At 59.5% G+C, this 225,395-nt stretch carries 163 protein-coding genes and 2 pseudogenes; 85 read left to right on the top strand and 80 right to left on the bottom strand.

Annotation, left to right across the window (positions count from 1 at the left end):
* Nucleotides 1–61: 61 nt before the first annotated feature.
* The gene (locus tag H6650_14075; protein ID MCB8953131.1) at nucleotides 62–970 is read left to right on the top strand and encodes a phosphotransferase; all 909 of its coding nucleotides are present in this window, start codon (nucleotides 62–64) and stop codon (nucleotides 968–970) included.
* A gap of 27 nt (nucleotides 971–997) precedes the next feature.
* On the opposite strand, the gene H6650_14070 is transcribed toward H6650_14075, so the two are convergent.
* Nucleotides 998–7,258, bottom strand: coding sequence for an Ig-like domain-containing protein (locus H6650_14070; protein MCB8953130.1), 6,261 nt, complete (start codon nucleotides 7,256–7,258; stop codon nucleotides 998–1,000).
* Between the two features lie 420 nt (nucleotides 7,259–7,678).
* Entirely contained in the window at nucleotides 7,679–17,704 is a 10,026-nt protein-coding gene (locus H6650_14065; protein ID MCB8953129.1) for an Ig-like domain-containing protein, read from the bottom strand.
* Nucleotides 17,705–18,125: 421 nt separating this feature from the next.
* Between H6650_14065 and H6650_14060 the strand changes: the two genes are divergently transcribed.
* Nucleotides 18,126–18,737, top strand: a complete 612-nt coding sequence (locus H6650_14060) for an ATP-binding protein (protein MCB8953128.1) — start codon at nucleotides 18,126–18,128, stop codon at nucleotides 18,735–18,737.
* A 38-nt stretch (nucleotides 18,738–18,775) separates the two neighbouring features.
* Here the strand turns inward: H6650_14060 and phnE are convergent, their stop codons facing one another.
* The 4 genes from phnE to H6650_14040 form a co-directional block, all read right to left on the bottom strand.
* Nucleotides 18,776–21,361, bottom strand: coding sequence for a phosphonate ABC transporter, permease protein PhnE (phnE, locus tag H6650_14055; protein MCB8953127.1), 2,586 nt, complete (start codon nucleotides 21,359–21,361; stop codon nucleotides 18,776–18,778).
* Between the two features lie 37 nt (nucleotides 21,362–21,398).
* On the bottom strand, nucleotides 21,399–22,172 hold the full coding sequence (gene phnC, locus H6650_14050) for a phosphonate ABC transporter ATP-binding protein (GenBank protein MCB8953126.1): 774 nt from the start codon (nucleotides 22,170–22,172) through the stop codon (nucleotides 21,399–21,401).
* 126 nt (nucleotides 22,173–22,298) lie between these two features.
* Nucleotides 22,299–23,198, bottom strand: coding sequence for a phosphate/phosphite/phosphonate ABC transporter substrate-binding protein (locus H6650_14045; GenBank protein MCB8953125.1), 900 nt, complete (start codon nucleotides 23,196–23,198; stop codon nucleotides 22,299–22,301).
* Nucleotides 23,199–23,629: 431 nt separating this feature from the next.
* A complete protein-coding gene (locus tag H6650_14040) occupies nucleotides 23,630–25,489 on the bottom strand; it encodes a peptidoglycan DD-metalloendopeptidase family protein (protein MCB8953124.1) in 1,860 nt (619 codons plus the stop codon).
* Nucleotides 25,490–25,732: 243 nt separating this feature from the next.
* Here H6650_14040 and H6650_14035 point away from each other — a divergent pair, with 243 nt between their 5' ends.
* The 5 genes from H6650_14035 (at nucleotide 25,733) to H6650_14015 (ending at nucleotide 31,299) form a co-directional block, all read left to right on the top strand.
* Complete coding sequence (locus H6650_14035; protein ID MCB8953123.1) at nucleotides 25,733–26,242, top strand: gluconokinase; 510 nt, start codon at nucleotides 25,733–25,735, stop codon at nucleotides 26,240–26,242.
* 281 nt (nucleotides 26,243–26,523) lie between these two features.
* On the top strand, nucleotides 26,524–26,922 hold the full coding sequence (locus H6650_14030; protein ID MCB8953122.1) for a phasin family protein: 399 nt from the start codon (nucleotides 26,524–26,526) through the stop codon (nucleotides 26,920–26,922).
* A gap of 701 nt (nucleotides 26,923–27,623) precedes the next feature.
* Nucleotides 27,624–28,394 carry a 3-hydroxyacyl-CoA dehydrogenase gene (locus H6650_14025; protein ID MCB8953121.1) on the top strand — a complete coding sequence of 257 codons (771 nt, stop codon included), beginning with the start codon at nucleotides 27,624–27,626 and terminating at the stop codon, nucleotides 28,392–28,394.
* 172 nt (nucleotides 28,395–28,566) lie between these two features.
* Entirely contained in the window at nucleotides 28,567–30,558 is a 1,992-nt protein-coding gene (tkt, locus tag H6650_14020) for a transketolase (protein ID MCB8953120.1), read from the top strand.
* 54 nt (nucleotides 30,559–30,612) lie between these two features.
* Nucleotides 30,613–31,299: a ribulose-phosphate 3-epimerase gene (locus H6650_14015; protein MCB8953119.1), complete on the top strand. Its 687-nt coding sequence runs from the start codon at nucleotides 30,613–30,615 to the stop codon at nucleotides 31,297–31,299.
* A 161-nt stretch (nucleotides 31,300–31,460) separates the two neighbouring features.
* On the opposite strand, the gene H6650_14010 is transcribed toward H6650_14015, so the two are convergent.
* Complete coding sequence (locus H6650_14010; GenBank protein MCB8953118.1) at nucleotides 31,461–32,639, bottom strand: 30S ribosomal protein S1; 1,179 nt, start codon at nucleotides 32,637–32,639, stop codon at nucleotides 31,461–31,463.
* A gap of 26 nt (nucleotides 32,640–32,665) precedes the next feature.
* Here H6650_14010 and H6650_14005 point away from each other — a divergent pair, with 26 nt between their 5' ends.
* The gene (locus tag H6650_14005; GenBank protein MCB8953117.1) at nucleotides 32,666–32,857 is read left to right on the top strand and encodes a hypothetical protein; all 192 of its coding nucleotides are present in this window, start codon (nucleotides 32,666–32,668) and stop codon (nucleotides 32,855–32,857) included.
* Nucleotides 32,858–33,034: 177 nt separating this feature from the next.
* Here H6650_14005 and H6650_14000 read toward each other — a convergent pair whose 3' ends face one another.
* Nucleotides 33,035–33,763: a DUF3307 domain-containing protein gene (locus tag H6650_14000; GenBank protein ID MCB8953116.1), complete on the bottom strand. Its 729-nt coding sequence runs from the start codon at nucleotides 33,761–33,763 to the stop codon at nucleotides 33,035–33,037.
* Nucleotides 33,764–34,134: 371 nt separating this feature from the next.
* Between H6650_14000 and H6650_13995 the strand changes: the two genes are divergently transcribed.
* On the top strand, nucleotides 34,135–34,422 hold the full coding sequence (locus H6650_13995) for a hypothetical protein (protein ID MCB8953115.1): 288 nt from the start codon (nucleotides 34,135–34,137) through the stop codon (nucleotides 34,420–34,422).
* 203 nt (nucleotides 34,423–34,625) lie between these two features.
* Here the strand turns inward: H6650_13995 and H6650_13990 are convergent, their stop codons facing one another.
* Together H6650_13990 and H6650_13985 are read right to left on the bottom strand one after the other, a co-directional pair.
* Nucleotides 34,626–36,575 (bottom strand): peptidoglycan DD-metalloendopeptidase family protein, encoded by a 1,950-nt coding sequence (locus H6650_13990; GenBank protein ID MCB8953114.1) that lies wholly within the window; start codon nucleotides 36,573–36,575, stop codon nucleotides 34,626–34,628.
* Nucleotides 36,576–36,605: 30 nt separating this feature from the next.
* Nucleotides 36,606–37,604 (bottom strand): cell division protein FtsZ, encoded by a 999-nt coding sequence (locus H6650_13985; GenBank protein MCB8953113.1) that lies wholly within the window; start codon nucleotides 37,602–37,604, stop codon nucleotides 36,606–36,608.
* Between the two features lie 1,011 nt (nucleotides 37,605–38,615).
* Between H6650_13985 and H6650_13980 the strand changes: the two genes are divergently transcribed.
* The gene (locus tag H6650_13980; protein ID MCB8953112.1) at nucleotides 38,616–46,895 is read left to right on the top strand and encodes a tetratricopeptide repeat protein; all 8,280 of its coding nucleotides are present in this window, start codon (nucleotides 38,616–38,618) and stop codon (nucleotides 46,893–46,895) included.
* A 148-nt stretch (nucleotides 46,896–47,043) separates the two neighbouring features.
* On the opposite strand, the gene H6650_13975 is transcribed toward H6650_13980, so the two are convergent.
* Together H6650_13975 and H6650_13970 are read right to left on the bottom strand one after the other, a co-directional pair.
* Nucleotides 47,044–47,250, bottom strand: coding sequence for an MbtH family NRPS accessory protein (locus H6650_13975; protein ID MCB8953111.1), 207 nt, complete (start codon nucleotides 47,248–47,250; stop codon nucleotides 47,044–47,046).
* A 496-nt stretch (nucleotides 47,251–47,746) separates the two neighbouring features.
* Entirely contained in the window at nucleotides 47,747–49,138 is a 1,392-nt protein-coding gene (locus H6650_13970; GenBank protein ID MCB8953110.1) for a cytochrome-c peroxidase, read from the bottom strand.
* A gap of 505 nt (nucleotides 49,139–49,643) precedes the next feature.
* On the opposite strand from H6650_13970, the gene H6650_13965 reads away from it, so the two are divergent.
* Complete coding sequence (locus H6650_13965) at nucleotides 49,644–51,059, top strand: MBL fold metallo-hydrolase (protein ID MCB8953109.1); 1,416 nt, start codon at nucleotides 49,644–49,646, stop codon at nucleotides 51,057–51,059.
* A 93-nt stretch (nucleotides 51,060–51,152) separates the two neighbouring features.
* Here the strand turns inward: H6650_13965 and H6650_13960 are convergent, their stop codons facing one another.
* Together H6650_13960 and H6650_13955 are read right to left on the bottom strand one after the other, a co-directional pair.
* Entirely contained in the window at nucleotides 51,153–51,572 is a 420-nt protein-coding gene (locus tag H6650_13960) for a hypothetical protein (GenBank protein MCB8953108.1), read from the bottom strand.
* A gap of 51 nt (nucleotides 51,573–51,623) precedes the next feature.
* Complete coding sequence (locus H6650_13955) at nucleotides 51,624–53,576, bottom strand: fructose-1,6-bisphosphatase (protein ID MCB8953107.1); 1,953 nt, start codon at nucleotides 53,574–53,576, stop codon at nucleotides 51,624–51,626.
* Nucleotides 53,577–53,710: 134 nt separating this feature from the next.
* Between H6650_13955 and H6650_13950 the strand changes: the two genes are divergently transcribed.
* On the top strand, nucleotides 53,711–55,561 hold the full coding sequence (locus H6650_13950; protein ID MCB8953106.1) for a DUF885 domain-containing protein: 1,851 nt from the start codon (nucleotides 53,711–53,713) through the stop codon (nucleotides 55,559–55,561).
* Nucleotides 55,562–55,678: 117 nt separating this feature from the next.
* Complete coding sequence (locus tag H6650_13945; GenBank protein MCB8953105.1) at nucleotides 55,679–58,129, top strand: hypothetical protein; 2,451 nt, start codon at nucleotides 55,679–55,681, stop codon at nucleotides 58,127–58,129.
* Between the two features lie 188 nt (nucleotides 58,130–58,317).
* Here H6650_13945 and H6650_13940 read toward each other — a convergent pair whose 3' ends face one another.
* Nucleotides 58,318–59,172 carry a CoA transferase gene (locus tag H6650_13940; protein MCB8953104.1) on the bottom strand — a complete coding sequence of 285 codons (855 nt, stop codon included), beginning with the start codon at nucleotides 59,170–59,172 and terminating at the stop codon, nucleotides 58,318–58,320.
* 124 nt (nucleotides 59,173–59,296) lie between these two features.
* Between H6650_13940 and H6650_13935 the strand changes: the two genes are divergently transcribed.
* The 4 genes from H6650_13935 (at nucleotide 59,297) to H6650_13920 (ending at nucleotide 62,552) form a co-directional block, all read left to right on the top strand.
* Nucleotides 59,297–59,539 carry a hypothetical protein gene (locus H6650_13935; GenBank protein ID MCB8953103.1) on the top strand — a complete coding sequence of 81 codons (243 nt, stop codon included), beginning with the start codon at nucleotides 59,297–59,299 and terminating at the stop codon, nucleotides 59,537–59,539.
* 154 nt (nucleotides 59,540–59,693) lie between these two features.
* Nucleotides 59,694–60,359 (top strand): SOS response-associated peptidase, encoded by a 666-nt coding sequence (locus H6650_13930; GenBank protein ID MCB8953102.1) that lies wholly within the window; start codon nucleotides 59,694–59,696, stop codon nucleotides 60,357–60,359.
* A 67-nt stretch (nucleotides 60,360–60,426) separates the two neighbouring features.
* Nucleotides 60,427–60,792 (top strand): hypothetical protein, encoded by a 366-nt coding sequence (locus H6650_13925; GenBank protein ID MCB8953101.1) that lies wholly within the window; start codon nucleotides 60,427–60,429, stop codon nucleotides 60,790–60,792.
* Nucleotides 60,793–61,067: 275 nt separating this feature from the next.
* Nucleotides 61,068–62,552, top strand: a complete 1,485-nt coding sequence (locus tag H6650_13920; protein MCB8953100.1) for a hypothetical protein — start codon at nucleotides 61,068–61,070, stop codon at nucleotides 62,550–62,552.
* A gap of 132 nt (nucleotides 62,553–62,684) precedes the next feature.
* Here the strand turns inward: H6650_13920 and H6650_13915 are convergent, their stop codons facing one another.
* A complete protein-coding gene (locus H6650_13915; GenBank protein MCB8953099.1) occupies nucleotides 62,685–64,733 on the bottom strand; it encodes an acetate--CoA ligase family protein in 2,049 nt (682 codons plus the stop codon).
* Nucleotides 64,734–64,971: 238 nt separating this feature from the next.
* On the opposite strand from H6650_13915, the pseudogene H6650_13910 reads away from it, so the two are divergent.
* Nucleotides 64,972–65,182, top strand: a pseudogene (locus H6650_13910) (exo-alpha-sialidase).
* 136 nt (nucleotides 65,183–65,318) lie between these two features.
* Here H6650_13910 and H6650_13905 read toward each other — a convergent pair.
* Nucleotides 65,319–65,633, bottom strand: coding sequence for an AzlD domain-containing protein (locus tag H6650_13905; GenBank protein MCB8953098.1), 315 nt, complete (start codon nucleotides 65,631–65,633; stop codon nucleotides 65,319–65,321).
* 607 nt (nucleotides 65,634–66,240) lie between these two features.
* Between H6650_13905 and H6650_13900 the strand changes: the two genes are divergently transcribed.
* Entirely contained in the window at nucleotides 66,241–67,293 is a 1,053-nt protein-coding gene (locus H6650_13900) for a hypothetical protein (protein MCB8953097.1), read from the top strand.
* On the opposite strand, the gene H6650_13895 is transcribed toward H6650_13900, so the two are convergent.
* Nucleotides 67,204–69,558 carry a hypothetical protein gene (locus tag H6650_13895; protein MCB8953096.1) on the bottom strand — a complete coding sequence of 785 codons (2,355 nt, stop codon included), beginning with the start codon at nucleotides 69,556–69,558 and terminating at the stop codon, nucleotides 67,204–67,206. The genes H6650_13900 and H6650_13895 overlap by 90 nt on opposite strands.
* Nucleotides 69,516–71,048, bottom strand: a complete 1,533-nt coding sequence (locus tag H6650_13890) for a hypothetical protein (protein ID MCB8953095.1) — start codon at nucleotides 71,046–71,048, stop codon at nucleotides 69,516–69,518. The genes H6650_13895 and H6650_13890 overlap by 43 nt, the downstream gene beginning before the upstream one ends.
* A gap of 201 nt (nucleotides 71,049–71,249) precedes the next feature.
* On the opposite strand from H6650_13890, the gene H6650_13885 reads away from it, so the two are divergent.
* The 4 genes from H6650_13885 (at nucleotide 71,250) to H6650_13870 (ending at nucleotide 72,744) form a co-directional block, all read left to right on the top strand.
* Complete coding sequence (locus H6650_13885; protein MCB8953094.1) at nucleotides 71,250–71,750, top strand: HIT family protein; 501 nt, start codon at nucleotides 71,250–71,252, stop codon at nucleotides 71,748–71,750.
* A 23-nt stretch (nucleotides 71,751–71,773) separates the two neighbouring features.
* A complete protein-coding gene (locus tag H6650_13880) occupies nucleotides 71,774–72,097 on the top strand; it encodes a DUF4258 domain-containing protein (protein MCB8953093.1) in 324 nt (107 codons plus the stop codon).
* On the top strand, nucleotides 72,094–72,309 hold the full coding sequence (locus tag H6650_13875; GenBank protein MCB8953092.1) for a hypothetical protein: 216 nt from the start codon (nucleotides 72,094–72,096) through the stop codon (nucleotides 72,307–72,309). Before H6650_13880 ends, H6650_13875 begins: the two co-directional genes overlap by 4 nt.
* Nucleotides 72,310–72,492: 183 nt before the next feature.
* Nucleotides 72,493–72,744, top strand: coding sequence for a hypothetical protein (locus H6650_13870; protein ID MCB8953091.1), 252 nt, complete (start codon nucleotides 72,493–72,495; stop codon nucleotides 72,742–72,744).
* Here the strand turns inward: H6650_13870 and H6650_13865 are convergent, their stop codons facing one another.
* The gene (locus tag H6650_13865) at nucleotides 72,745–73,458 is read right to left on the bottom strand and encodes a DUF4417 domain-containing protein (protein MCB8953090.1); all 714 of its coding nucleotides are present in this window, start codon (nucleotides 73,456–73,458) and stop codon (nucleotides 72,745–72,747) included.
* Nucleotides 73,459–73,465: 7 nt separating this feature from the next.
* Nucleotides 73,466–73,726, bottom strand: a complete 261-nt coding sequence (gene ssb, locus H6650_13860; protein ID MCB8953089.1) for a single-stranded DNA-binding protein — start codon at nucleotides 73,724–73,726, stop codon at nucleotides 73,466–73,468.
* 343 nt (nucleotides 73,727–74,069) lie between these two features.
* Between ssb and H6650_13855 the strand changes: the two genes are divergently transcribed.
* On the top strand, nucleotides 74,070–74,519 hold the full coding sequence (locus H6650_13855) for a hypothetical protein (GenBank protein ID MCB8953088.1): 450 nt from the start codon (nucleotides 74,070–74,072) through the stop codon (nucleotides 74,517–74,519).
* Complete coding sequence (locus H6650_13850) at nucleotides 74,516–74,992, top strand: hypothetical protein (GenBank protein ID MCB8953087.1); 477 nt, start codon at nucleotides 74,516–74,518, stop codon at nucleotides 74,990–74,992. Before H6650_13855 ends, H6650_13850 begins: the two co-directional genes overlap by 4 nt.
* A 145-nt stretch (nucleotides 74,993–75,137) precedes the next feature.
* Here H6650_13850 and H6650_13845 read toward each other — a convergent pair whose 3' ends face one another.
* The 8 genes from H6650_13845 to H6650_13810 all read right to left on the bottom strand — a co-directional run bounded on the left by H6650_13845 (nucleotide 75,138) and on the right by H6650_13810 (nucleotide 80,942).
* Nucleotides 75,138–75,959 (bottom strand): hypothetical protein, encoded by an 822-nt coding sequence (locus H6650_13845; protein ID MCB8953086.1) that lies wholly within the window; start codon nucleotides 75,957–75,959, stop codon nucleotides 75,138–75,140.
* Nucleotides 75,960–76,185: 226 nt separating this feature from the next.
* Nucleotides 76,186–76,770 carry an IS110 family transposase gene (locus H6650_13840; protein MCB8953085.1) on the bottom strand — a complete coding sequence of 195 codons (585 nt, stop codon included), beginning with the start codon at nucleotides 76,768–76,770 and terminating at the stop codon, nucleotides 76,186–76,188.
* A gap of 14 nt (nucleotides 76,771–76,784) precedes the next feature.
* A complete protein-coding gene (locus tag H6650_13835) occupies nucleotides 76,785–76,997 on the bottom strand; it encodes a hypothetical protein (protein MCB8953084.1) in 213 nt (70 codons plus the stop codon).
* A gap of 112 nt (nucleotides 76,998–77,109) precedes the next feature.
* Nucleotides 77,110–77,433 carry a hypothetical protein gene (locus H6650_13830; protein ID MCB8953083.1) on the bottom strand — a complete coding sequence of 108 codons (324 nt, stop codon included), beginning with the start codon at nucleotides 77,431–77,433 and terminating at the stop codon, nucleotides 77,110–77,112.
* An 81-nt stretch (nucleotides 77,434–77,514) separates the two neighbouring features.
* Nucleotides 77,515–78,255, bottom strand: coding sequence for a hypothetical protein (locus H6650_13825; protein MCB8953082.1), 741 nt, complete (start codon nucleotides 78,253–78,255; stop codon nucleotides 77,515–77,517).
* 20 nt (nucleotides 78,256–78,275) lie between these two features.
* Nucleotides 78,276–79,298, bottom strand: coding sequence for a hypothetical protein (locus H6650_13820; GenBank protein ID MCB8953081.1), 1,023 nt, complete (start codon nucleotides 79,296–79,298; stop codon nucleotides 78,276–78,278).
* Between the two features lie 310 nt (nucleotides 79,299–79,608).
* Nucleotides 79,609–79,914: a hypothetical protein gene (locus H6650_13815; protein MCB8953080.1), complete on the bottom strand. Its 306-nt coding sequence runs from the start codon at nucleotides 79,912–79,914 to the stop codon at nucleotides 79,609–79,611.
* 17 nt (nucleotides 79,915–79,931) lie between these two features.
* On the bottom strand, nucleotides 79,932–80,942 hold the full coding sequence (locus tag H6650_13810; GenBank protein MCB8953079.1) for an RHS repeat-associated core domain-containing protein: 1,011 nt from the start codon (nucleotides 80,940–80,942) through the stop codon (nucleotides 79,932–79,934).
* 33 nt (nucleotides 80,943–80,975) lie between these two features.
* Between H6650_13810 and H6650_13805 the strand changes: the two genes are divergently transcribed.
* Nucleotides 80,976–81,305, top strand: coding sequence for a hypothetical protein (locus tag H6650_13805; GenBank protein MCB8953078.1), 330 nt, complete (start codon nucleotides 80,976–80,978; stop codon nucleotides 81,303–81,305).
* Nucleotides 81,306–81,385: 80 nt separating this feature from the next.
* Here the strand turns inward: H6650_13805 and H6650_13800 are convergent, their stop codons facing one another.
* The 4 genes from H6650_13800 to H6650_13785 all read right to left on the bottom strand — a co-directional run bounded on the left by H6650_13800 (nucleotide 81,386) and on the right by H6650_13785 (nucleotide 85,797).
* Nucleotides 81,386–82,018 carry a hypothetical protein gene (locus H6650_13800; GenBank protein ID MCB8953077.1) on the bottom strand — a complete coding sequence of 211 codons (633 nt, stop codon included), beginning with the start codon at nucleotides 82,016–82,018 and terminating at the stop codon, nucleotides 81,386–81,388.
* A gap of 26 nt (nucleotides 82,019–82,044) precedes the next feature.
* Entirely contained in the window at nucleotides 82,045–83,886 is a 1,842-nt protein-coding gene (locus tag H6650_13795) for an RHS repeat-associated core domain-containing protein (protein MCB8953076.1), read from the bottom strand.
* Nucleotides 83,887–84,205: 319 nt separating this feature from the next.
* Complete coding sequence (locus tag H6650_13790) at nucleotides 84,206–84,862, bottom strand: hypothetical protein (GenBank protein MCB8953075.1); 657 nt, start codon at nucleotides 84,860–84,862, stop codon at nucleotides 84,206–84,208.
* Between the two features lie 20 nt (nucleotides 84,863–84,882).
* Nucleotides 84,883–85,797, bottom strand: coding sequence for an RHS repeat-associated core domain-containing protein (locus tag H6650_13785; GenBank protein ID MCB8953074.1), 915 nt, complete (start codon nucleotides 85,795–85,797; stop codon nucleotides 84,883–84,885).
* Between the two features lie 193 nt (nucleotides 85,798–85,990).
* Between H6650_13785 and H6650_13780 the strand changes: the two genes are divergently transcribed.
* On the top strand, nucleotides 85,991–86,992 hold the full coding sequence (locus H6650_13780; GenBank protein MCB8953073.1) for an IS4 family transposase: 1,002 nt from the start codon (nucleotides 85,991–85,993) through the stop codon (nucleotides 86,990–86,992).
* Nucleotides 86,993–87,215: 223 nt separating this feature from the next.
* Here the strand turns inward: H6650_13780 and H6650_13775 are convergent, their stop codons facing one another.
* Entirely contained in the window at nucleotides 87,216–87,887 is a 672-nt protein-coding gene (locus H6650_13775; GenBank protein MCB8953072.1) for a hypothetical protein, read from the bottom strand.
* A 330-nt stretch (nucleotides 87,888–88,217) separates the two neighbouring features.
* Here H6650_13775 and H6650_13770 point away from each other — a divergent pair, with 330 nt between their 5' ends.
* Entirely contained in the window at nucleotides 88,218–88,484 is a 267-nt protein-coding gene (locus H6650_13770) for a hypothetical protein (GenBank protein MCB8953071.1), read from the top strand.
* 141 nt (nucleotides 88,485–88,625) lie between these two features.
* On the opposite strand, the gene H6650_13765 is transcribed toward H6650_13770, so the two are convergent.
* The 3 genes from H6650_13765 to H6650_13755 all read right to left on the bottom strand — a co-directional run bounded on the left by H6650_13765 (nucleotide 88,626) and on the right by H6650_13755 (nucleotide 91,535).
* Entirely contained in the window at nucleotides 88,626–89,642 is a 1,017-nt protein-coding gene (locus H6650_13765) for an RHS repeat-associated core domain-containing protein (GenBank protein MCB8953070.1), read from the bottom strand.
* Between the two features lie 580 nt (nucleotides 89,643–90,222).
* A complete protein-coding gene (locus H6650_13760) occupies nucleotides 90,223–91,230 on the bottom strand; it encodes an IS3 family transposase (GenBank protein MCB8953069.1) in 1,008 nt (335 codons plus the stop codon).
* Nucleotides 91,227–91,535 (bottom strand): transposase, encoded by a 309-nt coding sequence (locus H6650_13755; protein MCB8953068.1) that lies wholly within the window; start codon nucleotides 91,533–91,535, stop codon nucleotides 91,227–91,229. Before H6650_13755 ends, H6650_13760 begins: the two co-directional genes overlap by 4 nt.
* 179 nt (nucleotides 91,536–91,714) lie before the next feature.
* Between H6650_13755 and H6650_13750 the strand changes: the two genes are divergently transcribed.
* Nucleotides 91,715–92,071, top strand: a complete 357-nt coding sequence (locus H6650_13750) for a hypothetical protein (GenBank protein ID MCB8953067.1) — start codon at nucleotides 91,715–91,717, stop codon at nucleotides 92,069–92,071.
* A 104-nt stretch (nucleotides 92,072–92,175) separates the two neighbouring features.
* Here H6650_13750 and H6650_13745 read toward each other — a convergent pair whose 3' ends face one another.
* Both H6650_13745 and H6650_13740 read right to left on the bottom strand, forming a co-directional pair.
* Complete coding sequence (locus tag H6650_13745; GenBank protein ID MCB8953066.1) at nucleotides 92,176–92,373, bottom strand: hypothetical protein; 198 nt, start codon at nucleotides 92,371–92,373, stop codon at nucleotides 92,176–92,178.
* A gap of 39 nt (nucleotides 92,374–92,412) precedes the next feature.
* Complete coding sequence (locus H6650_13740) at nucleotides 92,413–93,186, bottom strand: hypothetical protein (GenBank protein MCB8953065.1); 774 nt, start codon at nucleotides 93,184–93,186, stop codon at nucleotides 92,413–92,415.
* 110 nt (nucleotides 93,187–93,296) lie between these two features.
* On the opposite strand from H6650_13740, the gene H6650_13735 reads away from it, so the two are divergent.
* The gene (locus H6650_13735) at nucleotides 93,297–93,722 is read left to right on the top strand and encodes a hypothetical protein (GenBank protein MCB8953064.1); all 426 of its coding nucleotides are present in this window, start codon (nucleotides 93,297–93,299) and stop codon (nucleotides 93,720–93,722) included.
* Nucleotides 93,723–93,756: 34 nt separating this feature from the next.
* On the opposite strand, the gene H6650_13730 is transcribed toward H6650_13735, so the two are convergent.
* On the bottom strand, nucleotides 93,757–95,076 hold the full coding sequence (locus H6650_13730; GenBank protein MCB8953063.1) for a hypothetical protein: 1,320 nt from the start codon (nucleotides 95,074–95,076) through the stop codon (nucleotides 93,757–93,759).
* A 147-nt stretch (nucleotides 95,077–95,223) separates the two neighbouring features.
* On the opposite strand from H6650_13730, the gene H6650_13725 reads away from it, so the two are divergent.
* Nucleotides 95,224–97,911 (top strand): hypothetical protein, encoded by a 2,688-nt coding sequence (locus H6650_13725; protein MCB8953062.1) that lies wholly within the window; start codon nucleotides 95,224–95,226, stop codon nucleotides 97,909–97,911.
* A gap of 174 nt (nucleotides 97,912–98,085) precedes the next feature.
* Here the strand turns inward: H6650_13725 and H6650_13720 are convergent, their stop codons facing one another.
* Genes H6650_13720 through H6650_13695 form a run of 6 tightly spaced genes read right to left on the bottom strand, consistent with a single transcriptional unit; the run spans nucleotide 98,086 to nucleotide 105,619 of the window.
* A complete protein-coding gene (locus H6650_13720; GenBank protein ID MCB8953061.1) occupies nucleotides 98,086–98,781 on the bottom strand; it encodes an AzlC family ABC transporter permease in 696 nt (231 codons plus the stop codon).
* The gene (locus H6650_13715) at nucleotides 98,762–99,319 is read right to left on the bottom strand and encodes a hypothetical protein (protein MCB8953060.1); all 558 of its coding nucleotides are present in this window, start codon (nucleotides 99,317–99,319) and stop codon (nucleotides 98,762–98,764) included. Before H6650_13715 ends, H6650_13720 begins: the two co-directional genes overlap by 20 nt.
* A gap of 3 nt (nucleotides 99,320–99,322) precedes the next feature.
* A complete protein-coding gene (locus tag H6650_13710; protein MCB8953059.1) occupies nucleotides 99,323–102,031 on the bottom strand; it encodes a cellulose biosynthesis cyclic di-GMP-binding regulatory protein BcsB in 2,709 nt (902 codons plus the stop codon).
* 21 nt (nucleotides 102,032–102,052) lie between these two features.
* Complete coding sequence (locus tag H6650_13705; protein MCB8953058.1) at nucleotides 102,053–103,510, bottom strand: lipopolysaccharide biosynthesis protein; 1,458 nt, start codon at nucleotides 103,508–103,510, stop codon at nucleotides 102,053–102,055.
* A complete protein-coding gene (locus H6650_13700; GenBank protein ID MCB8953057.1) occupies nucleotides 103,507–104,994 on the bottom strand; it encodes an O-antigen ligase family protein in 1,488 nt (495 codons plus the stop codon). Before H6650_13700 ends, H6650_13705 begins: the two co-directional genes overlap by 4 nt.
* A complete protein-coding gene (locus H6650_13695; GenBank protein MCB8953056.1) occupies nucleotides 104,987–105,619 on the bottom strand; it encodes a hypothetical protein in 633 nt (210 codons plus the stop codon). The genes H6650_13700 and H6650_13695 overlap by 8 nt, the downstream gene beginning before the upstream one ends.
* A 237-nt stretch (nucleotides 105,620–105,856) precedes the next feature.
* Here H6650_13695 and H6650_13690 point away from each other — a divergent pair, with 237 nt between their 5' ends.
* A complete protein-coding gene (locus tag H6650_13690) occupies nucleotides 105,857–106,978 on the top strand; it encodes a glycosyltransferase (protein ID MCB8953055.1) in 1,122 nt (373 codons plus the stop codon).
* Nucleotides 106,979–107,135: 157 nt separating this feature from the next.
* Here H6650_13690 and H6650_13685 read toward each other — a convergent pair.
* The 4 genes and pseudogenes from H6650_13685 to H6650_13670 all read right to left on the bottom strand — a co-directional run bounded on the left by H6650_13685 (nucleotide 107,136) and on the right by H6650_13670 (nucleotide 111,491).
* A pseudogene (locus H6650_13685) lies at nucleotides 107,136–107,615 on the bottom strand (DUF411 domain-containing protein).
* Between the two features lie 146 nt (nucleotides 107,616–107,761).
* Nucleotides 107,762–108,772, bottom strand: coding sequence for a polysaccharide deacetylase family protein (locus H6650_13680; protein MCB8953054.1), 1,011 nt, complete (start codon nucleotides 108,770–108,772; stop codon nucleotides 107,762–107,764).
* 16 nt (nucleotides 108,773–108,788) lie between these two features.
* Nucleotides 108,789–109,364: a sugar transferase gene (locus H6650_13675; GenBank protein ID MCB8953053.1), complete on the bottom strand. Its 576-nt coding sequence runs from the start codon at nucleotides 109,362–109,364 to the stop codon at nucleotides 108,789–108,791.
* Nucleotides 109,365–110,054: 690 nt separating this feature from the next.
* On the bottom strand, nucleotides 110,055–111,491 hold the full coding sequence (locus H6650_13670) for a FecR domain-containing protein (GenBank protein MCB8953052.1): 1,437 nt from the start codon (nucleotides 111,489–111,491) through the stop codon (nucleotides 110,055–110,057).
* On the opposite strand from H6650_13670, the gene H6650_13665 reads away from it, so the two are divergent.
* Nucleotides 111,490–111,657 (top strand): hypothetical protein, encoded by a 168-nt coding sequence (locus H6650_13665; protein MCB8953051.1) that lies wholly within the window; start codon nucleotides 111,490–111,492, stop codon nucleotides 111,655–111,657. The genes H6650_13670 and H6650_13665 overlap by 2 nt on opposite strands.
* A gap of 115 nt (nucleotides 111,658–111,772) precedes the next feature.
* Here the strand turns inward: H6650_13665 and H6650_13660 are convergent, their stop codons facing one another.
* The 5 genes from H6650_13660 to H6650_13640 form a co-directional block, all read right to left on the bottom strand.
* Complete coding sequence (locus tag H6650_13660; GenBank protein ID MCB8953050.1) at nucleotides 111,773–112,336, bottom strand: sigma-70 family RNA polymerase sigma factor; 564 nt, start codon at nucleotides 112,334–112,336, stop codon at nucleotides 111,773–111,775.
* A 106-nt stretch (nucleotides 112,337–112,442) separates the two neighbouring features.
* Nucleotides 112,443–112,796 (bottom strand): redoxin domain-containing protein, encoded by a 354-nt coding sequence (locus tag H6650_13655; GenBank protein MCB8953049.1) that lies wholly within the window; start codon nucleotides 112,794–112,796, stop codon nucleotides 112,443–112,445.
* 18 nt (nucleotides 112,797–112,814) lie between these two features.
* Nucleotides 112,815–113,213 (bottom strand): redoxin domain-containing protein, encoded by a 399-nt coding sequence (locus H6650_13650; protein MCB8953048.1) that lies wholly within the window; start codon nucleotides 113,211–113,213, stop codon nucleotides 112,815–112,817.
* A gap of 93 nt (nucleotides 113,214–113,306) precedes the next feature.
* A complete protein-coding gene (locus H6650_13645; protein ID MCB8953047.1) occupies nucleotides 113,307–113,804 on the bottom strand; it encodes a biotin/lipoyl-binding protein in 498 nt (165 codons plus the stop codon).
* Nucleotides 113,805–113,857: 53 nt separating this feature from the next.
* Nucleotides 113,858–115,339, bottom strand: a complete 1,482-nt coding sequence (locus H6650_13640; protein ID MCB8953046.1) for an ATP-grasp domain-containing protein — start codon at nucleotides 115,337–115,339, stop codon at nucleotides 113,858–113,860.
* A 247-nt stretch (nucleotides 115,340–115,586) separates the two neighbouring features.
* Here H6650_13640 and H6650_13635 point away from each other — a divergent pair, with 247 nt between their 5' ends.
* The 12 genes from H6650_13635 (at nucleotide 115,587) to H6650_13580 (ending at nucleotide 133,030) form a co-directional block, all read left to right on the top strand.
* Nucleotides 115,587–115,763 (top strand): hypothetical protein, encoded by a 177-nt coding sequence (locus H6650_13635; GenBank protein ID MCB8953045.1) that lies wholly within the window; start codon nucleotides 115,587–115,589, stop codon nucleotides 115,761–115,763.
* A gap of 377 nt (nucleotides 115,764–116,140) precedes the next feature.
* Nucleotides 116,141–117,850, top strand: coding sequence for a cyclic nucleotide-binding domain-containing protein (locus tag H6650_13630; GenBank protein ID MCB8953044.1), 1,710 nt, complete (start codon nucleotides 116,141–116,143; stop codon nucleotides 117,848–117,850).
* Between the two features lie 82 nt (nucleotides 117,851–117,932).
* Nucleotides 117,933–119,438 (top strand): Cache 3/Cache 2 fusion domain-containing protein, encoded by a 1,506-nt coding sequence (locus H6650_13625; protein MCB8953043.1) that lies wholly within the window; start codon nucleotides 117,933–117,935, stop codon nucleotides 119,436–119,438.
* 218 nt (nucleotides 119,439–119,656) lie between these two features.
* Nucleotides 119,657–120,412, top strand: coding sequence for a MinD/ParA family protein (locus H6650_13620; protein MCB8953042.1), 756 nt, complete (start codon nucleotides 119,657–119,659; stop codon nucleotides 120,410–120,412).
* A 15-nt stretch (nucleotides 120,413–120,427) separates the two neighbouring features.
* On the top strand, nucleotides 120,428–121,339 hold the full coding sequence (locus H6650_13615; GenBank protein ID MCB8953041.1) for a Rieske 2Fe-2S domain-containing protein: 912 nt from the start codon (nucleotides 120,428–120,430) through the stop codon (nucleotides 121,337–121,339).
* Nucleotides 121,336–122,148 (top strand): alpha/beta hydrolase, encoded by an 813-nt coding sequence (locus tag H6650_13610; GenBank protein ID MCB8953040.1) that lies wholly within the window; start codon nucleotides 121,336–121,338, stop codon nucleotides 122,146–122,148. The genes H6650_13615 and H6650_13610 overlap by 4 nt, the downstream gene beginning before the upstream one ends.
* Before the next feature lie 22 nt (nucleotides 122,149–122,170).
* The gene (locus H6650_13605; GenBank protein MCB8953039.1) at nucleotides 122,171–122,929 is read left to right on the top strand and encodes an SDR family oxidoreductase; all 759 of its coding nucleotides are present in this window, start codon (nucleotides 122,171–122,173) and stop codon (nucleotides 122,927–122,929) included.
* A 66-nt stretch (nucleotides 122,930–122,995) separates the two neighbouring features.
* Nucleotides 122,996–124,117, top strand: coding sequence for a hypothetical protein (locus H6650_13600; protein MCB8953038.1), 1,122 nt, complete (start codon nucleotides 122,996–122,998; stop codon nucleotides 124,115–124,117).
* Nucleotides 124,118–124,394: 277 nt separating this feature from the next.
* On the top strand, nucleotides 124,395–125,018 hold the full coding sequence (locus H6650_13595) for a hypothetical protein (GenBank protein MCB8953037.1): 624 nt from the start codon (nucleotides 124,395–124,397) through the stop codon (nucleotides 125,016–125,018).
* 11 nt (nucleotides 125,019–125,029) lie between these two features.
* Nucleotides 125,030–127,291, top strand: a complete 2,262-nt coding sequence (locus H6650_13590; GenBank protein ID MCB8953036.1) for an NHLP family bacteriocin export ABC transporter peptidase/permease/ATPase subunit — start codon at nucleotides 125,030–125,032, stop codon at nucleotides 127,289–127,291.
* Nucleotides 127,292–127,301: 10 nt separating this feature from the next.
* On the top strand, nucleotides 127,302–130,271 hold the full coding sequence (locus tag H6650_13585; GenBank protein MCB8953035.1) for an NHLP bacteriocin export ABC transporter permease/ATPase subunit: 2,970 nt from the start codon (nucleotides 127,302–127,304) through the stop codon (nucleotides 130,269–130,271).
* Nucleotides 130,272–130,453: 182 nt separating this feature from the next.
* Nucleotides 130,454–133,030, top strand: a complete 2,577-nt coding sequence (locus tag H6650_13580; GenBank protein MCB8953034.1) for a lantibiotic dehydratase — start codon at nucleotides 130,454–130,456, stop codon at nucleotides 133,028–133,030.
* Nucleotides 133,031–133,243: 213 nt separating this feature from the next.
* Here the strand turns inward: H6650_13580 and H6650_13575 are convergent, their stop codons facing one another.
* The 3 genes from H6650_13575 to H6650_13565 form a co-directional block, all read right to left on the bottom strand.
* Nucleotides 133,244–134,011, bottom strand: coding sequence for an ABC transporter permease (locus H6650_13575; GenBank protein MCB8953033.1), 768 nt, complete (start codon nucleotides 134,009–134,011; stop codon nucleotides 133,244–133,246).
* A 150-nt stretch (nucleotides 134,012–134,161) separates the two neighbouring features.
* Complete coding sequence (locus tag H6650_13570) at nucleotides 134,162–135,073, bottom strand: ABC transporter ATP-binding protein (GenBank protein ID MCB8953032.1); 912 nt, start codon at nucleotides 135,071–135,073, stop codon at nucleotides 134,162–134,164.
* Nucleotides 135,074–135,135: 62 nt separating this feature from the next.
* On the bottom strand, nucleotides 135,136–137,301 hold the full coding sequence (locus H6650_13565) for an NACHT domain-containing protein (protein ID MCB8953031.1): 2,166 nt from the start codon (nucleotides 137,299–137,301) through the stop codon (nucleotides 135,136–135,138).
* 304 nt (nucleotides 137,302–137,605) lie between these two features.
* Between H6650_13565 and H6650_13560 the strand changes: the two genes are divergently transcribed.
* The 10 genes from H6650_13560 to H6650_13515 all read left to right on the top strand — a co-directional run bounded on the left by H6650_13560 (nucleotide 137,606) and on the right by H6650_13515 (nucleotide 151,974).
* Nucleotides 137,606–138,010: a hypothetical protein gene (locus tag H6650_13560; GenBank protein MCB8953030.1), complete on the top strand. Its 405-nt coding sequence runs from the start codon at nucleotides 137,606–137,608 to the stop codon at nucleotides 138,008–138,010.
* A gap of 195 nt (nucleotides 138,011–138,205) precedes the next feature.
* Complete coding sequence (locus H6650_13555) at nucleotides 138,206–138,472, top strand: hypothetical protein (GenBank protein MCB8953029.1); 267 nt, start codon at nucleotides 138,206–138,208, stop codon at nucleotides 138,470–138,472.
* 96 nt (nucleotides 138,473–138,568) lie between these two features.
* Nucleotides 138,569–140,650, top strand: a complete 2,082-nt coding sequence (locus tag H6650_13550) for a radical SAM protein (GenBank protein MCB8953028.1) — start codon at nucleotides 138,569–138,571, stop codon at nucleotides 140,648–140,650.
* Nucleotides 140,651–141,411: 761 nt separating this feature from the next.
* Complete coding sequence (locus H6650_13545; protein ID MCB8953027.1) at nucleotides 141,412–143,670, top strand: TOMM precursor leader peptide-binding protein; 2,259 nt, start codon at nucleotides 141,412–141,414, stop codon at nucleotides 143,668–143,670.
* A 203-nt stretch (nucleotides 143,671–143,873) separates the two neighbouring features.
* The gene (locus H6650_13540; protein ID MCB8953026.1) at nucleotides 143,874–145,244 is read left to right on the top strand and encodes a cytochrome P450; all 1,371 of its coding nucleotides are present in this window, start codon (nucleotides 143,874–143,876) and stop codon (nucleotides 145,242–145,244) included.
* Between the two features lie 245 nt (nucleotides 145,245–145,489).
* Entirely contained in the window at nucleotides 145,490–146,896 is a 1,407-nt protein-coding gene (locus H6650_13535; protein MCB8953025.1) for a SagB family peptide dehydrogenase, read from the top strand.
* Between the two features lie 12 nt (nucleotides 146,897–146,908).
* Complete coding sequence (locus H6650_13530; GenBank protein ID MCB8953024.1) at nucleotides 146,909–147,343, top strand: ester cyclase; 435 nt, start codon at nucleotides 146,909–146,911, stop codon at nucleotides 147,341–147,343.
* Between the two features lie 17 nt (nucleotides 147,344–147,360).
* A complete protein-coding gene (locus H6650_13525) occupies nucleotides 147,361–148,683 on the top strand; it encodes a cytochrome P450 (protein ID MCB8953023.1) in 1,323 nt (440 codons plus the stop codon).
* A complete protein-coding gene (locus H6650_13520; GenBank protein MCB8953022.1) occupies nucleotides 148,680–149,492 on the top strand; it encodes a class I SAM-dependent methyltransferase in 813 nt (270 codons plus the stop codon). Before H6650_13525 ends, H6650_13520 begins: the two co-directional genes overlap by 4 nt.
* A gap of 202 nt (nucleotides 149,493–149,694) precedes the next feature.
* On the top strand, nucleotides 149,695–151,974 hold the full coding sequence (locus H6650_13515; protein MCB8953021.1) for a TOMM precursor leader peptide-binding protein: 2,280 nt from the start codon (nucleotides 149,695–149,697) through the stop codon (nucleotides 151,972–151,974).
* A gap of 57 nt (nucleotides 151,975–152,031) precedes the next feature.
* On the opposite strand, the gene H6650_13510 is transcribed toward H6650_13515, so the two are convergent.
* Together H6650_13510 and H6650_13505 are read right to left on the bottom strand one after the other, a co-directional pair.
* Nucleotides 152,032–153,645: an aldehyde dehydrogenase family protein gene (locus tag H6650_13510; protein MCB8953020.1), complete on the bottom strand. Its 1,614-nt coding sequence runs from the start codon at nucleotides 153,643–153,645 to the stop codon at nucleotides 152,032–152,034.
* Nucleotides 153,646–153,685: 40 nt separating this feature from the next.
* Nucleotides 153,686–155,488, bottom strand: a complete 1,803-nt coding sequence (locus H6650_13505; GenBank protein MCB8953019.1) for a GMC family oxidoreductase — start codon at nucleotides 155,486–155,488, stop codon at nucleotides 153,686–153,688.
* A gap of 446 nt (nucleotides 155,489–155,934) precedes the next feature.
* On the opposite strand from H6650_13505, the gene H6650_13500 reads away from it, so the two are divergent.
* The 3 genes from H6650_13500 to H6650_13490 all read left to right on the top strand — a co-directional run bounded on the left by H6650_13500 (nucleotide 155,935) and on the right by H6650_13490 (nucleotide 159,555).
* Nucleotides 155,935–157,611, top strand: coding sequence for a UDP-N-acetylmuramoyl-L-alanyl-D-glutamate--2,6-diaminopimelate ligase (locus tag H6650_13500; GenBank protein ID MCB8953018.1), 1,677 nt, complete (start codon nucleotides 155,935–155,937; stop codon nucleotides 157,609–157,611).
* A 44-nt stretch (nucleotides 157,612–157,655) separates the two neighbouring features.
* On the top strand, nucleotides 157,656–158,705 hold the full coding sequence (locus tag H6650_13495; protein ID MCB8953017.1) for a HAMP domain-containing protein: 1,050 nt from the start codon (nucleotides 157,656–157,658) through the stop codon (nucleotides 158,703–158,705).
* Nucleotides 158,706–158,766: 61 nt separating this feature from the next.
* Nucleotides 158,767–159,555, top strand: coding sequence for an HAD-IIA family hydrolase (locus H6650_13490; protein MCB8953016.1), 789 nt, complete (start codon nucleotides 158,767–158,769; stop codon nucleotides 159,553–159,555).
* A 3-nt stretch (nucleotides 159,556–159,558) separates the two neighbouring features.
* Here the strand turns inward: H6650_13490 and H6650_13485 are convergent, their stop codons facing one another.
* On the bottom strand, nucleotides 159,559–160,017 hold the full coding sequence (locus H6650_13485; GenBank protein ID MCB8953015.1) for a methylated-DNA--[protein]-cysteine S-methyltransferase: 459 nt from the start codon (nucleotides 160,015–160,017) through the stop codon (nucleotides 159,559–159,561).
* Between the two features lie 138 nt (nucleotides 160,018–160,155).
* Between H6650_13485 and H6650_13480 the strand changes: the two genes are divergently transcribed.
* The 4 genes from H6650_13480 to H6650_13465 all read left to right on the top strand — a co-directional run bounded on the left by H6650_13480 (nucleotide 160,156) and on the right by H6650_13465 (nucleotide 163,716).
* On the top strand, nucleotides 160,156–160,803 hold the full coding sequence (locus H6650_13480) for an ABC transporter permease (GenBank protein ID MCB8953014.1): 648 nt from the start codon (nucleotides 160,156–160,158) through the stop codon (nucleotides 160,801–160,803).
* Between the two features lie 220 nt (nucleotides 160,804–161,023).
* A complete protein-coding gene (locus tag H6650_13475) occupies nucleotides 161,024–161,929 on the top strand; it encodes a quaternary ammonium transporter (GenBank protein ID MCB8953013.1) in 906 nt (301 codons plus the stop codon).
* 122 nt (nucleotides 161,930–162,051) lie between these two features.
* The gene (locus H6650_13470) at nucleotides 162,052–163,026 is read left to right on the top strand and encodes an ABC transporter ATP-binding protein (GenBank protein MCB8953012.1); all 975 of its coding nucleotides are present in this window, start codon (nucleotides 162,052–162,054) and stop codon (nucleotides 163,024–163,026) included.
* Nucleotides 163,027–163,038: 12 nt separating this feature from the next.
* Nucleotides 163,039–163,716: an ABC transporter permease gene (locus tag H6650_13465; GenBank protein ID MCB8953011.1), complete on the top strand. Its 678-nt coding sequence runs from the start codon at nucleotides 163,039–163,041 to the stop codon at nucleotides 163,714–163,716.
* 14 nt (nucleotides 163,717–163,730) lie between these two features.
* Here the strand turns inward: H6650_13465 and H6650_13460 are convergent, their stop codons facing one another.
* On the bottom strand, nucleotides 163,731–165,731 hold the full coding sequence (locus tag H6650_13460) for a DEAD/DEAH box helicase (GenBank protein ID MCB8953010.1): 2,001 nt from the start codon (nucleotides 165,729–165,731) through the stop codon (nucleotides 163,731–163,733).
* Nucleotides 165,732–165,760: 29 nt separating this feature from the next.
* Nucleotides 165,761–167,557, bottom strand: coding sequence for an AAA family ATPase (locus H6650_13455; protein MCB8953009.1), 1,797 nt, complete (start codon nucleotides 167,555–167,557; stop codon nucleotides 165,761–165,763).
* A 498-nt stretch (nucleotides 167,558–168,055) separates the two neighbouring features.
* Here H6650_13455 and H6650_13450 point away from each other — a divergent pair, with 498 nt between their 5' ends.
* The 4 genes from H6650_13450 (at nucleotide 168,056) to H6650_13435 (ending at nucleotide 180,294) form a co-directional block, all read left to right on the top strand.
* Nucleotides 168,056–170,488 (top strand): tetratricopeptide repeat protein, encoded by a 2,433-nt coding sequence (locus tag H6650_13450; protein ID MCB8953008.1) that lies wholly within the window; start codon nucleotides 168,056–168,058, stop codon nucleotides 170,486–170,488.
* Between the two features lie 377 nt (nucleotides 170,489–170,865).
* Nucleotides 170,866–173,298, top strand: a complete 2,433-nt coding sequence (locus H6650_13445; GenBank protein MCB8953007.1) for a hypothetical protein — start codon at nucleotides 170,866–170,868, stop codon at nucleotides 173,296–173,298.
* Nucleotides 173,299–173,500: 202 nt separating this feature from the next.
* Nucleotides 173,501–176,629: a proprotein convertase P-domain-containing protein gene (locus tag H6650_13440; GenBank protein MCB8953006.1), complete on the top strand. Its 3,129-nt coding sequence runs from the start codon at nucleotides 173,501–173,503 to the stop codon at nucleotides 176,627–176,629.
* A 554-nt stretch (nucleotides 176,630–177,183) separates the two neighbouring features.
* Nucleotides 177,184–180,294: a proprotein convertase P-domain-containing protein gene (locus H6650_13435; protein MCB8953005.1), complete on the top strand. Its 3,111-nt coding sequence runs from the start codon at nucleotides 177,184–177,186 to the stop codon at nucleotides 180,292–180,294.
* A gap of 235 nt (nucleotides 180,295–180,529) precedes the next feature.
* Here H6650_13435 and H6650_13430 read toward each other — a convergent pair whose 3' ends face one another.
* Nucleotides 180,530–182,506, bottom strand: coding sequence for a hypothetical protein (locus H6650_13430; protein ID MCB8953004.1), 1,977 nt, complete (start codon nucleotides 182,504–182,506; stop codon nucleotides 180,530–180,532).
* Nucleotides 182,507–183,190: 684 nt separating this feature from the next.
* Between H6650_13430 and H6650_13425 the strand changes: the two genes are divergently transcribed.
* The 15 genes from H6650_13425 to H6650_13355 all read left to right on the top strand — a co-directional run bounded on the left by H6650_13425 (nucleotide 183,191) and on the right by H6650_13355 (nucleotide 198,834).
* Nucleotides 183,191–183,862, top strand: coding sequence for a DUF4255 domain-containing protein (locus H6650_13425; protein ID MCB8953003.1), 672 nt, complete (start codon nucleotides 183,191–183,193; stop codon nucleotides 183,860–183,862).
* A gap of 132 nt (nucleotides 183,863–183,994) precedes the next feature.
* A complete protein-coding gene (locus tag H6650_13420; protein ID MCB8953002.1) occupies nucleotides 183,995–185,188 on the top strand; it encodes a phage tail sheath family protein in 1,194 nt (397 codons plus the stop codon).
* Nucleotides 185,188–185,643 carry a phage tail protein gene (locus H6650_13415; GenBank protein MCB8953001.1) on the top strand — a complete coding sequence of 152 codons (456 nt, stop codon included), beginning with the start codon at nucleotides 185,188–185,190 and terminating at the stop codon, nucleotides 185,641–185,643. The genes H6650_13420 and H6650_13415 overlap by 1 nt, the downstream gene beginning before the upstream one ends.
* 199 nt (nucleotides 185,644–185,842) lie before the next feature.
* On the top strand, nucleotides 185,843–187,048 hold the full coding sequence (locus H6650_13410) for a hypothetical protein (GenBank protein ID MCB8953000.1): 1,206 nt from the start codon (nucleotides 185,843–185,845) through the stop codon (nucleotides 187,046–187,048).
* Between the two features lie 23 nt (nucleotides 187,049–187,071).
* The gene (locus H6650_13405; protein ID MCB8952999.1) at nucleotides 187,072–187,863 is read left to right on the top strand and encodes a hypothetical protein; all 792 of its coding nucleotides are present in this window, start codon (nucleotides 187,072–187,074) and stop codon (nucleotides 187,861–187,863) included.
* Complete coding sequence (locus tag H6650_13400; protein MCB8952998.1) at nucleotides 187,860–189,386, top strand: type IV secretion protein Rhs; 1,527 nt, start codon at nucleotides 187,860–187,862, stop codon at nucleotides 189,384–189,386. The genes H6650_13405 and H6650_13400 overlap by 4 nt, the downstream gene beginning before the upstream one ends.
* Nucleotides 189,387–189,403: 17 nt before the next feature.
* Entirely contained in the window at nucleotides 189,404–189,742 is a 339-nt protein-coding gene (locus H6650_13395) for a hypothetical protein (protein ID MCB8952997.1), read from the top strand.
* Nucleotides 189,739–190,164 carry a GPW/gp25 family protein gene (locus tag H6650_13390; GenBank protein ID MCB8952996.1) on the top strand — a complete coding sequence of 142 codons (426 nt, stop codon included), beginning with the start codon at nucleotides 189,739–189,741 and terminating at the stop codon, nucleotides 190,162–190,164. The genes H6650_13395 and H6650_13390 overlap by 4 nt, the downstream gene beginning before the upstream one ends.
* Nucleotides 190,165–190,214: 50 nt before the next feature.
* Entirely contained in the window at nucleotides 190,215–192,851 is a 2,637-nt protein-coding gene (locus H6650_13385) for a baseplate J/gp47 family protein (protein MCB8952995.1), read from the top strand.
* Between the two features lie 12 nt (nucleotides 192,852–192,863).
* Nucleotides 192,864–193,394, top strand: coding sequence for a hypothetical protein (locus tag H6650_13380; protein MCB8952994.1), 531 nt, complete (start codon nucleotides 192,864–192,866; stop codon nucleotides 193,392–193,394).
* 84 nt (nucleotides 193,395–193,478) lie between these two features.
* Nucleotides 193,479–194,216: a hypothetical protein gene (locus H6650_13375; protein ID MCB8952993.1), complete on the top strand. Its 738-nt coding sequence runs from the start codon at nucleotides 193,479–193,481 to the stop codon at nucleotides 194,214–194,216.
* Nucleotides 194,217–194,438: 222 nt separating this feature from the next.
* Nucleotides 194,439–195,218, top strand: coding sequence for a hypothetical protein (locus H6650_13370; protein ID MCB8952992.1), 780 nt, complete (start codon nucleotides 194,439–194,441; stop codon nucleotides 195,216–195,218).
* Nucleotides 195,219–195,236: 18 nt separating this feature from the next.
* Entirely contained in the window at nucleotides 195,237–196,541 is a 1,305-nt protein-coding gene (locus H6650_13365; protein MCB8952991.1) for a PASTA domain-containing protein, read from the top strand.
* Between the two features lie 326 nt (nucleotides 196,542–196,867).
* Complete coding sequence (locus H6650_13360; GenBank protein MCB8952990.1) at nucleotides 196,868–198,292, top strand: PASTA domain-containing protein; 1,425 nt, start codon at nucleotides 196,868–196,870, stop codon at nucleotides 198,290–198,292.
* A gap of 47 nt (nucleotides 198,293–198,339) precedes the next feature.
* The gene (locus H6650_13355) at nucleotides 198,340–198,834 is read left to right on the top strand and encodes a hypothetical protein (GenBank protein ID MCB8952989.1); all 495 of its coding nucleotides are present in this window, start codon (nucleotides 198,340–198,342) and stop codon (nucleotides 198,832–198,834) included.
* Nucleotides 198,835–198,867: 33 nt separating this feature from the next.
* Here the strand turns inward: H6650_13355 and H6650_13350 are convergent, their stop codons facing one another.
* Nucleotides 198,868–199,614 (bottom strand): hypothetical protein, encoded by a 747-nt coding sequence (locus tag H6650_13350; GenBank protein MCB8952988.1) that lies wholly within the window; start codon nucleotides 199,612–199,614, stop codon nucleotides 198,868–198,870.
* Nucleotides 199,615–199,744: 130 nt separating this feature from the next.
* On the opposite strand from H6650_13350, the gene H6650_13345 reads away from it, so the two are divergent.
* A complete protein-coding gene (locus tag H6650_13345; GenBank protein MCB8952987.1) occupies nucleotides 199,745–200,542 on the top strand; it encodes a YdcF family protein in 798 nt (265 codons plus the stop codon).
* 8 nt (nucleotides 200,543–200,550) lie between these two features.
* On the opposite strand, the gene H6650_13340 is transcribed toward H6650_13345, so the two are convergent.
* The 10 genes from H6650_13340 to H6650_13295 all read right to left on the bottom strand — a co-directional run bounded on the left by H6650_13340 (nucleotide 200,551) and on the right by H6650_13295 (nucleotide 211,021).
* A complete protein-coding gene (locus H6650_13340; GenBank protein MCB8952986.1) occupies nucleotides 200,551–200,814 on the bottom strand; it encodes a YkgJ family cysteine cluster protein in 264 nt (87 codons plus the stop codon).
* A 48-nt stretch (nucleotides 200,815–200,862) separates the two neighbouring features.
* Nucleotides 200,863–201,870 (bottom strand): inositol 2-dehydrogenase, encoded by a 1,008-nt coding sequence (gene iolG / locus H6650_13335; protein ID MCB8952985.1) that lies wholly within the window; start codon nucleotides 201,868–201,870, stop codon nucleotides 200,863–200,865.
* A 322-nt stretch (nucleotides 201,871–202,192) separates the two neighbouring features.
* Entirely contained in the window at nucleotides 202,193–203,341 is a 1,149-nt protein-coding gene (locus H6650_13330; GenBank protein ID MCB8952984.1) for a DegT/DnrJ/EryC1/StrS family aminotransferase, read from the bottom strand.
* A 28-nt stretch (nucleotides 203,342–203,369) separates the two neighbouring features.
* Nucleotides 203,370–204,254 (bottom strand): hypothetical protein, encoded by an 885-nt coding sequence (locus H6650_13325; GenBank protein MCB8952983.1) that lies wholly within the window; start codon nucleotides 204,252–204,254, stop codon nucleotides 203,370–203,372.
* A gap of 14 nt (nucleotides 204,255–204,268) precedes the next feature.
* The gene (locus H6650_13320) at nucleotides 204,269–205,030 is read right to left on the bottom strand and encodes an ABC transporter permease (GenBank protein ID MCB8952982.1); all 762 of its coding nucleotides are present in this window, start codon (nucleotides 205,028–205,030) and stop codon (nucleotides 204,269–204,271) included.
* Nucleotides 205,017–205,922 carry an ABC transporter ATP-binding protein gene (locus H6650_13315; protein MCB8952981.1) on the bottom strand — a complete coding sequence of 302 codons (906 nt, stop codon included), beginning with the start codon at nucleotides 205,920–205,922 and terminating at the stop codon, nucleotides 205,017–205,019. Before H6650_13315 ends, H6650_13320 begins: the two co-directional genes overlap by 14 nt.
* Nucleotides 205,909–207,606 (bottom strand): class I tRNA ligase family protein, encoded by a 1,698-nt coding sequence (locus tag H6650_13310; GenBank protein MCB8952980.1) that lies wholly within the window; start codon nucleotides 207,604–207,606, stop codon nucleotides 205,909–205,911. The genes H6650_13315 and H6650_13310 overlap by 14 nt, the downstream gene beginning before the upstream one ends.
* Before the next feature lie 52 nt (nucleotides 207,607–207,658).
* Nucleotides 207,659–208,852: an NDP-sugar synthase gene (locus H6650_13305; protein MCB8952979.1), complete on the bottom strand. Its 1,194-nt coding sequence runs from the start codon at nucleotides 208,850–208,852 to the stop codon at nucleotides 207,659–207,661.
* Nucleotides 208,827–209,867, bottom strand: a complete 1,041-nt coding sequence (locus tag H6650_13300) for a hypothetical protein (protein ID MCB8952978.1) — start codon at nucleotides 209,865–209,867, stop codon at nucleotides 208,827–208,829. Before H6650_13300 ends, H6650_13305 begins: the two co-directional genes overlap by 26 nt.
* Nucleotides 209,864–211,021, bottom strand: coding sequence for an iron-containing alcohol dehydrogenase (locus H6650_13295; protein ID MCB8952977.1), 1,158 nt, complete (start codon nucleotides 211,019–211,021; stop codon nucleotides 209,864–209,866). Before H6650_13295 ends, H6650_13300 begins: the two co-directional genes overlap by 4 nt.
* Nucleotides 211,022–211,830: 809 nt before the next feature.
* On the opposite strand from H6650_13295, the gene H6650_13290 reads away from it, so the two are divergent.
* Both H6650_13290 and H6650_13285 read left to right on the top strand, forming a co-directional pair.
* The gene (locus H6650_13290) at nucleotides 211,831–212,811 is read left to right on the top strand and encodes a glycosyltransferase family 4 protein (GenBank protein MCB8952976.1); all 981 of its coding nucleotides are present in this window, start codon (nucleotides 211,831–211,833) and stop codon (nucleotides 212,809–212,811) included.
* A gap of 85 nt (nucleotides 212,812–212,896) precedes the next feature.
* Nucleotides 212,897–214,057: a glycosyltransferase family 2 protein gene (locus H6650_13285; protein MCB8952975.1), complete on the top strand. Its 1,161-nt coding sequence runs from the start codon at nucleotides 212,897–212,899 to the stop codon at nucleotides 214,055–214,057.
* 15 nt (nucleotides 214,058–214,072) lie between these two features.
* On the opposite strand, the gene H6650_13280 is transcribed toward H6650_13285, so the two are convergent.
* From H6650_13280 to H6650_13260, 5 genes are read right to left on the bottom strand one after another with little or no spacing between them, the layout of a single operon-like run.
* Entirely contained in the window at nucleotides 214,073–216,433 is a 2,361-nt protein-coding gene (locus tag H6650_13280) for a GNAT family N-acetyltransferase (GenBank protein ID MCB8952974.1), read from the bottom strand.
* A gap of 46 nt (nucleotides 216,434–216,479) precedes the next feature.
* Entirely contained in the window at nucleotides 216,480–217,610 is a 1,131-nt protein-coding gene (locus H6650_13275) for a glycosyltransferase family 4 protein (protein ID MCB8952973.1), read from the bottom strand.
* A 32-nt stretch (nucleotides 217,611–217,642) separates the two neighbouring features.
* The gene (locus H6650_13270; protein ID MCB8952972.1) at nucleotides 217,643–219,052 is read right to left on the bottom strand and encodes a DUF4832 domain-containing protein; all 1,410 of its coding nucleotides are present in this window, start codon (nucleotides 219,050–219,052) and stop codon (nucleotides 217,643–217,645) included.
* A gap of 5 nt (nucleotides 219,053–219,057) precedes the next feature.
* On the bottom strand, nucleotides 219,058–220,074 hold the full coding sequence (locus tag H6650_13265; GenBank protein MCB8952971.1) for a hypothetical protein: 1,017 nt from the start codon (nucleotides 220,072–220,074) through the stop codon (nucleotides 219,058–219,060).
* A 3-nt stretch (nucleotides 220,075–220,077) separates the two neighbouring features.
* The gene (locus tag H6650_13260; protein ID MCB8952970.1) at nucleotides 220,078–222,924 is read right to left on the bottom strand and encodes a UPF0182 family protein; all 2,847 of its coding nucleotides are present in this window, start codon (nucleotides 222,922–222,924) and stop codon (nucleotides 220,078–220,080) included.
* A gap of 1,396 nt (nucleotides 222,925–224,320) precedes the next feature.
* On the opposite strand from H6650_13260, the gene H6650_13255 reads away from it, so the two are divergent.
* Nucleotides 224,321–225,160 (top strand): alpha/beta hydrolase, encoded by an 840-nt coding sequence (locus H6650_13255; GenBank protein ID MCB8952969.1) that lies wholly within the window; start codon nucleotides 224,321–224,323, stop codon nucleotides 225,158–225,160.
* Nucleotides 225,161–225,395 lie beyond the last annotated feature (235 nt).

Raw genomic sequence — 225,395 nt, 5'->3', positions numbered from 1 at the left:
GGCGAGGGGGATCATCCCCTTGTCCAGAGGCGCAATACCCCCTGCCAAGGCACGAAACATCATGTCATTCTGCCGCACGATCCGCGAACTCTACGGCGCGCATGGTGAGGCCTGGCTGGCCGACCTGCCCGCGCTCCTGGCCCGCTGCGCCCGCCGCTGGTCGCTGGAGATCGCCCCGCCGTTCCCCAACCTCTCTTACAACTACGTTGCCCCCGCCCGCCGCGCCGATGGCGTGGAACTCGTCCTCAAAGCCGGCCCACCCAATCCGGAAATGTTCACGGAGATCGCCGCCCTGCGCTGCTACGGCGGGCGCGGCATCGTGCGCCTGCTAGATGCGGACACCGACTGGGGGGTGCTGTTGTTGGAGCGACTGCGCCCCGGCACGCCACTGACCGGGGTGACGGACGACGAGGCCGCCACGCGCATTGCCGCCGACGTGATGCGGCAGTTGTGGCAGCCGCCGCTCCCTGACCATACTTTTCCCACCACGATGAAGTGGGGCGCGGGGTTGGCGCGTTTACGAAACACCTTTGCCGGCGGCCCCGGTCCTTTCCCCGCCGACCTGGTGGCCTTCGCCGAATCCTGGTACGCGGAAATGGCCGTCGCTGCTGACCTGCCTGTTCTCCTGCATGGCGATTTGCATCATGACAACATCTTGCGGGCGCGGCGGCAGCCGTGGCTGGCGCTGGACCCCAAAGGCGTGGTCGGCGAGCCGGCTTACGAGGTGGGCGCGCTGCTGCGGAATCCGTTGCCGCGGCTGTTGGCCTATCCACAGCCCCGGCGCGTGCTGGCGCGGCGCGTGGACTTGCTGGCGGAGTTTTTCGGTTTTTCGCGGGAAAAAATCGTGGGGTGGGGCGTGGCGCAGGCGGTGCTGTCCGCCTGGTGGAGCTATGAAGACCACGGCCACGGCTGGGAATCCGCCGTGGCCGTGGCCCAGCTACTGCGTGATGTGTCGGTGCGGCACACTTGAAGAGTGCGCCGCACCTGCCTCGGGGGATTAGTAGGTGATGCTGTCCACAATCACCAGCGTGCCGGAGGAAGCCGGGTTCTTGCTGCTGAGGATGGTGATCGTTACTGTGTGGCTGCCGGGACCCAGACCGGTGAACGCTTCCTGCTGCTGCACCTGCCAGGCGGCGTTGTACAGGTCGCGTGTGGACACATCCACGCCATCGACGCTGATCTTGGCTTTGCCGCACATGGGGCAATGAACGGTGGTCCAGGTGAAGCTATCGCCGTTGACGACGAACGTGGCCGTGCTGCCGGGTGACGTGGACATGCGCAGGCCGCCGTTGCTGGCCCAGGGAGCGGACAGGCCGCTCCAGCCTTTGACGATGACGCTGAGCGAGCTGTCGTCAATCGTTTGTCCATTCACGACGAAGCCATCCACCCGCGCCTCGTAGCCGCTGGAACTGGGGTTTTTCTGCCCGGCGGCGATGATGACGATGGTGTGCTGCGCCATGCTCAAGTCGCTGAATGTTTCCGTTTCATAGGCGGGGGCGGCGGCGTAGAGGTCCAGGGCGCCGACGACAGCGCCATCGACCATCACGTACGCTTTGCCCTGGTTGGGTCCGCGATAGGTGAGCAGGCTGAACGCATTGGTGACGCCGGTTTTGTACACCAGCCACTCGTTTGCCGTTTGCGAAGCACGATAGCCGCCGCCGTAGGCGTTGGCGTCGTTGCCGCCGTACCAGTCGCCGTATTGGATGTTGTAGCTGCTGTCGTCGTAGATGTTCGGGGGCGGCGCAACGTAATCTATCTCGAAACCGATAATCTGGTTTGTGTTTACGTCGCTAACGAAGAGGCGGGCGTGCGTGCTGTCCCAGGCGGCGGCCATCATTTGCGAGTCAGCGAGTGTTGCTTCTTCGACGATTGCCAGTGTGAGGGTGTCTACGACTTGAATTGTGCCGGCACTTTTGTTGGTGACGAAGAGGTAGCGGTAGTCGGCGCTTTGCGCGATCTGGCGTGGCTCATCGTCGAGGGGGATTTCCAGTAGCACGGTATCCGTCGTCAGGTCCACGACCATGAGGGCATCGCGCCAGGTTTCCGCCAGGAAGGCGTAATGGCTGTCGGCGCTGAAGCCTACGTCGATGGTGTAGGAGCTGCCCGTGGGGATGGCTGTCCAGGTTCCGTCGCTGTTTTGCCGCCAGAGCGTGTCGTTGGTGGTTAAGTAGAGCGTGCCGTTGGGCGCGTAGGCGGGACGACCGGCGCGGGAGACGAGGCCCAGAGGTGTTGTTACCTGACCGGTTGTCAGGTCGATCTCGTTGAAGATGTGGCTGTTGTAGCCGCTGGTGTACGCGGTGAGACCATCAGGGCTGATGACGACTTCCTCGTTGCCCGCGACGTTGGCGATGGTGCGCAGCACTTGTCCGCCGGCGACGTCGATTTCCACCAGGGTGTTGCCGGAGTTGTGGACGACGTAGAGGCGGCTGCCGTCGCTGTTGAAGGCGAGGCCGCGCGGCCCGGAACTGCCGGTGGCGATGCTGTCCATCACCGGCTGCATGGTTTGCGGATCGAGCAGGCTGATGCTGTTTTGGAAGCGATTGGAAACGGCGAGCAGGGAGCCATCCGGGGAGATGGCCAGACCGCGACTGCCGTTGCTGGAGAAGGGTGTATCCAGTTGGCTCAGCGTGCCGGGATCGTGCGTGGCGGCTGTGACGAAGGTGGTGTCCTGGTCCACGCCCAGCGGGTTGCCCGCCAGGTCGGCTAGAGATTGATCCAGATGCAGTGTGTGCAGCGTCCCCGTCTGCATCAGTGTGCCCGGAGCAAAAGATGCGGTGCGGTTATCCAGGCTGAGTGCGAGGTTGCCGTCGATGGCGGTGTCATTGGCTTCGAGCCAGACGGTGCTGTTGTTGACGGAGATGCGGTCGAGTGCCTCGGAGAAACTGGCGCGGATGGGGGCATAGACGGGAATGTCTATGGCATTGGCCGGGGGCACGACGCCGGTGCGCGTAGGCGGCGTATGGTCGTTGGGGTCGCCGAGCGCGTAGACGGTGAGTTCCGTGGCGATGCCGCCGGCCACGGCGAAGATGGTGTTGTTGTTGGGGCTGACTTCCAGGTCCTGGACAAAGGTGCCGTTGATGATGGGGGTGGGCATGGTGGCCACCACCTGCAAGGTTGCCATATCCATGACGGATATAGCCTGGGTGCCGCGGTTTACCAGGTAGAGGAAGGTGCCGGCGGGGTTGAGGGCAAGATGATCGGGGTCGTCGGGGAGAAGGATGTCGCCGCGGTCTTGTCCTATGATCAGGTCAATGTAGCGTAGGGATTGGTTGCTGGTGGATGGGGCGAGGGCGGCGCGTCCGTCGGGGGTGAGGACGACTTCGCCAACTGTGCCGTAGGGAATGTAAATGCTTTTGACGTTGCTGCCGGAGGCGATGTCAAAGATGTTGAAGGCGAAGCTGGAGCCGTAGTAGAGGGTGGTGTCGTCGGGGCTGATGGCGGGGGGGGAGGGGGTGCGCCCGAGGTTGAATGAGTTGATGATGGTTCCGTAGGTGGGGCTGCCGACGACGATGTCCACTTCGTGGATGTAACCGGCTCCGCCAATATCGCTGACGTAGAGGCGCGTGCCGGCATGATTGACGAGCAGACGATCCGGGTTCAGGAAACCGGACACCGACTGTACCACGCCGTCATTGATGTCCAGGAATTTGAGGGTCTTGTTGCCTGGGTTGAGGACATAGGCGGTCTGGTCATCCGGGGCGTAGACGACGTCGCGGGGATCTGTTCCCGGGCCAATGTCGTAATTGTCCAGAACCTGCCAGGTGGCAATGTCGTAGCGGGTGATGATGTTGTCGTAGTCGGTGGCGAGGAGGAGTTCCGTGCCGGCATGATTCACTGCCATCCGCTTCGGATCATGATTCGTCGGCAGCGCCGCCAACTGGCTATGGTGCTGCGGCGTTGACGCCGTGGCAATCGTGAACGAATAATTCAGCGGCGTCAGGCTGTTGCCGGCCAGATCATGAATTTCGTTGCGCAAGCTTACTTCATACGTCTCCCCTGTCGTAAACGCCGTCCAGGGGAACCAGTTCAACTCCAGACCGTCGGCGCTGACGTAGACGCGACCATCCACAAAGAAGCCGTTGCCATCCGTCACCGTCAGGCTGTTGTCCGTGATGCTGCTTGGGGCAATGGCTTCCGTAAAGCGCACGGTTACCGGCGCGAACGCATTGATGCTGTCACCGCCAGGGAGCAGTTCCGCCGTTTCTGGGGGTGTCTCGTCTGTGCCATATGCCACGGTAAACGAACTCACAAAAGGCGCGGCCAATTCCAACCCAGTGGTGAACTCCTTGATGTCTTGTACAGCGGTGGAGATCGTCAACTGGTAATCCCCTGTGGACAGATTGCTATCCGGGCGGAAGAAGAGGTCGTCGTTGTTGTTCCATTCCCATGTGCCGGAAACGGTATCGCCGCCGATCTTTTGCAGAACGAAGGAGGAGCTATCTACGGTGGCCCGGTCGATGGGGGCGCTGAAATGGACGGCGACGCCTGTGTTACGCTTGATGTTGGTTGCGCCATTTGCCGGCAACACGCTCACGACACGTGGCGGCCCCATCGCTACCCCACGCGGCAAATAAGCAAAACCCGCCCCCACATCTATCCATGTAGCGACTTCATACAACTCACTGCCGTTGAGCAGTGTCGTGTGATCATAAGAGTTGTTCACTTCCTGTAGACGCGGCGCAAACAGCGGATTCGTGTCTGTATCCCCTGTCAGCAGTTGGAAGAGGAAACTGAAGCGCGCATCTCCATTGCTGACATACTGTGTTGGTGTGCGCTCCGGTACAAGGATGGTTAGCGCCTCAAAGGTCGCCCGATTTCCTTGTAAGTTCAGGTTTCCGTCCGGGTTCCCCCCCGTATGGCAGGCCGCGCATTTTTGCTGGAAGATGGGCAGCACCTGGTCCACGAAGCTGTATATTTCACCCCGCTGCCGCAAATCCTGCGCGGGCGGGATTACGTCAATTGGACGCTCGACATACGGGAAAGCACCCACATGGCAGCCATCACAGGAACGGGACTCTCCCGGTTGCACCCAGCTCCAGACACGCTCGTGTGCCATCGCTGCGCCATTCAGATCGATCAGGTCCCAGGCAACCGTCGTGCCGGCAAGCACCTGAAATGCCGTCGTGCCCGTTTCATTAGCCGTCGCCACGCCCACCACACGCACGGGATCAAAAAACGTTGACCCGACCAGCATGTCTTCCATTTCATTGTGGCGTGGCAAACTCTGCTTGATACGCAGCCCCTGAATCTGGTTCAGGTCCATGTGATAAGGATAGTCGGGATCGCCGCCCGCGTCTTCATAGTTGGCCTGGCGGTAATCGCCGCGCAGACTGATGTCGCGCACGACAATTGTCCCCCAGTTCAGACTGGGATTGGTGTGGCTGGTGTAAGCAGGGGGCAAATTGCGCACGCGCACGGGAATAGGGGAGACTTCGTTCGTGTTCGGGTCATCGTAGAGAACGGTGTGATTCGTAGCCGTGATAGCGCGCACAATGCGGACATGGGTGATCGTGGGCGTGGCGTCCGTGGCTATGTTGATGGTGTGCTGGCCTGCCGGCAGATCAATATCGACCCGATAGCTGTATGGTGCGCCAAAGGTGAGAGAGCCATCTAGCTTTCGCTCAATATCCTGTGAGCCGCCATCGTAAACGATGCCGTCAACCGATACCCAGGCGCGATCCGGCGGATTCGCCCCATTGTCCTCGGCTACCCCACTCACTTCCAGGTAGATGCGTCCGGCATTCGCCAGATTGATGTTGTAGGTGCGAAAAGCGGGATCGACGTCTGGACCAGGCGCCGTAGAAACAGTGGTGTCATCTACCAACACGTATTCGGGCGTCAACTGCATCGTGTACAGGCCGAATCCGTTGTGCAGCGGGTCGGTGCTGGGGGTGTAGCCGTAGATGAGTTTGCTATCTGTGAGGGGGTAGGGCGTGCGGTACAGCCCATCGGGACCGATCATCAGCGGGAAGGGAAGATTTTCCTGGCTGGGGCTGCGCGTATCAAAAATGCCCATCTTGCCCGCCAACGATTCCCGGTTGGTGAAGATGCCCACCATTTCACCGGTAGAAAGTTCGCGACTCTCAAGGGCATTGGCATTTTCGCCGCCCTGCTGGTCGAAGCGGGGAGAAACGCCGCCATAGTTAACGAAACCGTTCGTACCATCCTGATTCATGCGCCAGAGCGAAAACATATTGCGCATAAAATGGAGATGGTCCCAACGGTCGAAGAGAATGCGGCCATCACGGGCAACCTGCGGATTGATGTCGAAGTTGGCGTTGTAGTCTACCTGGTGCAGGTTGCTGCCATCAGCGTGGACGATGTACAACTGCGTGGTGATGGCCTGATCATACGGCTTTGTCTCCCGCTGTTTTAGACGGTCGCTGGCGAAGATGATGCGCCCGTCCGGCAGATATTCCGGGTCCTGGTCATTGACAACCAGATGCGGCGGGTCGAACGTGATCTGATGCAGATTGCTGCCATCCAGGTTCATTTCCCAAATGTGCCAGCTATCCAGGGTGGATTGGCGCATGGAAAACAAAACGCGCTCCCCGTCGTAGGAAACCTCCGGATCGACGACCCCGCCGCCGGAATCCGCCACGTCCGTGAGTTGATACAGCGTGCCATTGGCGGATACTGGAGTGAGCAGATAGAGATCGCCGACAGCGGGCGGGTTGTTGTTAAAGACACGCCCCATGCCCGGAGCCGCGTTGGGCGGGGGAACGGGCGGATTAAACTGTTCTTTGACGAAGACAAGGCCATTGGGGAGGGCAACATTGTCAGGGGACTGGTCTACAGTGAAAGTGACGGTGAAGATGGCATTGGGGTTTTGCAGCAGGTTGCCCTGGGCGTCGGTCAGATTGGCGGTGACGGTGTGCGCGCCATTTGAGAGATTGTTGAAGCGCAGGGTCGTGTAGTTGATCCAGGTAGCCGCCGCCGTGGGCGCAAAGCCGCTGAAAACGGTTCTGTTGCCAAACGCGGCGTTATCGCTGCCATTGTAAAAGGTGAACGGCTTGGGGTTGTCATCCAGGAAGAAGGCCACATGGGGGAAGTCCCAGGGACCGATGAGGAAGTTGCTGACGCTGAAGTTTACTTCAACGTGGGCGGTGTCGATGACTTGCCCCGACGTGGGAGAGACGATGGTGATAACGGGAGAGACTTCGGGCGCGGCATCCTGAGACGCGGCGGATTGCGCCAATCCCAGGCAGGTCGCGGCCAGGACGACAAAGAGGATGGTTCGCAATAAATACCTATGCATTGTTTCAATTCCCGAGAGGTGAAGGGTGACTATTTCAGGATGAAGACGGCTCTGCGTGAATGAAGGATAGTTAAGGCCGTCACGGAATCGATGCCATTCTGGTTGACCTGGGTAAATTGGAGATGGGTTGGTGCATGACCTGGCTGTGGAAGGATGCTGACGATGGTCACTTTCTCTCACCCAGGTGGCCGTTTTTGCAATCAGGTACTCCGGTTTACAGGAGGATTGCTTACGGCAATACAAGAAAGGTACCGTGATCCGCACAGGGATTTTGTAAACTGGGATTCACTATGTAGGGGGAAATGTGTACTACGCCCTGAGAGAGCAGTACCAGCCGGGGGGAGGATGTCAGGAGAGTGGGGCAAATGGGGCGACGCACCGGCGCTTTGCGCAAGTGCGTCGCCCTGTAGCGAGGGTGTATCAGGGATGGCTGTAGCCGTCCATGAGGACGAGCATGCCGGAGGAGGCGGGATTTTTGCTGCTGAGGATGGTCAACGTCACCTGATGAGAACCGCTGCCCAGTCCATTGATGAGTTGACCATACTGGATTTGCCAGGACGGATGGTAGAGGTCAATGGTGGCAAAGACGTTGCCATCCACCGTGACTTCGACCTGGCCGCAGGAGGGGCAGTGGGCGGTGCGCCAGATGAAGGCGTCGCCTTCGACGGCAAAGGTGATGCTGCTGCCGGGGGTGGAGGCGAGGTGCGTGGCGTTGTTGCTGGCCCAGGCGGCGCTGAGACCGCTCCATGATTGGTAGGTGATGCCCAGGTTGGTGTCGTTGATGGTTTGTCCGTTGACTATCAAGCCGTCTATCCGCACTTCCATGCCACTGGAGGCGGGATTGTTCGCGCCGACGGCTACGAGGGCAATGGTGTGTTGGGCGAGATTCAGTTGGGAGAATGTGAACACCTTATGATATTCTGGCGTGGGCGCGTACAGGTCCACGGTGCTGATCAGAACGTTATCTACCTTGACGTTGAGATAGCCTTGGTCCGGCCCGACATAGGTTATCAGGCTGAATTCCGTGACGGCGGGGGTTTTGTAGGTGATCCATTCGCCCGCGGTGGAGGTGGCTCGATAGCCGCCACCGGTGGCGTTCGCGTCGGATACGCCGGTCCAATGGCCGTATTGGACGCCATAAGAGGTGTTGTCCAATATGGTGGGAGGGGGAGTAGCCGTGTTTAGGGAGAAGCCGTAGACGGCGTTGCTGACGATGTCGCTAACGTAGAGGCGTTGTCCGAGGTCGTCCCAGGCAACAGCCGTCATCTGGCTGTTGGGGAGTTCCGTCTCGCGCACGATTTCCAGCGTGAGGGTATCTACGATCTGGATGGTGGCGCTCGTTTTGTTGGTCACGAAGAGATAGCGATGGTCGCCGGATTGGGCCATCTGGCGCGGCTCGTCGCCCAGCGGAACTTCCGTGAGGACGTGGTCTTGCGTCAGGTCGAGTACCTGGAGGGCATCGCGCCATGTTTCCGCGAGGAAGGCGTAGCGCCCGTCGGCGGAGAAGGCGACGTCAACGACATAGCTGCTGTTGGTGGGGATAGGCATCCAGGAGCCGTTGCTATTTTGCCGCCAGAGGGTGTTATTTGTGGGGAGATAGAGCGTGCCATCGGGGGCGTAGGCGGGGCGGCCCGGTCTGTCCACCGCGCCCAGCGGTGATGTGACCTGCTGCGTGGCGAGATTGATGACGTTGAAGGCGCTGTTGTTGAAGCCCGTGGTGTAGGCGTAGGCATTGTCGGAGCTGATGGTGACTTCCTCGTTGGCGAGGACGTTGGGGATGGCGCGCAGGACCTGGCCGGTGGCGACGTTGATTTCTACCAGGGTGTTGCCGGGGTTGGTGACGACGTAGAGGCGGCTGCCGTCGCTGTTAAACGACAGGCCGCGCGGCCCGTCAGAGACGTTAATGGCGACGCGAAGGCTCTGCATGGTGAGGGGGTCGAGCAGGCTGACGGAGTTCTGGAAGCGATTGGCGACGGCCAGCAGGGAGCCATCGGGGGAGACGGCCAGGCCGCGGCTGCCGTTGCTGCTGAAAGTGGCGCTCATTTGGTAGAGCGGACCGGGGTCGAGTGTGGCGGCGGTGGTGAAGCTGCTGCTCTGGCCCTGGCCGAGGGGGTTGCCGGCAAGATCGGTGAGCGTGTTCTCTGCGTAGAGGGTGTGGGTGACGCCGGGGTCCAGCAGCGCGGCGGGGGTGAAGTTGACGTGCTGGTTGTCAAGGCTGATGGTGAGCGTGCCGTTGAGGGGTGTGCCGGCATTTGCGAGCCAGACGCTGCTTTCGTTGATGCTGAGGCGGTCCATTGCTTCGGAGAAACTGGCGCCGATGGGGACGTAGACAGGCACCTCCGTGGCATTGTCGGGCGTCAGATCGGTGATGGTGGGCGGGGTGATGTCGTTCATGTCGCCGGGTTGGTAGACGAGGACCTGGGAGGCGAAACTGCCGGCAACGAAGAAGACGTACTGGCTGTCGGGGCTGACGACGAGGCTTTGGGCGAAGGTGGTGTTATTGCCTTGCGCCGGCATTTGCGTCACGATCTCCAGCGTCCCCAAATCCATCACCGTGATCGCGTTCGGGGTCGTGCGCATCACCATATACAGATAACGGCCATCCGGGCTGAGCGCCATGTGGTCCGGATTATCCGGCAAGGGGATTTCACCCCGATCCTGGCGCGTCGTCAGGTCAATCAGGCGCAGCGCCAGCGTATTGTTGGATGGAGCCAGGGCAAAAGAGCCGTCCGCCGACACCACCACGGGATTCACCGTGCCATAGGGCAGCGCGATGTTGGTGACCACTGCGCCCGTTGCCAGTGACAGGATATTGAACGTCAGCGGCGCGCCGAAGTAGAGATACTGGTCATTGGGGCTGACGACGGGCCGACTGGGCGCGTTGCTGAAAGAGAACGTGCGCAGAACCTGGCCGAAGGTGGGGCTGCCCACGGCCACGTCCATTTCGTGAATGGCATTCGCGCCCGTGTCCGTGACGTAGAGGCGCGTGCCACCGTGGTCCGTGGTCAACCGGATCGGGTTGACAAAGCCGGTGGTGGTGTGCAGGATAGCGCCATCGCCGAGGTTGAGGACTTGTACGCTTTTGTCGCCGGTGTTCAGGACGTAGACCTGGGCATCATTGACGGCGTAGGCCACGTCGTAGGGGTCGAGGGCGACCGGGTAGCGGGCCAGTTCTTGCCAGGTGTTCAGATCGTAGCGGATGAGCTGGTCGGTGAATTTGCTGGCGATGATGATTTCCGTGCCGGCATGATTCACGGCCATGCGCTTCGGATCAGCATCGGTGTTCAAGGCGGCTACCTGGCTGTGGTGTTGTGGCAGCGGTCCGTTGACCGTGTTGAAGCTGAAAGAGGCCGGCGTCAGGCTATTGCCCGCCAGATCGTGCAGCCCGCTGCTCAGCGAGACCGTGTATGTCTGCGCCGGATCGAGCAGCGTCGCGGGCAGGAAACTAACCGACGTGCTGTTTGGGTTGATGTAGAAGTTGCCGGCAACCGTCGCGCCGCTGCCATCAACGATGCTGATGGTGCTGTTGTTGATGCTGAGGCGATCCAGTGCTTCGGAGAAGCTGGCGCTGATGGGGGCGTGGATCGGCACATCCGTGGCGTTTCCGGGGGAGAGGTTGGTGACGGTAGGCGGGGTGATGTCGTCCATGTCGCCGGGTTGGTAGACGAGTACCTGGGAGGCCAGACCGCCGGCCACGAAGAAGATATATTGACTGTCTGGACTGATGACGAGGCTCTGCGGATAGGTGATGCCGTTGCCTTCTGCCGGCAATTCCGCCACAATCTGCATCGTTCCCATGTCCATTACGACAATATCCTGGCTGGTGCGCATCACCATGTACAGGAAGCGTCCATCGGGGCTGAGCGCCATGTGGTCTGGGTTATCCGGCAAGGCGATTTCCCCCTGATCCTGGTGAATGGTGAGGTCAATCAGGCGCAGCGCCAGTGTGTTGCCCGATGGAGCCAGCGCGAATGTTCCGTCCGGCGAAATCACCACGGGACTCACGGTGCCATACGGCAGGGGGATATTCTTCAAAACGTTGCCTGTACTGATGTCCAGGATATTGAAGCCGAGAGGCGTGCCGAAGTAGAGGTGTTGGTCATCCGGGCTGATGGCCGGGCGTGAGGGGGGCTTGCCGAGGGTAAAGGTGCGCACGATCTGGCCGAATGTGGGGCTGCCCGTTTCGACGTCGATTTCTCTGATGGAGCCTTCGCTCAGGTCGTTAACGTAGAGGCGCGTGCCGATGTGGTTCAGGGTCAGGCGCTCCGGGTTGAGGAAGCCGGTGGTGGTGGCGGCGATGGTTCCGTCGCTGAGGTTGACGAACTGCACGCTTTTGTCGCCGGAGTTAAGGACGTAGACCAGGGTGTCGTCGGCGGAGTAGGCCACGTCGTAGGGATCGGGGCCGACCGGGTAACGGCCTAATTCTTCCCAGGTGTCCATGGCGTAGCGGATGAGCAGGTCGTTAAATTTGTTGGCGACGATGATTTCCGTGCCGGCATGATTCACGGCCATGCGTTTCGGATCAGCATCCGTGTTGATGGCGGCCACCTGGCTGTGATGTTGCGACACCGGCCCGGCCGTGCTGAAGCTGTACGCCGTGGGCGACAGACTGTTGCCCGCCACGTCCCGTACGTCGCTGCTGAGTGAGACGGTATATGTCTGCGCCGGGTTGAGCAGTGATGCCGGCAGAAAACTGATAGACATGCCATTCGGACTGATGTGGAAGTTGCCATCAACCGCCACGCCGCCGTCGTTGGTCAGGCTGATCGTGTCGGTGGTGACGGTCAGGCGATCCAGCGTCTCGGAGAACGAGAAGCGAATGGGGGTGATCACGGGATTATCGCTGCTGCCATTTGCCGGCTCCGCGCTGTCAAGAACGGGCGGCGTCACGTCTTCCGGATCGGCCATTTCAAAAACGAGAATGTCCGCGGCCAGCCCACCGGCGACGGCGTATATTTGCTGGTTGTCCGGGCTGACCACCAGGCTCTGGACGAACGCGACGCCAGCTTCGAGTCCGGGCAGGTTGTCCACAATCTGCATGGAGGCTGTGTCCAGGACGGCCATGCCCTGTGTGTTGCGCAGGATGATGTAGATGTAGCGTCCATCCGGGGCGATGGTCAAGTGATCGATGTTGTCGGGCAGGGAGATCGGGCCACGATCCTGCTCAATACGCAGGTCGATCAGGCGCATCGCCAGCGAGTTGCTGGAGGGCGCCAGCGCAAAATCGCCGCTGGGGGCCAGGGCAACGGGAGCCACCGTGCCGTAGGGGAGGTAGATGCTGTTGGTGATGTTGGCGCCGCTCAGGTCGAAGATGTTGAAGGCGAAGGGGGAGCCGAAGTAGAGGGTGGTGTCGTCGTCGCCGATGGCCGGGCGGGAGGGAATGCGCCCGAGGTTGAAGGTGCGCACGACCTGGCCGAATGTGGGGCTGCCGATGACGACGTCAATTTCGTGGATGTAGCCTGTGCCGCCGGTGTCGCTGACGTAGAGGCGAGTGCCGGCATGATTGAGGCGCAGACGGTCAGGATTCAGCATCGGCGTGGTGATCGAGGCGATGATGTCCGTCGTGCTTAAGTTTACGATCTGGATGCTTTTGTTCGTGCTGCCCAACACGTAGGCTTTGGAGCCGTCGCTGGAGTACTGCACGTCGCTGGGGCCGCCGGGAACGGTGTACACGCCAATTTGCTCCCAGGAACCGACGGCGTAGCGGGTGAGCAGGTTGTTGTATTTGTTCGTGACCAGGATTTCCGTGCCGGCATCATTGATGTCCATGCGTTTCGGGTCAACGTCCGTAGACATCTGGGCCACCTGGCCGTGATACTGCGTCTGGGGCGTGGGAACCGTGGTGAAGGCGTAGGAGAGCGGCGCGAGGCTGTTGCCGGCTTGATCGTGTACGCCATCATTCAGGCTTACGGTGAATGTCTCGTTGGTGGTCAGCCAGTTTGCCGGCATAAAGTCCGCACTGCTGCTGTCCAGCGAGACATGAATGGACCCGGCCACGGGCGCGCCGCTGCTGTCCGTGACGGAGAATGTCGTTGTGTTCAGCGTCAGGCGGTCAATCGGTTCGGAGAAGTTAACGCGGATCGGCACATGCACGGCCTGGTCCACACTGTCCGCCGCGGGCGCGTGATCCAGCACGGTGGGCGGTGTCACGTCGTTTGGATCGGCGACGTGGTAGACGAGTACGTTTGAGGCCAGGCCGCCTTCGACGGCGAAGATGAGCTGACTGTCCGGACTGATTGCCAGACCCTGCATATAGGAGGATTCATCCCCTGATGCCGGCAAATCCGCCACCACCTGCCACGTCTTCATGTCCATCACCGCCAACGTCTGCGACTCGCGCATGAGCATGTACAGGAAGCGGCCATCGCCGCTGAGGACCATGTGGTCCGGATCGTCTGGCAGGCGAATCTCGCCCCGGTCTTTATTCTGGTACAGGTCAATGAAGCGCATCGCCTGGCCGCTGGTAGCGGGAGCCAGGGCAAAAGCCCCATCGGGTGACAAAACCACGGGGCTGACTGTGCCATACGGCACGTAGATGCTGGCCGTTTCACTGGCGGAGGCCACGTCGAAGATGTTGAAGGCGAGGGGAGAGCCGTAGTAGATAGTCTTATCGTCGGCGCTGATGGCCGGCCGCGAGGGAACTTTGCCTAAATCGAACGTGCGCAGCAACTGGCCGAATGTGGGGCTGCCGGCAACCACGTCTACTTCATGGATGTAGCCTGTGTTGCCAATGTCGCTGATGTAGAGGCGATTGCCGGCATGGTTCACCAGCAATCGAAACGGCGAAACCAGCCCCGCCTCAATAGTCGCCAGAATCGCGCCGCTGCCCAAATCAAGGATCTGCACGTTATTGGCCGTCGTGTTCAGCACATACGCTTTTGTCCCGTCTTTGGCGTAAGCCACCTCAGAGGGTCCCGCCGCCACGGGGTAATTGGCAATTTGCGCCCAAGTGCCCACGACATAGCGTGTCACTTTGTTGTCATATTTGCCGGTAACCAGGATTTCCGTGCCCGCCTGATTGATCGCCATGCCCTTTGGATCGATGTTCGTTGGAATCTGAGTAATCTGGCTGTGATATTGGGCCGTCGGCTGCGTAGCAATCGTGAAGCTATAGCTCACCGGATTCAGGTCGTTTTCCGCCAGGTCGTAGATGCCGTTGTTCAGATGGACCGTGTACGTTTCTCCTGCCGTGAAGGACGACCAGGGGAAGAATTTTGTCTCTAGCCCGTTGGCGCTGACGTAGATGCGTCCGTCCACGTAGAAGCCCTGGCTATCCGTGACCGTGAGCGTACGCTCATTGACGCTGCCCGGATTGATCGCTTTGTTGAAGCGCACCGTCACCGGCTCGAACGGGTTGGTGTCATTGCCGCTGGGGAGCAAAGCCACGGTCTGCGGCGTGTTGTTGTCGTATCCGCTGACGACGTTGAAGGAACTGGTAAAAGTGCCACCCAATGCCGTACCCGGTCCGCCATCCTGGATGTCCAGAATGGGGCCGCTGATCGTCAGTTGGTAGCTGCCGGAGGAGAGGTTGCCGTTGGGTTGGAAGTAAACGTCCTGGTTTGTGCCCCAGGTCCAGGTTCCATAGGCGATGTTGCCGTTGCTGCGCCGCAGGACGAAGGTGCTGTTGTTGATGGTGGCCCGATCAATCGGGGCGTTGAAATGGACGGAGACGCCTGTGTTTCGCTTGATGCCGTTTGTGCCGTCTGCCGGCAAAACACTGACCACCTCAGGCACACCTTGATGCACACCCTCCGGCAAATAGGCAAAGCCCGCGCCCGTGTCCAGCCAGGTCGCAACCTCATACAATTCGCTGCTGGAGAGCATCGTGGTATGGTTTGCCTGGTTGTTGATCTGGTTCAGGCGGAAGGTGTAAAGCGGCGTGATGTCCGTCTTGCCACTGAGAAGCTGGTAGAGGAAACTGTAGCGGGCATCGCCGGGGAGAATATACTGCTCCGGCATACGACCGGGGACGACAGTCGTGAGGGCGTCAAACGTGGCACGATCCCCCGTCAGGTCCAGGTCGCCATCAGGATTCTGCCCCGTGTGGCAGTTGTCACACCGTTGCTGGAAAATCGGCAATACCTGGTCCACGAAACTGTACACCTCGCCCCGCTCCCGCAAATCCTGCGCGGATGGTATCGGGCCAATAGGACGCGCGTCATAAGGGAATGCGCCCTCGTGGCAACCGCCGCAAGAGCGTGTTTCACCCGGCTGCACCCAACTCCAAACGCGCTCATGGGCAATCGCTCCGCCATCGTCATCAATCAGGTCCCAGGCTGTAGTTACGTTAGCAAGCACCTTGAAAGCCACCGTCCCGGAAGCGTTCGGCGTTGCTACACCGACCACACGCACCGGGTCAAAGAGTGGCGCGCCCACCAGCATATCCTGCGCCTCGCTGCGGCGCGACAGATTCTGCTTGACGCGCAACCCTTGAATCTGGTTCAGGTCCATGTGGTAAGGATAGGAGGGATCGCCATCCGGGTCATCGAAATTCGCCTGGCGGAAGTCGCCGCGCAGGCTGATGTCGCGCACAACCACCGTGCCCCAATTCAGGTCCGTGTTGATCTGGCTGGGATACGTGGGAGGCAGGTTGCGCACGCGCACCGGGATGGGGGAAACCTCATTCGTGGTGGGATCGTCATAGAAAACAGTGTGGTTCGTCGCCGCAATAGCGCGCATGATGCGCACGTGGGTGATGGTGGGCCAGGCGAACGTGGCAATGTTGACGGTGTGCGGACCGGCCGCCAGGTCAATGTCAATACGATAGCTGTAAGGTTTGCCAAAAGTGAGGTCGCCATCCAGCTTCCGCTCAATATCCTGCTCGCCGCCGTCGTAAACGACGCCATCTACCCGCACCCAGGCGCGGTCGGCCAACAGGAAGCCATTGTCGTCGGCGATGCCGCTTACTTCCAGATAAATCCGGCCCGCCTCTTCCAGGTTGATGTTGTAGGTGCGAAAAGAGTTGTTGGTAAAGGGGCCGGGGGCCGTGGAAACGGTCGTGTCGTCCACCAGCACGGACTCGGGCGTTAACTGCATGGTGTACAGGCCAAAACCGTTGTGCAGCGGATCGGTGCTGGGCGTGTAGCTGTAGATGAGCGCGTCGTTCGTGAGCTGGTAGGGCGTGCGGTAAAATCCTGTGGGACCGACCATCAGTGGGAAGGGGAGGTTTTCGTTGTTAAAACTGCGTGCGTCGAAAATGCCCATTTTGCCGGCCATGGATTCCCGGTTGGTGAAGATGCCTACCATCTCCCCTGTCGAGAGTTCGCGGCTTTCGATGGCGTTGGCGTTCTCGCCATTCTGCTGGTCGAAGCGCGGAGAGACGCCGCCGTAATTGACGAAGCCGTTCGTGCCGTCCTGGTTCATGCGCCAGAGTGTGAACAGGTTGCGGATGAAGTTAAGATGATCCCAACGGTCAAAGAGAATGCGGCCATCGGTGGCGACCTGGGGATTGATGCCAAAGTTGGCGTTGTAATCGAGCTGGCGCAGATCGCTGCCGTCGGGATTGACGACATACAACTGCGTGGTGATGGCCTGATCATACGGTTTCATCTCCCGCTGCTGCAGGCGGTCGCTGACGAAGAGGATGCGCCCGTCGGGGAGATATTCTGGGTCCTGATCATTGACCGCCATAAAGGGGGGATCAAACGTGATCTGGCGTAGGTTGGTCCCATCCAGGTTCATTTCCCAGATGTGCCAGGTTTCCATGGACGTTGCGCGCATGGCAAAGACAACGCGCTCGCCATCGTAGGAGACTTCTGGGTCAACGACGCCGCCGCCATTGGCGGCAACGTCTGTGAGTTGGTATAGCGTGCCATCAGGAGTTGCCGGGCTGAGCAGGTAAAGGTCGCCGACGGCGGGCGGCATGTTATTGAAGACGCGGCCCATGCCGGGTGCGGCGTTGGGCGGGGGCGTGGCCGGGTTGAATTGCTCTTTGACGAAGAGCAAAGCGTTGGGCATTTCTACGTTGTCTGGCGTCTGGTCTATGGTGAAAGTGACGGTGAAGCTGGCTTCCGGGTTGGTGAGGAGATTGCCTTGCGCGTCCGCCAGGTGGGCCGTAATGGTATGCGAGCCGTTGGGCAGGGCGTTGAAGCGCAGGGTGTCGTCGTCCAACCAGGTGGCCGCGGGCGTCGGGGCAAAGCCGCTTATGACGGTTTTGTTACCGAATTGGGCGCCATCGCTGCCGTTGAAGAAGTCAAACGGCGTCGGATTGTCGTCGAGGAAGAAGGCGACGTAGGGGGTGTCCCAGGGGCCAACGACGAAGTCGCTGAGGCTAAAGGTGACTTCGACGTGGGCGGTGTTGATGACTTCGCCAGAGGTGGGGGCGGTGATGGTGACGGTGGGGAGGCCATTGATGGCGTCGCTTGTCTGGCCTGGCCGGGCGAGGCCAAAACTGGCGAACAGGATGGTGAAGAAGACGAGGAAGCGAATGAGGTGGGGCTTGTTCATGTTCAGGACCTAGTAGTGAAATGAGTACTTGACAGACTGGAAAATAGGGGCTGTCTACCAAAAGGAGGTTGTTTTTGGTTCGCTACTAAGGTTATTATCTAAGAATATAGATAACGTTTCTTAGTATTCCCATTAAGTCATGAATGGGGAAATGTTTTCCAAATCACTTGTCGGGGCATCTGGTGGGATTCCCCGGGCTCCACTTCAGTCCGGTTTGACTGCATCCCAAACTACTCGAAGGATACTCACTGCACCACTAAGAATATGTAAAACAGATTGCATTTTAGAGGGGGAGATATGTACTAGAACCTGCTTTTGGGATAGGATAGAGGTCCTGGAGAGTTTGGTGGGTGAATGCCGGCATTTTTCCCCAAAACGCTCCCAATTCAGAGTGGCTTATCGCTAACGCAGAAGAAAACGGATGAATGAACGCGAGATGGAACAATGGTTGCAGGAAGCGGATGGGAGGATGCCTGCCGGCATTTTCGCCCGCGCGGGTGGCTCCTTGTTGATGATGATTGGGCTACCCGGTGCCGGCAAATCCCACCTCATCAACCACGTGCAATCCCTCCTCCCCTGCATCGTCGTGCGCAGCGACGACGTGCGCGCCCAACGACTTTCCCACCCCCAATACGCCCAATCGGAAAAAGACGCCATCTACGCGCTCTGCCACGCCCTCATCGCCCGTCGCCTGCGTCGTGGTCAGCGCGTCGTCTTTGACGCCACCAACCACCTGCGCGCCCGCCGCCACGCCCTGCTGGAGGTGGCCGCACAGTGCGGAGCCGCCGTCGCCATCTGCCACGTCAGCGCCAGCGAAGAGGCCACCCGCCAACGGCTGCTGGCGCGCCACAACGGCGCGCGCCGCGCGGAAGACCGCTCCGACGCCGGCTGGCGCGTCTATCAATTATTGCGTGAACAGTTTGAACCGCCGCGGCTCCCCCACCTGGCCCTGGATAGCAGCGCGACCCCATCCCCCGACCTGGCGCGCCGCCTATGCGACTACTGGCTGGCGTGTGAGGGACGAGGACAATAATCCGCGTTTTTCGCGCACGTCCGCGTCCCCCCCTTTTTCTACGTCAGCCGCTCGCGGGCGCGGGCGCTGAGGTAGTCCATGCTCCACACCATGATCACGATAGCCCAGGTAGCCGTGCCCGCTGCCGCGTACTGATTCAGCCCCACCCAGAGGCGGAACTGCTGGCCGATGCCGCCGCCGCCGACGAAGCCGATCACCGTGGACATGCGGATGTTGATGTCCCACTGGTATAGGATGAACGCCAGGAATTTGGGCACGAGTTGGGGCACAATGGCGAAAACAAGCGTTTGCAGCCTGTTTGCGCCCGTGGCCGTGATCGCGTCCACGGGGCCACTGTCGATTTCCTCGATGGTTTCCGAGAACAGCTTGCCCAGGTTGGGGATATTGTTCAGCATCAAGGCCAACACGCCGGCGAAGGGGCCTGCGCCCACCCAAGCGGCGCAGATCAGCACCAGGATCATCGGCTCCACGGAGCGGAAGAGGTTGAAGCCGGTGCGGAACAGGTTGTAGACAGAGCGCCCCAAGGGGCTGCGCCCGGTGATGTTGCGGGCGGCAAAGAAACTGAGGGGGATGGCAAAGACGGAACCGAGTGTGGTCGCCAGCAGGGCCATGAGGAGCGTTACCAGGGCCAGATTGAGGACCGTTTTTAGCGCCTCGCTGGGCTGTGGCCCGCCAATCACTTCCTTCCAGATCACTTCCACCTGGCCCGCTTCCGCCCGCCCCTCGTCGGCGTTCACTTCCATGAGTGGGCTAATGCGGGTTTCCAGACGCAGGCTGCCTGTGCTGTCGGTGGTGCAGCAGTTGGCCTGCACGCGCAAAAAGGCGTCATCGGATAAAGCCCAACGCACGGAGACATCGGTGTTTGCCGGCAATTCATGCGCCGAAATCACCAGCGGATCTCCCACATTGCCGCACGAGCGGGAAAGCGAAACCCGCGCCCCGCTAAAGGCCGAGGGCGCACTCTCCCCCGCGCCGCACGGCACGGGTAGTGGCACGCTCACCTTATGCTCCTCCGTGGGGCGCGTCGCCACGTCCGGGATGGCAAAGGCGCGCAGAAGCCGCAGCCCATCCGGTGCGCCGCGCACCAGTTCCACAGGATCAATTTGCGCCACCTGCCACGACCAGGCAAAAACGAACACGAAAATGGTCACCCCCACCAGGCGCGTGATCAGGCGCCTGGTCGGGCTGGCGCGCCGCGCCACCGGCGTGCCTTCCAGAATGCGCTGCCGCAGCCAACTGGAAACGGCGTCCAGAATCGCCACGACCAGCACAATGGCGATGATGGCCGTGGCCATGGCCGAGAAGCGATTCAGACGAATCCATTGGATGACGAGGAAGCCCAACCCGGCGTCGCTCACCAGGCCGATGACGGTGGACATGCGCACGTTGATGTCCCAGCGGTAGAGGGTGAAGGAGGTGAAGGTGGGCAAAATTTGCGGCAGCACGGCGTAGACGACCACCTGGGGCATGGTTGCGCCCGTGGCCCGCGCCGCTTCGATGGGGCCGGGGTCGATGCTCTCAATGGCTTCCGAGTAGAGTTTGCCCAAAGCAGCGACGGTGTGCAGCCACAAGGCGAGTGTGCCCCCAAATGGCCCCAATCCCACCCACACGGCAAAAATAATGGCCCACATGAGGGTTTCGATGGAGCGAATGACGTTGAGGATGGTGCGGGTGATGGTGTAGATGACGCGGGTGACGGGATTGCCGGACATCAGGTTGCGCGCGGCCAGGAAGCTGACGGGCACGGCGAAGATGACGCCAAGGACGGTGGCCATGAAAGCGAGGGCGATGGTTTCGCCGATCTTGTCGAGGACGAGGCTGAGGGTTTGCGTGGGTTGGAGGGAGCCGTAAGGTTGGTGCTGTTCGGCGCGGATGACGTGGGTTTGGGTTTCGCCGGGGCCGGGTTGGTTGGTGACGGGGACGGCAAGGGGGACGATGACGCGGGTGGTGAAATTGCCGGCACTATCCGTCACAAACGTCGCCTGCTGTCCACTCTCCAACACCCGCTGCGGGTCCCCAATCGGGCTAATCCACCACAACTCCCCGCTAAAATCAGGCAAAAACCCCGACCCGCTGATCTCCACCGTCTCCCCCACGGCGGCGCAGGGCGCGTTGAGCGCCAGGTGCGGCGTCACCGTCGCTTCGCGGGAAGGCGGCGGCAACGGCTCCACACAGGGAACCAGGATCGGCATCTGCCCCACCACGTCGTTGGTGGGGTAGGTCATCAACTCAGGCCGCGTCAGCGCCTTCAGGTAGGGCAGCATCGACGGCCAACCGCTGGCCAGCCGCGCCGGGCGCACCTCCGTCACGCTCACGCCTACCCCATAGACGATCAGCGCCCCTAACAGGAAAGGCGTGCCCAGCCCTGGCTGTTTGCCGCGCGTTAACTGCCACGCATCCCACGCCGTCCACAGCCAGATCGCGGCCAGTGGCGCCAGCAGGGCCGTTGTGCCCTGCCACAAAACAAGGCCGCCCAGCACGGCAACGATCAGGAGTAGGCCCACGCCGCGCTCCCGCTGCCCCAGGGCGATCTGGCCGCTGCCGGGAATAATCAGGGAAAAGGCCCAGTTTTGCCCGTGCGCCTGCCGCGAACCACGTCCGTTATGCTTCGATGATTGCGTCAAGATTCCTCACCTGGCTGCCCCTCGTCCCGTTACCCCATCAAGAAGTCGCCTGCCCGCCAACGGTGACCATTTCCGCCTCTTCCCCGTACACTTCCTTGAACCGTTGCCGCGTCAATTCTGCCGGCACGCCATCAAAAACGAGTTCTCCCGCCTTCAGGCCAATAACGCGGGTGGCGTAGCGGTGTACCAGGTCAAGGAAGTGCAGACTGCAAATGACGGTGATGCCATCCTGACGGTTGAGCAGTTCCAGGTATTGTAAAATCGAATGCGCCAGCACCGGGTCCAGGCTGGCAACCGGCTCGTCCGCCAGCATCAGGCGCGGCTCCTGCATCAGGGCGCGGGCAATCGCCACGCGCTGCTGCTGTCCCCCGGAAAGCTGGTCGGCGCGGTTGTCCGCCTTGTCGGGGATGCCCACGCGCTCCAGCGCCGCCAGCGCCCGTTTGTGGTCCTCGGTAGAAAATTGGTGCAGCAGGCTGAGCCAGGGGTGGGCGTATCCCAGCCGCCCGGAAAGGACGTTGGTGAGGACACTGCTACGCTTGACGAGGTTGAACTGCTGGAAGATCATGCCGATCTGGCGGCGAATGTGGCGCAGTTCTTTGCCATTGGCGGCGGTCACGTCCACGTCATTCCAGAGGACGCGCCCTTCGGTGGGGTCGATGAGGCGGTTGATGCAGCGGAGCAGGGTGGACTTTCCCGACCCGGACAGGCCAATGACAGTGAGGAATTCCCCATCTTGCACCTCAAAACTGACGTCTTTCAGGGCGACGGTGCCGTCGGGAAATACTTTGGTCAGGTTTTCTACACGCAGCAAGGTGAACCTCCGGGGAGCTTTCCGGTGCGAGGCGCGGGAGAATCGCGTCGCGCCGCGGTGGTACGCGCAAAAGAAAAAGGGAGAGAGGTTTTGGGGATGCCTCTCTCCCTTTTGGGGTCAGATTAGTTATTTCGCCAGGTCTTCGATGTTGATGCCTGCTTTGCTCAGGTCGGCGCGGAAAGCATCGTAGAAGCTGTCGTCCGCGGCTTGCAGGGCTTCAATGGAGTAGAGGTTGTTGAGGACTTCTTTGCCTTGATCCGTGTCAGCAATTTCCAGCAGCGCGATCACCACCTGATCCCGGGTGTCCGCCGGGAAATCCTTGATAAAGGAGACGCTGTCGTTGGGGATGTCCGCCGTCGTCGCCAGCACCACCACCTTCTCCTTCACATCCGGCAGGTCCGCTTCCACCGAACTGCGCGCATCCACGAACGTCGCGCCGGCGTCGCAGTCGCCATTGTAAACCTGCGTCACCACGTTGTTGTGGGAGCCGGCTTCAATCGTCTGGCTGAAATCCGTATCCGGATTAATGCCATTCGCTTGCAACAGAATGCGCGGGATGATGTAGCCGGAGGTGGAGTTGGGGTCTACCCAGCACATCACCTTGCCCTTCAGGTCCGCCAGCGAAGCGATGCCGCTGTCCGCGCGCACAATGATCTGGCCTGTGTAGGTGGTGGAGCCAAAACGCTGTGTCACCAGAGCCACATCCACGCCGTACTTCTCATGCGCCAGCACGTAGTTGAAGGTGTTCAGCCAGCCGATGTGCGCCTGTCCCGCGCCCATCGCCTCACGCACCGCCGCAAAATCCGTGCCGACGTTGGCGTTGATTACCAGACCTGTCTTGTCCGCAACCAACTGCGCCAGTTCATTGCCGCTGGCAATAATCTGCTGCGTATCGCCCGAAGGCACAAACGACATAATAATGGGGTTGTCTGCCGTACCCAATTTTTCCTGTCCGCCGCAGCCCACAAGGGCAAACAGCGCCAGACTGAGAAGGGCCAGGACAACGAGGGTCACTTTCTTGTTCATTTACTTCTTCCTCCTTGGTGTGGAAACCAACTGAGCGATTGTTCGCCCACGGGCGAACGTGCGGAAAAGGAGTTTCCGGTCGCCAACCGTGCCTTCAGCAACAGTAAACCTGTGCGACGACCAGCAGCGCGGCTGGCGCACAGCGTCCCGTCTGCGTGTTGTCATCTGCTACATCAACGAAATTTCCACAAGCCCGACGCGGCATGCCCGCGTGGTGGTGGGTATGGATTTGGGGGAACAACGAGTGACGGATTGTTGTTAAAGGACTCCAGGGAAATGGTTCTTGCGCCGTTTTCTCCTGTAGCGCGACCAATTGCGATAATACTGTAACCTCTGTACTCATGCAAGCCGTTTTGTCGATTTGTTTATAGGTCTTGTCAGGGAGGCGGTTACGCCACTCTTTTCTTAAAGGACAAAAGGCAATCTGGCGATTATGGAGGAGGAAGGGCAAGAATGGCGTGCGCGGCCTGGGGGTCGAAGATGGCCAGGCTGCCGCCGCCGATGTGCAGGAGGATGTGGTCGGGACCGATGGGGACGGTCCAGGTGTCGGCGGGGATGGGGGTGCGGCTGCTGCCGGCAAAAAGGCGCAGCAAACCCGCCGTGGAATCGCTCCCGCTTGGCGGCGTGATGGCGTAGAGCGTGAGGCTGCCGCCGCTGCTGGCGGCCAGGTAGGGCTGCCCGGCCACCAGCAGCGGGCGCATCTGACCGGCGTTGACGCCGCGCACGGATGTTTGCCACCGGAGCGAGCCATCCGCCGCCAGGGCGATCAGGCGGCTGTCGTAGGGGTCTGTGTGCGCCACCAACGCGCCGCCGTCCGGTAAGGGGATGATGCCGCCGCGCGCGGGCGTTCCGGCCGGCAAGCTCATCACGCGCACCACATCAGCCGCCGCCGTCACGTCCAGGCGATAAAGCCCGTTGCCGGCATACAACCAGAGTTGCGCCCCCGCTGCCGCCAGGTAGCCGCCCACGTCGCCCACCGCCTGCGGCGTTCCCCCAGGGCGCAGCCGCCACAGTGCGCCATCCTCCCCCGCCGTTGTGAAGTACAATGCCTCTTCCACCATCACCCCATCCAGCACGGCCCGATCTACGTTTTGCCGCCACAGCCGTACGCCGTCTGCATCATAGGCAAATAGATCAGCGCGCTGCGCCAGCAGGACGCCCCCGCCGGGGAGCGGCAGGAGTTGGGGCGCGCCGTTGCCGGCAGGTGGCGCGGTCCACAAAGAGGTGAAGGCCAGGGGACCGTCCGCGGCTGCTTCCAGGCGCACGGCGTCCAGGCGGCCCAGCCGATCGGCGACGTAGAGGATGGATGAATTGGCGGCGGGCAGGGCGTCAACGACGTTTCGCCGGTCGGGCAGCGCGGGTTGGATGCTGCCGTCCGCCAGATTGAGCGATTGTAGCTGGTTGCCGGCAAGCAGGAGGAAGGTGTTTTCGTTTAAGGGGGTGAGGGGGTGAATGCCGGCATCCGCGAAAACCCGCGCCCACGTAACCCCCACCGCGGCCGCTATCCGCTGGTTCCAGATCGTCTGCGAAGGCGGCTTCCAACCCGCCAGCGTCGGGTCTTCCGCCCAGTACCCCGTGAGCGGCGCATAGGGCGACTGCTCCCGTATTTCAAAATGCAAATGGGGCGAGGTGCGCGGCTGACCGATGTTGCCCACCTGCTGCCCGCGCGCGACGCACGTCCCCGGCGCGAGAACCACGCTGTCCGGGTCCAGATGCCCATAGAACGAGAGAATTCGGCTGCCATCCGCAAGCGTGTGCCGCACAATCACCACCCCCTGATCTCGCCCCCAACCCAACGGTTGCGCATACGTCACCAGCCCATGCCCGATGCTGTACACCGGTGTGCCCAGCGTGGTTGTGCTGCTGGGGCCGCGCCAATCCTCGCCGGCATGGTACTTGTCATAGCGACTGCGCCACACGCCGAAATCGCTCCCGCCGCCCCGCACGTGGCTGGCGTCCGGCGGGTCAATAGGGAAATCAAACAGGTCCACGACGCCGCAAGGGGCCAGGTTGGTGGGGGTGGGCGGCTGCTCCTGCGCCGCGCGCGGGTCACCACTGATGGAAGCGGCGACTGCCGTCGGCGTCGGGGTGAAGGTGGGTGTGGGGGTGGGCGTGGGGGTGGCGGTGGCTATTGCCGTGGCTATTGCCGTGGCTGTTGGGGTGCGTGTTGCGGGTGGCGTGAGGGTGGGGGTGGCGGTGGCGCGCGCCGCCAGGGGCGTGGCCGCGCCGCGAGCGCAGCCAGCCGCGATCAGCCAGAAGAGTGTAAGAAATAGAAAAATTCGTGTAGTCACAATAGCGCAGAACTAAAAATGGCAGTGACTATACAGGTCATCTGCCCAGATTGGACCAATTTGCTCTGGTTGAATCTTATTGATGTCTACAAAATTGGTCCAATCTCTCGGAGACGTGAATAGTTACAAATGGCATACAATCAATTCAATTATACTCACGGCGTAACCGCCAAGATTGGTTCATTCTTGGAGAATGAGCCAATCTCTAAGGAACGGAAATTAAACAAGAGAAGTTGTCTCCTTATGTCTTATGTGATCATCATCATGGGCGTTGCCGGCAGCGGCAAGACAACCGTCGGGCAGGCTTTAGCACGGCGATTGCAAATCCCGTTCTACGATGGCGATGATTTTCACCCGCCGCCAAACGTGGACAAAATGCGGCGCGGGCAGCCGCTCACGGACGACGACCGCTGGCCCTGGTTGGACCACCTGCACACCCTCATCGCCGACCACCTGGCGCGTGGGGAGCCGGCGGTTCTGGCCTGTTCCGCACTGAAGCGGACCTACCGCCAACGGTTGCGCGGCGCGTGCACGGATGTCTACCTTGTCTATCTGCGCGGCGACCTGGCCCTGATGCAGCGGCGGCTGGCTGTGCGCCAGGGACACTACATGCCCGCTGCGCTGCTGCCCAGCCAATTTGCCACACTCGAAGAACCGACCGCCGCTGAGGCAGTGATTGTGGATGCGGATCAAGACTACGCCCAACTGATGACGCATCTAGTGGCCGTCTTGCGGCGTCGGGTTCTGTCATGAAATTGAATGGGGGGCGGAGCGCCGGGCCTCTTGCTAGAAGGGGGAGCCATGTATCGCGCGGAACAGTATTCGCCCCACAAAAATGACGGTGTCCACAAAAACCCCGCGCACCCAATAATGAAACAGGGGTTGACATCAATGACGCAATGCGTTATATTACTGGTATAACGCATCGCGTCACGATTTTGATGCGATGCGCCAGAAGTATCTATCCAGCGCATCGCCTTGACACATCACATGACTGTGCCATCATTGAGCGGTAGCAAGAGAGAGAGGAAATAATGGAAACCCCAATCGAACAAGAGCGCGTGAGAAACGCATACGAGACTGTTTACAATACTGCCCGCAAAGCTGTTCTGGCCGGAATTGGGCTTGTTTCCTTGGCCCAGGAAGAATTGGGCGACCTGTTTGAACGCGGTGAAGAGTTTACCAACAAACTGGTAGAACGCGGCACTGACGTGGAGAAGGGCGTCAACAAGGCCATGAAGCAGCAGCGCGATCAGATGAAGAAAACTGTCCACAAGGCTGAAGGGCGTGTGGGCAACTACTCCGAAGACATTCTGGCCCGCTTTAACATTCCTTCCGCCAGCGACATTGAAGACTTGAGCAAGAAAGTTACGTCGCTCAGTCGCAAGGTGGACCGTCTACGCAAGGCGCAGGAAGAAGAAGTCGTCGCCTGAGTGTATTACTGCCATGGGCGTTCTCAAGCTGGCCCGACCTGCCGCTGACTATGAGCGGATTGGTAAGACGGTCAGCCTCTGATTGCCACTACCTCTGGGGGCTTCATTCCGGGCTACAAGCTCCCGTGTGGGATCTCTCCCATCAAAGATGGACGGCTGGGCTACCAGCCGTCCATTTTTTTTATGGGGAAGCCACTGTTCCCTGGTTTGTGAAACAATAGTACATTGTTATAATCACCAGGCAATGACGAGGGACGAGGAACGTGTTCGTAACTCGTCCTTTGCCCTTTGTAACTGGTGGCGTTTTTGAGATGGGCGACAGTCAACGGCAAACGAACGATGTGCTTTTGCCCGCTATCCAGGTTCGTAACGGCTAAGTGGCTGTCCGCAATTAAGTTAGCGGAAATGTGCGGACACCTTGTCAGTAATCGTCCGTAAAAAGTGTGAGGTTATTTTCGGACGGTTACTAAGGGCGCATCCGTACCCGTTGCCGAGCCTTTGGTTTGTTGCCTGAGCCTGCCGAAGGCAATATGAGCTTCGACAAGCTCAGCCTACGAGAGGGTTAGCCATTACGGTCCAAAACCGAGTTTTTTGGTGTTCTCACGGTTTACCCGCGTTTTTCCGCGTTCATCAGCGTCGATTTTTGGAAGCGTGGACGAGTTGGGCACTCGTCCGACATAGGTATTTTCAGAGGAGGCATGATGCAAATTGCTAACCACACTTTCCTCGTTACTGGCGGTAGCTCTGGACTGGGCGCGGCCTGTGTCCGTCGCCTGGTGGCGGCGGGTGGTCGCGTTGTCATTGCGGATTTGAATGAGGCGGATGGGACTGCCCTGGCGGCGGCGTTGGGGGAGGCGGCTTGTTTTGCGCACACGAATGTGACAGAGGAGAACAGCGTGCGGGCGGCGGTGGATTTGGCCGTGGAGAGGTTTGGCGGGCTGCATGGGGTGGTGAATTGTGCCGGCATTGCCATCGCCGCCACCGTCCTCAGCAGTAAACGCGGAACCCATACCCTCGCCGACTTCAACAAAGTCATCGCCATCAACCTCGGCGGCACCTTCAACGTCATCCGCCTTGCCGTTGAACGCATCAGCCAACAAGACCCCGACGACAGCGGCGAGCGCGGCGTGATCATCAACACCGCCTCCGTCGCCGCCTTTGACGGCCAGATCGGGCAAACCGCCTACGCCGCCTCCAAAGGCGGCATTGTCAGCCTCACCCTCCCCCTGGCGCGCGAATTCGCCCGCTACGGTATCCGCGTTATGACCATCGCCCCCGGCATTTTCGACACCGCCATGCTCGCCGGCCTGCCCGAACCCGCCCGCCTCTCCCTGGGGCAGCAAGTTCCCTTCCCCTCCCGCCTGGGGCAGCCCGACGAATACGCCGCTCTGGCGCAGCACATCATCGAAAACCCCATGCTCAACGGCGAAGTCATCCGCCTCGACGGTGCCCTGCGCATGGCTCCCAAGTAGCGGAGCGCGCCCCCTAAACGGCGCGGAAGCTCGATTTCAGGCCAAAAGCCTGCCGATAATTAATGGTTGAACGGTTGAATTGTTGAATGATTAACCGGGTCTCCGAATTCTCTCATTAACGATTCACCCATTCACCCATGCATCAATTCATTGTTTTGCTTGGGAGAACGTTATGACAGATGCCCGCCACCAACTAGCCGCCAACACCATCCGCACCCTGGCTATGGACGCCGTGCAAAAAGCGGGGAACGGCCATCCGGGGATGCCCATGGGCATGGCCGACATAGCCGTGGTCCTGTGGCGACACTTTTTGCGGCACGATCCGGTGCATCCCGATTGGCCGGACCGTGACCGTTTCGTGCTGTCCAATGGGCATGGCTCGGCGCTGCTTTACAGTCTGCTGCACCTGACCGGCTATGAGGCGGTGACGCTGGCGCAACTCCAGAATCTGCGGCAGTGGGGCAGCCTTACGCCGGGGCATCCAGAACACGCGCACACGCCAGGCGTGGAGACGACGACCGGCCCGCTGGGGCAGGGGATCGGCAATGCCGTGGGCATGGCCCTGGCGGAACGATGGCTGGCGCGGCGGTACAATCGCCCCGGCTTCAGCGTCGTGGACCATTACACCTACGTTTTTTGTGGGGATGGGGATTTGATGGAGGGGATTTCGCATGAAGTGGGCGCGCTGGCGGCGCATCTGGGGTTGGGCAAGCTCATCTTCCTCTACGACGATAATGGCATCACCATTGATGGACATACGTCGCTGGCCTGGAGCGAGGATGTGCCCGCCCGCTTTGCCGCTTATGGCTGGCACACGCTGCGCGTGGATGGGCACGACGCGGAGGCGATTGCCGCGGCCATCACCGCCGCGCGCGCGGAGACGGCGCGCCCCAGCCTGATTGCCTGCCGCACGCACATTGGCTTTGGCAGCCCGCACAAGCAGGACAGTAGCGCGGCGCATGGCGAGGCGTTGGGGGAGGAAGAAATCCGCCTGACGAAAGCGGCGTTGGGCTGGCCGGTGGAGGCGAAGTTCCTGGTTCCCGACGAGGTGTACGCCTACATGCGGGAGAATCTGGATGGGGAGGCGGAGCGGGCATGGCGGCAGTTGTTCCGGGATTATGCCGGCATTTACCCGGACCTGGCAGCGGAATTGGAGGCGGCGTGGGCCGGGGAAATGCCGGCATCCTGGCAAACCCACCTCCCCACCTTCACCCCCGCGCAGAAAATGGCGACCCGCGCCAGTGCCGGCAAAGTCCTTGACGCCATCTTCCCCCACATCCCCACCCTCATCGGCGGTTCCGCCGACCTCACCGGCTCCAACAAAACCCTCCCCGGCGGCGTCGCCCACCTCACCCGCGACGACTTCTCCGGGCGATACATCCACTTTGGCATCCGCGAACACGGCATGGGCGGCATCCTCAACGGCATGGCCCTGCACGGCGGCCTCCGTCCCTACGGCGGCACCTTCTTCGTCTTCACCGACTACATGCGCCCCACCATTCGCCTGGCAGCCATGATGCGCCTGCCCGTCATCTACGTCTTCACCCACGACAGCATCGGCCTGGGCGAAGACGGCCCCACGCACCAACCCATCGAACATCTGATGAGCTTGCGCGGGCTGCCCAACCTGATCACCTTCCGCCCCGCCGACGCGCAAGAGGCGATTGTTGGCTGGCGAGTGGCCCTGGAAAACAAAACCGGCCCCACGGCTCTCGTCCTCACGCGCCAGGGCGTGCCCACTCTCGCGCCCGACCCCGTGCTGGGGCCGGATGGCGCGGCGCGTGGCGCGTACATCCTCAGCGACGCCGCCGATGCGCGCGTGATCCTCATTGGCACAGGCTCGGAGGTGCATATTGCTTTGACCGCGCAGCAGCAGTTGGCGGATGCCGGCATTCCCGCGCGCGTCGTCTCCATGCCCTCCTGGGAACTGTTTGCGCGGCAGCCCGCCGCCTACCAGGAGCAGGTGCTGCCCGCGACCATCACGGCGCGGGTGGCCGTGGAAGCCGGAGCCACCTTCGGCTGGGCGAAATACGTAGGCGCGCACGGCGTGGCCATTGGCCTGGACCACTTTGGCGCGTCCGCGCCCTACCAGACCCTCTACGAGCAGTTCGGTCTCACGCCAGAGGCGGTCGCGCGGGCGGCGAAGCAACAATTAGAAAACTAACCTTCCCGGAAGCTTCCCAGCTTCCGGGAAGGTACTCGTTTGTTGAATGTTTATATGACCATTCGATTGGCTCCCTCTATTCTTTCCGCCGACTTCGCGCGGCTGGCGGACCACTGCCGCGAGGCGACGGCGGTGGGGATTGATTGGTTGCACGTGGACGTGATGGACGGCCATTTCGTGCCCAACATCTCCATCGGACCGCTGATTGTGCGCGCGCTGCGCCCGCTGGCGGATGAAACGGGCTGCATCCTGGACGTGCATTTGATGATTAGTGACCCGGATGCGTACATTCCCGCCTTCGCGCAGGCGGGCGCGGACATCCTCACGGTTCACGTGGAGGCGTGCCCCCATCTGCATCGTACGATTCAGCACATCAAGGACCACGGCTGCCGCGCCGGCGTCACGCTGAACCCGGCCACGCCGCTGGTGACGCTGGAGGAGATTTTGCCCGATGTGGACCTGCTTTTGATCATGTCCGTCAATCCCGGTTTTGGCGGACAGGCGTATATTCCCGGCAGCGGCGCGAAAATCCGCCGCGCCCGCCAAATGCTTGACGCGATTCACTCCCGGGCCTGGCTGGAGGTGGATGGGGGGATTAAGCCGGGCAACGCCGCCGAGGTGGTTCGCCAGGGCGCGGATGTGCTGGTGGCGGGCAGCGCGATCTTTGGCGGCTCGCGTGGGGTGGCGGCGAATGTGGCGGCTTTTCGGGAGGCGCTGGCGGGGGTGGAGCAGGGCGGTTAAAGACGGCGCGGATTCGTGTGCAATCCACGCCATCTCCGACAGCCAATCTTCTTGTGCGCGAAAGGGCTAACCCGCTCGTGGGTTGAGCTTATCGTCACCCAGCCTATATCGAAGTTCAATTTGCCTGCGACAGGCTCAGGCAACGGGCCAAGTTGTTACTTTTACGCTTCGATGTCTTTGGCGGGCTGGGTTTGTCGCGCCATCATCCAGTCTAGTTGTTCCTGTTGGGAGACGCGGCTGAGGCTGAGGCCGATGCGCTCGCGGGGGGTGTCGATGCTGATGATGCGGGCGAGGACGATGTCGCCGGGTTGCAGGGAGGTTTCGTGCCCGCCCCGGCTGAAGTCGCCCATTTCGCTGATGTGGACCAGTCCTTCAATGCCGGCATCTACCCGCACAAACGCGCCAAAGTCCACCACACTCGTCACCTGCCCTTCAACCAGATCCCCTTCCGCATGATGCTGCGTAAACGCTTCCCACGGACGTGGCAGCAGCGCCTGCCGATTCAGGCTGACGCGCCCCTGTTTCATATCCACGTCTTCCACTTGCACCTTTAGCGCCTGACCCAGTTCCAACACATCGCGTGGATGGCTTACATGGTCCCAGCTTATCTTGGAAATGTGCAGTAGACCCGTCACGTGGCCCAGGTCGAGGAACGCGCCATATTTCTTCAGATTGACCACTTTGCCCGTGATCATTTGCCCCGCTTCCAGAGACGCCAACTGCTCCATGCGCAGGTCTTTTTGTGCTGCCGTAGCCGATAGTACCAATCGCTCTCGTTGGCGATCTATCTCCAACACTTTCACGTTCAGTGTTTCGCCAACTTTTTCTGACTTGCGCGCGAGCCGCTCTCCCTGATCCTGGATGCGGCGCAGATCGGGGACGTGTGAATTGGGCACGAATCCGCGCAGGCGATTAAATTCGACGACCAGGCCCCCTTTGTTGTAACCCGTGATGGTCAGTTCCACCGTTTGGTCCACGGCGGCGATCTCTTCGATGGCGTCCCAATCTTGCTGCCGCAGCCCTTTTTCGATGGAGACGAGCAGGGCTTCGTCACCGCGTGGGACGTGCGTTACCGTTACGGGCAATTCCGTGCCTTCCGTGAGGTTGTTGAGCAGCGTTTCGGGCAGTTCCTTGATTTCCGAATGGGGGACGATGGCATCCCGCTTGGCCCCCACGTCCAGGTAAACCGCGTCGGCGTCAATACGCAGTACTTCTCCGGTGATGGTCTGGCCGTATTGGAGGCGGCGGCTGGGATATTGTTGCAAGAGTTCGGCAAACGTGATGGGGGTGTCCCGCGGGGAAGGGGGGGTGTGGTTGGTTGTTGTCACTGGTGTATTCATGTAACTCCTTCAAAGGTAGGGCGCGGATGAAACGAAAATCCGCGCAGTCCGTGATTGTCTTCATCTATGTAGAGAAGCGAACGCCACGGCAGCCGCGCGGGTTTGGTCCGTGCGCGGCGCGGGATAATGCTATGCTGAACACCCGTGATGATGGCCTGCCGGCGAAAGGGACTTCCCCGAAGCGCGATGCGCTCACTTCTCTTTGCGCCGGTGGATGAATGCGGCGAATCCGCCGGATGTCTGACATGCCGCTGGTTGGAAAAAGCCAGGTCTGCCAAAGTTGGCTAGACGACCTTTTCGCGGCGATTTAGCTTCGTCTCTACTATTACTATAAGGGATCAGGCCGGTTTTTGCCAGATACAATGGAATGAAGGGGGCGCCGGTCCCCAATGTCGTCACATATGTTGGATGACGATGAGGCGGAGGAGCAGGCCGATGGCGACGGCGATGCAGATGCTGGCGAGGAGTTCAACGATGTAGCGGGGGGAGGGTTGTTCGTGGCGCAGGGCGGGGCCTTCGAGGAGGAGGCGCGGCATGGCGACGAGGGGGACGAGGGGGAATTGGCCGAGGATGACGAAGGTGGTGATCAGGCTGCGTTCGAGGATGGTGGTGTATTTGCGCTGGGTGTTGGCGAAGTCGGGGGTGGGGTCGCTCATGATGGCGGCGACGCAGAGTTCAATGATGACCCATGCCGGCATGGTGATAAACACATACCCCAATATCAACAATAACCACCACTCGTTTTGGAAAGATGCCGGCAAACCCGCCCACGGCTGTCCCATATCAATATACCCCGTCGCGCTCAACACAACGACAATAATTCCCAGGTGAATCGCCTGATCAATAAGAAAGCGCGTCAACGGCGTAAACCGGACGGGTCCTCCCCACTGTCGCTCCTTCAACCACTGCTGCCCCGTGTCCACCACCATATGCGTCAACCCTATGAAAACCGCCCACGGCCACCAACCCGGATCAAACGGCAGGGCAAGCGAGACCGTCACCACCAGCACCACCAGCCCATGCACGAACGCGCCCATCGTGGCCCGGCTCTTCCAAAGCGCCAGCTTGTTCCACTGTAGCACAAAATCTCCGACCAGGTGCGCCAAAAGCATTGCAATGACCATCTCTACTCCAGAAAAAGGGTGAGCGATGTCGGCTCATCCCCGCAAAATCAAGACCAGGTTGAACGGTTAATCGCCTACAAGATAGTACAGATTGCACTGCGGCACTGTGAACCAAGATACATTTTATCAGTGAATCACGCCCCATTTTGCGGCGCACCTCCGGGTGAATTACAATGTTTCCAGGTTGTCAGACGAAGGGAGAATTACGAAGGACGAAACGGTGCTTTTGGCTACTGACCACTGTTCCCGAAGGAGACTTCACCGGCTGTCGCCAACCACCATGAATGAAAATGGTGCGCCATCGTAGCCCGATTTGGAAAATCGGGCGGGCGATTTGGAAAATCGCCCTACATTTTCGAAGGAGAAACGCTATGAGTGACCGCATTATGACCCTGCACCCGGATGGCAAAAAAGGCGTCCGTATTGAGGCCATGAAGTATGAGGAGATTAAGCAGGCGATTCTGGCTTGTTTGCGGGAGAGAGAGACGTTGTTTCGGGATTTGCCGGCATTCGTCGCCGCCCACCTCACCGCCCCCTTTGATGGCTCCATCGGTTGGTACACCACCACCGTCAAACTCGACCTGGAAGCCCGCGGCCTCATCGAGCGCGTCCCCGGCCACTCCCCACAAAAACTACGCCTGGCGCGTCAAAGAGACTGAATCGGCATATCGCACATTGACCGCGTTAGCTCTTGCATGTTTCACGCGCCAGAACGCAGATGAACGCGAATCGAACATCAATCGCAACGACCTGGCCCGTTGCCTGAGCCTGTCGAAGGCCATATCGGCTTCGACAAGCTCAGCCCACGAGAGGGTTAGCAGTTGCCATCCTCCCCGTTCCCGTTTCCCTTCACGGGGGCGCGTCAGCGGCGGTCGGGCGGGGGGCGGTGGGCGCGCAGGTAGGCGCGAGGGTCCACGTAGTCGCGCAGCAGCCGTCCCCGGTCCAGCCCCGGCCAATCCCCCGGCTTGTGCCACAGAATCTCCGTCGGGCTGATGTCGAAATGGAGATGAAACGGCCCGCCCTGCGCATCCTGGCCGATCACGCCCACCTGCTGCCCGCGCTGCACCCGCTGCCCTCGCCGCACCGTCATGCTGGCCAGGTGCGCGCAGCGGGAGTAAACCGCCGCCCCGCCCGCCGCCACCGGATCGTGGCGCACCACCACCACATTCCCCCAGTAGCGCAGCCAGCCGGCAAACGTCACCTCCCCGCTGGCGATGGCGTAGACCGGCTGCCCCCGGTCGCTGTCCCAATGGGGTGTGTTCAGGTTCAGGTCGGCCCCCGTGTGGTAGGCGTAGCTGGCGCGCAGGCGGTAGTAGCTGCCAAACGGATTGGCGTCGATCCAGCCGCCGGGCCAGATGTTCCCGCTGCTTCGCTCCGCCGCCGTGCCCACGGGCGCGTCGAAGCCGTCCGCCAGGCGCAGCCACGCCACATCAGGGGGCGCGGCGGGCCGCCAGCGCACGCTGGAGAAGGCCACCCATCGTTCCCGCTCGCCTGTGTAGTTGGTCAGGTTCACGCGGCCGCTGAGGGGGTTTTGCGCGTCCAGTTCGTAGACGCCGAGCGAAACCCACTCATCATTGAATCGGCTCTGATTGAGCGTGACGACCAGGGGGCCGCTTTCCCCTTGCACCCCATGAATCTGGTAACGTGCCTGGCGCGTGGTTGCTTTCTCACCGGGAACCCAGACGCCGATGTCGTAGAAGCCGTCGGCGGCGATAGGGGGCTGCCATAGCGCCCACACGCTGCTGGGGGTGTCGGCGACGGTGACGGCATATTTGTATGCCATTTCCCGGCGGGTGGATGCGGTGAGGGCCGCCGCCGGGAATTGGGGATAGAGGCCGTCATGGTAGCCGGGTTGATCGACGCCGATCTCTCGCGCCAGGTTGGGCGGGGCAGCGCGGGGGGCGTCCGCGCGGGGGGGCAATGGGTAGGCGGCGATGGCGTCCCACAGTTCCGCGCCGTTGTAGCGCTGGTTGTGCGGATCGCGCAGCGCCAGTTCCCAGCGCCAGAAGGTGAATGCCGGCATTCCCAACACCCGCGCCTGGTCCATGAAACGAACAAGCTGCCGTGGCGAAGCGGACCAAAAATACCGCCTGCCGCGCGCCCCCGTCACCTGCCCGCAAGCCGCGCCCACGGGAATGAGCAACTTTTCCGGGCACAGTTGGTTGTACTTCTGGTCAATCGCCTGTAGCGCGGCCATCGCGTCCCCCTCGCCGCGAGCGACCCAGTATACGTGTGGCATCACGATGTCGCAGGCGTCCAGGAAAGGGGCGAAGGGGAAATCGGGCTGCCGCGCAGGCAAGGGGTGCGGGCTGAAGGCGAGGTGGGCGGCAGGCAGGGGGACCAGTTCTTCGCGCAGCGCGGTTACGTACTGCCGCGCCCGCGCCGCGCCTGCCGCGCCGCTCCACTGATCCGCGCCGTCGTCGGGGATGACCAGCACGAGGCCGGGCATTTGCCATTGGCGGGCGCGTTGGGCCAGGGCGCGCGCCTGGTCTTGGGGGGAGACGGGCGCGCCATAGAGGACGGTCCATCCCCAGACGGTGATGCCGGCACGACGCAGCGCGTCCAGCATCTTCCCCATAACCCGATCCTGGTTTGTGCCTGGCGCGGGAAACGGGCGTCCCCCGTCGGCGATTTTCATGATGACGTGTTGAATGCCGGCATCAACCGCCACCCGCGCCACCTCTCCCACATCACGCCCCCCCATTTGCGCCAGCACCCGCGCCGCATCCTCCACAAAATACCCCTTGCCCGGCAGCGGCAGGTCGTCAACCGCCGCTGTCGCCGGCGACAGCGTTTGTACTGGAACAGTCATGGTACGTTCAGGACGATACATAGCAGCAGATCAGCTCTTAAATAAAAGGAAACGCCCCCGGCTGGGGAACGTGGGGCGCAGACCGGTGGCGATCAGCGTGATCTCCACCGTATCCGTAAGCGAATTGTCCACCGCCGCGCCAAAAATCAGGTAAGCATCGGGGTGCGCCCGCGCGTTGATGACGGCGGCCGCCTGGTTGATTTCCAACAGGCTCACGTCTGGTCCGCCTGTCACGTTAAAGAGAATGCCTTGCGCACCGCGAATGCTTGCGCCCAACAGATCGCCGTTGACGGCCTGGTGGGCCGCCAGCACCGCCCGCTCCGCGCCTTGCCCGCGCCCCGTGGCAATGATGGCCGCCCCGCCTTTGAGCATGATCGTGCGCACGTCGGCGAAATCGACGTTAATCAGGCCGGGCTTGTTGACCAACTCGCTAATGCTCTCGATGCTTTGCCGCCAGATGTGGTGCGCCAGCCGGTACGTTTCATGAAAGGCAATCCCTTCCGGCAAAATCTTCATCAGTCGGTCGTTGGCGATGAGCATGAGGGAATCGACGAGAGGTGTCAGTTGATTGACGCCTCTTTCCGCCGCCTGCGCCCGCGCGTGCCCTTCAAAACGAAAAGGAAGCGTGAGGATACCGAGGATGACGGCTTGATGTTCTTTGGCGATGTGGGCCACGATGTTGGCGGCTCCGGCGGCGGTCTGTCCACCCAGGCCGCCGATGATGAAAACCATATCGGAGCCGAACAGGGCGCTGCGCAGGTTGCGGATGGCGGTCTGGATGGGGTAGGGCTGTGGCGGCGCGCCAACGCGCAGCAGGTCGCCGCCCTCTGCGGCGGCCAGTTTGGGGTCAATGAGGATGCGGATAGGGGCCTGCGATTTGTGCAGGGATTCCGCATCGGTGTCCACGACGATGAAGTCGATACCTTTGATGCCGTGCTTCATTAGTTGTTCGATGGCGGTGATGCCACCACCGCCGACACCGACGACCCGCAAAGCGGCGGTGCGTCGTAGTTTTTCTCTCCTTTGCATGGCGAATCCTGTCGTTATGGGATATTGATATTTAACCGAAATGCAAAAGAAACACAAAAAAATACCCAAAACGGGTATAATTAGCCTAGAGCAATCGCACGATCTGGAGATTGGTCCAATCTGGCTTGGCGGTTACCTTCTGGGAGGTCTTTTGACCCGTGTACTCCTGAGGGTGAATTGTGGCAATTGCATACCAGTTAGGGGTTAGATCGCGTCCGTCATGCAAATACATGGGCGATCTGGTGGAGTGTATTGTCGCGAAGGCCTTCGTTTCTCTGTTGTCGATATAAGTGCGCAACGTTGAAACTCGTATTTCGCGATCAGATTTCACAAAAGAATATAGACAAAACTTGTTCATGTGATTGCCCTATGGATATGATGTGGTAGAATGCTATGCAATTCTCATGGGCAAGATGTGGCTGATAATGTCGCCTGAAAATACAGGAAATAAACCATTCAGTCAAGCCATTTGCCTATAAAATCGCTTCACGGTTGCCTGGCAGTAGGGTGCGGCACACTTCTCCTTTCCGTTTTCACCAAATCAATCGCAACATGGACACATGATGTGCGCATAGTTGCAGCGGGTGGGCTTTGATACAAGCCCCCTGTGCGGGTCTAATTCTTAATGATGATCATAAGAATACTTGGGTACGCTATGATTGGTTCGATTAATATCTAAAGGCACCTGGAGTAAGCAAAGAGAATACAGCGAGTGGGCACCCGTCACGCGCTCGGTCTTTCATCGACCGCTGATCGAGCCAGGCATTGGGGATAATCGTTGCAAATGAGTGAATTGTTCATTCAGCACGCAGGCTGCCGAGGAGCGCAGCCGTTTTTTGCTATCTCCTTGTATTGTTTCGCAATGGACAACTGATCCGATGTTGACCGCCTGGTTTGTGCCTTCTTTTGCCGGCATCGTCGCCTGTGCCCCCAATGTTCAGACACATCCGTATTCCCACCGGCTTTTCTGTAACCTTTTTCGTGTAGGACTGCTGTTAGGAGGAGTAACCCATGTCCAGAGAGTACATCAAGGTTGGTGATAAGCTTTTTGTGGGGCGGGTGGAGGAACAAAAGCAATTTTGCGGCGCTCTTACTGATTGGGTTCATCTACCTGCCAAAGAATCGTTGCCCTACGTTTGCCTCATCTATGGGGAGGGGGGCATGGGCAAAACGTTGCTCGCCCGGCGATTCCAGGACATTGCCCAGGATGAAGCGCCGTTCGTCGGCGAGTTTCAAGCACTGTGGATTGATTGGGAAGACGAGCGCAAAAAATACCCTGGCTTGCAGGTGGGGCGAGACCAGATCAACGTGGAGACGGTTTTTAAGGTGATCCACGCGGCCGGCGCGCGACAGAAATGGGGCCGCCAGTTCTCCGCCTACCGCAAGGCGATCAAGCAGCGCCAGGACGCGGCGCAGCAGGTAGCGGAAGTGATGACGCGCGGCGATAACTGGGGGGAACTGGACGCGCTGCGCTCGCTCAGTGTGGATGCTCTGGCGAAGATTGTACGCGCGCGCCTGCCCATTATTGGGGATACGGGGGAACAGGTGGTGGAGTCTTTTCTGGATGCCGGCATTCGTCTCGGCGTCGAACAGGCTGTCAAACTACGCACCCTCATCGAAAACCAACTGCGGGCGCAGCTCAAAGGCGACCACTACGACTACTTCCTCAACCCCAACGAACAACTCGCCCTCGCCCTCGCCCGCGGCCTCTACAATGTCGGCAAACGACAAAAACTCCTCATCATCCTCGACAACTACGAAATTATCGACCGTGCCGACATCTGGCTGCGCGCCGTCATCCGTGCCGCCGGTCCCCAGGTCCTGTGGCTCATCTGCACTCGCAGCGACCTGCTGCAAAGCCGACAGTTTGGCAGCGAATACTTCAACGGATACGCCGACGACTGGCCGCGTCACCTCCTCGCCTTCCATATGCGCCCCCTGGCCATCGACGACATCCGCGCCTACTTCCGCGCCAGCGTTCCCGAAAAACCGATCAGCCGCAAAGAAGCAGAAGCCATTAGTTGGGTCACGCGCGGCATTCCCCTGGCCATCCGCGAAGCCGCCGACATCTGGAAAACGGGCGCATCTCTGCATGAAATCGTGGGCGACATCACCGATAACACGCCCGGAACCCAGATTGTGCGCAAACTGACGGACCGCTATTTGCAGCACGTTGTTGCCGAAAGCGACCGCCAGGCTCTCTATGCCCTGGTCCTGGCCCGTGGCAGCGTCGAACTGCTGCGCGCCATGCTGCAAACGGATGAAGACAATCCCCTCGATCTGGAGGCCCTCCTCCGTCGCCTGGAGCGGGATTATCCCTCCGTCCACGCCGACCGCGCCCGTTTGCACGATGACCCCGCCATCTTCTTCCGCGAATTCTTGAAAGTGGACGTGCGCCGCACCAGCCCGATGGTTCGCGGCCTCAATGACCGCGCCATTGCCGCCTTGCAGGCGCACCTGGCACAGTTGGAGACGGACCTGCCGCGATTGGAAGAACGCTGCCAGGATGATACCTGGCTGCAAGCCACGCTGGCCCTCACCGACCACCTGTTTTGGAATAGCTCCGCCGCTGCCTGGCGCTGGCTCATTCCCCGCTACGTCGAAGGCCTGGCCTACAACCCGGACCTGAGCAACAGTCTGCTGCACGTCGCCCAGGCGTGGCGCGGCAGCCTCAAAGAGAGCGAACGCCGCCTGGTGGCCGTCCTGGAAAATGCCGGCAACGACGAGGCCGCCTGGTTGCAGTTGCTCACCCATCTACAAAGCCGTGGTTGGTTGGAAGGAGATGGGGCGGCGAATCGCCTGGCCATTCTGGAACTTTCGCAGGGGGACCAGGCGTATCGACAGGCCCAGTATGCGGCGGCGCTGGCGGCGTACGACCAGGCTGCCGCCCGCCTGCCGGTTCCTGAGCAGTCATTGCGGGCGCGGCTGGCGGATGGCTATGAAGCCGTCGCCCGTCATCTGCTTCTTGGCTCCGCGGCGGCGTCCGCTACTGTACCACCGGCGGCCATCGTTGCCGCCTTGCAGCGAGTGACGACCTGGTTCCCACAACGCCCTCGCGCCTGGTATTTGCTGGGCGTGGCCCAGGCGCGGGCCATGCACCAGGAAGAGGCGATTGTCAGCCTCAACCAGGCGGTGGCGCTCGCCCCGGACCAGCCCGCCGCCTACAATGCGTTGGGCGGTTTGCACCTGGCGCGCCGCGCCTACGCGGAAGCGGAGACGGCTTTCCGGCACACGCTGGCGCTGGCGGAGGACAACGCCGTGGCCTGGAATGGGTTGGGCGAGGTGTATCGCCAACAGGGGCAGGTGGATGAGGCGCGCGCGGCTTATGAGCAGGCGCTGACGTTGGTCCCGGATCTGACGATGGCGCATGTGGGTCTGGGGCAGTTGTATTTGGAGCAGGGGGATTTTGCGGGGGCGATGCCGGCATTTCGCCAGGCGCTGCATCGTAATCCCGCCAATGCCGTGGCCTGGTGCGGCCTGGGAAACGCCTACCACGGACAGGGCGAAGCCAATGCCGCCCTCGTCGCCTACCGCAAGGCGATCCAGTTGGACCCCGCCTTTGCCCTCGCCTACGTTGGCCTGGGCCAGACCTTGCGGACGCAAAACAAAGTCGCGCAGGCCACCGCTGCTTTTCGTCGGGCCATTCATCTGGACGCCCACCTCGCCCAGCCGCGTATTGGCCTGGCCGATATTCACGCCGCCACCGGCCAATGGGCGCAAGCGGTCGCTCAGTACGAACAGGCCGTGGACCTGGACCCGCGCGCGGCGGCGGCGTATCATGGCCTTTCGCTGGCGTACCGCGCCCTGGGGCGCTACGCGGAATCGCTGACGGCTCACGAAAAAGCAGTGGAATTGGCGCCAGACTTTGCCTACTCGCGCGAGAATCTGGGAGATGTGTACCTGGCATTGGGGCGCAACGCGGAAGCGGCCACGGCCTACGCAGCAGCGGCAGCGGCAGGCGAGGCTACGCCGCGTCTGTACACGAATCTGGGGGACACCTGCCTGGCTTTAGGGCGTCGCGGGGAGGCACGCGATGCCTACCAGCACGCCCTGCGGGAGGACCCGCGCAATCTGGCCGCCAATCGCGGCCTGGGGCGGATTTATCTGGCGGAAAAGAACGCGGACAAGGCACTGCGTGCCTATCGACAGGTGCTGGCCGTGGATGGAGATGATGCGCGGGGGCATAAGGGCGTGGGGCGCGCCTACGTTCTTATGAGGCAGTTCACGCGCGCAATCGTTGCTTTTCGCCGGGCGGTTGAGCTGGTTCCGGACAGCGCCGAGGCGCATTATGGTTTGGGGCAGGCGTATCAGTTGGATGGACAAATGCCGGCAGCGCGCACTGCCTACGAAACCGCCATCCGCCTCAATCCCCGCTTCGCACCCGCCTACGTGGGGGTCGGGGGCGTGCTGGTCCAACTGGGGCAAAGCGACAAAGCCATCGCCGCTTACCGGCAAGCCATCAGCCGCGACGCCACCGCGGCTGCCCCGCATGTTGGTCTGGGTCGGCTCTACGCCACTCTGGGGCGTCACGAGGAAGCGGAAGCCGCCTATCGCCAGGCGCTTCTGCTCGATCCCCAACATGTGTCCGCCCATCAAGGGCTGGGCGACGTCTGCCGCGCGCGGCAGCGTCCGCTAGAAGCCCTTGCCGCGTACCAGGCGGCAGGCCAGCTTGCTCCCGATGATGTTGCCCTGATCAACGCTATCGGCGAGATGAACGGCATATTGGGGCGTACGGGCGAAGCATTGGAAGCCTTTCTGCAAGCGCTGGCCTTGCAGCCACAAAACGCCACCGCGCATACCGGTCTGGGAGACGTGTACGCCGCCCTTCGTCGCCCCACGGAAGCGATCAATGCGTATCAACTGGCGGTGAAAGAGGAGCCGACGCACGCGCGCGCCTACGTGGGGTTGGGCCAGGTTTATCGCCGCCTGGGACGCGCCGACGATGCGCGCACCGCCTACCAACAGGCGCTGAACATTGACCCGACGTTGGCGACCGCCTACGATGGCCTGGGTCGTTTGCGCCTGGAGGCCGGGCATTTGCAGGAGGCGGAAGACGCATTCCAGCAAGCCGGCCGCCATGCGCCCGATTGGAGCGATCCGATCAATGGTCTGGGCGCGGTTTATCTGCGCCAAAAACGGTATGCGGAAGCGCAAGATGCTTACCAGCGCGTGCTGCGTCTCGACGAGACCAACGCCGCTGCTTGCAAGGGGCTGGGTGACGTGTATCGCGCCCTGGGCCGCCTGAAGGAGGCGCTGACCGCTTACCAGGAGGCCATTCATTTGGACGCCGCCTATGCCGCGGCCTATACGTGCATGGGAGATGTGCAGCGGAGCATGGGGCATCGGGAGGCGGCGCGCCAGGCGTATGAGACCGCCTTGCAGTGTGATCCCACGGATGCGGTGGCCTGTTTTGGATTGGGAGAAACGCGGCAGGCGTTGGGACAGTTGCCCGCGGCGGCGGAGAGCTACCGTCAGGCGCAAGAACTACGCCCATCCTGGGTGAATCCACCCGCCGCGCTGGGACCGCTTTTGGCCCGATTGGCGCAACCGCGGGAGGCAATCGTCGCTTTTGAGCGTGCCCTGGAAATTGACCCGAACTGGCCGGTCGCGTATCCCGTTTTGGCCGAGCAGTATCGGCAGGTAGGGCGTTTGGGCAATGCGGCGGCGGCGTATCAGCAGGCTATTCGCCGCGATCCGGGGCAGGGAGCGCTGTACGCGGCTTTGGGTGAGGTGTATGCGGCGCTGGCGCAGCAGGAGAAGGCGGAGGGGGCGTTCCGCGAGGCGTTGGCGCGTGGTTTTGGCGAGGCGTCGGTGTTTGTGGGGTTGGGGGATATTTTCCTGGCGCAGGGGGATGCGGAGCAGGCGCTGGGAATGTATACGGCGGCGCTGCAGCGGGATGCCGGCATTACGGCGGCGCATTATGGTCAGGGGCGAGCGCACGCGGCGGCGGGACGGTTGGCGGAGGCGTTGGCGGCCTATGAGGCGGCGTTGGCGTTGGATGGGGAGATGGCGGTGGTTTATGCCGGCATCGGGCACACCTACCACGCCCTGCAACGCCACCAGGAAGCCCTCGCCGCCTATCAAGAAGCCTTGCGCCGCGACCCCACTTCCATCCCCCCGGATGCCCAGGGGGATGTCTACCTGGCTTTGCGGCAGTATGACGAGGCTTCCCGCTGTTACCAGGTGGCCTTGTTGGAAAACGCGCGTCATGTGGGCGCAAATGCCGGCATGGGTCACACCTACCTGGCCACCGGACGGCTTGACGAAGCCCTCGCCCACTTCCGCCAGGCCATCGCCGGCGATGCGCGCCACGCCTCGGCCCACGTTGGTCTGGGCCACGTCCATGCCATCCAGAACGACGCCAAAGCAGCCCTCTCCGCCTACTGGCAGGCATTACAGATCGATTCCGACAACCTGCCCGCGCTCAAGGGCCTGGGCCGCATCGCCGCCGCCCAGGGAGACGTTGCCCGCGCCTTCAAGTCATACCGGCGCGTGGCGGAAATGGCCCCCACGGACGGAGAAGCGCAGCGTGGACTGGGCGATGCCGCCCTATCGCGGGCGGAATATGTGCTCGCCGTAGATGCTTACCAGCAGGCTGTCAACCTCCTGCCACAGCCGGAGGCCCCGTACCTCGGCCTGGCCCAATCGCTGGCTCAACTGGACCGGGTGGAGGAGGCGCACGCCGCCTTCGCCGCCGCCGTTGACCAAAACCCCACGGAACCACGCGCGCACTATGGGCTGGCGGAAACCTTCGCGGCGCTGCGCCAATACACGGACGCCGCCGCGGCCTACCAGCAAGCTATCACGCTGGACCCTGAGTATGGGGCGGCCTACTACGGCCTGGCCAGGGTCTATTTTGTCCTGGGGCAATTCGCGGATGTGGTGACGGTACACCAACAGGCGTGGGCGCTGGGGATGGACCACGCGAATCTGCACTGCGAGTTGGGCTGCGCCTATCACCAACTAAACCGCCACGATGAAGCACTGGCTGCTTATCAGCAGGCAGTGGAAGTGGATCCGAACCACGTTGCTGCCTGGATAGGACTTAGCAGCGCCTACCTTGCCCTGGGGCGCCATGAAGATGCCCTGGCTGCCTGCCAGCGAGGGTTGCGGCTGGACCCGGACTTCGCGCCCGCGTATTGCCAGTTGGGCCATGTGCAGCATTCCCTTGGTCGCAGCTACGATGCGTTGGTTGCTTATGGGCGGGCTGCCGAACGCCAGCCCGACAACGCCGAACCCTACCGGGGCACAGGCCAGGTCTACGCGGCCCTCCGGCGCACCGGTGATGCCATTACCGCCTACCGGCGGGCTATTGACCTGGAGCCGCAGCATGGCCCAACCTATACGATGCTGGGCGCTTTGTACCTGCGGGCCGGGCGGATGGAGGAGTCGCTGGCTGCCTACCAACAGGGGGTAGCTCTGGCTCCGCGAAACCCCACTGTTCATAGTGGTTTGGGGCGTGTCCACCTATGGTTGGAGCAGATAGCGGAGGCGGAAGCGGCTTTTCAACAGGCGCTGGCGTTGGAGCCAGGCCATGCCGCCGCGCTTCTGGGGATGGGGCAGACGCAGGCACGCCGGGGGCAGCACGCTCAGGCCCTGCAATGGTATGCTCAGGCGCTATCGTTGACCCCGAATGACGCGGAACTGCACGCGGCGATGGGGGCGTCTTACACGGCATTGGGGCGCGCGGAAGAGGCACGCCGTGCGTACGAGCAGGCCCTTGCCGACGATCCCCAACACGCGGCGGCGCAGAGTGGACTCGGCGATCTCTATCACAGCTTGGGTATGATGAACGAAGCGGTGGCGGCGTATCGCCAGGCAATTCAGATCAACCCGCGCCTGGTAGCCGCGTACATCGGCCTGGGGCAAGTCTATGAGTCCACGGAGCGGCCCTTTGACGCCCAGACGGCCTACCAGAAAGCGCTGAAACAGACGGGACCTGGTCATGCCGGCGCATATCGTGGTCTGGGTAGTGTGCTGGCGGCGCAGCACCGCTCGCGCGAGGCAGCGGCCGCTTACCAACAGGCCATTGCCTTGAATCCCCAGGATGGCGCATCCCATGTGGGGCTGGCGGCGTTGCACCTGGATGCCGGGCGGATTGACGAGGCCCTGGCCGCCTACGAACGGGCGCTGACCCTGATCGGCGATGATCCCACCGTGTACAGCGGCCTGGGGCAGGTGTACATGCGCACGGGGGAGACGAACAAAGCGATGACGGCTTTCCAGCAGGCGTTGAAGCTGGCGGAAGGGCATGTGGGGGCGCTGGTGGGGCAGGCGGAACTGCTGGAAGGGGCGCGGCGGCCACGGGAGGCGCTGCAACTTTATTTGCAGGCGCTGCGCATGTCGCCGGACAACGCGCAGGTGTATGGCGGATTGGGACGGGTCTATGCGACCCTGGAGCGCGGCGACGAGGCGCTTGCCGCGCATTTGCAGGCGGTGGAGTTGAACCCGCGGGATGCAAAGCTGCACTATGGTCTGGGAAACTTGTACTTGCAAATGGAGCGGTTGGACGCGGCGATGGCGGCGTACCAACAGGCGAGTGTTTTGAATCCACGGTACGCGGCGCCGCAGGTCGGGTTGGGGCGCGTGTACAGCCTGTTGCAACGTCCTTTTGACGCGGTGAATGCGTATCAGCGGGCGATTCGCCTGGGTGAGGTAGATGCGGCGGCGTATCGGGGCCTGGGGGATGTGAGTACAGACCTGGGACGCCTGGACGATGCTGTGACGGCCTATGAGCAGGCGTTGATGTTGGATCCGGATGATGTGCTGGCGCGTTTTGGTCTGGGCCATGCGTATCGGGATCAGGGGGCGTTTACGGAGGCGGTGGCTGCCTATCTGGAGGTGACGCGGCGGATGCCGGATCATGCGCAGGGGTTTGCCAACCTGGGGGATGTTTACAATACGAGTGGGATGTTTGTGGAAGCACGAGATGCTTATTTACGGGCGATTGCGTTGGATGGAGAGGATGCGTTGTCGCGGGGGTCGCTGGCGGGGTTGTATCGCCGGCTGGGGGAGGCGGCGGCGTATGAGGAGCAGATGCGTATGGCGCGGGTGCTGATCGCGGATGCGAATGAGTACAATCGCGCTTGTCTGGAGGCTATTGCCGGCAATGTTGATGAAGCGTTGGATTTGTTGCACGTGGCCCTGGAAAAACACCAGGTGCAGTTGGAATGGGCGCGCCGCGATCCCGACCTGGACGGGATTCGCCATCATCCACGCTATCGCAAACTGATGGGGGAGAGTGCGCCGTTGGCGCAAGAACCGGCGACGAAATGGAATGGGAACAGTTGAGGGAACGATTGGGGTGTGGCGAAATCCACATAGGGTGATCGGCCCTGTGGGCTGACTGGAGCCGCCACGCCAAAAACGCCAGTGGCCTGAAAACAAAAAAGATAGCTCACCGAGCTATCTCTTACGTGAAGGTGACTGAGGAGGGGGATTAGCGATTGGTTTTCGCGGCCAGGGAGGCAAACAGGGTTTTGCCGGCAAAACGGCGAGATTCGACGAATTGCCGGCATTCTTCCACCGACCCCACCCAACCCGTTTCATCCCATTTGGCTGATTGTCCCGCATCCGCGTGCCAGACAGCATATTCTCCCCGATCGTTTTTCACAACCTTGAATTGCTTGCTCTTACCACGAAACATTATCTCTCCTATGTCTATCTGCCGTGTCTATACCAGGTGACGCATTTTTGCAGAGTGCCGCATGACGAAAACGGTGTTCATGCGTGTGTCGCACCTTTGGATGATGAGTAGTTGCACGATACCTACATTATGGCGAAAAACGGGGAAAATTCCGTAAAGTCCTCGTGAAATTCAGCAAAAGCGTGAACCGGGACGCAGCCAGGCACGGAATGACGCGGAGAGAACTAGATCGGCATTATCTATGTGATTTGTGACCGTTTGTATTCCAGTTTCCAGATGTCAGGCCAGGCAGAAGGTTCGGCCCACAAGAATGTAGTCATTGGCATCGAGCAGTGTAACGCAATCCATTTTACGCACGGATTTATGGCGTGCGTATAGGACCATAGTCCGAGATGGGTAATCGGACGGATGGGTTCAATCCGCCTGATGGGAAATAACGGATGTGCCGGGAGGTTTCTTGCTTGTTGGATAGTCCAAAGCCAATTTTGCACGAACCCTAATCATTTACGGATAGGCCACTGGGGACGTTCTCTGGCACGGCGGCGGTCTGATCCAGGGCGGAGGGGGAGGTGAGGGCGTAGAGGAAGGCCATTAACTGCCGCACCTGCGTGTCGGATAGCTGCTTGGGCGTGGCGACGAGTGGGTCCAGGCCGTTTAAGAGCGCCTGGATGGTGGCCTCATCTTCTTTGCAGGTGGCCTGTAGAATGGGCATGAGTTGGCTTTCGTTGTAGTTGCGCAGATAGGCGACCGGGTCCAGATGATGGCGTACCGCATCTTCTAGTGAGCGATACGCTCCGTTGTGCATCCAGGGGCCGGTGAGGGCGACATTGCGCAGCGGGGGCGTGCGGAAAGCGAAGAGGTCTTGCGGAGCGTTGGTTTCCAGGTAGCGGCCAAAGTCGTATCCTTCTTCGTTTTTCTTGCCCGGGCCTAATTGGGGCACGCCGATGTTGTAGTATTGCTGGTCGGTGAGCAGGTTGCCGCGGTGGCAGCGGGCGCAGTCGGCTTCGCCATAGAAGAGGAGCGCGCCGGCTTTGGCTTCGTTGGAGATGGCGGTTGTGTCGCCGGCGACGTAGCGGTCCCAGGGGCTGTCGAGGAAGGTGTAGGTGGCGATTTCGTAGGCGGCGATGGCGTTGGCGGCGTGTTGGAAGCCGAGTTGGTCACGGGGGATGTCGGGGTAGGCGGCCTGGAAGAGGGTGTCGTATTCAGGGATGGCCAGGAGGCGGAACATGAGGGCTTTCCAGATGGCGGGGAGGTCGTCGGCGTCCAGCAGGGCGATTTCGTTGATCTGGCCGTTGCCGGCATAATCCCCCTGTGTGCCGCGCATTTCATCTTGAGAGGTGACGGGGAACATCGCCTGCGCCGCCAGCACGCTGTCCAGGCCGGGGGGGAGGGCGTCGCCCGCGGGCGTGACGAAACCGGCGGCGGGGCTGCCGGAGACGCGCCCATCCCAGAAGAGTTGGTTCCACTCAACGGCGCCGCGGTTGAAGATTTCCGTGGCGTTGCGCGGGACGAGGGCGCGCCCGTCGCCCATGACGCGGGCTGTGCCCAGGCCTTGCCCGCCCGTGCCAAAGGAGATGGAGAGGCTGTCGCCGGTGTGCAGGAGGGGGTGGTGGCAGGTGGCGCAGGAGATGTCGCGGTTGCCGCTGAGTTCTTTGTCGAAGAAGAGGGCTTCGCCAAGTTGGACTTTGGCGGGGTCGGGGGCCGGGCCGGTGTCGAGGGGAGAAATGCCGGCATCAACCAAAACCGTCCGCAGTTGTTCATCCAGAGATGGCGACGCGGTTAGCCTGCGCATGGCTGTGTACATCAGCCACCCGCTCCCGGCCAGGACGACGGCCACTAATAAAATGAAAAGCGTTACTTTGCTGATGAAGGCGCCGTTACGGAACATGACGAAACCATCCTTATAAATGACCATCGGCCTTGTCGCGGCGACATAGGTCGCGCGTGAAGCAACGAATGCCAGTCCATTTTGCCCGACTTCGCCTGCCATGTCAAAGGAAGGGAGGATAAGCGACGGAGTGGCCATCCAATGTCACCCTGTTAAGGCGTAGCTAAAAGAAAATAAGCAAAAAGTGGGCGGAAGAAGCCAATTGCGCCACAATTTATCGATAGGCTGGCGCATCGCCGACCGACCGCTTTTTACCACTGACCTCTATCCACTGTCTTTCATGGGGATAATCATGATGCGTAACAGACTCTATTGGCGTAGAAGACGATGGGCGCGGCGCGCCTGGGCTCGTCCGGGCATGTGGCGCCGGCGCGGTCCTGGCTGCTTTGGCTGCGGCTTTGTTCTGCTGATGATGTTTCTCATGCTCTTGTTGCTGCGCGTCCTCCGTTAACGACCCCCCTTCCCGGAAACCGTTTTGCGGGAAGTTTCTTGCAGGAGTTCTTCCATGCTGCTCAAATACTTCTACAACCAACAACTCGCGCACGCTTCCTACATGGTTGGCTGCCAGGCCACCGGTGAGGCGCTTATCGTTGATCCGGGGCGCGACGTAGAGATATATCTGCGTGCGGCGGAGCGTGAGGAGATGCGGCTGGTGGGTGTGGCGGAGACACACATCCACGCTGATTATGTGTCCGGCGCGCGGGAGTTGGCGGCGCGCGTGGGGGCGCGGCTGTATGTGTCGGATGAGGGGGGCGCGGATTGGAAGTACCAGTATGTGCAGGAATACGCGCATCAACTTTTGCGCGATGGCGACACGTTCATGGTGGGCAACATTCGCCTGGAGGTGATGCACACGCCCGGCCATACGCCGGAACACATCTCCTTCCTGCTCACGGATACGGCGGGCGCGGACAGGCCGATGGGCATATTCACGGGGGACTTTGTCTTTGTGGGGGCCGTGGGGCGGCCTGATCTGTTGGAAAAGGCGGCGGGTATTGCCAATACGTCGGTTTTGGGGGCGCGGCAGATGTTTCACTCGCTGCGTCGGTTCCGGCAGTTGCCGGATTATGTGCAGGTGTGGCCGGCGCATGGGGCGGGCAGCGCCTGTGGCAAGGGGTTGGGATCGGTTCCCTCCAGTACGGTGGGGTATGAGAAGTTGTTTAACGCGGCGTTGGGGTATGAGGATGAGGAGGCGTTTGTGCATATGCTGTTGGAGGGGCAGCCGGAGCCGCCGACTTATTTTGCGATGATGAAGCGGGTGAATAAGGAAGGGCCGCGGATTTTGGGTGGGATGTTGGATGTGGGGGAAATGCCGGCATCCACCCTCCCCCATCTCCTCCACGCCAACACCCCCATCATCGACACCCGCGCCGCCGACGCCTTTGCCGCCGCACACATCCCCGGAACCCTCAACATCCCCCTCGCCGACCTCGCCGAATGGGCCGGCTGGCTGCTCAACTACCACGACCCCTTCTACCTGATTGCCGACGCCGACGCCCTCGCCGACGCCGTAGGCAGTCTGACCTACATCGGCCTGGACAACGTCGCCGGCTACTTCCCCACCGCCATCATCGCCCAATGGCGCGATATGGGCCATCCCGTGCAATCCTACCAACCCGTTAGCGCCGACCACATTGCCGACCGGGTGCTGCGCGGGCAAATAAAAGTCATAGACGTGCGCGCCCAATCGGAGTGGGATGAAGGCCACATCCCCGGCGCGCGCCACATCATGCTCGGCTACCTGCCAGACCGCGCCCACGAACTGGTAAACGGAGAAACGCTGCTCGTCAACTGCCACTCCGGCAGCCGCTCCGCTATTGGGGCCAGCATCCTGCAAGCCCGCGGCGCAGCCAACGTCCTCAACCTCAGCGGCGGCATACTTGAGTGGACCGCCCACGGCCTGCCGCTGGCAAACGACTAAAGCCAATCCAGAAAAAAAGTGGTCCAAGGGGATGATTTTCTGGATTGGCTTGAGGCTTTTTCGGTAACGGGTCAAGGACGCATTCGCCACCCGTCAAATACCACGCAGCTTCCCCATTCGTTGCCCCAGGCTCAACTCCACCACACCGAAAGCAAAATAAACCGGCTGCAGCCAGTGGGAGAGGCCAATCCACCACACTTGCGCCACAATCCACAACATCAGCAACCCGCCCAGCGCCATCGCCGCTTCCGCCGCATAACGGTGGCGGCGCAGTGTCAGCATACCCCCCAGCAGCGTGCCCCCGCCGATCACGACCAGCAAAACAAGGCCTGGAATGAGATAATCCGCAAAGGGTGACCGGGACAGCCATGCCAGTGGCAGCCCTAAATTGTCTCCGCTGGGATCCAACACCAATCCCAGACCACCGGCCACTCCGCCCAGGCCAATAAATGACTGAAAAGCGGCAACGACATAGATAAACCACCGGTCTTGTCGCGTTTTCTCGTTCATCATTAGACCTCCTTTCCTTTTTAGATTGGTCCAATCCCCAGAGAGCGTACGCCCTTAACCCTTGAGCACCCCGCCGCGATACGCTTCTAGCAGCGCCCGCAAGTCCGCGATGTGCCGCCGCGCCGCCCGGCCCTCATCCGTATCCTTCACCCGCAGCCGCGTCGTGTTCGCTTCCAGGATGCTGGTTTTGGAATGGATGTCTCGCGCTTCGTCAATCGCCTTCTGCGTGGACTCAAATGGCTCGTGCGAGGCCAGCATCAGCCCGTAGGAGTTGAAAATGAGCGTGTAACCGGCAATTCCCGTTTCCTTCTGGTATGCCCGCGCAAATCCGCCATCAATGACGAGCAGCTTGCCGCCGGCCTTGATCGGGCTTTCTCCTTTTCGCACCTTCACCGGCACGTGCCCATTGATGATGTGCCCCGTTTCCGGGTCCAGGCCAAAGTGTGCCAGAATGCGCCGCGCCGTCTCTTCCCGGTCGCGGAACTGGTAATATGGATTCATGCTTTCTTTGTGCGTGGCCTTGTCGGCGATGAAATATCGTTCAAAAGTCGCCATCTTGTCTTTGCCGAACAAGGGGGAGTGGGAGCCGCTCCAGAGATACCACATGGCGTCCAGGCCATACTGCTTTTGCGCGGGGTCGTCGGCGAAGTAGCCCTGCCGCGCCAGCATGTCGAAGCGATCCATATACGATTGGACGGTGAATTCCTGCCCCTCAGTGCGGAAAACCCAGAAGGAGCCGTCGTGGTGCATGGGGATGCAGCCGTGGTAGAGGAGGTTGCCGTTATAGACGAGGTACATGCTGCCTTTGCTGTAGAGGAAGCGGATGTGCTTCTGCAGCCGTTCGCTGTTGGCGAAGGAGAGCCGCAGTCGCTCCATGACCATCTCTTCGCGCGCGGTGAGGGCGTAGGGGTCTTGCGGGTCGATGGTGGGAAAATGGCTGTCCAGCAGCGGGTGTTCCTGACCGTCCAGGACGACGACGCCTCGTTCCAGGTCCAGCTTGTCCAGCAGGAGGCGGTTTTCCATGCGGTAGTGGGACCGCCGCCGGATGATGTGCGCTTCCAGTTTGAGTTGGATGATGGTGATGGCCTTGTGCATTTGGGCCATCAGCCGTAGTTCGTTTTCCGTGTACTCCGCCGCGTTGGCGAGTTGCGGGTGAAACAGGGCGCAGTCGTCGTGGCCGTAAACGTCCACGGCAAAGGAGGCGAGGGGCAACATGCTGATGGCGTACCCGTTTTCCAGGGTTTCCATGTTCCCGTAGCGCAAGCCGATGCGGATGACGTTGGCGATGCACGCTTCGCTGCCGCCGGCGGCCCCCATCCACACAATGTCATGATTGCCCCATTGGATGTCCAGCGAATGGTAGGCCATGAGGGTGTCCATGATGTTGTGCGCCCCCGGCCCGCGGTCGTAGATGTCGCCGATGATGTGCAGACGGGCAATCGCCAATCGCTGGATCAGGTAGGCCAGGGCGGTGATGAAGGTGCGTCCCTGGCCGGTGTCGATGATGGTGTCAATGATGGTCTGGTAATACTCGTGTTTGTTTTCGATTCCTTCCTGTTCGTGGAGGAGTTCTTCGATGGTGGCGGCGAAATGTGCCGGCATCGCCGCCCGCAACATCCCCCGCGTATACTTAGAAGAAACCACGCGGCAGAGGCGAATGAGCCGAAACAACGTGATACGATACCATTCGCCCGCGTCGGAAACGCCCCGCAGTTCGTGCGATAAGGCCTGCTCCGGGTAGTAGATGAGGGTTGCCAGATGCCGCCGCGCCAGTTCCGTCAATTCGTTGCCAAAGTGCTCGTCAATCTTGCGTTTGATCGACCCCGACCCGCTGCGCAGGACGTGGCGGAACGCCTCATACTCCCCGTGGATGTCGGACAGGAAGTGTTCCGTTCCTTTGGGTAACTGCAAATTGGCCGTTTGGTTGATGATCTCCGTGGCCGCCGCTTGAATAGAGGGATACTGTCGCGCCAGCAGTTGCAGGTAATGTCGTTCTCGTTCTTCCATGTGCTTTCCTTCGTTGTGTCTGGAAATCCCGGGCCAGATGCCTGTATAATAGCATAAACCGGACCGTTGCCAGGAATGGCGTGCCGGCATCAGGAACATCATTTCTGCGCCGGTCCTCACCCACGGAGGTTCCCATGAAACGGTATTTCACCCTCCTTGCCTTACTCCTCGTTCTGGTTGCCTGCCGCGCTTCCCCACCCATCACCCCCACCACCGCGCCCACGCCCGCCGCCACGCTGGCCCCCGTCACGCCCGTGTCCCCGGAGCAGTGGGACGCCCTCGACCCGGACGCCCTCTTCGCGCAAATCTTCGCCCAAATGCTGCGCCGTGATCCCGAATGGGCCACGGAACTGGGCCTCGCCGATGCCTTTGGCATTCCCCAGGACGAATTGACCAACGTCTCCCCCGCTTATCAGGAGGAAACGTATCAGCTTGCTGCCGGCAATCTGGCCCGTCTCCAAGCGTTGGATCCCGCCACGCTCACCCCCGCGCAGCGCGTTTCCCGCGACATTTACATCTGGCTGCTGGATGATCAGGTGCGTGGTCACGACTTTGCCCTCCATGATTATCCCGTCAACCAGGTGTTCGGCATCCAGAACAGCCTGCCCACGTTCATGGCTTATGTTCACCCACTACGGCATTTGCCAGACGCGCAAGATTACGTTGCCCGTTTGGCGCAGGTAGGCGTCAAATTCGACCAGGCTATCGTTGCTTTGGGGGTACGCGCGGATGCCGGCATGATTCCACCCCGATTCGTTTTTGACCGCGTGCTGGCGGAAATGGGCAGCATCACCGGGCAGCCCGCCGCGCAGAGCCTTTTCTACGCCGAATTCCACCGCCGCTTGCAAGAATTGGACAACATCAGCGCCGCCGACAAGGAAACCATCGCCGCCGCCGCGCTGGCGGAGGTAGAAAACACCGTGTATCCCGCCTATGATCGCCTCGCCGCCACCTTGCGCGAGCTGCGCCAGCAGGCCACCACCGACGATGGCGTCTGGAAGCTGCCCAACGGTGACGCCTACTACGCCTACGCCTTGCGCCATCACACCAGCACGGACCTCACCGCCGCCGAGATTCACGCGCTCGGCCTGCAAGAAGTGGCCCGCATCCAGGAAGAAATGCGCGACCTGCTGGTGGCGCAAGGCTTCTCCACCGACCTGGTGCGGGGCACGGGGCAGATGTACCAGGCCGGCGGCGGCATCTCCATCGCTTCCCAGGCAGACCGCGACGCGGCGATTGCCGCTTACCAGTCGGCGATGGACCGGGGCATGGCCAAGATGGACGCCGCGTTTAACCTGCGCCCACGGGCGGCGCTGCAAATCGTGCCCGTCCCCGATTTTCGCGGTGGCGGCTCCCTCGCCTACTACAACGCCCCGCCCGTTGATGGCTCCCGTCCCGGCTACTTCTCCGCCAACCTATCCCAGGGGCGCTTCATCTCTTTCGTGGAACTGCCCACGCTGGCCTACCACGAAGGCGTGCCCGGCCATCACTTCCAGTTGTCTATTCAGGTGGAGGAGACCAGCCTACCTACCTTTCGCCGCGCCACCGTCCTCACGGGCTTCGCCGAGGGATGGGCGCTCTATGCGGAGCGGCTGGCGGCGGATTATGGCGTCTACACAGACGACCCGTATGGGGATTATGGTCGCCTACAGGCGGAGTTGTTCCGCGCCGTGCGCCTCGTGCTGGACACGGGCATTCACGCCCAGGGCTGGACGCGGCAGCAGGCCATTGACTACTTTGTGCAGACGATGAACTGGCCGGAAAGCGTGGCCGTCGGCGAGGTGGAGCGGTACATCGTCTGGCCCGGGCAGGCCGTGACGTACAAAGTGGGGCAGCTCACCCTGCTGCGCCTGCGCGACCAGGCGCAAACCGCGCTCGGCGGCGCCTTCGACATCGCCGCCTTCCATGACCTCATCCTGCAAAACGGCAGCGTGCCCTTCCCCATCCTGGAGGAACTGGTGACGGATTGGGTAACGGAACAATGAGGGTGACGCGGAAAGCCTGATCCGACAATGTGAGGCATAATGGGGATCGCCCCGAAGGGGAGATGAATACACCGAAAGTCTACATGCCGTCCTCATGTTTTGTGCCAGGAGATTGCTATGAAACGTCGATTGCTTGTTTTGCTGCCGCTGTTGTTAGGAGCCGCGCTGGTGGGCGGGGTGTGGCGCGGGTTGGCAGGCGCGCCGCCGGTGGCGGTTGCCGCGCCGCGCACGGATTACAGCGTGGCGGACAGCGATACGTGCGGCAGCGGCGTGACGTTTCAGTGGGTGGATGCCACGGGAGGAACGCGCTGGGACCTGGACGCGGGCGATCTGGATTTGCCCGATTATGTGTCCGTGACGCTGCCGCTGAGCCAGAGCTTCACCTTTTATGGCGAGGCGTATGATCATGTCTGGTTCAACGACTTTGCCACCGTGCTGTTTGGGGACGACAACCTGTACGACGACGATGCGCCCAGCGGCATCCCGCCCATTCCCAACGCGACGCCACTGGACCCGAACGGGGCGATTTACGCCGCCTGGGGGAACATCTATTTGCACACGTTTGATGACCCGGACGCGGCTGTGTACACGCTGCACGAGACCAGCCAGGGGCGGAACTGGTTTGTGATTGAGTATTACAAGTATGAGAATCTGTTAGGGGCCGCGGATACGTTTGAGGTGATCCTGGACCTGGATACGGGGGATGTGCGCGTGCAGTATCTGGCGATGTCCAGCGCGCTTTTCGCGGTGGCGGGGATTGAGGATCAGACCGGGAGCGCGGGCATTTTGTATGTGGATACCGGGGTGCCGGCGGAAAACGCGCTGCATGATGGTCTGGCGGTCTGGTATGGCGTGGGCGAGATGCCGGCAGTGGCGGGTGTGTCCATCACGCCGGAGGCAGAGGGCGTGGGGGAACCGGGGCAGGCGGTCACGTATACGCTGACGGTGACGAATACGGGGACCGAGGCGGACAGCTTCGGTTTGCAGGCAGGGGGCGCGTCGTGGCCGACGACGCTCTGGGATGCCACGTTCACGAATCCATTGACGGAGACGGCGGCGCTGGCGCCGTGCGAAAGCGCGGACGTGGGGGTGATGGTGACGTTGCCGCCGAATCCGGTGATTGGCACGGATGTGGCTTTTGTGTGGGCGGCGTCGCGGTTGGATGCCGGCATCATCGCCACCGCCACCATCAGCACACGCAACAGTGGACCCGGCGTCAACGTCAGTCCGGCGCAAACGGGGGGTGGGCTACCCGGCTCCGTGATCACCTACAGCGTGGCCGTGACGAACACCGGCGGGGTAGCCGACCAGTATGCGCTGAGTTTGAGCGGGTTTAGCTGGCCGACGGCATTTGCGCCGCCGATGACGCAGACGCTGCCGCTGGTGGCGGGCGCGGCGCAGACCGTATTGGTGACGGTGACCGTGCCGGCAAATACGCCCGTGGGCGTGGCGGATGAGGCCGTGCTGCTGGTGTCGTCGTGGCAGAATGATGGCGCGGAGATCGCCACCACCCTACGCAGCGTGGCGTTGGCCGCGCCCGCGGCGCTGCTCTCGCCGGCACAGACGGGCCTGGGCACGCCCAAGGACGTGGTCACTTATACCGTCTGGCTGACGAACACGAGTACTTCGATTTACGATTATAATGTTTCGTTGACGGGGGCGGCGTGGGAGGTGGGGTTAATGCCGGCACTCGACCACACAGGCCCCCTGACCACCGGGCAAAGCCTCTCACTGACTGTCGTCGTCAGCGTGCCCCGGGAAGCCGTAGCCGGGACACAAGATACCGCCGTGCTGGCGCTATCCACCCCCGTGGACCCCGCCTTTGGCCCGACGACAACCGTGACCACCGTGGCCGCGGCGGATCCCTCGTTTGACATTGTAGCCGTTGGTGGAGGCGCGGGGCGTCCGGGCGGGGCCGTCACCTACACCGTGGGGCTGGAAAACGACGGAAACATCACGGACACATACGCGCTGTTCCTGTCCGGCAACACCTGGCCGACGCAGTTCAGCCCGCCGATGACGGAAACGGAGCCGCTGGCTCCGGGCGGCGTCTTATTCTTCCAGGTGGTCGTCAGCGTCCCTCTGGGGACGGCGGCGGGTGTGACGGATACGGCGCTGCTGGAAGTGGCGTCGCTGGGATTCAATACCCTGTTTACGACGACGGCGTTGACGTCCCAGGCGGCGACCGCGCCGGCGATCTGGCTGCCTGCTTCCCTGAGTGGGGGCACGGTTCCCGGCGGGATGGTGAGCTACGTTATTACGGTGACAAATGCCGGCAACATTTCGGATAGTTACACCATGACGTTAGCCACCTACGGCTGGTTCACGCAGTTCGCGCCCCCGTATGCGGGCGAGATGGCGATTCTGGCGGACATGGCCGTGGGCGAAAGCCGCGCGCTGGTGGTGACCGTGGTGCTGTCGCCGCTGGCGGAGATGGGCGCGGCGGATACCGTTATCTTGCGCGCGACTTCGGCGACGGACCCGGCCATCTTTGCCGTGACGCTAATTATGACGGAAGCCACGCAGGGCAGTCACCAGCTTTACCTGCCCGTTTTTGCGCGGCGTTAGTCGGGTTCGGTCGGCGCGTAACATTTCGTGTAGCCAAAGACAAGAAACACAACGAACAAACAGCCCGGCGTTGAAGGACAATGCCGGCATGGTGGCTTTTCGCGTAGTCAGTAACACCAAAAACAAATCCCCCACATCACCCATCAACGACAGAAAAGACACGCTGACCTCATCCGCGTCTATCCGCCCTATTCGGCAACAGCCGCCAGGGGGATGTCGTGCGCCCTGGCCCAGGCGAGCCACTCGGCGGTCGGGCGTTGGCGGAAAAAGTGGGCGAGGTCGGGGGCGGGGGAAATGCCGGCATTCTCGCCCCCACTCCCCATCGCGTCCAAAAACCGCCGCCAAAAATGCGGCTCCAACGCCGCCAGCGCCACCCATCCGTCCCGCGTCTCATACAAGTTGTAGCCCGGAATGCCGCCCCCCAGCACCCCTTCCGGGCGCGTCAAACCATACCGCCACGGGTCGGCAAAAGGCGTGGCAGCCGCGGAAAGCGCCAGCTCCGTGGCTGCCGCCCCCTGGCCCTGCGCCCGCGCCAACAGCAGCGCCAGCGCCTCGCTCACTGCCCGCTCCGCGCCCGCCAGATCCGCCAATAGCGTGCGTGGCAGCCGCGGCGGCTGCACGAGGCCGAGGCTGGCCTGGTACGTGAGATCATGGCCGGCCTCATTGGCCTGGGGACCGGGGTAGCCGACAATGGACAACTGGCAGAGATGGGGGTGACGCGCGGCCACGGACGCGGCATCCAGACGCAGGCGCGCCAGCGCGCGCGGGCGCATGGAGGTTAGCAACAGGTCGGCGGACGCCAGCAACGGCTCCAATTGCGCCCGGTCCGCTTCCCGCTTCAGGTCCAGGGCGATGACGCGCACACCTTGATGCAGGTGGTCATACCAGGCGGGGGCGGCGAGCGCCAGAGGATCGCCCGTGGGCGGTTCGATTTTGGTCACGTTGGCCCCCAGTTGGCGCAAACGGGCGACGGCAACAGGCCCGGGAATGTTGATGGCCAGGGTAATGACAGTGATTTTGAGCATAGGTATTTTCGACTGCATCCGCCCCAAGCCATCACCGGGATAACAGTTCGGCTGTGTTGTGCTTAATTGCTGTCTTAAGCCGCCGCTGCTATCGTCAAGTAGTCGTTTTGGGTATCAGTTTTGGTGAGTGAGGTCGGATACGATGAAGACTGCGTGTTTAGCAAATGGTGAATCTATTTTAGCGGATGTGGATGCGCCTGACACGGCGTATTGCCCGACCTGCGGTGGGGAATTGATCTTACGCAGCCGCCGCCTGATGGTCACGGGGGAGCAAACATATTTCTGGCGTCATGCAAGTAATCGAAATCTGCGCTGCCAGGAGCGGAGCCGCCCATCCGCGATGTCCTGGGGCACGATGTACGCGGGGGCGGGCAGTGGGGAGTGATGGCGAGGTGGGGGAAATTCGTCAGCCGCTTTGTGGTCAGGTAGAATAAGAACATATGGTCTTGTGCCGGCATTGGGTTCTCCTCTGCCGCCCACATTCTCCCCAATCACCCTGGCAGGCATCTGTTCGCGTGCCCGCGCGATAGGAGGCTAATATGTGTGGACGATTTACCCTGGCCGCGGCCACGGAAGATGTGGCGGCTCAGTTTGCGTTGGCGGAAATGCCGCCATTAGCGCCCCGCTACAACATCGCGCCCACGCAGCCCGTCGCCGTGGTCCGCGTCGCGGCCAATGGACAACGGGAACTCACGTATCTCCATTGGGGCCTGATTCCTTCCTGGGCGAAAGACCCTGGCATGGGAGCGCGCATGATCAACGCCCGTGCGGAAACGGTCGCGGAAAAACCTTCCTTCCGCGCCGCATTCAGGTACCGACGCTGCCTGGTGCCGGCATCAGGTTTCTACGAGTGGCGGAAGTTGAACGGGAAGAAGCAGCCGATGTACATTATGGCACGGGATGGGGGTGTGTGGGGAATTGCCGGCATTTGGGAACGCTGGATCGCTTCTGACGGCTCCGAAGTCGAATCCTGCGCCATCCTCACCACCGAACCCAACGAACTACTGCGCCCCATCCACAACCGAATGCCCCTCATCATCCCCCCGGAGCAATACACCGCCTGGCTCGACCCCCACAGCCAGCGCCCCGACATGGTGCAGCCCCTGTTGCAACCCTACCCCGCCGCAAACATGAGCGCCTACCCCGTCAGCACCCTCGTCAACAGCCCCTTCAACGACTCGCCCGACTGCATACAAATCGTGTAAAGAAACCGGGTTTTTAGCCCAAGAAACCTGGTTCTCGAAGGAAAAACCCGGTTTCTGGCAAGGAGAGATGATTCTGGAACTGATGGAGATTATCTTATACGCCCAAGACATGGACGCGCAGGTGCGTTTCTACCGTGACCTTCTTGGCCTGGAAGTGACCTATCCGCGCGGGTTGGTTGACTACAGCGCCGAGTCCTGGGTCACATTTGGCACGGGCGCGTGTACGCTGGCCTTGCACGGCGGCGGGCAGCGCGACCTGGGGCGGGATGCGCCCAAAATCGTGTTCCGCGTCGCCCAGATTGAGGAAGCACGCCGGGCGCTGCTGGCTCAAGGCGTCTCCCTGGGCGACCTGTTTGAGGCCGCCCCCGGCACGCGCGTGGTCAACGGCGTCGATCCCGAAGGGAACCCCTTTTCCCTGGAAAGCAATAGATGATGGTGACCATCTGGCCCATTGCCTGAACCTTTAGCCCGTTGCCTGAGCCTTTAGTCCGTTGCCTGAGCCTTTAGTCCGTTGCCTGAGCCTTTAGTCCGTTGCCTGAGCCTGCCGAAGGCGACATGGGCTTCGACAAGCTCAGCCCACGAGAACGTCAGCAGTTACATATGAGTTCACTGAAAAAACCGGGTTTTTTGATTGTTCGGCTGAAATTACCAGAGTGGTTCATGTGCAAAAACCCGGTTTTTGGCCTTTTTTCAGTAGAGTCACATATAATGAAGCAAACCCGGCACACTATCCCCCCCCGCTCCCTCTGGTTCCTCCTCAGCCTGCTGGCAGGCGCATTGGGCTTTACCTGGCTACAGCAGCAAGGCTGGGCCTTGACCTATGGCAGCCCCGGCTCCGATTTCGCCGCCTCCGTGGTGACACTGGAAGAGGGGGGCTACCTGGCGGCGGGCTATACGGATTCGTTTGGCGCGGGCAAGCAGGATGGCTGGGTGTGGCGGCTCAATGACGACGGCGGGGTGGTGTGGCAAAAGGTGTATGGCGGCGCGGAAGACGACACGTTTGCCGCCGTGGTCAATGCGGCGGCGGGGGGATTCGTGGCCGTGGGAACCACGCGCTCTTTCGACGTGGTGGGGCAGGACGCCTGGGTAGCGCGCCTGGATGTGCAGGGGCGCAGCTTGTGGCAAAACGCCTATGGCGGCACGGGTAACGAAACGGCCAGCGCCATCTGGTCTCCCCTGGATGGCGGCTACTGGGTGGCGGGAAGCACCAGTTCCGGCAGCGCGGGCGGGGACGATGGCTGGGTGTGGCGGCTGGACGCGGCGGGAGAGGTGATCTGGCAAATGGCCTATGGCGGCGCGGCGGTGGATACGTTTGCGGCGGTGGTGGGAACGACGGACGGCAACTTCGTCGTGGCCGGCGAAACGTGGTCTTTTGGGGCGGCGTTGAGCGACGCCTGGGTGCTGAAGCTGGACCGGGAGGGGAACGTGTTGTGGCAGAATCGGTATGGCGGGGCGCTGGCGGATGGGGCGCGCGCGCTACAGCCGACGGCGGATGGGGGCGTGGTGGTTGCCGGCTACACCGATTCCCTGGGCATGGGGGGGCGGGATGCGTGGGTGTGGCAACTGGATACGGCGGGGGAGGTGGTGTGGCAGTTCGCGCTTGGCGACGTAGGCACGGATGAGACCCATGGGCTGCTGCGCTTGCCGGATAAAGGGCTGTTGGTGGTGGGGGCGACGGATTCGTTTGGGGCGGGGAATGGAGACGCCTGGGCCGCGCGGCTGGACGCGAATGGTCAACTCGTGTGGCAGCGGGCGTACGGGGGCAGCGTGGCGGCGGACGCGGCAAACAGCGTCGCGCTGGGGCAGGCGGGCGGCACGCTGTTGGCGGGGCATACGTTTGCTTTTGGCGCGGGGGCGGCGGATGCCTGGCTGCTGTTGGTGGATGACGCCGGGGGGGTGGCGGACGGGAACCTGATGTACGCCAGCGAAGCGCGGGAGACGCGCACGACAGTGACGGGGACGCCCACGGAGGGCAGCGGGCGACAGGCGGAAACGGCGGCGCGTTCGCTGGATGCGCGCGCGCAGGCGGTAACGGGGACGGCGGCGACGCTGACGACCACACCGACGCCATCTGTTGCCTTGAGTGCCGGCACGGACACCCCCGCCGCCCCCTATCTCAGCCTGGGATTCGCCGCCGCGCTGGTCGCCTGGGTGGGATGGCGACTGTGGCGGGGCAGGGACCGGAATAATTGATGACTTGAGTCTGGCGAAATCCATACTGGGTGATCGGAGTCGAGGCTTTAGCCGGGTAAACCCCATATGTGGGCCGGCGGAAGCCTCCGCGTCAAAAACACCAGTGTCCCGTTGATTACTTTGATAGACCGGCTACGACACAATAATGCGCGCATCAACCACGTAAAGATCCCCGCCGTACCCTTTCACCGGGTTTAAGTCCATCTCCTGAACCTGGGGAAAATCCGTCACGAAACGGCCGATTCTGAGCAGCCACGTCGTCAGCATCTCCACATCCATGCCCGGTTCACCGCGCACGCCGTTTAGCAGGGGAAAAGCCTTGATGGCGCGAATCATGTTCCTGGCTTCGGCCAGGGAGAGCGGGGCCAGATGAAAGCTCACGTCTTGGAGTATTTCCGTGTAGATTCCTCCGAGGCCAAACGCCACCAGATGACCATACCCCGCCTCCCGCTTCGCGCCCATAATGACCTCGATGCCGGAGATCATCCGCTGCACCACGCAGCCATATGCACCGTCAATCGCCAGCAGTTCATCCCAGACCCACTCCGCTTCGGCCCGTGAATGAATGCCCAACCGCACGCCGCCCACGTCACTTTTGTGCAGCGGTCCCATCACCTTCATCACCCAGGGGAACGGAAAAGCGATATGTGCCAATGCCGCCTTCTCCGTTAGCTCCTGCTGGTCGGGAAACGGGAAGCCCGCCGCGGCCAACACTTCGCGCGTCAGCCGGGGCGACAGGGGACCGTTCTGACCCGCTAAAGCGGACCGGATGCGCGCATCATCGTAATTCGCCAGCTCCGTCTCGGGATCCGTCACGCGGGGGCGGTTGACGATACGGGCCAGGGCGCGCCCCATGGAGACTTCGTCCTCAAAATAGCATTTGCCCATCTCGCGGAACTTTTGCAGCGCGGGAGAGGAGGAAATGACCGAGCAAAAGGCGGGGAGGATGGGGATGGAAAGGGTGTTCATCGCCTCGCCCACAACCTTGTAGATTTCCCAGATGTCGGACAGTCCGGAATCTCCCATGATGAACAAAATGTAATCAATGTTGTCTGCTTCTTCTTCCTGAATGATGTTAAATACCTGGGCTATCATCTCTCCCGTTCTCGTGGGCAGGCAATCAATGGGGTTGCTGACGCCCGCGCCCATCGGCAGCACCCCGGCAATGCGCGCCTGGGTCGATTCACGCAGGATGGGCACGACGAAGCCGTGCCGGTTCAATTCATCCGCGAGCATGACGCCGGGGCCGCCCGCGTCACTGAAGACGCAAACTCTGTTCCCGTCCAGTTGGCCCCTGACGCACACCAACGCGCTGGCTACGTCGATCAATTCCAGCCGGGAGTGGAGGCGAATAACGCCGGCTTTGTCAAAGAGGGCTTGAATGACGGTGTCATTGCTCACCATGGCTCCGGTATGGCTGGCGGCGGCGCGGCTGCCGGCTTCCGTTGTTCCTGATTTTATCCCGGCCAACAAACATCCCTGCCGACTCAGGCGGCGGGCATGTTGCAGGAATGCGCGCGGCTCGTTGAGGACTTCCATGTAGAGGATGATGATGGCGGAGGTTTTGCCGGCATACGCTTCATCAAACAACCCCAAAATGTCCGTCACGTCGCTTTGCGCCGAATTGCCAACCGTCACAAAGGAGTTAAACGGCACGCCCCGCCGCACCGCCTGCTCCGCCAGAAAGTCAATGGATGCGCCGGAACCGCTGATGAAGTCCACGCCCCCTTGTATCATATCCGGCAAGAAACGAGTGAATTTGCCGGCATAAGCATACGACATCACGCCCAGACAATTAGGCCCGAGCAAAAGGATGCCATATTCATCAGCAATGCGGGCCAATTCCGCTTCCTCTCGTTTGCCCGCGGCGCTCATTTCCCCAAAACCGGCGCTGATGACCACCACAACCTTCGTCCCTTTCCGCGCCAATTCCGTCAGCGCCTGCCGCACAAACTTCGCCGGAATCGCCAAAAACGCCACATCCGGGATGCGCGGCAAGGCCATGATTGATGGATAAGCCAGAACACCCTGGACGGACGCGCGCGCCGGGTTGACGAGCATCAGATGCCCTTCATACCCTTTCCGCAAGATGTTGTACAGTATTTTCCCACCAGGTTTGGTTGTGTCATCGCTGGCCCCAACAATCGCAATGCTTTGTGGATTGAGCAACGTGTTTAACATGCATTGGCCTCCATCGGGATAATGGCCTGGGACTGGAAAAATCCATGCCATCGAACAGGACGACGCGCAGCGCCTCGTATTTGTTGACTATTAAACGGTTATAACGCGCCGGGATAAACTGAGCAAGATAGCAAACTTGCGCCTGACGAACCACGCATGGATGCACAAGTTGCGTAATAGAAAATACGTTCTACAATCGGGACCATCTGTTGTGCAAAAACCCAACAAGGAGCGAAAAATGAGCGATGTAAGCGTTTTGGTCGGCACGCGCAAGGGCGCGTTTATTCTTACGGCGGATGGGGCGCGCAAGCATTGGGATATGGCCGGGCCGTTTTTTTGGGGGGGAGATTTACCACGTCAACGGCTCACCCGTGAACCCTAATCGGTTGTATGCATCTCAATATAGTGGTTGGTTCGGGCAGGTGGTGCGGCGCTCGGACGATGCCGGCATGTAGCCCGAACATCCTGTTCGAACAACCACGCAAAACGCACGACCTGTTTATCCCTAATGATGGTTGCAAGCCGCGTTTCCACCAACTGCAAATTGTCAATCGACCACGACCCACCATCCACTGACCACTATCCTCACAGAAGAAGCCAGAGGACGACCATGCCGGCAGCAATCGTCCACAGAACGTTGCGCGTGCGCCAGGCCACCAGGACGGCCACCAGCGCCGCCAGCAGGCGCGGGTTCCCCCACGACACGCCCAGCGTCCCCCCCGGACGCAACACCTCAGGGAAAATGATGGCCGACAGCACCGCCGGCGGCACATACTTCAGCCCCCGGCGCAGCAGCGGCAGGATGGTGACGCGGTGGAGGAGTTGGATGAAGGAGAGGCGGATACTGAAAGTGATCAGCCCCATGCCGATGACGATGAGCCAGAGGAGGGTGGGAGACATGGGAAATGGCCAGGTGGTCGTCCGTAAATAAGTTAGCAGATTAAATTGCCGAAAGGATGATGCTTTCACCTATATTGTGGAGATCATGTACAAATTGTGCTGGTGTCGGTGGGTTAAGCCAACGAATTAGTCCCCAATCGGTTTCGCTGGCAGAGAGCAGTACTCTCGCTAGATCGACAGGAAATATACCGGCCGCCTTTCCGCGTGCGCCAACGATTGCCTCCTGAATGGGAAGCGCCATCTGAACACAAAACCCCCAAATGTCCGCACATAGGGTAATCTTTTAGCTGCGTCCATGTCGTCATTATACACAAAATATGCGTGCGGTTGCATTTGAACCCATCAGGATTGAACGCAGCGATGATTGACGCTCCCACCTGCCGGCATATAATACCCGCATAAGCCTTTTGCTTCGTTACGCCTTACCGTAGGGCAATTTGCCGAAATTGTCCCCTCATACAAAAAGGGCAATTCAGCGAATTGCCCTACAATAGCGACTTACCTGACCGTAGGGCAATTTGCCGAAATTGTCCCCTCATCTTTGGTTTTCCCTAACTGAGAGAAAACAGGGGGTGCAAAAAAGGGCGTGTTGATGGATGATTAGTATGTGAAAACAAACACCAACACCAACACGCCCACAGCTATCCATTATCAGGTGCAACAAGCAATTGAGCAAATGGTTGCCACGCTGCCGAAAGGAACCGATTTAGGAATCTGTGATGTCATCAGCGCGATGTACAGCGGATACTTTGTCGAATCAGGCGGTGGCATCATGCCCGCGGTCGACCAGTATTTGAGCGCATTCATTGATGATGAGGCAGAACGAGCCGCAAGGAGTCGTCGGGCAGCCAAAGCGATCACGTACGGTCAGTTCAATCTGGCGGAGTTGCTCGACGAGTTGAAAAAGCAAGTAGACGCGGCTGGTCAATGGCAGGCAACGGTGATTCAAGGGTACCAGCTGAAACCCGTCGATATGACGGCATACAAAAGGGCACGAGTGAAAGGGCTGAAGAGCAAAACGTATGATTCAGATGCCCACAAAGCGGTGCCCGGTGTGCCATTTGGCATGATGGGGACAACAGGGCGTGTTGGAGAACAACGGGTCGCCATCCTGGAACTACTGGTCCGCGGGAATACGAGTCAAAACGCGCCATCCGCGGAGATGGAAAAGGTGTACAAGCAGGTCGGCAAAAAGCTGACGGAGACAGACCTGGCCCTCTTTGATGCTGGATTTTCATTGGTAGATGCGGTTAGACATGGGGTGAATAACTGTGTGGTACGGCTAGCCAAGAACTGCACCTTCGGCAAAACAGCAGGCAAGATACCGCCGCGAACCTCCAAGAAGGGGCCAACGCCCAGCCGCCACCAGGCTGAAGTGGTGCGCCCATTGGCGCGAAAGCATGGGGACAATCTCCTGCCAGCGTCTCAACCAACGCAAACGCACACGCTTGTTGCTGAGGATAGCGTTGAGATAAAGGTTGAGGTCTGGTCCCCCGTCTACTTCCTGGAGCGACATCTGGACCGGGTTGAAGACGAAAAGCGTAAGGGTTCCTGCCCTTTTCATGTCTGGCTACGGGACGGTGAAGCCGTCGAAGAAGACGATATTGCCGCTAGAGTTCGGATTGTGCGTGCCCAGGACGCGAATGGTGACGGTGTGTGAGCCGTCGGGCAGACCGATGATCGATTCCGGGATCTGGAACTGCCAGGAAGCGGCGTAGGTATCTACGAGCGCAGCGGGGGAGCCATCCACGATGACGAGGGCCTGCCCACAGATGGGGCAGTGAGCCGTGAGCCAGCTAAAGGCCGTCCCACTGACGTTGAAACTGACGTTGGCCGTGGCCGTTTGCGACAGGCGCAGCGTGCCCTGGTAGGCGGGAGCCAGCGTCAGGCCGCTCCAGTGCGTGTAGATGACGGAGGGATGGCTGTCATCAGTGAGGGTCAGTCCCACCTGGAAGGCATCCAGACGCACCTCGGTGCCGCTGGATGCGGCGTTTTTCTGGCCCGAGGGCAGGAACAAGATGAGGTGCTGGTTGTTCGTCAGCCCCGTATACTGCACGGGCACGTTACAGGCAGGGTTGGGGTTGTACAGGTCAAGGGCAGGTTTTGCCGCGCCGTCAATCATCACGTTGGCGATGCCCAGGTTTGGGCCTTTGCATACGCGCAGGATAACGCTGGTGGATGGCTGCGTGGCGCGGTAGGCGAGGTATTGACTCGTCTGCGTGGCCGCGCGATACCCGCCGCCCAGAGCCGTCGCATCCTGGCCCCCGTACCAGCCATCGTACCGAATGCCGTAGTCACGGTCATCCACGACAATGGGCGGCGGCGTGGGCGTATTGGTGGGAGTGGGCGGAATGGTTGGCGTTGGGGTGTCTGTGGGCAACGGCGTCAGCGTGGGCGTAGGCGTATCGGTGGGCGCGGGAGAAGGTGTGGGCGTGCCTGTTGGGGTAGGGGTGGGGGTAGGGGGAATGACGGGGCCAGTGAAGTCAGTTATCTGCTCCAGCCAGATTTCGCTCACCAAGGGGCCGCCGTTGATGGGTTCGACGATGGCGACGACAACCTGACCATCGCTGTAGGTGTTTGCCGGCATTTCCGCCACCACATATTGCGGCGTGTCATTCAAGGCTATCACCGGCCCAACAGGCGTGCCATCTACCTCCAGATGCTCCTGCAGCCCCAGGTTGTCCTGGTCAAAGAGGGTAACGCCCACCAGATACGTGTCGGACGCCACCAGGTTGTCAAACTGGTACTGCACGTCGTTGTCCAGGTCGTAGCGCACGCTCTGTACGGGGTCGCCAGGCGAGCCGCTGATGTCGCCATCCAGGAAGCCGCAGCCATCCGCCGCGCCGGCATACCCGACTTCCGCGGGTGAGCCGCTGTCGCGGTAGCAGTAGCGAATATCGGTGAGGGTCAAGAGGTTAATTGCGGGGGGGTACGTGCCGCCACTCTTTTCCAGACTGACAATGATGCTGTGGTCCGTAGCATAGTCGGCGGGGTTGAGTAAGAGGGAGATGTGGTATTCCTCGCCGGGCACAAACGTGTGGGCGGGGAACATCTCTACGCCATCCACGCGAATGCGCTGCTGGCGGTTGAGGTTACAGGGACGGACGATGAGGTCGAGATGGTAAAAGCGGTCGGGGAGGAGGTGGTCGAAGCGGTACTCGAGTGGCAGGCCGCTTTGTCCCTGGCGACCGGTGTGGATGGGATCGGGGCCGCAGGAGAAGGGCGTGCCGGCATTTACATACCCATACCCCACATTCGCATCATACGGCAGGTCCGTAGCCGCGCCGGCATCAATCGTCACCGGATCGCCCCAACCGACGTAGACCGCTGCCGTGTAACTGTTGTTGGCTTCATCGTATTCGTTAACGGCATGACCGCTGTCGGCAACCGCTACCAGGTCAACAGAACCGGGCGCGGGAGGCGTCCAGGAGAAGACGGTGGTCACGGACAATCCCGCGGTGACGGAAATGGCCTGGCTGCCAATGAGGACGCCGCCCGCTGCGGGGTCGCCGGCGTACAGGCTCAGGGTGTGTAGGGCAGCGTCTGTCTCTCCCTGGTTCAGGGTGGTGACGGCGATGTCTGTGGGGAGAGTGAGGCGGGGGGAGGATGCCGGCACAATTGCCGACACCGTCAGGTCAGGCCGCGTAAGCATCGTTAATCCTACAAATGCCTGATTATTGTCCTCATTCACCTCCGGCAGGCGATCATAAGGGTCTATGACTGCTGTCAGCGTAATGGGTCCTGTGTAACTGGTGCTATCCCAAACAAATGGGACATCAACACTTCCCCCTGCATCCACGCCTGTGACTAAGCGGCTACCAACGTATATGTCAGATCCATCCGACAATGTGATGTAATACGCCAGCGTGTGTGGCACTGCACTCAAATCACCCAGGTTGTGAAGAGTAACCGTAGCCGTAACCATATCACCCTCTGTAGGCAGTGAGTTGAACAGGGCAATATCCTCTGAAGTAATGGCAACATCCGGTTGCGAAGCTGGCACAGCATCATAACTGAGAAACCGCAAGTCAAGATCAGGTAGGTTGTCTTCGTCTGGTCCACCCGCGGTGGAAGCTGGCGGCTGTCGGCCTGGGGATAGCAGATGACTTCTCCGTCCGCTGTGGCCCAGGGCAGGGGGTGAGAGTCTGGCATGGGCTGTAAGACGATGTACTCACCCACCTGGTTGGGGCTGCGCCAGGCCAGCATTTTGCGTTCCCCGTCATAGTCGGTGAAGGGATGCAGCCAGAGGGCGTCGTCGTTGTCCGCGCCGCCGAGAATGCCGGCAATTCCCACCCCCATACGCGAATCCGGCAATGCCAGCCAGTCCTCATCATTCACCCAGGCCGTACCGCTGGGCGGGTCAATGTGGATGTGGCCGCGAGGGATGTTCAGGTTCGGAATGCCGGCACGTCGTCCGATCGCTGCCGGCATCACATAATGCCGCCCGCCCGGAATCGGCAGCCGCATCTTCCCCAACGTGGACGCATTCAGCCGCCGTAAATGTTGGTTCAGCAGGCTCTTCACATGGCTGCGAAACCACATCGGCTGCCCACCGCTGGCCAGGTACTCCCGCAGCGGCCACGCCTGCACCTCCGCCACCTGTCCCGTTTCCACCGCCTGCGCGAACAGATCACCTTCTTCTTGCAGCCAGTTGAGAAGCTGCTGCTCCGGAAAGAAGGGATGCAGGTTAATCAGGCTCTGGATGTCCAGGCGCATGTGGTTGTGGCCGTGGACGAAGCTCAGCCCCACGAACGTCTGATCACCAGTCAGGCGCACTTCCCGCTTCGTGTCTTGCGGCAGGAGAAAGTCCACCGGACGACCCTCATCATCGCGCAAATCGTCGGCGACGATGGCGTGCCCCTTGTCCTGCCCGCGCTCCGTCATGAGGGTAAACTCCACTCTTTTCGCATGGCGCAGTTCCGCTTCCAGCCGCTCTCGTTTGGCTGGCGGTAGATCATGCGACAAGATAAGCCTGCGCAGCATCCGGCGCGAAATCAGGCCGGCGCCGTCCCACACTTTGGCCTCCGCCGCGGATTGTTCCATGTAGGCGACATTCACTTCATCAGGAGGGAAGAAGTCGCTGACGAAGTGAGGGCGCATGAGGCGCGACAAGTGTTTGGAGAGGACGAAGCCCCCTTTGTGCATGTCCAGCTTCAGGCCCGTCGCTGCCAGAAAACCTTGGGTCGTCATCCCGTCCACGTACAGGTCGCTCACCTGGCTGCCATTGACCCAGCGCAGCGTGGGCTGGTCCAGGCCAAAGGTGTGCGCCGCATGGGGAGCCTCCACCGCACCCACGGGCCAGGTGAGGATGCGCCAGGCCCGCTTCGTCTGCTTCAGGAAAGGATAGACCGCGCCGCCCAACGGGTCAGCATAGCTGATGACGTTATAGGGGAGGTCGGCCAGGTCTGCCGGCATGATGAACCCGTTTCCTCCCACACTGCCAGCCCCACGTCCACCCATCAGTCACCTCCCGCCGCCAGGCAAACCTGTCCTGAGCCAGGTCGAAGGAGGCCAAACGTGGTCCAAACGCTGCTCGCGCGTGGCGCACCAGTGTCCGCTTTTCCGTTATCCTGAGGATATCCCAGCCTCGATACGATAAGGAGTAAAGGCAAAATCATGCGTAACAAGACAAAATCCTTTGACATGGCCGCCTACGTCGCCCGCATCACCGCCGGGCCCTGCTTCATCTGTGAGATAGCAGCCAGCAACCCGGACTACCCACACCACATCATCCATGCCGACGAACAGGCCATCGTCTTCCTCAATGCGTATCCCCCGCTCTACGGTTACGTTCTGGTGGCTCCACGCCAGCACCGCGAGCAGGTGACGGGGGATTTCACGCTGGCGGAATACTTGCAGTTGCAGGCGGTCATCTATCGGGTGACGGAGGCGGTGCGGCGGGTTGTGCCGGCAGAACGCGTCTACCTCCTCTCCCTGGGCAGCCAACAAGGCAACAGCCACGTCCACTGGCACATCGCCCCCTTGCCGCCCGGGGTTCCTTTCCACGAGCAGCAGTTGGCCGCCTTGCAGGTGGAAGACCGCATCCTGGACCTTTCCACAGCGGAGATGTCCGCCCTGGCCGCCCGGATTCGCGCCGCTTTCTCGTTGACGGCCTGATCCAGTTCAACTATGATTGGCGTATGAGCGCAACATGGGACAGCATCAAACGCCTCACCGCTGCCGGCCAGGTGCGGATATCGGCTCATGGCTACGACGAGTTGGCGGCAGACGATATTCTGGTCCGTGAGGTGATTGCCGGCATCGCCGCGGCTATCGTCGTAGAAGATTATCCAAGATATCATAAAGGGCCTTCTGTGCTGGTATGTCAATGGGACAATGAGGGAAGACCCGTGCATGTCGTTTGGGGAATCCCGAAAGGCGCTTCCTCGCCAGCCGTTCTTGTCACCGCGTACCGCCCTGACCCCCAACGTTGGTCCAGCGATTACACCAGGAGAAAACCATGATCCGCAAACAAACGACCCGGCTTGTTCATGAAGGCGACTACGTCGCAGAAGTGGACGTGGAACTCATCATCACTGCTGACGAATGGTCTCCTTACCTGTCGCTGGAAGACGCCTACAAACTCGACGATGTGCGTCTGAGCCTGCGACAGGGTGACATCCGCGCCGCTCTGCAACACGCGCGTGTGTTCAAATTGACGCCCGTTACCGCGTAAGTCAACCCGTTTTCTGTCCCTGGCGTGAAAACAAACAGAGAGGCGCACCTGGCGAACAAACTGTCCTGTACATCGGTCGGTGCTACAATTGCCCCATGAAGATTCAGGGGCTTATCTGGCCAGAAGACCGCATTGAACACATCGCCCGCCACCACATTACCCCCGCAGAAAGTGGCAAAGAAAATGAACAAACAACAACTACCGCAAACCGATTCCATTGAGGAGTTAGCCCGTTTCTGGGATACGCATGATTTAACCGAGTTCGAAGATGAATTGGAGGAAATACTCGAACCCGTCTTTGAACAGGAAACGGCCTTCATCCTGCACCTGCCGCTGGAAGAAGCGGAAGCAGTCAAGGAAATAGCCGCGTCCAAAGGTATCCACGACACCGACCTGATCCATCAGTGGGTGCGCGAGAAATTGCAGGTCGCTTAATCATCCTCTCCCTTCATCCCCATCTTTCTTCCCAGCCATGACGGTTCTCTTCTGGCGCGCCGCGCGGATACTCGTCCAGCGCGTGGGATAGGTCACTACCTCTACCATCTCCTGGCAGGCGACGGGCAGCGGGCCATAGCTGAGTACGACCAGCGGCTGCAGCCGCCGCACCATTTCGCGGAAGCCATCCAGAAATAGCTGATAATCGAGCGGGCTGTCCAACTTCACGCCGACCGGAGAAAGCGCCACCGCGCCGCGGCGAGGTATGCCCAGAAAGCAGAAGTCATAGGAAGCCGCCGTGCTCCAGCTCACGGTGGGGATAACGGTAAAGCCCTGCGTCTGCCAGAAACAGCCGCACCAGCGGCTGCGATACACATTCCACATCTGCAACATCAGCGGCCAATCGCGGTAGAGGCTGAAGTCGGGCGTAAGCAGGGTGGGGTAGGGACGCAGGGCGGACAACGCCTTCCAGGGTCGGCTCCACACCGTCTCGAAGCGGTAATCGTCGGCAAAGAAATGCACCGCGCCATCATCAGGCGGCGCATGCGCCCGAATCCGCTGCCGGTAGGGGACCAGCCAGGCGGGAATGCGGCTCACGGGGGTATGCCGCAGGTCGGGGATGCCGTAAGCGTTGTCACCCGGAAACAGGTGGCCCGCGTGCAGGGCGTCGAACTGCCCCGGGCGGCTCTGCCAGCGATGGGAGGTGCGCGTCATCAATGACCTATCCCATTAACTTCGTCACGCCGGATGATTTACGCGTATCCACGGGGACGCCTGGCGCGGGCGCGCGCTGCTCCGCTGGCGTCAGCGATTGCCCTCCCGAAGATACCTGCCCCGCTTCTTCCTGCTGCTGCCCCGTGTGGCGGTCATTCCAGCGCCGGTTGCAGGCGAGAGAGAAGTTGGCGACGGGCTGCCCGTCAGAGAGATAACGCAGTTCCGGGTCCTGCCCCAGATTGCCTACCAATGTGAGTTTCTGATACATGGTTTTGTGCTCCTTTGCAGGTGAGAGGGAGGGAAAACAAATTCACCCCATCTGGCGCGATAGCGCCCCCATCTGCCTCGACCAGCCTCCTGGGGAATACCACAGCGACTGGCACATACAGAACAGCAACGTGATATAGAAAACGGCGACCAATGAGGAGGTCGCCATCAGAGAAACGCGTGTGACGCAACTCCTTGTGCCGGCATGACTACCGCTGCCTTTTGTTGAAACCCTATCCAGTCTTAACCTGCCTGCCGGCAATATGTCAGGAATCTTGATAGTTTTCTCGGGAATGGTGTAAAATACGCAAAATACGTCCTTTTTTGTTTCGGTGGAGAAATCAGTGATGGAAGCTATCCAATACGTCGCCAAAACGGCGTTGGCCCGCCAGACCCGTAAAGTCTTACAGGCTGTCCAGCGCGGTCAAACCGTTGTGGTCGAGCATCATGGCCAGCCGGAAGTGGCTATCATGGACATCATGGATTACTATCTGCTGCGCGCCGCCTTGCAGTATCACACACATGCGCCGCAGGTAGATGCCGGCATCGGCCTCAGCGACGAAGCGGTGGCCGCATTGTCATCTTTGCAAGAGAAAGCCAATCTAGTCATCGCTTGCTACCTGGGTGGGGCTATCAGCCTGGGGCGGGCAGCGGAACTGCTGCAACTCACCTGGCTGGACTTGCGCACCCGCTGCCTGCGCCTGGACATTCCGCTGCGCACGGGTCCTGCCAGCCCCGAAGAAATCGCGCGTGACCTGGAAAGCGCGTCCGCTTTCGCCGTTCCCTCACCATGAGCCAACCCGTTCTCCTGGACAATACCGTGCTCACAAACTTCGCGCTCATTAACCGGCCAGACTTTATCTTCAACCTCTGGCCCGGCGCCTGTACCACACCGGCGGTCCAGACTGAGTACGCTGCTGGCGTGGCAACACACCAGTTACCGTCAGATACCTGGCACGTGCTCCCTGTGGTGACTCTGACACCGACAGAAACAGCGTTTGCCGAGCGCCTGCACCCACGTTTGGGAGCGGGTGAACGCACCTGCATCGCTGTTGCCTATCATCAGAAAGGACTGTTTGTCAGCGATGATCTTGATGCGCGCCGCCTGGCGCAGGCTTATCCTATCCCCACCACAGGGACTATCGGTATTCTTTTACTCAACATACAGCAACAACGCCTGGCGCTGAGCGAAGGGAATGAACTACTTGCCCGGCTCATTGCCTTTGGTTACCGCTCTCCCGTCACCCATCTTGATGGTTTTGTCTAGCGCCCATACTGCATCATGTGAAAAGCAAAACGACTACCTACCTCTTTGCGGCGGGTAGTCGTCTATGCAACGGTTCGTGAGCGCATAAAGCGCCCGCTGCCGGCATTGTATACGTAACCTGACAGCGAGATTAGATAGTGCAGCCTTATGCCGGCACGGGTTGCAGAATCGCCAGCACATTCCCATCGGTCGCTGCTGCCCAGGCAATGCGCCAGCGGTCATGCCGAATGGCCGCCAGTTCGTGGTCCCGCTGCACGTAGCCAAACAGGTTGCCCAGCGGCGTGCGCGTAATGACGCGGTCGTTGTCGGTGACGGATGTGGTCAGCAGCAGGCCGCGGAACTGCTCTTGCACGTAGTCGGCAATACGCGCTTTCGCCTGCGCCCGCTGTGGCGGCGACACCAGGCTCATCTGCGCCGGCGTGTCCGGGCAGGTGGCGCGCAGCAGGTTATACCAGGCCCCGTTAATGGTCACGGGCACACCCGCCGCGCGCGGGCAGGGAGCGTCCTGGTAATAGAGGACCATGCCGGCATTTGTCCACACCGGTTCGCCCAACAAGCCAATCTGCCGCAGCGCGGCCAGCATCAGGTGGGCAATCCCTGGCTCACGACCGCTACCCTCGCCCGCTCGCTGGCGACCCAACTGCCAGATAAGGGCATCCCGCACCGGTTCACCTTGCTGCGGCCCCTGCGCGTACAGGTACGCCGCCGCGCCCAACAGGACATGCGGATGCTTCTCCGTCGGCCATTGGTCCAGGAACGCTTCGCTGGCAGCGCGGGCGGCCTCGAAGCCTGTGTTGAGCGTCGCCGAATCAACCTCAGGGGAAGCGTCGTCGTTGGCATTGACGACCTGCCGCATGACGCGGCTGTACGCCTGGCGCAGGTTCTTGCCCACGGGCAGCCAGTCACGCCCTTGCTCAAAGAGGGACAACGGCGGGCAGGCTTCATAAGCCAATGCTTCTACAGCCATCCCACAAACGACTGTCGAGAGCCTGCCCTGAGAGTGCGGTAATTGTCAAGAGGCAAACTCCTGCCTAATCTAAACCTTAAAAAAACAACACTAAATCGAACCGACGCCAAACCAGTTTTTCGGCGACGACCTACAGCCTGATATGGGTGTCCTCATATCTCCCGGCCAACTACAGGGTAGTCAGGTCAGACACTCAAGCAGCCAGGGGACACATGGCGGAAGCGTTTCAGCATTCGGCCTCCTGGGGGCGATAAGGCTCGTTGCGGTGGAGCAGACCGACAAACAGCCCAACGCTTTTGCGAGCGGTGAGAACTAACGCTCGTTTGTGCTGATGTTTCTTGGTTTCGCGGTACTTGCGCTCATAGAACGTCTGGTATTCAGGCTGATATTGGCGCAATTTATCAGCCGCTTCCACCAGGTAATAGCGCAAGAAGTGATTGCCCTGCTTGCTCAATCGCCGTTCATCCCCCTCAAAATCACCCGAACTATGACGCGGCCACCAGAGACCGGCGTATTTGGCGACGGCATCTTCGACATCGCGCAGGTTCTTGTCCCGAAACCGCCGACGGCGTTTGTCCCACTTCTGACCGGCAAAGAAGCGTTGCAAGTCACCTATCTCTGCCGCGATACCAGCAGCCAGGACAACGCCCAAGCCTTTGATGTTGATCAGGTGACTGACTTCAGGATGAGCGGTCTCCATCTCTTGGGTCAAACAATGTTCCACCTGAACGGCTTGCTTTTCCAGAAAGGCGATGTGGTCGAGGGTCAGGCATAACAAGGTCTGAACGGCTGTTTGCAGTTCGGCCGGCAACGGGTAGCTGTCATCTAGTAGCCTGTTGATTCGGCGCCGATGTCTACGCCGGTAAATCCTCCGGCGGTCATCTCGTCCAACAAAACGTGCTGCAACGCTTCACAACCACGGCGATTGTTGGCAAAAGAGCGATGGTTCACGAGTACGAGGCCATCGGGTTGCATCATACAGACATCCAGCCGCTTCTGGCTGATGTCAAGTCCTACTTGTAATTGGGAATGGTTCATGTCGCGCTCCTTCATAGGTGTCGGTCCGGCTCATAGCCGATCGCCTTTCCCGTTGCTGACCGTTTTAACTGTTCTATAGTCATTTTACACCCGGAACACTCCTCTTTTTCTACTATTCTATACAAGCTTGCCGAAGGGGGAGGTAGCGGGCGCGGCTGCCTCCGACCATGCCGCCCTCGTTGTTATAACTCATCACACTATTGCTGCCCAGGTGGTCGCTGTGCAAGTGGAGCAAGTTACTCGTTCCACCCTCGACCACCTGCCGCACGGCGATGGCTTGCCCGGCGAGGAAGTAGACTTTGCGCCGGGTGATGGTGTATTCGGTTTGGATGCCGCCGCCGTCGTCTCCGTGGGCTTGCGGGCTTTGTAACGTGGAAGTGGGCAAGTGGGCATGGTCGCGTCCGCGTAGGTGAAGGACCAGGCGTTGGTTAGACATAGGCTTCATCTTAACAAAAGCACACGTATCAGGCACAGATAGCTGGCAGCAGCCAGCACCGCCAAGGAGGTGGAGCGTCACTCAACGTGGGCAAAAATCGGCAGTAGGTGTTGGCAAGGCGTCAATCCCTGGCCATTGTTGAATCTGCTGGAGGAAACTGTTAGCTGTTATAGTAGGTGATAAGTCATAGGTGACAGTGTCCAGAATATGCCATTCGAGTGACTCCATAATATGGTTTTGGAAATCTGATGGCGAATAGTATTCAATCCATGCAACGGGCGTGTTGCCAGTAAGAACCTGTGAGGCAGGTTGTCTCGTAAGATAATCTACAACTACCTCAACACCTTGACTCAAATACAATAATTTTGCGTGGACGCGGAGGCCCATACCGCAACCACTAATAAACAAGAACTCATCTGGCTCTCCCAGAATATTCAGAACGGTTTTTAAATCCAATTCGTGCAACCGAAAGCTAGTGCGGCGAACTGCCAATGGACCGACTTGCGAATCAACAGCGAAATAAATTCCCCCCGAACCCATCATCGCCCCACTGTCACTTTTAAAAAAAAGACCAATGATTGTGTCCCCTTGTTCACTACCTTCAACGAAACTGCTATTGGATAACGATGCGAGTGCCTGGTTACGACCTGCACTGTAACCTGGGCATACGTTTTCGATACATGGCGCCTGCCCCAGAATAGTCGCGTAATACCTGGTTCGTATTTCTGCTTCTTGACGTTGCTGTTGGATACGTGCAATCAGCCAGAGAGAGAGACCAAGTACAAAAAAACTGAGCAAAGTGACGAGCTTACGACTGTTCATGGCTGCTCTTCAGGACAATGCTAAGGGACTGGTGTCCCAATAGAGGACAATGGGTTCGTAGGTTCAGGGGCAGGAACCGGCACAATTCGTCGGTAGAGGTAGATACTGGGATAAAGGATAAACTCTGATTCCGTTGTCGTTAATGACTCAGCCAAACCAGTCAGAAATGCAGAGCGAACTGAGTGACTGCTATTAAATCTATCGCTATCTAATACAGATCGTCTGAAAGATTCGGCGAAATCTTCTGAAGGACCATTGCCAGCGTAAACAGATGGGAAAGCCTTTTCAGCAGTCGTCGAGTATCCAGAACATACAGAGCGATTTAAACCACACATACCAGGATCACCGCCCAGAAAGTGGGACATTTCATCTGCTACACCATTGCCAAATAATGCGGATCCTATTGGGGAACCAAAGCCGAGTCGATTGTCTAGCACATGGCCTAACTCATGCACCACAGTTCCTATGTCGAAGCTTCCATTGAGCAGGAATACTGTACTTCCTCTTACGTGGTGTGCGTTAAGTAGCTGTCCAATAAAATCAGCATGGGCAAAGTGTGTCCCCCCAAGAATTCCGCGTACACGTCCCGTAGCATCTCCTCCTCCATTTTGAATAAACCAGCTAGCAATTGCTTGCCCTGCATCGAGGAATATTTGGATTTCACTTGCAGACCAAATTCCCTCAATGTACCATCCATACTGCTCGTATAGTTGTTCTGCAAGAATCCAACATGCATCGTCGCGTGCGGCACAATGTCCGGATGGGTCTGAGTACTTGATAGGATTGTTAAGTGAATAGGAGTACCGGTTGAATTGCTGTGGATTAGCAGGATCGGGGACGAGGGTATCAGCAGAGGCAAAGCGGGCGATGCCAGGCAGGTAGTACCGCGCATTGTAGTAAATCAGCCCCAGGTCGTCGTTGTGTTTTTGACCGGTGAAGCCGCAGTCGGTGAATGTTTGCGTCGACGCGGTGCGGTAGGCGCCGAAGGGGAGGTAGCGGGTGCGGCTGCCACCGACCATGCCCCCGCCATTGTTATAACTCATGACGCTGTTGCTGCCTAAATGGTCCGTGTGTAGGTGCAGCAGGTTATTTGTACCGCCCTCGACTACTTGCCGTATGGCGACGGCCTGTCCGGCGAGGAAGTAGACGCTGCGTTGGACGATGGTGTAGCCGCTCTGGATGCCGCCGCCGTTGCCGCCGGGCGCTTGTGGGCTTTGTGGGGTGGGGGTGGTGGGGACGGGGTCTTCGTAGGTGAAAGACCACGCGTCGGGCCAGGGGCTGGCCTGGATGCAGTCTTCGTCCGCGCAGGAGCGGGCGCGCCAGGTGTAGCTACCTGACAGCGTTTTCACTACTCTAATGCGTGCTGGAATTATCGTCCGAAGATTGATTTTGTATCCATTTGTGACCAGTATAAGCCCACAATATTGCCACTATTGTTACACTTGAGCAACCCGCAAAGTTATCAAACAAGATAGCGCCAAGCAATAAAATTAGAACAGGCACATACCACACAACATAAGATATTAATAGGGGAGGCCATTTGCTCTCAACAAGTTCTGTTCTTAGCGTTGTCTTCTCTGTATACGCTTTTAGCGGAATATACCAGGAGATTGCTACAAACAAACCCCATCCTATTCCTCGGAAAATATCTTCAGCCATTGTTTGTTTTGTCTCCTTCACCGATCATAATATCCTGAAGGTTGCCCCCAACCCCAAGAAATGGGAGCGTTCCCATAAATGACTGGGATTTGAAGTAATGGGTACTGCGTTGGATCCGGTGGGGTTATCAAAGTTGTAGCCGTACCCAAAAAGGTAGCTGTTGCAGAAATCCCTCCCCATCCGGTAGTTAGAGCAGCTCCCCCACAAGCAATCCAACCGGCCGGATTTGATGCACAGGCCGCAACAATTACAGCGCCTGTTGCGACCGCACCCGTAACTGCAAATCCTGTCCCTAAATAACTCCATTTTGCTGAATTTAGATCGGTGTACATTACCGGATCATAGTAGTTTCTGCTGTCTGAACCAGTTTTTCTGGGTAGGGCGTCAAAGTTTTCTGCAAAAGCTTGTTCCAATGAAACAGCTTGTGGTGTGTCATCATTCAGCGAATGTACGGAGCTTCTATGGACTCGCTGGCCTACTCGTGATCGCCCAACGCCATAAAAACCACCCTCATAGACTCCAGAACCTACAGATTGCGTTTCAAACAAGGCAAGCATCGCTTCGCCAAAACCGCCGGAACTGTTCTCATAGGTAAATACATCACCAAAATGTGTATCCGGATTTAACAACCAATCAACAAGAAAATCTTGCCACCCAGCCTCTATCATTCTGTCTCTCAATGTCATGTTTTCATCCGCTTCGTATCCAAAATAATCCTTTATCTCATCTTCTGAGAGATGTCCTGTAGGGTCTGTATAGCGAAGCGGGTTATTCAGCCCATAGACGTATCTGTTGAAGGATTGAGGATTGGAAGCATCCGGCACAATCGTATCCGCGCTGGCAAAGCGGGCGATACCAGGGACATAATACCGCGCATTGTAGTAGATGAGGCCGAGGTCGTCATTGTGCTTCTGGCTGGTGTAGCCCAGGTCGGTATAGGTTTGGGTGGGGGCGGTGCGGTAGGCGCCGAAGGGGAGGTAGCGGGTGCGGCTGCCGCCGACCATGCCCCCGCCATTGTTATAACTCATGACGCTGTTGCTGCCTAAATGGTCCGTGTGTAGGTGCAGCAGGCTATTTGTACCGCCCTCGACTACTTGCCGTATGGCGACGGCTTGCCCGGCGAGGAAGTAGGTGCTGCGTTGGGTGATGGTGTAGCCGCTGTGGATGCCGCCGGGCGCTTGTGGGCTTTGTGGCGTCGGGGGGGCGGCGTCTTCGTAGGTGAAAGACCACGCTTCGGGCCAGGGGCTGGCCTGGATGCAGTCTTCGTCCGCGCAGGAGCGGGCGCGCCAGGTGTAGCTGTCGGGGAGGAGGAGCAGCCAGCCGGTGTCGAGATGCTCGGCGGCGACGATGAGGGTAGCGTACCAATTCTGCGACCCGATGACCCACCTTAACTTTATCGTTCCGTGGTCTCGACAATGGGGATCACCTTATTCTCCAAGTTGACACCATTTTCCATTGCGAACACGGAGAACTATGGCGCAAAAGTGAAACTGTTCACAATAGCCTCCTGTTCCTCTGTATACTGCTCATTTGCATCTGGATAGCGAAATATGTAAATCACGACAACAAGTCCCTTGTTCTTGACTGCCAAAACGTCGATCAAATCGCGCCTCAATATCCTTTTCCCATCTTTGCCAATTGGGAATTCCAACCACACGTCAGTCTGGATCTGAGCTGCTGCTGCTGTATAGCCATGGTGATGGATAGCGATATCAGGTTGTCGAATGATAATGACCTTATCCTCTCGAAATTCCATATCATTACTGAGCGACTGGAGGAACTCGGTTAAGAACACCAAAACAGCCTGTTCAGGTGGCTGCTTCACACTAAAGAATCTAATTTCTGCTTCCACCATACCTGTCTGACCCCGCTGTAGTCTAAGGTAGTTCTCGGAAAGCTGTACGGGTCGCCAATAACGCGGATATTCAAATGAGAAACCGTACACTTCATCGGTATAGATTGAAGTTGCAGACGCGCTAGTACAGCCCACTGTACAAAAGAAAGCAACTACTATGAAACAAAGACGCCGTTTAGGAAAGGAATTGCCGGCAAACCTTCTGGCACTGAAGGAAACCCTCTTCACGACTTGGTTAGAATGTTTCATGTTCGTCCTCATGACAATAACGCATCCTATTGCTGAACTGAGTAATAGACAGTAAGGAAACCCTCACCAACTGCTCCCGAAAAATCGCTGGGAAGATAGCCATCTCCACGGAACATATAGTAATAGAAAACTGGCCCATTACGGACTACGAAATCTGGTTCTGGAAGGTAACCTCCAAGCCTGGTTTCCTCATATGCTAGGAAGCCATTCCAGATAAAGCTGCAACCTGGAACGGGGATGGCATCACATACAGTCTGTTCTATTCCTTCACCCAACACAGCCAATCCGGCGCTTGTGTAGTAGTCGCCCGCAGTTGGGTCATTTACATATCCAGAGCCTGGCTGATACATTTGCCTCCTCGATGCGGATAATTTCGTCTTGTTCGGATGTAAGAACACAGGTGTCGCAGAAACCCCTTTTCCTCTGAACACTCCGTGCCAATCAAATGAATAAGAAGAACCTAAAGATCCCTTCCTCCGACCTGTAAAAAGATTAATAAGGCTTGGGGTCATACTATTAACTCCTGGCAAAAATCCAGACAGGCCATCTAAGCTCGTGTTTCCTCTACCAACGAATTGATAATAGAAAGCAAAAGAAAGCGAAGTATATCCCCAGTCCCAATTCAGATAACCATACACAGTGTCTCCCGCCTCCACTGCTAACAACATTGCCCACCAAAATTCATCAGCTTGCCAGGCGTTGATGACTGTTTCAGTACAACTATCTATGCCGCTACACAAGCTGTCATACACATAGTCCCATATAGCTTCTTGTGTAAAATGCCCGGAAGGATCAACAAATATAAGCGGATTGTTGTAAACATATGAATAGTGATTGAAGGATTGGGGATTGCCGGCATCCGGTACAATCGTATCCGCGCTCAGGAACCGCCCCACGCTGGGCAGGTAGTAGCGGGCGTTGTAATAAATGAGGCCGAGGTCGTCGTTGTGTTGCTGGCCGGTGTAGCCGCGGTCTGTAAAGGTTTGGCTGGGGGCGGTGCGGTAGGCGCCGAAGGGGAGGTAGCGGGTGCGGCTGCCGCCGACCATGCCCCCGCCATTGTTATAACTCATGACGCTGTTGCTGCCTAAATGGTCCGTGTGTAGGTGCAGCAGGCTATTTGTACCGCCCTCGACTACTTGCCGTATGGCGACGGCCTGCCCGGCGAGGAAGTAGACGCTGCGTTGGACGATGGTGTAGCCGCTCTGGATGCCGCCGTCGTCGCCGTGGCCTTGTGGGTTTTGTGGGGTGGGGGTGGGGACGGGGTCGTCGTAGGTGAAGGTCCACGCTTCGGGCCAGGAGCCGGCCTGGACGCAGTCTTCGTCCTGACAGGCACGGACGCGCCAGGTGTAGCTGTCGGGGAGGAGGAGCAGCCAGCCGGTGTCGTAGCTTTCGGCGGCGACGATGAGGATGATGGGGGATTGGTTCTGTCCCGTTATCTCCACCTGGTGCCAGCCGGCGGTGAGGACGTCGCCGCCGGGAGCGCAGGGGTCTGCCCACATGAGGGTGGGTGGTTCGCTCTGCGTGGAGCCGTCGGGCGGCTCTTGCAGGGCGGTGGGGCATTCGTAGGGGGTGGGGGTGGGGGCGATGGTGCCGCCACCGGGTGTGGGGGTGGCGGTGGGGGCGGGCGGGGTGGCGGTGGGTTGGTAGAGGTAGGAGAAGGTGAAGGGGGCGGACCAGTCGCTGCTGTCGCCGCAGGTGAGGGTGTAGCACGCTTTCACGTTCCAACTGTAGCTGCCGCCGGGGATGAGGTTGAGCCAGGGGGCGGTGGTGCTGGTCTCCGCGGTGGGGATGGTGATGCCTTGCGGAGGCAGGCCGTCGCAACGAATATGTGGAGTGAGTGGCTCTTTTAGATCATCAAAAACAGGCATTGCCGTTCGTCGGCAACAAAAACGACACCTTGACCCAATTTTAGGCTATTTGCTCGCTATTTAAGCCATTTTGTTAACGTTCATCGCTTCAGATTGTTGCGGTCTGAAGCCTGTTTAACGTTCCCGGTTAGCGAAGACCAAAGCCACCCTATATTGACACAATAGGGTAAGCACCATCGCACCTTCTAGGTGCATTATTTCAAGCCACCCCCTTTGGGGGTGGTAATTGACTCTGTCAGTCAATCAGCAACTTGTTCGTAGACCCCAGGGCTTAACATTTGGGCAATGCCAAAAGAAAGAACACGACAGATGGCAAAACTTAGGGGGTAGCCGCACAGGTTAATTGAATGCTGTCAGCAATCGCTTCCGCTTCAGCGTTTAGTTCTTCACTATTACCTTTATAAAGGTACACCATTATGGAATGATTATTCCTATCTCTTATGGCAACCATATCGATTGTTTGAAATATGTCTGGACCCCGATCTCCTACTTGGTTTTTAGCTGAGTCTTCTGATAGTGACATCGTTGGTATCCTGATGGTGGCTTTGGTGATTTCATTGTCTCCGGTTTCGACTTGAATTGGCGGTTGAATGATTGTGACTGAGTCCAAGTTGTATAACGTACGTATCCTCTCTATATTTGACTCTAAGGTTTCATTGGTATTATGGGACAACGTAGGAACACAAGCGTACCCGTAGATTTCAATGCGAGCCGAATCCTTAAGCCCATTCCCGCTTTCAGGTTCCAATACAATTGAACCACTGCGCTCATTCAATGATAGGCGCCAGTTGCCAGGTTTCTCCAAGCGTACGCCAAATTTAGCATTTTCATAGAGTTCCTGAGATGTTGTTGACCGGCAGCCTGACACTAAATAGGTGACTGAAAGCAAGGCAAACAAAAAAACTAATCGATACCACTGATCCCGCTTGTGGGAAAACGAAAACACTTCCTCTAAACAGTGAAGCATATCACTCATCCTTAGTGTACTGGTGTTTGCTACTCCTGTTCTTCCCGCCAGTGCAGATAATAGTCATACCCATATTGAAGCCAGAATAGTGTATCCTCTGATGGTTTTTCCCCATATTCCCATCCTTTCCACAGTCGAACGATTGCTTCCGAGATAGGCAGAGGTTCCCCTGTGGCCGCTCCCCACATCCCTTGAGCAATGTAGTTTACTTCGGAGCGCCCTGAACAGCCGATGGTTTCAATACATACTTGTTGATTGGCAGGCCATAGCCCATTTGGCGCATCAGAATCACCGGTACGTCGCTCTGATTCGCCGCCATTGCAAAATGGCGTATCGTATGTTCCCCGGTCAGACAGATACCCTGGCCAGGTAAGATCGTGTGTATACAAATCTTCAGCAACTTTATCTGCGAATTCTTCAAATTCTGCAATTGGTATCGGGTTGTCCTCACCATATCCCGAAAAATCTTTCAGATAAACTATATCACCGAAACAGTTAGGTAGTGACAAACTACATACTCCTGGACCCGGAGCATTGACTGGGTAATTGGGAGGGGGTAAAGGTGTATCACCCGTTAATGTAAGTGTCAGTAGCGCAATACAAGCTATTGTGTCAAACGGGGGGACAAATACACAATGCCCACTTGGATCCGTGTATTTAATCGGGTTATTGTACGTATAGCTGAAGCGGTTATGGGATTGGGGATTTGTGGCATCTGGCACGAAAGTATCCGCGCTCACAAACCGACCGATGCCCGGCAGATAGTAGCGAGCGTTGTAATAAATGAGTCCAACGTCATCGTTGTGTTTTTGACCGGTGAAGCCGCGGTCGGTGTAGGGCAACCCTGCGGGTTGCAAGTGCGTGGGGGCGGTGCGGTAGCTGCCGAAGGGGAGGTAGCGGGCCCGGCTGCCGCCGACCATGCCCCCGCTATTGTTATAATTCATGACGCTGTTGCTGCCCAAATGGTCGGTGTGCAGGTGCAGCAGGTTGTTGCTCTCGCCGGGGATGACTTGCCGTATGGCGACGGCTTGCCCGGCGAGGAAGTTCTCAGGTGATAATCACCACGTCTATCGTCGCATAAGTAAGAGTTTGAGGCAAATTTATCCAAAGCGAATGACTGGTCGTCAAGCCAGACATATGAACACATTGGCCGGCATGATCAGCGGCATCGTTCGCAGTGGGAAAAGTCAATTGAAAGCAATGGCCAAGAAAGCGCCAGACCAAAGCAAAACAGAAAGCCGCATCAAACGCTTCAGCCGTTATCTGCAAAATGACGACATTGATGCTCAAACCTATTTCACCCCCTTTCTGGAAGCGTTGCTGGCTGGTCTGGCTACCTGTGGGCCACTGGTGTTGGCCATGGACGGGAGTGAAGTGGGCCGGAATTGCCTGGCGCTGATGGTCAGCGTCATCTATCAAAAGCGTGCCTTGCCGCTGGCCTGGGTCGTTGTCCGGGGAAGCAAAGAGCATTTCCCTGAGGAAACGCACTGCCAACTGATACAAACAGTCAAACCGCTGTTGCCGGAGGGTAGCGATGTCATCTTTCTGGGAGATGGCGAGTTTGATGGCAACCAGTTGCAAGCAGAAATCGCCCGCAATGGATGGCAATATGTTTGCCGCACGGCCAAGAATCGCTTGATAGACGATGCTGGCGACGAATTCGCCCTGGATGAGATTCATCTGCAACCGGGCGATTGCCTGTCCTTGCCGGATGTCATGGTCACACAAGATAAATATGGCCCGGTTCTGGTCGTGGCCTGGTGGCGCAAAGACGCCAAAGAGCCAATTTACCTGGTCTCCAATATGGAGTTGGCCGAGGAAGCGTGTTACTGGTATGGGAAGCGCTTTCGGATTGAAACCTTCTTTTCCGACCAGAAAAGTCGTGGCTTCCATTTGCACAAGAGTCATGTCTCTGAGCCAAAGCGTATGGCCCGTTTGCTGATAGCTGCTTGTCTGGCTTACATTTGGGTCATTTATCTGGGGGCAATCGCCAAACGAGACGAATGGGTAGCAATCATCCATCGGACAGACCGGTGTGATTTGAGTTTGTTTCAACTGGGTCTTGACTTGTTGGACCATTTCCTCAATGAATCCTTGCCTATTCCGGTAGCTTTTCAGATGCCCATTGGTTTACATTAAAAATGTACGGTAGTGAATTCGCAAACAAGGTTTGAATGTGTGGGAAGCATTGGGGTCTCTGTTTGACGGTAATGTCCTCATGCCTCAACTCACACCTGAATAGATACCAATTGTTAACCGATTCGGCGTCTGATTTAATGTTGCCTGTTGTCAGGTTTACCTGTCGAAAACAGACTTAGTACCAGGCAAACCCCTCATAGCTTCTTGTAAAGAAAGTCCTTCCTCACCAATCGACAATTTGAATGTGCTCATAATACGCATAAATCGGACTGTTCTCATCAAAGACCCAATACGCATTCTCGGGCTGTTGGACGGGAAAGACCAGTATGTTGTCGCGCGTGCTGAGGGCAACTGTTTGCGCATCCAGCCAATCCAGGCGATGGAAAAATGTGTCTGTCATCTCCATTTGGGCAATGCTTTCACCTGAATCTGCGCGCAGGATCGTTACGGTAGACAGCTTTTTGGCCGCGTGCTGGGCATAAACAGCAATGAACGCCCCATCAGGTGAATAGGCCATCTGCGACAGGTAGGGAAATGAGCCAACAAACTGCCATTGACCTGTATCCAGGTCCAGCGACCATAACTTGTTTAGGCTGCTTATGACGAAATTATCGCCCGTGCCTACCAGAATCTTATTTTCGGTCGGATGCCAGGCCATCGTACCAACATACTCCTCATGACCATACCGCTGTGGCTTGTCAAACGATTCCGGCGCGGCTATGTACAAGGCATCATTATCTATCGTAATATAAGCCAGGCGGTTGTCATACGGCGACCAGACGGCCCAATACATGTTGACCCCTGTCTGGATGCTGTTCCCAGATAACATGTCCAGCAAGAGTAGTTCCCTATCCACAGGAGAACGGACATAGGTATAAGCAAACCAGTCGCTCATGAATGACCACCCTAACCCGACTATTCCAGAAACGTGGTCGTAGTTGATTTCTCGCGGGTACTTCGGACCAATCTGGTGTATATTAGTGTTGCCAGGATCTGAAACCCAGAATCCAGATGCATTTTCCGCGACGTTGAATACGGCAAACATCAGCTTTTTTTATCTGAAGACCACCGTGGGGGACCATAGGACAAATTACTTACGGTTTCAGACAGTATAATTGTGGTCATCCCCTCAGTAAGCGGATCGTAAACGGCTACCTTCACTTCTGCTGGCGACCCAAACCATCCCTGTAAGGCAATGCTAACCGTGAATGGAGGTGGTGGGATAATGGGTATTTCTTCCGTCGGCGTCAAGGTTGGCGTGAATGTGGGCGAGTATATGATTTCGGGCGATGGAGAGGCTGTGGCAGTTCGTGTGGGTTGGGGTGTGCGCATCACAGTTGCTTCTGGTGTCGGCGGCAACATGGTGGGCGTGAAAGAAACCGCCGATTCAGGCGCAGTCGTTTGGAGTGATGTTTCGTTGGCATTAATTGCTAGAGAAGGGGAACAGGCGCTTAACAAAAGCACCAACCCGGCAAGAATTGAATGGAGATGAAATGAACGATAAATCATGTCATTACCCCTTTGGCGTCATTGCCTTGATTTGAGCGCGCATTGAGAAATCTGACCAACTGCCTGAAATCTGTTTACGCTATTCCCATTTATCGACGGGAAGCTGGTGAGGACCGTGATATTATTATCTCCAATAAGGACCTGGGTCTGACGACACTATGCCAAAGGGATAAATGATGCGACTGGCGGCCAGAGTAGGATACCACCACGTTCCAGCGGCGAAGTCACCCAGATAGGTTTGGTCTTTGTAGAGTTCGTACGGATTAGAACTGTCATTCTTGTCCTGGTGTCCAAACTGATCCGCTCCGAATGACGTGTCACGAAGCCATCCCTGGTCTACTCCGAGAGCAAGAACATAAGCTCTTTCCACAACCGTTCCAGACCTGCCCCAGGCAGGGGGATTAAGAATCGGGTCAGCCACGTAATCGGAACAGACAATTTCCTGGATAGTCTGATTCCTAACGCGGGATTTGTTGACGACGACATAGGCCTGGGCTATCAGGTCTTGTGGCCAATACTCGCTAACCTCAGCTGCGTAAAGTGGGTCATTGTAAAGGAAACCGCGCTCTAGCTCGTGAATAAGCATGCGGGCGACGAGTTCGAAATCGAGAAGCTGTTCCGCGTCATCAGCCACAAAGCTATAGTAAATGTAGACACTTGCAGGCGCATTGTTGCTGGCGTGGTTGGGGAACAATTCTGGGTAGTTTGCTTCTATCACGCGCCAACCATCAGGAATGATACCTGGTGGGGCTGGCAGATAGCTAACAATGGCATTGCTCCCTCGATATGTCGTCGTGTTCCAGAACGATGCTGTTTCCTGGCATCCAGCGATGTCTTCCTCTGCTCCCAAAAGGGCACAATTGGTTATGTGTCCGCTTGGGTCTGTGTACCGGACGGGGTTGTTGAGGGCATAGGCGTAGCGGTTAAGGGATTGGGGATTAGCTGGACCTGGCACAATCGTATCCGCGCTCACAAACCGCCCCACGCCGGGTAAGTAGTACCGCGCATTGTAGTAGATGAGGCCGAGGTCGTCGTTGTGCTTCTGGCCGGTGAAGCCGCGGTCGGTGTAGGGCAACCCTGCGGGTTGCAAGTGCGTGGGGGCGGTGCGGTAGGGGAGGTAGGGAGTGTAAAATGCCGGCAACTACCCCCCGGTTTTTGTTGTGCGTACATAAGAATGACCCACCCAAATCCAGCCAGCAGCTATGATTAACGTGATAGCTACTATCCAAGAACTCATGGCGAGTGATCCTACTACTAACAACGCTAAAAACGGAACATACCAAATCAGATAAGCTATTAAAATACTTTTCTGTCTTGTTGAAATGAGAGAATGTCCGTGCATTAACTTCTTTTCAATGTGTCTCGCATACGCTTGCAAAGGTACGTAGAAAGAACATAGAACGAGGAAAGCGTAGAAAGTAGCTGACAAAACAGGCGATTCGCTATTCATTAAGATATTTCCCAATCCTCTATTGTTGATAATGACTATTAGGTTGCCTCCAACCATAAATGTGCGGTGCATTACCCATTAAAGTAGGTAAACGTAAAAGGGGATACTCTACTGTGTTAGGTGGTGCAACAAAAGTAAGGCCAAGCGGAATGTGTCAATAGTTTTGGGACACTAAAACCGATAAATTAGTGAACAAAGCCTCGCTCACTGGGCTGATGGATAAGTGGATAACTCTCCGCTGCGCTGCGAGTTACCCACTTACCCACAGCCTCTACGACGACTGCTGGTCATTCCTCTCCAGCGGGGGATTAATCCAGACGGCCGTTGGCAACTGCGGCGCAACGGGCGCCCCATGCACAAATCGTTCCGGATGTTTCTCATAAGCGGCGGCCAAAACAGCTTGTCGCTTGAGAGTCAATTCAGCGGCCTGGCCATAGTGAACCGTGGCCGGGGTCATCAGGCCCAGACTGGTATGCCGGTGTTCATGGTTGTACCAATGAAAGAACGGCCGTGCCCAGATGCGGGCATCGTGTAATCCGCCAAAGCGGTCGGGATAATCCGGGCGGTATTTCATCGTTTTGAACTGCGCCTCGGAGAAAGGATTGTCATCGGAGGTGTAGGGTCGGGAATGACTCTTGCCCACACCCAGGTCAGCCAGCAGCAGGGCCAAAGTCTTGCTGGTCATGGAACTGCCGCGGTCAGCATGGAGAACCAACTGGTCGGGTTCAATGCCCTGTTTGCTGCAACTGTCAGCCACCAGTTGCCTGGCCAATGAGGCCAATTCCCGCTGGGCGATCAGGTAGCCGACCACATAGCGGCTGAAGATGTCGAGAATGGTGTACATGTAATAGTAGACGTAGGGGACAGGGCCGCGCAGCTTGGTGATATCCCAGGACCAAACCTGGTTCGGCGCGGTAGCCACCAGTTCCGGCTTTTTGTAGGCTGGATGCCGCTTCTGGTTACGCCGCTCGCGCACTTCCGCGTTTGCCCGCAGAATGCGGTACATCGTACTCACCGAACAGAGATATTCCCCTTCATCCAGCAGCGTGCCATACACCTGGCGGGGCGAACTATCCACGAAGCGTTCACTGTTGAGCGTATCCCGCACCGCCTCTCGCTCCGTCACGGGCAACGACCGCGGCGATGGCGACGCCGGTTTGGGTTCCCGCGCCGGTTTCTCCTGCTGCTGCCGATAGTAGCAGCTGCGCGGATAGGCCAGGGCCGTACACGCCTCGCGCGTGCTGGTTTGTTCCGCCAATTCGCCCACTTGCCGTCTCATGATTTGTCCTCGCTCTCCTGCTCCAGGGTGATCCCCAGTAGTGCGGAGAGTTTTTTTTGAGCCTCTATAATCAGTTCGGCTTTTGCCAACTGCCGTGTCAATCGGGCATTTTCCCGCCGCAACCGGCTCACTTCTTCCGCTTCAGGATTGCTCTTGGGACCCCGTTTCCGCGGTGTCAATCCGGCTATCTGGCCTGCTTCCTGCTGCCGTCGCCAGGTTGTCAGATGGGAGGAATACAATCCTTCCCGCCGTAGCAGCGCGCCGATGCCGCCTGACCATTCCCGGCATTTCTCGGCTTCTTCCAATACCCACCGCTTGTAAGCGGCGGTAAAGGTGCGCCGGTTCGTGTTCTTGGTACGCGGCAATACTTCCGGGTCGGGTCGGTCGTCGGGTCCAATGCCATTTTTGCTGAGTTTGTTTGCCTGTTTTTGTGTCATGATGTTCCTCTTCGCCCATGAATTCTACACTAAATTCTGAGTCTGAAGTGTCCCACTCTATATTGACACAATGGGTCCATGACAAGACGGTGGCCGGTGACTACTACGCGGCCATGGCCGTGATTGAGGAGCAGATGGAACTGCATCTGGTAGCAGCGGAAAGTCTAATGGCAGGAGCAAACGGCTGCGCCCTCAAGAACGGCAACCCCGCCAACTTGTTGACGTTGGCAGCGGCATTGCAAACGGAGCCGCTAACGGCCAGCCAGCAGGCGGTGGTGAATGAGTTGCAATGCGGCCTACTGGCTTTGGCGAACTCTGTGGACGGCACGCCAAAGCCAAAAGAGTGGGTTGTTAACGAGCAAGTCGGCCTGCTGCCCCCGGTGGGGGGTGGGCCGTCGTCGTAGAGGCTGTGGAATTGTGGGTAACTGGGCTGTTCCAGTTATCCACATTTCCACCAGCCTAAAAGTATTGAATACAGGAGGACATATTCCGACCAACCTCCCAAGGTTCAAGTCGCTTTTTTCATAATTATAAGATGAGCAAACTCCCCTCCTAACCATCCACTAAAATCATCAATATGCCAATGGGAATCAACTTCGGCGTTTTTTAATTGGCGCAGAATGTTTTGAAGATACTCAATACCATCCTCGCTAAGAGCGACAAGTAATTCACTTCTTTCTGGATTGCTTTTGACTACAATATCCATTTTTGCTCTGTTCCTCTCATTACCTGGCGTTCCCTTGTATTATGGATTTGTTAAATTCAAGTGTTTGTTTCCCACTTGGATCCATCTTCCATTTGCATCAGGTATCCAAAGTTCAAAATTCATGTGTGAGGGTCCGCCACCATGTCCAACCAAATCTGAGTTTGTCATACGCACTTGTGCAAAAATAGGATTACCACTTGCGTCTATCCCAATTGCTTGTTTTGATCTGAATACATCAGTCGCAATTTCATCATAATCTCCAACAAAATCAAGAGCCATTTCCATTGCGTCATCGCTATTAGCGAATCCCTGATCGATCAACTGATCGAATATACCCTTATTTCCACAAACATTATGCACCAACCACTGTCCCTCACCAACAAAGTACGTGTGGGCAGTGGCAACGGTGAAATTGTACATTGGCTGCGGCGCAACCGCGAAGTGGATGGCCTCCACTGTCCCCGTTCCCCATGCTGCGGTGCGAATTTCGTCGCCTATATGCAGGTGAGCGGCGGGCAGCCAGTTGCCAGCGGCGGTGTAGAAGGGATGCTCCGGCGTTGTCTCAATCTCCTCGCCATCAATGGTCAAGGTCACAATGATGGGGTCAAGATGTTCCCACACCGCTACAACGGGATAGTAGCCAATTTCGCCCGTCTCTTCATTGTAGGCCAGCACCTTGTCCCATGACTCTACCTCGCTGATGGCAACCAGGCCATCTTCAGTTACCACCATCGTATCGCCGCTGAAGCTGCAAAAAGCACCCCACATTGTTTCCAACACATCATCAGCGTAGTCGCCAAACTGGTCACGCACAAACGCTTCTAACGCTTCGTCGCCGCCAGACTCCAACGCTTCAAAGGCGCCATTCAGAAGGCTTCGCCGGGCTATAGCTGCTGGACAAAGGGCAGCCCCTGCCCGCCGCCTTGCAGTTGGCTCTGGGCGACGCCCTGGACGCGGACAGCGCCCGCCCGCCGCTGTCTCCGGCCACGCCGCTGCTCTTTGGCCCGCGCGCCGCCGGGCTGGCGCTGAACCCGCCGCGCCAGCCGTTTGGCTTCGCCCTGCCGCAGACGGGCCTGGGGATCGGCTTCCCCGAGGAGCCGCCGCGCCTGGTGGGGCGGGTGCAGCCGTTGCTGCGCGCCAGCCAGGCGCTGGCCCCCGCCAGCGGGATGCGCGGCGTTCTCTTTTACGGCATGCCGGGCGCGGGCAAGACGGCCTGCGCCCTGGAACTGGCCTACCGCCACGAGCGGGAGCGCTTCCAGGGGCAAGTCTGGTATCACGCCCCGGAAGAGGGGGCGGACGGGCAGCGCCCGCGGATCGGGCAAGAGCTGTTTAACTTTAGTTTTCCGTAAATGGGGTTTGAATTTTGGTGCTTCAAACCCGAAATCAGGCCTTTGCGAGCCGGATAGCTTCGTATCCAGGCGGCAAATGTGCCGTAACCGAAGCCTTCTTAGAAAGTTGGTTGGAAAGTGGCAGACCAACTTTTTTTAAATGCTTCATCAGGTGTCCATACGTCGGTTTGGCAGCTCTGTCCCAGAAGCCAGTCCGGATTGGCGGTAGGGTCGCCGCCAGATATTTCAATAGCGACCCGAAAATCATGGTCAGCGCCGGCAAGCGCGTGAGCGCGGTCGGGTGGTGGACATAATGCCGACCGCCGCCACCAGACAAAATGTACTTGCCCGTTTGCGGAACTCCTTCTATCGGCCAGCGTTCTGGGTAAATCGCCTGCATGGAGGCCGCGGTCAGTTCCAACACAGGTGTACCCAGCAGCAGCGGGTCTTCGAAATCGGGGTGGTGAATGGCGACAACCTGGAGCGGCGTGTGTCGCAATTTGCGCTTACGCTTTTCGTCTTCAACCCGATCTAGATGACGCTCCAGGAAGTAGACGGGGGACCAGACCTCAACCTTTATCTCAACGCTATCCTCAGCAACAAGCGTGTGCGTTTGCGTTGGTTGAGACGCTGGCAGGAGATTGTCCCCATGTTTTCGCGCCAATGGGCGCACCACTTCAGCCTGGTGGCGGCTGGGCGTTGGCCCCTTCTTGGAGGTTCGCGGCGGTATCTTGCCTGCTGTTTTGCCGAAGGTGCAGTTCTTGGCTAGCCGTACCACACAGTTATTCACCCCATGCCTAACCGCATCTACCAATGAAAATCCAGCATCAAAGAGGGCCAGGTCCGTCTCCGTCAGCTTTTTGCCGACCTGCTTGTACACCTTTTCCATCTCCGCGGATGGCGCGTTTTGACTCGTATCACCGCAGACCAGTAGTTCCAGGATGGCGACCCGTTGTTCTCCAACACGCCCTGTTGTCCCCATCATGCCAAATGGCACACCGGGCACCGCTTTGTGGGCATCTGAATCATACGTTTTGCTCTTCAGCCCTTTCACTCGTGCCCTTTTGTATGCCGTCATATCGACGGGTTTCAGCTGGTACCCTTGAATCACCGTTGCCTGCCATTGACCAGCCGCGTCTACTTGCTTTTTCAACTCGTCGAGCAACTCCGCCAGATTGAACTGACCGTACGTGATCGCTTTGGCTGCCCGACGACTCCTTGCGGCTCGTTCTGCCTCATCATCAATGAATGCGCTCAAATACTGGTCGACCGCGGGCATGATGCCACCGCCTGATTCGACAAAGTATCCGCTGTACATCGCGCTGATGACATCACAGATTCCTAAATCGGTTCCTTTCGGCAGCGTGGCAACCATTTGCTCAATTGCTTGTTGCACCTGATAATGGATAGCTGTGGGCGTGTTGGTGTTGGTGTTTGTTTTCACATACTAATCATCCATCAACACGCCCCTTTTTGCACCCCCTGTTTTCTCTCAGTTAGGGAAAACCAAAGGTTTAACCTGATGTTTGAGATAGAGCGGCAGTTGAACGCGCCCCACCTGGCGCTGACGGCGGCGCTGGACGACCCGCGGACGTGGCGCACCCACACGCTGCCCCGTTTGCGCGGCCTGCTGAGCCAGTACAGCCTGCTGCTGGTGCTGGACAACCTGGAAAGCCTGCTCACGGACGGCAACCGCTGGCGCGACTCGCGCTGGGGGGAACTGATGGCGGCGCTGTTGGGGCATCGCGGGGCGTCGCGCGTCATTCTTACCAGCCGCCGCCTGCCCGCGGATCTGGCCGACCACGCGGCGGTGCGGCGGGAGGCGATCCACGCCCTCAGCTTTGCCGAGAGCGTGCTGTTGGCGCGGGAACTGCCCCATTTGCGGACGTTGTTTGGCGACGAGGAAGGGCAGGATTTGCTGCGGCAGGCGCTGTGGTTGGCGCAGGGACACCCAAAGCTGCTGGAACTGGCGGACGGCCTGGCCGCCGACCGCGCCGCGCTGCGGGCGCAACTGGAAGCGGCGGCGGCGGCGACCACGGCGGACGCGGCGGCGTTGAGCGCCTTTTTTGAGGCGCGCCCCGATGATGCGCAGGAAGGGGAGACGCGGCAGACGGAGGGGGCTTTCGTGGTCGCGCTGGGGCAGTGGACGCAGGGCGTGAGCGGGCGGCTGTCCCCCGCCGCCAATTTGCTCTTCACTTTCCTCTGCCGCCTGGAGCCGCCGGACCGGATCACGAATATCATTGACGCCAACTGGGGCGATTTCTTGCGGCGGTTGGGGGCGGAGCAGGCGGCGGACGTTCTGGCGCAGCCGCGGTTGGGGCTGCCGGCGGCGTTGGCGGCGCTAGAGCAGGCGGGGTTGATTGCCGTGGAGCAGCCCTCCGCCGTCGCGTCGCCAGCGGCCCCGGTCCCGGACATGGAACAACTGCTGGCCCTGCTCACGGCGCAGTTCGGCGACGAGATCGCCAACCTGCCGCCGGACCAACTGCAGCGGATTCTGGCGCAACTGCAATCCTCCCTGGCGGGCGCGGCGCCCGCGCCCGCCGTCATCATCATTCACCCGGGCGTGGCGGAGGCGACGCGCGCGGCGGCGGCGGTGGCGACGCTGGCGGCCGTGGATGAGGCGTTGGGAGATTACTGGATTGCCGCTTACCAACACGGCCGGCGCACGGAGATGCAGGGGGGCGGGCGGCTGGTGGCGGAAAGCGGCCGCCGCGCCGCGCCCTACCTGCTGCGGCGGGCGCGGTGGGCGGAGGCGGCAACGTTGCTGGAGCAGATGATCCAGCGAGACAGCAGCCCGGCGACGCTGGCTTTCGCCATTCCCCTGCTGCGGCGGATTGTGGCGGAGACGGCGGGCACGGAGCGCGCCTTGACGGATGCGGGCGTGCTGGCAAATGCCCTGTGGCAGGCCGGCCGCACTGCCGAGGCGGAGCAGATGGAGCGGGATCGAATTCGATTCTGCGTAGAACAAGGCGATTTTCGTCGGGCATCCAACGCTGCCGGAAATCTGCTCAATTTGCTGATGGTCGGGGGGCGTTTGCCGGCAGCGCTGGCGGTGGCGGAAGACAAGGCCGGCTACAGCCGCCGCGCCGGGTTGGGACCGTGGACGCAGTTGGCCGACGAAGGAATGCGTTTGCAGGTGCTGAACAGGATGGGGGAGTCCGAAGCGGTGCTGGCGCGGGTAGCGGAACTGCGGCCGCAACTGGAGATGCCCGAGGAGAGCGAGGCGGTGGAGACGGCCAACCCGTGGAATGTGCGCGAAGGGCTGCTGGATACGGGTCGTCAAGCCGCCCAGGGTCTGGAGCGGTGGGCGGAGGCGCTGGCGCTCAACGCCGACAGTGTGCGCTACATGGAAGCGCGGGGGGCGGAGGCGCTGGAACTGGCGCGGACGCGCTTCAATGATTATGGCCCCCTGCTGCGCCTGGGCCGCAGCGACGAGGTGCGCGCCCTGCTGGGCGACTGCCGCGCCGTTTTTGAACGGGAGAAGGATATTCCGGGTTTGGGCAAGGTGTACAGCGCCCTGGCGGACCTGGAAGACAAGGTGGGGAATCGGGAAGCGGCGGTGCGCTTTGAGGAGACGGCCCTACGCTACAGCTACCAGGCCAACGACCCGGAATCTTGCGCCATCAGCCACCACAACCTGGGCAACTACTTGGAGCGCCACGGCGCGCCCCCCGCGCGCGTCCTCGCCCATCGGCTGGCGGCGGCTTTAATTTGGACCTCTATTCAATCAGGTCAAAAATCTATTGCTATTGCTAATCTGCGTCAATCCGACCTGCCACCCGCGCCGCCAGCGTTTGACTCAGTGGTAGAGCAGGTGGAGCAAATCCGTGGGGTGCGGTTCCGTGAGCTTTTTGCCCGCCTGCCGCAAACCTTCCCCTCCGGGGACGCGGCCATTGCCGCCGTGTGGGAGCTTGTGCAACACGAAAAGGCTAAACAAGAACAATCCGCCGCAGAGCGCATGGCGCAAATTCTGGAGCAGTGGGAACCGCTGCTGCAATCCATTGCGGCGGCGGCGCGGGAGGCGGCGGGGCAGTTTGGCCGGGAGGAGATTGAAGAACTGCTGCCGCAACTGGAGGCAAAGGGATGGATGGTGCGCGAAGCGGTGCAACGTATCTGGGCGGGGGAGCGGGATGCGGCGGCACTCACGGCGAATATTGACGGCAACAGCGCCGCCCTCGTCAACCGTATTTTGGCGATTCTGGCGGCGTAGAATAGTGGTCAGTGGATGGTGGATAGTGGCCAGGGTTGGGAGCCGCGAAGGATGCCGGACAGGAAGGGCGTGAATTTAACGCATGGGGCAGGCTGAAGGGAAGCATCCCCGCAGTGTGGAGATGCTTCCCTGCGCTGGGAATGACGAGACTCCCCCAAACTAAAGGCGTGACTCTCAGGGGGAAGGGGCGTCACGTTCGCTGAGGAGGCCGGCGGTGATGCCGGCAATTGCCGCCAGCAGCAATCCCAATTTATACGGCAGCCCCGCCGCCAGCAAGGCCACAATCCCCGCCGTCAGCGCCGCCGCCGCCGGAGGCCAACCGGTGAGGGCGGGCACGACGAGGCCGATAAACGTCAGCGCCAGCGTGAAGTCGAGCGCCCAACTGGCGGGAACCTGCGCCCCGAGGAAGATGCCCACCGCCGTGCTGACCTGCCAGCACACCCACAACGTGATGCCCGCGCCAAAAAAGAACCAGTGCTGAAACGGCGACTGCTTCTCCGCGTCGTTGTAGCGCAGGATGGCGGTCACGTAGGCTTCGTCGGTGAGCAAGTAGGCCAGCGTCCACTTCCAGCGGCGGGAGAGGTGCTGTACGTGGGGGGCGATGGAGGCGCTGTAGAGGAGGTGGCGCAAATTGACGACGAAGGTGGTGAGCCAGATGACGCCCAAGGGGGTGGCGTTGGCGAATAGCTGCACGCCGATGAACTGGGCCGAACCGGCGAAGACGATGGCGGACATGGCCTGCGCCAGCAGTGGCGGCAGCCCGGCGGCGACGGCCAGCACGCCGTAGATCATGCCAAAGGGGATGACGCCGAGGGCGATGGGGAGTTCGGCTTGAATGCCGGCATTTAACTCAGATCGAACGGTCGTCATCAGCGGCGGGGGTGGCAATGATGGCGTAAGCGGGAAGGAAAGGGATGAGCAGGCGCATGAAAAAGGGGTGGGTCAGGATTTGGCGCGGGAATGCCGGCATTTTACGCAAAACGCGCCAAAAGACAAACCGCAACGCCGCCGACGTCAGGGGGAAAATGTAAGTCGGGCGCAGATGGTCGGGCCACAGGCCATAAACGGCCACGGGACGCAAACCCGCCTGCCGCAACCGCCGCCGTACCTGGCGGGGCGTGGCGACGGCATGCCCCCTTCGTCTCCACGGCGTGGCAAAGCTGATGAACAAGGTTCCCCTCGGATGCAGATGGTGCGCGAATGCCGGCAACTGGTCCACCACGCGCAATCCATCCGGCAAGGCGATCAGGTCAAACGGGGACGCGGCGGCGGGCAACGGTTCCCCAGTCGCCAACAGGGTCACGGCGAAACTGGCGGCCAGCCCTTCATCGGGAGGATCAAGCAGGAGGGCACGCCCGGATGCCGGCATTTCCGGCAAAAACCGCCAATCCGTCCCACCACCAGCCACAACTTACCCCCCCTTCCTGGATTTGCGCCAGCTAAACAGCGTCCCGCCCACCGCCAGCAGCGCACCCACCGCCAGCAAGCCCACAATGAGGGCGCGCGTCGCCGGGGATGGGGCGCTGTCCGGCGGCGCATACCGGTCCGGCAGCGAACTGGCGGGCGTCACCGTGACTATCGCGGCGGCGGCGGCGGTGGGGGCGACCCCGGTGGGCGCGGCAGCGACCGCCGTGGCCGCCGCCGTGGGCGCGGGCATCACCAGATCGATCTGTGTCGGCGCGCCGGTGAGGTCATTGATGGCGCCGACCGCGCCGCCGCTGTCCACATTGGCATCAAAAGAGACGAGGCGCTCATCCTGCACCAGCGTCACGCTGCCATCAATGCCCCCGGACAACGTGGGGTCCGCGTAGGCGTGGCCGGCCCAGGCGACGCCTTCATCCGTGGAGCCGCTGATGAGGAGGAAAGGGTGGGCGGGGGACCACGGCGCAGGCATGATCTCAATAATCCCCAGGCTGGCATCCGCGCCCAGGCGGTAGACAACCGACCCCACCGTCTCGCGCGGCACGTCGCTCCCCGGCAAAAATGGCTGCGGCAGTGCCTCGTTTTGCGCGGCAACGAAGGCGTTGCGCGTGGGTCGCCCCACGGCGATGACAAACTGCTCCACCAGCGCCCCCGTGTCCAGCGCGCCGCGCGCCACTTGTGGCGATAGCCCGGCTCCCGTTGTCTCCTGCCCCAATCGGTTCGCCAATTGCCCCAGCGCGGCCAACTCCACGCCGTTGGGCGCATCCGGCAGCACAAACACCACGTTCCGCAAGTCGAGGGCGGGGCCGTCCAGGTTTTGCCAATCGCCGGCGGCCAATGTGGTCGTCACCACCTGGCGTGGCAGCGTCAGCAGACTGCCGTTGTCAATGCGCATCCAGGCCAGCGGCGTATCTTCCGGCAGGCAGGGATCGTCCAGCCCCATCTCGGCTATGAAGCGGAGCCGGTTGTGGCTGCCGGGCGGCAGGTCGTCTGGCTCCAATGGCACGACCAACTGCTGCGTTCCGCCGCCGGCGACGCTGGACGCCGCGCCGATGGGGTTGCCGTTCAGTTCCACGCTAAGGCTGGAGAGGGTGGGATTGAGCGCGTTGGACTGGATGTAGTGGAGGGTGAGGCTGCTTCCGGACAGGATGCGCCAGTTGGCGGGCACGTCGAAGCTGATGGAGGAGGTTTTGCGGCCAATGCCTTGCAGCAGCGCGCCGCGATAGCCGAGGTCGGCCAATGAGAACGTTTGCGGCAGCGCCGCCAGGCCGGTTGTTGGCTGCGTCCAGGGACGCACGGCGCGAATGATGGCGGTGCTGCCGCCAAAGCTGAGGACGGGTTCGGCGCTGGAGAGGGCGCGCGCCGCTTTGAGGACGCCTGCGCCGGATGCGCCGGTGACGACGAGGACGACGTGGTCTGGGCTGTCCGGGGAGGGGATGAGTTGCAGCAGGCCATCGTCGGGGTAGAGGATGGCGCGGTCCTGGTCGTAGAGGACGCTGGCGGTGTCCGTGGCGGCGGTGCCGCTGCCGCGGGCATAGAGGGGACCACCGGCGCTGTTGACGATGGTGAGGGTGATGGGGGTGGTGGATGCCGGCACGGGCCGGTCGTTAAAGTTGATTTGCAAAGTCGCCGTCATGGTCCCGCTGATGGGAATATCCCAGGAAACCAGCCGCCCATTGGCGTAACAATCCCCCGCGCAGGCGGCGAACGTGTGGAAGGGGGGCAGTTCCGCCACGAGGCGCGCGCCCGTGAGCGCGGAGACGGGGGAACGCGCTTGCAAGCCAAGCGTATACGTGGTGTCGGTTGTGGTCACATTCAGGTCGGCGGGTTGGGCGCGCAGGCGCGTGGGCAGCAGGCCGCGCGCATACAGGTCGGCGGTGAAGGCGTTTTGCTCCGGCTGCCCCACAGCCACGATGTCATTTTGCGCCAACTGGTTGGGCGTGAGCGCGGCGGCGGTGACGATCGCCGTGCGCACGGCGCCGTCCGTTTTCTGGCCGATGGCGGCGGCGGCGGCGGCGGCGGCGCTGAGGTCGGCGTCGCTGAAGGCGTCGGGCAACACGATGAGGCTCGTCTCTGGCGTCAGGCGCTCGCGCCAGAGGGGGCGCGGGAAGGTGGAGAGGTCCGTGACCGGGGGCAGGGTGGTGTAGGCGAGGTGGATTTGCGTGTCATCGTGGAGGACGAGGCGGATGCTGTCCAACTCCGTGCAGTCGGGGCCGGCGTAGAGGGTGAGTTGCAGGGTGTGGTCGTTGGCTTCCGGGTCGATGACGGCTCCAAAGGGAATGGGCAGGCGCAAGGTGGCGTCGTTGGTGGGGCGGGGAATGAAGGTTGCCAGTTCGATACCATTGAGGCTGACGTGGACGCGCGCGCCGTCTAGTTGTGGCGGCAGGTAGGTTGGGGTGGCGTTGCCGGCATAAAAGATGTCGTAATGGAGTGTAATGGTGCTTTCTTCGCCGCGAATGGCCCAATCTTTGGGGGTGGTAAAAGGGATGGCTAGTTCGCCGCGCGGCGAGAGCAGGACGCCGGTGCTTTGTCCCAGGTCGGCGAGGGTGAAATCGAAGACGCCCGCGGGGGATGTAGTTGGGGTGGGGGCCTGCGCGCGCGCGGGGGGGAGGCGGCGTAGTCCGCCGAGCAGGAGAAGCAGCAGCAGGCCGGCGGCGAGCAGGCTTCGGAGCGGGAGGAAAAGGTGTTTTTGTCTCATAGGTTTTGGGCCGCGACGCGGTTAGCGGGCGCGCACGATGTGGTAGGCGTGGCGCAGCGAGTCGCGGGCGAGCAGCCAGGCGATGGACAGGTAGCCGATGCCGCCGGCGGCGGTGATCAGGAGCAGGCGGGCGAGTGGGGGGAGGGCGCGGGTGAACCAGAGGGCGGGGATTCCTGTTGCCAGAAGCGCGAGGCCGGCGGCGAATGCCGGCATCACCTCCGCCACCATCTCCCGCCATCCCACGTCCATTTGCCGCGTCGCCACCCACAGGCGCAGCCCGGTGCGCACAAATGCCAGGGCCAGGTGCGCCAGCGCCACGCCCACCAGCCCGTAGCGCGTTCCATACCAAAGGGCCGCGACGAGTGGCGGCAGGATGATCAGCCCCAGTTTAACCAAAATATCCGGGCGGCCAATCGCTTTGTACACGTCACCGACGTTGCTACCCACGGAACGGGCCAGCATGAACAGGGCCAGAATGCGCACCACGGGCACGGCTTCCAGCCATTTTTCGCCAAAGGCGACGCGCACCAGCGGATCGGCGACGAGGAACAGCCCCAGGCAGAGGGGGACGCTGACCAGTTCCAGGAAGCGCAGTGTCACCAGGAAGCCGCGCCGCAGCGTGTCTGGGTCTTTTTGCAGGGCGGCGTAGGCAGGAAAGACGGCGGCGCTGACGACCCAGAGGATGTTGAGGATGAGTAGTTCAGGCAGGCGGTAGGCCAGAGTGTACACGCCCAGGGCTTCGTCGCCCAGGACGCGCCCGACGATGACGTAGTCGATGTTGCTGACGAGTGCGCCGAGGATGTTGATGCCCAGCATGGATGCGCCGTAGCGAAACATGGAGCCGGCGATTTCTCGCTCAATTTGCAGCCGGGGCAGCCAGGGGAAGACGACCCAGGCGAGGATGACACCGGCGATGATGCCGGCAATTTGTCCCCAGACGAGTGACCATGCCCCCAGACCGAGGAGAGCGAAGCCAATGCCGGCAAATCCCTTCACCGTCGCCCGTGCCAGATCGGGAATCATCTTCCGTCCAAAAGCGAGTTCCCGCTGCAAGCGCACAATATGAATCGCCCCCAGCGCGTTCAGGATAAACGTCAGACCCAGCAGGCGCAGCAACGGCGTCACCTCCGGTTCGCGGAAGTAGACGGCCACGGCGGGGGCGACCAGGGCCGTGAGCGCGGACAGCAGCACGCCCACGGCCAGATTCATGGTAAAGACCGTATTCGCCGCTTCCTGCACACGGTCGCGGCGGTAGATGAGGGCCGCGCCCAGCCCCAGGTCCTGGATGACGGAGAGGTAGTTGATGGTCAACGTGGCAAAGCCGACCAGGCCGAAATCCTCCTTGTCCAACAGGCGGGCGAGAATGCCCGTGGAGACAAGCACCAGCAGCTTGCCCAGGCCGAAGGAGAGATAGTTCCAGATGACGGCTTGCGCGGTGCGGCGGGTGACGTTGTGGGAATCGACGGCTTGCGTGGTCATGATGCGGTACGGGCATGAATCTCCCCGGCGGAACGATGTTCCTGGCCGGGGAGCGGATAGAGATGGATGGCCGCCGCCGCCAACGACACCAGCAGCCACAAATAGCGAATGTAGTCACCGTGCAGGAAGATGCTGCCGGTGAGGTAGGCGAGGATGCAGAGGAGGAGCGAGGTGATCCAGATGGCCGCGCGCGGGTCACGCGGCCGCAGATGCCGCCGTATCTGGTTCAGACGCAGCAGCAGGCCGCCAAAGAGCAGGCCGAGGGCCGATATGCCGATCAATCCCGTTTCCGCCAGCGTCTCCACGTAGAGGGAGTGCGCTTCGCGTGGTTTGGCGCGATATTCCAGCCCCAATTCGCTGGCGTAGGTCTGGTATTCGCTGGAGAAATTGCCCACGCCCACGCCCAGCACGGGGTGGTCGGCAAACATCATCAGGCCGGAGATGAATTCGCTGGCGCGCCCGCGCAGGGAGCTTTCGTCGCGCACGTTGGCGTCCCCGCTGAGGACGTCGGTGACGCCGCGCAGCCGTTCGCTGTAGGAGGCGGGCATGATCAGCCACAGCAGCAGTCCCGCCAGACCGATCAGGACGAGGGAGGCGGGGCGCACGCGCCGCTCCCACAGCAGAAAAAGGGCGCAGACGAAGAGGATGACGAGGGCGCCGCGGCTGTAGGTGTTGACGATGGCGAAGAGGATGAGCAGGGCCGCGCCCGCCGCCGCGAGGCGGTAGAGGAGGCGGGATTCGTCGAGGAAGCGGTAGATGGCCAGGGGGAAGACGGCGGAGAGGATGAGGCCATAGAAGTTGGGGTCGCTGAGGGGGCCGATAAGGCGGTATCCCAACACGCCAGAGAGGACTTGTTCGTTGCTGTTGCCGGCAAAACCGTAGAACGTCTGCCCATAATTTCCCGTCAACACCTGGTAGCTGCCCAGCGCCGCCAACGCCGTCACCGCCCACAGCGCCAGCCACAGCGCGCGCCGCCAGTGTCGCGGCTCTTCCAGCGCGGCCACGATGCAAACCAGGATGAGAAAATCCTTGCCAAAATCGGTGATCAGGCTCATCACGATCCATTGATGCCGGGCAACAAAGCCGGAAGCGACCCAGACGCAGCCATAGGCCAGCATGGACCACTCCACCCAGCCGAAACGGGGCAGCGGACGGCGGGTGAACAGGCGATTGAGCAGCAGTCCGGCGAAAATCAGGGCTACCAGCGGTTTGGTGATGGAGGGCAGCCCCTGGTCGGTGAATACCGTGGACATATTGGTGCAGATGGTGACGACGAGGACGTATGCGCCCAATTGCGGCTGCCACAGGATGGCCGCGCCCGCGCCCGCCGCCAGCAGGCCGCTGATGAGCAGCAGCCCCAGGCGCTGGCCGTTGTAGCCGACCAGGATCAGCAGGAGCGCCAGCATGACGCTGCCGACGAGGCCTAGCGCGAACAGGGTGATCAGCGCCGGAGGAGGCTGGAACGGGAGCGAACGGTCACGCATGGGGGGTTTCCGCGATGGCGGGTGAGCGGAAGAAGTCGAGCAGGGCTTGTCGTAGGACGATGAGGCCGATGCCGCCAACGAGTCCGAGGACGAGGGACAGGGTGAGGTCGGTGGTGTGGTTGGGGGAGTCGGGATAGGAGGCGGGAGTGGCGGGATCGAGCTGGCGCAGTTCGAAGATGTCGTAGAGGTTGGTGAGGTAGCTGAGGCCGGCGGCGCCAATGGCGTTTGCCAGGTCGGCGGCGAGGAGGGGGGAGGGGCCTTTGACTTTGAGTTGGAGGATGCTGGCGTCGGGCAGGACGACGCAGCTTACGTCGTAGGGGTTAATGGCGGATGCCGGCACATTCAAAATCGCCACGGCCTGGTCTATGATCAACGCGCTCCGCAAAATCTCGCAATAGTTTGTTACCAATCCGGTGCGGCGCGCCAGCGTGTCGATGCGGTCTAGTAGTTCGCCCGTGCTGCCGGCATTCAGGCTGGGATTGGCGATAAAGGTTGTCTCCGCCTTGTACACGGGCTGCTGGCTGTAGCTGTAGGCCAGGCCCGCGCCCGTGCTGAGGCAGAGCGCGGCCAGCAGTATCCACCAGCCGTGGAGCAGGGCGCGAATGTAAGTGAGCGGGTTGAGCATAGGTCTGTCCTGTAAGGCCAATCCGGAAAAATATCGATCCGGAAAAGGCGCGATTTTGGGGATTGGCTTGAGGCTTTTTCGGTGCGGGCGCGCCAGGGGCGCGATCTACCGGGGTGTTATTGTACCTTTCGGGTCATTGATGCCCACCGGGGCGTCGGATAGGATTGAGACACGATTACCTTCCCGGAAGCTCAAAGCTTCCGGGAAGGTTGATGGGCAGTTAGGCAGGAAAAACCCATGGTGTTGTTGGTTGCATTAGCAAAACGGTACGGCGGCGCGGAAGTGCGCGTTTTTGACCTGGCGCGCGCCTTTCATGGGCGGCTGCCTTACGTCGTGGCCACGCTGCCGGGATCGGTTTTACACGAACGGCTGCTGGCCGCCAACTTGAATGTGCTGCCGCTGGCGTATGGGCGTGGCGATCCGCGCCTGGCGGTGGCTCTGTATCGGTATATCCGCCGGCATTCGTGCCCGGTTGTGGATGCGCACAATCCCCAGTCCCAGTTGTGGGGATTGCTGGCGGCGTGGTTGGCGCGTGTGCCGGCACGTATTTCCACGGTACACCTGGCGTATGGGCGGGTGCAAGATGATTCCGCGCGAGGGAAGTTGTACGAGCAGGTGCTGCATTTGAATCGATGGTGGGGCTGTCATTTTGTGACGGTGTCGCAATCGATCCGGGATTATTTGCACGACCTGGGGGTGACGGATGTGGCCTTGATAGATAATACGGTGGACCTGGAGGGGATGGCCGTGGCAGAGGCGGACGATGGCTGGCGGCAGGCGCTGGGGTGGGGACCGGAGACGTTTGTGGTGACGGTGGTGGGGCGGCTGGAGCCGCAAAAGGGGCATACGTATCTGGTTGAGGCGCTGCGGCTGGCGGCGGGGCGTTGCCCGCAACTGCGCTGCCTGCTGGTGGGGGAGGGGCGGCTGCGCCCGGAGTTGACGGCGCACATTGCCGACGCGGGGGTGGGGGATCGGATTCATCTGGCGGGTTTTCGGCGGGATGTGCCGGCATTGCTCCGCGCCAGCGACGCTTTTTGTCTCTCCTCATTGGCGGAAGGGCTGCCCTACGCCCTGTTGGAAGCCACGGCACAGCGGCTGCCGCTGCTGGTGACGCGGGTGGACGGGATGGCGGAACTGCTGACGCATGGCGAGACGGCGCTGCTGGTTCCGCCCGCCGATCCGCAAGCGCTGGCGGATGGGTTGTGCTGGCTGGCGGAAAACCACGAGGCGGCGCGGGCGTTGGGCGAGGCCGCCCATGCCCTGGTGCGGCAACGGTTTGATCCGCGGCGGATGGTGCGGGAGACGCTGAACGTGTACGCCAGAGGTGGTCACGCAATCCCATTTACAGAAACATCATGATGCAGACCTGGTTCAATCCGCGACGCGCATCTGGCAAAAGCCACATAGGTGATGGGAGTCGTGGTTGTGGCCGGGCAAAATCCCATATGTGGGCGAGCGGAAGCCGCCACGCGCAAAATGCCAGTGCTCTGTCTGCGAAATTGAACCAGGTCACACCCTAACTGCCATAACTGGCAAACAGGGAAACGTTGCCTGACTTGTCAAAGGCCAGGACATCATATGGTTGGGCTGCCGCGCCTTCGACTTCCATGCCAGGGGAGCCAATAGGCATTCCGGGCACGGCCAGACCGGCAATATCGGGCCGTTCGGTCAGAAGTCGCTCAACGTCGGCCACGGGGACGTGGCCTTCTATAATGTAGCCATCCACGATGGCTGTGTGGCAAGATTGGAGCGAGGGGGGCACATGATACTGGTCTTTGATGGCCGCGAGGTTGTCCGCATTTTCCACCTGAACCGTGTATCCATTGTCTTCCATGTACGCGATCCAATCGCCACAGCAGCCTCAGGTAGGCGCCCGGTAAACGGTGATGACGGGTTTACCTGATGGATCTGCCGCCTGTTGGTCGGATTGCGCGTGTGTGCAGGCGGCAAGCAGCCAGATAGACAACAAAGCCAATAGGAAAGATCGTATTCTCATATGATGCACGCTCCTTTACGTGGGTTTTTGTCATTCATTGGTTGGAAGTAGACAACTTGCGCGGACAGACGGCTGCCGGACAATGGGAAAGCCACAGCCGCCAGGCACATTATACTGTATGTGCGGGGGGCCAACGAATAATCGGATCATCGTGGCAGGTTGATGAGGCGGGTGAGGCCCATGACTTTGCCGGCAAAACGCGGCAGCGCGTCGCGGTAGTGGATGGCAACGCGGCGGATGGCGAAGGGGGCGCGGCGCGCCTGACGGGCGCGGTTGGGGCCGGGGAGCAGGGTAAAAGCGGCGCGGAAGCCGCATTGATGCAGCATGTCTTGCAGCCGCGTGTTGAAATCGGTGGCCTGTCCGTTGGGGAAGGCGAAGGTGGTCACCGATTGTCCGAGTTCTTCTTGCAGCCGTGCGCGGCTAAGGTTCGCTTCATGACGCGCTTGCGGCAATGAGATGCGCGTCATGATGGGGTGGGTGTGGGTGTGTGCGCCAAAGGAGATGCCTTCGCGGGCCATTTGGCGCACCTGGTCCCAGGTGAGATGGAGGCCGGCGAAGGCGTTGTCGGGTATGGTGACGTGGAGTTGGTCCGGCAACTGCTCCAGGGCGACCCATTTGGCGGCGTCGGGGAGGGTTTTTAGCCAGGCAAGCCAGTTTTCCAGGGCGGATTGTTTGCTTTGTGGGTCGGGCCAACTGACGCGCCCCTGTCCGGGGAGTTCGGCTTCGGGCAGGGGGGTGTGGTGGAAGCAGTAGGCGGCCAGGTCCCAGAAGAAGGGGCGGTTTTGGCCGATGTAGGCGGTGGCGAGGAAGATGTGGGCGGGGGTTTGGTGGGCACGAAGTGCCGGCATTGCCGCCGACCAATTATCCGCATAACCATCATCAAACGTCACCAACGCCGGGTAACGCGGCAGCGAACGCCCCTCCTCCAACCACGCCAGCACCTCCGCGAGAGAAACCGGCTGGAAATGTTTATGCAAGAAATCCAGTTGCGCCGCGAAATTCGCGGGCGTGGCGCTGACGTTGGCGCGATAGGTGCGAAAATCCGCCTGGTGGGGGTCGGCAATACGGTGGTAAGCCAGCACGGTGAGACAGCGAGGTCCCCAAACTCGTTGCACCCAGCGCAGTCTATCCAGGTGTAGCAACTGTTCTTTGATCACGCCTTGTTACATGGTTTCAATAAGCACCGCGCCCCTTGAAGACGCTGCCGACCGTTTGCCACAAAATACGCAAATCCAACCAGAGAGATTGGTTTTCGATGTATTCGATGTCCAACATCACGCGCTCATCAAATTCAAGCTCGCTGCGCCCGGAAACCTGCCAGAGTCCCGTCAAGCCGGGCACAACGGCCAGTCGCTGCCGCTGCCACGGCTCATACGTTTCCGCCTTGAAAGAGGTAGGACGAGGACCGACGAGGCTCATATCGCCCTTGATGACGTTGATGATCTGCGGTAGTTCGTCCAGGCTGCTGCGACGCAGAAACTTTCCCACGCGCGTGACGCGCGGATCGTTGGCGATCTTGAAGTCGGGCGGCTGTAGTTCGTTCAGGTGCATCAACTGCTGCTTCATTTCTTCGGCATTGCGCACCATGGTACGGAATTTGAACATGCTGAAGCGGCGGCCATGTTGCCCGGTGCGGGTTTGTTGGAAGAATGGCGGGCCGCCATCTTCCAGCCAGATGAAATAAGCAATGATGATGGTGAGAATAAGCGCAAAGGGAAAGAGGAGAAAACAGGCGATTAGGTCAAACATTCTTTTGGCGCGGAGATAGCCGCGCTTGCCGGCAGGCGTGGGTCGGATTTCGACGGCGGGCTGCGTCCACGCAGACGTGGGGGGTGCGAGCAAAATCGGAGGAAATATCTCGCCCCATTGTTGTGTAGTTGCCGGCAGGGTGTCGGCAAAGGTAACGTATTCGTCCGATGACAACATAAGGTTCTCCTTGTACTACAATGACGAAGTAACCTGATGCAGAAAGATGCGCCGCACGCGGCGCGCGGGCGCAACAAAAGTGGGAAGAATGATGGAGTACTGCGCCTGGCTAAGATAACTGTAGCAAATGAAGAGCAGGGGGAATAGAGACTTTGGTCCTTCTTACGCTACTTCTTACAGGGAAACAGGCTTCTGACGATTGGACCAATCTGCCCAGGACTGACGATGAAATAAAGTACGGAATGGCGTCGTCAGTTTGAAGGAACGGTAAGGAAACAACTTCGCTGTCTTGTTTGATTTCCGTTCCTTAGCGGTTACCAAGTATCTATACAGAGACGGCTATGAGGATGAAAATACATGATTGGGGGCATCAGGGGGGGAAACTGGTCCCATTTTCCCCAAACCCCCTCCCCGTTATGGGGAGGGGGTTGGTGCGGGAGGAGGGGAAAAAAGAAGTGATGCCAAAGAAGGGGAATGCCGGCATGGTTTGACCCATGCCGGCATTTTAGGGGATTACCTGGGCGGACGTGGGCCGGGCGCTCCCACGCCGCCTATCAGGGAGATGGTGAGAGGCAAAGGGGAAGAGCCGTCACCATCGCTGGCAAAGACAATGAACATAGAGGCAAACGATCCTGATGCGGCCACGGACATACCGACTTCTTCCGTCGGCGGTGGCGCATGAGTCGGGCTGAGTGTTGGCGTCGGTCGCGGCGTGGGGATCGGGAAGGGCGTTTCGGATGCCGCGGGCACGCGCGTCCCCTCAGGCGGGCTTGTCGGCTGCAGCGTAGGCGGCGACAAGGTGACTGTAAGGACGGGAACAGGGCCACGGGTCGCCGTTGACGGGGGAGACTGCGTGTCGGTAGGCGACGGTGGCGGGGGCTGTGTCTCGGTAGGCGGAGGCGGGGGGCTGGGCGGCGCCTGCGTGGTGGGCGGCGGTGACGTGGCCGTGTCGCTGGGCGCGGGCGATGGTGTCCGCGTCGGTGGAATCCGCGTGGGCGTCGCCGAGGGCGCGTCAGTCGGCGTGGCGCTGGCGGTCACGACCGGCAGGGCCGTGGCTGTCGCCAGGCGGATAGCCGCGCGCGTCGGCGTGGGCGGAACGGGCGATAGCCGCAAAGGCGGCTGGCCCGGGGCAACGAGGACTGTCTGGTTCGCCGCGGCTACCATCTCCTCATTCTGCGCGCGCACGGTCACTTGCCCGGTCACCATATGCAGGGTTGTGGCCCCATCAGGGGCGACTTGCAGGTCGAACACCGTACCATGCACGAAGATGGCGGCGCCGGGGGTGTTGATTTCGAAGCGGGATTGGGCGGTGGGCGCTGTTTCCACCTCGTAACGTACGGAGCCGAGCGACTGCCGTAGCAAGACGATGCGCCCCCCGTCGTCACCGGCGACGATGGCGTCAACGTTAATGGTTGTGTTGGCTCCCAGGTGGAGGATGCTGCCATCAAAGAAGGGAAGACGGGCGCCGGAATCAGGACCGGTGCGTATTTCGCTGCCGGCGGAAAGGACAACTGTGCCGGTAGCCGTCCGCCAGGCCGTCTCGTTTTCGCGGCGAATTTCGACCAGCCCCTGTTGGGCGGTGATGGTGGCGAGCTTTCTGGCGGGGGGGCGTAGCAGCCAGTAACCGCTCAGCAACAGCAAGAGAACGACGAAGGCGGCGGCGAGGCGTATTGGTGGGCGGCGCAGCCATGCGGCCCATAAGGCGAACGGGGACGGCGCCGGGCGGAAGCTGCGCACAATCTGGCGCGTGAGCGCGGAGGGGGCATCTTCCCAATCATCGCTGCCGATGAGGACGATGATTTGCCGCAGCCAGGCCACATCCGCCTGACAGGCCGGGCAGCCGGCCAGGTGCGCGGCGGCACGCGCCGCGTCATCGGGCGTCAGGCGACATTCGGCGTAGTCGGCCAGGGTTTCAATAGGGAGGTGTTCTGCCTCGGAAAAGGTCATCATGCGTTACTCTGCACAAACAGAGGGTGCGGGGCGCAAGAAAATACATAATCACCTTCCCGGAAGCTGGTTTGAGCCTGGTTTGAGCCTGGCGGTGAGCTTCCGGGAAGATTTGCGCGCAAGAAAATACATAATCACCTTCCCGGAAGCTGGTTTGAGCCTGATTTGAGCCTGGCGGTGAGCTTCCGGGAAGATTTGCGCGCAAGAAGATACATAATCATCTTCCCGGAAGCTGGTTTGAGCCTGGCGGTGAGCTTCCGGGAAGATTTGCTGAAGTGGTGTGGTTAGTCCAGCATCAATTGGCGTAGTTTTTGCAGACAGCGGGCACGTTTGGGGCCAATGGAACCAATCGGGATGTTGAGGGTGGTGGCAATGTCGGTGTAGGCGGGTTTTTGGGGGTCGTAGTAGAGGAGCTGAAGCAGATGCCGGCAAAACTTCCCCAACTGTTCCAGGGCATTACGCATGGCCTGGTGTTGTTCGTACCGGTTGACGATTTCCTCCGTGGACATCAACTCCACCCAGCTTTCGGCGGCAATTTCCGTGGGGTCCACGCTGACAGTGTGTGTGTAGTCGGCGCGGCGGCGGCGCTCCCAACATTCGCGGCGGGCGGTGGTCACCAGCCAGGCGGCCACGCGATCGGGGCGGTTGAGGTGGGGAAGATGCTTGAGCAGATTCATCCAGACCGTCTGGTAGACATCATCAATTTCCGTCCGCGTGAGGCCATACCGGGCGGGGATGGTGTAGACCAGGCGAGAATAACGCTGCACCAGGGTGTGCCAGGCGTCATTCTCGCCAGCCTGGCAGGCGGCAATCAGTTTTTCGTCTGGCAGATACTCAAGAGAGGCCATCTGTAATGATTAACTACACGACTTCAAGGGCAGTGAGTGGCAAAATGACTTCCGGGAAGATGATGGGTGTGTTGGAAAAATGCCGGCAGGCGTCACGCCGGTTTCGTCATGTCGTCAGCGCCTGCCGCACGGCTGTCAATACGTGGTCCGCGTCTTCGCGGATACGATAATCATCGGTCTGCTCAAACCATTTGACGCGCCCATCGGCCCCGATGAGCAGGGTGGTGGGAATCATCAGGGTGCGGCGTAATTTACGCTTGGGGTAGTCGGTCATGGCGTTTTCGTGCATCAGGTTGTAGGTTTGCGCGACCCGTAATTCCTCGTCGCTGAGCACGATGATGTCTTGCAGGCCATCGCGCTGCCGCATCATGGCGACTTCCGCGGGGGTGTCCGGGCTGATGGTGACGATTTGCAAACCCAGGGCGGCAAACTCCGGTTGAAAAGCAATCCAGCGCTGCAACTCAGCGCGACAGTATTGTCACCAGTGACCACGAAAGAATTTGACGAGGACGGGGCGTCCGCGCAGGGAGGAGAGGGTGAAGGCGTTTCCGTCGCCATCCAGGGCGGTGAAGTCGGGGACAGGCTCGCCGATACGCACGGCGAATGATTTGGGTGGGATGTGGCTGGAGAGGGAGGTGTAGATAAAGCGAATGCCGGCAAGCAGCGCTACCGCCGCCAGCAGAAAACCGATGACATCTAAAGGGCGGGTGAAGGTAAAAATCGCCACCGCGACGCCCAACGCCGCCAGTAGTTGGTGGGTGATAGGCTTGCGGGGGACTTGTATGTTTTTGATCTTGCGACGATACCAGGCGCGATTGGCGCGGACAATGATCATGGCAAGCAGCCCGAGCAACAAGGTGATGGGATTAAAGATCATCCATGCCCCTCCTGGGGAAAAGTTGGCGGTTGGTGGTTGGCCGTTGGTCGTATCAGAAGCGTCACGTTGAATGAGAGACTACGCTGGTAATGTCTATTCTATCTCCGCCATCAGTTCATTACGGGCCACGCTCTGGCCGACTTCTACGTGTAAGGAGACGACGGTTCCTGACGCCGGCGAACGAATCTCATTTTCCATCTTCATCGCTTCCAGCGTGAACAGCGGCTGGCCGACTTCGACCATATCCCCCGGCGACACCAACACACGCGCAATCAGGCCGGGAATGGGGGCCTTGACGCGCCCGTCACTGCTGGGGGGACGGGTAAAGCTGGCTTCCATGTCGCGGACTTGCACGCGGTGGAGGCCGCTGAAGGCGCGCAGCCCGCGCGTTTCCGCGTTGTAGACGAGTTCGTAGGGGCGGCCATCAATGATCAGCCACTCCAGGTCGGGGGCGGTGTGGTCTGAGCCGGGCATGACGACGTTGACGGTTTCGCCGTTGATGGTGACGGGGAAACTGCCGCCATTACGGGGCGCCCCCTTGACCTCGACTTCAAAAGTGTGTCCGGCAATGGTTACGGCTAATCTGCTCATGGGGTATCCTTGTACATGGGGATGGTTTATCCGGTGGCGGTTGGGAGGAACACCTAGCCCGGCAGTCGCCGACTATCGTGGTGCCAGGCGGAGCGTGTTTTTGGCGGCTGCTGGGGGGTGAGGAGGTTGGTGCGGCGGAGGTGGAGCAGGGCGGCAGCAACGGCGAGGTCGCGGTAATGTTCGCGGGGGAGGGGGTTTTCGTGGAAGGGGTGGGTGAGAAATTCCGTGTTGTATTGGCCGGCATCAAAATCGGCTGACCGCAGGAGGCGCTGCAGGTAGGGGATGTTGGTAGGCGGGCCAACCAGAATAAATTCTTCGAGGGCGCGGCGCATCCGGGCAAGGCTTTGCCGGCGGTCTTCGCCCCATACGGCCAGCTTGGCGATGAGTGGATCGTAGGTGGCGGGGATTTCGCAGCCACTATAAAGGTAGGTGTCGGTGCGGACGCCGGGTCCGTCAGGGGCGCGGAATTGGAGAACGGGGCCAGGGCTGGGGAGGAAGTTGTTCCACGGGTCTTCGGCGCTGATGCGGCAGGCAATGGCCCAACCGGATTGGGTGATCTGTGATTGGGTGAGTTGCAGGGGCTGCGCGGCGGCGAGGCGTATTTGCTCGCGCACGAGGTCTACGCCGGTGATCATTTCGGTGAGGATGTGTTCGCGCTGGAGGCGGGGTTTGATTTCGGCGAAGTATTGTTTGCCGTCGCCGTCGATGAGGAATTCGATTGTGCCGGCATTTTTCAACCCAAACAGACGCGCCAGGGCCAACGCCGTCTCCCAGAGTTGTTCCCGCTGCGTCGGCGAGAGGCAGGGCGCGGGCGCTTCTTCCACCACCTTCTGGTTGCTGTAGATGAGCGAACCTTCGCGCTCACCCAGGTGAACCAGGTTCCCGTCGTTGTCCCCCAAAATCTGCACGCCCACCTGGTGCGCGGCCATCACCGCTTTTTCCAGATACATGCGCTCATGGCCATAGTGGGTTTGCGCTTCGGCGCGGGCGCGGCGCACGGTTTGCGCCAGATTGTCCGGGCGGCGCACGAGGCGGGAGCCACGTCCGCGTCCGCCGCGGCAGGATTTGACAACCAGGGGGTATCCGATGCGCCCCGCTTCCGCTTGCAGCGCGTCGAATTCGTCGGGGCCAAAGGAGACGGAGGAGTAGGTAATGGTCTGGAAACCGGCGGCGCGCGCCTGGTCCAGGGTGTCGATCTTGTTGCGGAGGAGGGCAATCAGTTCCGGGGGGGGGCCGATATAGGTGATGCCGGCATCTGCGCAAGCACGGGCCACGTCCGGTTTTTCCGCCAGAAAACCATATCCGGGATGGACCGCATCGACGCCCATGTCCCGGGCAATCGCCAGAATCGCCGCCTCATCCGCAAACCCCCGCGGCGAGTCCAGGCGCACGCACTCGTCCGCCAGACGGACGTGCAGCGATCCCACGTCGGCGGCTTCGTACACAGCCACCGTTTTGATACCCATTTCACGGCAGGTGCGCACGACGCGCACGCCAATCTCACCCCGATTTACAATGAGGATTTTCTTGAACATTCGCCTGTCCTTTGTGTCCATCCAAAAACAACCTGTCGTTTTGCAGGTTAGCAGGCCAGTTCAAGCGTATCCAACGATTCCGCGACTGATTTTTGGATGCGCCCTTTGCGATGTACCTGTTAACGCTGCGAATTTTGTCGTCTGGCGGTGGGGTTGCGGGGAACGGAAGCAGGATGGTTGATAGAGATGTGGCACCGACCGCCCCGTTTACTGGCGTCTGATTGGTGGAGCGAACTGGTGAGGGAAAATGCCGGCACGTCCTGAGCGACCACTGCGTACCCATGACCAAAACGAAGTCCAGCCCGTCGCCTGGTCTCAGGCAACAGGGTTAGAAATAGCGTGGCAGCGCCCCCCATTTGCCGCGCGTTCCGGCATGATGGTTTGTGCGGGACCGCTGCTGGATGTCAGCGAACTACTTATATGACGACCCCAGACCATCACATCCCCGCCGCGAAAAAGATCAAGCGCACGCGCAGGCTGTTGCCATGCGCTCACGTGAACTTGAGAGCCAGCCATCACAATCTATCCGGCGAACGCCGCTGGTGGTGACTGGGAAGAATGCAAACTTGTTTTGAAGTCACGAAATTATACCAGATGAGTAGTGCCCGACAAATGCCGGCAGTACTTCTTCGGCACAGTAGCTTATGATAAGAACAATTAACAAAAGCTATTCGTCTAAAAACTGCCATAGTTAGCTTTTTGTCTACTGATAGGCATCTGATATAATCTCCCACAATCTTCCTGCCTCAACCAGATATTCCGTATTCCTGCCAACTACCGTACCTTCGTCGGAGTTTGCTTATGGCTTCCTCTTCCTCTTTGTCTCCCCTTGACATGCTTGATATGCCCGACGCCGAGCAATACATTTTGCGCTGCCTCAATCGACGTCCAGGGCTAACGGCCGCGGAAATCGCCCTGGCGACAAAACTACCAATAAATGAGGTTGAGTCTACTTTAACCCGCATGGTAAATCGGGCGCAGTTGGTAGAGCAGCTACAGGATGAAAAACGCACCTTCTCCGTGCGTTTTAGCAGATTGCAGGGGCGACTACGCGGGATGCCCTCCAGCATCATGTCCATCCTGGAAGAAAAACCGGATACGTTTCTGGCCGAAGTGCCTCTGACCTCCTCCCTCAGCCCAGACGAACGCGAAAATCTACTGGCAAGGAGCACCACCCGCCGCCTGATTCCCAACGAAGTCTTTATGTGGCAGGGCGATCGGTTCTCCTATGTCGGCTTGCCGCGCATGGGGTTGTTGAAGAAGTCCCGCCTGCAAAAGGGCAAGCACAGCCGCGTTGTCGATTATGTGCGCCGGGCGGAATGGTTCGGCCTGGGGGAAATGTTGAGTGGGCAGCCATCGCTGGACACCCTGACGGCGGTGACGGATACGGAACTGCTGCTCTGGCCGGCGGATGAGTTTGTCGCTTTTTTGAACAACAGTGCACGCCTGAGCCAATCCGTGAACCGCCTTCTCAGCGACCAGCTTTATCAATGCCAGAGCCAGCGTGTCCACGGAACCGGGCGTTTATGGGTCATCGAAGGTACGGACAGGCAAGTGGGCGCGACCACGCTGGCGGTCAATCTGGCCTTGTTGGGAGGGCAGAATGGCGGTGGCGGGAATGGTCATCGGTCGCGTGTTGTTTTGTGGAATGCCGGCAGCAGTGGTCAAGACATCCTCCGAATGCTGGGCATGGACGCGCACGCCCTCTCCACGGCGCTCCCCGACCAAAACACCGTTCTGGAACATCCCAGCGGCATCCACGTCCTCATCAAAACCGCCAAGGCAACCTACCCCCCTCAAGTGCAATTAGACATTTTCCTCACGGACTTGCTCGGCCGGTATGATTACGTCATCTGCGATACCGGCAGTAGCAATGACGAAGAAATTCTCCTGCGTCTGCGTGGCCACGCAGAAAGACTCATCACCGTCACGCGCCAGGAAACCCACGTAGACGACGTCAAAGCACGTTGGAACACCATCCAACCCTACTCTCGGCCAACGCAGAAACGCATCCTGGCTCTCAACCAATTCTCGCCGAACGGGCACAGCCCCGATCCCGCCTTCCAATTGGTACTCCCCTACGACCCTGAAAGCGCCAATCTGGCCCATCAAATAGGCCAACCCGTCGTGGAAGCCGCCATCGACGGTCCGCTGGCGCGCTCATTTGTTGAAACCTACCGCCGCCTCTCGCTGGACCATAGCATTGGCATATTCGTGCCCTCCACGATGGACGTTAACCAATCCATCAGCAACGAATCACAGGTGCAGGCAACATTGAGCTTCTTAGGCACGCTTTTCGGCGGGGCCACCCGCAGCGAAGCAGAGGGTGTGTGGCAAAGCGAAGAGCAGGAACTGGTCATCGAACAAGTCACTATCGTCAAAACCTTTGTTTCCCAAAAAGCGCTGGAAAAACATCTGGACGAAGTCATCAAATTTGCGACCAGACTGAAAGCGGAAATGAAACAAGAAGCCGTCGCTATTGACGTAGACAATCAGCTTATCCTGGTTTAGTCGTCACGGAAGGGCAGCGCTCGTTGCTCGGACCAAACCCACGCGATCTTCCAGGCCCCCACGCATACAGGAGGAAGGAATCATGACAGTCTGGGCAAGAGGATCATTTGCCAGGGCCATCTTGTTGGCTCTCTTGTTTGTCTCGATCATCCCAATCATTTTCATCTCCGTGATTTTCATTAACCAGAGTACGATGGCGTTGACGAACCAGATGGAGACCAATCTCTACATGCTGGCGCAGTCTAAAGCCGAAGAGATCAACCTGCGTCTTCAGGAGGTTTGGAACGCGACCGCGATTGCCGCCCGCGAATCCGCCTATGACATGGAACGAGAGATAACGCCGGAGGAAATGTCTCAAAAACTGGCGCGTTACCAGACCGACTCGCGCAACATTTTCGGGCTGGACATGTACTACAACAGCGTTGGCGGCGAGACCACTCTTGGCAATGGCCTCTCAAATGTTTATTGGAACAATGACACCGCACCGACAACAAAGGTCTTGCAGGACATCGCCTTGACGGAGGACATGGACGCCACTTTTGCCAGCATCAAGGCGATCAGCCCCCAAACGCAGTGGATTTACATGACTACCCCGGAAGGCATGATGCGACTGTACCCGTGGGCCAGTAACGATCACTACCCTGACGGTTGGGACCCCAGAGAGGTAATCTTCTATACGGTTGCGGAGCCGACCAACAACCCCAATCTGGAAACGCGCTGGACGCCTCCATACGTTGATTTTGCCGGCGCGGGTTGGATGGTGACGGTGTCCACGCCCATTATCAGCAGCGATGGCGAGTTCGAGGGGATCATGTCCCATGACGTGACGATTCAGGCGCTCAAAGACATTGCCCTGGATATTAACGTGCTGGATGGCGCGGGCTATGGGTTTATCATTGACAGCGAGGGGGGCGTTATTGCCCACCCGGCTTATGAGGGTGTAGACGCCAGCAAAGGGACACAAGAAACGGTTAATCTGGCGACAGTGGGTTTGCCGGCATTTCAAGAACTGATTCAAAACATGATAGATAGGGAGTCCGGCCAGGGGTACTTCCTCGACGAAACAGGCACGCAGCAACTCCTGGTGTATGCGCCCATCCCCTCAATTGGATGGAGCCTGGGCATCTCCGTACCCAAGTCGGCGGTTGTCGCGCCGGCCACGGCCATGCGCACCCGCGCCCTGATCGTCGCCGTCGTACTTGTAGCGGCGGCGGCGGCGGTGGCCGTCTTCCTCGCCCGCCGTCTACACCAACCCTTGTCCAGGCTGATGCAAGGGGTTTACGCCATTGCCGAAGAACGCCGGCCAGAAGAAATCAAGGTCGAATCTTTCGACGAGTTGATGGAGCTGGCAAATGCCTTTAACGACATGGCCGACAGGGTTTGGGAACGGGAGAGCCGATTGAAGAAAACGGTCGCCGATTTGCGCATCGAAATTGATGCGCAGCGCAGCCATAAAGAAGTTCAGGAAATTACGGAAACCGAGTATTTCAGGCAGCTTGAGTTGAACGCGGAACGGATGCGCAACTACGTGCGCCGCTCCAGAGGAAAGCCTTCTTCGCCCACATTGGGAGAAGCTCCGGCTGTCTGACGCCTTGTATCATAAGGAACGGAAAATAAATAAGACAACAAAGTTGTTTCCTTACCGTTCCTGCAAACTGACGATGCAATTCCGTACTTTATTTCATCGTCAGTCCTAAACATCTGAGTAACTGCTAAGCCAGATTGGACCAACTTTCTCTGGTGAAAATGGCCATTGGGCGCGTGAAATTGGTCCAATCTCCAGACATCTGATTGGAGGACACACTTGTGACGCTCATTATTTCTTTGCACTCATTTCGCGGGGGAACCGGTAAGTCAAATGTAACGGCCAACACCGCCACCATGCTCGTTCAGCAGGGCTATCGCGTGGGCGTCTTTGACACCGACATTCAATCGCCGGGCATCCACGTTATCTTCAACCTGCCTGAAGATAAAGTAAAGTTCACTTTGAATGATTATTTGTGGGGGCATTGCGCTATTGAAGATGCGGCTTACACGGTAGACCTTCCGGGCGCGACGGGAAATGGGCAGCTCTACCTGGTTCCATCCAGCATCAAGGCCAATGACATCGCCCGGGTTCTACGTGATCGCTACGACGCCAATGCGCTCAACGATGGTTTCCGTGACTTGATTGCCGCACTCAACCTGGATTACCTGCTGATTGATACGCATCCGGGTTTGAACGAAGAAACCCTGCTCTCTATTGCCATTTCGGACATTCTGGTTGTGGTGCTGCGCCCGGATCAGCAGGACTTTCAGGGAACGCACGTGACCGTGGACGTAGCCCGCCGCCTGAAGGTGCCGGATATTTTCCTGGTCGTGAACAAAGTGCCGCCGGACTACGACTTCGAAGACGTGAAGCGGAAGGTTGAGCACGCATACAACGCGCCGGTCGCCACGCTTTTGCCACTCTCTCTGGATGTGGCGCATGTCGCCAGTTCGCAAGTTTTTTGCCTGCAAGACCCGCAACACGCTTTCAGTCGGGGTGTTCGGGAATTGGTCGGTTGTCTTGTACAAGCATAAAAAAAGGGGAGTACCATGTATGCTCATGGCTGGTATCTAGTCGCTTTTGAGAAGGATCTGACAAAGGAAATTACGTCGGCAACCATTGGAAAAACGCGGTTGATTTTGGTGAGGAAGGCTGACGGTATTACCGCCTACAGCGCCGATTGTCCCCATCGAGGGGCGCATCTGGCGCACGGTGGACGCCTGGATGGCAATGCCATTATTTGTCCCTTCCATTCGTACCGGGTGGGTTTGAACAAGAGTTCCCGGCACGGGTTTGGGGTGCAGCAATATGAGACATTGGTTGTGGGGGGATTGGTGTTTGTGCGCCTGTCTGATGCGTTTGAAAATGGATTGACGGATTTTATGACGCAGTTGGCGGAGAATCATGTGATTATTCCGGGCTTCGAGACACAGGTAAAAACACCGCCCGCCATGGTCATTGAGAATGGGTTCGATAATCGCCATTTTCCCGCGGTGCACGGCGTGCGCAACGACCCGCAGTTTACGGTGCGCTCCGGGGAGACGGGTACATTGATTGTCGAGAGCGAGTTCGAGATACCTACGTCGATGTGGGTGGGAAATCGCCAGCAAGAAAAGACGATAAAGGTTCCCTACCGGGCAACGACCTTCAGCCCGGGTTTGATTACGGTTCAGTTGAGCGGCGACGCGAACTATGCGGTCATAACCGGGGCCACGGCAACGCCGGAAGGGGATGCCGTGGTTCGTTTGTCACTGGCGTTGCCCGTGGCCGTGCATGGGAAGGAGCCAGACCCGCGTTTTTACCAGTACATTTTGACCTACAGTCGTCAGGGTATAGAAGATGATCGGGTGATGTGGGAAAATCTGGCTGTGCCGTTCACGTCTAAATTCACGGCTCAGGATGCGGCTGTTCTGGCTTTTCATGAATTCTGCCGGCATTATCAGGCAGGAGTCGAGGCGTGAGTGAGCCAGAACTGATCGAATTTGGACAGGGCCTTGCGGCTCGTGTCGCGCCCGGACCGGGCGAAAAAGTACTGTGGATCCATGGGTACACCATTGACTCCACCGTTTGGGGCGATTTGTGGCGGCAATTGCCGGCATGGTATCACATCGGAATGGACCTGCCCGGACACGGCGCATCCGTTCCCCTGTCTAACTTTCCTTCCCTGGCGATGCTGGGGCAGACGATAGGGCGGCTGGCACTAGAACACGGTGTGCGCCACATCATTGCCCTCTCGTTTGGCACCTTGATTGCCCTCCAGGTTGCTATTGAATTCCCCGACGCCTTTGCATCCCTGATTTTGGGCGCGCCCACCATGGGCGCGGGGCCACAAGACCCGTTTGCCCGCATACGCTACCGTGAAATGCTGGAGCTTTACTGGCAAAAGGGGCTTGGCCCACACATGACCGAATTGTGGATGCGCTTTCCCCCAGACCTCTTCAAGGGAGCCGCCCACCGTCCTGCGTTGTGGCGGCAACTGCAAACGCTGGTCAATCGCCATACATGGGCGGAATTGCGGGACCCGGTAATGCGCGGCTTTTCGGCGCACCCACAGACGCCGGCAGACTTGCGCCAGATTACGGCGGCAACACTGATCATGGTGGGGGATGAGGAAATGCCGGCATTCAAATACAGTGCGGAATTAATCCGGCGAGACATACCAACCGCCGAGGTAGTTTTCCTGCCTCAGACAGGTCATCTCTGCATGTTGGAAGAGCCGGTTCTTTCAGGCGAGAAAATTGCTTCTCACCTTCAAAAACACAAAGCCTAAACTTTGGAGTATTTTTAGGAGAATCATGCGACTCGAAAACAAAGTGATTATTGTGACAGGGGGAGCCAACGGGATCGGCCGGCGCTATTGTCAGCGCATGGTCGCCGAGGGCGCCCGAGTGCTTATCGCGGACATCGACCTGGACGCGGCAATGGAACTAGAGGCGGAACTGAACGCCGACAAAGATGAGCCTTGTGCCCGCGCGCTCCGCGTTGACGTGACTTCGGAAGAAAATACGGCCGAAATGGCCCAGGTGGCGATTGATGCTTTCGGGCGGATTGATGTGTTGGTGAATAATGCCGGCACATATCCCCACGTCGAATTCGACGACATCACCTACGACGCCTGGCGTAAAGTCATCACCATCAATCTGGACAGCATGTACCTGTGCAGCAAAGCCGTGCTGCCCCAAATGAAAAAACAAGGCGGCGGCAAAATCATCAACGTCGCCACCGACCTCGTCTGGGTCGGCCTACCGGGGATGGTTCACTACATCTCCGCCAAATCCGGCGTCATCGGCTTCACGCGCTCCCTCGCGCGCGAAATGGGCGAACACAACATCACCGTCAACGCCATGGCCCCCGGCGCCGTCATCCCGCAAATAGACAACTTGAGCAAAATCGCTCGTATCCGCATCGACTCCATCGTCGGGCATCAAGCCCTCAAACGCCCCTTGCAGGCGGAAGACCTGGTAGGTCCCATGGTCTTCCTCTGCTCCGCTGATTCCAACTTCATCAGCGGGCAGATTCTGTCTGTAGATGGCGGCCTCACCAACCACTAAACACATCACCATACCGTGCGGCGCGCTTGTTTCGCCAGTTGCGAGCGCGCCGCACGCCAGGAAAACGTGGACCACCTAGACTCCCGCTCCCGTGTCCTTTTTGCCTACGGCGCCAGCGTGACGGTCGCCAGCGAACTACTGGACTACAACGCCAACCCATATACGCATAACCACGTCTCCGCGCCCCCACGATTCCCCCTGCCCGCGGAACCTCACGTGGAAGCCTGGGAAAGATACGCAGCCGAGGCGCGACACAGCGGCCTGTGGCCGGTTCTGCAAAAGCGTTTTCCACAACTCAATTTTCCCATTCGCCAGGGCCTGAGTCAGCACGCCGAATACCAGGCGGCTACCCGACGCGGCACGCCAACAAACACACTGGTCCTGGCCAGTGGCCTGGAACTGGACGACGCCGATGGCCTCCAGTTGCGTCTACACCCCACCCTCGCCGGCGTGATCCCGGTGTTGGTGGCGGCCAATCGCCCCGATTTTGTGTCGCTGGCGCAGGCTCTCACGCGCCGCAACGAACCCGAACCGCTCCCCGCATCCATGGGAGCCTGTATTGTCAGCGGCTACAACAACTGGGACCGTATTACGGAACTGCGCCGCCGGTGGCAGGGGGAAAAATCGGCCAATCCCAGCCTGCCCGACTGGGCGGAGGAATTTCGCCAGAACATCCTCCCCTTTCCGGCACTTTATCAGGACACGTTTATTCTGCTAAGTCAAGGGCCGTACAGCAATGTGCCGGCACAACACATGGGCATGAGCGTGGAAACCTGGCGGCAAACGTCCCTCACCCTGCGCCTGGAACATGAATGCGCCCACTACTTTACCTACCGCCTGTTTGGCTCCATGCGCAACAACCTGCTTGATGAATTGATCGCCGACTATTGCGGCATCGTCGCCGCCAACGGTCACTACCGCGCCGATTGGTTCCTCCGCTTCATGGGGCTAGAATCCTTCCCCCATTATCGAGAAGGCGGAAGGCTGGAAAACTATCGTGGCGATCCCCCCCTTTCCGAAGAAGCCTTTCACATACTTGGTCATCTCGTAAAAGATGCTGCCGAGAACCTGGAACGGCTTGATCAAGACCGTGCTGCCGAGTTGCAAACATCTGAGGGAAAAGCGCGCCTGCTCCTTTCACTCGCCCGACTCACACTAGAAGAAATCGCGGCTAAAGAAAATATGTAACTGGACACCGGCGTTTTGGGCGTGGCGACTTCAGCCGGCCCACATATGGCGGTATGAGCCGGCTAAAGCCGCGACTCCGGCCACCATATGCAACCTTTGACCCCGGGCGGGGCGACGCACTCGCAAACAGCATTTTCGTCGCGCGGTACGCAGGGATAGTGCGTTGCACCTATCATCCCCAGAGGTGCGACGCCATTACAAACGGCGCAAACGGCATCCTTGTCGCCCGGCACGCTGGGGAAGTACGTCGTACCTGTCATTTGTAGGAGATGGCAAATTGGAAACCGAACACCCCCTTTTCCGCAAGAAGGCGCTCGAAAAACTTCAGTCTCCCGAACAGCTAAACCAACTTCTAACAGTCACTTCGCCAAAAGGGTGGTTGTCGCTGGCGGCGCTTGGCGTTCTGCTGCTTTCCGCCATTGTGTGGAGCATCCTGGGCACAGTTCAATCCTCCGTGTCCGGCAGCGGCGTCCTCGTAACCAGTTCCGAAGACCCCAACCACCTGGAAGCCGTTCTCTATCTCTCCCTGGAAGATGGGCGACGGATCCATCAGGAGATGATCGCCAAAATCTCTCCGGCAACGGCGCGTAAGGAACAATACGGCCTGCTCTGGGGTAGCGTGCTATCCGTCAATGCCCGGCCATCCGCCTTGAGCGATATGCAGACCACGCTCGGTAGCGATTCCTATGCACAGTCGCTGGCCTCCAGTGGCAACCTGATTGAAGTGCGCATCCACCTTCTGCAAGACCCGGAAACGGTGAGCGGCTACAAGTGGACTTCCACGATTGGTCCTCCCATTACCCTGCAAAGAGGCACGATTTGCACCGGTCTGGTGCTGATTGATCAGCGCCATCCCATCGAATTGGTTTTCTCGAATATTCGGGACTTATTTTCCGACTAGGAGGAAGCGAGATGGCAGATAAGACCAATTCCTCGCGGCGCGGTAACTTGCTGAAAAGATGGCGGCCGGAGCAGAAGCTGCCCAAACGGGTCAAGACGCCCACGATTCTGCAAATGGAGGCCGTGGAGTGCGGCGCGGCGGCGCTGGCGATCCTGATGGCCTATTATGGACGTATTGTCTCTCTGGAGGAAGCGCGGGTTGCCTGCGGCGTGTCGCGCAATGGCAGTCGCGCCAACAATATCCTGTCGGCAGCCCGCGGTTTTGGGTTCACGGCAAAAGGGTATAAACGCTCTCTGGAAAAGCTAAAAGCGACTCCTGGCCCGGTGATCATTTTCTGGAATTTTAATCATTATGTGGTGGTGGAAGGTTTTGCACGCGACAAGGTCTACCTCAACGACCCGGCCAGAGGCCCACGGGTGGTGTCGATGGAGGAGTTTGATGAGTCGTTTACGGGGATTGTTTTGGTGATCACCCCCGGCCCCAATTTTCAAAAAGGGGGCAAGAAGCCGTCGCTGCTAAGGGGGCTGAGCCAGCGCCTGGTGGGGTCTGGTTCCGCCGTTCTTTATGTGTTTATCGCCAGTTTGTGCCTGACGCTTTTGGGGTTTGTTGTGCCGGCATTTAGCCGCGTGTTTATCGACCAGGTCCTGGTACAGGGCCTCAAAAACTGGGTTATCCCCCTGCTATTGGCCATGGGTATCACCACCCTCATGCTCGCCGCATTTACCTGGCTGCAACAAAACTACCTCCTCCGCCTTGAAACCAAACTCTCCATCGCCACCTCCGCCCACTTCTTCTGGCACGTCTTGCGCCTGCCTATCGACTTCTTCAACCAGCGACGCGCCGCCGACGTCAGCGTGCGCGTCTACATCAACGACCGCATCGCCCAACTCCTCTCCGGCGAACTGGCAACCAACGCCATCAACATCGCCCTCATCGTCTTTTACCTCGTCGTCATGATCCAGTACGACGTCGTCCTCACCGGCGTCGGCATCTTCATCGCCATCCTGAATATCGCCTCCTTGCGCTACGTATCCCGTCGGCGCGTAGACGCCAGCCAGCAATTGCTCAACGAACAAGGCAAGTTCATCTCCACCGCCTTCAACGGCCTGCAAATGATCGAAACCTTAAAGGCGACCGGCAGCGAGTCCGATTTCTTTGCCCGTTGGGCCGGATACCAGGCCAAAGTCGTCAACGCCGAACAAAAGCTAGGCGTAGCCACCGAACTGCTCGCCGCCGTCCCCCCCACCCTCCTGTCCATTAACACCGCCGCCATTCTCACGGTGGGCAGCCTGCGCGTCATCAACGGGCAGTTAACCGTGGGCGAGTTAGTCGCCTTCCAGGGTTTGGTGCTGGCCTTCTTGCTGCCGGTGAACTGGATCGTCAATCTGGGCGGTCGCCTGCAACAAACGGGGGCGGACATGGCACGCATTGACGACGTGCTGCGCTATGACGTGGCCATGGAAGCGATGGAGATCGCCGAGGAAGAGAGGACGGACGCCAGTGAACAGAAGCTCAGTGGCTACCTGACGATTAAAGACATCACTTTTGGTTACAGCCGCCTCGACCCGCCCCTGATCGAGGGCTTCAATCTGACGCTCAAGCCTGGCTCCCGCGTGGCGCTGGTGGGCGGTTCCGGTAGTGGCAAGTCAACCATTGCGAAGCTAGTTGCCGGCATTTACGAACCCTGGGAAGGCGAAATCTTGTTTGACGACCAGTCGCGCGGCCAGATTCCCCGCTCCCTCCTCAAAAACTCCCTGGCCATGGTTGACCAGGACATCTACCTCCTCGAAGGCAGCATCCGCCAAAACATCGCCATGTGGGACCAAACCATCCCCGAAATCAACATCATCCAGGCCGCTAAAGACGCCTCCATCCACGAAGACATCGCCGCGCGTTCCGGTGGTTATGATGACATCGTGGCCGAAGGCGGCATAAACTTCAGCGGGGGGCAGCGCCAACGCCTGGAAATCGCCCGTGCCCTCGCCAACAACCCCACCCTCCTCATCATGGATGAAGCCACCAGCGCCCTGGACCCCGTCACCGAAAAAGCCATTGACGACAGCATCCGCCGCCGCGGCTGCACTTGCCTTATCGTCGCCCATCGCCTCAGCACCATCCGCGACTGCGAAGAAATCATCGTCATGGAAAACGGCAGAGTTGTGCAGCGCGGCACGCACGACAAAATGATCCGCGTGGACGGCCCCTATTCACGCCTGATCAAGACAGACGAATCCCTGCAATCAGCAAAACAAACGGTCTTTGACCTTCTGTAATTACAAAACTATGTCTACAAACACGATTGAAACGCAGGTCAGTCAGATTGAAAACTTCGAGCTTTTCTTGCTCAGTTTGCGCTACAAAGAAGGAAAGCTGGTGGAAGTAGAAGGGAACAAGCCGCTTCTGCTGGACAACCCCGCGACAGCCTGGGTCGTGTACACAGGCACGATAGACGTGTTCGCCGTCCCCGTTGCCAACGGCCACGTCACCGGCACACGCCGTCACCTCTTTCGCAGCGGCGTCGGGCAGGTTCTCTTTGGTCTGGACATGCCCAGAGACACGGGAACTGAGTGGGGATTGCTGGTCAGCGGCACACCCGGCACACGTCTGCTGCAAATGCCACGCACGCGCCTCTGGCAGTTGGCAACCAGCCTGGAATACAGCAACCTGGTAAGCGCCATGCTCAATGATTGGGTCATTGGCCTTTCCCTGGGCATTGTCAAAGGGATCGTTCCCAAAGAATATGTCTTGCTCGAAACAGACGAAGAAGCAAGAGAAGTCCATCTCACCGACGAACAGGTAGCCCTGCCCAAGAAGGGCGTGTTGTGGGTTAAATGCCTGGAAGGACAGGTGCAGTTGATGGACAGGCCAGAATTGGGTTGGGTAAATGGCGATAGTTTCCTCCCCCTGACCAGCCATACATGGCTGCGCCCAGAAGACGAAGTGCGGCTACAGGTCATTGACACCGACACCTTCAGCCAACAGGACGACGGATGGCGAAGCCTGACCCATTTCCACAACCTTGTGCGCGAGGCGATCATTTACAATATCGGTGAAGAGGCGCTGGTCGAACGTAGGCGACTGGAAGAAAAAGCCACATCGCGCAAAACCATCATGGAAACGACACTGCGGCATCTGACCCTGCCTCTGACGCAAGATTACGCCGCCTTGCCCGCGGCTGTCGCCGGAGATACGCAGGAAGCCATTTTGACCGCCTGCCAGTTGGTGGGCAAAGCGATGAACCTGGACATCCAGCCCCACCCCAGAGCCGCCCGCGGCCAACCTCCCGAGATTGCGCTCAAATACATCGTCAAGGCGTCCCGCTTGCGTATGCGCGAGGTGGGGCTGCGCGACGAATGGTGGCGCACCGACAGTGGACCTTTGCTGGCGCTCACCCGCGGGCAGCGCCCCGTTGCCCTGCTGCCGACCTCCGCCCGCGGCTATGATCTGGTGGACCCGGCGGAGAACACGCGCACGCCGGTCACTCGTGAAGTAGCGGACACCCTCTCGCCAATCGCCTTTTCCTTTTATCGGCCATTCCCTAACCGCCCGCTGGCTCTGAAAGACCTGGTCAAACTGGGTTTTCAGCACAGCCGCCGCGACCTGGTATCCGTTTTCGTGCTGGGCTTGAGCATGTCTCTGTTGGCGCTGGTGACGCCCATCGCTACAGGACGCATTTTCAACGAATACATCCCAGAAGCTAACGTGAGCAATCTGGTACAGGTTGGCATTGGTCTTCTGATGTTGGCGCTGACTGTCGGCATTTTTCAGATCGCCAGGGGCGTGGCGATCCTGAGAGTACAAAGCAAAATGGATGCAGTGTTGCAAGCGGCGATCTGGGATCGTTTGCTCAGCCTGCCTACGGATTTCTTTCATCGTTATTCGGCGGGTGATCTGGGAACCCGGGCGATGGGTCTCAGCGACATCCGACGCATGTTGTCCGGCTACATTTTGACCATCATTCTAAACACGCTTTTTTCGGTCACGAATCTGGTTCTTCTGTTTTTCTATTCGACGCAGTTGGCGTTGATTGGTATTCTGCTGGTTTTGGTGGCCTTGGGGGTGACGTTGATTGCCGGCATCTACAACGTGCGCTCACAACGGGCATTGCAGGAAATTCAGGGCAAAGTTGCCGGCACAGTCCTACAACTCCTCACCGGCGTCATCAAATTTCGCGTCGCCGGGGCCGAACATCACGCCTTCTCCCTCTGGTCCAAAGGATTCGTCGAACAGAAACGACGCTACTACAAAGGACGGACCATCACCAACAATCTCGCCGCCTACAACGCCGCCTACCCCCTGATCACCTCCCTCGTCATCTTCGCCATGGTCGGGCTTTCCAGCCAGTCCACCCTCAACACAGGCAACTTTCTGGCCTTCAATCTGGCCTTTATCCAATTCTTCAATGCCTGGTTCATGTTGGGGGCCATCTTGGTACACGTCCTGGGCATTATTCCCACCTACGAGCGTATGCAGCCCATCCTGCAAGCCATGCCCGAGGTGGACGAAAGCAAGCGCGATCCCGGCGAACTGACGGGCGAAATCGAAGTCAATCACGTTTCGTTCCGCTACAAGGCTGATGGCCCCATGGTGCTGAAAGACGTCTCCATGCACATCAAGCCGGGTGAATTCGTGGCCCTGGTAGGCCCTTCCGGTTCCGGGAAGTCCACCATGCTGCGCATGTTGCTAGGCTTTGCCCAACCCGAGTCCGGCGGTATCTATTACGACAACCAGGATCTGTCTGACCTGGATTTGCAGGAGGTGCGTCGTCAAGTAGGCGTCGTGCTGCAAAACGCAACATTGATGCCCGGCGACATCTACACCAACCTGATCGGCTCGGCGCCCAATCTGACAATCGAAGATGCCTGGGAAGCCACGCGCATGGCCGGCATTGAAGAGGACATCAGCCAACTGCCTATGGGTATGCACACCGTCGTCAGTGAACGGGGCGGCAATTTCTCCGGCGGGCAGCGGCAGCGACTCCTCATTGCCCGCGCCATGATCAACAAGCCCCGCGTGTTGTTCTTTGATGAAGCCACCAGCGCCCTGGATAACCGGACCCAGGACATCGTCAGCCGCAGCCTGGAAGGGCTGAAAGCTACCCGTGTGGTCATTGCGCATCGTCTCAGCACAATTATCAACGCCGACCGCATCTACGTGTTCGACAAAGGGGAGATTATTCAGACCGGCTCCTACGCCGAATTAATGCGGCAGCCCGGACCGTTTGCCGAACTGGCCCGCCGGCAAATCGTCTAAGAATTGTCACGAGTCCCCTATCTTCTCCTTCGTGTTCTTTTCCGTTTCATATAGTATCTGCCTTATACCGGACCGGATCAAAGCAGTGCCGGCATCCGACGAAGTGCGCCACGCTTGTTGGAATAGCAAGACCGCGCCTGAACGGGTGTGTCGGATTTATTTACCAAGGAACCATGATGTCCGTGACGAGTCAAAACACAAAATCTTTGCCCCACCACCTGATTTCCATGCCCGGCGGAGAGTGGGCTTTATGGCGGTGGACCGGGCTGCGGGGGACAGGCTTCCCTACCGACGGCCTCCTGGCCCTGGCTGACGCCCGAACAAGGGAAGCCGCCGATGCCGTTCTGGCGACCGATACAGAAGTAGACCAGGCATCTACGCTGACCCTGTCATTGGTCAACAAAGCCCTGGACGATCTGCGGGACGCGGGCGAATGGGAAAACGACGCCCGGCGCGAACCGCTGCTCACCGCTCTACGTAGCCTGAAAAAAGGGCGACTGCCCACAGCGCCAGCGGACGCCGAAGTTGCGTCCGCTCTGGATGCCCTGCAAGCAGCTATCGCCCGGCAGGAGCGCGCCCAGGAGGCTTATCACCGCGCGTTTGCCGCCGGGCTTGAGCGTATCTCGGAAGCGATCCGCCAGGTTCCTGCCGATCCCCATTTTCGTGAGGCCGTGACCTGGCAAAATCGGAAGGCCTTACACAGCGGTATCCTGAATCTGTTGAATGATGATGGCACGGGGCAGCGCAACAAGAAACAACGCCAGCAAGAAGAATTGATCGCCAATTATCTCCAGCGATACTGCGCCAAGAATGACACGATAGGCTTCTTCGGTCCGGTGGGATGGGCCAGATGGGGCGATGAGGGGGAAACGATCACGGCGGAACCGGGACGTGATCTATTGGAGAAACGGGCAGTCTACTTTGAAGGCTGGTGCATTGATACGTTGGCGCAAACAATCGGCCAGAACAAAGCCTTGCGTCCCTGGATGAATCCGCGCCGCCTGCCCTTTTTTGATCTGGAAGGTAATCTGCTGCTGGCTCCCTCGCGCCCACCAATGTGGCTTTCCCCAAGCACCGCCGCCGTTCTGCAAGCCTGCGACGGACAACATACCGCGCGGCAACTGGCTCAGGAGTTATTGCAACGGAACATAAAGGGTCTCCAAAGCGAGGAGGATGTCTGGGCGACGTTGGAAGAGCTGCGGCAAAAGAAGCTGATTGTGTGGGAATTTGAGATTCCATTGGAACCTTTTCCCGAACGTCGATTGCGCCGACTGTTAGGGCAAATTGAGGATGAGGCACTGCGACAGTCGGCGCTGGCGGCGTTGGATGAACTGGAAGAAGCGCGTGATGGGGTAGCGGCGGCGGCTGGCGATCCTTTCGAGCTAGATCGTGCGCTGGGTTACCTGGAAACGACCTTTAGCCGCCTGACGTCTACCGCGCCCACGCGCGCCCACGGGCAGATTTATAGCGGACGCACGCTCGTTTATGAGGATTGTCGGCGGGATGTGCGGTTGGATTTAGGCCCGGAGCTTTTGCAATCTTTGGGACCGCCGTTGTCTTTGCTGTTGACGAGTGCGCGTTGGTTTGCGTATCAGGTCGCCGAACGCATACGGGACATGTTTTGGACGGTGTATACGGAAATGAGCGCGGAAAGGGGAAAAAACGTCATCAGTGCGTTTGATTTTGCGGCTCGGGTTCAACCACACCTGATGGAAAAAGAGACGTCGGCTTCGAGTGTGGTCAGCAGGCTTTATCAGCAAAAGTGGGCGGAGGTTCTGGGAATGCCGGCACAAACCAACCGCGTCCACTATGACAGCCAGACAATTCGCCCGGCCATCCTGGCCGCGTTCGACGCCCCCCACAGCGGCTGGGACTATGCCCGCTACCACAGCCCCGACGTTATGATCGTCGCCGACAGTCTGGAAGCTATTCAGCGCGGCGATTACCAACTGGTATTGGGCGAAATTCACGCAACCCTGAACACGCTCGGCGCCGCTTTCTGGCTGGCGCAGCACCCTTCGCCACAAGACTTCTTCCAGGCCATCACCAGTGATTTATCCGGCACCCACCTGACCTATGCTATCCCCAAAAACTGGCCCTTTATGACGACGCGCACCCACCGCGCCCTTCTGCCAGACCACAGCTACTTTCTGGCATTTGGCCGGGACCCCATTGCCGCGGATCCATCCCAAATCGTCCCAATCGGCACGATGGTGATCACCGAAGACAATGGTCGCCTGATTCTGCAATCTCGAGATGGACAGTTGCGGTTTGACCTTCTGGAAGCCTTTACCCTGACGCTTACCTATTTATTGGACGGTATCTCGGATCCCTTCGAGGCAACAAGGCGTGATGGCTACATGCCGCGCATAACCATAGACAATCTCGTCGTGGCGCGTGAGTCCTGGCAAATCCACGTGGGCGATGCCCCTTTTGCCAACATCAAAGATGAGGAAACACGTTTTCTCGAAGCACGGCGATGGGCACAGGCGAGGGGAATACCCCGTTTTGCTTTTGGGCGGGTATCCGTGGAACGAAAACCCTTCTACGTGGATTTCGACAGCCCCGTCTACGTCAATATCATGGCGAAAATGATTCGCCGCGTGGCTCAAGATGAAAAGGCCGACCCCATTTTTACCATTGCGGAAATGCTGCCCCGTCTCGACCAAACCTGGTTAATCGATGCCAAAGGCCAACGCTACACAAGCGAACTCCGCCTGGTAGCGCTGGACATCAACGGGCAGACAACCTCACCGTGACGGACGCGCTGCCCTGCTCCCCCACCATCGGGCGCAAAAAAGAGATTTGCCGCCGTCAAGACATCTGAATGGGCGATGAAACAAGATGTGCATTGCATCGCCCGTTTGAAGGAACGGTAAGGAAATGACTTCGTCATCTCATTTGATTTCCGTTCCTTAGGGCGCGTCCACAAATAAACGGCGACGTCGTTGGCTGCGCTTGATAGGTTGCCGCTATTCCCAGCGAAACGTGCGTACGGCCACCACCACACTGATTGCAAATACACCAACCAGCACCGCCAGGGCAACCATATTCCACCCCGCGCCAAACCACAAATCTCGGATCAGGTTGACGACGTGAGTCAGGGGCAGGAAATCGCCCACCCGTCTGACGGCAGGAGGGAAGAGTTCCCGCGGCAAAGCGCCGCCCGCCAGAAACAACATCGGGAAGAAAATAGCCATGCCCACGGCCTGGGCTGTTCGTGGCGTACCGACCAGCCCGGCCAGGAGAAAGCCAACGGCGAAAAAGCTAACACTGCCGATGATGATGCCTACAATGACCGGGAAAAGGGTGCTGGGTAGTTGGAGATGATAAACAGCTATACCCAAAACGGCCAGCAAGATCACACCCACGGCCATCATGAGCAGATTGACCAACACCTGCGCGCCCAAGACCACGGTTGGCCGCAACGGGGTCGCGCTGAATCGGCGTAGAACACCCTGTTCACGATAGGTTGCAAGGCTGATAGGCAGGCCGATCATGCCCAGTGTGCCAATAATCATGCCAATGTAGCCAGGGACGGAGACGTCCACAGTGCCCCTACCGCCAAAATCGGCGACAGGTTCATTGCCAAAAATGCTGCCAAAGATGAATAAGATAATCAGAGGAAAGGCAAAGGTGAAGAAGAACCCAACGGGTTGACGCACAAAGAGCTTGATTTCGATCCATGTCATTTTGAGAAAGGCGCGCACGGATTTATTTCCTCCAGATGATGCCGGCATATACCTATTCAGGCGCGACGTGTCAGGAAAACGCATGACATCTTGAGCCGGTGAACAGCCACGCCATTAACTTTTAACCCTTTCGCAGACCACGATTCTCGTGGTTCGTGTCACTCACGCCAGCGCAGGGAACCCACCGGGGCACTGCTGCTAGTTTCTGATGTCGTTGCCGGTCAAGGCCAGGAAGACATCTTCCAAATTGGCCCGGTCGGCGTGCAAGTCGTCCGGGGCAATGCCAAACTCCGCCAACCTGGCGGCCACATGCGCCAACAAAGCGCCATCCCCATATACAACCACATCATTGCCCGACTGCGTGACGCGGCTGACGCTGGGCACTGTCTCCAACATAGACACTTGGAACTGGCCGTTGGCGGTAAAACGTACGCGGTTTTCCCCTTGCACCTGCCGAATCAAGGCCTGAGGCGTGTCCAGGGCCACAATGCGCCCTTTGTCCACAATCGCCAATCGATCACACAAGTTTTCCGCCTCATCCATGAAATGCGTAACCAAAACGACCGTCTTCCCCCGCTCCCGCACCGCGCGTACCAGTTCCCAGGTGTGTCTGCGGGCCTGCGGGTCCAGGCCCGTTGTCAATTCATCCAGAAAGACCACTTGGGGATCGTTTACCAACGCCAATGCAATAAAAACACGCTGCTTTTGCCCGCCAGAAAGGCGGCCAAATGCGGTATTGCGCTTCTCTTCCAGCCCCCACTCTTGCAGCAAGCCACGCCAATCCACGGACTTCTTGTAGAAAGAAGAAAACAGATCCAGTGCTTCCCAAACCTTCAAGCGATCGGGCAAGGAAGCTTGCTGGAGTTGGACCCCAATGACCTGGCGTAGTTCGTGTCCCTGACGCCGCGGATCGAAGCCCAGGACGCGCACGGAGCCGCTCGTTGGCTGGCGCAACCCCATTATCATCTCCACAGTCGTGGTTTTGCCGGCACCATTCGGCCCCAAAATCCCAAAAATCTCCCCTTTGTGGACAGTAAAGGAAATATCCTGAACTGCAACGTTTGAACCATACACCTTACGTAAATGCTCAGCCTGTACAACCGATTCCATACAACCCATCCTCAAGTGTTAACGATGATCATCGTCTTGTTTTCCAACGCCCCATCACCCCATCAGTTTGGTTCTGTGGGCCGAGGTGAGGTATTTTGTAGACCAGCGGCAGCCAGACTTTCCATCGCCTGGTCAAAGATCCGCGTTGCCTCTTCATACTCGCCGACAGCCGTGTAGAACCTCACCAGATCGGACTGAGCTTGAGCGATCCGTGGAAAGTCCTGCTGGTTAATAACCCATTGCCACGCCTGTCGAATGTTTTCCAACTCAATGCGAATAGCCGCAAGGAAATGACTCTCCTCCCCACTCGCGAACCTTTCTATCTGCCGATGGAGCAAGTCCAGGTAATAGCGGCTATGACGCATGTACTGCATTTTGGGAGCCAGATTGGAATGCTGCTGCAGATTCTCAACACCAAAACGCCGAAACAATTCCGGTATCTCAAAACGACCAGATTGACCGGTTGTCAGATGAGATTGTCGTTGCTTCTCGGGTATGACGTTGTGCAGCAAGGACTTGGTTTGTAGCACCAATAGCACAGATGGTGCTGCCCGGGCTATTACCTGAGCAGCTTCCACGGTAAACCCACTCGGAAACACTGAGAGCCGGCAAAAAGCTTGCTGTTCTTGAGGGGAAAGTTGCCGCCAGGCAGAAAGAAAAACAGCAATCATACTACGTTGCTGTTGGGGAAGATTATGGATCGGACTTGTCAGGAAGTCAAGATTTCTGTTAATTTGCAGCACAATTTGTGGAAGCGAAAAAATGTTTATCCAGGAAGCCGCCAATTGCAAAGCCAGGGGCAATCCCCCCGAAAGCCGGCACAACTGAATGGCAGCCTGCCGGTCCGCGGGCGTGTCCAGTGAAAAATCAGGGGCCAATCGCCGCGCACATTCAATGAAGAAACGAACGGCGCTAAATTGCTCAACCTGTTCCACATCAGCCTCCACGGGACAGTCCAGGCCTCTCACCATCAGTACCGTTTCTCCCCGCAATTTTAGCCACTCCCGCGAGGTCACCAAAATGCTCAAATTGGGCGCTAATTGCAAGAGGCGCAACAAAAAAGACGCCTGTCCAATCAGGTTGTCGAAATGGTCGAGAACCAGTAGCAACTCCCTGCTTCGCAGCCAGGCCCACGGGTGACTGGGCATGACAACGCGCTCTGCCAGAGGAATAGGTAGCGTAGATGCAATAATCTCCTGTAGTTGACCCGGTTTGGCTTGATTCAGGTTAACGAAAAAAACACCGTCCTTAAAATGGGGGGTCTCCATCCAGGCGGCTTGAAGAGCCAGAGATGTTTTACCGCTTCCACCCGGCCCGGTGAGCGTTAGGAGACGACTATCAGAGGTCGCCAATCGCTCCGCGATGTAGGTCAGTTCTGCTTCATAGCCAATAAAAGGTACAATTGAGGATGGTAGATTGTGCGGCGGCATGGGAGTCACGTCTTGCCAGGTGTTGCCGGCAATTTGCTTATACAAATCCAGCGTCTTCCGTGGTGGAGAAACACCCAACTCTTTAGACAACAACTTACGATACCGCTCATAATGAATCAGGGCGGCGTTGCGCCTGTCATTAGCCACCAGGGCCTGCATCAGTTGATGATGGCCCACGTCAATTAGAGAATCCAGCGCCAACTGACGCTGCGCCAGGGCAATCGCCTTGGCAGGATTGTGGCAGCGAAGATGATGGTCCGTCAGTTCCGACAAAGCCTCAAGAACCTGCAAATGAGCACGTTCTCGCTTAATCATCATCCACTCTTCAAAAGGCGCACTTTCGACCCCAAAATTAGCCAAGAACTCCCCTCGATACAAGTCCACGGCATCCTGCAAGCGCTTCATGCAAACCGGGCAAGCGCCCAGCCGCCGATGATGGTGGCGTCGAACAATTTCCAGATGCTCGTTGAAGGCCGCATAATCAAGAAAAAAAGCAGCTTGCGAATTGAAACTGATTGTTTTGGCCGTCACTTCCAGAAAAGGTGTCTTATTTTGATTTTCTCGCAAAACCCGCCGCAACGCGGCAAGGGCCTGTCGCAAATTTTGCAGACCACTCTGAGCAGGCAGGTCTGGCCAGAGAAGATATGTCAGCGCTGTGCGATCATGAACAGTCGAAGCCTCAACAACCAGGTAGAAGAGCAACGCGCGTACCCGATCAAAATGAAAATGGGTGACAGATTGCTCATTAAGACTCATTTGTGGTGGTCCGAGAAGAGATAAGTTCAAAAACATAGCCATACGCTCACGTTTTGCTCACACCAGGGAGATATAATAACCTCAAGCTGTCAACAAGCAATGTAGTCAACAACACAATCATGTTGGTCTTACAAGCCAGGGTCAAGATTGCGACTTACTTGCAAGTATATTTTGCTCACTTGTAGGTAGCAAACTGTGAGGCTATCCCGCGGCATCACGATCTGGCACGAAACCTTCGCTTTTCCACAAGGAAGTGAAGCAGATAACCTGGTGAGTAAGAGAGAAGAGTGCTTGTAGACTCTGCCCGTTTTCTCCACCCCCCATATATTTAAGAGGAGTTTTTGTTATGTTTGAGACCCCCGAAGCAAAGTCAGATTTTCTCCAGCGGTATGCCAATGTTGTGGCTATGAGCTGGGCCGATGAAGATTTTCTCCATCGCCTGGTGAAAGAGCCGGTCGTTGTCCTGCGTGAGGCGGGCATCGGCATCAATGAAGATGCGCGCGTCAATGTGATCACGATCGAATCCAAGGATTCTGGCCGCGGCGCTATCGAAGACCAGATTGAACTGTGGGAAAAAGGCGCCCAGACCGGCTCCTATGATCTCCTGGTCGCCATGAAGCCGGAAGGCTGGTCCCCTGAAAATATCGAACTGGCGGATTCCCAGTTGATGGCCGTCGCCGGTGGTTTGGAAGAAGCTGCCGGGATCGATATTTCTTGCTGCTGCTGCACCCCCTGCTGCTGCTGCACGTGATTCTCTTTTTCGTCTAAACAAACCACCCTTCGAGGTGGTTTTCTTTGCGGTCAGTTCTGTAGAAATGCCCTCTCTTTAGAGGGCAATTCTGCTCTTATGCACTGGTGATTTATGGCTGGAAATCGACCAACCGCAGCGGCCAACTATGCTCTATGGGGTGGGGCGGGGCTAGTCCTGGTAGGTCTAATCTTCTTAGTGCGCAATCTGACATCCTTCACCTTTGATCGATGGTGGGCTTTGCTTATCCTTGTCCCCGCCGTGATCATGATGGTTAATGCCTGGCGCCTGCGCACCAATGCGAATCGTTGGACCCGCTCCGCACGTCGCATGGTGCTGACAAGTGTCTGGATCGCCGCGGCTGCCTTTATCTTTCTGTTCGGCCTGGAATGGGCGAAAATGTGGCCGCTTTTCCTCATTTTTGTGGGGCTGTGGGCCTTCCTCAACGCCATTTTGCCTACGTGACCATCTCAAAACAACCCGCTGTTTTGCAGGGACAAAGGTCATTTCAAGCGCATCCGACAACTTCACTATTTTTCGAATGCGCCCTAAGGAGTAATCATGCCGCTTGATCCAATGCAGCCAGTCATCAAAGTGGGTTTAGTTCAAATTGGAGAGCTGACTTGGACACGCCGCCAGAGGCAACAATGGTTTATGAAGAACGGGATTCCCGTTCTGAAACCTAGCTTTACTCCCCCTGCATCTCTGGTCTATTTACCTTACTCGGTTGGTTTATTACAGGCCTATACGCAAAAGTACAGCCCCCAGCCGGAACGCTATGAATTTTTGCTGCCGATATATCGTCCAATGCCGGCAGATGAAGCCGCGGAACAATTGCGTGGGGCGCATATCGTCGGATTCAGCGCCTATATTTGGAACATCCGGCTATCCTTGGCCATAGCCCAGGCCCTTAAACGTCAACAGCCCGATACCATCATCATATTTGGCGGCCCACAAGTCCCGGATAACGCGGAACAGTTCTTACGCGAGAATCCCTTTGTGGACCTGGTTTGCCACGGTGAAGGCGAACAGGTATTCCTTTCCGTTTTAGAAAGCCTACCAGCACGTTCATGGGAGTCCATTCCTTCAATCAGTTATCTTCAAGAAGATGGGAGCTTTGTAACCCATACACGCATCAATCGCTTGAAGGATCTGTCCGTTATTCCGTCCCCTTACCTGGAAGGCGTGTTCGATCCCTTGATGGCCGCCAATCCACAGCACCGCTGGCTAGTCATGTGGGAAACAAATCGAGGATGCCCCTTTTCCTGCTCCTTCTGCGACTGGGGATCCGCGGTCGCCAGCAAAGTCTATCGTTTTGACATGGAGCGCCTAAAGGCGGAAATAGAGTGGTTTGCCCAACGTGGCATCAATCATGTCTTTGTCTGCGACGCCAATTTTGGCATTTTGCCGCGCGACCTGGAACTTGCTGAATATCTGGTAGAAGCCAGTCGCAGATACAACAATTACCTGGCCGTTAGTGTCCAAAACGCCAAAAATGCTACTGAACGGACCTACAAGATACAGAAAACGCTCTCCCAAATCATCTCAGCCGGCGTAACGCTTTCGATGCAGTCCCTTGATTCGCTGACGCTGGGAAATATCAAGCGAGACAATATATCACTGGATTCATTCCGCGAATTGCAGCGCCGTTATACGCGCGATGGCATTGACACGTATACGGACATTATTCTAGGTCTTCCTGGTGAAACGTACGATACTTTCGCTAATGGCATTGCCCAGGTCTTGCAGAATGGTCAGCACAACCGAATCGCATTCTACAACTGTTCGCTATTGCCCAATGCGGAAATGGGCGATCCGGCCTACCAAAAACGTCATGGCGTCGTTCACGTGCCCGTTCCCATCATTCACGAGTATGACAGCCTTGAACGAAACGCGCAGACGGAAGTCCAGGAGTACATCAACACTGTTGTAGCGACCAATACCATGCCACCGGACATATGGCGGCAGGCCAAAGTCTTGAGCTGGATGGTAGAACTACTGCATTTCAATCGGCTATTGCAGATTCCATTCGTAATCTTAAATGGCGTGTACAACGTTTCCTATCGTGATTTGCTGGAAGCCTTCATTGCGATCAACGACGATGAACATCCCACATTAGCCAAAATCAAGGCGATGTTTGCCGCCAGAGCTGCCGCAAATCAGTCAGGTGAGCCGGAATACATGCCGGAAGAGCGATGGTTAAATATCTGGTGGCCGATGCACCAATATGCCTTCATATGGCTGGCAATGGAGAACAAGCTAGACGCTTTCTATGAGGAAGCCGAAGGCATCTTGAAGCGTTTGATGGAAGCCCGGACGGAACCGTACGATCCGCTGGTGCTGCAAGAGGCGCTGACATTGAATCGCAATTTGATCCGTTTGCCTTTTATATTCAGGGACATGAGCCTGACACTTTCCTACGACATTTGGGACTATTGTCAAAAGGTACTCCACGGAGAAACCGCCATCCTGAATAAAGGGGATCACGTTCATGTCTTGGACCGGACCAGTACGGTTTGGCTTACCTGGGACAGTTGGTGTGAAGATATCGTTATGCGTGAATATCGACGAAGCGACTATCTCTACCCGGTGAAAAGCAAAACACCTGCGAGTATTCCCGCGTTAGAACCCGCGAGCATGTAAACTCCGAATCTACTTCTCGCAAGCAAGCGCAAAAGACCTGGCTCTTGTTGTCAAAAAGCCAGGTCTATTCATTTTTCATGCTATTCACGACTACCTTCTCGGAAGCTGTTATGTACCTCTGAGACCGAATGGTCACCATTTTTCCGCGAGTTGCCACAGACATTGGGAATTAATACCGCGGTCACTTGAATTTGATATAATCAGCAAACGCCGTCGAGAAGTCGTGATTGTTCGGATCGAGAGTTGCATCGCACATTCCTACTGAAAACGCTCTCTGGAGATTGGACCAATTTCATGTACTCAATGGACATTTTCACCAGAGAAAATTGGTCCAATCTGGCTTAGGAACGGAAATTAAATAGGACAACGACGTTGTTTCCTTCCCGTTCCTGCACACTGACGATGCACTTCCGTACTCTATTTCATCGTCAGTCCTTAGCAGTTACCTGAATTCTCAAAAATTGGCGATCAGAGCAGCATCCCTCGGTCTCTCCCTGCTCTTAAGGGATGGGCGGCACATTTAGAAATGCGAGATCTCCCCTTTGTCATGTTGTCTTTGGGCGACTATTCAGCCTCAAGGGTATGTGTACCAAGAGATCTTCCCGGAAACCTGATTTCAAGCCCAAAGCGTCTCGTCATTCAAGTCGTGGCGCATCAAAACAGTTTCCGGGAAGGTAGTCATGAATAGTTGCGTTTTTGACACAGTTTCTTCATGAGGTATCAGCAGATTGATAAGGCCTAGTTTCAAACAATGTTTTCACATGTCCGTCGTGGAACCAGATATGGTCTTTTTGTTGACCGAAACCGGCTACGATGTCTTAACCGGACGGGTCTACAAGCATCTGGCTCCCTTGCTAAATGGCCAACACACGCTTTCTGATTTGTTGGGACGTTTGGATGGTCAGGTTTCCATGGTGGAAGCTATGATGGCTATCAAGCAGTTGCAGGCCAGGGGATACCTGGTGGAAGCTGATGAATCCATACCCCCAGAGCAGGCGGCATTTTGGCAAACATTAGGGGTGGAAGCACAAACAGCCACCGAACGCCTGCATCAAACCTCCGTTGTTGTCAAAACATTTGGCGCGGCCAATGCTTCTCCTCTGATCACGGCGTTGTCGGGCATGGGCATCGCGGTGGAGCAAGGAAACGACAATGATGCCGCGCTCCGGAACGGGGGGAAGGACGCTTTCCTGGTGGCGGTCACGGATGACTACCTGCAACCGGGTCTGGAAGCGGTTAACCAGGAGATGTTGGCCGCGGGGCGGCCGTGGCTGCTGGTCAAACTGGTAGGAAATTTGATCTGGATCGGACCGCTGCTGCATCCGGGCGCAACAGGGTGCTGGGCCTGTATGGCGCACCGCATCCAGGGCAATCGCCAGGTGGAATCCTACGTACTGAACAAGATTGGGCAGGAAGGCCCCCTCCTTACTTCCCGCTCTGCTTTGGATTCCGCGGTGCAGATGGGGGCTAATCTGGCGGCGACGGAAATTGTCCGCTGGATTGTACAAGGCCCTCCCCCCCATTTACAGGGACAGTTGCTTACCTTTGATGTTTTGTCCGCGAAGACGCAGCAACACACATTAGTGCGCCGTCCACAATGCCCGGCTTGTGGCGACCCCACATTTCAAGCCCATTATCGTCAACCTAAAATCATTGAACTTAGCAGCGGCAAGAAGAAATTCATGGCTGACGGGGGACATCGCACATTGTTTCCCGAAGAGACGTTGGCACGGACACAGCATCATATTAGCCCAATTCTGGGCGTGGTTAGCTCTCTGGTGAACATGACGGGCGATACGAGCGGCATTGCTTACAGTTATGCGGCCGGACACAATTTTGCTTTACCGCGAGATGACATGGCCATGCTGCGGCGCAATTTGCGTGGGCGCAGTGGCGGCAAGGGTATGACGGACACGCAGGCAAAGGTCAGCGCGATTGGCGAAGCTATTGAGCGTTACTCTGGTGTTTATCGCCGCGAAGAGGTGGTGAGCATACGGAGCAGCTACCGAGAGTTGGCTCCCGATGCCCTTCACTTGCAGGACATATTATTGTTTAGCGAATCGCAGTATGCGAACCGGGATGCCTGGAATGCGCAGTGTACGACGAATTTCCATCTGGTTCCGAACCAATTTGACCAGAATGCGGTGATTGATTGGTCGCCGATATGGTCGCTGACAAAGCGTGCTTTTCGTTACGTACCCACGGTCTATTGCTATTATGGACATCCCGAACTATCGTATTTCTACTGCGGGTCGGATGCCAATGGCTGTGCAACCGGAAATACCATGGAAGAGGCGATCTTGCAGGGTTTTCTGGAGTTAGTGGAGCGAGATGGCGTGGCTTTGTGGTGGTACAACGCCATCCGCAGACCGGCTGTGGATGTGCTCAGCTTTGAGCTACCCTATTACAGCTTGCTGCAAGAATATTACCAGGCGCACCGGCGCAGTCTATGGGTATTGGACATCACGACGGACCTGGGGATTCCGATTTTTGCGGCTGTCTCGGCGCGGGTGGACCAGGCAGTACAAGACATCATCGTGGGTTTCGGGGCACATCTGGACGCGAAGATTGCCTTGCTACGTGCGCTAACGGAGGTAAACCAATTGTTGCCATCCGTTTCGCGTTCCAATCCTGATGGCAGTACGAAATACTTTGTCAACGATCAGGACACGATGGATTGGCTGATGCAGGCGACGATTGAGAAACAAAGTTATCTGGCTCCCGATGAGCGGCTGCCAATGAAGACGGCCGCTGATTATACGCGCCTGGACAGCAACGATTTGCGACAGGATGTGGAGACTTGTGTGGCAATTGCCGGCAATGCCGGCATGGAAACACTCGTATTAGACCAAACATTGCCCGATGTTGGAATGCAAGTGTGCCGCGTGATTGTACCCGGATTGCGTCATTTCTGGCGTCGCCTGGGACCAGGACGACTCTACGATGTGCCTGTAAAACTGGGATGGTTGGACGCTCCCATTCCCGAAACAGCGATGAATCCTTTTTCCATTTTCTTCTAAGGGTCTGTGCAAAATCAACTTTGGACTTTCCGACAGGCAGGAACCCTTCCCGCGCATCCGTCCTTTCCCGAGCGAAGCCTCTATTAACCGATGCGCCCTAAGGGTTCGTGAAAATCCACGGTCAACGAGAAACGAACCCTAAATGCGATAGGGCAAAGCTACGCCGCTTGTGCCTGTTTTTTATTCCCTCAAGGTAGAACATTATGATCAATCAGCCCATAACCTGGAGAAGCGGTCAGAGTGATGCACCGCGGCCGCCCCTTATACAGTTGCGGCCACTGTCTGGAGAAGCATTTGAAAAATTGGGTCAAATCTCCGCGTTTTTTTTAGAGAATTACCGCCGGAGCGGACCCATTTACCGCTTCCGCCGCGCGAACGAGGAATTTATCGTGATCGCCGGGGCGGAAGCAAATCAGTTTATGTCGCGGGATGGGCGGGAGTATTTTCACGCCGAGGAGTACCGCCGCGAGCAAAATGATGAGTTTGGAATTAACAAGACGCTGGTCAGTCTGTCTGGGGAGGAGCACTACCATCTCCGCAAATTGCAGAAACCAGGCTATGCCCGCTCGTCGCTCTATGCGCACTTTCCCAAGCTGATAGAAATTGTGCGGGAAGTTGCCAGGCAATGGCGACCAGGGCAAATGCTAATAGCCGCCGACTTCATGGCTCCCATCATCGCCGAGCAATTGGGCTGGGGCGTGCTAACGTATCACACGGGCGACTATTGGAAAGACCTTACTCTGTGGGTACGTTCGATTGTCTTGACGACACTATCACAATTGCAGCCTAAATCAATTCTGCAGCGACCTGAATACCTGCAAGCAAAAGCGCGCGTGATGCAATTGGCCGACGAGATCATTACGGCTCATCGTCTCCAGAAACCAGGTGTTCGGGAACCCGACTTGGTGGATGATCTGCTGGCGGCTCTGGATGAAAACCCAGAGTTAATGACTCCCCAGGAGCTGCGCATCGCCGTTCTGGGGCCGTACATCGGCGGGCTAGACTCCACGGCACATACGTGCCTTTTTATGCTCTATTCTCTGCTCAACAACCCAGACATCCTGGCGCGGGTGACGGCTGACGTAGATGCGGCGTTTTCCGCCGGACAATTGACCCCATCCGCGATAAAGAATCTGGATTCGCTCCACTACGCCGCGATGGAGTCCTTACGCCTCTATCCGGTGGCCGGGGCCATTCAGGGGACAGTCACACACCCCTTTGAGTTTGCCGGTTATCGGGTCGATCAAGGGGATAACCTGATTGTGGCCGGGGCTGTGCCGCACCATTTGGAGGAGCATTTTTCAGAACCGTACAAGTTCGATATCGATCGGTATGGCGAGGGTCGCCGAGAACATTTGCAATCGGGGGTTTATGCGCCTTTTGGGTTGGGAACACATATTTGCCTCGGTGCCGGCATTGCCGAAACCCTCATCATGTTGACCATGGCCACCTTGCTGCATACAGTCCACCTGGAAATCGACCCTCCCAGCTATCAATTGAACATCGAACTGAAGCCGTCACCCCGACCGGATGACCGTTTTCGTGTGCGTGTGATAGCCCAACGAAACCAATAACGAAAAATAGGAACGGTTAACCCTCTCGTTACCTAACGAAACGAATGACGAAAAATGAGCGATTCTTATCTATGAGAGTCGTTCCCTGGCGCAGGTATAACCTGACGAGTCTTTCCAAGAACCCAAGCAGTAACAAAGTAACCGTCCGAAAATAACTTCACGCTTTTTACGGACGGTTAGTGACAAGCTGTTCGCACAATTCCGCCAACCTAATTGCGAACAGCCACAAAGGAGCAAGTTTGCCCATGAAATCACAGCTTGTACTATCTCTGCGCGCGGACGTTCCTCCGATGGAACTTCCTGATGGCTCCCTGGCTTTTCGTGCATCCGAGGGAGGCCCTTTGGTTTTGCGCAAGCCATCGCCGGGAATGGCGGATGTGTTTGCCAGGCTGCGCGCGGAGGGCGCGACGGAATCAGCGTTGGCTGCGCTGGCTATCACCAAAGATGGTCCTGCCGGCATTATGCTCTTTCAACAATATGCGCAACGACTGGTGGACTATGGCCTGCTGTGCCATACACTCACCCTGGACGGAGAGCCGCTGGCAACCATTACGCCCGTAGCTCGCCATTATCGTTTTCGTCCAGACCTCGCCCGACCAGAAGCGCAATACGTCCTCTCCCATTTCGCCTATTCCCACAACATGCAAAACCAGATGGTCCTGGAATCCCCATTAGGATACGCCAGGATTATTTTGCATGACAGCCGGGCTGCCGGCCTGCTGGCGAAACTGGCCCAACCCCAATCCTGCGCCGACCTGACCGATCTTGTTCCCGAAGATGTCGCCACGATGTTCGTCACCTTCCTCCTGAACGCCGAAGCCCTCACGACGGTGGACAAGGAAGGAAACACCGGCGAAGAAATCAACCCCACCCTGGGTCAGTGGGACTTCCACGATATGCTGTTCCACATGCGCAGCCGATTAGGGCGACACAACAACCCGTATGGCGGCACTTACCGCTCGCGGGACAAGTTCGATCCGCTGCCACTGGTCAAGCCGCACATGCCGGGCGAGGTAATCCCCCTGTACAAACCAGACCTGGAACAGTTAAAGGCGCATGACGTCCCCTTCACGGCAGTGATGGAGCAGCGCAAATCCATCCGCGAGTATGGAGAAAAGCCACTAACGGTGGACCAGTTAGGGGAGTTCCTCTACCGCACAGCTCGCTTCAAGTTTGTGATACCCGTGCCGCCGGGCGAACAGGAAGTAGGACTACGCCCATATCCCGGAGGCGGGGCCATTCACGAACTGGAAATTTATCCGATTGTGGACCAATGCGAGGGACTGGCGGCGGGCGTGTATCATTACAATGCCCTGGAGCATTCGCTGTCACGCCTGGATGCACCGCCGGAGATGATGAATATCCTGCTGAATCTGGCCTGGATTACGGCGGATCGCAAATCGAAACCGCAAGTTTATTTTGGGATCACGGCTCGCTTCCAACGTCTGCAATGGAAGTATGAATCCATTGTTTACGCGCTCATCTTGAAGAATGTGGGGATTCTGTTTCAGACGATGTACCTGGTGGCAACGGCAATGGGGCTGGCTCCTTGCGCGTTGGGCGGCGGGAATTCGGAACTGTTCAAGAATACAGTAGGGTTGGACCCTTACGCGGAATCCCTGGTTGGGGAGTTTGTTCTGGGTAGCCAGTGACGGGTAATGGCAATGAATCAGGATGGCATGACGGTGTCGGAAACAAATGAAGCCGTGGTCCGCGGTTATTATCAGGCGATCAACAACGGCGATCTGCGCGCGTTGGATACGTTGGTATCGCCTGGTTTCGTGCATCATACACGAGGAATGCCGGCAGGATTGCCCCCCTACAAACACATCCTCCTCATGTTCCGCCGGGGCTTCCCCGACATCCACAACCATATCGACGCCCTCATCGTCGCCGACGACCTCGTCACGGCCCGCACCACAACAAGTGGCACGCACCAGGGCACATTCCTGGGACACGCCCCCACGGGCAAACAGTTCGAGGCCAACGGCATAGACATCTTCCGCCTGCACGAAGGGCGTATCGTCGAACGTTGGGGCGTTTTTGATACGATCACCATGCTGCAACAGCTTGGCCTCTACACGCCATCTGCTGCATAAAAAAACGGGGTGGTAACGTGATTTCCGCAAAAAAACATCCGCCAGGGCCAGAGACAGACCTGGCCGTCCAAGAGATTCGCCGCGACCCATTGCAATTTATCATGCGCATCACCGGGGAATACGGCGACATTGTCCGCTACCGCGCTGATGGCTGGGCCGCCACCCTGGTCAATCATCCCGACTACGTCAAGCGCGTTTTGCAGGACAACCACCGCAACTACACCAAAGAAGGCACGCCCGACTTCATGATGCTCAAGCCCATGCTGGGGGAAGGCATCCTCACCAGCGAAGGGGAATCGTGGCTGCAGCAGCGACGCATGGCTCAGCCCGCCTTCCACCGCAAGCGCATTGAGGCCTTCGGCACGCTCATGACCGACCTCACCGCGCTCATGCTGGACCAATGGGAAACCCAAATCGGCCAACCGCTGGAAATGGTCAAGGAAATGACCCAGCTTACCCTGCGCATTGTGGCCCGGGCCTTGTTCAGCTATGACGTCAGCAGTGAGGCGGACGTGTTTGGTCGCGCCGTGGAAGTCCTCAACGAATCCATGGGGCACTTCGATCCCACGAATATGGATGTGCGCCGACAATTCCGCTCCGCCCTGATCACAATCCAACAAATTGTGCATCAGATCATTCAGGAACGGCGGCTGCACCCCGAAGATCGGGGAGATTTCCTTTCCATGCTCCTGGTCGCGCAAGATGAGGAAACGGGCTATCGCATGAATGACCGACAGGTGCGCGATCAGGTACTCACCTTGCTCCTGGCAGGACATGAAACCACGGCGAAGGCCCTCAGTTGGACCTTCTACCTCTTGAGCCAGCACCCAGAAATCGAAGAAAGGCTGGTGCAAGAACTGAACACCGTCCTCGGCGGCCGCACGCCGACGATTGAGGATCTGCCCCATTTGCCCTATTCCTGGATGATTATCGAAGAATCCATGCGCCTGTACCCGCCCATCTGGCTGCTTTCGCGGGTGGCGGTGGCCGACGACGAGATAGGCGGCTTCCACATTCCTGCCGGCTCCCTGGTGGCCGTCAGCCCCTACGCCATGCACCGCCATCCAGGCTATTGGGAGAACCCGGAGCGATTCGATCCGGAACATTTCCGGCCAGAACGAGCGGCCGAACGCCCCACCTTTGCCTATCTACCTTTTAGCGGCGGGCCGCGCCTGTGTCTGGGCAAACACTTCGCCAGCGTGGAAGCGCACCTGGTTCTGGCCATGATTTACCAGCGGTTCCGGCTGCGTCTCGCGCCGGCGCATCCCGTTGTTCCCGAAGCCCTGGTGACGCTGCGTCCCCATTACGGGCTGCCCATGACTCTCCATCCAATCTCATGAGCGTATCCGCCTCTTACGAGTTCGATCAGGAAAATCAGGACGCCGACAGCGAGTTGGCGCGGCTGCGCGTGCAAACGCTGATCAGTTGGGAACGGGAAGCACGCCTGCTGGGCTGGCTGGGCTTGCGGGATGGGCTGAATGTGATTGAGTTGGGCAGCGGGCCGGGTTTTGTGACGGAACAACTGCTGCATGGGCTACCCACGAGTCCGATCACGGCTCTGGACGCAGATCGGGAGATGCTGACGCGGGCGGCGCAATATCTGGGCGGGGTGGACGATGGGCGGGTGACGTATGTGCCGGCATCCGTCACCGACACCGGCCTGCCAGACAACACCTACGACTTCGCCATCGCCCGCTACCTCTTCCAACACCTCACGGACCCCCTCGCCGCCGCCAAAGAGACCCTGCGCCTGCTCAAACCCGGCGGCAAATTAGCCATCATCGACATCGACGCCGCGCTCTGGGGCATTGTCGAACCGACCTTCCCCCAGTTGCAAGCCATCTACGCCAAGACGGGTCAGGCCCGACGCGGCGGCAATCGGCGCATTGGTCGCCGCCTCTGGCGCACCTTGCAAGCCGCCGGGTTTGTCAACGTCGAATTGGAAGCGTTTGTTTACCACAGCGACGACCTGGGCCTGGAGCCATTTCTCCCCCAACTTGATCCCAACCGCCTGCTGCGCTCCCTGAAGAGCGACCAAATCTCATTGTCGGAGTATGCCACGGCGCACGCCTTGTATCACAAATTCCAGGCAGCGCCCGACGCCTACGTGTTGATGGTAGGCTTAATCGCCTGTGGTGAAAAAGGGTAACTGCCCAGGAACGGAAATCAAATAAGACAACGACGTTGTTTCCTGACCGTTCCTGCAAACTGACGATGCAATTCCGTGCTTTATTTCATCGTCAGTCCTAAGCCAGATTGGACTAATTTTCTCTGGTGAAAATGGACATTGCGCGCGTGAAATGGGTCCAATCTCCAGAGAGCGTTAGTTGTTACGAAAAAGGCCAAAATTCGTGATTACCAGACCAAAATTCAAAGACCATTTCCACATCGAATTGGTGGACCCGCATCACATTTTCCTGCTCACGGAAGAAACCCATTGGGTGCTATCGGGACCAATCTACAAAACACTGGCGCCCTTTTTAGATGGAACCCGTACCGTAGCGGACATTCTCACCCAGCTATCAGGCCAGGTGTCCCCGCCCAATATCTTATACGCGCTGCAACAGCTCGAAGCCAAAGGCTACATTGTCGAAGCAACCGACGAAACACCCGTGGGACGAACCGCTTTCTGGCATTCTTTGGGCCTGAACACGCGCACGGGCGCGCAACGCTTGCAACAGGCACGCATCACCCTGACCACCGTCGGCAACGCGGATGCCACGCCCCTCTACCAGGCACTAAGCGACATGGGCGTTCAGGTGAATGTGGGGTCGGGCGGCATTACGACGGCGCAGGAACGCGACTTGCTCGTCGTTGTCACCGACGACTACCTGCAAGAAGGACTGGAAACGATCAACCAGACCATGATGACCGCCGGTCGTCCCTGGATGCTCGTGCGTCTCATCGGCCTGACAAACTGGATCGGGCCAATCTTCCAACCAGGCCAGACAGCGTGCTGGGCTTGCATGGCGCAGCGCATTCAGGCCAATCGCCAGTTAGAATCCTTTATCCTGCGCAAAACGGGCCGCTCCACGCCCCTGAAAACAGCCGTGGCCGTACTCCCGTCCACGCTCCAGTTTGGCGCTAACATGGCGGCAACCGAGATCGTCAAGTGGCTGCTGCGCGACCGCAACGAAACGTTGGAAAACAAGCTGATCACGTTTAGCAGCCTGGCTGCCGAAACGCAGTACCACGCTATCGTACGCCGACCACAATGTCCCGTTTGCGGTCAGGCGCATCAGGAAGAAGCAATCCACCCGCTGGTGTTATCTCCGTCGCGCAAACGATTTACAAACGACGGCGGTCACCGCAGCGCCTTGCCCGAGGAGACGTATGCGCGTTACCAGCACCATATCAGCCCGATCACGGGGGTGGTTAGCTGGCTGGTGAATATCACGGAAGAGATCAATGGTCTGGCCTACAGCTACATTGCCGGGCACAACTTTGCCATGGCTCAGGACACCCTGTTTTGGCTGCGGCAAAATTTGCGCTCCCGCACAGGCGGGAAGGGAATGACGGACATCCAGGCCAAAGTGAGCGCCATGGCCGAGGCGATTGAGCGGTATTCGGGCGTTTTTCGCGGTGAGGAAGTGGTGGTTCGCGGCAGTTACAAGTCACTGCAACCGCAGGCCATTCACCTGCACCAATGCCTCAACTTCAGTTATCATCAATACGCTACCCGCCATGCCTGGAACGCGCGGCTCAAGGGGGGGCGGTTTCATGTCATTCCCAATCCATTTGATGAGAATCGTGAAATAGAGTGGGCGCCGGTCTGGTCCCTGACGCACAATGAAGTGAAGTATATGCCGGCATCTTTCTGCTACTTCGGCCACCCGGATTCCACCCGCTACTTCTTCTGCGCCGGCGACAGCAATGGCACTTCTGCCGGCAACACCCTGGAAGAAGCCATCCTGCAAGGATTCCTGGAACTCATCGAACGCGACAGCGTCGCCCTGTGGTGGTACAACCGCGTACAGCGCCCCGGCGTAGACCTGGACAGCTTCCACCTGCCCTACCTGAAAGCCCTCAAAGCATATTACCAGGGACTAAACCGCGACCTCTGGGTCATCGACATCACCGCCGACCTGCAAATCCCCGCTTTCGCGGCCGTCTCGCGCCGGGTGGATAGTCCCGTGGAGGACATTACAGTCGGCTTTGGCGCGCACCTGGACGCCAAAATCGCCTTACTGCGCGCGATCACGGAACTGAACCAGTTTTTGCCGGCAGTCACCCACCGCAACGAAGATGGCAGCACCCGCTACAACTTCCCGGACACCGAAGCCGTCGATTGGTGGAAAACGGCCACCATCGCCAACGAATCCTACCTCCTCCCCAACCCCCATTTAGCGGCGAAGCGCCTGCAAGATTACCCGCGTCTGGCCAGCGACGACCTGAAGCAAGACGTGGAAACCTGCGTGGAGATTGCCCGCCAGGCGGGTCTGGAAACGCTGGTGCTAGACCAAACCCGTCCAGACATCGGCATGAACGTGTGCCGCGTCATCGTGCCCGGTCTGCGCCACTTCTGGCGGCGGCTGGGCCCCGGTCGCCTCTACGACGTGCCCGTCAAGCTGGGCTGGCTCTCGGAACCAACACCCGAAGAATCGCTTAATCCCTATTCGATTTTCTTTTAGATGGGGCAAACAAGACTGGAGCAGTCCTTGAGACTGCTCCAGTCTTGAGAGAGGGAGTCACTTCCGCCGAAACAGACCAAAGACGAGGGCAAACGCCGCCGTCGCCAGCACCACGCCCGCCGTCGTTTTCTTCACCGCCGGTTTCATCTCCATCGTTTGCGCGGCATTCAGCAGCGGCTCCAGCTTTTGCGCGGGACCGACGCCAAACATCAGCTTCATAACGGCCTCGCCCAGGCGGTAATGGCCTGGCTCGCGCATCTGCGTGGCAATGTCGAAGGGGAGCGGCGGCTGACCGACCGCGTAGGAGTGGGATTGGGTGAACTGCAACACCTCACGGCTGCCGTGCGTGCGCGCCGTACCCGACTTCTTGATGCCGCCAAAGGGGAGCAAAGAGACGGGATAGTGGGAAATGGCGTCGTTAACGTTCACCGACCCCACTTCGAGCTGCTCCGCCACCTGCTGCGCCCGCCGCAAGTTGCTGCTCCAGACGCAGGCGCTGAGGCCATATTCACTGTCGTTGGCTTTGTGAATCGCTTCCGCCTCATCCTTCACCTTCATGATGGGCATAAGCGGGCCAAACGTCTCTTCGCGCACCACCTTCATGCTGTGGTCCACGTCCACCAGAACCGTCGGCTGCATGAACAAGCCTTCCATCTGCCCGCCGCAAAGGACGCGCGCCCCCTTGGCCACGGCGTCTTGCAGATGATCGGTGACGATGTGCTGCTGGCGCTCGAACGTGAGCGGCCCCAGGTCGTAGGGGCTATCCAGGTCGGGGCTGTAGCCCACTTCTAATTGGCGTGTTTCTTCCAACACAGCGGCCACAAACTCATCGTAGACGGATTCCACCACGTAGACGCGCTCCACGGACATGCAGGTCTGGCCCGTCATGTAGAACGCGCCCCAGACGCCCCATTTGGCCGCGGCTTTGATGTCCGCGTCTTCGAGGACGATCATCGGGTCTTTGCCTCCCAACTCGCAGAGGAAGGGGATCATGTTGCGGGCGGCGGCTTCGGCCACTTTGCGCCCGGTGGCGACGGACCCGGTGAGGAAGATGAGGTCGGGGGCGGTCTCCACCAGGGCGGCCCCGACCGCGCCATCCCCATGCAGAACGCGCACGTAGGGGGCGATTTCGGGGACGCTTTGCAGTAGTTTTTCGATCATCACGCCCGTGCTGCCGGCAACTTCCGACGGTTTGTAAAGGACGGTATTGCCGGCAAGCAGCGCGGAGAAGATCGGCGGCATGCCCAGGTCAAACGGCAGGTTCCAGGGACCAATCACGCCTACCACGCCAAAGGGACGCGGCTCCGTGGAATATCGCTTGAAGAAATACAACCCGGGCGGCACGCGCTTGCGTCCCAGCCAGTCGGGCGCTTTCTTCAAATACATGTGCAGCTTATCTACCGTCATCATCACTTCGATCAGGGCATCCTGGCGACTCTTGCCCGTATCCTGGCTGATCACTTCCGTGATGTCGTCCAGGTAGTGGATGATGGTCTTTTGCAGCTTCTTTAGGATACGCACCCGTTCCCGCACGGGAATGCGGCTCCAGGTTCCATACGCCTGCCGCATTTGCTTGTGCGCCAGGACGACCTCTTCCGTCGTGGCCATGGGCACCTCGCCAAATTTATCGCCGGTAGCGGGATTGACGAAATCAAGCATTCTCGTACTCATTACTCTCTCCTTTAACACCTTGTAGGGCGAGTTTCTAGCGTTACGAACGGCGGTCGCGGTTTTGCAGGATTTTGACGGCAAAAAGGGTGATGGGAAGGACGAGGAGGGAAATGCCGGCAATTTTGCCCAACACTTCTGCCCGCGATGAAGATACTACTTCGGCGGGTTGCCGGGTTCCATTGGTAAATGCCGGCAGCGGTTCCGGCAGCGGCGCATCCGCTTTCGCCGGAATGCGGCTCATAAACCGCTCCGTCATCGCCGTAATCGTCAGGCTGGGATTCACCCCCAAATTGGCGGGGATCACCGAGCCATCCGCCACATACAGCCCGGGATAATTAAACACCTGGTGGTTTGTGTCAATCACCCCCATCTCCTCGCTGACGCCGATACCGCAGCCGCCAAGGATGTGCGCCGTGGAGGGTGTGTTCATTAACACTTCGTTGACGGTGGATTGCGGGATGGCGTTCGCCTTCTGCGCGAAGCGTTCCAACACCTGCCGCCCCGCGTCAATCACGGCGGGAATGGGCAGCGACTTATCCCGTTCGCTCACCAATCCCTGGCGAAAAAGGGTGAATATACCGCGCCCTCGCCGCATCTGCATTCGGTTTTCCACCGTCTGCATAATCAGCAGGATGGTGCTGTCGCGCGCCCAATCGGGCAGGATACGCGCCTTTAGCAGGTCGTAGGGGTTGCGCAGGCCGTATTGAATGAAGCGGGCCATGCGGATGAGCGGGCTGCCGTGGAAGTCCACCAGGGGCACGGCCAGGTTGCGCATCAAGGAGGAGCCGCGCGGATAGCGCACCGGTTCAACGCTGGTCACTTCGTCCACCCAGAAGTGGGAGGTGATGGCCACGCCGGCGGAGTAATCCACGTCGTCGCCGCGGGCGGTGACGCCCATGAGGGCTTCGCTGTTGCTGCGAATCTTTTTGCCCAGGTGGGGGGAGAGGCGAGGCAGGGAGCCGGTTTCGTCGCGGCATTTGAGGAGCAGGTTGACGGTTCCCAGGACGCCGGCGGAGACGATGACGTTGCGAGCGCGCACGGTTTGCCGCCGTTTGAAGGCCCAGTCGGTGGTACGTTCGTAGAGAATCTCGTAGCGGGCACGGTCGGCGCGGAGGCCGAAGAGGGGGCGGATGTCGAGGACGTTGGCTTCGGGGCGCACTTCGGTCCCGTTTTTCTCGGCGAAATAGAGGTAGTTTTTGTCGAGGGTGTTCTTGGCGTTGTGCCGGCATCCGACCATGCACCCGCCGCAATGAATACACCCCGCCCGCTCCGGTCCCTCCCCGTCAAAGAACGGGTCCGGCACCGTCTTGCCCGGTTCGCCAAAGAAAATCGCCACCGGGCTGGGTTGGAACGTACTCTGCTGCCCCAGTTCCTCGGCGATTTCGTACAGATGGCGGTCGGCAGGCCACAAGCGCGGATTGGGCGTGACGCCCAACATGCGGTTGGCGGTGGCAAAATGGGGTTCCAGTTCCTCCTCCCAATCCCCCAAATCTTTCCATTCGGCGGCTTCATAGAAGGCGCGTCCCGGCTTGATGTGCGTGCTGGCGTAGACGAGGCTGCCACCCCCCACCCCGCTGCCGTTGAGGATCATGATGTCATCGAAGAAATTGACGCCCATGATGCCAAAGCAGCGTAATGCCGGCATCCACAAATACTTAAAAATGTTCCAGTTCGTGCGCGGGAAATCCGGGGAGCGATACCGCTTCCCTCGCTCCAGCACCAGCACCCGATACCCCTTCTCCGTCAACCGCATGGCGGACACACTGCCGCCAAACCCGGATCCAATAATGACAAAGTCGAAAACATCGTCGCCTTTGTCTACCGTGGAGTGCGATTTATTCATCTGGATGTCCTATTGTCTTGTACGCGGGCCGGCGGGGTGCTGAAACCAGCGATGGCGCGTGCCGCCATCGTCTCCCACCAGGCCCATGGGAATGTGAGAATGCTGCCGGAGCGGAAATCAATTAAGACAACGCTGTTGTTTCCTTTCCCCCAAGATTGGTTCATTCTTAGAGAATAAACCAATCCACAAAGGAGAGGGTGTTATTAGACGGTCACTTACCACTCCTGCAAACTGGCGACGCAATTCGCATTTTCTTTCATCGCCAGCCCTTATAACACAGTGCGTTATATTATTGTACAAGATTCCCGGCAACAAGTCACCAACCAGACACCGCCGTTTTGCCAGAAACCGTTCACCCCATCACGGAACGGACCACTATTTTTGCCGGCATCTTCCATCTATGCTATCGTTCTCCCATTACGCATCATCCTGGCAGGAACGACCCTATGCCTCCCTCCCCCCGCACTATCAGACAATTACTGGCCGCCTGGGCACGGGCAAATGCCGGCACAAACCACCCCCAACCACCCCCCTACCACGGCCCCGACGTCACCCTGCGCCGCTTTCAGGAAGACTCCCGCCTCGTCGAACCAGGCGACTGCTTCGTCGCCCGCCTGCGCACCCGCCACGACGGCTCCACCTACAGCGACGGCCACCCCTACATCCCCCAGGCCGTCGCCAACGGCGCCGCGCTCGTGTTGGGGCAGCGCCCCCCGACGGAAATCGACCTGCCCCCCCACACCCCCTACCTGCAAGTGCCCGACACAGCCATCGCCCTCGCCTGGCTCGCCGCCGCCTGGCACGACTTCCCCAGCCAGCAACTCATCATCATCGGCATCACCGGCACAGACGGCAAAACCTCCGTCACCAACTTGCTCTACGCCATCTTGCGGCAGGCAGGCATCAACGTGGGCATGATCAGCACGATCAACGCCTTCCTCGGCGACCAGGCCGAAGACACCGGCCTGCACGTCACCACGCCGGAAGCCCCGGCCATCCAACACTACCTGCGGCGCATGGCCGACGCCGGACTGACCCACTGCATCCTGGAAACCACCTCACACGCCCTCGCCCAATACCGCGTCGGCGCGGTCGCCTTCGATGTGGCCGTCGTCACCAACATTCAGCACGAACACCTCGACTATCACGGCAGTTACGAAGGCTACCTGGCCGCCAAAGCGCGGCTGTTTCAGGCCCTCAACGACGAACCGCTGGCGCTCCCCGCCGCGCCGCGCAAACACGCCTTCACCCGCGCCGCCATCCTCAACCGGGACGACCCCTCCTTCGCCGCGCTGCGACGCATTCCCGCGCCCATTCACGTCACCTATGGCCTGCGCCTGCCGGCGGACGTGCGCGCCGAAGCCGTCACCTATGCCACCGACGCCACCCGTTTCAACTTGATTCTGGACACGCGCGTGGCGCGTCACACGGGCGAAATGCCCCTGCCCCCCGCGCCGCCGCGCCCGTGGCCGGTCACGACGCCGCTGGCGGGCGCGTTCAACGTGTACAACATGCTGGCGGCAGCGGCGGCGGCGGATGTGCTGGGCGTGCCAGAGGCGGTCATTCAACGCGGATTGGAGACGGTGCAAGGGATCAGCGGGCGGATGCAGCGGATTGATCGCGGGCAGCCGTTCCTGGTGGTGGTGGACTTCGCGCACACGCCTAACGCGCTGGCGCAGGCGATTGCGGCCGCGCGCGGGATGACGGCGGGCCGCATCATTGTCGTCTTTGGCAGCGCGGGCAAGCGGGACGTGGAAAAGCGGCGCATCATGTCGGAGATTGCCGCCCGCGCCGCCGATCTGGCCGTTCTCACCGCCGAGGACCCGCGCACGGAATCGCTGGACGACATTCTGGAGATGATGGCCGCCGGCTGTCGCCGCGAAGGGGGCGTGGAAGGAGACACGTTCTGGCGCGTGCCCGACCGGGGGCAGGCCATTTATTTCGCCCTGCACCTGGCGCAACAACCGGACGATATGGTGCTGATTTGCGGCAAAGGGCATGAGCAGTCCATGTGTTTCGGCGTCACCGAATATCCGTGGGACGACCGCCAGGCCGCCACCGCCGCCCTGGACGCCTTCCTCGCGGGCGCACCGATGACCAATCTGGGGTTGCCAACGTTCTAACCTTCCCGGAAACTTGCAGTTTCCGGGAAGATCGTTGATTGTTTATGAACCGTTTGTGGGTACGTTTAAGCATAGCCATTAGCAGCCTGATTATCCTGGCTGTGGGTCTGATGGTGCTGGTGGGCGTGGTCCTAAGCCAGTTGGGGCTGATCACGGGTGGCCCGCCGGGGGACAATGTGCCGCTGCTGGTGCGCCTGCTGAATGGGCTGGTTTTTACGGCGTTGATCAGCGTGGTGGTGGGGATCAGTGCCGGCATTTGGGTCAGTCGCACCATGGCCGCCCCCCTCGACCGCCTGGCCGAAGCCGCGCAAGCCATCGGGGCCAAAGACCTCAGCCGCCGCGTGGAAGTCCGTGGCAGCCAGGAAGTCATCGCCGTCTCGCAGGCCTTTAACGAGATGGCCGTGGCCCTGCAAAACGCGGAAGCGGTGCGCCGCAACCTGATCGCCGATGTCGCCCACGAACTCCGCACCCCTCTCACTGTGCTGCAAGGCAATTTGCAGGCCATCCTGGACGACGTGTATCCGCTGGACAAGGAGGAAGTGGCCCGCCTCTACGACCAGACCCGCCTGCTCATTCGCCTGGTGAACGATTTGCACGAACTGGCCCAGGTGGAAATGCGGCAGTTTCCCGTGCAGCCGCAGCCGACGGATTTGCGCCGGTTGGTGCAAGAGACTGTTGCCACGTATGCGCCGATGGCGGAGGAGGCGGGGGTGACACTGCGCGCCGACGTACCGCCGGAAGTTCCGCTGATCAACGCGGATCCCGCCCGCCTGACGCAGGCGCTGCAAAATTTGCTCTCCAATGCGCTGCGACATACGCCAGATGCCGGCATCATCACCATCCAACTCGCCCGCGAAACAAACAGCCTGCGCCTGAGCGTGCGCGACACCGGCTCCGGCATCGCCGCCGAACACCTGCCACACGTCTTCGACCGCTTCTACCGCACCGACAGAGGGCGCAGCCGCGACGCCGGCGGCGCGGGCCTGGGGCTGGCGATTGTGAAAGCCATTGTCGAAGCCCACGGCGGGCGCGTGCAGGCCATGAGTCGTGGGCGCGGCCAGGGCAGCACGTTCGTCATCATCCTACCACTATAGCCGGATCGAAAAACCGGGTTTTTTGAAAAAACCCGGTTTTTGTTGTTGTTTGGAAAGACCAATGAAGCTATACGACGGCTACATTTTTGACCTGGATGGCACGGTTTATCTGGGGGAGGCGCTGCTGCCGGGCGCGGGGGAGACGATTGCCTGGCTGCGGGCGCGGGGGAAGCGCACGGTGTTTCTTTCCAATAATCCTACCCGCACGCGCGCGGATTATGCCGGCAAACTCACCCACCTCGGCCTCCCCACTCCCCCTGAAGACGTGATCAACGCTTCCTACGTGATGGTAGACTTCCTGCGCCGGCAAATGCCCGGCGCGCGCCTGTTCGTCGTTGGCGAAGCCTCGCTGCGGGCGGAATTGGCGGCGGCGGGGTTCGAGATTGCGGCAGACGCGGCGGGCGTGGCCGCCGTCATCGCCAGTTTCGACCGCACTTTCGACTACCGTAAGCTGCAAATCGCCTTTGACGCCATTCGCGCCGGGGCGCGTTTCTTCGCCACCAATGCGGATCGTTACTGCCCCACCCCAGAAGGGGGACAACCGGACGCGGCGGCGATGATTGCGGCAATTGAGGCGTGTACGGATACGCGGGTGGAGGCGGTGGTGGGGAAGCCGTCCGCGCACATGGCGGAGGCGATTTTGCGCCTGTTGGGGCTGCCGCCGGCGCGCTGCCTGATGACGGGGGATCGGTTGGAGACGGATGTGTTGATGGGGCTGAATGCCGGCATGTCCACAGCCCTCACCCTCACCGGCGCCACCGACGCAGCCGCCGCCCATCGCTCCCCCATTCGCCCCACCTACCTGCTACACACCCTGGCCGATCTCCTCCCCGCCGCCGCGCCCCCCTGACACTCACACCAGCAAAGCCCCCTCGTGGCGCAGCAGCCACTCCTTGCGCCACAGCCCGCCGCCGTATCCCGTCAGCTTGCCGCCGCTGCCCACAATGCGGTGGCAGGGAATGATAATGGGAATCGGATTTTGGCCGTTGGCCGCGCCCACCGCCCGCGTCGCTTTCGGGTTGCCCAGCGCGTCGGCCACATCCTGGTAGGTTAGCAGGCGGCCATAGGGCACGGTGAGCAGTTCCTGCCACACCCGCCGCTGAAACGAGGTTCCTTCCGGTTCCAGGGGCAGGTCGAAAGTTTCGCGCCGGTGGCGAAAATAGGCGTCAAGTTGTTCGCGGGTCGCCTGCGTCAGGGGATGGGTCTCATACTGAGCGGGGGCAGCGTCTACAAAATTGACGGCGGTGATGGCGGTGGTTGTGCCGGCAATTTCCAGCACGCCAATAGGAGACGAATAGTAAGCAAAATAAATCGTGGTCATCAGCGCTTTCTCCAAACCGCCGCGCCCCTCCCCGTGGCCGGAAAATGTGTTAGCGGCCTCATTTTACCACAAAATGCGCCTCATAAATGTTGCCAATCCCCGCCGCAAGAGGTAAGCTAATACGCAATTATGTTCGATTTATTACAAGCTGCCTACGCCTATGCCGGCTCCCACGTCACCGAGCTTCTACAGGCGCTGCGGCAGCACTTACTCCTGGTGGCTGTGGCCCTGGGCATAGGCATTTTGCTCTGCGTTCCGCTGGGTGTCTGGACCTCCCGCTCCCGCGCCGCCTCGCTGGCCATCATCAACACCTTCAACACGTTGCGCGTCGTGCCCAGTCTGGCTATCCTCTTCCTGGCAATCCCCTACTTCGGCCTCTCATTCACCTCCGCCGCCATCGCCCTCACCATTCTGGCCCTGCCCCCCATCCTGATCAACACGGATGCCGCTTACCGCACGATTGATCCCGCCATTCGGGAGGCAGCTTTTGGCATGGGGATGACGGGGCGGCAGGTACTGTGGCAGGTCGAGACACCATTAGCATTGCCGGTGATTGTTGCCGGCATTCGCACCGCCACCACCGAAGTCATCGCCAGCGCCACCCTCGCCGCCTTCATTGGCAGCGGCGGCCTCGGTCTCTACGTCGTGCGTGGCTTTGCCCTTTACAACATCCCCATCCTGCTCGTCGGCGCGCTGCCCGTCGCCCTCCTCACCCTGCTCGCCGACATCCTGCTAGGGAGCGCCCAGCGTTTCCTCCAACCGCCCGTCCAAAGCTAACCATTTTCATGCCGGCAATACTGCCGACGATAATGTAGGTGCGTTTCAAACAAACCTGTGGAGAAATAAATAATGGGTGAACAGTCGAACTGTTGCATAGCTAATGAAATTGCATGACGACAAATGGATTAGTCATTCACCAATTCAGCCATTCACCCATTAACCGTTTCTTGCAAACGCGCCTACCCCAAACCATATCACCAAACAGAAGGAGAACATCATGAGACGCCACTGGCAAAAACTCAGCCTCCTGCTCGTCCTCGTCATGGCCTTGTCCCTGGTCCTGACGGCGTGCGGCGGCGGCAACAAGGGGAGCGTCACCGTCGCTTCCAAAGATTTCACGGAGCAGTTCATTTTAGGTGAAATGTACGCGCTCTTGTTGGAGGACGCGGGCTACACCGTCAACCGCAAGCTGAACCTGGGCGGCACGCCCGTGGCACAGCAGGCGCTGCTGGACGGAGAAATCGACCTCTACCCGGAATACACGGGCACGGGACTGCTCACGGTCCTCAAACTATCGGTGATGAGTGACCCACAGGCCGTTTTCGACACGGTGAAGCAGGCGTATGCGGACCAGTTCCAATTGGTCTGGCTGGACCCCGCGCCAATGAACAACACGCAAGCTCTGGCGATGACCAAAGCGCGCGCCGCCGAGTTGGGCATCACCACCTTCTCGGACATGGTAGCCCATGCCGGCGACCTCGTCCTCATTGGCCCGCCGGAATTCGCGGAACGGGAAGATGGCATCCCCGGCCTGAAGCGCGTCTATGGTGACTTCGCCTTCAAGGATTTTCTGTCGGTTGACCCGGGGCTGCGCTACCAGGCACTGCTAAACGGGGAAGCGGACGTGGTGGTGGCCTTCGGCACGGACGGGGAACTGGCGGCCTACGATTTGCTCTCTCTGGTGGACGACAAAGGGCTGTATCCCCCCTACCAGGTGGCTCCCGTGATTCGTGAATCCGTCCTCAACGAGCATCCCGACATCGCCGACATCCTGAATAAAGTGGCTCCGCTGCTGACCAACGAGACGATGCAGCGGCTGAATAACGAGGTCTCCGGCAACGGGCGCGAACCCGCCGACGTGGCCAAGGAGTTCCTGACGCAAGAAGGGCTTATCAAGGGTTGACGGTCGATAGTTGACGGTCATTCTTGAGAGACGGGAGCGGAAGGCCTGTTCCCGTCTCTCCCCTTTTTTTGACTTTCCGTTCTCTTCCTACTTCCTTTGTAACGGCCAATCTCCAGATGCCTATGTGTGCGATCCGGTTTGAACATGTCTCTAAGCAGTTTGCGAATGCGCCGCGGCCGGCGGTGGATGATTGCTCGTTCACGGCGGAGGATAGCGGCTTTGTGGTGCTGTTGGGGCCGTCGGGCTGTGGCAAGACGACGCTGCTGAAAATGGTGAATCGGCTTTATGAGCCAAGTGCCGGCACAATTTACCTCAACGACGCCGACATCCGCCAGATGAACATCACCGACCTGCGGCGGCAAATCGGCTACGTCATCCAACAAATCGGCCTCTTTCCGCACATGACGGTGGCCCAAAACATCGGCGTCGTGCCCAACCTGCTCAAATGGCCCCCGACGCGGACGCGCGACCGCGTGGATGAACTGCTGACACTGGTGGACTTGCCGCCTGACGAGTACCGCGACCGCTACCCGGCGCAAATGTCCGGCGGGCAGCGGCAGCGCGTGGGCGTGGCGCGGGCGCTGGCCGGCGACCCGGACGTGATCTTGATGGATGAGCCTTTTGGGGCGATTGATGCCATCACGCGCGCGGGGCTGCAAGATGAAATGCTGCAATTGCAACGCAAGCTGCGGAAGACGATCCTGTTTGTGACGCATGACGTGGAGGAGGCGCTGCGGCTGGCGGACAAAATCGTGGTGATGCGTGCCGGCAAAATCGTGCAATTCGACACCCCCTTCAACATTCTCAGCCAGCCCGCCAACGAATTCGTCCACCAACTCGTCGGCGCGGACGACATGGTGCGTCAACTCGGCCTCATTCGCGTCGCCGCCGCCATGACCCCCCTGCCCGCCGCCGCCGCGCCCGACGACCGGCACACCATCAGCCGCGACGACGACCTGCGCCAGGCGCTCTCCCTCCTCCTGCGTAGCCGCGCCCCCGCCCTCACCGTCACCGAAAACGGGAGACCCGTTGGCCTGCTCACCCTGGACAACATCCGTCATTCTACGGGCGACCACGTGGATGATGCCGGCATCTGACCCCCAACCCTCATGTCCTACATCTTCCAGCACTTCGACATCATCCTCCGCCTCACGGGCCAACACCTCTTCATGGTCCTCCTCGCCTTGCTGATCTCCACCGTCATCGCCCTGCCCCTCGGACTGCTGCTGGCCCGCTACCGGCGACTCGCCACCATCGTCCTCGGCATATTAGGCACGCTCTACACCATCCCCAGCATCGCCCTCCTCATCCTGCTCCTCCCCCTCTTCGGCCTCAATCAACGCTCCGTCATCGCCGCCCTCGTCATCTACACGCAAATCATCCTCGTGCGCAACATCGTCGCCGGCTTGCAAGGCATCTCCCCCGCCATGATCGAAGCCGCCAACGGCATGGGCATGAATTCGTGGCAGCGGTGGTGGCTGGTGCAGTTCCCGCTGGCGCTACCCGTCATCCTTGCCGGCATGCGCATCGCCGCCGTCGTCGCCACGGCCATCGCCACCATTGGCGCCAAATTCAGCGCCGGCGGATTGGGCACGCTCCTTTTTGACGGCATCGCCCAAAACCGCTACGACAAAATCCTCTCCGGCTCCCTCGTCGTCGCCCTGCTGGCCATGCTGCTCAACCGCCTCCTCCTCATCGCCGAAGACTACTTCGACCCTGCGCGCCGCGCCGAAAAGCGTGAACGCCAACGCGCCGCCCGTGAAGGAGGCATGGGGTATGAGGTATGAACGACCACGAATAATCAACTGTCGGCTTCTTTCGCGGGAGGAAATAGGCGAGCGAGGTTCTGCGGAATCCGCCCCACGTAGGTCAACACCAGCCGTTGCCCGGCGCGGGTGAGCGCCATGTACAGTTTGCGCGTGTTATCGCGAATCAATTCGGTTCGCTCTTCATCGGATAAGCGAATACTCTGCTCGCGCTCATACAACTCATGCGCCCCCATGAGAAACACAATAGGGCTTTCCAGACCGGTGGCCGCATTCAGGGAACAAACCCGAACCTGGTTTTCCGATTTGCCCTTACCTGGATCAATGGCGGTATTTGCCCCAAAAACCTTGTTCAGGCGCACAATGATGTGCCCGATTTCCTGGCGGCTGGCATGAATGATCAGAATGTCTCGCCAGGGGATGCCGTTTTTGCGTAGCAGGCGTATTTCATTGATAACGCGCGTCACTTCATCTTGTTCCGTGGTGAGCGGAATGATGACAGGGATCGCCCCATGGGGCATATCTTCCATGCTGGGCGGCACAATATCATCCGCGTCATCGGGCAATCGGGTACGGTATAGGAGTGTGGCAAAATCCAGGATTTCGTGGGTGGTGCGGTAACTTTTGTATAGGCGGTGTACTCGTCCGCGCACTTCCAAACCACTGGACAGCCAGGATTGACCCCGTTTCAAGAATCCCTGGCTGGTATCGGCCACCAGGAAGAGATGCCCTACGTCTGGGGTGAGGACGCGCTTGATGATTTCAAACCAGAGTGGGGCAAAAAACTGCGCTTCGTCCACGAGGATAACGTCATAGCGAGGCAACGCTACTGCTCCGCTGTGCCAATAGCGCCATAATTGCCGGGGAACATCGCCCCAATCCATTTGTTGCCGATGCCGCAAAGCCTGGTGATAGCTTTCCATGGCCTGGTAGAGACGCAGGCGCATGGACTCGCCTAAAGCAAAACCGCGCCCACCGCGGTCCGCGGCCAGATAATCTTCCTGACTAAAGAGCAGCCGGTCTTTATACCAATCAATTTCATCCAGCAGCATTTGTTCGGAAACAGCCGTCCCGCGTAAATGCCTGTGCCAGATTTGTGTCGCCAGGTCGAGGCGGTCACGATAACGGATAAGTCGGTGCCAGGTCCTTTCGTCGGGCCAGTAGCGACGACACCAGCCCATGAAGGTGTACATTTCGACGCTTTTGTCGCCGTCGCTGAGCCGGGCATAACGGCGGCGCAAGTCGTGAATGAGGGCGCGATTGTGGGTGAGAATGAGGATGCGCTTGTGGGGGAATAGCTGGCGCAGGATGTGGGCGCGGTAGATGACGATGAGGGATTTGCCGCTGCCGGCAACGCCGTTGACGAGGCGAAGTCCGAAATCTTTGGCTGTATGCTTGCCAACATCGGGCAAGTCCAGGTCCAGTTTGAGCGCATATTCCTGGTCATAATCCAGCAGATAATCAGACAGTTGGGCTTCCGTATAGCGTTCAAGAGGTGGGCGCACGGTAAAGGATGCGGGAATGACGACTTCCGGCGTGAAGTGAGCGCGGATGTGGTTGATTTGTGCCGGCATCAGCGGCTCCGACAAACGCTCAAACACCCATTGATGCCAGCGCTCCGGCGTCAAATGCTCTTTACTCACCCAAAACGTTCGGGTATTCGCCGGCCTCATCCCGTCCAAATGCCGTTGCATGAGATTGGGGAAAAGAATGGCCGCGGGAATTCCCAACCCTTTGGCCGCGCTCTCCAGGAACAAGGACAGCAGTTCCTCCTCCCGCGCCCCAATAGACACTTGCGCGCCGTGAAACAAATCCGGTTGTTGCGCTCGCTGGGCCTCTTGCGGCGTTGCCGTGGAAACGGCCAGGAAGAATGCCCGGTTATCCCGTAGCAACCAAAAGTGCGGTCCTGGTCCGTGTAATGCCGGCAATCGCTGTGATACAACATAATCATCCGGCAGTCGCTTCAACACATTAAACAGACGAATAACCTCCGCCGATGAACCCTGTATCGGCGTTCCCGGAACAAGCTGAGCCATCTGATCATCCTACCTTTTGCCCGTGCCCATCACCACTCACTCTCCCATACCTGGGGAGAAATATCCTGGGTCAGGGGAATATATTTGCAGCTTGTCAGCAAATCGTCCAACAAATCCACCATGGCGGCAAACGCGGCATCGAATGGTTGCGCATTCAACACAAAGCGGCTGCCAACAATAATCAGCTTATAGCGCGGGCGCGTGATCGCGACATTCAGGCGCTCCGGCTGAAAAAAGAACTCGGCCACATTAGCGGCAAAACCCGGATTAGACGTGGTCAAGGAGAGAATAATCAGGTCCCGCTCCTGGCCTTGCATACGCTCAACCGTATCCACAACAAGCTGGCGACGAATGGCCGGTTCGGGCACGTAGGCGCGCAACATATTGCGTAGCAGGCGACCCTGCGCCCGGTAAGGAGCCACCACGCCGATTTCCGCCGCCGGCGTGCCGCACGCTAGCAACGTCGTAATTAAATCAACCACCGCGGACGCTTCCTGATGACAGTAAGTTGTATGATTATGGTGCCCCAGGTCCCAAAACACTTTCGGTTCGTGGGGAGCGAGTACATCATCCAGGCGGCGGGGTGGCGCATGGTACTGGATACGTCCTCCCGCGGCCTGTGGGGCCGACGTCAGTAAACCATCGTAGAATTGGCGGCTGGGCCAACCGGCTAAGGCATCATTTAAGCGATAGGTCTCGGTCAGCATCGTGTCAAAATTGCCATCCACGAGCGTCCCAAAAACGGATTCGCGGAAGGCGCCGCCCGTCATGCGCGTGGTCAAAACGGGCGGCAACTGCTTCTGATCGCCAAAGAAAACATATTTCTGACCGGCTAACATTCCCATAATCGCCAGTGGAAGCGTGATCTGGCTCGCCTCGTCGAAAATAATGGTATCAAAAGCAACGCCGCCCAATCGTCTGGTACGCGTGGCGAATGGCGTCGCGCCGACAATGTAGCCGCCGCCTTCATCGGCCAAAGGGGACTCGTGAAACGTCTCGTAGTTTTTTACGCGCAGGTCGTCCGCGCGCGTGGGATCGCCAACCTTGATTGCCGGCACGCCAGGATTAAAACGAGCGATAGCATTAAGCGCGTTGTTGATAGCCCGATGAGTAAAAGCGCAAACCAACACCCGCTCCCCGTTCTGGACCAACGCCCGTGCCAACGTCGCTAAAACACGGGTCTTGCCCGTGCCTGGCGGTCCCTGCACCAGGTAAGCGAGATCCGTGGCATACGCATTCGCCAGGGCTTCACTTTGGCTCCAATTAAGCGCCCGTTCCTCCCCTAACGCTAATCCGTGAGCGTACAAAACAGGATCGATGTCCGGCTGAACACGCTGCATAAGCAAGGGGAGAATTCGCTCTCGCCCCACGCGCGTATCCCCCGCTTCCACCAACGCGCTAATGATGTAGCTACTCAAATCAACGAACCCGATGTCCAACGTCCACGGCTCTTGATGCGCCGAGAGTTGGTCCCACGCTACGGGCAGTTCAGAGGAAACAATAAGTTTTGTTTCTTCATCTTCATCAAGGGTGAGCATGGGATTGCCGGCAAAAAACGGATCATCATGACTCAAGCACAGCACATCCCCCGGACGGAAACGGGAAACATTGCGCGGACAGGTCAGTTCCACCTTTCCATCCGTGCGTATCTCGCTGACACGCACGCCTTCAATCGCATACCCATCGGCGACACGTGTCGAGAGAGGCTTCCTCCATTGATCAGATATTTGCTGCCGCTGAGCTTCCGTCTCCGTCAACACCAGATCACGCAGCCCCTCGAGAAAATGACGCATTTCCGCGTCAGCAGTGGAGAGTAAATGGTTCATCTAAAGAACTCCATCTGTAGACATGCCCTTGCCCGGTTTATTCGCACCTACTCGTACGCCTTCGCGGACGCTGTTATGAAGGTAAATGGCTTGAATGACGAGAGGTTTTCGGCGAAAAACTGCGCATCCGGGTAGGTTTTAGGGACATTCGTGAATAATCGCCTCTATTTTATGTCACGTATTCTATCGATTGTCCGCGCAAATCAGTAATTTTCCAAACCGCTCGTGGTCCGATTTACCAAACAAGAAACCAAACAGCCACAAAATCTTTAAGGTTTATCCCCCTTTTGACCCACCCCTTCCTCTCCAGGCAAGGTTTCCGCAATCTCCAACTCGCTATATACTTGAGGTATCATTTCCTCCATTACGGAACGAGTATTAGATGCATCGGGGGAAATACTCGCGATCTTTCCCCCCCCGGCGCGGAATATAGAGCGCGCGCGCTTCGGCAAACAATGCGCGCAGGCGTAGGTCTGGCGCTTCCTCCTGAGCAGTCGTATGAGCGAGCAATCCCCACGCCCCTTCTACCACTTTTCCCTTCTGGGAGAACTGGAAATTACCAAAGTAATCCCAGAAGGGAGCATACGCATCCCCCCTCCTCCCCATCGCACCCACACATTGCTGTTGGGCTTGCTCCTGCGCCCACGCCCATTGGCCCGTGAGCGACTCGCCGGCTGGCTGTTCCCGGATTTGCCGGAAAAGACGGGGCGACAACGCCTGAGTGACTTGCTCTGGGTGGTGCGCAAAGCGCTGCCTGACCTGCCCCTGCAAACCAGCAATAAAGATGTGCTCCTCCCCGCCGATGCCCGGTGGTTGGATGTGGAAGCATTCCAAAAATACGCCGCTCAGGATGATCCGCCCAATTGGCTCGCTGCCATCAATCTCTACAAGGGACCCCTGCTAACGAACGGGCTGGGTGGCTGGCTCAACGAAGAAAGCGAATCGCTCTATTTGCAATACATCCGTCTGTTGCACCGCTGCGTGAGCCACCTGGCGCAAAACCAGCAATTTGAGGCTGCGCTGCACCTGGCGCAGCGGCTGATTCAGGAGGAGCCTTACGACGAAAAAGCGCTGCGGCTGCTCATGCGCGCCCACCACGCTCTGGGGCAGCGGGGCGCGGCCCTGGCTGCCTACGAGCATTTCGTCGTCCTGATCCAGGAGGAACTGAAGATCGAGCCGGAACCGGCCACGCAAGAACTGGCCCAGGCTATCCAGACGGCCGCCATTACTTTGCGCAGCGCGCCAACCATTACGGTGGATGCCTCGCCAGAATCGTTGCTGCAACAGGCACGATTGGCCCTGGACCGGGCCTATCGTTCCGCGGTGGAGACGTGCTTACAACGTTTGGGGACATTGCTGCCGGCATGTACCAACCAACATTCGCCTCTATGTACTGCATACAAGCTGTTGCAAGTAGACCTGGCCCTGTTATATGACGAATACGACACGGCCGGCCGCGTGCTGGCAACCTGCGACGCGGCCCAACCCGCCGTGATGGCCCGCCAGGCGCGGCTGGATTATTTCGCCGGGCGTTCGGAGCAGGCGCATGATCGCGCGGAACAGGCGCTGCTCTGCGCCTATGAGACGGGCAATCAACAGGATCAGTTAGAGGCGCTGCTGGTGCTGGCGCGGGTGCAATGGGGGTTGAGCAAGGGGACGCAGGCGTTGGTAAGCGTGGAGCAGGCGTTGATATTGGCGCGGCAGTTTGGAATGCCGGCATCTATCGCCCGCGCCCGTCTCATTCAAGGCTTCACCCTCATCCACCAGGGACGACAAAACGAAGCCACCCGCTGCTTCCATGAAGTCCTCTCCCTGGCCCATGAACACGACCTGCAAGCCCACCGCGGCGAAGCGTGGCACGGATTGGGCATCATCCTCTCCAACCAGGGGCGCCTCCTGGAAGCGGAAAAATATAGCAAAAAAGCCCTGCAAACATGGCGCGACCTGGGCATGCGTAGCGAAGAAGCCCGCGTGCTGCAAACCCTGGCCATGCACGATTCCCAACTCGGTCGCAATGTGGAAGGGCTGCGACTGCTGGCCCAGGCGCGGACCATCTACACGCAAATCGGCAGCCGCTTCTGGCTCGCCTATAACCAGTATTGCCAGGCCTCCCTCCTGCAAAGCTACGATGATAGTCTCCTCCCCGATTCCATCCAGGTGGCCTCCGCCGCGCTAAATACGTTCCGAGAATTGAAGATGCCCGGCTGGGAAGCCGCCACGCTCACCATCCTCGGCTACTCCCTCTGGTTGACGGAACAACACCAGCAGGCCCTGACCACGCTGCGCCAGGCATATCGCATCCAGAGCGATGTGGGCGATGTCCTCTACCTGCCGGAAGTGCTGCTGATCCAGGGGCTGGCGCATCTCGGATTGGGGCAAAAAGCACAGGCTCTAGACTGTACGCGGCGGGCGCTGCTGGCGCTGGCGCAAGGGGCTGCCGACCAGCAATATGCTTCCAGCATCTACTACGCCCATGCCGTCGTGCTGGAAGCGTTAGGACAAAAACAGGAGGCGCACGATTACTTCAAACGCGGCTACAAGAGCCTGTTGCAAGACGCGGCCCAACTTCAGGATGAACCAGCGCGCGAGGCGTTCTTTCACCGAGACCCCATTGTACGCCGGCTCATGGAAGAGGCGCACATTCGGGACATTGCGCCGCCGCCGACGGCCAGCGTGGTCACACGCCTGATGCCGGCACTTACCGGCGCGCGCCTCATCCCCGTCCACCTCACCCTGGATGCCGGCCCCGCCGACGCCGCCATCAGGCAGTCACAGGGCAAAGTCGCTCTGCGGCGCGCACGGCTGGCCCGCATCCTCCAAGAAGCCGAATCCCAGGGAGCCGACCCCACGGCTGCCGATATCGCCCAACTGCTCGACGTCAGCAAACGCACCGTACAGCGTGACCAGGCATTTTTACAACAATCCCCGTGAGGTCGCCTCGAGCAGGACTTTCTTCCTACTTGGATCATCCACGCGCCAGTTTGTCATGGAAAAAGACAAGTTTGTGGGCAATTCACGACACTTACACGATAATTCGGTGCTAAACTGGTACGAGCGTATGAAATAAACTCTGCGTTGCCTTTATCACGGGTGAGAATGCTGCCGGCATTTCCCCACCACAAACTGTTTGCATAACTGATGAAAGTGATTGCAGCACAACGGCCCTGCCTGGTGTAACATTTGTTGCACTTTTTTGCTTTTAGGTACCAGAGGCGGGGCCGCGAAGCCCCCCATCACAACTGCTTTGTTCTTTCATCCGTTAGCAATGACGAAGCAAACCCCTCGTTGTAACAAAAAAGGAATTGCACATGTCTAGAAAATTGTTCCGTATTACCCTCCTTATTATGCTGGTAGGTGCCGGCATTTGGGCTGTTGTTCGTGCAACACAACTCAAATCCGAAACCATCGCCCGCCAGGAAGCCGTCCAGGCATTAGCCCCCGGCCAAAATCGGACCGGAGCCATCGCCGATAGCGATGCCGCCGCCGATGAAATCGTCCGCGGCACCTCCGCGGCCCCCGTTGTCGTGGACATCAACAGCGTACCCCACCGCGCCAGCGACGTGGACCGCATGTACGAAGAGTACATCAACGGCGAACGTGAAATCGAAGCCAACGAAGGCCCGTTTTCCGAAAGCATTTTCGCGGCTCAGGTCGCCGAATCCCTGCGCCTCGGCGTAGACAAAACCGTGCAGAACTACGATGGCAACCAGGCCAATGGCTCCCTCCTCACCGGAGCCAGCTTCAAATCCATCGACTACACCCAGTCGCAGCAAGGCGTCCCCCCCGATCCCGAACTGATGGTCGGCACAAACCACGTCGTCGTGAGCGTCAACACCAGCTTCGCCGTCTACAATAAAAGCGGCCAGCAGCTCATCGCCCCCACCCTCTTTGACGACTTCTGGAATGGCAACTGCGGCACGGGCAGCAACAATATGGTGCTGTTCGACCCCTTCTCCACCTACGACGAATCCGCCCACCGCTACGTCCTCGGCATCACCGGCTACGACTCCGCCGTCAACGGCGGCAACAACGGCTGGGCCTGTATCGCCGTCTCCCAAACTGATAGCGCCACCGGCAACTGGAACCTCTACTCCTTTGATGGCAACCCCGGGGCGGGCACGGACTATTTCCTCGATTATCCGCACATTGGCACAGGGCAGCAGGCGCTCTATCTTGCCGCCAACATGTTTGGCACGTTCGCTTTCGTCCGCAACCACGTTTTTGCCTTCGACAAGAACGCCATGTACAACGGGCAAACGGCCAACTTCGCCAAAGTCAACGTCGCCAGCACCTACTTTAACCTCTCCCCCGCCGACCTGAAAGCGTACAACTTCGGCGGCTGGCCCACCAACCCCAACGAACCCCACTACTTCGTGGAAGCCAAAAACGGCAACTCCAACCTGCTGCGCGTTTTCGCCTTCTCCGATCCCTGGGGATCTCCCGCCGTCAACCTCGTCGCCACCCTCACCGTCAACAGCTACAGTCAGCCCATCAGCCAACCCCAGGCCGGCACAACGGCCAAACTCCAGGCCAACGACGACCGCATTCTGGACGTAGAATATGTCGGCGGTCGCCTCTGGGCCAACCACGCCATCGCCTGCAATCCGGGCGGCGGCAGCGTTGACTGCCTCCGCTGGTACGAAATCAACACCAACAACGGTGGCACGCCCTCTCTCGTGCAGCAAGGCACCTTCTCCAGCGCCGGCGACTATCGCAGTTTCCCCGACCTGGCCGTGGACGCCTGCGGTGACATGCTCATCGGCTACACCAAGACCAATTCCAGCATCTACCCCGGTGTCTACGTGGCCGGGCGCGAAGCGAGCGACCCCAGCGGTCAGCTCAAATCCGAAACCACCCAGCACGCCGGCGAAGCCTACTACACCGCCTACGACCCCCAACCGCACCGCTGGGGCGACTACACCGGCATGACCCTCGACCCCGATGGCAAGACCTTCTGGTATCTGGGCGAATATTCCCGTAATCAGGCCACCGCGCGCTGGTCCACCTGGGTCGGCTCATACAGTTGGTCAAGCTGCAACCCCAACGGCGGCCCCACGCCCACCCCGCCTCCTGGCCCCACGCCCACGCCTCCCCCTGGCCCCACCCCCACCCCACCGCCCGGTGGCTGCACCGATCTGATCCAGAACGGCGACTTTGAACTGGGCCAGCAGGTCTGGATTGAGCAATCTTCCCACAACTACACCCTCATCTGCGCTGACGGCGCCTGCGGCAACAACGTGCCCCCGCACAGCGGCACCTATCTGGCCTGGCTCGGCGGTGGCAACAATGAAACCTCCGTCCTGGTGCAACCGTGGCGCGCCGTGCCCGCCGGGCAACCCGCCACCCTCAACTTCTACAACTACGTCAGTTCCACCGACGCCTGCGGCTACGACAAGGCAGCCGTCCTGGCGAAGCGGCAATCCGGCGGCGGGTTCAACCTGCTCACCTACATCCCCTTGTGCAGCAGCAACAACTCCACGGATTGGGTACTCGAATCCATTGACATGAGCGCCTACGCGGGCGACTCCGTCATGCTCGTCTTCTACACGGTCACGGACGGCACGCTATCCAGCAGTTGGTTCGTGGACGACGTCAGCCTGCTCACCGGCAACAGTTGCGTCGCTTCCCCGGCATCGCCCGCCATGAACCAGACGCTTTCCACGCTGGACCTCAACGGCATCGGTAACACCAGCGATGCCAAGCCCATGTCCCCATCCAACCCCATTAACGAACGCAACTAGCTATTGTAGGCGATCAAGCAGGGGCGCGGCTTCGCCGCGCCCCTGTTTCTCCCTATAGTAAAAGGAGGAATCCATAAGCAACTATCCGTGTCTCTGCTTCTCGTCGGGTGATCGTCTGGCGTAGTCCTGACCAGATGGCAGACCCCAGAGCACGTAGAGAAGTTGTCCGTCCGAATTCTTAATAACCTAACAGGCGGTAAAAATGTTTCGAAGGATTTCGCGTTTTGCGTTACTGTTCTTGTTCATAGGTGCCGGCATTTGGCTGGTCCTACGCGCAAGCACCCTAACCCGTGAAACTGTCACCCGACAGGATGCCATCCAGGCGCTTGCGCCAGGGCGGCAAGGCAGCGGCGCCGTCGCCGCCACCGATACCAGCCAGGACATCACCATCATCAAAGGCGCCCCCGTCGCCCCGGCGGCCGTCGTGAACATGATGGACGTCCCCAGCGGTCCCGCCACAGTGGACCGCCTCTACGACGCTTATCTGCAAGGGGAAGCCGACCTGGAAATGAACGAAGGCCCCGTCAGCGAAGCCGTCTACGAAGCCCTCGTGGAAGAATCGCGGCGTCAGGGCGTGGACAAAACCGTCCAGAACTACGACATCAACACCCCTCAGGGAACCCTCAACCCCGGCGTTGGCTTCAAAGCCATCGACTACACCCAATCCCAACAAGGCGTCCCCCCCGACCCAGACATCATGGTGGGGCGTGACCACATCGTCGTCGGCGTCAACACCAGCTTCCAAATCTTCAACAAAAGCGGCGTCAGCCTCGTCGGTCCCACCCTCTACGCCAGCTTCTGGGGGTCCAACTGCGGCACCGGCAGCGGCGTCGTCATGTTCGACCCCTGGTCCGGCTACGACGAAGCCGCCGGACGCTACGTCATGGGCATCACCGCCTACGACCCCGGCGTCAACGGTGGCGACAACGGCTACGCCTGTATCGCCGTCTCCCAGACCGACAGCGCCACCGGCAACTGGTGGCTCTACTCCTTCGATGGCAACCCCGGCGGCGGCACGGATTACTTCTTCGACTACCCACACCTGGGCATCGGCCAAAACGCCCTCTACCTGGGCGCCAACATGTTCGGCGCTTCCTTCGTCCGCAATCATATCTTCGCCTTCGACAAGAACGCCATGTACAACGGCCAATCGGCCAACTCCGTGAAGATCAACGTCGGTTCCGCCAACTTCACCATCCAGCCCGCCAAGATAAAAGGGTACGCCACCGGCGGCTGGCCCACCAACCCCAACGAACCGCACTACTTCATCGACGCCCAATACGGCAACAACCAGAACACCCTCACCGTCTGGCAGTTCACCGACCCCTTTGGCTCCCCCTCCTTCACCCAGGCGGGAACCGTCACCGTCAACAGCTACAGCCTCCCCGTCAGCCAGCCGCAACTCGGCTCCTCGGGACAGATGCAGGGCAACGACGACCGCTTGCTGGACGTGGAATACTGGGGCGGCAAACTGTGGGCCACGCACGCCATCGGCTGCAACCCCGGTGGCGGCACGGTCAACTGCGTGCGCTGGTATGAAATCAACATCGCCGGCGGCACGCCCAGCCTGGTGCAACAGGGCACCTTCTCCAGTGCCGGCATTTATCGCAGCTTCCCCGACCTCGGCGTCAACGCCTGCGGCGACATGCTCGTCGGCTACAGCATGATGAGCAGCTCCATGTACCCCAGCATCTACGTCGCCGGACGCGAGGCGGGCGACCCCCTCGGCCAGTTGAAGAGCGAAACGCTCATGAAATCGGGCGAAGACTACTACACCGCCTACGACTCCAGCCCCCGTCGCTGGGGCGACTACACCGGCCTGGCCCTCGACCCAGACGGCATCACCTTCTGGTATCTGGGCGAATACTCCCGCAACCAGGCCACCGCCCGCTGGTCCACCTGGGTCGGCTCCTTCACCTGGTCCGCCTGCAGCGTCGGCCCCACGCCCACCCCCACCGCCGGCCCCTCCCCCACGCCGATTCCACCCACGCCCACCCCTGGCCCCATTTCCTGCACCACCTACCCCAGCACCGACGTACCCAAGGTAATTTCCTCCTCCGGCACGCCCACCGTCACCTCCATCGTCAACGTGGCCGCCAGCGGCACGATTGCCGACGTGAATGTGTTGGGCCTCAACGGAACCCATACCTGGATCAATGACCTGGACTTCAATCTGCAGAGTCCTGCCGGCACAACCGTGCAAATCATGGCCCGCTCCTGCAGCAGCGAAGACAACTTCAACCTCAGCCTCGACGACGAAGCCGCCCCCGGCTCCTGGCCCTGCCCCCCCACCGATGGCGGAACCTACCAGCCCAGCAACCCCCTCTCCGCCTTCGACGGCCAAAACAGCAGCGGCACCTGGACCCTGATCATCCACGACAACGCCAACCTCGACGGCGGCAGCCTCAACGGCTGGAGCCTGGAAGTCTGCGTCGAAGGCGCGGGCGGTCCCACCCCCACCCCCACCAGCGTCCCGCCCACACCTACGGCCACCGGCGTGCCGCCTACCGCCACCAACACCCCCATCCCCCCCACCCCCACCCCGATTCCTCCCACCCCCACACCCAATCCTGGCGGGAACGACATTATTTATGTCAGTTCCACAACCAATGGCAGCGCGGGCGGCGTTTCCTTTGCTGACGAAGACATACTTAGCTACGATACGGGTAGTGGTACGTGGGCCATGGTTTTTGACGGCTCTGACGTTGGCATGACCGTGGACGCAGATGCGTTTGCCTTCCTGCCGGACGGCTCTCTACTCATCAGCCCCAATGTGGCCGCGACGATTGCCGGCATCTCCACCGACGATTCCGACATCCTGCTGTTCACCCCCACCTCGCTCGGCTCGAATACCGCCGGCTCCTTCTCCATGTACTTCGACGGGTCCGACGTCGATCTGACGACCAGCGGCGAGGATGTCGATGCCGTATACGTGCAGGCCAATGGCAGCCTGATCGTCAGCACGTCTGGCAGCTTTAGCGTCAGCGGCGCCTCGGGTCGGGATGAAGATTTGTTGTTGTTCACACCCACCGGTCTGGGCGCGAACACGTCCGGTACGTGGAGCCTTTACTTCGACGGCTCCGATGTTGGTCTCACTGACAGCAGTGAAGATGTGTATGGCGTCTGGGTTGACGCCAATGGCGACATCTACTTGACAACCGCCGGTGCGTTTGCGGTGACGGGCGTCAGCGGTGATGGCGCGGACATCTTCGTCTGCGCGCCCGGTTCGCTGGGCAGCAATACTTCTTGCGTCTTTGGCCCCGGTCTCTACTGGGACGGTTCGGCCAACGGCTACAGCGGTGAGATCATAGATGCCATGACCATCAGATGACCGTCATCAGACTAATGACGACCATCAAATCGTGTCGCCAAAAGCGCAGCTAGTTGTTGTCCCAGGTATTGTTCGATATGCTTGAGGGCATGGAAAAAAGGGGGCTGGTCTTATCCAGGCCAGCCCTCTTCTCTCTCCGTAAAACATTCGACCCAAGTAACTATTCACGACCACTTTCCCGGGTGACTATACAGGTCATCTGCCCAGATTGGACCAATTTGCTCTGGTTGAATCTTATTGATGTCTACAAAATTGGTCCAATCTCTCGGAGACGTGAATAGTTACTTTCCCGGAAGCTATTTTGATGGGCAATGACTCGAATGACGAGACGCATTGGGCTTGAAATCGGGCTTCCGGGAAGATGTCTTGGGACACACACCTCTGAAGCCGAATAGTCATTGACCCCAAACAATTGATAGGAGCGCCTATAAGTACCATATAAAGATGCCGGCACCTTCAACGTAATTCGCAGCCGTCTTTTTGCGGTCAATCAATCTTTTTCTTGTTTGATCACATCGCAACCTAAATCCTTTTTCAACCTAACAGGTGAGACAATGCTTCGAAAGATATCGCGTTTTGCGTTACTGTTCTTGTTCATAGGTGCCGGCATTTGGCTGGTCCTACGCGCAAGCACCCTAACCCGTGAAACTGTCACCCGACAGGATGCCATCCAGGCGCTCGCGCCAGGGCGGCAAGGCAGCGGCGCCGTCGCCGCCACCGATACCAGCCAGGACATCACCATCATCAAAGGCGCCCCCGTCGCCCCGGCGGCCGTCGTGAACATGATGGACGTCCCCAGCGGTCCCGCCACAGTGGACCGCCTCTACGACGCTTATCTGCAAGGGGAAGCCGACCTGGAAATGAACGAAGGCCCCGTCAGCGAAGCCGTCTACGAAGCCCTCGTGGAAGAATCGCGGCGTCAGGGCGTGGACAAAACCGTCCAGAACTACGACATCAACACCCCTCAGGGAACCCTCAACCCCGGCGTTGGCTTCAAAGCCATCGACTACACCCAATCCCAACAAGGCGTCCCCCCCGACCCAGACATCATGGTGGGGCGTGACCACATCGTCGTCGGCGTCAACACCAGCTTCCAAATCTTCAACAAAAGCGGCGTCAGCCTCGTCGGTCCCACCCTCTACGCCAGCTTCTGGGGGTCCAACTGCGGCACCGGCAGCGGCGTCGTCATGTTCGACCCCTGGTCCGGCTACGACGAAGCCGCCGGACGCTACGTCATGGGCATCACCGCCTACGACCCCGGCGTCAACGGTGGCGACAACGGCTACGCCTGTATCGCCGTCTCCCAGACCGACAGCGCCACCGGCAACTGGTGGCTCTACTCCTTCGATGGCAACCCCGGCGGCGGCACGGATTACTTCTTCGACTACCCACACCTGGGCATCGGCCAAAACGCCCTCTACCTGGGCGCCAACATGTTCGGCGCTTCCTTCGTCCGCAATCATATCTTCGCCTTCGACAAGAACGCCATGTACAACGGCCAATCGGCCAACTCCGTGAAGATCAACGTCGGTTCCGCCAACTTCACCATCCAGCCCGCCAAGATAAAAGGGTACGCCACCGGCGGCTGGCCCACCAACCCCAACGAACCGCACTACTTCATCGACGCCCAATACGGCAACAACCAGAACACCCTCACCGTCTGGCAGTTCACCGACCCCTTTGGCTCCCCCTCCTTCACCCAGGCGGGAACCGTCACCGTCAACAGCTACAGCCTCCCCGTCAGCCAGCCGCAACTCGGCTCCTCGGGACAGATGCAGGGCAACGACGACCGCTTGCTGGACGTGGAATACTGGGGCGGCAAACTGTGGGCCACGCACGCCATCGGCTGCAACCCCGGTGGCGGCACGGTCAACTGCGTGCGCTGGTATGAAATCAACATCGCCGGCGGCACGCCCAGCCTGGTGCAACAGGGCACCTTCTCCAGTGCCGGCATTTATCGCAGCTTCCCCGACCTCGGCGTCAACGCCTGCGGCGACATGCTCGTCGGCTACAGCATGATGAGCAGCTCCATGTACCCCAGCATCTACGTCGCCGGACGCGAGGCGGGCGACCCCCTCGGCCAGTTGAAGAGCGAAACGCTCATGAAATCGGGCGAAGACTACTACACCGCCTACGACTCCAGCCCCCGTCGCTGGGGCGACTACACCGGCCTGGCCCTCGACCCAGACGGCATCACCTTCTGGTATCTGGGCGAATACTCCCGCAACCAGGCCACCGCCCGCTGGTCCACCTGGGTCGGCTCCTTCACCTGGTCCGCCTGCAGCGTCGGCCCCACGCCCACCCCCACCGCCGGCCCCTCCCCCACGCCGATTCCACCCACGCCCACCCCTGGCCCCATTTCCTGCACCACCTACCCCAGCACCGACGTACCCAAGGTAATTTCCTCCTCCGGCACGCCCACCGTCACCTCCATCGTCAACGTGGCCGCCAGCGGCACGATTGCCGACGTGAATGTGTTGGGCCTCAACGGAACCCATACCTGGATCAATGACCTGGACTTCAATCTGCAGAGTCCTGCCGGCACAACCGTGCAAATCATGGCCCGCTCCTGCAGCAGCGAAGACAACTTCAACCTCAGCCTCGACGACGAAGCCGCCCCCGGCTCCTGGCCCTGCCCCCCCACCGATGGCGGAACCTACCAGCCCAGCAACCCCCTCTCCGCCTTCGACGGCCAAAACAGCAGCGGCACCTGGACCCTGATCATCCACGACAACGCCAACCTCGACGGCGGCAGCCTCAACGGCTGGAGCCTGGAAGTCTGCGTCGAAGGCGCGGGCGGTCCCACCCCCACCCCCACCAGCGTCCCGCCCACACCCACCAACACCCCCGTCCCCCCCACACCCACCCCGATTCCTCCCACCCCCACACCCAATCCTGGCGGCGGTGAAACGATCTACGTCAGTTCCACTACGAACGGAAACGCTGGCGGCGTTGCTTTCAACGACGAGGACATCATCAGCTATGACACCAACAGCGGCACCTGGGCCATGGTCTTTGATGGCTCTGATGTCGGCCTCACGGGCGATGTCAATGCGTTCGCTTTCCTGTCCGATGGCTCCTTGCTCCTGAGCATTGATGGCACGGCCACCCTCAGCGGCGTCGCCGTGGATGACTCCGACATCGTGCGGTTCGTTCCCACATCGCTGGGGACAAACACGGCCGGCACCTTCTCCATGTACTTCGATGGCTCCGACGTCGGGTTGTCCACCAGCAGTGAGGACATTGACGCCCTGCAGGTCCTATCTGACGGCAGTCTCATCGTCAGCTTTACCGGCAGCTACAGCGTCACCGGCGCGTCTGGCGTGGATGAAGACCTGGCGCGCTTTGTGCCCACCAGCCTGGGAGACAATACGGCAGGAACCTGGAGCATCTACTTCGACGGTTCCGACGTGGGTCTCAACACCGCTTCCAGCGAAGATACCAATGGCCTGTGGATTGACAGCACCAACGGCGACCTCTACCTGACGACCGTTGGGGTCTTCTCCGTCACCGGCGTCAGTGGCGATGGCGCGGACCTCTTTGTCTGCCATCCGATCACGTTGGGCAGCACCACTTCCTGCAACTTCGGACCTGGCCTCTATTGGGACGGCTCGGTCTACGGCTTTGCCGGCGAAGTCATGGACGCGGTGGAAATCGTCCGCTAATGCCCCTTGCGCGTCACGGCTGCTCTGACCGGTAGCCGGGCGCAGCCCATGAATGACAAAAGGGACTGGCTTTTGGCGAGCCAGTCCCTTTTTTTGTGCCCTAATGCCGAGGGAAGCGGTGCAAAGTAACCGTTCGAAAATAACTTCACACTTTTTACGGATGGTTACTGACAAGCTGTCCGCACATTTCCCCTAACTTAATTGCGGACAGCCACAAATGGATTGCCGGCATAAATCACGGTGTGGTATCTGGCAAAGGAATCACAATAGCGTCATTGGATACGGCGGGCGTGACCGGCAGGCGCGTGCCGGCAGGCCAACTGTACATGCCAATTTCCAGGTGTAGGGGGTGTTGAATGCCGGCATTCACCCCCAACACATAATGGTCCGTCACCACTTCACCCGGCGTCCAGCACCAGGTAGGAAGTTGTGGCGGGCGATCTTGCTGGCTTACCGTCTGGTTCCGTCCGTCCAGCAGATGCACAAACACCAGTTCATCCGCATACACCCAACCCAACGAACGCCAGTAAAGAGTCAAGTCCACCGCGTCCGCCTGTCGCGTCACATTGTAGCCCTGCAACGCAATACCATCTCCCAGGCGATAGTCAAGCGGCAGACTGGACATGGGCAGGCGTGTCTGCCGTTCGGGCGCAGCCGCGCCGCGAGGCGGTCCAGACAGAAAACAGCCGGTGACGACCGCCTGCAATCCAAAAACCACAAATACCAGATAAAGCACCCAGCGGCGTGGCGCGGCCGGCATATCCGCGTCAGGGGCCTGATAGCCCGTCCCCGGTTCACAGATGGGCGGCCATCCGCCAATCCGCGCCAGTGTCGCCACGCCCGCCAGCATCCCCGGCACGGCCAGGAACAGCCACAGGCGACCCGTTTCCGCGCGCACCTGCCCGGAAGCGTTCAGCAGAAGCAGGAACAGGGACCATCCCAAGAGCCACACATCGCCCGCCTGATGCCGCCGCCGCAAAACGCGCCACAAGGACCAGCCGCCGCCGCCGAGTGCCAGCAGCAACCAGGGCAGTCCCATGAAAATGCCGGCATCGTACAGGTTGAAGAGCAGCCAGACGGGATAAGTAATGCGAATGTCCGCATGGATGCCCTGCCCGACGGCCAGGATGTCCAAACCGGAAACGCCCCAAATGAACCAGACCGCCAGCCAGAGCGCAAGGAGAGCCGCGCCCATGGCGGCGTTGATGCCCACCCAGCGGCGGACGCCGGGCCACGTAGGCTGGCGCAAGGCAATGTAGAGGATGAGGAAGAAATTGATGAAAACGATGTTGATGAGGACGCCGATGCTGAAAAGGGAGATGAACGCCATGACGCCCCCCAACCCTACCGCGGGCCACCACGCCCGCCGTCCCGGCCGCATCAACGCTTCCACCGCCAGCCACAACACCACCAGCGTCACCAGCGCATAGAGCACGTCAATGTAAGCCTGAAAAACGAGAAAGCCAGGGATGAGGGGATAGGCCACCAGTGCCAACCGCGCCACGGCGGGCGAAAAAAAGCGGCGCGCCAACCCAAAGAGCGGGATCGCCCCCAGGCCGCTGAGAAAGACCAGGCTCATTTGCAAGGTGGCGCTGGCAATTTGCGCCCGCGACATGTCGTGAAAATTGTACGCCGTGCAGTCGTAGCGCAGCAGCCACTGCCCCACGCGATCCGCCACTGTGGGGAACCGCTCCCAAACGCGCCAGGCCGCCCAAAACGCCAGCGACCAGCCGAATGGCTGCGTGCGTTGATGCACGCCCAGGTAAGTGGGCATGTTCTCCACATGCTCGCGGATGTAGGTATTGGGGTCGCTTATGCGCACGCCATCGTAGAAAAAGCCCAGCTTGGGCAACGTGGTGGTGAGGAAGGCCACGGAGAGGGGCTGTACGCGGTGCTGCGCGGCGATCACAAGCTGCGCGGTGGGCGTAAAGAGGATGGACCAGAGGAGCAGAAGCCCGATCTGGCGGCGGCTCCAGGTGGCGCGTCGGCGCGTGACCCAGGCCAGCGCCAACAGCCAGATGACGGCCAGGCCCAGCAGCAGCGCCAGCCGCGTTCCCGTGAGGGTGGGGGTAAAGCGCCCCCACTGCCAGGATACGCCGCGCAGCCAGGATGGTCGATCCTGGATGAGGGCCACGACGTACCATAATGTGCTGCCAGCAATGGCCATAACGGTGGCGAACCGGAGAGAGAATGTCCTAAATTTCTTGCGCATGGTATGAAAACGGCGCACCTGCTGGCGACGCGCGGCTACGCTGATGAGCTGTCTTTTTTGCGGGAAACGCGCGGAATCCGGTGCGACTCATGACGAGTCGCACCAGCCTATTTTACTCTCTCTCTCTCCCATTCGGCTACCGGCGCCGCGCGTCTGCCCCGCGCTTTTCAGATTGGTTCATTCTTGGAGAATGAACCAATCTTGGGAATAACCGGATGGCGCGCCGTCAATAAGCACGCCACGCACCCGCTGTAAACGGGTGCGCGGGGTTTTTGTTGACACCGTCATTTTTGTGGGGCGAATACTGTTCCGCGCCAGGGCGCTTTGCGCCCCGCGCGGGGAAATTTACGGGGTTTTTCTGGCGTCGCCAGGCGCGCAGCGCCGAGGCGACGCCCTCGACTCGGGCGGAAACAACTTGTGTTCCCCGAATTTCTGTGAGAGGCAATGGGCTTATGGGTTATCAACAAAAGTTCCACGCACCCGCTGTAAACTGCTGTATTGACGAGATTTGACGGGATCGAGTAAACTATATTCATACCTTCTGCCCCTGCTACAAGAGGTTCCAGGTGTGATGCGTTTTCTCCGCCGTGTTCTGGTGTATCCAATAGCCAGTTCCATCGGCAGCCAGCAACGGATCATACACCTCACATTTCCCTTTTCATTTTAGCCCCAAAAGCGGAACCTATGATCCCCGAGATTGACAGACGGCTAATAGAATGGATTGGAAACGTCGTCGGTGACGTGACCATATCCCTGGCCGCGCCACGGGATCAGGAAGAGGGAAGCGGCGTCTCGCTTTACTTGCTGCAATTGTCCAGCACGCCGCCGGCCAGCACTTCACACGTGACCCCGCTGCAATTCACGCTGCACTATCTGGTGACAACCTGGAGCGATGAGCCGGAAACGGCGCATCAACTGCTGGGCGATTTAACGCTGGCGGCGCTGGATAACGCGGAGATGGAGGTGGACTTGACGCCGCCGGTGCCGGAGATGTGGCTGGCGCTGCGGATGTTGCCGCGTCCGGCGTTTGTGCTGCGCGTGTTGGTACGGAAGCCGCGCCCCGACCCGGATGTGCGCTATGTGACACAGCCGCTGGTGTTGCGGGCGGGGCCGAGCGTGGCGTTTGTGGGGCAGGTGTTGGGGCCGGAAGATGTGCCTATCGTGGGAGCGCGTGTGGAGTGCGCGGCGTTGAATTTGACGGCGATTACGGATGGTCAGGGGCGGTTTCGGTTCGCGGCAGTGCCGGCAAATCTCCCCCTCCGCCTCCTCGTCAAAGCCAAAAGACGCCAGACCCAAATCATCACCGGCCCGGCCGCGGACGGGCAGCCCTGTATCATTCGCATGGAACTCCCGTGAAAACGGGAAACAGTCAACGACAAACGTACAACGCGCTAATCCCTGTTTTATTCGCGTTTTTCCACGTCCCTTTTTTGAAGGCATGGACGAGTTCGAGACTCGTCCTACAAGGGTGTTTTCGTAAGGAGAATAATCATGATCTATAACGCGCCAGGCATTTACGTTAAGGAGGTTCCCAGCGGGGCACGCCCAATCCAGGCGGTGGGGACCAGCACGGCAGCTTTTGTGGGCGTGGCCCCCGACCCGAAAGCGCCGCGAGATAGAGCCATTCCCATCAACAACTGGACGGAGTTTGTGCGTACATTTGCCGGCAACGACAACCCGGACAGCACACATTTATCGCAAGCGGTGTATGGCTTTTTCCTGAACGGGGGGTCGCGCTGCTATGTCGTCGCCGTGGAGAAGGACAAGCCGATTGTGGGCGCGGCCAAAAAACGGGCGGGACTCGATTTGTTGGCGCAGGTCGATGAGGTGGCCATTGTGGCCGCCCCTGGCTATACGGATGCCGATTCCTATGACGCGCTGCTCTCGCATTGCGAAGAGATGAAGGATCGGGTGGCGGTGCTGGATAGTCCGGCAATGGTGGAAGACGTGGCCGACCTGACGCAGGTGGCTGCGCCGACGGCGGAGGGAGCCGCGGCAGGAAAAGGTCGCCGCCCGCGCCAGTCGAAAGGGGGATACGGCGCGGCCTACTATCCCTGGCTGGTGGTGCGGGATGCGTTCGCGCCATCGCGCCAGATCAGCACACCCCCTTCGGGGTACGTTGCCGGCATTTGGGCACGCAGCGACGCCACCCGAGGAGTCCATAAAGCGCCCGCCAACGAAATCGTACGCGGCGCGCTCAATGTCACCCACATTCTCACACGAGATGAGCGGGCAGTCCTCAATCCTGCCGGCATCAACGTCATCCACTTCCTCCCGCAACAAGGCGTCACCGTCTGGGGCGCGCGCACCGTGGACGACGGCAGCAGCGAATGGCGCTACCTGAACGTGCGCCGCCTGTTCAACATGATCGAAGAGTCCATCGCCACCAGCACCCGCTGGATCGTCTTCGAGCCAAACGACCAGACGCTGTGGAAATCTATCCGGCGCGACATCAACGCCTTCCTCACCCGCGTCTGGCGCGATGGAGCGTTAATGGGACGCACGCCCGACGAAGCATTTTTTGTCAAGTGTGATGAGGAAACCAACCCACGCGAGAATATCGATGCCGGCATTGTCACCACCCTCATCGGCATCGCCCCCGTCAAACCCGCGGAATTTATCGTCTTCCGTATCAGCCAATACGAAGGCGGTACGGAAACCGAAACTGAAGGAGGCCGCTAATGCCCGAGGAAACAGGCGCTCAACCAGGAACCTTTGTCGAACCCTACCGCTCCTATAACTTCAAACTGGAAATTGACGGCATCACCGCCGGGCACTTCACCGAATGCAGCGGCCTCGGCGCCAAAGTAGAAGTCATCAAATACCGCGAAGCCGGGCAAAGCCAGATCGTCCACACCCTCCCCGGTCCCGTAGACTACGCCTTCGTCACCCTGCGCTACGGCGTCACCGTCTCCCGCGAACTGTGGGACTGGTTCCTCCGCTCCGTCGAAGGGCAGGCCGAACGCAAAAACGTCTCCATCATCATGCTAGACAGCGCCGGTGTGCAAGAAGTCATGCGCTGGAACCTGCTGGACGCCTGGCCGTACGAGTGGCGCGGCGCGCCCCTGGACGCCCTCGCCCGTACCGTGGCCATCGAATCCGTTCACCTGGCCTTCAACCGCCTGGAGCGCGGCTGATCCGCGAACTTTCCCAGAAGCGCGATCTCAGGCCCAACCGGAGATTGGACCAATTTCACCAGAGAAAATTGGTCCAATCTGGCCTGGCCGTTACGTTTCCGTCCCGCTCCTTCAAACTGATGCTGCAATTCGAGTCTTATTTCAGCACCAGCCCTTAGCCGCGGAACCACTTCCGGGAAGATGGTCGTAAATAGAAACGATGAATGAACCAAACTGGTACCGCCGCCTGACCGAGGCAGTGGGCAGAGGACTGGTACGTCTGGGTCGGCGGCTGATCCCCGACGACAAGGCCCCACGGGCAACAGACGCGCCGCCACAACTGTCACCCGACTTCTGGCGGCAGCCGCGCCCGCCCGCGCACTGGCTGGCCCTGCTGCAGCAGAGCCAGATTCCCCTGCAATGGGTGGGGACGGATGCGGATGCCCCCCCAGCCGACGCCGCCGTGACCGCCGTGGCCGCGCCAGACACCACCCCCACGCGCCCGCCCGCGCCGCCGCCCGGTCCCCCGGCCTACGTCCCCACGGCATCCACCCCCCCAACGCCCCCCGCGCCGTTTGCCCCGGCGACTTCTCCGCCAACACCCGACGCGCTCGTTTACGGTCCGCCCGCCCGCGCGCCCATGCGCCTCCGCCCCACGCGCGCGCCGCATCAACTCGTCTCGCCGCCGCCCGCCCCCCACGACCCGCCGCCCCCGCCCGACGCACCGCCGGAACCGGTCTACGCCGCGCCCGCCGCGACCAGGGGAGAAACCTCGCTCCAGACGACGCGCCCCGCGCCGCCATCTGGCACGCCCGCGCTCACCATTGCCCCCCCTGCGTCGCCACAACCCGCGCCCGCACCGCGCTTCGCCCCACTGCCCGCCTTACGTCCCGTGCCTGGGGCTGTTTACGCCGCCTCGCCGTTGCCGCCCGCGCCCAGGCCGAATTTTGCGCCGACGGCCATGCCGGCATCACCCCCGCCCCCACCCGCGACCTACCCCTCTCCCGCGCCTCCACAACCGGAGCATCTTGCGCCGCCACCTCCGCCCGCGCCACGAACGGCCACCGCGCCCACCGCGCGTCCCGCCTACCCGTCCCGCTCCACGCCCACGCCCCCCACCGTGGCGGAGACTGTTCCGGGAATTTATCCTCCTTTGTCTTCCTCGTCTTCTTTTGCTGACTACGCGAAGTTATCTGCTTCTGCCGCCCCTTCTGTCGTCCCTACGGTCGTCTCTCCTGACTATGCGAAATTATCGGAAGAGGAACCGTCGTCCGTGCCGGCATTTGCCACAACCGAAGCAGAGCGGTGGCCGTCGCTGCTGCCCCTGGAGCAATTGGACCATGTGCCCACGTCTGCGCCGGCGGAGCGAGCGCGAAAGCAACGGCGTCGGTTGGATGAGGAACAGTTGGGAATCATGAATGGATGAATGGCTAACAAGGTTGGTAGCGTATGGAACGAGTAGCGTTTTTAATCGAGGAATCGGGCGAACGGTTGAGCTGTATGCTAAATCCGGAGAGCCTGGTGGTGCGGCGAAATGCCGGCATTCGCCCCCAGCAATCCGTCAATGGCAGCCTCACCGGGTCCAGCCTCAGCGACGACCCCCTGCTCTTCACCGGCGGCGGGCGCACCGAACTACAACTCGACTTGCTCTTTGACGTGCATATTGCCGGCACCACCCTGCAAACCAGCGACGTGCGCGACCTCACCGCCCCCCTCTGGCGGCTGGCGGAAAACACCCCGGACGCCCCCGGAACCAACCGCCCCCCCCTGGCCCGCTTCGTCTGGGGCAAATCATGGAACATCCTTGGCGTCGTCGCCAGCGTCGCCGAACGCTTCGAGAATTTCACCGCCGCCGGTGAGCCACAACGCTCCTGGCTGCGCATGCGCTTCATCCGCGTCACGGAACCGGAAGCCGCCGCCGTAGACCTCACCACGACCGACCTCATCAACGCGCCGGATGCCGCGGACGCCGCCGCCGCCACGGCGCTGCTCGGCGATCTGGCGGACGCGGTTCCTGGGGAAATTGCCGGCATCAACGACATCGCCGCCGTCCACGAATTGACCGGAGAAGGAACCACCGGCGAAAACCTGCCCTACCTCGCCTACGTCTATCTGGACGACCCCGCCCAATGGCGCTGGCTCGCCTGGTTCAACGGCATCATTGACCCCCTACGCCTCGCCGCGGGCACGCTCATCAACGTCCCCACCGCCATCCTCCGGCAACGGTCCCCCAAACCATGAGCGCCATCTCCCTTCCCCGCCTCACCCTCCTCGTCAACGACCGCCCCCTCAGCGGAGAGCGCGGCAGTCCCCTGACGGCGCTCACGGCCGTGCGCGTGCAGCAGCGCCTGTCGCTGCCCACCCTCTGCGAACTCACCTTCAGCGATCCCCCCGGCCCCCTCACCATCGGCGAGCAGCTATCTCCCGGCGCGCGTCTACGGCTGCTGGTAGAAACAGAAGCGACACCCCTCTTCGTCGGCCAGATCACGGCCATTGAATACGTCTACCTCCCCAGCGGCGGGCGCGAGATGCGCGTGCGCGGCTACGACGCGCTGCACATCCTGCGCAAACAGCACGCCGTGCGCGCCCATGTACAGGTGAACGCGCGCGAACTGGCGGCGGAACTGGCGGCCCCCGCCGGGCTGCGCGTCGAAGCGGAGGCGGCTGGCCCCATGTTCCCGCGCATTGTGCAGCACCGGCAATCCAATTTTGACCTGCTGGCGCAGGTGATGGCCCGCTGCGGTTTCTATTTTGTCGTCCGCGACGAGGTGCTGCACCTGCTGACGCTGGATGGCCTGGGCGCGGCCCAATCGCTGACCCTGGGCGCGTCACTGCTGGAAGCGCAAATCTCCCTGAATGGCGACCAGGCCGCCCGCTCCGTATCCACCATGGGCTGGAGTCCCCTACCGATGGAGACATTCTCCGGGCAGGCAACGGCGGCCCGCTCCGGGCGAGACGTGGCCTCACAGGTCGCCCCCGCCGCCGTCAACGGAGATGGCGCGCCCCAGTTAGTGGACGAAAACACCGTTGATTCAGAACACGCAGACGCCCTGGCGCAGGCGGAACTGGACCGCCGCACCGCCGCCGAAGTCACGTTATGGGGCGTGGCGCGGGGCAATCCGGCGCTGCAACCGGGGACGCCCATAGCAGTCAGTGGCGTGGATGAGGCCCTCACCGGTCATTATGTCCTCACCCGCGTGGACCACGTCGTGGACGCCCGCCTGGGCTTCGTCTCCGAAATCGCCACCGCGCCGCCGCCGCCGCCGCCGCGCCCGCACAGCGCCATCGCCGCCCTGGGCGTGGTCACATCCGTGGCCGACCCGGACGGATTTGGCCGCGTGCGCGTGGCTTTTCCCACGTACAACAACGTGGAAAGCGAATGGCTGCAAGTGGTCAGCCCGGCGGCGGGCGTGCATAAAGGGCTGGTCGCCCTGCCGGACGTGGACGACAACGTGCTGGTGCTGTTTACGCATCAGGACCCGGCCCAGGGCGTCGTCGTGGGCGGGATTTATGGCCCCTTTGCCCCCTACGACAGCGGTGTGGAAGGGGACGACGTGAAGCGGTACAGCCTGCGCACGGTGGGCGGGCACATCATTCGGCTAGACGACCAGGCGAAGACGCTGCGCGTGGAAGACAGCAGCGGCAGCTTCGTGGAGATGGCGCCGGGCAAAGTGAAGTTATATGCGACGGCGGACCTGGAGATCAGCGCACCCGGTAAGTCGATTGTGATTGAGAGCAAAGCGATTGATTTCCGCCAGCGCTGAAGGCGCATCCATTTGTCATGAACTGGTTAACGGAAGACGCGAAACTGATTTGTGCGCACGTTTTGGGCAATGTGGACATCAAGCCGACGCAGTCGTTTGTGACGATTGAGGGGCGGCTGGTGCTGGTGGAGACGGACCCGGAGGAACGGGGGATCGATGGCTGCCCCAACGTGGGGCCGACGATCAAGCCGTGTACGAAGACGCGGCGGGTGGAGGAAGGGTATTCGCCCTTTATCACGATTGAAGGGCGGCGGGTGTGCCTGGATACGGTGAAGGGCAAGACGAATGGCACGCCGCCGGGGACGGTTTACTATTTTGTGCGGGAACCGGGACAGGACTGGGTGGAACAACAATGAACCAACGTTATCGCGCCTGGCGATTCTTACATCCTGATTTGGACGTGCCGGAGGCTTATGCCGGCATTCAACTCTCTCCCACCGGGGGCATCGAAATGGTCGCCGAAGAAGCCTCGGTGCGCCAGGCGATCCTGCTGCTCCTTTCAACTCGTCCTGGTGAGCGCATTATGCGCCCCACCTACGGCTGCGACCTTTATCGTCTCGTTTTCTCGCCCAACGACGACACCACCGCCGGCCTGGCCATCCATTACGTTCGCCGCGCGCTGGAACGTTGGGAGCCACGCATCGACATTTTGCGCCTGGATGCCAACCGCAACCCCGCGTACGCAGAACTGCTGGACGTGATCCTCACCTACCGCGTGCGCGTTACGCGGCGAATCGACACGCTGCAATTCTCGCTGCGCCTCACCGGGGAAGTATGAAAGGGTGACGGGGTGCGTTAACTGGAATGGTTACAGGATTGGAATAAATCATGTCGCTGAAATCACCTAATTTAGATGACCGTACCTTTGATCAACTCAAGGCGGATGCGCTGCGGCTGGTGCGGCAGAAGGATATTGGTTGGACAGACCTGTCGCCCAGCGATCCGGGCATTGTGCTGCTGGAGCTTTTCGCCCACCTGACCGAGGTGATGCTGTATCGCCTCAACCGTCTGCCGGAAAAGGCGTACGTGGAGTTTCTGCGTCTACTGGGGGTGACTTTGCAACCCCCGGCGGCGGCGTATGTGGAACTGACCTTTTCCCGCGCACGGGCGACCGCGCAGCCGCTACCCATTCCTCGTGGCACGCGGGTGACCGTGGGGCGCGTCGGCGGCGGCGCGGAGCCGCCTGTTTTTGTGACGGCAAAGGCCGCGGAAATCCCCGCCGGGGCGACGGAAGTGACCGTCGGCGCTTACCATTGTGATGAAGTGGAGGCGGAGCTGGCCGGGCGCGGTAATGGTCTGGGGGGGCAGTATGTGCAATTGCGTCGCCCGCCGCTCATTGCTTCCACCGGGGATCCGGCGGACCTGATTGTGGCGGTGGAACTGCGACCGGAGGAGTTGGATGAACGTATTCCGGCGCGAGAATATGCCGGCAAAACATACCGCATATGGCAGTGGCGAAAGGAATCCCATTTTACGAATCCGGGTGAGGATGACCACATCTATGTTGTAGACCGCAACAGTGGTCTGATTACCTTCGCGCCGGCGGTTCGTATGCGCCAGGCGGATGACAAGCTGGCGGAGACGGCGGAAATGTTGGCCGCTGTGCCGGCAGTTGGGCGGGAGATTCGGGTCTGGTATCGGCGTGGCGGGGGAAATGCCGGCAACGTCGCCGCCGACCGGCTCACCGTGCTTAAAGACCCCATCCCCGGCGTCAGCGTCACCAACCGGGAGCGAGCCACCGGCGGCAAGCCGGGCGAAACGCTGGAAAACGCGCTCTTGCGCGGCCCGCAAGAACTCCACTCGCTCCAACGGGCGGTGACGGCGAAGGATTTTGAATTAATCGCCCGTAACCACAGTGGCCGCGCCGTGGAGCGCGCCAGGGCATTCACGCGGGCGGCCTTGTGGCGGCACGCCCCTCCGGGACACGTCGAAGTGCTGCTGGTCCCCGCTATTCCGGAAGAAGAGCTTGAACGGGTGACGTTGGATATGTTGCAGGCGCGGGAAACGGAGGCGGCGCGGGAACAAATCGAAAAAGTGCTGGACGAACGCCGCCCGTTGGGCACAACCTGCGTCGTCAGTTGGACCCGCTATAAAAAGGTGCAGGTGAACGCGACCGTCGTCGTGCAGCCGGAGGAAGACCTGGAGGCGGTGCAGCAACGCATTGTGCAGCGCCTAAACCAGACAATTACCCCGGTAACGACCCCCTTTAACTCGACCGGCTGGCCTTTTGGGCAGGCGCTGCGCGCGTCTCACGTCTACGATATCGCCCTGGCGGAGCGGGGCGTGCGCTGGGTGGATCGGGTGCGCTTGCTGGTGGCCGAAGTGCCGGAGGCACGGGTAAAGGGATTGGGCGTGGATTATTTTCAGCCGCGCACCTGGTATGCCGGCAGCGATACCACTCTCTTCCGTTCACTCAACGACGGCGAGGGGTGGGAAGTGATTGGCCGCTTCGACGGTCCGGTAACGGCGGTGCGGGCGCACAAGGGACGGGCGGGCCTGATAGCCGTCATCTCACAGCGAATGGACATGGTGGGTTCGCAAGTGCATGTTTCCACCGACTGCGGCGAAACGTGGCGGGCTTCCTTCCCGCTGGCGTTCACGGTTAATGGGTTGGACTGGATTATGCGGGATGAAGTGCCGGTGCTGTTTTTGGCGACCAGTAGAGGTCTGTATGAGATTGCGGTAGAACCAGGAACCGCGCCGATTCAAGTCCTGGTCGATCCGCAGTTACCGCAGGAGCGCGGCTTTTACGCGGTTGCCACGCATACCGATGTACGTGGAGTGGTTACGGTCGCCGTGGCCGCGGAAAGCCAGGATGGGATTTTCCTTTCTGTTAATGGGGGGCTGCCCGGCAGTTTCCGCAAAAAGGGAATGAATATGCCGGCAACCGAAGACACCCGCGTCCTGGAAATCCAGGACGAAGGTGTGCGCGCCTACCTTTGGGCCGGCACGAATGCGCTGGAGGGCAGCAACGGCACCGGTTGCTACCGCTGGGAATTGCGCGGCCTGCAAGACCCCCCTGAAGGATGGCAAAGTTTTGGCCTTGCCTGGCAGGGCGGCAGCTGCAAAGGGTTAGCCTTCCACCGCAACGTGGTTTTTGCCGCCAGTCACCGCACCGGCGTGTTGAAGCTGGACCTGGGCCAGGAAAAGCCAGCCTGGCAGGCCCCCCTGGTCACCTGTGGCCTGCCTTTGCGCGACCCTGGTCGCTTTCATCCGGTGGACGCCGTTGCCGCTGCACCCGACGTCACCAACAGCCTGGTCATGGCCGGCGGCATTGAGGGTGTGCATCGCACGTCGGATAGCGGAGTCAGCTACACGGCTTCCTCTACGAAGGAGTTCATCGAGAAGGTCACGCTGCCGGACACCTGGCTTTTTGTTTCTGACGGGCATCAAGTGACCGTCTTGCGTGAAGACGAGGCGTCGCCGACGGCGTCTACGACGGCGGCGGCGACGCAACCAGGATAGGGAAACGGAAGCATGAAGCAAAACGAGATTTTGCAACTGTTGCCTGAGATATTTCAGCGTACGGCTGTGCCGGAAAACCCGTTGATGGCGCTGCTGGCCGTGATGGAGCAGATGCACGCGCCGGCAGAAGAGGTGCTGGCAAGCCTGGACATGGCGTTTGATCCCCGGCGCACACCAGACGCATTTGTCCCGTTCCTGGCCACCTGGGTAGACCTGGCGTCGTTGCTGCGCGATCTGCCGCCATCGTCTCCGATTGATGCGCTCTCAACCGGAACCGGTCGCTTGCGCGAATTGGTGGCCGCGGCGGCGTACCTGTCGCAATGGCGGGGCACGCGCCGGGGATTGCTGCGTTTCCTGGAAACAGCCACAGGCGTAACGGGGTTTGACGTTAATGAGACCGTGGTGGAGGATGGGCGCGTTGCGCCTTATCATTTACAGATCACGGCCCCGGCGAGCGTCAAACCGTACCGCTCGCTGTTGGAACGCATTATCGAGATGGAAAAGCCGGCCTACGTGACTTACAAACTGCTCTTTGCTGAATGAAAGCGGGCAGAAGGCCGGACCTGGCGGGATCAACATTTGTTCTGATTGAACGGTTTCATGGTCTGGGACGGACAGGAGGTACTGGTGAACTACGGTCAAAGATTAGGTCATTTCTGGATGCCCAGCGGCTGGACGCTAGGGTGGATCGCTTTGGGATTGCCGGCATTATACTTCTGGCAAACTTTGATCCATGAAGGCTCGCACGCGGTAGCGGCGCTTTTTGCGACCGGCAGTTTCCCCAAACTGGCCCCTTACGCCCACGTGAGCGCCGTCGGTTTTCGTAATGGCGTCGCTTTTACAGGCGGCAATGGCTTCGTGGCTACGCCGCAGTTCGTTGACCTGGTGCTCATCCTGGTCTTTACGGCCCTGTTTATATGGGCGCCTGTTCGCAGCCGGTCCGGGCGCTTTATCCTCACGTTCCTTTACCTGGGGGTGTGTATTGACCTGGGGTACAACACCATCAAGGGGTTGTGGGGTGGTTCCGGGCCTGCGTCTGACTGGGGCAAGTTTCAGGCGGAGATTGGAGATGCCGGCATCATCGTCCTTTCCTGGCTCATCTGGTTGATCATTCTCAGTCACTTTCTCTGGGTCTATTACTCCACCTGGCACAATCGCGTCTTACCTGAGGCCGGGTTCTGGGACTTTCGTTGGATCGTCTTTGCCTTTTCGCTGGCATCCCTGTCCGGGCTGCTGTTCGCGGCCCTGGTCAGCGACCCCAGCATTGACAAAGGGCATTGGGTATTCATAACCTACGTGATCATGCAGGCCGTGGCCGTGGTTGGTTACAGCACCTACTTCGGATTGTCATTCAGGCAAAGGTAAGCTATCACCTCCGCCTACGCACCGCGGACGACTGGCTGGCCTGCGTATCCCACAGACTATTTCATTCAATTGGGCGGACCGCCCCTATCGGCGCGATACGCTTCGATGCCTGACGCTGGCAAAATCTAGTGACGGCGGTCAGAGACGTCACCATAACCGGGTCAGCGCGCACCGCCGCATCATGACCACTTCCTGCTGACCCTTGTTTGAAGGAGAAGCATCATGAAAAGTTGGTGGGCAGCTTTGGGTGGATTATTGGCCGCCGGAGGAATGGTGGGCCTGTATTTTGGTTTGGGTATCAGTTGGGCCAGCCTGGGTATCGTTGCCGGTGTGGTGCTCATCTTCTACATCATCGCCCGTTTTACCGCGCTCACCGGTTTGGGGGAGGTGATGCGCGGCTGGTTGGTGGGCGTTAACGCCGGCGCCAATGCCGTGCTGGCCATGACGGTCTATGGGCTGTTGCTGGGTGAAACAGCGGGAATGATCACCGGCATTGTCCTGGGCCTGCTCAATTTCATAATGGTTTTTGCCCCCATATCGCAAAATGTGGTGATGCAGACCCTGGCGGGCTGGCTAAACTGGCTCATGCCCATGTCCTGGCTGGTGACGGGGCTGGGGGCCTTATTCTTCCTGCTGAATGTGCTAGGCTACCTGATTCTTGGCCTGGCCGGCGTCAACTACTTCCGCATTCTCGGCGTCGTGGCCGATTGGCACACAGGCACGTTCTTTATGCGTGGCGGCTGGATCAGCAACCTGAATCCTATTGACACGGCCTTCAACATGGGCAACTTCGCCTTTGTGGATAAGGACTCTGGCGGCACCTGGCACAAGAAACACGAAGCAGGTCACACGCTGAATCTTTTCGCCTTTGGTTGGATATTCCACTTCATTGGTGCGTTGGAAGAAAATGCGACGCCGGCGGGCGCCAACGCGCTTTCAGAGCGGCTGGCGGAAAGCCACTCTTCAGGAAGTGGAGGTTCGAACATTCCCATGTGGATTTGATGGGAGGAGGTAGCACACATGTCTAACGAATTTACAATTACGGCACTGTCGAACAGCGTTCAACTGAACGCCAAACGAGAGGGCAGCGCCACCTACACCGCGTTTAACGCCAGTGGGCGGCCGATTACAGGGCGGGCCATTCTGGAGACGATGCCTGGAGGAATGCCCCACGCCGCCTGGTTGAAAGTGGCCGGAGAAAGCGAACGGGCCTTTGCCATCGGCGCTGCCGAGCAGTTCACGGTGCATGTGAACGTGCCTGACACGGTGACCGCGGGCAGCTACAATTTCCGCCTAAAGATGGTAGACGTTACCAATACAGATGAGGGTGTATCAGAGGGGCCGACTGTAACCGTAGTCGTGCCTGAACCGGTCTCCGGGGGCGCCAAATTCCCGATCTGGATCATCCCCATCATCGTCGGCGTGCTGGCCGTCATCGCCCTGATCGTCTTTTTGATCACGCGCCCCAAGACCGCCACCATGCCCAACGTGGTCGGGCTGGTGGAAACAGATGCCGAAGGAACGCTGGTGGCGGAAGGGCTGCAAATAGGGCGCGTGCGCGACGAGGCCAGCGACGATGTGGCCGCGGGCCTGGTGGCGCGCACCGAACCGGAGGCAGGAGCCGATGTGGAAAAAGCGACGCGGGTGGCGCTCTATCTTTCCACGGGGCCGGACGTCACGATGACGCCGACACCAACGAACACACCCGTCTTCACCCCCACGCCAACCCCCACGAAGCAGCCAACGCACACCCCTACGCCAACCATCGATCCGTCGCTCCTGGCATTCTATCCACTGGCGCGAAACGGCCGCGAAGTCACCGGCCGCAACGACGACCTGGACCTTCAAGCCATTTCATTTGTGGATGAAGCGGCCTACTGCAATGGTCAGTACGACTTGAACAATGCAAGTGGCTGCCGTATTCAGACGCCCCAAATAAGCGGCATGAACTTCAATCGCTTTACCATTGCCGTGGAATTCAAGGCAGACGAACTGGCTAATCGCCCCGTTTTTATCGGGGGTCGGGGTTATCGCTGGATCGGTTTCGTATTGAAAAGCGATGGCGGCATTCGCTTGAAGTACAACAATAGCAATTACGCCGACTGTACCGTGACTTACCAGGCCGGTCGGTGGTACAGCGCCCGCGTCATCTACAATCAAGGTGAGGCCCGTCTCTATTTGAACGGCGTTCTGGGCTGCACGGTATCTTTTACCATTGATCATGGCAATAACGCCAACGTCATGGTAACGGATTACTCGAACGCCACCCTTTTCAAAGGGTATATCCGCAATCTACAAATCTACAACGCCGCGCTCGTTCCCTGAGAAGCGAACGCGCTTGTGAAACTTCGCCGGAAGACCGGCAGTAATGCTCAATTTGGAATCAATCTGGCCTGGGGTTGACGATAGATTCCCTTTGCTCCAGGTCGGTGGTCCTTTCTCCGCGCCTGCCCCCCTTTTGCGACATGTGGGGCAAACGGGACAAGATGCCAAGAATTGCCGGAAGAATGGCTTGTTGCTTTAATCATCTTGTTTCCTCGTGTACAATAACCGTTGCTGGACACTGGCGTTTGTGAATTTCGCCAGACTCCAGACCGTTATCAAGTTGCCCTTAAGCCGCTCTCATGGTTGCCAGAAACAAGGAGAAAGCCGTGTCCAACGAATTCACGATTACGGTAGCATCAAACAGCGTTCAATTGAATGCCAAACGCCAGGGGAGCGCCGCATACACGGTGTTCAATGCCAGTGGTCGCCCCATGACGGGGCGGGCTATCCTGGAAACGGTCCCCAAGGGTGAAGCACACGCCACCTGGTTGCAAGTGGAAGGCGCGAATGAACGCGCCTTTGTCATCGGCGCGGCGGAGCAGTTCACGGTCAACATCAAGGTGCCTCCCACCGCGGCTGCCGGCAGCTACACGTTCCGCTTGAGGATGGTTGATGTCGCCAATACCGATGAGGGCGTTACCGAAGGCCCTACGGCGACCATCGCCGTGCCGGCGCCTGCGCCGCCGCCTAAGAAATTTCCCTTCTGGATTATCCCGATCATTGTCGGCGTGCTGGCCGTGATCGCCGTGGTCATCTTGATACTCAACAACGCATCGACGGTGACCATGCCGGATGTCCGCGGTCTGACGGAAGCGGATGCTGAAGGAACGCTGGTCGCCAGCGACCTGGAAATTGGGCGCGTGCGTGATGAGGCCAGCGACCAGATAGCGGCGAACCTGGTGGTGCGTACGGAACCGGAACCAGACACGGAACTGGAGAAATCAACCCCCGTGAGCCTGTTTATTTCCACGGGACCTGATACGCCTGTGCCGCCCCCCCCCACGGACACGCCCACGCCCACCAACACGCCCAAACCGGATACGCCCACACCCGACCCTGGCGCGTGGGGCGGCTCATGGACGACCTTTTGCGACGTGCTGGATTGCGCGGATATGAATCTGACGCAGGTCGGCAATCAGGTGAGCGGCTCGTTTGGGAATGGTCTGGGCAGCATCAATGGGACCGTGCAGGGCAATCGCCTTTCGGGGACGATGTCCTATTCGGGCGCGGATAGTTCGTTTGATTTTTGGCTGGATGAAAGTGGTCTTTTCTGGCGCGGCAACTGGAATCGGGTGCTGACGTGGTGTGGCTACCGCGCGGGACAAAGCAAGCCTTCGCCATGTGGGGTGGCGTCGTGGTATGGCACGTGGCAGGCAAACAGCGGGCTAGGACCGATGACGTTGTTCCAGGATGGGCGGCGCGTGTTTGGCACATATGCCGGCACGGACGGACGCATCGAAGCCACCGCCAGCGGCACCTCCCTGGGTGGCTCCTGGACACGGAACGACAATGAAGGCACTATCCAGTTCTTCCTCGTCCTCACCAGCACGGGCCAGCAGTTTCAGGGCAACTGGAATACGAATAATGACTGGTGCGGTTTCCAGGGCAGCACCAATTTCCCCAGCCCCTGTTTCAAAAAACAGGACCGCATCTCTGTTATTGACAACATCGTCGTCGGGACCGAGATACAAGGCGTTATCCCTAATGATTTCACCAAATTCCTGGTGCCGACAGCAACGCCAAAGCCGTAGCGGCCGGCTGTCAGGTTTAGCGCCGGACCAGTCAGGAGCGCACTGTCATGAATCCCAAACCCGTTATTGTCATCCTCATAATCATCTGCGTCATATTTGCCGTGGGCATTGGCGCAGGCGTTGGGCAGGACGACGAAAGTCCGCCAGACATGACGGACGCCGATTGGGTGCAATCGTTCAAGAAGTGGATTCCCACAAGTCAGGCCGGCGTGGACGACATCATCCGCGCCACGCCCGCCGGCTGCCTGAACGACGCGCAGGAGCGGCTGACCGTGCCCGCCGGCGGAAGCTGCGAGCTAACCTGGCGGCCCGCCAACACCCAGCGCACGATTCGCCTGCGCATGACGGCGGGCGAGGGCGCGGACCTGTTTCTGGTGCAGACGGTGCAAAAAGATGGGGATACGCTCACCAGCCGCGAGCGGGGCGTGGGCGTAGGGCAGACGGTGGAAATGGACATTTACCGTCGCCAGACAGAGCAGGACATGATCAAACTGACCGTGACCTGCCAGTTAGGCGACGCTTGCGGCTTCGTTTTTCCCTAAAAACCGGGTTTTTTTGAAAAACCCGGTTTTTGTTCAGACAATAGACTTGATAATGGCGGGGATGGAGCCAATGAGCAAGACGATTAGCCAGATGACGGCGATAATGCCCAGGATGATGGCCGCCAGGGCGTCGGTGATGCTCACGAGGAAGCCGGGGACCAGCCCGTGCAGGAAGCTGACGATGATGTTGGACAGAAGGGCAGTGAGAATCAGCAGCACCAGCCCTTTGTTTTGCAGGAATCGTTGTTGCGCCAGGAGCAAGCAGGCAACGAAGCCGATCTTCAGGAGCATGATGCCGCTGAGGACGGCAGCCGCCGCGCCACGGGGGAAGCTGGCAAAGGCGGCGAAGTAGGCAATCGTGCCGAAGGGAACGGAGAGGAACAGCCCAACCATCAACAGCAGTTTCCCCAGGGCGACGAAGATGAGGGCAATGGAGGCCAGGATGAGGAGGATGGCGAAGATGAGGGTGATGATGCCCTGAATGCGCCCGTGAATAGAGTCGGGGAGCAGCAGGGAAGCACCCATCAGGCCGACGGTGAAGAGGAGGACGCCGTCCACGAGGGCGAGGTAGGAAATCGCCAGGCCGGGCACGTCCTCTTTGAGGCCGTTGGCTTCGTCCGGGTCGCATTCTTTGCGGATGTCGTCGTCGTTGGGGAGTTTGTTGCAGATATTGCCGGCATACGACCCCGACACCGCCAATCCTCCCCCAATCTCCGTACTCACAACCAGCAGCAGCAGGAGCAAAGCGACCACAAAAAAAGGTTTTCGTAACGCATCCACCATGGGAAATTCCTCGGCTCAGTCAGTGAGGTCTGTCAGGCAACAACACGGCCCGCGGACCAGTATCTGTCAGAAAATGTAGCACAAGGAAAGCGAAAGTCAACCTGTAGCCATTTCTCTACGGAGGCCTATGTTCTTCTTCCTCTCCAAATTCCTCCCATTATTCTTCTACCCGCTGGGGCTGGCCTGCATACTGCTGCTGGCGGCGCTGTGGCCGGCGCGCCATCGGGGCCAGCGCCGGCAGCGCGCGCTCCTCATTGGCGCATTCCTGGCCTTGTGGCTGGGGGGCAATCGCTGGGTGTCGCTCAGTCTGGCGCGGTCGCTGGAGTGGCAATATCTACCCGTGGGCGACATCCCCTCGGCGGAGGTGATCGTCGTGCTGGGCGGGGCAACGCGCTCCGCGCACCCACCCCGCCCCACCGTGGAGGTGGGGGAGGCAGGGGACCGCCTGATTTACGCGGCGCAGCTTTTTCAACAGGGCAACGCGCCGCACGTTCTCGTTTCCGGCGGCATTTTGCCTTTTACGGAAGAATCAGCCAGCGAGGCGGACAATATGGCCGTGCTGCTGCAATTGATGGGCGTGCCCGACGCGGCTATCTGGCGCGAGGCGCGCTCCATTAACACGTATGAGAACGCGGTTTTTACGCGCCAGCTATTGGCGGAAAAGGGGATTGAGCGCGTGATCCTGGTGACGTCGGCGCTGCACATGCCGCGCGCGGTGAAGATTTTTGCGCGCCAGGGGGTGACGGTGACGCCCGCGCCTACGGATTTCTCGCTGACGGAACGGGACTGGCAGCGGATGTGGTCGGGGAACGTCGCTTCTTTCGTGATCGGTCTTGTGCCGGACGCCAACAACCTGGAACTGACCACGCGCGTCCTCAAGGAGTATATGGGCCTGATCGTTTACCGGCTGCGCGGCTGGCTTTAGCTGATGACTCACCCGCCCGATGGGCCGGTGGCCTCCTCCAATGCCGACAACCAGGCAAGCGCTTCTGCGGCGGATGCGCCGCACATCTCCTCATGGGGACGAAACCGGGCGCAGACCGCGGGCCGTTCCGGCAGACCGAATAAGCGGCAGCGATTGTCCGGCGTGAGCTGCACGCAGCGAACGCCCCGCGGCTTGCCTGCCGGCATTCCGGGAATGGGGGACGAAATCGATGGGGCGATACAACAAGCGGCACAACCGATACGACATTCCATGCGCTTCAATTCCCTTCAAAAGCCAGAGTCTCTACCGCCCGAAAACCACTAACCCGTTGGCGGCAAATTTATGGGAGCGTGTTGGTGTAGTGATTGTCGCGCAGCCAGACTGATTCGCAACGCCGCATATGAATCGGCCAGGGAAACGAAGGGGGGACGTTCCTGTCGTACCCGATTGACGAAATCAGTTATCTGGGCGCGATAGGCAGAAGCATAACGCTCATTGAAGTAGGGGACCACATCGTGGGAGACGCCTTGTTGATTGAGGGTGAGTAGCGGCGTTTTTTGGAGATAGCCAATGCGGAGTGTCCCCGCCGTCCCCATGACCTCGCAGGCAATGTCGTAGCCGTAGCCGGCGCTGCGGCTGACTTCGACAACCCCAAGAGCGCCTTCAGACAGGTGGAGTGAAGCGATGGCGGTATCAACGTCATCAACTTCCGTCAGTTCGGGGTAGCGTTGCGTGGTTCCGCTGGCATAGATGGTGCTTATTTCATCCTGCATCAGCCAGCGCACGACATCAAAATCGTGGATACCCATGTCAACGAGAATGCCGCCACTATGGGCGAGGTAGTCCAAACCTGGGCGATAGGGATCGCGGCTGAGGGAGCGAATGAGAAAGGGTTGGCCGATTTCGCCCTGTTGAATGCGGGCGTGGGCGGCGACGAACCCTTCATCATATCGCCGATTGAACCCAATCTGGCAGAAGGCGGCTTTCTGGTCTACGGCTTGCTGCATGGCGGCTGTTTCTGCCAGGGTGAGGGCCGCCGGTTTCTCGCAGAAGATGGCTTTGCCGGCATTTGCCGCCGCCACCACAATCTCACCATGCGTCTGCGTGGGAGAAGCCACCACCACCGCATCGACGGCGGGGTCCGCCAACACCGTTTCAACCTCCACGTAATGGGGCACGCCATATTCGCGTTCAATAACCGTCGCCGCCGCCGACGTCCGGCTGACAATACTGTGGAGGCGCGCATACCGAACCTGCTCCGAAATAAGCGCGCTATAAATTTGTCCCATACGGCCAAAACCGATGATAGAAACGTTGAGATGCGTCATGAGATGATCCCCGCAAAGGGCGCATCCATTTATCCGGGCCGCGCTCAGGAATGAATGGATGCGCTGGAAGGGTTCTTGCCGGTCGAACAGTCCGAAGTTAATTTGCACGAACCCTCATACGACAACAAAAAAGTGACATTCCGTCAATTCCTGAGCGATGCCTTTCTTAACGGATGCGCCCTAAGTGGCTGTCCGCAATTAAGTTAGCGGAATTGTGCGGACAGCGGCTATCATGGATAGCTTGTCAGTAGCCATCTGATGAAAACGTGAAGTTGTTTGGGGCGGCTACTGAGGACTGACGATGAAATAAAAATCTCCGTTCCTATGCAGTCCACGCCCTATGGCGCAAGATGTCGTATAGAGCCTCCATGAGCGCCTCCTGGTCCGTCGTTTCCAGGCGCAGCCCCAGAGGCAGGCAGGCGTGGTGGTTTGTAAAATAGGTAGCTCCGGGAAATGCCAGATGTTCATAACAGCCCTGCCAGACGGGGTGGCGCGGCACGGGCAGCGACCACAGTTCTCCGTCCAACCGGAATCCGCGCGCAAAGAGCGCGTCTTTGAGCGGCTGGCGCGGCAAATCGGAGGGGAGCAGAAAAACGTAGCGGAGCCAAACGGGATCACATCCATCGGGGACGGGGGCGCGGCGCAGTCCAAATTGATCCAGGTTAGCCTGTTCCCACAGGCGGTCGTAGGTATGCGCCAACTGGCGGCGCCGCGCCAGGATGTCGTCCGCTTCGGCAAAGACTGCCGCGCCGAGGGCGGCGGCCAGTTCCGAGGCGCGCCAGGCGTATCCCTCTTCATAGGCGATTGGGCCGCCGGAAACGCGCTCGCGGCTGCCAAAGGTCATCAGTTCGCGGGCGCGTTGGACCACGTCTTCGCGGTCGGTCAGCAAACCACCTCCCTCGCCCGTGCTAAAGACTTTGGTGGCCTGCGTGCTGGCAAAAGAGAAGTCGCCAAAACTGCCGGCATAACGCTGTTGGTAGCTGGCCCCTAGCGCATGGGTGCAGTCTTCGATGAGGATGATGCCCCGTTGCCGGCATTCCTGCTCAATGCGAGGCGCGTCACGGGCCACAAAACCACCTAGCTGGGTCAGGCAGACAGCAACAGTGCGTTCCGTGAGAACAGCAGCGACTTGCTCCCACGTCGGGGCCATGCCCGCTTCCACCGTCACGTCACAAAAAACAGGCTCCAGATCGAACCGCGCGCACAGCAAGGGCATGCCGACAAAGCTGTTCGCGGCAAAGACCATTTGCCCATCGCGCAGTCCCAGGGCGCGCATGCCGACTTCATAAGCAGCCGTGGCTGAACTGGTAGCGACAGCGTGACGGCGATGCGCCAGCCGCGCCAGGTGCGCCTCATATTCGCGCGCGTTTTTGCCGGCAGCAATCCAGCCCGACTCTAAAACATCTCGAATGCGATCCAATGCTGAAGTAATAATTGTGTCGGAAAAAGCCACCAGGGCCTTGTCTTTCATGGCGCTAACATTCCTCCGCGTATCCTTTTTAGATTGGTTCATTCTCCAAGAATGAACCCATCCTGGCATAGTTGATGGCGGGGTTTTCCATTCCCCATGAATAGGTGGTAATAAAAGGGCGGCCTTGCGCATCACTACCTACGGCCAGCCGGCTCAACTGGTTTTCTCCCTGTTTTGCCAGCCAGTCGGCGAATGGGGCGGGGGGGAGGTGAAGGGCCACGGCCATATCGCGCAAATGGTGGGCGACGGCGTTAATCGAGAATTGCGCCAGCTTGATGTCCACGGATTGACGACTGGTGGTGGTTGATTTGACAAGGAACAGGGCCAGGGGATCGCGCGTGTTGGCCAGGATGTGGCGGCAAGCGCGCCAGAGAGCATCCCGTTGATCCCGGTATATGCCGGCATTTTCCGGGGGAAACAACGCCTCGCGCACCAGGGGCAGGAGCGATTCCTGGCTGATCACGGGAATGCCGGCATACCTCTTCACCGCCAGATGGTCCGTTTCCGCAACCCAACCGATGGCCGCGCCCAATGCAACCTGACCTGTCACGGCGCGCAGCGATGGCGGGGCCGGCGCGGCTTTCATCCCCAAATACACCTTGTAGACAATGCGGTTGTCTTCTTCGGCGACGCCCAGGAAGCGCACGCCGCCCAATTCATTGAGTAGCGTTTGCACCTGGGCGACGACGCGCTCACCGGCTCCCAGCCGTCCGCAAAGAGTGTGGCAGTGGTGTTGAATGCCGGCATTCTCGTCAAACGGCAAAAAGTCCAATATATACCGATTAGATTGCAGACAGCCCTCCGTCAACTTGCTGCTGCCAAAAATCGTCATCCGCTCCCCCACCACCTCGCGCGCCACGCGCAGCGGCAGCAAGAACCGCTCCGCCCGCGCACCCGTTTCCGCGTCAATCATCACACACCCCTCTCTCACTCTCTCCGCCAGGCCAACTGCCGATTGACCATCACAAAAGTAATCAGACTGAAACCGAGCAAAGCCGCCACATCTACCCAGAGCCGCGGCGTCAGCGGTCCCAACAGAACCTGGCGCAAAGCAGACGAAGCATACGTAGCAGGACTAAAACGCCCCAAAATCACCAGCAGTGGCGGCAGCCCTTCCGGCGGAATCAGCACCGGGCCGATACCCAACATTAAAAAAGTCAACAACGTGCTGATAGAACCGGCATCCTCCGGGGTGCGCGCCCAAATCCCCACCAATGCACCCACGCCCGACAAAGAAATCGCCGCGGCAACAGCCACCGGCAGCACCCACGGACTGATGGACAGGGGAATACGCAATAACCACGCGCCAAAGAATAACGTCACCACCACGGAAGGCAGGCCCAGGCAAAGAAAAGCAGCCGTGGCGGCAGCCACCAGCAGCATCTTGTTCACGGGCAGCGTGGCAAAATAATCCAGCGAGCCTTGTATGCGCATGAACATGAAATGGCTTTGCAGTTTGTCCTTGATGCCGAACATCAACGCCATCACGATATTGCCCGTGAGGATATAGCTCAGCGTTTCGGGATTGGACTTGTCGGCGAACAAGGAGAGCGCCAAAATGCTCATCAGCGGGGCCACCGTGCCCAGCACGACCAGACTGCGCCAGGACCAGCGCCAGTTGGTGATTTCAATAAGAAACAGATCAGCAAATTGGGCCAGGAGCGGAAGCCGGGTCTTATTGGTTAGCATAATACAGGTACAAATCCTCCAGTGTCGCCGAATAGAGGCGAAAATCGTCAACCAGATCAAAATCAATGGCGTCCAGCGTGTCCGCCACCTGCGTCCGATCCAGCAGCAAAAACCAGTGACCGGGCTGCCGCTGCTGCATCTCCAACCCGGCCAGACCATCCGGCGTCCGTCCCGGTGGCAAGAAAAGCTCCAGACGCAGCTTCTGGTCAATCTGTTTCTTCAAATCCCGCGGGCGACCGTTCGCCACCACGCGCCCATCGCGCATGATGACCACGCGCTTGACGGCTTTTTCCGCTTCGATGGCGTCGTGGGTAATGAAGACAATCGTGGTCTGGTATTCTTCATTGATGGTGCGCAGGGTGTTCCATACCAGTCGGCGACGTTGGGGATCGAGGTCGTTGGTCGGTTCATCGAGAATGAGGACTTGTGGCGAACCGGCGACGGCCACAGCCAGGCGCAGCAGACGGCGCTGTCCCCCAGACAATCGCGCACAGACGGTGCGCTGCCGCGCCTGTAGCTGCCACGTTTCCAGCAGGCGGTCCCGTTCGGCGCGGGCGGCGGCGCGGGAAAGCCCGCGCAGGTGGGCGGTGAAGTAAAGGGCTTCGCTGACGGTGAGGTGGTTGAGGGCGGCGCTTTCTTGTGGCATGTAGCCGACGTATGCCGGCACAAACAAATCATCCTGCCCCACCAACTGACCAAAAAGCCGCACGCTGCCGCTGCTGCTACGCAACAGGTTGACCATCTGGCGCACGAGTGTTGTTTTGCCGGCACCATTGTCTCCCAGAATACCCAGTATCTCGCCCTGTTCAATTTGCAGCGTTATGTTTTCATTGGCCGGACGTGACTGATCCGGATACTGTTTCGTGAGGTTTTGAATGTCATAAACCAGCATGGGGAGGGTTTCCTACGATGGCGTGGGCCTGAACCGGCCACGGCTGTTGGTGTATGCTGCCGGCAAAACCACGCTGCTGCCACAATTCTTCGGCGAGATGGGGGGCAACCGGGGCCAGCAATCTCAGCAAAATGGATAGGGTCCCTGCCCAGCGCCAGGGTACGGGCGAGGCGGCGTGGGCTTCGCGTCGCAATGCCTTGATAAGGGCCATCAGTTCAACCATGTAATGGTAAAGGTGGAACTGGGTGATTGCTTCATGCAGCAACGGGAGAAACTGAAGCGTGATGTCATCTGGCGGCAGCGTCAGGGACTGCGCGACGGCATCCGCCGGGGTCGGATACAGTTGAGACAGGTAGACGACGCGCCGCAGCCATTTGTGGGCGCCGCGCAAAGCCGGGTCGTGGTTCTTCCAGTCAATGCTGCTGCCGTTGTCGGCCAGCGATAGCAGATACCAGCGGCAGGCGTCAGCACCATACCGGTCTATTAAGGTTTTGATCTTGACGACGTTGTTCTTGCTTTTGGTCATTCGTTGGTGGTTGTGCCCATGGACGACGCCTTGCTGGGCAAAGCGGGGGAAGGGTTCGGTTTGGGACAAGTAGCCGGCTTCCGCCAGGACCATGCCGGCAAAACGCGCATAGAGCAGCCCAAAATTCGTCTGTTCCGCCCCGCCCACCAACAAATCCACCGGCATCCAGTAAGCCGCGGCTTCGCCGGCAAAGGGGAACTGTTCCGAGTCGGGAACGGCAAAACGCAAAAAATGCCAGGCCGAATCAAACATCACCGAAAGCACATGTTCATCCCGGCGCGCGGGTTCCCCGCATTGGGGGCAAATCGTATCGCAAAACCCCGGAACCTGTGCCAGATCCGTGGGCAGGGGACCACCGGCAAGGGATGGCAACCGCACCGGCAGTTCTGGCGCCAGTTGGACGCCACAAGTCGGGCAATGAATCAGCGGCAGCGGCGTTCCCCAATAGCGGCGGCGACTTATGGACCAATCGCGCAACTGTGACAACCAGTGGCGCTGCATCTTCTTCATGGCCGCCGGCCAATCGAGTGCATCCAATGTCCTGTCCAGTTTGGCCGTGTAGGCCGTGATACGCACAAACCACTCCCGCGAAATGATCTGACTCGTGGACCGACCACAACGGCAGCAGCGCTCCCTTTCATCCACCTCGACGGCGCGTAACACTTTGGCGCAGTGGGCGCACCAGGTGCGCACATGGGATTCCGCGTAGATCAATCCTCGCCGGTACAGCAACTGAAAAAACCACTGCGTCCAACGATAGTAGCCGGGGTCGCTGGTATTCAGGCTGCGCGACCAGTCGTACGAAAGCCCCAGACGCTGCATCTGTTTCTGATACTTGGCGGCGTGTTCTCGAATCACCTCCGCCGGGGGAATTCCGCGCTGCCGCGCCTCTTTTTCCGCGGTGATGCCAAAAGCATCCCAACCCATGGGATAAAGCACGTTATAGCCTTGCGCCCGCGAGAAGCGCGCAAACACATCCGTACCCACGAAATTGCGGCAGTGGGCGACACTGAGTCCGGCCGCGGACGGATGAGGAAACATATCTAATAAATAGCGTTTAGGTCGTTCGTCAGGAAATGCAGCCTCGTATGCGCGCTTTTCCTGCCATTCATTCCGCCATTTTTCTTCCATTTGCAGCAGATTGCTCAATGTATCCACAGTTTGCCGTCTCGTTGTATGTTGCGCGTGATAGAGCCTGTTGGCTGAGGGGTCAAGAGACCGGCCCCTTCGTGGTTGATTGGAGAAGTTCGTCTGTTTTTTGCAGGTCTCGGTGGCGGCTTAGCAGGACGTGGCGGGCGGATTGGGAGACGGTGACGTGGTCGGCAACGACGCTGCCGTCTAGCGTTATGTGGTCGTTGACGGTGACGTGATCCCAGAGAATGGTGTGGCGAATGCCGGCATTCCTGCCCACCACGCCATCCTTTCCAATCACGACCAGCGGGCCAATCTCCGCCCCCGCCGCTATGGTTGTGTTTGGCCCAATCATATAGGGAGGATAGAGGCGAGCAGTGGCACTAATGCCGGCCGTTTCATGCACCCAACCACGCGCCTCCCGCTGCGCATACCCCGCCGTCGGCGGCGGCAGCGGCACATCCTCCCGCAGCATTTGAAAATGCGTCTGCAAATACCGCGCCGGCGTCCCCACATCCACAGCCATCACCTCCGGCGCCATCGCCGCAAACCACCGCGCCGCCGGATTAACGCGAAATGCCGGCACATGACTCCAAAACATCGCCGATTGTGGCGGATACCCAAACCAGGGAGGATCATCGCCAAAATCAAAAGGGTAATCGGCCGTGGGGAACAGCATCTGTTCAATATGATGGGGCGAAGCCAACAGCAACCCCGCGTGTTCCAAACTCCCCGCCCCACCCTGCTTCGCATACCGCGTCATCCGCCCCGATTCATCACAAAACCAACCGGCGACTTGCTCGCCCAGCCCACTCGCCAGCGCATATGTACAATGCGCTGCGCTACCAAAATGGCGCCGCCGCAGTTTGTCCAGAGGAAACCGACAAAGACGATCACAACTGGTGAGGGCGAAGTGCGTTGTAATCATCGTCCGCAACTGCGTCATGCCGAACAATTCTGGCTGTTGATCCAGCAAAAACACAAAGCGAAGTTGGCTATCCGCCGCGGCGTGCCCATCATGCTGATCAATATGAGCCTGAATTTGCCGCGCGGCCCGTCCGGGCCGCATCTGCAGAATAAGGGTGTTGACCCCCAGCGCCCGCATCGTGTCTATCTGGTAATCCAACAGCCGTTGGTTGCACAGCGGCATCAGCGCCTTGGGACGACATTGATTGAGCGGATACAATCGCTGCCCCAGACCTGCCGTCAATATAACGCCGACGGGGATTACCTGAGCCAGTAGTTCGCTATCCGTGAGTTGTTTTGGCATCATGGTTTGTACACGGCGCAACATGGACACGGAGGCCCATCCAATCAACGGCAATCGGCTCCAGCGCCCAACCTTGCGCCCGCAGCTGTCTGGCTATGGATTGACGTTGCGACAAAGGCAGCAGCAGCGTTGCGTAACCGCCGCCGCCCACGCCGCCCAATCGCGCCCCCCAGGCGCCCGCGGCGCGAGCGGATTGCAGCAGCATCCGCGCCTGGGGGGGCGACACGGGAATAGGTAGACGTTCCTGGTTGGCCTGGCTTTCATTGAGCAACTGTCCAAAGCGACGAAGATGCCCGTCGGCCAGGGCCAGGCCGGCCTGACGGGCCAGATCGCTGTGTGCGGTCATCACGTCCAATAACAGCGGGTCCTGAGCCGCCAACATCTCGATCATTTTCCGCATCAGGTGATCGCTGCTGCGCTGGACGGTGGTGTAGGCAACGTATAACCCGCTCAGGAAGTTTCCCGCAAGCGCGGGTGGCAGGGAGATGGGCCTGCGCGTGACGCGGTCTTGGGAAAAGGTGAACTGGCTGAGGCCGCCCTGGACGGAAGCGTAGGCGTCTTGTCGCCCACAGAGAAGGCCGAGGCTGTGTCGCTCGATCTGGTAGGCTATCTCGGCTGTGGCGGCTGGCGATAAGGTTTGGTGTAGGGCGGCGGTGATGGCGGCAACCAGGCAGGTTAGCAGGGCGCTGGAGGAGGCCATCCCGGAACCATGCCGGAGGTCGGATTGCAGGAGGAATGTTCCCCCGCTGAGGGCGGGGAAGGTTTGCAGACACGCTTTGAGACGTCCGGGAAGGCCGTGTGCCGGCATTTCATCCACCCCCGCCACCTGCAGCATATCATTATTGATCTGGTCCAGAACCACAAAACCATCAGCCGGCTCCGGCAGATAAGTGCAGCGCACATAACGGTTGACGGCCGCATTGACGACCACGCCCTCGATATGGTCGCAAAAGGGCTGTACGTCCGTGACACTGCCGGCAAAATCAATACGGCAAGGAGCCTGGGCAACAATCATCATTTAGCCTGGTAGATGGGCATGGCCGTGTCCGGCTGCAAATATGCACCGCGCAGACGACGCTCAATCGCCTGTTCGATCAGGGATAGCGGCACCGGATAAAGATACTTTCCCTGGTAGGACAATGGCCGCGCCAATCCCGTCAGCAGCACCATGTGTACGTGACCCGGTTGTGCCGGCAAATAACCCCGCTTATTGTCATACCCAACGCGCGCCACAATATCCGCAACCCGCGTCTCAAACAACACCTGCATCGGCACACCGGCCGCGTGCAGCAACTTCAAATGTAAGGCCACCGTTTCCCCATCCAAAAAACCCATCTCATAGGCGATCTCCGCCGCGCACAACATACCCAACCCCACCGCGTCCCCGTGCGTGATCCGCCCATCTCCGGCCAACTCAATCGCGTGCCCAATCGTATGCCCATATTCCAATACGACGGCCTTCCCGGCCTCCTTCGGATCGTGCCGCATCACTTCCAACTTGCTGCGGATGGAGTGCTCGATCAAATAATGATACGCCTCTCCCGTATATTGATTCTCTTCATTCAAAATACTCAAGAGACGCGGCAGTTCGGAAGCATCAATGATCAAATTGTTCTTGATGACTTCGCATACGCCAGAACGAATCTGTCGCGCAGGCAGCGTCGCCAGCACTTCCGTATCCACCAACACCATTTCCGGGGCATAATAAACGCCCAAGATATTTTTCCCCTTGCCGAAATTGACGGCTTGCTTGAGCGAAAGCGCGGCGTCGAGAATGGCCATCAGCGAAGTGGGCACAAAACTCCACCGAATGCCGCGATATAGCAGCGCCGCCAGTAGTCCCGCGATATTCCCCGTGATGCCGCCGCCAAGAGCCACAATGTGTGATTGGCGGGTCACGTTGTGTTTCAGGGCGTTATCGGCAAAGACCGCCAGCGAATCCAATGTTTTGTATGTTTCGCCGGCCTGGAATGGAATCAAATGGCACGGCATCTTCTGGTTCAAGGCATCTCGCAAACGTTGACCATAGGACTCGCTCAACGCGCTATCACTAATAATGATAGTTTGATCAGCAGGGACAGTCGCCAGATGCGCGGCCATACTGGTCAGACAGTGATGGCCCAAATAGTAGTCAAAACGACTTGATCCAAATTCGATGGCATAATGCTTCATTGTCACCTCACTATGGCAGTTTCCAAAAGCCCCGTCATATCCCCCCAAGAATCCGAACACGGACAGTCTTTGACTCTGGGAATGGTGACTATTCAGCCTCTGGCGTATATAGTCCCGGCGTTCTTCCCGGGAGCGCGATTTCCAGCCCAAAGCGACTCATCATTCCCATCATCGGGTATCAAAGCAGCTTCCGGGAGGGTGGTCGTGAATCGTTACGACGCAAGAGTCCCGCTTGTAGATGCGTCGCCCTCTGGCCTGAACAGAGGCATTGTCACTTCAGCAATCAAGTTACAGTACGGCTGGAAGCTGGCAGATTCTACCCACCCTGACGGCTTGCGGCAAACGGGCGGGTTGTTTCGTTCCAGGCGTACACGCTCTCCGCTGTCAGAGGGAGGGGATGGGAGCGACATTTCCTGGCGGCATGTGGTCGGCAAATGCCGGCACAAACACCCCCCCCCCACAAGCAGATATGCCGGCATCTGTATCCCCAAAATTTCCCCCTGTCCAATGCGCAAGCAAACGTTATCATTAACCGGCAGCAACTGCGAAGGAACGGAAATTAAAGAAGCCAACGAAGTTGTTTCCATCCCGTTCCCGCAAACTGACGATGCAATTCCGTACTTTATTTCATCGTCAGGCCTAAGCCAGATTGGACCAATTGGCTCTGGTGAAATGGGTCCAATCTCCAGAGAACGTTAGCAGTTACCGTCCGTTTCTCAATGCCGCAAATCAACATGCCGCCGCCATTGTCAACCCACACCCGTTAACCGTCAACGACAACCGGGCTACTCATTACCAACATTTCCCCCATGTTCGCCACAACGCTCGACATCCGCGATCACGCCGACTACGCCGCCCAGGCCCACCTGGTCCTGGAATCCCCCCCCCACTTTCCGCGCCTGACGGACGAACTGCGCATGTTCTGGCGCATTCTGCATCTGGCACGGCGCGAACGATTGTGGCTGCTGCGCAGCTCCTGGGGACGCACCAACCCCGACGTGCTGGCCGCGGCCATCATCGGCCTCTGGCCGCGCCGCCGGCGACCCACCATCGTCCTGCAAGGCTGCATGTGGCAACCAGACCCCGGCCTGCGCGGGGCGCTGCAACGGCTGGTCGTGCGGCTGGCGGACCGGGCCATCACGCTCTACGTGGTGCAATCATCGGAGGAAATGACCCTCTTCCCACAAACCTGGGGCGTCTCGCCCCAAAAAACGCGCCGCTGCCTCTATTTCGCCACCTTCACGGAGCGCGACCTGGCGCACCCGCCGCCACCGCCGGGCGACTACGTCTTTGCCGGGGGCAATTCGCATCGCGTTTATGAGCCGCTGCTGGCGGCAGCGCGCCATTTCCCCGAACGCTCCTTCATCCTGGCGACCAATCGCTTGCAGGGGACACCCCTGCCCCCTAACGTCACCGCGCGCCCCGTGCCCCACCGCGAGTTTGTGGCCCTGATGCAGGGAGCGGCGGCGGTGGTCGTACCGCTGCGCCAGGGAATGCGCCGCGCCGTGGGGCAGCAAACCTATCTCAACAGCATGTGGCTGGGCAAACCGACCATCGTCACGGATGGGCTGGCGGTGCGGGACCATGTGGCGGATGGGGAGACGGCGCTGGTGGTGGATGGTTCGGCGGCGGGCTATGTGGCCGCGCTGCGGCGGGTGTTGGACCCGGCCAACGCGGCGGAAACGGCGCGAATGGGCCACGCCGCGCGCGCGGCCGTCGTCAATCAGTTCACTTTCCCGCACCACGCCGCCTGCCTGCTGCGCGTGATGGCCGAAGCAGCGGAACGATAATTGATTGCCGGTAACGGCTAAGAACTGACGATGAAATAAAGTAACGACGCCCCCCTTCCTTGTAGAAAAGAAGGCGCATGAACATATGGTATCTATAACCTGGATTTGTCTATTCGTCGTTGCGTATCATTACGTCGGTTATCCCGCTTTGGTATGGCTGCTGGCGCGGCTGCGTCCGCGACCGACACGGCAGGGCGCGGCGCTGCCCACGATGTCGCTGATTGTGGCGGCGTACAATGAGGCGGAGGTGATTGCGGCGAAGGTGGAGAATAGTCTGGCGCTGGATTATCCGCCTGAGCGACTGGAGATTATTTTCGTCACGGATGGGTCTGACGACGGCACGCCGGAGATTGTGGCGGCGCATAGGGGGCAAGGGGTGCGCCTGCTGCATCAGCCACGGCGACAAGGGAAGAGTGCGGCGATCAATCGGGCGGCGGCGCAGGCCAGCGGGGAGATTCTGGTTTTTTCGGATGCGAATGCGTTTTATTTGCCAGATGCGCCGCGGATGCTGGCGCGCCATTTTGCGGACGAAGCGGTGGGCGGAGTTAGTGGGAAGAAGACGATTCGGCGGAGCGATGCCGGCATTAGCGAATCCTCCAGCCTCTATTGGCGCTACGAATCAGCCATCAAAACACACGAAAGCGCCATCGGCTCCACCGTCGGCGTCGTCGGCGAAATGATGGCCGTGCGCCGCCGCCTTTTCCACCCCATCCCCCCCGACATCATCAACGACGACGCCTACCTGGCCGTGCGCCTCTGCCGCGACGGCGCGCGCGTCATCTACGAACCCGCGGCCACCTGCTGGGAAACCGCCGCCGAATCCAGCCAACAAGAACAGATACGGCGGCGACGCATCACCGCCGGACGCTTCCAACTGCTCTTCCGCCCCCGTGTCTGGCCGTGGCGCTCCCCGTGGACCCTATTCGCCCTGTTTTCCCACAAATTCCTACGCCTCCTGCTCCCCTTCTTCCTCATCGGCGCCTTCCTCGGCGCCATCCTGGCCGCCTGGCGGGGCGAGGGTGGCCTCTGGCTGCGCCTGGCGTTGGCGATACAGGCCGGTGGCGCCCTCCTGGCGCTGTGGGGCGCGTGGCAGGAGCGCGCCGGGCAGCGCGGCAGAATACAGGCCCTCGCCTACTTCCTCTTCAACGGCAACTGGAACACCCTGCAAGGGCTGGCCCGCTACCTGCGTGGTCAACAAACCGTGCTGTGGCAAAAAGCGCGGCGGGAAAAACTGCCCGCCGAATAACGCCCGCCCCGCGCCTCAAGAACGCAGCGACCGCCGCAGCCGTTGGGCCGCCATCAGGCTCTTACCCCACCACGTACGCGCGGCTCGCAGTTGCACATTCGTCTGCGTCTCCGCCCCCCAATCATACTTGTACGCCTCGTCCCCGCGCAGAAAATCAAACACGGTCAGGCCATCCGCCACGCAATCTTGCAGCGCGTAGGCGATCACCTGCCGCCCCGGACCAAAACGGGACCATTCCAGGTCGTAACCCGTGATGTAAAAGGAGAGCCGGGGACCATAACGAAAGCAGTACATGATGGCGATGGGCGTCTCCCCCAGGCGCAGTTGGTAGACGCGCAACCAGCCCTGCTCCTGAAACCGCGCCGCCACGGTCTGCTGAAAGGGCAGCATTCGCGCATCGCTGAACGCGCCGGCGCGCCCCTGTTCTTGCTGCACCGCCTGGTGCAGGCGCGCCAGGGTTTCCAGGGTGGCCGGACGCGCGGCTTCCTCGTCCAGGATGACGTACCGCACCGCGCCGGCATTCGCTTCCGCCAGGTAGCGATCATATCGCTTGATGTTGCGCCGCTGATTTTTGCCCAGACCCATGCGCAGGGTTTCCCAATCCGCCGGCAAGCGCATAAACGGGCAGGGCAGCGGCTCCGTTTCTCGCCAGTGGGAGGGGATGAGTTGTTGCAATGCCGGCATCGTCGGCGACGCAGGTGGCAAACTCTCCAAGTGCAGCACATCCCAACCGCGCCCCGCCCACACCGCCCGCGCCAACAGGTCCACCGCCTCCCCGTCACCCGGCAGCGTCATGAACTCCAGATGATCCGGCGCGGCCCGTCCACTGCCGATGAACAGCAACTGGCGATAAAACAACCCGCCCGGCAGCCGCTTGCGCCCCACCATCAACGGCGCGATCCCGCGCAGCCCGCCATCCTCCCCGCGCAGCGTCAGCACCCATGGGCGATAATCATCGCCAAAATGCCGCCACCATGCCGTCACCCACTCCCAGGTGAGAAAAACATTGTCCGCGCGGCAGCGGCGCAGAAAATCGTTCCACTCAGGCGCCAGCGCCAGGAACGCTTCCGGCGTCGTGAGAAGGGCGAGGCGCGCGGAGCGGGATGCGGGGCGCGCTTCCGCCTTCTGTTTTCCGCCTTCTTCCTTCCCCCCGCCGCCTCCCACATACGCCGCCAGAATGTGCGCGGCGATGGGCGACCAGGCAAAGCGGGTTTGGGAGAGATGGCGGGCGTATGCGCCCATTTGCGCGGCCAGGGCGGGGTCTTGCAGCAGGCGCAGCAGCGCGGCGGCCAGCGCCTGGGGCTGGTGCGGCGGAACCAGCAGCCCACTGCGCGCCTCTTCCACGGCATCCGGCAGCCCGCCGACGCGGGTAGCCACCACGGGGCGGCCAAAGCTGTAGGCCACTTGCAGCGCGCCGCTCTGGGAGCTGCTGTGATAGGGGTAGGCAACCACAGCGGCCATTTCCATCAGGGGGCCGACTTCGGCAACGGGAAGGTAGCGCATGTCGAAGATGACGTCGGCGGTTGCGCCCAGTTCCGCCGCCAGCGCGTGCAGCGCGGGCAGGTCAATGTATTTGGTGGGATACCCGGCAATGATCAGGCGGGCGCGCACCTGCCGCCGCACCAGCGCAAAGGCACGCAGCAAGTCGGGCAGTCCTTTGCTGGCGGTGAGGTTGCCGAAGAAAAGGATGATGGGCGCGTCGTCCGTGAGTTGGTAACGCCGGCGCAGCGCCAGACGCGCCGTTTCTCCGCCATGTTCGCGCGCAAACAGCATCTCGTTGCCGTGGTCAATGACGTGGGTGACATCAGGAGGAACGGCAAATAGCGAGAGAAAGCGGGCGCGGTTGCTTTCGCCATGCAGAAAAATGGTGGCGAACTGGTTGTAGACGTGGCGATAGAGCCGGTTGCTGAGGCGGGCCAGCGGATTACTCGCCTGTTCGCGCAGTTCAAACTCGTGGCAGATGTCCGCCAGGCGAAGTCCGCGGCGGCGCAAGTAGGCGAGGAAGACGGCCTCGAACGGGAAGTTGATTTTGCCGAATTGGACGATGTCGGGGCGCTGGCGTAGCAGGAAGCGGCTCAGTTTGATCCATTCGTGAACGAGGCGCAGGGCGCGCATGGCGCGACGTGCCTGCCAGTGGAGCGCGCGCGCCAGGCGGGCCAGTTTGCCGCGCGGCGGCTGCGAGGAGCGGGGATCGAAGGCAGCCCACCGGCGCAGCGGGGTGACGACGGTGAAGGTATGGGGGTGGTCGGCCATTTCGTAGCCCGCGGCGGTGACGAGGGTCACGTCCGCGCCGTGCGCGGCCAGCGCGGTGCAAAGCTGGTAGACGTAATGGATCATGCCGCCGACGGCGTGGGGTTCGATAACGAAAATGCGCATGGAAATAACGGAAAACGAGTCACAACGGACAACCGGCAACGGGTTTTTATGACAGCAATTCGTGATAGATTTGGGCCAGTTTTTGCGCCTGGCGGTCGATGTTGAATTGGGCGGCGGCGATTTGCTGGCCGGCGGTGGACATCTGTTGGGCGAGGGCGGGGTTGTCGAGGATTTGGTGGCAGGCGGCGATGAGTTGGGGGATGTCTTCTGCCGGCACAAGCAGCCCATTTTCTCCCTCATGCACCATTTCCGGCACGCCGCCGACGCGGCTGGCGACGAGGGGCAACCCTACGGCCATGGCTTCCATGAGGACGGTGGGGAGGGCGTCCTCGCGGGTGGGATGGACGAAGAGGTCGCTCATGTTGAGGAGGTCGGGGATGTCGTGGCGAATGCCGGCAAAAATCACCCTCTCCGTCACCCCCAACTCCCCCGCCAGCGCCCGCAGCGCCCCCTCATGCGCCCCCCCGCCCACCACCAGGTAGCGCAAATCTGGCCACGACCGCAGCAGATGCGGCAGCGCCCGCAGCATATACTGAATCCCCTTGGGTTCACGCAGCACCGCCACGCTGATCGCCAGCGGCGCGCGCGGCGGAATGCCCCACGCCCGACGCAGCGCCAGCCGCGCCGCCGGCGGCTGCCGGCAAAAACGGGTCAGATCAATACCGTTGTACAGCGTGAGGCAGCGCGCGGAGGGCAGGCGCGCCGTTTGCTCCACGTAGCCGCGCAACCCATCGGAGACGGCAATGATGCGGCGACAGCCGTGGCGCAGCACCCACCACATGAGGCGAATGCGGCGCGCCTCCTTGCCCGGCGAAGCCACGTCGTCGAACGTGTGCAGGGTTGCCACGGTGGGCAGACGGCGCAGGCGGGCGGCCACCGTGCCCAGGGTATTGGCGAATTCCAATTGCGTGTGGACGAGGTGCGCCCGGTGCTGGCCCAGGTAACGCACCAGGCGAGGGATGGCCGTGGGCGCGCGCAGGTGGGGGATGGGCAGCAGGTCTACGGTCACGCCCAACCGCCGCAGTTGCACGCCCATCGGATTGCCTTCTTTGACCTGGAAGGCGCAGACGCGAATGGAAAAATGGCTTTCGTTGAGGCGGCGCAGGAAGGGGACCAGCAACCGCTCCGCACCGCCCATGCCCAACCCATCAATAAACCAGACGATATTGTACTTCATAAGGAAAAAGGATTGCCGTTCCGTCAAGGGCCTCAACGGATGTCAATGACGCCGAGGCGGGTCCAGCCGGCGGCGTCGCGGTCGCCGCTGGCCAGGCGGAGGGCGGGCGCATCGGTGCGCGGATCGACGAGGGCCAGGCGCAGGTCGTAGCGTCCGGGGGGCAGGTCGGCGGGGGGTGTAAAAGATGCCGGCATTCTCATCATCTCCCCCGGCAGCCAACCACGCACACTGATATCACTCGTCTGCCGCCACAGCAACGCGCCGCCGGCATCCGTCAGCGCCAGCGCCAGCAAATAATCGTCGTAAGGAGGCGCCGCGCCGCCATTTTTCCACGTCATCGTCACCACCACGTCCGTGCCGGCAACCGCGGCAGCGGGGAAAGTGGCCTGCAACAACTGCAAACGATACCCCATACCGGCCAGCAGCGATTCAATATCCTGATCACGCCCCCTTCCGCCCAGGTTGTCGTGGACCAACGAGGCGTGCATCTCCTGGGCAAAATGGCGCGCGCTGTCCAGGGCGGCGGGCGTGTACGCCTCCGCGCCCAGTTCAAACACGATGGGGGCCATCGGCCACCGCTGCGCCACCGCCGCGCTAATTTTTTCGCGGAACCGCTGCTGGTGTGTCTCCGAACCGAGGGCGTCGAAACGGATGCCCACGTCGGCGCGCGCGTCCAGGACATAGAATAGCGCGTCTTCGTGCCACGGGTTATAGGGCATTAGTAAGCGGGTGCGCTGGAAACCGACGTAATCGTAGCTAATTTGCCCCAGGCTGCCGTCCGCTTCCAGGCAGGGGCGCGTGCCCCTGCCGCCCAGGTACATGTCGGCAATGTGGCGGCGCACGTGCCAGTCGAGGGAATCCGGCGTATCGTCGTACTGTGGCGTGCCCCATTCGCCATAGTAGCCGTAGGAGCCAATGTCCAGGAAAGCCAGGTCGGGGTCGCCATCGTACTGCCGGCGCAGGGCGTCGATAAACGCGCCGTGGGCACGCAGGAAGAGGCAACTGCTGTACTGCGTTTCTGGACCGCGTTCGCTGTCCACGACGCCCGCGCCGGCGTTACGCAGCCAGGCGGGGATGGTGGGACCAGGTCCCCAGGGAGGCGGCTGGGTGGTGCGCACGCGGAAGTGGAATCTGGCTCCGACGGCCAGGGCTTCCTGGCGCAGCGTTTCGATGGGCGTCCAGTCAATAACGTCAGGGGCGGGTTGGAGTTGGTCCCAGTTGAAGCGGGTGTAGCGCACCGTTTCGGGGAAGCGGTCGGGTTGGGAGCGGGTGTTTTGCCAGCCGATGCCGGGGTTGGGCAGGTAGCCGGGGATAGATGGGGGAAAGACGATGGTGGTTTCGGGTGTGGGAGAAGGCGTGGGCGGGGAAAAATGCCGGCACGCAACCACCACCACCCCCAGCAAACACAGCCAAAACAGACGACGAATAATGCGGGCGGTCATGACTCTTACATCATAAAGTGTTGGTGTAGTTCGCCGAAAAGCGTGCGCCAATGCACAGCGTCCGCCTGGGTCAAGCCAAATGCCAGGAAGGGACGCGCCGCCATCTCCACGCAGCACGCCAACAGCCCGGCGCGTGCCGGCAGCAGCCGGCAGCCGGGCGGCGGAGCGTAAGCGGCCAGATAAGCGGGCAGCAAATGGGTGCGCCAATCCAACAGCGTTTGCGCCGCCAACCGCGCCCGCGTGGCGTGCGCGGCATCGTACGGCGACGCTTTGGTCGCACAAACGGCGAGAAACAGATAAACGTCCAGGCTAACGTTGCTGTCCCAGCGGGAGAATTGCCAATCCACGAGAATTAAATCGAGCGCGCCGCCGGGCGCGGGGGACCTGATGACGTTGCCCGGCCAGAAATCCCCTTGCAGCAGCGCGCGCGCGGAGGCCGCGGTCTCCGCGCGCGCCACTTGTTCGCTGAGCGCCGTCAGCACCTCTTGCTCCGCTTCCGAAAGCGAAAAAAGGTCGGCGAACGCCGCCGCACTGGCCGCGAAATCCGCGCCCATTTCCGCGCCGCTCTTCGGGGTGGCGGTGTGGTGGTGCAAGTCATGCAGCCAGATCGCCGCCTGTTGCAGCAGCGTTTGAATTTGGGCCGCGTCTTGCCAGAAGCGCGTGGGCGCCGTCAACAGGGGCGCGCCGCCACAGTAGCTCATCAGCAGCACCACGTCCGCGCCATGTTGGGCCAGCGTCAGGGGACGCGGCGCACGCCCACGGGCATCCGCCCCCCATTTTTGCCACAACTCGCCCAGGCGCACATACTCACGGCGCAGGGTGTGATCATAGCGGGGTGTGCGGCAGATTTTTGCCACCAGCGCCGGCTCTTGCCGGTTGTCGGGGAAACCAAATAGGAGCAAATTGTTGTGCGCCGCCAGCGCCCCATTTGCTTGCAAGAGCCAATGCCACGTCGCGGGCGGCGGGCCAAAGTCGGGGGGCCAATGGGCTTGCGCCAGGGCGCTGAGGTAATCCGACGGCATAGACTACGGCTGTGGGCTGGTCAGGTCTTGCATCCGTTGTAAATCCTGGCGCAAAAGTTCCAGTTCTTGCCCATAGGCAGCCCAATCCCCTTCCCGCTGCGCGGTTTCCGCGGCTATGAAATGGGCGTTGGCGGAGATGATTAATTCCTCCACGGTGGCGTCAATAGGGGTGGTGGGGGGTGATCCCGTGCCTGTTTCGTTGCCCGTGATGGGTGTGTCCGGGGTGGTGATGGCGGCGGGCTGTCCTTCTAGCAGGGCGATCAAGGCTTGCTCCAGGTTGTCGCGCATGGCGATGCGGTTGCCGCTGGCGACGATGACGCGCTTTAGTTCGGGCAGGGCGCTGTTTTCGGAAAGGAGGTAGAGGGGTTCGACGTAGAGGAAGCTATTGTCGATGGGGACGACGATGAGGTTGCCGCGGATGACGCTGGAGCCAAGTTGGTCCCATAGGGAGATTTGTTCGGAGATGGTCGGGTCCTGGTCGATGCGCGCTTCGACTTGGAGGGGGCCGAAGACGAGTTCTTGCTTGGGGAGTTCGTAGACGACGAGTTCGCCGTAGTGGGGGACGTCGTTGCGGGCGGCGATCCAGGCGATCATGTTGCTTTTGCCGGCAGGCGTATAGGGTTGGATGAGTAGATATTCCGTCTTTTCCTCGCCCGGCAGGGAAAACATGACGTAATATGGCTCCATGGGCTGCTGACCCGCGTCGAAGATTTCGTTGGGGATTTCCCAGCGGTCTTCCTGGTTGTAGAAGATTTGCGGGTCGGTCATGTGGTAAATCAGGTATTGCTGGGTCTGGATGCGGAAGAGGTCTTCAGGGTAGCGGATGTGGGATTGGAGAGATGCCGGCATTGTCGACAACGGCTGGAACAGGTCAGGGAAAGCCGCCTCATAAGAACGGATCAGCGGGTCGCTCTCATCCGCCAGGTAGAAAGTCACCGTGCCATCATACGCATCAATCGTCACCTTCACCGTATTGCGAATGTATGTGATGCCGCTGCTCGTTGGCCGCGAGTAAGGGAAGTAGTTGCTGTAAGTGTAGCCATCCAGCATCCAGACCACTCGCCCATCGGCCAACACGACGTAGGGATCGCGGTCGAATGTGAGGAAGGGCGCGATCCGCTGCACCCGATCTCGAATCTGGCGATGGAACATGATACGCGTGGTGGGGGTCACATATTGGCTTAAGAGCATGTTGCTATCGCGGAAACGGATGGCAAACGCCAGCCGCCGCAGCGCATTGGAAAGCGCCACGCCCCCTTGGCCGGCATAATTGGAATAAACGTTCTCCTCCCCCTGTGGATAGTCGAATTCGGCCAGGCCGCTGTTCACCAGCACCTGATCATCAATCAGCTCCCCGTAGTAAATCTCCGGGCGGGTCACTTCCAGGGGAATCGTTGAGCGCGGTGGCAGGTCGCGGATGAAGAATTCCGGGCTGCCTTCCGGCGTGATCTTGTCCACGGGGTTCATGACAATGCCGTAGCCATGCGTAAACGCCAGCCGCTCGTTCACCCAGGAGGGATCATTCAATCCAGCCTTGTTGATTTCCCGCGCCGCCAGCATCACCTGGCGCGTGCTGCCATCAAAGGTGTAGCGGTCCACGTCGATGGAGCTGAATTGGTAGTAGGGGCGCAGCCCCTGCAACTGGGCGTAGGTCTGCTGCAAGGGGCGATAATCCCAGACGCGCACATTTTGCAATGCGCCCTGATTGTCCGCCAGGGCTTGCATGGTCAGGGGTTCCACGCCCTCAAAGGGTCTCGGTTCTGTTTCATTCAGGCCAAAACCCATGCGGGTGTAGTCAATGTTGTAGGTGATGTAGGGACGCTCCCGCTCCAGCTCGTTGGGTTCGACGACGTACCGCTGCACAAGGGCGGGGATGAGGCTGCCACCGAAGAGGACGGCGACCAGGAGGACGGCGCCGGCGACCAATGGCGGGCGCAGGTCGAGACGAAAGGCGTTGTAGGCGACGGTGAGGGCGAGGAGAAGGGTAAGGGCGAGTTGGATGGTGAGTGCCGGCATTCTCACCCGCAAATCCGTATACGTCGCCCCCACAACCACCCCCTGCGACGAGTAAAGCAGCTCAAACATACGCAAACGATACCCCACCGCCCACACCAACAGCAGCACCGTCAACAACACCGCCATCTGCCGCCGCAGCGAAGCCTGCCGGTGCGGCTGCCACAGCCCACGCTGTAGCATCTCCAAATTGTTCAACGCATATAGCCCCAGAACGCCCAAGAGCGTCAGGAACAACAGCGGAACCACCCAGTTATACACGGCGCGCAGCAAGGGCAGCGTAAACAGGTAAAAACTGATGTCCTGATTAAAAACCGGGTCCGCCGTACCGAAAGGAACACGATAAAAGAAGCGCAGCACAGTTGTCCACTGGCTGGACGCCCCTTGCGCAAACAGAAACGCCAGGAAGAGGCCAAAGAGGCCGATTATGCCGCGTAAACCGGGCAAGGCGAGCAGGTTGAGGCCCACACCTGGCGCGTGCAGTGCCCGCCGGCGCGCATGCAGCCAGTTATACAGCAGCACCACCGCGGCAATGACAAACGCCAGCACAAACAACGCGGTCTGCGCCCCCCAGCTTTTTAGCCACACTTGCGTGTAGGACAATTTTTCAAACCAGAGCCATTCGGTATACGTCGTGACAATCCAGTTGAAGCTGAGGAAAAGCAGCAGTATGAGGCCGATCAACCAGACGCGCCGGTTGAGCCACCAGGGGCGAAATGGGCGACCGGGGCGGCCATTCCCCCCCTCACTCCCATCCCCAGAACTGTCGTTTCCTTCCTGCCATTCTTTCATTCCACGCTTGAATACCTCGGGAATGTCTATGATATCACGACTCATGGGGATGCTCCTGTGAAAATAGTGGTCAGTTGAAAGTGGGTAGTTAATGGTTTGCAGTTTGCAGTTGATAGTTTGCAGTTTGCGGTTTGCAGTTTGCAGTTGATAGTTTGCAGTTGACGGTTGACGGTTGGCCGAAGCGCTACCCGTCAACGCCTGTGCAAATGTAGTCCGATTTTCCAAAGGGTGTGTCTCATTCTAGTTGACTGTTGCTTGCTGTAGGACAATTCGCTGAATTGTCCTCCTCCGTGAAGGGACAATTTTGGCAAATTGTCCTACGGCGCGGGCAGCCTGTGTAACCTTCTCCAAATCGGACATCGCCAATCCACAGCCCGTTTCATCGTGGGCAGTTGATGGTTTGCAGTTTGCAGTTGACGGTTGACGGTTGACGGTTGGCCGAAGCGCTACCCGTCAACGCCTGTGCAAATGTAGTCCGATTTTCCAAAGGGTGTGTCTCATTCTAGTTGACTGTTGCTTGCTGTAGGACAATTCGCTGAATTGTCCTCCTCCGTGAAGGGACAATTTTGGCAAATTGTCCTACGGCGCGGGCAGCCTGTGTAACCTTCTCCAAATCGGACATCGCCAATCCACAGCCCGTTTCATCGTGGGCAGTTGATGGTTTGCAGTTTGCAGTTGACGGTTGACGGTTGGCCGAAGCGCTACCCGTCAACGCCTGTGCAAATGTAGTCCGATTTTCCAAAGGGTGTGTCTCAAATTGACATCGGACAATGAATTGTCCGGGTCAGAAAACGGCGCGGACAAATCTTTCCATACATCGCCAATCCATTGTTTCATCGTGGGCAGTTGATCGCGCAGTTTGCAGTTGACGGTTGACGGTTGACGGTTGGCCGAAGCGGCTACCGCATTTGTAGTCCAGGATTTTCGCTGGCGATGTGTCAATTCTATTTTGAATCCCTTGCTGTAGGACAATTCGCTGAATTGTCCTCCTCCGTGAAGGGACAATTTTGGCAAATTGTCCTACGGCGCGGGCAGCCTGTGTAACCTTCTCCAAATCGGACATCGCCAATCCACAGTTCGATTCAGAGAACCGGACAAACCTTTCCATAGGAATTGTATCACTTTCGCGCGGAGGACGGCAGCGAGTCGCGGCTGGCCCGGCGACCATTTGCCCCAGGATCACCGCTGGCGATGCAATTCCTTGTTTTATTCTATCGTCAGCCCTAAACTAAAGGGCTTGCCCGCGGCGGCGGTCAATCGTTCGCCACCTTCTCGTAACGACTTTGTCCGTTGCCTGAGCCTGTCGAAGGCAACAGGGCATCGGCCAAGGCTTTGATAAGGCCAGCCCACGAGAGGGTTAGCCGTTACATCTTTTCTTCGGCGGCGAAATGATCCACGATGACGCCCGCCGGCAAAACAGCAAGACCAACAGCAAGACGTTATGGCTTACTGGCATTCCTACCTGGACCACAGAAATGGACATTACCACACCGTCGTGGGTAATGTGCGAATCACGTATGGTTTCTGGAGTCCACAACTACGCAACCACCGCGACATTCTCGTCTATCTGCCACCCTCCTACCATCGTAATCACCATCGCTACCCCGTCCTGTACATGCAAGACGGGCAAAATCTGTTTGACGCCGCCACCAGCTACGCGGGCGAATGGCGCGTGGATGAAACAATGGAAGCGTTGAGCCGGGATGGCTACGAGGCAATTGTGGTGGGAATCCCCAACATGGGCGCGCGACGCCTGGACGAGTACAGCCCCTTCCGTGACCCACGTCATGGCGGTGGCGATGGCCACAAGTACGTTGACTTCATTGCCAACACATTGAAGCCGTGCATTGATGCGGATTTTCGCACCCACCCCGCCGCCAGCGCCACCGGCATCATGGGATCGTCCATGGGCGGCCTGATCAGCCTCTACGCTTTTTTCCACCGCCCCCAGGTCTTTGGCTTTGCCGGCGTGATGAGTCCTTCCGTCTGGTTTGCCAATGAGGCGCTGCTGCGCTACGCGGAGGATGTGCCTTATCAGCCGGGGAAGATTTACCTGGATGCCGGCACGCGCGAGTACGCCGGATTCCGCGCCGACCTGCTGCTGCACGCCGCCTCCCGTCAATACTATGGCCGCGTGCGCCGCCTGAAACGCCTCCTGGTACAAAAAGGGTATCGCCCCGTCCACCAGCTTCTCCACGTCGAAGAAAAAGAGGGACGCCACGAAGAAGCCGCCTGGGCGCGCCGCTTGCAGCGTGCCATCCGTTTCTTCCTGGACGCCTGACTCCCCGCCCACGCCTATCCCCACCGGCATTGTCCCCTTCCCCCTCGGCTGCAGGCCTTGCCGTCGGCCATAGACTTGTGTCAAAAGCAATGTTGCGTACAATACATCTAGGCAAGCGTCATGATGTCAGCGAAATCGCCTGCCCCAGGCCGGCCCCAATCTGATAGATAGTCACCGTGATCCAATCCTACGATCCAGGGTGGAGCACCCGCCTTCAGCGTTGCAGCGCCAACTT

The organism is Ardenticatenales bacterium (assembly GCA_020634515.1).
Classification (GTDB): domain Bacteria; phylum Chloroflexota; class Anaerolineae; order Promineifilales; family Promineifilaceae; genus JAGVTM01.
The sequence above is the reverse complement of the archived record's forward strand: the minus strand, read 5'-3'. Positions and strand labels throughout refer to the sequence as shown.

What these genes read in the sequence shown, in the direction of transcription:
- H6650_13905 (MCB8953098.1), bottom strand. Translation starts at nt 65,633, where the DNA reads ATGTCTCCCACCCTCCTCTGGCTCATCGTCATCGGCATGGGGCTGATC.
- H6650_13785 (MCB8953074.1), bottom strand. Translation starts at nt 85,797, where the DNA reads ATGAATTATAACAATAGCGGGGGCATGGTCGGCGGCAGCCGGGCCCGC.
- H6650_13560 (MCB8953030.1), top strand. Translation starts at nt 137,606, where the DNA reads ATGTTTGAGACCCCCGAAGCAAAGTCAGATTTTCTCCAGCGGTATGCC.
- H6650_13585 (MCB8953035.1), top strand. Translation starts at nt 127,302, where the DNA reads ATGTCTACAAACACGATTGAAACGCAGGTCAGTCAGATTGAAAACTTC.
- H6650_14015 (MCB8953119.1), top strand. Translation starts at nt 30,613, where the DNA reads ATGACCATTCGATTGGCTCCCTCTATTCTTTCCGCCGACTTCGCGCGG.
- H6650_13790 (MCB8953075.1), bottom strand. Translation starts at nt 84,862, where the DNA reads ATGAGTGATATGCTTCACTGTTTAGAGGAAGTGTTTTCGTTTTCCCAC.
- H6650_13270 (MCB8952972.1), bottom strand. Translation starts at nt 219,052, where the DNA reads ATGACCGCCCGCATTATTCGTCGTCTGTTTTGGCTGTGTTTGCTGGGG.
- H6650_13395 (MCB8952997.1), top strand. Translation starts at nt 189,404, where the DNA reads ATGAACTGGTTAACGGAAGACGCGAAACTGATTTGTGCGCACGTTTTG.
- H6650_13550 (MCB8953028.1), top strand. Translation starts at nt 138,569, where the DNA reads ATGCCGCTTGATCCAATGCAGCCAGTCATCAAAGTGGGTTTAGTTCAA.
- H6650_14030 (MCB8953122.1), top strand. Translation starts at nt 26,524, where the DNA reads ATGGAAACCCCAATCGAACAAGAGCGCGTGAGAAACGCATACGAGACT.
- H6650_13590 (MCB8953036.1), top strand. Translation starts at nt 125,030, where the DNA reads ATGGCAGATAAGACCAATTCCTCGCGGCGCGGTAACTTGCTGAAAAGA.
- H6650_13455 (MCB8953009.1), bottom strand. Translation starts at nt 167,557, where the DNA reads ATGAACCATTTACTCTCCACTGCTGACGCGGAAATGCGTCATTTTCTC.
- H6650_13700 (MCB8953057.1), bottom strand. Translation starts at nt 104,994, where the DNA reads ATGCGTGACCGTTCGCTCCCGTTCCAGCCTCCTCCGGCGCTGATCACC.
- H6650_13470 (MCB8953012.1), top strand. Translation starts at nt 162,052, where the DNA reads ATGTGTGCGATCCGGTTTGAACATGTCTCTAAGCAGTTTGCGAATGCG.
- H6650_13325 (MCB8952983.1), bottom strand. Translation starts at nt 204,254, where the DNA reads ATGATTGACGCGGAAACGGGTGCGCGGGCGGAGCGGTTCTTGCTGCCG.
- H6650_13830 (MCB8953083.1), bottom strand. Translation starts at nt 77,433, where the DNA reads ATGTCTAACCAACGCCTGGTCCTTCACCTACGCGGACGCGACCATGCC.
- H6650_13540 (MCB8953026.1), top strand. Translation starts at nt 143,874, where the DNA reads ATGATCAATCAGCCCATAACCTGGAGAAGCGGTCAGAGTGATGCACCG.
- H6650_13380 (MCB8952994.1), top strand. Translation starts at nt 192,864, where the DNA reads ATGAAGCAAAACGAGATTTTGCAACTGTTGCCTGAGATATTTCAGCGT.
- H6650_13955 (MCB8953107.1), bottom strand. Translation starts at nt 53,576, where the DNA reads ATGGAAGAACGAGAACGACATTACCTGCAACTGCTGGCGCGACAGTAT.
- H6650_13920 (MCB8953100.1), top strand. Translation starts at nt 61,068, where the DNA reads ATGAAGCAAACCCGGCACACTATCCCCCCCCGCTCCCTCTGGTTCCTC.
- H6650_13815 (MCB8953080.1), bottom strand. Translation starts at nt 79,914, where the DNA reads ATGGCTGAAGATATTTTCCGAGGAATAGGATGGGGTTTGTTTGTAGCA.
- H6650_13615 (MCB8953041.1), top strand. Translation starts at nt 120,428, where the DNA reads ATGTATGCTCATGGCTGGTATCTAGTCGCTTTTGAGAAGGATCTGACA.
- H6650_13925 (MCB8953101.1), top strand. Translation starts at nt 60,427, where the DNA reads ATGATTCTGGAACTGATGGAGATTATCTTATACGCCCAAGACATGGAC.
- H6650_14075 (MCB8953131.1), top strand. Translation starts at nt 62, where the DNA reads ATGTCATTCTGCCGCACGATCCGCGAACTCTACGGCGCGCATGGTGAG.
- H6650_13780 (MCB8953073.1), top strand. Translation starts at nt 85,991, where the DNA reads ATGAACACATTGGCCGGCATGATCAGCGGCATCGTTCGCAGTGGGAAA.
- H6650_14045 (MCB8953125.1), bottom strand. Translation starts at nt 23,198, where the DNA reads ATGAACAAGAAAGTGACCCTCGTTGTCCTGGCCCTTCTCAGTCTGGCG.
- H6650_13340 (MCB8952986.1), bottom strand. Translation starts at nt 200,814, where the DNA reads ATGGAATGTCGTATCGGTTGTGCCGCTTGTTGTATCGCCCCATCGATT.
- H6650_13825 (MCB8953082.1), bottom strand. Translation starts at nt 78,255, where the DNA reads ATGAACAGTCGTAAGCTCGTCACTTTGCTCAGTTTTTTTGTACTTGGT.
- H6650_13645 (MCB8953047.1), bottom strand. Translation starts at nt 113,804, where the DNA reads ATGAGCAGATTAGCCGTAACCATTGCCGGACACACTTTTGAAGTCGAG.
- H6650_13390 (MCB8952996.1), top strand. Translation starts at nt 189,739, where the DNA reads ATGAACCAACGTTATCGCGCCTGGCGATTCTTACATCCTGATTTGGAC.
- H6650_14065 (MCB8953129.1), bottom strand. Translation starts at nt 17,704, where the DNA reads ATGAACAAGCCCCACCTCATTCGCTTCCTCGTCTTCTTCACCATCCTG.
- H6650_13625 (MCB8953043.1), top strand. Translation starts at nt 117,933, where the DNA reads ATGACAGTCTGGGCAAGAGGATCATTTGCCAGGGCCATCTTGTTGGCT.
- H6650_13675 (MCB8953053.1), bottom strand. Translation starts at nt 109,364, where the DNA reads ATGTTTGACCTAATCGCCTGTTTTCTCCTCTTTCCCTTTGCGCTTATT.
- H6650_13690 (MCB8953055.1), top strand. Translation starts at nt 105,857, where the DNA reads ATGGTGTTGTTGGTTGCATTAGCAAAACGGTACGGCGGCGCGGAAGTG.
- H6650_13670 (MCB8953052.1), bottom strand. Translation starts at nt 111,491, where the DNA reads ATGATGACCTTTTCCGAGGCAGAACACCTCCCTATTGAAACCCTGGCC.
- H6650_13320 (MCB8952982.1), bottom strand. Translation starts at nt 205,030, where the DNA reads ATGCTAACCAATAAGACCCGGCTTCCGCTCCTGGCCCAATTTGCTGAT.
- H6650_13835 (MCB8953084.1), bottom strand. Translation starts at nt 76,997, where the DNA reads ATGAACCATTCCCAATTACAAGTAGGACTTGACATCAGCCAGAAGCGG.
- H6650_13345 (MCB8952987.1), top strand. Translation starts at nt 199,745, where the DNA reads ATGTTCTTCTTCCTCTCCAAATTCCTCCCATTATTCTTCTACCCGCTG.
- H6650_14000 (MCB8953116.1), bottom strand. Translation starts at nt 33,763, where the DNA reads ATGGTCATTGCAATGCTTTTGGCGCACCTGGTCGGAGATTTTGTGCTA.
- H6650_13710 (MCB8953059.1), bottom strand. Translation starts at nt 102,031, where the DNA reads ATGAGACAAAAACACCTTTTCCTCCCGCTCCGAAGCCTGCTCGCCGCC.
- H6650_13490 (MCB8953016.1), top strand. Translation starts at nt 158,767, where the DNA reads ATGAAGCTATACGACGGCTACATTTTTGACCTGGATGGCACGGTTTAT.
- H6650_13570 (MCB8953032.1), bottom strand. Translation starts at nt 135,073, where the DNA reads ATGGAATCGGTTGTACAGGCTGAGCATTTACGTAAGGTGTATGGTTCA.
- H6650_13280 (MCB8952974.1), bottom strand. Translation starts at nt 216,433, where the DNA reads ATGCGCATTTTCGTTATCGAACCCCACGCCGTCGGCGGCATGATCCAT.
- H6650_13265 (MCB8952971.1), bottom strand. Translation starts at nt 220,074, where the DNA reads ATGCCGTCGGATTACCTCAGCGCCCTGGCGCAAGCCCATTGGCCCCCC.
- H6650_13930 (MCB8953102.1), top strand. Translation starts at nt 59,694, where the DNA reads ATGTGTGGACGATTTACCCTGGCCGCGGCCACGGAAGATGTGGCGGCT.
- H6650_13695 (MCB8953056.1), bottom strand. Translation starts at nt 105,619, where the DNA reads ATGCTCAACCCGCTCACTTACATTCGCGCCCTGCTCCACGGCTGGTGG.
- H6650_13285 (MCB8952975.1), top strand. Translation starts at nt 212,897, where the DNA reads ATGGTATCTATAACCTGGATTTGTCTATTCGTCGTTGCGTATCATTAC.
- H6650_13665 (MCB8953051.1), top strand. Translation starts at nt 111,490, where the DNA reads ATGCGTTACTCTGCACAAACAGAGGGTGCGGGGCGCAAGAAAATACAT.
- H6650_13630 (MCB8953044.1), top strand. Translation starts at nt 116,141, where the DNA reads ATGGCTTCCTCTTCCTCTTTGTCTCCCCTTGACATGCTTGATATGCCC.
- H6650_13965 (MCB8953109.1), top strand. Translation starts at nt 49,644, where the DNA reads ATGCTGCTCAAATACTTCTACAACCAACAACTCGCGCACGCTTCCTAC.
- H6650_13880 (MCB8953093.1), top strand. Translation starts at nt 71,774, where the DNA reads ATGAGCGCAACATGGGACAGCATCAAACGCCTCACCGCTGCCGGCCAG.
- H6650_13745 (MCB8953066.1), bottom strand. Translation starts at nt 92,373, where the DNA reads ATGGATATTGTAGTCAAAAGCAATCCAGAAAGAAGTGAATTACTTGTC.
- H6650_13875 (MCB8953092.1), top strand. Translation starts at nt 72,094, where the DNA reads ATGATCCGCAAACAAACGACCCGGCTTGTTCATGAAGGCGACTACGTC.
- H6650_13575 (MCB8953033.1), bottom strand. Translation starts at nt 134,011, where the DNA reads ATGCCGGCATCATCTGGAGGAAATAAATCCGTGCGCGCCTTTCTCAAA.
- H6650_13820 (MCB8953081.1), bottom strand. Translation starts at nt 79,298, where the DNA reads ATGAGTTATAACAATGGCGGGGGCATGGTCGGTGGCAGCCGCACCCGC.
- H6650_14070 (MCB8953130.1), bottom strand. Translation starts at nt 7,258, where the DNA reads ATGCATAGGTATTTATTGCGAACCATCCTCTTTGTCGTCCTGGCCGCG.
- H6650_13865 (MCB8953090.1), bottom strand. Translation starts at nt 73,458, where the DNA reads ATGACGCGCACCTCCCATCGCTGGCAGAGCCGCCCGGGGCAGTTCGAC.
- H6650_13295 (MCB8952977.1), bottom strand. Translation starts at nt 211,021, where the DNA reads ATGAAGCATTATGCCATCGAATTTGGATCAAGTCGTTTTGACTACTAT.
- H6650_13995 (MCB8953115.1), top strand. Translation starts at nt 34,135, where the DNA reads ATGAGTGACCGCATTATGACCCTGCACCCGGATGGCAAAAAAGGCGTC.
- H6650_13400 (MCB8952998.1), top strand. Translation starts at nt 187,860, where the DNA reads ATGAGCGCCATCTCCCTTCCCCGCCTCACCCTCCTCGTCAACGACCGC.
- ssb (MCB8953089.1), bottom strand. Translation starts at nt 73,726, where the DNA reads ATGTATCAGAAACTCACATTGGTAGGCAATCTGGGGCAGGACCCGGAA.
- H6650_13705 (MCB8953058.1), bottom strand. Translation starts at nt 103,510, where the DNA reads ATGACCACGCAAGCCGTCGATTCCCACAACGTCACCCGCCGCACCGCG.
- H6650_13545 (MCB8953027.1), top strand. Translation starts at nt 141,412, where the DNA reads ATGTCCGTCGTGGAACCAGATATGGTCTTTTTGTTGACCGAAACCGGC.
- H6650_13950 (MCB8953106.1), top strand. Translation starts at nt 53,711, where the DNA reads ATGAAACGGTATTTCACCCTCCTTGCCTTACTCCTCGTTCTGGTTGCC.
- H6650_13730 (MCB8953063.1), bottom strand. Translation starts at nt 95,076, where the DNA reads ATGGTTGCCACGCTGCCGAAAGGAACCGATTTAGGAATCTGTGATGTC.
- H6650_13260 (MCB8952970.1), bottom strand. Translation starts at nt 222,924, where the DNA reads ATGAGTCGTGATATCATAGACATTCCCGAGGTATTCAAGCGTGGAATG.
- H6650_13660 (MCB8953050.1), bottom strand. Translation starts at nt 112,336, where the DNA reads ATGGCCTCTCTTGAGTATCTGCCAGACGAAAAACTGATTGCCGCCTGC.
- H6650_14010 (MCB8953118.1), bottom strand. Translation starts at nt 32,639, where the DNA reads ATGAATACACCAGTGACAACAACCAACCACACCCCCCCTTCCCCGCGG.
- H6650_13940 (MCB8953104.1), bottom strand. Translation starts at nt 59,172, where the DNA reads ATGCAGTCGAAAATACCTATGCTCAAAATCACTGTCATTACCCTGGCC.
- H6650_13980 (MCB8953112.1), top strand. Translation starts at nt 38,616, where the DNA reads ATGTCCAGAGAGTACATCAAGGTTGGTGATAAGCTTTTTGTGGGGCGG.
- H6650_13795 (MCB8953076.1), bottom strand. Translation starts at nt 83,886, where the DNA reads ATGCCTGTTTTTGATGATCTAAAAGAGCCACTCACTCCACATATTCGT.
- tkt (MCB8953120.1), top strand. Translation starts at nt 28,567, where the DNA reads ATGACAGATGCCCGCCACCAACTAGCCGCCAACACCATCCGCACCCTG.
- H6650_13290 (MCB8952976.1), top strand. Translation starts at nt 211,831, where the DNA reads ATGTTCGCCACAACGCTCGACATCCGCGATCACGCCGACTACGCCGCC.
- H6650_13445 (MCB8953007.1), top strand. Translation starts at nt 170,866, where the DNA reads ATGTCTAGAAAATTGTTCCGTATTACCCTCCTTATTATGCTGGTAGGT.
- H6650_13355 (MCB8952989.1), top strand. Translation starts at nt 198,340, where the DNA reads ATGAATCCCAAACCCGTTATTGTCATCCTCATAATCATCTGCGTCATA.
- H6650_13315 (MCB8952981.1), bottom strand. Translation starts at nt 205,922, where the DNA reads ATGCTGGTTTATGACATTCAAAACCTCACGAAACAGTATCCGGATCAG.
- H6650_13480 (MCB8953014.1), top strand. Translation starts at nt 160,156, where the DNA reads ATGTTCGATTTATTACAAGCTGCCTACGCCTATGCCGGCTCCCACGTC.
- H6650_13410 (MCB8953000.1), top strand. Translation starts at nt 185,843, where the DNA reads ATGAATGAACCAAACTGGTACCGCCGCCTGACCGAGGCAGTGGGCAGA.
- H6650_13915 (MCB8953099.1), bottom strand. Translation starts at nt 64,733, where the DNA reads ATGTTAAACACGTTGCTCAATCCACAAAGCATTGCGATTGTTGGGGCC.
- H6650_13330 (MCB8952984.1), bottom strand. Translation starts at nt 203,341, where the DNA reads ATGAAAGACAAGGCCCTGGTGGCTTTTTCCGACACAATTATTACTTCA.
- H6650_13500 (MCB8953018.1), top strand. Translation starts at nt 155,935, where the DNA reads ATGCCTCCCTCCCCCCGCACTATCAGACAATTACTGGCCGCCTGGGCA.
- H6650_14025 (MCB8953121.1), top strand. Translation starts at nt 27,624, where the DNA reads ATGCAAATTGCTAACCACACTTTCCTCGTTACTGGCGGTAGCTCTGGA.
- H6650_13810 (MCB8953079.1), bottom strand. Translation starts at nt 80,942, where the DNA reads ATGAGTTATAACAATGGCGGGGGCATGGTCGGCGGCAGCCGCACCCGC.
- H6650_13510 (MCB8953020.1), bottom strand. Translation starts at nt 153,645, where the DNA reads ATGAGTACGAGAATGCTTGATTTCGTCAATCCCGCTACCGGCGATAAA.
- H6650_13775 (MCB8953072.1), bottom strand. Translation starts at nt 87,887, where the DNA reads ATGAGCGACTGGTTTGCTTATACCTATGTCCGTTCTCCTGTGGATAGG.
- H6650_13990 (MCB8953114.1), bottom strand. Translation starts at nt 36,575, where the DNA reads ATGACTGTTCCAGTACAAACGCTGTCGCCGGCGACAGCGGCGGTTGAC.
- H6650_13435 (MCB8953005.1), top strand. Translation starts at nt 177,184, where the DNA reads ATGCTTCGAAAGATATCGCGTTTTGCGTTACTGTTCTTGTTCATAGGT.
- H6650_13985 (MCB8953113.1), bottom strand. Translation starts at nt 37,604, where the DNA reads ATGCAAAGGAGAGAAAAACTACGACGCACCGCCGCTTTGCGGGTCGTC.
- H6650_13890 (MCB8953095.1), bottom strand. Translation starts at nt 71,048, where the DNA reads ATGCCGGCAGACCTGGCCGACCTCCCCTATAACGTCATCAGCTATGCT.
- H6650_13425 (MCB8953003.1), top strand. Translation starts at nt 183,191, where the DNA reads ATGATCCCCGAGATTGACAGACGGCTAATAGAATGGATTGGAAACGTC.
- H6650_13415 (MCB8953001.1), top strand. Translation starts at nt 185,188, where the DNA reads ATGCCCGAGGAAACAGGCGCTCAACCAGGAACCTTTGTCGAACCCTAC.
- H6650_13475 (MCB8953013.1), top strand. Translation starts at nt 161,024, where the DNA reads ATGAGACGCCACTGGCAAAAACTCAGCCTCCTGCTCGTCCTCGTCATG.
- H6650_13520 (MCB8953022.1), top strand. Translation starts at nt 148,680, where the DNA reads ATGAGCGTATCCGCCTCTTACGAGTTCGATCAGGAAAATCAGGACGCC.
- H6650_13305 (MCB8952979.1), bottom strand. Translation starts at nt 208,852, where the DNA reads ATGATGCCAAAACAACTCACGGATAGCGAACTACTGGCTCAGGTAATC.
- H6650_13760 (MCB8953069.1), bottom strand. Translation starts at nt 91,230, where the DNA reads ATGAGACGGCAAGTGGGCGAATTGGCGGAACAAACCAGCACGCGCGAG.
- H6650_13870 (MCB8953091.1), top strand. Translation starts at nt 72,493, where the DNA reads ATGAACAAACAACAACTACCGCAAACCGATTCCATTGAGGAGTTAGCC.
- H6650_13725 (MCB8953062.1), top strand. Translation starts at nt 95,224, where the DNA reads ATGTTTGAGATAGAGCGGCAGTTGAACGCGCCCCACCTGGCGCTGACG.
- H6650_13945 (MCB8953105.1), top strand. Translation starts at nt 55,679, where the DNA reads ATGAAACGTCGATTGCTTGTTTTGCTGCCGCTGTTGTTAGGAGCCGCG.
- H6650_13565 (MCB8953031.1), bottom strand. Translation starts at nt 137,301, where the DNA reads ATGGCTATGTTTTTGAACTTATCTCTTCTCGGACCACCACAAATGAGT.
- H6650_13845 (MCB8953086.1), bottom strand. Translation starts at nt 75,959, where the DNA reads ATGGCTGTAGAAGCATTGGCTTATGAAGCCTGCCCGCCGTTGTCCCTC.
- H6650_13300 (MCB8952978.1), bottom strand. Translation starts at nt 209,867, where the DNA reads ATGATGATTGTTGCCCAGGCTCCTTGCCGTATTGATTTTGCCGGCAGT.
- H6650_14060 (MCB8953128.1), top strand. Translation starts at nt 18,126, where the DNA reads ATGAATGAACGCGAGATGGAACAATGGTTGCAGGAAGCGGATGGGAGG.
- H6650_13460 (MCB8953010.1), bottom strand. Translation starts at nt 165,731, where the DNA reads ATGGCTCAGCTTGTTCCGGGAACGCCGATACAGGGTTCATCGGCGGAG.
- H6650_13275 (MCB8952973.1), bottom strand. Translation starts at nt 217,610, where the DNA reads ATGAAGTACAATATCGTCTGGTTTATTGATGGGTTGGGCATGGGCGGT.
- iolG (MCB8952985.1), bottom strand. Translation starts at nt 201,870, where the DNA reads ATGACGCATCTCAACGTTTCTATCATCGGTTTTGGCCGTATGGGACAA.
- H6650_14035 (MCB8953123.1), top strand. Translation starts at nt 25,733, where the DNA reads ATGTCTTATGTGATCATCATCATGGGCGTTGCCGGCAGCGGCAAGACA.
- H6650_13430 (MCB8953004.1), bottom strand. Translation starts at nt 182,506, where the DNA reads ATGCGCAAGAAATTTAGGACATTCTCTCTCCGGTTCGCCACCGTTATG.
- H6650_13450 (MCB8953008.1), top strand. Translation starts at nt 168,056, where the DNA reads ATGAGCGAGCAATCCCCACGCCCCTTCTACCACTTTTCCCTTCTGGGA.
- H6650_13465 (MCB8953011.1), top strand. Translation starts at nt 163,039, where the DNA reads ATGTCCTACATCTTCCAGCACTTCGACATCATCCTCCGCCTCACGGGC.
- H6650_13800 (MCB8953077.1), bottom strand. Translation starts at nt 82,018, where the DNA reads ATGAAACATTCTAACCAAGTCGTGAAGAGGGTTTCCTTCAGTGCCAGA.
- H6650_13635 (MCB8953045.1), top strand. Translation starts at nt 115,587, where the DNA reads ATGCCGGCACGTCCTGAGCGACCACTGCGTACCCATGACCAAAACGAA.
- H6650_13365 (MCB8952991.1), top strand. Translation starts at nt 195,237, where the DNA reads ATGTCTAACGAATTTACAATTACGGCACTGTCGAACAGCGTTCAACTG.
- H6650_13960 (MCB8953108.1), bottom strand. Translation starts at nt 51,572, where the DNA reads ATGATGAACGAGAAAACGCGACAAGACCGGTGGTTTATCTATGTCGTT.
- H6650_13885 (MCB8953094.1), top strand. Translation starts at nt 71,250, where the DNA reads ATGCGTAACAAGACAAAATCCTTTGACATGGCCGCCTACGTCGCCCGC.
- H6650_13530 (MCB8953024.1), top strand. Translation starts at nt 146,909, where the DNA reads ATGAATCAGGATGGCATGACGGTGTCGGAAACAAATGAAGCCGTGGTC.
- H6650_13535 (MCB8953025.1), top strand. Translation starts at nt 145,490, where the DNA reads ATGAAATCACAGCTTGTACTATCTCTGCGCGCGGACGTTCCTCCGATG.
- H6650_13935 (MCB8953103.1), top strand. Translation starts at nt 59,297, where the DNA reads ATGAAGACTGCGTGTTTAGCAAATGGTGAATCTATTTTAGCGGATGTG.
- H6650_13405 (MCB8952999.1), top strand. Translation starts at nt 187,072, where the DNA reads ATGGAACGAGTAGCGTTTTTAATCGAGGAATCGGGCGAACGGTTGAGC.
- H6650_13640 (MCB8953046.1), bottom strand. Translation starts at nt 115,339, where the DNA reads ATGTTCAAGAAAATCCTCATTGTAAATCGGGGTGAGATTGGCGTGCGC.
- H6650_13385 (MCB8952995.1), top strand. Translation starts at nt 190,215, where the DNA reads ATGTCGCTGAAATCACCTAATTTAGATGACCGTACCTTTGATCAACTC.
- H6650_13255 (MCB8952969.1), top strand. Translation starts at nt 224,321, where the DNA reads ATGGCTTACTGGCATTCCTACCTGGACCACAGAAATGGACATTACCAC.
- H6650_13970 (MCB8953110.1), bottom strand. Translation starts at nt 49,138, where the DNA reads ATGTTCCGTAACGGCGCCTTCATCAGCAAAGTAACGCTTTTCATTTTA.
- H6650_13440 (MCB8953006.1), top strand. Translation starts at nt 173,501, where the DNA reads ATGTTTCGAAGGATTTCGCGTTTTGCGTTACTGTTCTTGTTCATAGGT.
- H6650_13650 (MCB8953048.1), bottom strand. Translation starts at nt 113,213, where the DNA reads ATGATCTTTAATCCCATCACCTTGTTGCTCGGGCTGCTTGCCATGATC.
- H6650_13850 (MCB8953087.1), top strand. Translation starts at nt 74,516, where the DNA reads ATGAGCCAACCCGTTCTCCTGGACAATACCGTGCTCACAAACTTCGCG.
- H6650_14005 (MCB8953117.1), top strand. Translation starts at nt 32,666, where the DNA reads ATGAAACGAAAATCCGCGCAGTCCGTGATTGTCTTCATCTATGTAGAG.
- H6650_13975 (MCB8953111.1), bottom strand. Translation starts at nt 47,250, where the DNA reads ATGTTTCGTGGTAAGAGCAAGCAATTCAAGGTTGTGAAAAACGATCGG.
- H6650_13895 (MCB8953096.1), bottom strand. Translation starts at nt 69,558, where the DNA reads ATGGTTACGGCTACGGTTACTCTTCACAACCTGGGTGATTTGAGTGCA.
- H6650_13720 (MCB8953061.1), bottom strand. Translation starts at nt 98,781, where the DNA reads ATGACGACCGTTCGATCTGAGTTAAATGCCGGCATTCAAGCCGAACTC.
- H6650_13770 (MCB8953071.1), top strand. Translation starts at nt 88,218, where the DNA reads ATGGGTATTTCTTCCGTCGGCGTCAAGGTTGGCGTGAATGTGGGCGAG.
- H6650_13370 (MCB8952992.1), top strand. Translation starts at nt 194,439, where the DNA reads ATGAAAAGTTGGTGGGCAGCTTTGGGTGGATTATTGGCCGCCGGAGGA.
- H6650_13505 (MCB8953019.1), bottom strand. Translation starts at nt 155,488, where the DNA reads ATGAATAAATCGCACTCCACGGTAGACAAAGGCGACGATGTTTTCGAC.
- H6650_13495 (MCB8953017.1), top strand. Translation starts at nt 157,656, where the DNA reads ATGAACCGTTTGTGGGTACGTTTAAGCATAGCCATTAGCAGCCTGATT.